The organism is Pantoea sp. BJ2 (assembly GCF_040255075.1).
GTDB lineage: Bacteria > Pseudomonadota > Gammaproteobacteria > Enterobacterales > Enterobacteriaceae > Pantoea > Pantoea leporis.
The window spans coordinates 2,358,216-2,585,157 of record NZ_CP158292.1 but is presented as its reverse complement, the minus strand read 5'-3'; the positions used below and the strand labels follow the sequence as shown (position 1 = coordinate 2,585,157).

The window sequence follows — 226,942 nt, the reverse complement described above, 5'->3', positions numbered from 1 at the left end:
CGCGGCATTTAGCGACAACAAACGCGTCTGCATCGACAAGTCATCCAGCATGCCAACAATCCCGGCGATATCATCCGACGCGGTGACAATTTGCTGCATCTGGGTTTCCATCTTATCGACTTCCAGTGCGCAGTTACGCATCAACGCATCGGCAGATTGCGCTTCCTGCGTCGCCTGCTGCGAGAACTGGGCACCAATCTCCACCTCTTCAGAAACGCGATCTAAGCGCTGCGACAGATGATGGAAGCTGGCATTTTGCTGCTGGTGTTGCTGCATCACTTTCTCATTGTACTGCTGCATATCTTCTGCGCCGGCGGCCACGCTGACCGCCACCGTGTTGATGTCGCGCACAATCTGCTGCAAGCCGCGCCGCATGGTCTCGATTGACTGGAACAGCTGGCGCGTTTCCAGCGACTGACGACGCGGAAGGTTTTGCGCATCGACCAGATCACCGGTGGCGATCTGTTCCAGCTGCGCATTCGCGCGACGCAGCGGCAACAATACGCCGCGCATCAGCAGGCTGGACGCCAGCACTAACAGCGCCATCAGTATCGCGCTGACCATCAGCGACAGATTGCGGCTCTGCTTCAAGGTGCTGAGGGTGTTTTGATTCACGCTGCTGAGCTGCTGATTGGCCTGCTCGATTTCACTGAACCAGGCATCATTAAACTGCTGCTGAAATGCCTGCATCGGCACCATAAAAAAGGCGTTGATGTCGTTGGCCGCTAATCCTTTCAGCTGCTCCTGCAATCCTGCCGCTAGCATGGTAAAACCTTGCGCCAGCGGGCTATCCGCATGGGCGTGGTAGGCGGCGAACTGTTGTTGCGCCTGTTTCAACGAGTCATCGGCTGCCGCCGCCAGACTTTTCCAGCTATCCACCGAGCCACTTTGTTGATCCTGCATCAGATAAATACCGGCGCGATGGCTGTTATCACTGGCGGTGAGCAGTTCGATGCGCGCTTTATCCAGCAGGGCCAGACGTTCGCGCAGTTGATTCGCCTGCTGCAACGAGGTTTGCGTCTGGTTAACGTGGGTATTCAGTAGCAGCACGCCGGCAAACTGCAGCAAGCAGAACAGCACAATGAACAGCAAAAACTGGCTACGTAAACTGGTGAGCCACAGCGGAATACGCGGGGAGAACCGCGCGCGTAACCGCAGCGGCAGAGTGATAACAGACAGGAGTGACATCACACGCCTCCAAAAAAATAAAACAGGAGTATTGGCAGCACGCGTGACAGTTTGGTGACAGCGGGCGCGATTAGGCGGAAAACAGCATAAAGCGCGGCCCTAAATAAAATTGTGGTCCTGAATCGCTACGCCTTTTGCGCGGCGTACTGTTCAATCAGCGGCAATAACAGTTGCGCCACCGCAGCAAATACCGGCACCACTACCGAGTTGCCGAACTGCTTGTAGGCCTGCGTATCGGAAACCGGAATGCGCAGTTTGGTCTCGCCCGGCGCTTCAAAACCCATCAGGCGGGCACATTCGCGCGGCGTTAAACGACGCGGACGGCGCGCCATATTCTCCGCCTGCTGGAAATCTGCTTCGCCTTGCGCGTAATCCCAGCCGCGATCGATGAGGATTTCCGAACCATCTTTGTAGTAGCGCGCCGATAAAGTACGCACGCAAATGTTCAGATTACGCGGATCGTTAAGGCCAAAGCCGAAGCCGTTACCTTTGGCTTTGTGCTTTTTCGCGTATTGATACAGATAGTTCCACAGCGTGGGCGATAGCGTGTATTTTGCTTCCGGCTCGGATTCCAGCAGGCTGTGTAACGACGGCACCTTTTGCGGATAGAGCGCGGGCAGGGCGCGCAACGAAAAGCCGTTGCTGAGCCCGCTATCACGGCGAATGCCCACCAGCACGATACGCTCACGATGCTGCGGCAGGAAATGGCGCGCATCGATAATTTTCGCATCCGGCAAACCGCCGTCATTGGCATCGGCCACGTCATAACCGAGTTCATCCAGCGTGGCCATAATGATGGCGAAGGTGCGGCCTTTATCGTGGCTCTTAAGGTTTTTCACGTTCTCCAGCACGAAGAACGGCGGCTTCTTGGCGGCCAAAATGCGCGCCACATCGAAGAATAGCGTGCCTTGCGCTTCGCACTCAAAACCGTGCGCGCGACCCAACGCATTCTTCTTGCTCACGCCCGCCAGCGAGAAGGGCTGACAAGGAAAACCGGCCAGCAGCACCTGATGATCGGGAATGGTGCGATCGATATGCTGATAAATTGCCTGCTCATCGCTGATGCCCGCGGGCTGCGTTACCAGACGAATATCACTGTTGAAGTGATGCAACTGTGGATCGCTATACAGATTGGCTTTATAGGTGCGCACCGCTTCTTTATTCCATTCGCTGGTGAACACGCATTGACCGCCAATCTGCTCGAAGCCACGACGAATGCCGCCGATACCGGCAAACAGATCGACAAACTGGAATTTGGCGTCGTCATAGTGCGCCGGACGCTGCGGCAGCAAGGCCTGCAGGCTGGCCACTTCGCGGCTGGAGAGCGCCGGCGCGGCACTTTTACCGGCGCGGATGCGATTCAAACGCGGCACGCTCCAGTCGCGGCCACCGGCTTCAGTTAAGGTGATAACCACATCGCGTGCGGCATAGATATCGAGCACCTGCAGTAACAGCGACGTCGCGTCATCCTGATCGGCGGTTAACGGGGAGGGCGAGACGGGGTCGATAGCGAGCATGCGTTTTTCCTTAACAGTGAAGCGGCTATGCTAACACTCATCACGCAACGAGGAAATTGGCGTGCGGTGTGCTTTCGCTTTTGGCTTAAACCGCTAAAGTTGTAGAAGCGCTAATACAAGGAGACGCCATGGCAGACGTTCACTCGCAAGCCATTCGCAGCAAAAACATGCGCGCGATTCGCAATCAGGATACCGCGATTGAACAGCGTATTGCGTTGATTCTCAAAGATCGCGGCTTCACCTATCGCGTACAGGATAAAGCGCTACCGGGCCGCCCGGATTTTGTCCTGCCCGCCGAGAAAGCGATTATCTTTGTTCATGGCTGCTTCTGGCATCGACATCACTGCTACTTATTCAAAATGCCGGCCACGCGCACCGAATTTTGGAGTGGCAAAATTAACAGTAACGTTGAGCGCGACCGGCGTTACGTCGAACAACTGCGCGAAGGAGGTTGGAAAGTACTGATTGTTTGGGAGTGCGCGCTGCGCGGCAAACTGCAGCTGCAGGACAGCGCGCTGATTGAACGTTTAGAAGAGTGGCTGCTGGCCGCAACCGACAGCAGCGAAATCGACCATCAGGGCTTGCATCACTATCGCGTTGAATAGTGCGAGATTGTTGCTTTTAGCCGCTATAACAGTTTAGATCTCCCTTTTCTCTGGGACGCGGAATTGAGCCATGAGCAGCATCAAACTTACCGTTAAGCGCCTGTATCAACTCCGCGATGAGCGGATGGTGACAACCCAAGCCACGGCGCGCATTTATCTTGGCGACCGGCTGGTAGCCACCGAAGAGATCAGCGGCATGACGGAAAGTCCGGTGAGCAAGTATTTGCACGCCGGGGATCTGACGGGGCCGTTACGCGTCGAATGGGACTGTGCGGGCATCGCCGATATGTCAGTAACGGCGATTGAGCGTTGCCCCTGTTGTCAGGATCACGAACCGGAATAATAAGGAATACCACTTTGGCAGGAACCAGTTTACTCACCCTTCTGGATGATATTGCAACACTGCTCGACGATATCTCGGTCATGGGCAAAGTTGCGGCAAAGAAGACCGCAGGCGTATTGGGTGACGATCTGTCGCTGAATGCGCAGCAGGTTAGCGGTGTCAAAGCCAACCGTGAATTGCCCGTTGTATGGAGCGTTGCAAAAGGCTCCTTTCTTAATAAATTCATTCTGGTGCCGCTGGCGTTATTGATCTCGGCGTTTGCGCCCTGGTTGATTACGCCGCTGCTGATGATTGGCGGTGCCTATCTTTGCTACGAAGGCGTGGAGAAAGTGCTGCATAGCCTCAATCACGATAAGGCCGAGCAGAGTCCGGAGGCGCGTCAGCAGCGTCTCGACAAACTGGCGCAGCAGGATCCGCGGGCGTTTGAAAAGGACAAAGTAAAAGGCGCAGTGCGTACTGACTTTATCCTCTCGGCGGAGATTGTCGCCATCACGCTGGGCATCGTCTCAGAGGCGCCGCTGCTGAATCAGGTGCTGATTCTCGCCGGTGTCGCCATTCTGGTGACCATTGGCGTGTACGGCATCGTGGCGATGATTGTTAAAATTGACGATTTGGGCTTTTGGTTAAAAGAGAAATCTTCCACGGTCGCGCAGGCCATTGGCGGCGTATTGCTGGCCTTTGCCCCCTGGTTGATGAAAGCCTTAACGTTAGTCGGCACGTTGGCGATGTTTTTGGTTGGTGGCGGCATTGTGGTGCACGGCATCACGCCGCTACATCACGCTATTACGGAATACAGCGCCGGATTCAACGGTTTGGTCTCGGCACTGCTGAGCAACGGCGCCAATTTGGTGATCGGCTTTATCATTGGGTCGATCGTGCTGTTGGGCGTAAATCTGATTGCTAAGCTGCGCGGCTAGCAGTTATAAAGCGCTGTAAATTTTTAATCACGGTCAGGAGAACGATGATGAACGACGATATGTTTGAATTTGATATCGATGCACAGCTGGAACAGGCTGAAGCCAAAGCGGCAGAAAAAGCCAACGAAGTGCCTGCGGATATCAGCGACGAAGCGGATTGCGAAAGCTGCAAAATCTAATTTTCCTGTCCAGGACGTGCTATCAAAGCCGACAATAAATTTTGTCGGCTTTTTTTATTTACAGAGTTTTTAACTGCTTATTCTGATTTAGTAGCAGTAATAGATTAATCGTATAGGAAAAATCGGTCACAGCTGCTATACCTAAATTCGGTCATTTAACGATGAAAGAGGGAGGTGCGGTATGATCTTTGCAATCAGTGACGAAGTTCAGCACAAACAGGGCGGACCCACCATGGTGGTCACCGGCTATGCCAGCGGAATGGTAGAGTGTCGTTGGTATGATGGTTACAGCGTGCGACGTGAGGCGTTTCGCAGTGATGAACTCAGTCACGTATCGAGCGCGCAACAGCTGGCCAGTTAAACACATTCGGGACGATGCCCGTCGTCCCGAATGTGGTTCAACCCTGCATTACACCTTGCCGTCGTTATCCTCTTCCACCGCCTGATAAATCCGCTGCAGAATATCCGGAAAAGCAGATTGCACGCGACTCCAGCTGGGAATAAAGGGTTTCTCATTCGGACGCTCAATAAAGGCTTGTCCGGCATCGAGAATCGCCTGAGTGAACATCTCTACCGCCGCTTCCTCAATGTGCTGATCAAACTTGAGGCCGTTCATGGTGGCTTCGTGGTTGTAGATCTCCATCATGTCCAGCGCATTACGGTAGTAAGTGGCTTTCAACACCCGGAACGAATCGCTGGTGAGCGGCACGCCCATGGTGGCCAGCTTACGCAGCAGTGACTGCACGATGTCATTGCTCATGCGTTTCAATCCGCCGGTACCATCATCTTCGGCCAGCGGCTGATGCTTGTGGTCGTAGTTATCGGCGATCTCAACCTGGCAGGTCTGACGCGTGGTGTAGTTACGATAAATCTCCGACAGCACGCCAATCTCTAATCCCCAATCGCCGGGAATCTTGATGCCGTTGAGCACATGCGTGCGCATGGCAAACTCGCCAGAGAGCGGATAGCGGAAGCTGGTGAGGTAATCGAGATATTCCGAGTGACCGTAGACTTTCTGCAAGGAGCGCAGCAGCGGACCGACCAGCAAACGCCCAACGCGGCCATTCAGCTTGCCGTCGGCGACGCGCGCATAAAAACCTTTGCAGAACTCATACTGAAACGACGGATTGGCCAGCGGATAGAGCAAACGCGCCAGCATGCCGCGTTCATAGGTGACGATATCGCAGTCGTGCAGCGCCACGCACTGAGTGCGGTCGGAAGCCAGCGTGTAGCCAGTACAGAACCACACATTGCGCCCTTTGCCGGGTTGGCTCGGCGATAAACCCTCTTTATCCAGTTCGGCATCCAGCGCTTTCAGGCGTGGCCCGTCATTCCATAAAATGCGATGGCGCTGCGGCAGGCGGGAGAAGAACTCACGCGCAAACAGAAACTGGTCGCGATCGGCGCGGTCGAGGCCAATCACAATCTCCTCCAGGTAAGGTACCTTCGCCAGTTCATTAACGATATTATCCAGCGCCGGGCCTTCCAGTTCCGAGAACAGCGACGGCAATATCAGCCCCATTTTGCGTTTGCGTGAGAAGCGCACCATCTCTTTTTCCAGCGATTCGACGCTGCGGTGGGTGAGATTATGGAAATTAGTAATGACACCATTCTGGTAAAAATCACTCATCGTCTCATCCTTTTGGTTAAAGGCCGTTACTCATTCGGCGCAAGAAAATAGTCCAGACCTTCACGCCAGCCCTGCGGACCGACGTGCGCGGTGTGGTAAACGTTCTCAGTATCGGTGCGTTGCAACTCCACCGGCGTTTTACTGAAGCCTTTTATCACCACGGCATAATCAACGCGCTCCAGCATCGGCACATCGTTAGGACCATCGCCCAAGCCGATTGTGGTGCGCGCTTCTCCTTCCTGCGCGGCGAGATGCTGCTGAATGTCCGCCAGCGCGATACCTTTGCCGGTGCCGGCGGGCATCAAATGCCAGAAACGCCCGCCCTGGGTTAACGCCAGATTGTGTTCTGCCAGCGCCGCGCGGAATTCCGGTAAACGCTGTTCGTCATCGCGCCACAACACCACTTCCGACGCTTCGCGCAGGCGGCTTTGGCTGGCTTCGGCAAGGGTTAAACCGGTAAAACGTGCGACTTCGGCATCACTAAATTCATGAAAGCCGTTGAAGCGAAATCGTGCCTGCAACGCCTGCAGCGTCTGGCACAGCGCATGATAGCTGGCGCTGGTTTCGATCGGCGGTGTATGTTCACCGCCCAATACCACGCGCGCACCGTTTTCAGCAATAAAAGGGGCACCGACAATGCCTAACTTCTTTTGTAGTGGAATAATCTCGGCCGCCGTTTTGCTGGAACAAATCACCAGCGGGATCTGATGTTGTTGCAGACGCGCCAGCCATTCACTGGCCGCATCCCAGTTATAGTCATGATGATCCAGCAATGAGCCATCGAGATCGGTAATGATCATCAGGGAAGAGTTAAGACTCAGCATCATCACACTCCTTACGCCAGTGGCATCTGTAAAGCGAAGAGTAATCAGTATAATAGCGGAATCGCGATCACACTTTTTCCCGCGACCCGGCCAGCGACATCCAGGATAATTCTTAAATGGCAAACGTGACGGAAGGCGCGATGCACATTTCGTGCACAGCTGAAACCAGCAGTGACGCGGCGCGTAGGACGATTCACATGAATGCTTATACAAAATTGTTCGATTTACATGCAGAGATGAGTCTTGTCTTAATCAGACTAAGGCGTAATCTGACAGGGTGTTAAGAATTCCCTGGTGTAACGAACTTACTGATTTACTTTACCCGGCCATCCCGCCGGGTATTTTTTTGAAATCGATTTCAGCGGTTCACTTCGCTGCTGGCGAAGTCGCGAATGTCGAGTTCGAAGGCTTCCGCTAGCTCAGAGTAAGAGTCATAGGCTGCGCCATTTACCGTAACGCGATGCGCGTCTTCGGCTTCCATAAACTCTTTTACCTCGCCCGACGTTCTCTTCTGAATCGCTTCCAGCAACGCATCAACATCGACATTCACTTCGCGCTGAAATCTCTCGCTGTACTCTTTTGCAGTGGTCATGGCGGCCTCCCGGAGGCAATCGGATCTACACCAGTATAGTCGTTGGTGAAAAGAGGGCGCGGAGGGCAAATGGCAGGCAAAAAAAAGCCCGCGCTGCGCGGGCAAAAATCCTTGTTACTTTTAGGTTGACTGCGCCTTTGGGGTTGGTGCAGTACCAAGAAGTGTACGAGCAGCCTGCGTCAAAAGTCTCTCTACGAAACGTTAAGAAAGCGAAAAAGCGCATCTTGACAGAGTTTTACCTGCCTTTAAGTGCACAGTACGTAACAGCGACTATGCTTAGCGATTGATTGTTAAGTGATATCAGGGAGTGAATATGGACTTTTTACGTATTGTCATCGCCATTTTGGTTCCACCACTGGGCGTATTCTTGCAAGTTGGTTTTGGTGGGGCTTTCTGGCTCAACATTCTGCTGACGCTGTGCGGCTACATTCCGGGCATCGTGCATGCGGTGTGGGTTATCGCCCGACGCTGATCGCGATCAGGCAGTGTTGATTATCTTCCGTTAAACTGTGTCGCAGGACAATTTGTGGAGAGTAATCAATGAAGGTGAACGATCGCGTTACGGTTAAAACTGACGGCGGCCCGCGCCGTGTGGGTACGGTGCTGGCAGTGGAAGCATTCAATGAAGGCATCATGTATCTGGTGGCGTTAGAAGATTACCCGCTGGGGATTTGGTTCTTTAATGAAAGCGATCATGCTGAAGGGGTTTTTGTGGAGCCGTATGAAGAGGCTTGATTGATTTTTCCCTCACCTTTCCCCTCTCCCGCAAGCGGGAGAGGGGAAAGATCGGCGCACCATCCACTCCTTTGCCCATGTGTGGGAGAGGGCCGGGTGAGGGACGACGCGCACTACCTCAAATCAAAACGTCTCCCAGTTATCATTCCCTGACGTCGCCAATGCAGGACGCGGTGCCAGATTTGGCGTACGCAACGCAGACTGCGCCGCTTTAGCCACGTGCGCCACCGGCGCGCCATTCAAACGGAACACCGCCACCGCCTGCGTCAATCTGCCGGCCTGATCTTCCAGCGAAGCCGCTGCTGAAGAGGCTTCCTCAACCAGCGAGGCGTTCTGCTGCGTCACGTTATCCATCTCGGTCACCGCCAGGCTCACCTGCTGGATGCCACGGCTCTGCTCATCTGACGCGGCGGCAATCTCAGCCATAATGTCCGTCACGCGCCGCACCGCTTCAACAATCTCGCCCATGGTATTACCGGCTTCACCGACCTGGCGTGAACCGTTGGTGATCAACCCCACCGATTCAGCAATCAGCGTTTCAATCTCTTTCGCCGCCTGCGCACTGCGTTGCGCCAGGTTACGTACTTCGCTGGCCACCACGGCAAAACCACGGCCTTGCTCACCGGCACGCGCCGCTTCCACCGCAGCATTCAGCGCCAGAATATTGGTCTGGAAGGCGATGCTGTTGATGACGTTGGTGATCTCGGCAATCTTTTTCGAGCTGCCAGAAATATTGTTCATGGTTTGCACCACGCCGCTCACCAGATCGCCACCGCTGCGCGCTTTGCCTGAGGCATCGGCGGCCAGCTGGCTGGCGTGATGGGCGTTCTCGGCGTTCTGTTTCACCGTGGCGGTGAGCTGCTCCATGCTGGCGGCGGTTTGCTCCAGCGCGGAGGCCTGCTCTTCAGTACGTGATGAGAGATCGGTGTTACCGGCGGAAATCTCGCTGGAACCCTGATAAATCGCTACCGCGCCTTCTCGCACCGTACCAACGGTACGCACCAGCGAGGCCTGCATCAGCTGCAGGTTATGCAGCAAGCTACCAATCTCGCTGCGGCCATAGGCTTGTTCCGGCGCGGTGAGATCGCCTTGCGCGATACGCTCGATGCGATCAACGGACTGACGTAGCGGGGTGATCACCACGCGACGCAGGAACACGAAGGTCAGCAGCACCAGCAGCAAGGCGGCAGCAAACGCCACCGCCATAGCAATAAAGCCAATGCGTGATTGATGCGCGGCTTCGGCATTAATCGCTTCGGCGCGGTCAGTACGGATTTTAATCGCCTTCAGCAGCACGGCGTTGTAAGCATCATCCAATTTGCGCGTGACGTCAGTTTCCTGCGCCACAATGCCTTCGAAGCTGCCCTGTTTAGCCGATTCAATCATCGGCTTGAGACCTTTATCAATATAGGCATTGAAGCTGGCGGTCAGCGGTTCATCGAGGGCAATATCCGCCGGCGTTTTCGCCTTGCGATCCATATAGAGTTTAAAACCTTCGCGCGCTTGTTTAATACGCGTCTCGGTGCGCGCTAAATCGGCACGATAACCATCCATTTCACCAATACGCGCGGCGGCACCGGATTGCAGCACATTGAGTCGCGCAGTACGCAGATGGTTAGAACTGTTAGAGATGCCCATACGAATTTGAATTTCTTCGGTGGCATCGTTTAGGGAATTATTACTCTGAATCAAAAAGTAGCTGGCGAGTCCAATGCACAGGGCAAAAAGCAGCAGAATGCCACCAAAGATCATACTGAACAAAGGCATCAGGCGCAGGTTCTGCCAGATGCTGAGCTTATATTGCTCATCAATCGATGCTGTTTTCATATCCTTGCTCTCATGTAGGTAGGTGTTATGAGAATAAGCATCGGCAGGCAGGGAGAAAGGATTAGGCAGGAAAGTGGGATCAAACTCTCAAAACGTGAAAAGGGCCAATCAGATGATCAGCCCTTTATTCACTGTAGGTAATTATCGCACGTTAACATAAATCCCTGAGGTGACATTATCAGTCAAACGGACGACATGATAAATAACCTGCTTATTATGGGTTTTAATTTTACGTTTAATATTACCTTTATGTGACGATACGGTTTTGGCTTTAATTTGCATGTTCTCAGATATCTGAATGGTGTCATGACCTGACATCCACATTTTCAGCATATTTGATTCAGTCTGACTTAATGTCAGTGGATGCACGTCGAGCCCGGCAGAAATACGCGGCGAAGCGTTGAGTTTCTTTTGCAAATAGGTGCCTAATAACGAATCCAACGTCGAAGTTTTTATCGATTTTGATGTAATAATCAGGTTCTTACGAACGTAGAGGTATTCCTCAAAATGGATATTCGAGATCGCCATGAAAATAAAGAATAAGGTATCAGGATGCTGCATGATAATAGCACGAATACGATCGCTGGAATCAGATTCGTGAATAAAGCACTCTTCGTTGATAAACACAACGCCCGGCTTAATTTGCTCACATCTTTGTTGCAATTGGTCGATATCCGAGACAGGAGTAATATTTTTCTTTTTAACTCCTTTCGCAGACATATAGTCAGACAAACCCAGGCGTGTGTAATTACATGAATCCATAATAATCGTTGGCATTATAGCGACCCTCACCAATTTGTTATCCGTTTAAATCAACGATGAATACGCGTTTGCGGTACGAGAGAAATTTCCAAAGACACTTTTTTATTCTGCTCAGCAGATTGGCGATAGTTATCCATGCGCCATCATGACTCTTCCCTGAACCGTGCTGCGAAGTTTTTTTTATAGTACATCCACGTCACTCTCATCTCAGCCATAGTGGGAATGGCTAAGGATTTGCATTAAGTGTTTTATTCGCTCTGTTTTGAGAGCCCTGTCACTATCGCGCAGATCACAGACAAATCTGATAGGACAAATCTTAAAAACATTTGTGTGGCGAAAGTATGACGCTTCAGCGAGCGTTGACAATGCCGGAAAAAAGGGATTTAGACAAGAAAAATCGCTGTGAAATTTTTTTTGTTTAAAAACAGCCCTTTGAGCATTTAATCAACCGATTCAGCAGGTTTAACCCCTTAGGAATCGTCTGACTAAAATACGCGAAGCGCGGTTTAATAAGAATAATTTTCAACAAAAATGCGCACTTATCAGAATTTCCTCAGTTGATTTCTGAAAAATATGGTTCAGAAAATGCACTAACAGATTTTGAATGCTTAACTATTACTTAAGGGCGTCTACAGAATAGTTAATCAACGGGCGCGGGAAAGTTCTGACACAAACTGGGCGAGTAAATCAAAGACTTCGCTAAACAGATGTTCGCAGAAGGGAGCAAGCAGCGGCATCATCAACCCTACGCTGAGGATGCCCACCGTTAAGGTAATCGGGAAGCCAACCGCGAAAATAGAGAGTTGTGGTGAAACACGGTTTAACAAACCTAGTGCCATGTTTAGCGTGAGGAGCAGAACTATTAAGGGCAGCGCTAACATCATGCCATTAAGGAAAATTAATCCCGCGGATTTCACCAACGCCATAAAAGCATTGGCGTTGAGCGGCTGATCGCTGATTGGCAACGTATGAAAACTGTCCACCAGCAGTGAAATCAGCCACAGATGTCCGTTGAAGGTAAGAAACAGCAGCATGGCCAGCATATCGAGAAAACGAGCCAGCACCGGCATGTTCAGGCGGCTGCCCGGATCGAAGAAGGTGGCGAAGGACAATCCCATCTGCAAACCAATCACTTCCCCCGCCATGCGCACCGCCGCAAAGGCGAACTGCATGGTCAGGCCGATGCTCACGCCAATCAGCAGCTGTTGCAGTAGCAACCAAAATCCCGCGGGTGTAAACAGGGTCGCCTCCACCGGCGGTAGCACCGGCAGGATGATCCAGGTGGTCAATACCGCGAGGCCAATCTTGACGCGTTTGGGAATCGATTTTTCGCTCAGCACCGGCGCGCTGGCGAACAGCGCCAGCATACGCACCATCGGCCAAAAGAATTGTGCGACCCAATGAATCAGCTGGCTGCTGTCGAGGTTAATCATTAGCCAATAATGTACGGCAGATTGCTAAACAGCGTGCGAATGTAATCCAGCATCAGATTAAGCATCCACGGACCAGCGATTACCGCCGTAGCGGCAACGGCCAGAATCTTGGGGATAAAGGAGAGCGTTTGTTCGTTAATCTGGGTCGCGGCTTGCAGCACGCTGATGATCAACCCGCTGATTAACGCCACCAGCAACATCGGCGCGGCCATCAGCAGGGCGACGCGCATCGCTTCCTGGCCCATAACCATCACTGATTCAGGTGTCATGCTGCACTCCTCAAGAAAGAAAGGTGAGGGCGAACGCCACTCAAGAGTAGAAACTTTGCGCCAGTGAACCCACCAGCAGCTGCCAGCCATCCACCAGCACGAACAGCATCAGCTTGAACGGCAGGGAAATGGTTGCCGGCGGCACCATCATCATCCCCAGCGCCATCAGTACGCTGGCGACCACCAGATCGATGATCAGGAACGGAATGAACACGGTGAAACCAATCTGGAAGGCGGTTTTCAGTTCACTGGTGACATACGCTGGCAGCAGAATACGCATCGGAACCGCTTCCGGACCCTGAATCGGTGCGGTGTTGGCCAGACGGGCAAACAGCGCTAAATCGGCTTCGCGCGTTTGACGCAGCATAAATTCACGCAGCGGCTGAGCACCTTTATCAATCGCGTCCGCCATACTGATTTTGTCCTGGCTGAACGGCACATAGGCGTCGGAGTAAATCTTGTCGAAGGTCGGCGCCATGATAAAGAAGGTCAGAAACAGCGCCAGGCCGAGCAGCACCTGGTTTGGCGGCGCCGACGGCGTGCCGAGGGCGTTACGCAGCAAACCAAACACAATAATGATGCGCGTGAAGCTGGTCATCATCAGCAGCACCGCCGGAATAAAGGTCAGCGAGGTGATGAACACCAGCGTCTGTACCGGCAGCGACCAGCTCTGGCCACCGTTCGCCAGCGGCTGGCTGATTAAGCCTGGCAGCTGCGCATGCGCAACCGGTGCCAGCAACAGCAGCGGCAAGAGAGGAAGTAATCGACGCATCATTGTGGTTTTCCGGGACGTTTAACCAGGTTCTGGAACAGCTGACGAAAATCCTGTGGCGCAGCGCTTTGATTTGCCCGTTCTTCCGGCGGCAGCGGCGGTAACGAATGCAGATGGGTGATCTGCTGGGCGGTCACGCCCAACACCAGACGCGCATCGGCGGTATCGACAATGACCACACGCTCACGCTGGCCAACCTGCACCGTCGCGCTGACTTTCAGCGCCTGGCCGGTCACCGTTTTCGGTGCAAAGCCAAGGCGTTTGGCCAGCCAGCCGCAGCCGAGAATCAGCAGAACAATCACTGCCAGCACGCTGCTGACCTGGCCAATCACCGAACCGGTTGAGACCACCGGCTGGCTGGGTACCGGTTGTTCGGCTTGCGTGTGTTTTAACATGCTTAACGGCTCAGACGACGCATACGTTCAGACGGGGTAATGATGTCGGTGATGCGCACGCCATATTTGTCGTTCACCACCACCACTTCACCCTGCGCGATCAGATAACCGTTGATCAGAATATCCAGCGGTTCCCCGGCCAGCCCATCCAGCGCCACCACCGAACCCTGCGTCAAGCGCAGCAGCTCTTTGATGGTCATCTTGGTGCGACCCAGTTCCACGGTCAGTTTGACCGGGATATCCATGATCAGATCGATATCCTGCAGCGAGCCGCTGATGCCAGGATTTTCCAGCGACTTGAACACATTTTCAGTTGGATCTGGCGCGCTGGTGGTGGTTTGTTCGTTCATAGCTGCAGCCCACAGATCGTCCGCGGAGATGTCGTCGTCGGACGGTTTCTTGCTGTCACTCATCGGGCTGTTCCTCGTTCAGCGAATTCAAAATCGGGTTAATCAAATGTTCTACACGCAGCGCGTACTGGCCATTGATGGTGCCGTATTGGCTGGTCAGCACCGGCACGCTATCGACGTGAGCGATGATGCGGTCCGGCTTCTCAATGGGCAGGACGTCACCGGGTTTCAGCTGCAAAATACGTGACAGGCGCAGCGATGTTTCGGCGAAATGGGCAATCAGCTCCAGCTCCGAGTGCTGCACCTGTTTCACCAGATTGTCGCGCCAGTGATTATCTTCCCGGCGTGAGTTTTCCAGTGGGGGATTGACCAGCAGCTCGCGCAGCGGCTCAATCATCGAAAACGGAATACAGATATTGAATTCACCGACCAGGTTTCCAATCTCCACCTGGAACGGCGTGTTCACCACGATGTCATTCGGTGAAGTGGTGATGTTGGTGAACTTCACCTGCATCTCGGAACGCACATACTCCACTTCCAGCGGATAAATCGCTTTCCACGCGTCGCTGTAGCCATCCAGCGCCAATTTCAACATGCGGCGAATCACGCGCTGTTCAGTATGGGTAAATTCACGTCCTTCAACTTTGGTCGGGAAACGACCGTCGCCGCCAAACAGGTTATCGACAGCAATAAAAACCAGGCTCGGTGAAAACACCACCAGCGCCGTGCCGCGCAGCGGCTTCAGGTGAATCAGGTTCAGGTTGGTTGGCACCGGCAGGTTGCGGGCGAACTCGTGGTACGGCTGAATCTTGATCGCACCCACACTAATATCGGGGCTACGGCGCAGCAGGTTAAACAGCGCCATACGGAAATGACGGGCAAAGCGCTCGTTGATGATCTCCAGCGCCTGCAGACGCTCACGTACGACGCGGCGCTGAGTATTGGGATCATAGGGACGGATATCGCCATCGGTCCCTTTGGAACTGTTCTCTACTTCCGCACTGTCACTGTCGCCATTAAGCAGCGCGTCAATCTCAGCCTGGGAGAGAATGCTATCGCCCATTAAATCACCTCAAAATGAAGGCGGTAAACAGCACGTCATTGACAACCTGAGCCGGTTGACCTTTTACCAGCGGCGGCGCCAGCACCTGTTTGATCTGCTCAACCAGGGCCTGTTTGCCTTGCTCTGTTGCCAGAGCCGTCGCGCTTTGACGCGAAAGCAGTAACAGCAGACGGCTGCGCACTTCCGGCAGGTAATCGTTCAACCGACGACGGGTATCCTCATCGGGCAGACGCAGGGTGAAACCCACGTACAGCACACGGTCGGGATCGTTGTCAGGATTGACCAGGTTTACTGTAAACGTATCCATTGCAAAAAATACGGGAGCAGCCGGTGGCTCGACTTTCGCCGCGTCCGGTTGGCTGCCTTCGTGTTTATTCATCATTCGCCAGACTGCATAGCCTGCCACGCTGCAAGCGGCCAGCGTTACAATCAGTAACACCGGTAGTAGTAGTGAACGTTTGCGGCCTTTAGCTTTCGCGTTATCAGACATCTTGCAGTTACTTCCTGTGAATTATGGGCAAGCCTCTCGGCTTACCTGGACAGATTATCCCGCGTCTTAAGTCAAACAATGGGAAGAAAAGACGCGGGTTTTACGCTTACCTTCAGCGTTTAGCTGCTATCAGGCAAAGATATCGACAGCGCCGTTACCGGCCGCGCGCGCTTGAAGGGCTGCCGGGACGGCAATAGGCGTTATCTCGTTGTCACTGTCCTGGGAGAGGCTAAAGCTGCCGTGCTGTCCGTCACGACGTCCTTCCTGCTGGCCCTGATAACTCTGGCCCTGTGCGAAGGCGTCGCTGCTGACGTTACTCTGTCCCAGGTTTATTCCGCTCTCCGCCAGCGCGCTACGCAGCTGAGGAAGAGCCGCTTCCAGCGCGGCCCTCACTTGGCTGTGGCTGGAAACCATATTTAACTGTGCCTGATCCTTATCAAGGGTCAGGCTGATCTGGATAGCGCCCAGATCCTGCGGATGTAGACGCAACTCGGCGTTCTGCTGCCCGTTGCGGCTAAACATCACAATCTGCTGACTCAGCGCCTGCTGCCACTCGCTGCTGCCGAGCTGCGCATTCAGCATGGGCGTCGACGGCGTGGTGCTGGTCGAAGCGGTGCTGCTTACCAGCGAGCTGGTGGCGCTGAGCGGTGCGCTGGTGAATGGCGTCACCGGGTCATCACTGCTCTGCGCGGCGGCGCGCGCTTCCGGCTTACTCAGCGCATTCAGCACCTGCTTAAAACTCTCATCCAGCGTCAACCCGCTGCTGTTACTGGCGGTGGTGCTGACGCTGCTGCTCTGCGTGCTGCTCGTCGTTTGCGTTAAGAGCGTTACAGCATCGCTGGATTTCTTCTGTGCGCCATCCGGCTGCGCGTGCTCTTCTTTTACTGCACCGTCCAGCGAACCCCTTAACAGTGCGGCATTAAGCGAAGCGCGAGTGTCGGTTTTCCCTTCGCCTCCGCTGCTACTTACGCTGGTTGGGCTGGTGCGGTTCTCTACCGCCACCGGCAACATGGCGAATAACGCCTGCACATTCTGTAAGTCGCTGGCAGTTAACGAACTTGCCTCACTCTTGTCTTTATCATCGGCTGATTTCAGCGTGGCTTTAGTGTTTTCCGGCTGTAAAAGTGCGTTTAACGCATCGGGTTTCTCCAGCGCCTGTAATAAAGCGCTTAGCGAAGCCTTACTGACGTCTTTTTCATCAACTTCTGCTGTCAGATCAGTCGATTGCGTGTTAACAGCTTGTTGCTTTACCAGCGTCAGCAAGCGGTTGCCGAGTTCAGTAATAAATCCCTGCGGCAGCGACTCCGCGCCCTGCAAAACATCTGATGAAACTGAAGTGTCAGCGTCTCCCAAAACCGAGGTTTGCGTAGCAACTGTTGGCAGCGTAATCATTCGCCTTTCCTCAATGCGGCCCGTTGGGCAAATTCATCCATCCGTTTCTGATCGAGACGGTTTTCTTGTCGTAATGCGTTTTCCTCAGCGCGCGTAATCAGCGTTTGATAAGCATTGAGCCGCTTATGCTTTTCACGCCAGTTGCTCAGCGCGCTGTCGAGGCGTTGATTCCACTGGGAAAGCTGTTGGCGATGCTGTTCGATGGCTTTTTCCAGCGTCTGAATAAACTGGTGATAATTGGTCCAGCGCGTGCTGGCGATGCCGCCGGACATATCCTGATTGAGCTTGTTGCGATACTCATCCTGATAATCCAGCAGCATGCTGAGTTGTTCGTCGGCCTGCTGCACACCCCGGCGCATATCGCCAAGGTGAATCACCGCACTCTCCAGTTCCTGCTCCGCCATATCGCGCAGCTTGTTGATCGCACTGGCCGTTTTCATCACTTAACCTCGTTTGGCGTTAACCGAACATCGCCTGCAGATGCAAACAGGCATCGTCGTAGTCGCTGCGTTCGAAAATGCCCTGATGCAGGAAGGCTTCCATCTCGGGATAGAGCTTGATGGCGCGGTCCAGCATCGGATCGCTGCCTGCGGCATACGCCCCCACACTCACCAGATCGCGGTTGCGCTGGAAGCTGGAGAGCAACTGTTTGAACTGACGCACGCGCGCGTAGTGCGTCTCATCAATTAATGAGGTCATGGCGCGGCTGATTGACGCTTCGATATCAATTGCCGGATAGTGACCGGCTTCCGCCAGACGGCGCGACAGCACGATGTGGCCGTCGAGAATCGCACGCGCCGAGTCGGCAATCGGATCTTGCTGATCGTCGCCTTCGGTCAGCACGGTATAAAAGGCGGTGATTGAACCGCCGCCGTGCGTACCGTTACCGGCACGTTCCACCAGCGCGGGCAGTTTGGCGAACACCGAAGGCGGATACCCTTTGGTCGCCGGCGGCTCACCGATGGCCAGTGCGATTTCACGTTGCGCCATGGCGTAGCGGGTGAGGGAATCCATAATCAGCAGCACATGCTGGCCGCGATCGCGGAAATCTTCAGCGATACGCGTGGCATAGGCGGCACCCTGCATACGCAGCAGCGGCGAGACGTCCGCCGGCGCGGCGATCACCACCGAACGCGCACGGCCTTCGGCACCGAGAATATTTTCAATGAACTCTTTAACTTCACGGCCACGTTCACCAATCAACCCCACCACGATCACGTCGGCTTTGGTGTAGCGCGCCATCATGCCGAGCAGCACGCTTTTACCGACGCCGGAACCGGCGAACAGGCCCATACGTTGACCGCGACCCACGGTGAGCAGGGCATTGATGGCGCGCACGCCGGTATCCAGCACATCTTCAATCGGCGTACGTTGCAGCGGGTTGAACGGTGCGGTGATCAGCGGGGCGCGATAGCCGGTTTCCGGCGCGGGTAAACCGTCGAGGGGTTTGCCGCTGCCGTCCAGCACGCGACCCAGCAGTTCCGGGCCCAGCAACATCTGTTTGCCGCTGTGCCCGCTGTCGCCACTGACGCGCGCATAAACGCGTGCGCCCGGTAAAATACCGTCAACTTCTTCCAGCGGCATCATCAGCAGTTTCTGCCCGTTGAAGCCGACCACTTCACTTTCAACTTCAGTGATCTTGCTGCCATCGGTACGTTCAATAATGCAGGTAGCACCGAGCGGCAGCTGCAGGCCGGTGGCTTCCAGCACTAAGCCGGTGGCGCGCGTCAGGCGACCGTAACGACGCACGGTTTGTACCTGTGAAATGCGTTCTTCGAAGGCGTCGAGCGCGCCGAGCCAGCGTGAAAGGCGTGAGGAGGTCATTACAGTGTCCCCGGAGCGGCCAGGCGGCACAGCTCCTGCCAGCGTGTTGCCACGCTCGCATCAAGGTCGCCATCTTCGGCGCTAAGCTTACAGCCGCCAGGATGCAGCGTGCTGTCGGCCAGCAAGCGCCAGCCGTGCAGATCGAGCGTTGGACCCAGCGTCTGCTCAATGCGCTGCAGATCGTCCGGATGGACGCGCAGCTGCGGTTTGCCGCTGAACATCGGTTCCTGCTGAATCAGCTGCTGGATTTGACGCAGCAGGGCGGTGCCGTCAACCTGCGTGGCCTGGCCAATCACCGTGCGCGCGGCTTCCAGCGCCAGCTGCATCAGACGTGAAGCGATTACGCTGTCGAGTGCTTCGAGCGTGTGATGGAACTCAGTCACCAGCTGCTGCATACGTGCCTGCAGCGGCGCTTGCTGCTGCTGCGCATCGGCTAAGCCTTGCTGGAAACCGGCGTCATAACCGTTCTGTTGCGCTTCGGCGAAACCTTTCTGATAGCCTTCGCTGTAGCCTTGCGTCTGCGCATCTTTGCGCATCTGCTGCTGCATGCGTTCCAGCTGTTGCTGCTGTTCCGCTTCGGCGCTCAGTTCGACATCGATCTCCGGCTCCTCTAACTGAGGTTCCGGTTCGGCACCGAACGGGCTGCCTAAATCATCAGGCTGCCAGCGCTGCCACGCGCGGGCGGAAAAGGCATCAGACATAGGTTTCCTCGCCACCACCAATCACCATCTCGCCGGATTCTGCTAAGCGGCGCACCACCAGAAGAATGGCCTTCTGCTCGTTCTCCACCGCCGACATACGTACCGGACCCCGGTTGGCCAGATCGTCGCGCAGGATATCGGCCGCACGGGCGGACATGTTTTTGAGGAACTTCTCGCGCAGCGGCTGTTCGGCACCTTTCAATGCCACCAGCAACTGCTCGGATTCCACTTCCTGCAACAGACGCTGGATGCTGCGGTCGTCCACTTCCACCAGGTTTTCGAACAGGAACATCTCGTCGATGATCTTCTGTGCCAGCTCGCCATCGAAGTCGCGTACTGCTTCGATAACCGCTTCTTCCTGCTGGGTTTTCATCAGGTTGATAATTTCTGCTGCGGTTCTCACGCCGCCCATCTTCGCGCGCTTGAGGTTGGTGCCGTCGAGCAGGCCATTCAGTACTTCGGTCAACTCCGCCAGCGCCGCCGGCTGGACACCGCCGAAGGTGGCGATACGCAGCATCACATCGTGACGCAGACGCTCGTCGAACAGCGCCAGAATATCCGCCGCCTGACCACGTTTGAGGTGGACAAGGATGGTGGCGATAATCTGCGGATGCTCGTCGCGAATAAGGTCGGCCGCCGCCTGTGGCTCCATGAAGTTGAGCGTTTCCATACCGCTGGTGGTCTCGTTTTTCTCGAGAATATCTTCCAGCAGGCTTGAAGCTCGCTCCTCGCCCAACGCTTTGATCAGCACCGAACGCAGATAATCGTTGGAGTTGAGGCTCAGCGCCGCAAACTGTTCGGCATCGGCTTCGAACTCGCGCAGCACTTCGGTCAGCTGTTTGTGTGAAACCTGGCGCATGTTGGCCATGGCGCCACTCAGGTGCTGAACTTCACGCTGGTTAAGGTGTTTGAACACCTCCGCCGCGCGCTCTTCGCCGATGGTCATCATCAGAATGGCGCTTTTTTCTGTACCGGTCAGACTCATAGTTCTTTACTCATCCATTCGCGGATAACCAGCGCGACGACGCGCGGATCGTTTTCAGACATGTCGCGGATACGCTGGCTCATCACCTCGGCGCTCATGCGGTTAGTAGATTTACGCTCCTGATCCAGCTCGTCTTTGCTGAGCTGAACGTTAAAGGCTTCTTCTTCTTCCATGGCCGCAGAGCGTGCCGCCAGCGCTTCAGCCGCTGCCTTCTCCTGCTCTTTCTTACGCATCAGCTGTGGACGAACCAGCTTGCGATAGAGGATGAAGCCAACCAACGCCACCAGCAGCCAGCGACCGGCAGTCATCAGCTGATCGAAGAATGATTGCTGCTGCCAGAATGGCAGGTCGCCACCGCTTGGTTCGGTCATGTTGAACTGAGAGTTCACCACGTTGACGCTGTCGCCACGGGTTTGTGAATAGCCCATCGCTTCACGGGTTAAATCTTCAATCTGCTTGATCTGCTGCTCGTTAAGCGCCACCGCTTTGCCTTTACCGTCGTCGCGGTAGTTCACCACCACGGCAACCGACAGGCGCTGCACATCGCCGACGTTCAGCTTGGTATGACGAATGGTGCGGTCCAGCTCATAGTTCACCGTGTCGTTGCGCGTTGAGCTACTCGGGCCAGAAGGCTGTGCGGTGCTGGTGGTGCTGCCGTTATTCTGCGCATTGGCGGTTTGCGCGTTGGCGTTTTGGCCGTTGGCATTATTGTTGTTATTCGTTGGCGGATTGGTCACCGGCGCGGTATTGGCTGGCGCAGGCTGATTCGACAATGCACCCGGCACGCCGCCTGGATACGGGCTGCCATTCTGTTCGGAGTTGCTGGTCTGGCGTGAACGCACCGCGCTGTTGTTAGGATTGGCGTTCGGCTGGTATTTCTCGTCGGTCTGCTCGCTGCGGTCGAAGTTGATCTGCGCCGTCACCTGCGCATGCACATTGCCCTGACCGACAATCGGATTGAGGATCGCTTCGATACGCTGCTGGAAGCGCGCTTCCACTTCAGACGCATATTTCAGTTGCGCGTCATTCAGGTCGCGACCTTCGCTGTCAGAGCGGGTTAACAGACGACCGGCCTGATCGACAACGGTCACGTTGCCCGGCGGTAAACCGGCCACGCTGCTGGAAACCATATGCTGAATGGCCTGAATTTGGCCTTCATCTAAGGCGCGGCCTGGCTGCAGGTTCAGCGTCACCGAGGCGGAAGGGGCTTTCTGCTCACGCACGAATAAGGTCGGTTTCGGCATTGCCAGATGCACGCGTACGCTCTTCACCGGACCGAGCGTTTCGATGGTGCGCGACAGTTCACCTTCCAGCGCACGCTGATAGTTGATCTGCTCGCTGAACTGGCTGATCCCGAACTTCTCTTTGTCCATCAGTTCGAAGCCAACGTTGCCGCCTTTCGGTAAGCCTTGTTGTGCCAGACGCAGACGCAGCTCATGCACTTTATCGGCGGGCACCATCAGTGCTCCACCGTTATCGGCGAACTGGTAAGGGATGTTCATTTGCGTCAGCTGCGTGACGATCGCGCCACCATCCTCATCGGAGAGGTTGTTATAAAGCACGCGATAGTCTGGCGCTTTTGCCCACAGCACCAACGCAAACACCACCGCGATAACCGCAGCAGCAGCGATAATTAAGGGAATACGCGGATTGGCGCGCAGGCGGGCGAGAAGGTCACTGAAGCCTTTCTTAGCTGTATCCTGTGTAGCGGCTGCACTCGCATTCATGACCGATTCCTGCCTGACATTATTGATCGGGTGTGGTGTTGTGGTGACAAAACGTACTCCCTGAAGACTTCTCCCCTAAAATCGGGAGAGGAGAAAAATTAAATTCCACTTAATGGCAGGCATTATTTGTTGAAAGCCGCGACATCGATGGGTGGATAAGCCGGGTTTTTTGCGGTCATTTAGCGCCTTTGTCCTATTGACAGTGTGTTAACTTTCTCATCGTGAAAATTTAATCACTTCTTCAATAGGGGTCAGTCAATGTCAATTCAGGCGATTGAGGGTGTGCTGCAGCAGCTGCAGATGACGTCTCTGCAGGCCAGCGGTAAGCAAGTGGAGTCCACTAATCAGGTCGATTTCAGTGCCACCATGAAAGCAGCACTCGACAAGATTAGCGAAACCCAGACAACGGCCCGCGCTCAGGCGCAGGATTTCGAAATGGGTAAACCGGGTATCCAGTTAAATGATGTGATGGTCGATCTGCAAAAATCCTCTATTTCCATGCAGATGGGCGTGCAGGTGCGTAACAAACTGGTGTCGGCGTATACCGATATTATGAGCATGCAGGTTTAGTTTCTTTCGGGTATTTCTTTCGGGTATAGTCCAGCGCGGTAATGGTGTTATATCAGGCGGGAAGGTTGCTGCATCACAGTGAGTACACCGCCAAACGCGCTGCCTTATTTTGAGAAGAGGATTCTCACGTGAAGAAAACCCTGCTGTTTTTAATCGCTATTGTCCTGCTCACGGGATGTGACAAGGATGACGCGACTTACTACTCGCAAATGAAAAACTTTGCCTATTTGTATCAATTCGAAGCGCTGCCCGGCAACGTCAAAACGACCCATCAAACGCTGTTTACCGCCGACGGCCAGCAGATCTTCGAAGTGAATGTCGATTTCGACCGCAACGGCTGTCCGACGCACGTGAAATCGGTGCGCAAACAGGGCGAAGTGATTGATGTCACGCTCGATGGCGACCAATTAAAAGGCAGTGAAAACGGTCAGGACGTGGTGGTGACGCTGGATAAGAACTGCGCCATGGTGAAGAAAGTCACGCCGACCATGACCGTGGATATTGCCTATAACAAACAGGGTTTGGTTGAGCAGATCTCATCGCCCGCCTCCGATGCCGCGTTTCACCTCGCTTATAATAGCGCCGGTGAAATGGCGGTATTGAGTATTACCCAGGCCGGAACGGAAGTGTCGCGTGCTACCGCGGTGCGAGCAGAAGATAAGAAAAAGATCTCTGACGTGGTCACCACGGTGAAGCGAAATGACCAAATTAAAACCGTCAGTAATGTCTGCAAATACAAACACGACGTTCCCTATTATTGCGACATTATTAGCGTTGACGCGGCAGGCAACGTGATTGATAAGCAGTATGGCAATATTGAGGTAACGTATTACTGATTGGTGGGGTCGCCATGCATGGCGACCAACACTATTTAATCTCCGGCCATGCAACAGCCGGGAATCCATTCAGCAGCGGATAAGCAAACAGGAAACCCTGGAACTGGCTAATGCCTGCGGCTTCCAGCCACATCCACTCTTCAGCTTGCTCGACACCTTCGGCAATCACCGCAATCTCCAGCGATGCGCAGCACTTAATGATGGCGTGCATGATCGCCTGCTTCGGTCCGCTTTTGTGCACATCGCGGATCAGCTCGCGATCGATTTTGATTTTGTCCGGCTGGAATTTTGATAACAGCGACAAGCCAGCAAAACCGGCACCAAAATCGTCCAGCGCGAGGCTGATACCTGCCGCTTTCAACTTTCTCACTTCGGCAGCAAATTCATCCGAGCGCGAAATGATCTCATTTTCGGTCACTTCGACAATCACCTGCTGCGGCACCAGCCCGCTGGCGTTGATCTCAGTAAGCAGGAATTCCACCGCGTTTGGCACCGTCACCAGTGACATCGGCAGCAGATTGATCGACAGACGATGCTCGCCAATCCCCAGTTTGCTCGCCACGCGAAAGGCCAGACGTTTCGATTTGATATCCGCGTGATAAATCGCTTCGCCGCCAAACGCGGAGAAATACTCATCGGGTGAGCCACCGTTTGGCGTGCGGATCAGCGCTTCAAACGAAGTGACGCGGCGCGCGAAGGGATCAATGATGGGTTGAAAAGCAAAGCGGCAATCCTGCAGGCTCTGATCGATACCCTCCAGATCGTTCTGCCATTCAATATCCGGAACAAATTCCCAGGTATTGGCTGGCGGGATCTCGAAGTAGTTCTCTTTGTCGCGCGCCACCACGAAGGTACGCAAAAACTGCAGCGCGCGATCTTTGTAGGTGAGCTGATAACGCGAGGTGCCTTTATCCAGCACAGCTTGCAGCACATTGTCCTTGTCATGCTCGCGCAGATCGAACAGCTCCATGCCGACTTTGCCAAAACGGCGTTCAGGCGCGAAGTCGTGCATTAACTCCACCAGATTATGGTGGCGTGCGTCCTGACAAATACGCTTGTATATGCCCTGAACGGACTCACGCGGTCCTTCCAGCAGCTGGAAGAAGTGCAGGCCGTCGAACAGCAGGATGCCAGTAACGTCGAAGTTTTTATTTTTGCTATTGGCTTTAGCAACCATATCTTCGAGCGTTTTGATTGGCACGTGATCGTGCAGATGGCTGCGGTAAATAATTGTGGTGAGCATCGAGATTGTCCGGATAATTTATTATTTTGCGGCTAGATTAGCAGCCTTACCGCGGGGTCTGTCCATAGCTTCCCGCGATCAGGCTAAACTTTTTTTATTATAACAGCTTAAGCGAAGCGGCTAGCCGCTTCGGTAACGTCGCAACTCCATCAGCGTGCCGATAATTTCTAGCGCCGATTCCGCCGAATGCAGCTGCGGAAAGTCATCATTTAACGCGCGCAATGTGAAGATCTGCTCATCCTGCTGTTGCGTTTGCAGGCGATAAATGCGCACTCGTGCCACGCCATCCACCAGCGCCAGCACCACATCGCCCGGCTGCGGCTGAACGTCAGGATCAAAAATCACTTTGTCACCGGGCCGGTAATCGGGCTGCATCGCCTGATCGTCTATCGTGACCGCCAGCGCGCCATCGCTCAACTGACTCTCGCTGTAGAGAAAGTGGGCAGCCTGCTGTTTGAGCAACAACCGTTCCTCGCTCAACCACGCTGACGCTTGCGCCAGGCTAATCAATGGTACCGCCGCAACCGGTGCGGCTTTGGCGTGGGTGGCAAACACTTCGCCATCCCCGTCGATAATCCATGCCGCCGTGCATTGCAGCCACTGCGCGAGCCGCAGCAAATTTTCGCCACGCGGTACGGTTTCCTCTTTTTCCCACTGCGATACAGCCACATGCGACACCCCAATGCTTTGGGCCAGCGCCTGCTGCGTCAACTGTAGTGCTTTACGTCGTGCCCGGATGCGCTCACCGGAAGATTCTTTTTTCATCATCTTGACATCTCCTGAAGGAACGACTTAAGTATACTTAAATTCATAAGTTAAAGTAAACTTAAATTCAGGCGTTGACCGCGAAGCTGGCAAGGGTGGTCAGCGTGCTTATGGGGCACATCCCTTGCCAGGGGTGAGAGGTGAAGCATGGAAAGTAGTTTAGTCACCAGCGTAGGTGCGTTGCTTCTCGGCGGCGGCGCAGCAGCTGTGTTCTGGAAACCGTTAATGGCGGGTATCGCCGCTATCGTCACCAGCAATCGTGCCGGTGGGGAGATCATCACCAGTTACAAAGAACAGGTAATGCTGCTCAAAGAGGGTCACGCCTTGATGCGCCAGGAAAACGATGAATTGCGCATCCGACATGACAAAAACCTGCGGCGTATCTCTTCGCTGGAAACCGATCTGCGGCTGATAAAAAACGCCCTGAGCATTTTGCTGGCCACCACGGAAGCCGAGCACAGCGAGAAGTTTCGCAGCCAGGTTAACCAACTGATTACCACTCTGGAGGAGAGTCGTGATGATGCAGATAAACAGTGAGTACGTAGTGAAAAACCATCGGCGCCAACTGTTCTTCGGCGGCTTTTTGCTGATGTTGTCTTTGATGTGCGTGGCGATGACGGTGCTATTCCTGTTCGTCAGTAACAGCGCCAATCAGCGTGTTGAAGAGATTCGACAGCAATATCGAACCATATCGGAACGACGTGAAGCACGCGTGGCGGAGCTTACCAGCCAGCTGGTGGCGCTGCAGAACAAGCTCGATGGCACCGTGAAGCACCCGGTCAGCAATCCGGCTGACAAAGGGAAACCGGCAGAAGGAGATAAGTCGCCACCTCAACCCAAGCGTTAAGGAGGGCATCATGCGAATTACCCCGTGGATTGCAGCCAGTCTTGCCCGACTGCGATCTTTATTCAGTATGAAGGAGAGCATTATGAGCGATCAAACTGTCATCAATCCAACCAGCACCATCGCATCGTCACCAGCGGAAGATTTCGCCAACGAAGTCGCCACGCCCGTTGCTGCACCTGAAGTTGCGCCCGCAGCGGCAGCGGCACAAGCTGAAGTTCCACCGGCTACGGCACCCGAGGCGATAACCGCTGCACCCGCGCAGGCGGCGGCCACTGCCGCGCCTGAGGCGGCAACGCCTGCGCCTGCCGAAGTTGCGCCGCCCAACGAACCGGACATCGCTGCTCCCGCTGCAGCCGATGCGCCACCAGCCGCCGCAACGGCGCAGAGCCACGACGGAACTCAGGCGTTCTCAGAAGGGGTGAAGGATTTCGTCAGAGCGTTTAGCTTTGTCGAGCAGGGCGTAATCAAACTGGGCGATGCCGCGAAAAGTGAGCTGATTGATCTGGCGAGGAAGTATCTGTAATGCCTGACGACTCAGCATCGGGGACCGGGATGTCCCCTGTTTACTAACAGGTTTTAGTCACTTCCGATTATTCCTAAGGCAGCTTCGATATTTTGCACTACATTTAATCATTCAAGCGTTATTTAAATCGTCTTATTAAGCGAAAAGGAAGATAGCATGAGTGATACAGAAACTGTAAAAACCAAAACTGAATACTTGCGTGATGTCACCTCCCAGCTTAAAGAGATGCGCCACTACGCGCAGACCAACACTGAGACGCTATCTGGCCACTGGCTGGCGTTTGATGCGGGTGAGTATAAAGACACCGAATACGCGGGACGCTTCGACACCTTGCTGAACAAGCAGGGCAAGCTGCTGGATGACATTGATGCGGCGATTCAGGATCTCGAAATCGCCATCAACCATGCTGAGCAGGAAAGCTAAGCGCCTAGCGTACTGGTGGCCTAATCGGCCACCAGCCACATTTCCGCCTCATCAAACATCTCTTCAACAATCCGCGCAACTGTCGCTTTATCGTTCTTACTCATATCAGTATCTATTGCGTTACGCTCCATCGGTTTGACGCGCACCTCAATATCGGGAAAGACGCGCTGTACACGCTTTTCCAACTCCTGCAAAATCATCTCGCGTGCACCCGGTAATCCGGCCACGTTACGCTTATCGTAAATCAACTCCACAAACATCAGGGTCGTTCCATTCATTGGATCGGGTGCGATATAGTACTGTAAATAAAAACAGGGGTAAATATGCGCCAACTGGTTATCGATATCTTATTGAAAATGGCAAAAATGGATGTGGAAGCAAAAGAGCTGGTGGCGCAGGTAGAGGCGCAGTCGTTATTGATTGCCGCGCTGCTGATTCAGGCGAAAGAGAATAACTCGTTGACTATTTCCGATACGGTGCAGGAGGCAATTGTTACCGCTTCGCGCGCATCGCAGGAATTTTTACAGTCCGATGTTGATCTGCTGCTGACCCACGTCAATCGTCTGCTGGCGGTGGCAAGTTATATCGAAGTAAAAGGGATTGAGCGGGAAGGGTAAGAAAAAATATTACCTCTGGAAGTGGAAATCCAGCAACACTTCCAGAGGCGGTGCAACAGCACCATTCGTTCAAGGACAATCTACGACTGACGTCGTGATGAGTAAGTTATACAAGTTTTCTCAACTTGTACAACTTTTTCCTGAACATTTTGTGTGGTTGGCGATGCATCTTTGATGCCGTTTCAGTGCGTGGCCGATTACAACTCGTTTTTGATGCAGAACTCTTCCCACGTCATGCCTAAGGCTTCCGCGTGAGATTTCAGATACTTTTCAATGGCATCCGCGGCGACGGCTTTATCGGGCTCCGCCAGCTGAATGGAAAACAACATGCCATCCAGCTTCTTCTGACGCAAAAATGCGGCATAAATACGTTCTGCATGCCAGTCGCGTAACTGCGCTAATGACAGGTTCGCCTGGCGGGCATCGCTTTCGGTGAGTTCATCCAGTGCAGACTGGAAATCGGGGTGAGCGGCGAAAAACATCGTGCGCGCCTGAGCGTAATACTCTTCTGGGGTTTTCATTCGGTGTTCCTGCGTATCAACTTGCGCGCTAGTGTAACGCGCGCATGTGGCCTTGTCAGTTTCCGATCTTACAGAACATGGGCATCGTAGCGGCGCAATTTACTGCGCGATAAAGCGCGCCGCTACGGTATGTGCAACTTGTGATCACCGCCTATCAATGCATCTGCTGATAAATCCGCGTCACATCTTGTTGGTTCTTTGCCAGCGTTTCATCCAGCGTCAGTTTACCGCTCAGCATATCCGCCAGATTCTGCCCGACGGCGTTACCCATCTGATCAAATCCGGGAATACTCACGTACTGCACGCCCTGATAAGGCACCGGATTGAGCGTCGGCTGCTCGACGGTAGCCGAATCAATCGCCGCACGCACCTGCGCGGCATACGGCGCCAGGCGCTGATAGCTCGCCTGCTGATACGTCGAATTGCGACTGCCCGGCGGCACCGCGCCCCAGCCGACGGTATCGGCCACTTGCTGGATATACTGTTTTGACGTCGCCCAGCTAATAAAGGCAATCGCCGCCTCGCGATTCGGCGTATTCGCCGGTACCGCCAGCGCCCACGACCATAACCAATTGGAGCCGTTACGCGTTATGCCGCCCGGCGCAGGCGCAAAGGCCAGCTTATCGGCGACTAAAGAGATCTGCGGATTCACCAGCAAACCGGCTGCCACCGTACTGTCGATCCACATGGCACATTTGCCTTGCGCAGTCAGGCGCAGAATCTGGCCGAAACTGTTTTTCACCGTATCCGCGGGTCCATCCTGCTTCACCACCTGCAAATAATCCCCCAGCGCCTCGCGCCACTCCGGCGAGTTGAGCGTCGGCTGCCAGTTTTCATCAAACCACTGCGCGCCATAGGCATTCGCCATGGTGGTCATGAACGCCACGTTATCGCCCCAGCCAGGCTGGCCGCGCAGGCACAAACCGTAAATGCCTTTCTGCGGGTCAGTCAGTTTGGCGGCGAAGTTTTTGATATCGGTCCAGTCGGGATTATCGGGCATGGTTAACCCTTTCTGCGCAAACAGATCTTTGCGGTAATAGGTCATGCTGCTTTCACCGTAGAACGGCAGGGCGTAAAGCGTTTGCTGAAACGACAGCGCTTTGCGCACTGGCGCGATGAGATCATCGCTGTCGTAATCGGCGGGCAGCTTATTGAGCGGCGCCAGCCAGCCTTTTTCACCCCACAGCGGCGCTTCATAGGTGCCGACGGTGATGACATCGAACTGCGCCTGGCCGCTATTCATCGCCGACAGCACCGCCTGACGCAGCGCGCCATCGTACATCACATGCCATTGCAGTTTGACGTCAGGATGTTCCTGCTCATAGCGCGTGGCGAGCTGCTGCATGATGGTCATATCGCCGTTGGCGATGGTGGCGATATTCAGCGTGGTCGCGGCGTGGCTCAACAGCGGCAACGCCGCCATTATCGCGAGAAGTTTACGCATCATTTCGCTCCTTAGCGCTGTTGCAGGTTGAAGAAGGCCATCTTCTCCACCAGCAATCCGGCATGTTCGCTGACGGTCTGGCTGGCGGCGCTGGCTTCCTGCACCAGCGAGGCGTTTTGCTGCGTCGCGCCATCCATCTGAATCACTGCGGTGTTGACCTGTTCAATGCCGCTGGATTGCTGGCGGCTGGCTACGGCAATTTCCCCGACAATATCCACCACGCGCGCCACGCCCAGATTGATGTCATTGAGCATCGCGCCGGAACGCTGCACCAGCGCACTGCCGGCTTCCACTTTACCCACGCTGGCATCGATCAACGCTTTAATCTCGTGCGCGGCTCCAGCGGATCGCTGCGCCAGCTGACGCACTTCGGACGCCACCACGGCAAAGCCGCGCCCCTGTTCGCCCGCGCGCGCTGCTTCGACAGCCGCGTTGAGCGCCAGCAGGTTGGTCTGGAAGGCGATCTCATCGATCACCCGTTGATATCCGCGATGCGTTTGCTGGAAGATTCGATCTCCTCCATCGCGCTAACCGCATCACGCAACACGCTGCTGCCACGTTCGGCTTGATGACGCACGTCGGTGGCCAGTTCGTTGGCCTGCGCAGCGTTATCGGCGTTGTGTTTCACCGTGGCGGTCATTTGCTCCATGCTGGCGGCGGTCTGTTCCAGCGAGCTGGCCTGCGAATGGGTGCGTTCAGAGAGATCGTCATTGCCATCGGCCATCTGACGCGCCGCATCACTCAGCGCAGTGGCGCTTTCGCCCACGTCGCGCACGATCTCCGCCAGACGCACATCCATACGCAGCAGCGACTGCATCAGTTCGCCCATCTCATCGCGCGAAACGCTGCCGATATCATGGTTCAGTTCACCGGCCGCAATCGATTCGGCCAGCTCGCGTGCCTGAGCAATCGAGCGGTTGATCGAGCGGATCAGCAGCCAGCCAAACACCAGCGCCACGCTCAGCCCGACCAGCAATATGATAATCAGGCTGTTACGCGCCAGCTGGTAATCGCTGTTGCTCTGCTGATAGGTGAGCTCCGCATGCTGGCGCATTAACGCATCAAGCTGATCGATGTCCTGTTGCAGCAGCTGACTGCCGCTGCGCAGGCGGGTTTCAATCACCACCAGCGCGCCGGACGGGTTGCCGCCCTTTAGCAGTTCACCGGCATCTTTCAGCGCGGTTTGCCAGCCATCGAGATGGCTGATGAATTGCTGGCTAAGCGGTTTGGTTTGCGCATCAAACGACAGCTGCTGCCAGGTTTGGCGGTCTTTGGCTATCTGCTCGCCGTACTGCGCGATGCGCGCCAGACGTTTCTCCACTTCACTGCTGTCGGTCCAGTAGCGCAGGGCATCGAACAGGGTCGCGGATTGTTCCTGCACCATGCGATACAGGCGGGATGAATATTGCAGCGGTAACAGCTCATTCTGATAGGCGTTTTGCGCCCGTTGGTCGGCGGCGCGCAGGCCGATGATTCCCCAGATGGCGGCAACAATCAGTAAAATGCACAGCAGGCCAACAATCGATGTCAGACGCGCGCGAAGGGTCAATCGCATAACGGGATTCTCCGTAACGAAGGTGAGTGTGTAATCGGTCATTATTGTTTTTACAGGCACTTTTAACTCCAGAAGAGTTATCGGCGCAGAAGTGAGCAGCTTGAGGAAAATCATGCGGCGCGCAGTAGATACCTTGCGCAACCTGCGGGAAAAATTATAACGTAGCCGCCATTGATGCGAGTGTAGGGACCGAGAATGAAAAAGTGGATGATAGTGGCCGCGCTGGCGCTGAGTGGCTGTGCGCAGATCAGCAATTATGACCAGGCGGTGAAAACCCCGGCACCGCTGGAGCTGCAGGGCAACTGGCAAACCGTGGGGCCGCAAAGCAAGCTGATCAGCAAGCAAGCGATGGGCAGCCTGATTATTGGTGCCGAGGGCGACACGCTGGATTGCCGTCAGTGGCAGCGCGTGATTGCCAAACCGGGCAAATTAACGCGTCTGGGCGATGACTGGGTTAACGTGACGCGTCAGGTGCGCGTGATGCCGCTGGTGCTAGAGAACGGTGAGCTGCGTTACGATGGATTGAGACTGCGTAAAGTGGATCGCCCAACCGTTGAGTGCCAGCAGGCGCTGGAAGAAGTGGCGAAGCGTCCGAATGAGGCGGTGATTCAGAATATCGAGCCAGAGATTATGCGCCCAATTACGGTGTCGTCTAAGCCGGCACAGTAATTCCCAGGTCGCCATAAATGGCGACCCTACATATTCTGCCCGTAGGGTCGCCATTTATGGCGACCTGGAAATCGAAAAAAACGGGTGAGAAGATAGCTTCCCACCCGTTTTTTATGCAGTTCATTGCAACGAATCAACCCTGCGGCAAATACACACTACCTTGCTTGCCATACGCGCTCATCACCGATTTCTGCATCGATGACTGGCCCACCAGCTGCGTCAATTCGTCCATACGCAACTGCAACAGACGTTTCACTTCGCTCTCGTTATCGAGAATATGGCGTAACACCGGACGCAGCTGCTCTTGCAGCTGGCGCGACGGTGCGGCGGCTTCGGTTGTTTGCGCCAGTCTTTGCACCGCACTGACATAGTCCACTTCCTTGGTAATCAAATCATCCCATTCGCCGTCTGCTGCCAAACGCAGCATTCCGTGGCTGAGGTCGAGTAACTGTTGGTAAACGGTAATCAGTGGCGGTGCAATATTCATTAAACGGCGTCCTGAAGGTGTTGAGGTTGTACGACTTCTTTCCAGGCATCAGCGATATTGCGCAGAAGACCTTCAACTTCCTCCACTGCGCCCACATCATTGTGCAGATTGGCACTTACCAAGCGACGGATCATGTAGTCATACAGAGAAAGCAGGTTATCGGATAACTCGTCACCCGCATTTTCCACTAACCCTTGTTTCAAACCGCCATCGATAATATTGATCGCTTTGGATAGGGATATCCCGCGGCCTTCAATGTTACCTTCTTGCATAAACAAGCGCGCGCGAACAATAGCGCTCAGCGCACCGTCGAAAAGCATCACCACGAGTTGGTTTTGGCTGGCGCTCATTACAGCGCTTTCGACGCCCAACCGCGCGTAGGTGCTGGCACCTGACTGGCTGTACATTACGTTGCTCCTTAACTACTGCTGCTACTGCTGCTTGTCGAGGAAAACTGCTGCGTCAGATAAGATGATGTGGCATTCAGCTGCGACATCAACGTATCGAGTTGAGTAAATTGTGTTTTATAACGTGCCATTGTGGCTTCAATGGTCGCTTGCATCTTGGTGTAACGATCGGCCAACTCATCTATTTGAGTGTTGAAACCGTCGGTGGCGGTTTTAATAATGCCTTCTTTGCCAACGCTAGTGCTCAGCATGGTACTCAAAGTACTGCTCAGTTGTGTACCAAGGCCGGTCTTTTCACCATCACCCACAAAGAATTGAGAAACAGATTGGGCGTTGCTGGTCAATGCATCTGTCAATTTAGTGTCATCAATCACCAAATTACCGGTGACACCTGATTCGGATACAGAGGGATCGATGGTAATGCCCATCTGCGCCAGAATGGCAAAGCTGCCGCCGCTCTGTGCTTCGGTCAACAGGCTGCTCAAACGGTTCGACACCGTGCGCACTGTGTTATCACCGAGCAATGCACCATTGGAGGTCGATTGATCGGCACCGGCATCAACGGCGGTGTATTTGGTCACGCTACCAATCACCGAACGCACTTTGTTGTAAGCGGTCACAAAGTTTGTAATTGCGGTTTTCACCGAATCAACCGATTTATCAACGACTAATGACTCATCGCTGGTGGATTTCGCTTTCAACGTCAGCGTCACGCCTTCGAGCGCATCGGAGATTGTGTTGCTGTCACTTTCAACATCAATGCCATTGACTGTTAACTTGGCATTTTGCGAGGCGGTTTGCACTGACATCGCATTGCTGCTGGCCGTGCTGTCATAGCCAATCGCCGCTTGCAAAGTATCGTCGCCGGTGACCGTCAACGTAATGTCATTATCCGTGCCGGTTTCTTTTGAACTCAGCAGCAGACGATAGTTACCGTCACTGCCTTTAATGGTAGTGGCAGAGACGTTAGCACCGCTGTTGTTAATGGCCTTCACCACGCTGCTGAGCGAGGTTTCGCTGTCTGACAATGTAATGTTGACCGGATCACCGCTACCTTGTGAAATCGTGATAGTGCGTGATGTGCCGGTTGTGCTGCCCAGCTTAGAAGCATCGGTAATCGGCTGTGAAATCAGCGTCTGCGCTACGGCAATCTGGCTAACATTAATGCTATAGCTACCGGCGACCGCACCGCTTGCTGTCGTCGCGCTGAAAGCGGTATTGCTGCTGGTGACGGCGGTTGCGTTGAAAGTATCAACACTTTTTAATTTATCAGTCGCAGTTTGCAGTGAAGCCAATGCGCTTTGTAGCTGACCAATCGCGGTAATCTTGCTTTGATACTTGGTTTGTTGCGTCGTGATTGTCGTAAGTTTTGAGTTTTCAGCCGTTTCTAAACTGTCATACAAATCACTGAGGTTCAGACCTGAACCCACACCCAGATTGCTAATCGTAGCCATGACACGTTCCTCGAACGATTAAATGTTCTGGTTTTATCGGCAAGTCGAAACAGAAGTTTACCTCTATTTGAATTTCCTAATGGGCAGAGTTGACGCGTGATTTATTCCTGTTTCTGACGATAGCGTTAGCCACTCAAGGCTGATGTGTAGATCTATAAAAGGAAGTGATAATAAAGAAGGCTGCGAACAAAAAAACGTGATTGAGCGATGATGAGTTAACATCGATGAAATGAATTGTCGACGATGTTTCTATTTAACCTATTGAATAGTATTGAGTATTTATTATTTTGTATTTTTTTCTAAAGCCTGTGAAAACCGTGCCGATACCCTTTTTGACTGCGAGATGCGCCAAGCGTGTTTCAACTAACTAAACCTCTTTAAAGGACTGTTATCATGGCCGTTATCAATACCAACATTTCTTCACTGGTTACTCAGAACAACCTGAACAAATCTCAGTCCTCTTTGAGCACTGCGATCGAGCGTCTGTCCTCTGGTCTGCGTATCAACAGCGCGAAAGACGATGCTGCTGGTCAGGCAATTGCCAACCGTATGAATGCACAAGTTAAAGGCCTGACCCAGGCTTCACGTAACGCCAACGACGGCATCTCACTTGCGCAGACCACTGAAGGCGCTTTGAACGAGATTAACACCAACTTGCAGCGTGTGCGTGAATTAACTGTTCAGGCGAAAAACGGTACTAACTCTTCAGACGACTTAGTATCAATCAACAATGAAATTGTTGACCGTTTGAAAGAAATCGACCGTGTATCAGCGCAGACCAGCTTCAACGGCACTAAAGTTTTAACTGCTGATACGACTTTGAACATTCAAGTTGGTGCGCAGGATGGCGAAAAAATCGGTATTTCACTGAAGAAAATTGATTCCAAGACTCTGTTCTCAGGTGTTGCTGGTATGACTTCTGTTACAGAATCGTCAACCGGTAAAACTTCTGCAGGTACCATTGGTATTCTGACATTTACTGCTGGCACAGCCGCAACTACTTCCGGTGCGGCTGTTGATGCAACTGTTACTGTAGGCACTGACCTGCTGGCGAAAATTGACACCGCTATTTCTAACGTTGACTCACTTCGCTCTTCACTGGGTGCGAGTCAGAACCGCTTCGAATCTACGGTTAACAACTTGAACAGCACTGTAACCAACATCACTGCTGCGAAGAGCCGTATCGAAGACGCAGACTACGCGACTGAAGTTTCCAACATGAGCCGTGCGCAAATTCTGCAGCAGGCGGGTACTTCGGTACTGTCTAAATCTAACCAGGTTCCACAAAACGTGTTGTCTCTGCTGCAGTAAATCTAAAGCATCAATCCGCTTAATTAGCACTAAAAATAACGGGTATTATACCCGTTATTTTTTTTTGTGCTTATTACAATGATGACAATGCGAGGTGAATGCTTAGCTTTTACCTAAATATTGAAAAATCATTTGGAATTAAGCAATTATGAAAAAAAACGACGCGAAAACAAGAACCCTTGAACATGAAAAAGAGAGTTTGCTTAAATTAAGAGAAGCAGTAGAGCTTCTTAATGAAAATCCAGAAAAATCACTGGCCATTGTATTTCCGCTGATTAATGAATTAAAATATAATCCACTTTTTTGGTCTGTAAAGGGGCGCGCCTTTGCCAAGCTTGGCAGGATGAGTGATGCAGAGATTGCATTTAATCGAGCATTTGATATTAATGAAAATTTTGATGAAGCTTTAAACGGTATGGCAGAGCTTCTTTTTCGAAATGAAAGATTGGATGAAGCTGAAATATTTCTAAATAAAGCTATTCAACGTTTGAATTCTAATGATTCATTTAAATTTAAAACGTTAAGAGCGGCGGTATTACAACAAAGTAAAAAATATGATCTAGCAGTGAAAGAATATTTCGAGCTTACTCAAGAGCAGCCAAATAACGATGTGCTTTGGAGTAATCTTGGTATGCTTTATCAGAGCTTGGCTGATTTCGATAAGATGAATGAAGCCTATGATAATGCAATAAAATTACAACCTAACCATACCACTCCGTATTTTAATAAAATTGTTGGTGCGCATTATGATCCCGCATCCACAGCTTCCAGCATTTTTTCTTTATGTAAAGAGTGGCAAGGTAAATTCAAGCTTGATGGGAAAATCGATCGAGCAATATCAAAAAATATTTCTCCTAATAAAAAATTAAGGATTGGCTTGGTTTCTGATGGTTTTCGATCTCACCCTGTCGGAAACATGATAACCACAGGGCTTTCGAATATCTCTGATGCACACATTGAAATTTATGTATATAGCACTAATTTCAAAGAAGACCATGTTACTAATAAAATAAAAAGTATTGCAAAGGATTGGAAAGTCATTGAAGGACTATCAGATAGCGCTATAAATAAAAGAATTAGAGAAGATAATATTGATATCCTATTTGACCTTTGTGGCTATAATGCAAACAGCAAAATGATGGTCTTTATGCAACAACCTGCACCCATACAAATCAAATGGGTTGGTGGGTTGATTAGTTCTACCGCATTGGTCGGTATGGATTATCTTTTGAGTGACCATATAGAAACCCCTGAAAACGTTGATGCTCAATATTCGGAAAAGTTAATTCGCATGCCGGGGGATTATATTTGCTATGACCCACCTTACTATCTTCCTCCTGTAAATGAAGGCCCCGTCAACATTGCTGGCTACATCACTTTTGGGTGTTTTAATAACGGATCAAAGATTAATGATGAGCTCTTAAAACAATGGGCTAAATTATTACAGCTTGTGCCAGACTCTCGTTTATTATTAAAAAGTTCTAATTTTGATGTCAAAGTAATGTGCGAGCGTGTTTGGACTATTCTGGAAAACAATGGGATATGCCGCGAGCGAGTAATTCTAGAGGGGTATGCCCCACATAAAGAATTGCTTGCTAGTTATAATCGCGTTGATATTGCCTTGGATCCTTGGCCTTATTCTGGTGGTCTCACGACTTGCGAAGCAATGGCGATGGGGGTTCCCGTTGTTACTTTACCTGGGCCAACATTTGCTGGTCGTCATTCGGCATCACATTTAATCAATGCAGGTATGCCGGAACTGGTTGCAGAAAGCTGGGAGCAATACATTAATATTGCGGTTGGTTTAGCCAAAGACCCAAAAAGCCTCGGCATCATTCGACATCATATGCGCGAAATACTATTAGCATCGCCAGTGTGTGATGGTAAACGCTTTGCTAAGCATTTCTCCGATGCTATGCGCGCCATTTGGCAGCGTTACTGTGAAGGCAAAGCGCCAGAGGCGTTAAGCCTCAGCGAAACCAGCGCCCCCTTTTTCCTGGATGACATGCAACCAATAACCTTGCAACATCCTGTTCAGCAAAATTTGGAACAACAGCCGGTAAAAGTTCAAGACTTTGAATTTCAGCTGTCCGGTAAAGTCTTAATGATGGATTACGGCGGTTGGTTGGCGCGAAGTGCCAAGTTTATCGATTTGACATCAATTGATGCTATTCATGCGGTCATTATGGATCCGTTGTCAGTGGTGGAAGACAAGCACTTGCCGTTACGCAAAAAAGATATCCAGCATATCAAGGCGCATTTGCTAAGTAATGGTGAAGAAAAGCCATTCTTCATGTGCCTTGATGCTCAGTTTAGTAGTGATTTATCCGCACTAGGTTCCGCTGATGCAAACGACGTATGGACTGCGCAGAAAGTCTTAACTGAAGTAAAATTCCCATCATCTAAACTGGATGAAATTCATGGGTTGGACCGTCTGGAATGGTTCTCAGTAGATAACTCACTAGACCTCAAGGCTGTATTTTCTCATGGTAAACGTGTATTGACGAGTTGCTTATTTATTAATGTTCAATATCGCTTTGAACAAACTCATAAAGATCAACTGTCATTCAGTCAAATTGAAGAGATAATGAAAGAGTTGGGCTTCCGCTTTCATACATTCACCGATGTTGAATACGCTCAACCAGTTATGATTAATGTACAAAAGTCGTTGCCATCATCTAAAATGATTTCGGCTCAAATTTTGTTTATACCAACGACTCAACGTATGAATCATTTAAGCTTTGAACAGCGTGAAAAATTGGCGTTTATCCTTCATGCTGGATATCAGATGCATGATGTTGTTGCCCAAGTATTGAAAATTAGTTCTGTTGACCGTGCAAAACTCTATGCTGATGAAGCTATCCCTGCAGCCAAATCAGACTCTTTAAATGGTGTTAAAGTGCCTTTGCACTCGCTACCAAAAAAGTTAATCGTTAGTTTAACTTCGTATCACAAACGTTTTGCTACGTTACATATGACATTGCAATGTTTGATTAATCAGTCAGTTCGTCCTGACCGTATTGTTCTGTGGATCGCCGAGTCGGAACGTGCCATAGTTCCTGATGATGTGCTTAAGTTTAAAAGTAAAGGCGTTGAGATAAAATATTGCGGTGATATTAAGTCGTATAAAAAAATTGTCCCTATGTTGGTTGAAGATGCTAATGCATTCATTGTCACAGCGGATGATGATTTGGCATATCAGTCTGACTGGCTGGAGAAAATTGTCTCGGCTTGGGATGGTGATTACAAGACAGTCGTTGCCTATCGTGCTCACAAAGCACGCCTTGATAGTGCTGGAATGCCAGTAGATTATAAAAAGTGGGAATGGCAATATTCTGACAGTTCCGTTCGTTCTGGGCTGATATTCCCGACGACTGGATTTGGTACATTGTACCCGCCTCACTGTTTCCACCATGATGTGACAGATGAGAAGCTTTTTGAAAAATTGGCACCTCAAACAGACGATATATGGCTTTATTGGATGTGCCGATTGAATGGCGCTAAATTTAAGGTTGTAGGTGGTGAAATGGATGTCCGCGAATGGAAAGGTACGTCGGATGATGCACTTTGGCACAGCAATCTATCGAATGGTCAGAATGATAAAAACATCGCTAAGATGATTTCACACTATGGATTCATCAGTGAGGATGCGCATCAGCTTAATGATGAATTGCCTGCAATGATTGATACATTCACTTTCGCTCACGGCAACAAATTGGTTCATATGAACTTGCCTAATCAGCAAGATTTTATCCAAAACGTCATTAAGTCTAATCGGCGTTTCTATGAACCTGAAATGCTGGCGGATATTGCGGCGAGAACTAAACTGGGTTCAACGATTCTCGATATTGGTGCGAACATTGGAAACCATTCTGTCTATTTTGGCCTGTTCTGCGGTGCGAAAAAGGTCATGTCATTTGAACCTCAAGATGAGGTTTATGACACGCTGTCGACAAATATCGCGCTAAATCATTTGAATCACAAGGTTACAGCGTTCCAAATGGGCTTAGGCAGTTATGAAACGACAGCCAAACTGGGGGCGGTAGATGCCAAGAACATAGGCATGACAAAACTGCAAGTGAGTGAGAGTGGTGGCATCAGAATCGCGACGTTAGATTCAATGGTGAAGGATGAACCGGAAAATTCTATTTCTGTCATAAAGATCGATGTTGAAGGAATGGAAATGGAAGTGCTGGGCGGTGCGGTCAAAACATTAGAGCGGCATAGCCCTGTAATTTATGCCGAAGCAGGTACGCCGCCAGAATTTGAGGCCATATCTGTATTCCTTTCCAAATTTGGTTATTTGGCAACGAAGCGTTTCAACGCTACTGCAACGTATTTGTTTGAGAAGCAGCGTTAATTTCGTAAGCTAGATGATTTATCAAACGCCCTTTAGGATTTAAAGGGCGTTTTAATCAGACAACCAGTCACTGCTAAAATAAGTCACATGATGAGCTCTTAGCAAAAGAATGAGATTTTTCTGCTGCCGTAATGCAAATCGTGTGATCGGCTAATCTCTAATTTCCCTCACCACCCTATAACCCCGAAAAAGTAACAGGACTGTTACAGTCCATGCCCAATCTGCCGATAACTCCCTTCAGAATCATTCCAATTTTTGAACCACATTTTTCCGTTTCTGGGGTGTCTATGCGCTTCAATTATGACTTGTTACCGGGTGAGCTACTGACCTTCGAAGAGATTGCCCTGCGCTACACGCAGCAGCATCCCGACGAGAAAGAGCTTACCGCACGCGGGTTGCTGAGCCCGTCGACCAGCTTTCGCAATTTGGTGATCCGCGCGCTGTTCGCGCAGGAGGAGATCAACAGCCCGATCGAGGATCTGCTGTTTGTCTCGGACGACAACGAGCGCAAAAACTATCTGCGTCGCTTTGAGCATTACCTGAAAAACCAGCAGGCGTTTCTCTACTTCCGGCGCAACGACGAAGCGCGTAAAGAAGGGCGCTGGAAAGTGGTCGGCGAAACCCAGGTGTTTGCCATGCTCGATCCCAATTCGGCAGCGGCGCAGAATCTGCTCAACAGCCGGGGCTTTAAGCTGGTGCTGATGCGGCAGACCGAAGAGGATGAGTATTGGCAGCTGTTCGATGCGCAGGCGCATCCGTGCTTCCCGCTGTCGCGCAAAATCCAGTTTCTGGTGGTGTTGAGCACGCCGCAATACAAAGTGCCGAGCGGCGTGATGCCCGGCACCGAAGTCGGACGCCGCGTGAAAGCCAAAGTGCTACAGCGCTCCAGCCAGGCGGAGTTCACCTCGGCGGTAAAAGCGCGCTACGGCGCCTGCATTATCACCGGCACGCAGCTGACCGAACGTCACAGCTGGCCGTGGGTGGAAGCCTGTTACATCGACACGCAAGAGAACGAAGAGGGCTTTCTGGCGGATAACAGCGCCGATAACGGCTTATTCCTGCGTAGCGACCTGCAGCGGCTGTTTATCAACAAAATGATAAGCATCAACGCGGAAACCGGTCAGGTGCTGTTTAATCCTGCGCTGGAAACTGAAGCGTTGATTACCCCTTTTTATCAGGCACTTGAGGGCAAAGTTTGCGCATTATGGGACGCGGTGCCGCCTGGCACGCGGGAAAGACTGCGTAATTTGCGCTAACGCCCGCGCGGATGGCGGTGCGATCCACCGCCATCCATAACAAATTTGAAATAACCTCGCTTTTGCCCGCCTATTCTGCCAATCAAAACCCCTACAGAATTGGATAATCATGCCGATAACTTTACTAACGCAGGGTAGTCAACGTGAACGATCTCTATACCGCCGATGGCGTGATGGATAAACATTCGCTCTGGCAGCGCTACGTTCCTCTGGTGCGGCATGAAGCGCTGCGCCTGCAGGTTCGTTTGCCAGCCAGCGTTGAGCTTGACGATCTGCTGCAGGCCGGTGGCATTGGCTTATTAAATGCCGTGGAGCGCTACGATGCGCTACAGGGCACCGCCTTTACCACTTACGCCGTGCAGCGTATCCGGGGAGCAATGCTGGATGAGCTGCGCAGTCGCGACTGGGCACCACGCAGCGTACGCAGAAATGCGCGCGAAGTGGCAGGTGCCATGCATCAGGTAGAACAAGCGTTGGGGCGCTCGGCTACTGAGCAGGAAGTGGCTGAGCGACTGAATGTTTCGCTGGAGGAGTATCGGCAGATTCTGCTCGATACCAACAACAGCCAACTCTTTTCCTACGACGAGTATCGGGAAGAACACGGCGACAGTGCGGAGCTGGTGACGGAGGGGCATGAGGAAGCCAACCCGCTTCATCAGTTGTTGGAAGGAAACCTACGTGACCGCGTGATTGAAGCGATTGAGGCCTTGCCTGAACGTGAAAAACTCGTGCTCACACTGTACTACCAGGAAGAACTGAACCTGAAGGAGATTGGCGCGGTGCTGGAAGTGGGGGAATCCCGCGTCAGTCAACTGCACAGTCAGGCGATCAAACGCCTGCGTGCCCGATTATCGGGGGCGCGCTAACAGTCTCAGTTCCTGGCGATCGAAAAAAACAATAAAACCGGGGACTCAGCAATGGGAGCCAAAGTTAAAGCCAGACCGTTAAGTCGCTATCTTAAAGACTATAAGCACAGCCAAAGCAATTGTTCACACTGTGGCAAAGTTTTAGATCGTATGGCGTTAGTCTTTCGCGGCCAGATCATCAATAAAGAGGCCATCGCACGCATGGACCAAATGATTGACGATCAGGTGTGGATGAAACTCCAGCCAGAATTGACCGCCTTGTGTCGTTTCTGCAGCGATATATTTTGTAATACCCATCCGAATTACTTCGACATTATGGCGTTTAAGCAATACCTGTTTGAGCAGACCGAGATGAGCCACAGTACCATACGTGAGTATGTGGTACGTTTGCGTCGGCTTGATGACATGCTGAAGGCAAAAAATTTCCCGGCCGATCGTTTACGGGGCAATAGCTGGCATGAATGTCTGGAGAACGATCTGCCTGATGCGGGCAATAACAATTACCGCATCGCACTGCGCAAATATGACCAGTTTTTAGGCTGGCAGCAGGGCTGAGGGAGATCCCACCCTTGTTGTTGTCGAGCATGACAGCAACAAGGGCAGCACGCGGTGAATTCCGGGTGCGACTTTTCTCATCTTCTGCAACACTGTATGGATAACTGCACATTGCCCGAATGGAGGCTGCATTGTCCTTACATCTTCTGCACCAGTTCCCCCGTCTTGAATTACTCGGTGCACCAACGCCGCTTGAGCATTTGCCCCGGCTTTCTGACTATCTTGGTCGCGATATCTTTATTAAGCGCGATGACTTCACGCCGGTGGCCCTCGGCGGTAACAAACTGCGTAAACTCGAATTCCTGGCTGCGGATGCGCTGCGCGAAGGCGCGGATGTGCTGCTGACGGCGGGCGCCATTCAATCTAACCATGTGCGTCAAACCGCCGCCGTGGCGGCGAAGCTCGGCCTGAAGTGCGTGGCGCTGCTGGAAAACCCGATTGGCACAACGTCAGAAAACTACCTCAGCAACGGCAATCGCCTGATGCTTGATTTGATGGATGTGGAAATCGTCATGGTTGATGCGCTGCACAATCCCACTGAACAGCTGGCCGCTCAGGCTGAACACCTCGAAGCGCAGGGATTCCGCCCGTATATTGTGCCGGTCGGCGGTTCCAATGCGCTCGGTGCGCTCGGCTACGTTGAGTGCGCGCAGGAGATTGCGCATCAAAGCGAAGGCGTGGTGGATTTTGCCGCGGTGGTGGTCGCTTCCGGCAGCGCCGGCACGCACGCGGGCCTGGCGGTGGGTCTGGAACAGCTGTTGCCCGAAACCGAATTGGTCGGCGTCACCGTGTCGCGCAAAGTTGAGGCGCAGTTGCCGGTGGTGGAGCGCATTCGCAGCGCGCTGGCAGAGCAGCTCGAAGTGCAGGCCAAAGCGCCGATCACCTTGTGGGATGATTACTTCGCGCCGCGTTACGGCGAGCCAAACGATGAGGGCATGGCGGCGGTGAAACTGCTGGCGCGGCTGGAAGGCATCATGCTCGATCCGGTGTATACCGGTAAAGCGATGGCGGGATTAATTGATGGCATTGCGCAAAATCGCTTCCGTCGTGAAGGTCCGTTGCTGTTCGTGCACACCGGTGGATCGCCGGCGTTATTTGCTTATCACCCTTCGGTCTGAGACAGAACGTAAAAACGGTTTATAATCCAGCGGTTATTGCAATCCGCACCCACCGTAGCGGCGCAATTTATTGCGCGATAAATCGCGCCGCTACACAATGTGCGAGGATTGTATCAAGGTAGTCGTAAGGTGCGCATTTATGCTATGCGCACTCAAAATAAGCACACAACAACACATCACAATAAATGGGGTAAACATGACTTTCTCTCCAATTCGTCGCCAAATGGTGATGGGCATGATGGCGGTCGCGCTGGTCGCGGGCGTTAACGTTAAATCCTTTGCCGCTGAAGATTTGCTGGCAAAAGTAAAGAGTAAAGGCGAGCTGCGCGTCGGTCTGGAAGGCACTTATCCGCCGTTCAGCTTCCAGGACGAAAAAGGCCAGCTGACCGGCTTCGAAGTAGAGTTCGCGCAGGCGCTGGCTCAACACCTTGGCGTGAAAGCCGATCTGCGTCCGACCAAATGGGACGGCATGCTGGCGTCGCTGGATTCCAAACGCATTGACGTGGTGATCAATCAGGTCACCATTTCCCCTGAGCGCAAGAAAAAGTATGACTTCTCCACGCCGTACACCATTTCTGGCGTGCAGGCGCTGACGCTGAAGAAAAACGCAGCAACCGTCACCAAGCCAGACGATCTGGCTGGCAAGAAAGTCGGCGTCGGTCTCGGTTCCAACTACGAGCAGTGGCTGAAGGATAATGTGCCGAAAGCCGATGTGCGTACCTATGATGATGACCCAACCAAGTATCAGGATCTGCGTTCAGGCCGTTTAGACGCCATTCTGGTTGATCGTCTGGCGGCACTGGATCTGGTGAAGAAAACCGGAGACACCATGGCGGTAGCGGGCCCGGCCTTCTCCCGTCTGGAGTCGGGCGTGGCGCTGCGTAAAGGCAACGACGATCTGCTGAAAGCGATCGACTCCGCCATCGCGGACATGCAGAAAGATGGCTCGCTGAGCAAACTGTCTGAAAAATGGTTCGGCGCGGACGTCACTAAATAATGCAGGAAAGCTTACAACTGGTGCTGGATTCAGCACCATTTTTACTGAAAGGCGCGCTGTTCACGCTGCAGCTGAGTATCGGCGGGATGTTCTTCGGCCTGATACTCGGCTTCGTGCTGGCGCTGATGCGCCTGTCACACTTCTGGCCGATCAACTGGCTGGCACGCATCTACGTGTCGATTTTCCGTGGCACGCCGCTCATCGCCCAACTGTTTATGATCTATTACGGTCTGCCGCAGTTTGGTATCGAGCTGGATCCGATTCCCTCGGCGATGATTGGTCTGTCGCTGAATACCGCCGCTTACGCCTCTGAATCGCTGCGTGGTGCGATTGCCGCGATTGAGCGCGGGCAGTGGGAAGCCGCTGCCAGCATCGGCATGACGCCGTGGCAAACGCTGCGTCGCGTGATCCTGCCGCAGGCCGCGCGCACCGCGCTGCCGCCGCTGGGCAACAGCTTTATCAGCCTGGTGAAAGATACCTCGCTGGCCGCCACCATTCAGGTGCCGGAGCTGTTCCGTCAGGCGCAGCTGATCACCTCACGTACGCTGGAAGTGTTCACCATGTATCTGGCGGCCTCGCTGATTTACTGGGTGATGGCGACCGTGCTGTCGGCGTTGCAAAATCGCCTGGAAGCGCATGTGAATCGACAGGATCGGGAGGGCAAATGAGTGCAATTGAAGTCCGTCAGCTGGTGAAGCAGTTTCACGGCCAGACGGTGCTGCACGGCATCGATCTCGACGTGGCACCAGGCGAAGTGGTGGCTATTATCGGGCCAAGCGGCTCCGGTAAAACTACGCTGCTGCGCAGTATCAATTTGCTGGAAGTGCCGGAAAGCGGACGTATTAAAGTTGGCGATATTGCCATTGATGCGGCGCTCGGCCTCAATAAGCAGAAGCAGCTGGTGCGCCAGTTGCGTCAGCAGGTTGGCTTTGTGTTCCAGAACTTCAATCTGTTCCCGCACCGCTCGGTGCTGGAGAACATCATTGAAGGGCCGGTGATCGTGAAGGGCGAGCCGAAGGCGGAAGCCATCGCACGTGCGCGCAGTTTGCTGGAGAAAGTGGGATTGCACGGCAAGGAAGAGAGTTTTCCACGTCGTCTCTCCGGTGGACAGCAGCAGCGTGTGGCGATTGCTCGCGCGCTGGCGATGCGTCCGGAAGTGATTCTGTTTGATGAGCCGACCTCGGCGCTTGATCCTGAGCTGGTGGGCGAGGTGCTCAACACCATTCGCGCGCTGGCGCAGGAGAAACGCACCATGGTGATCGTCACCCATGAGATGAGCTTTGCGCGCGACGTCGCGGATCGCGCCATCTTTATGGATCAGGGACGCATCGTGGAGCAGGGCGCTGCAAAAGCGCTGTTCAGTAATCCGCAGCAGGCGCGTACCCGGCAATTTCTCGACAAGTTTCTTAACCAATAGTCTCCAGCGTCGCCTGATAAGGGCGACGCTTTTCTTCTCTCTCCCGGTATTTTTCTTCTCAGTATTTTCCTAAAGTCAATTCGCCTGACTTTAATAAATTACTGAATTTTAACGATTAAATTTCACCAGTATCCTACGCGAATTAGGGTGGTTTCTTATTAGGAAAGTCCCGATTGAGACATCTTTGTAAATATAAATAATTCTTTACAAATTCATGGCGCAATTAGGACATAGCAATGACAACTGCCAGGAAAGAGGTCCTGTGGATCAACACGCTCAAAGGGGGCTGCATTTTGATGGTGGTATTACACCATTCCATCATCACCACGTTCGCGCCTTCGCTGCATCATCTCACGGCTGGGCTGATGCCAGCGCACTGGTGGGTGGCGTTTAACACCTATCTGTCGCCGCTGCGCATGCCGGCCTTCTTTTTTGTCTCAGGTTTGCTGGCTGCCAGTTCAATCACCAAAAAGAGCTGGAAAGAGGTGTTCACCAAAAAGTTCAGCAACATCGTCTATCTCTACCTGCTGTGGGGCGTCATTCAGTGGCTGAGCATTCACTACATCTCCACCCATCTCGGGGAACGGCTCTCCAGTACTAAAAACGCCGCCTATGCGGACACGCCGTTTGAGTTCGTTAAGCTGCTGATGACCTCGATGACGAGCCTGTGGTATCTCTACGCGCTGGCCGGATTCTTCCTGTTCACTAAGCTGTTCCACAAACAGAAGATGGCTTTGATGGCGCTGGCGATTGTCGCGACTTACGCCGCGCAGTTTAGCCTGATTCCCGGCTGGGGACCCGCCAGCGTGGCGCAGAACTATCTCTATTTCCTGCTCGGCGTGTTCTTCAGCCAGGCGTTGATCGAGTTGAGCGAACTGAAGCGTCAGCACTGGTTGATGCTGGGCGGCATTGCGCTGATTGGCCTGCTGCACCATGTCGGCGGCATCTATAAGAATCCGTTCTACAGCTTGCTGACCATCGTGTTTGGCATTGTGCTGTGCCGCTTGCTCAATGAACATTTCAATATGGCGTGGCTCAACTGGATTGGCCGTAACACGCTGCAAATCTACGTGCTGCACCGTATCTTTATTGAGCTGCTGGGGCTGAGTGCGATTGTGCTGGCGGTGCATTATGGTTGGTTTGACCATACCGTCTTTAGCTGGGCATGGGCGCTGCTGATGCCAATTACCGGCGTTGCGTTGTGTACCAGTATTTCGTTGTTGGTGTGGACGCTGCTCAACCGTGGTCCGGGCCGCATGCTGTTTCTCTATCCGCGCCTGCTGCGCAAACCTGCGCTCGAAAGCAAAAGCGCACCGCTGCAATAACTTTGTTGATCACGCGCCGCATATTCCGTAGCGGCGCAATTCATTGTGCGATAAATCACGACGCTACGGAATGCGCGGTAATAAATCGCTTAGCACAACGCGAATATTGCTGCTTATCCATTTGCCACATTAAATAAATCCACATTTAGGATTTGAATTTAATCTGGCATAAGAAAGGGTGGATTGTTCTTAATTTCCCTGCGCGACAACGATCACACTTATTTTACTTAATCATCTTTTAGTGACTCAAATTAAGACAAATTTCCTTAGCCTGCTCAGGGTTCTATTTTTGTCTGGATGTGTAAAGTATTGTTATATCAGGACCACAAAAAAACATTTAGGACTTTCGCTACATCATGCCCGCCCCGCCTGTTGAATAATCGTTTAATAATCATAAATGCTACAACGCTTATTTCCTCATCCTTCTTCTTTAAGACCTACACAGCAACAGCAGCGGGAGTCATCATATGAATAACGCCAGGAAAGAAGATATCGCATGGATAAATACCCTCAAGGGAGCCTGCATATTACTGGTGGTGTTGTATCACACCGTATTACCTGGATTCGAAGGCACGGTGAAATTATTGACGGCAGGTTGGATCCCGGCAGAAATATGGGTGCAGTTTAATACCGTATTATCGCCGCTGCGTATGCCGGCGTTTTTCTTTGTTTCGGGCTTATTAGCCACTAACGGTATTTTAAATCGGCCGTGGAAACAGGTATTTACCAGTCGCATCACCAACCTGTTTTATCTCTATATTTTGTGGGGCTTTATTCAGTGGTGGTCGATTGTTGGCATCTCAACCGAGATCACCGGGCAGCGCATTTCACAGAACCTCAACGCGGCGTATGCCGGTTCGCTGCTGGAGTTCTTAAAGCTGACATTCCTCGCCATGAGCACTTCGTGGTATCTCTACGGCCTGGCGCTCTATTTCCTGTGCGCCAAGATCTTCAAACAGCAGAAAGTGGCGTTGCTGGTGGTGGCGATTGCGCTCAACTATCTGGCGGTGGAGAAGATCATTCCGTACTGGGGACCACAAAGCGTGGCGCAGTATTTCCTGTTCTTCCTGCTGGGGGCATTCTGGAGCCCGATGATGCTGCGTCTCAGTGAATGGCGTCGTGACAACATTGTGCCGTGGACGATATTGGCGGCGGTCTCGGGCCTGCATATCATCTTTGGTCTGGATAAGAGCCTGTTCCTGTGCATCCTTGCGGTGCTGGGAAGCGTGGCGGCGTGTCGCTGGTTGAACGCGCGTTTCAAGATGAGTTACTTGAATTGGGTTGGGCGCAACACGCTGCAAATTTACGTGATTCACCGCATCTTCATTGAGTTCTTCGGTATGTCGGCGATTCTGTTCGCCCAGCGCCATCACCTGTTTGAGCAAGCATGGTTCTCCATTCTGTGGGCCTGTTTCTATCCGCTGGCGATTGTTGGCATCTGTTCGCTGTGTTCGGTGGCGGTGTGGCAGGTGACGAATCGTGGATTGGGGCAGTCGCTGTTTGTGTTTCCAACGCTGATCGGGTTGAAGCGGAATAAGTCTGCGGCCTGAAAATTCACGCGATGAATCGCGCCGCTACCAAATCATGTACTGACTGTAGCGGCGCACTTTATTGCGCGTCTTAACCGATGGTCATCAAACTCGCATTACCGCCCGCAGCGGCGGTATTGACGCTGAGTGAACGCTCAATGAGCAAACGCTCCAGCAGCAGATTGGTTTCGCCGCGGGCGAAGCCCTGAACCGAGACAATCGCGCCATCGCGTGCCGCGACCTGCTCACACAGGCTGCGCAGCTGATCGGCATCACCGTGATAAATCACCGCATCAAACTCCGCCGCCAGCGCATCCTTCACCAGCTTGACGTGCGCTTGCACTGCAGCAGGCAAAGACGTACGCAGCGCACGATGCAGCTCATCATCCTGCCAGATGGCCTGACTGCCGACGCTGGTTACCGCCGCCAGTTGCGTCAGCGCGTCTTCTGCGTTATCGGCGATGCACAGCACATGTTCGCGCGGCAGCAGGGTGAAGGTATTGCGCTCGCCGGTTGGGCCCGGCAGCAGACGCACCGTACCGGCCTGCGCCAGCTCGTCGTAACGCTGACACAGCGCCAGCAGCTCAGGCTTATCCTGCGCCCACTGCTGCAATGCCTGATGCGCACGCATCAGCTCGGCACGCACCGTGCTATCCACCGGGCGCTCGGCATCCTGACGATCAAAGGTGATACGCAGCGCGCCATCTGGACGGTTGGCCAGCAGGCGATAGAGATAGAGCGGACCACCGGCTTTTGGACCGGTGCCCGACAAGCCTTCGCCGCCGAACGGCTGCACGCCGACGACCGCACCCACCATATTGCGGTTTACATACAGGTTGCCGACTTTAGCGCTCGCCGTAACCTGCGCGATGGTTTCATCGATGCGCGTATGCACGCCGAGCGTCAGGCCGTAACCCGACGCGTTAATCTGCTCCACCAGCTGCGGCAAGTTATTGCGCGAGAAACGCACCACGTGCAGCACCGGTCCAAACACCTCTTTATCCAGATCGCTTACCTGATCCAGCTCGATCAGCGTCGGCTTGATAAAGGTGCCGCTGTTCCACTCTTTGCTGTCCTGTGGATTCTCCTGCGCCGCCTGATAGACGGTGAAGCCCTTGTTGCGCAGCGCCTGAATGTGACGTTCGATGTTGGCTTTCGCTTCGGCATCGATTACCGGACCAATGTCGGTCGAGAGACGTTCCGGGTTGCCCATGCGGCACTCGGCCATTGCACCACGCAGCATTTTCAGCGTGTGATCGGCCACATCGTCCTGCACGCACAGCAGACGCAGCGCCGAGCAGCGTTGCCCGGCACTATCAAAGGCCGAAGCCACGATATCCACCACCACCTGTTCGGTTAGCGCTGAGGAATCCACGATCATCGCGTTCATGCCGCCGGTTTCGGCAATCAGCGGCGTCGGACGACCCTGAGGATCGAGACGACCAGCCAGATTACGCTGCAGCAATGTCGCCACCGCGGTTGAACCGGTGAACATCACGCCGCGTACGCGCTCGTCGCCGGTCAGTTGCGCACCCACGGTTTCGCCCTGGCCCGGCAGCAGTTGCAACACGCCAGCCGGTACGCCGGCATCCAGCAGGATGTGCACCGCCTGCGCGGCAATCAGCGGCGTTTGCTCCGCCGGTTTTGCCAGCACGCTGTTACCCGCCGCCAGCGCTGCGGCAACTTGTCCGGTAAAGATCGCCAGCGGGAAATTCCACGGGCTAATGCACACCACCGGACCAAGCGGACGATGGGTTTCGTTATCGAAATCGTCGCGCACCATGCCCGCGTAGTAGTAGAGGAAATCAACCGCTTCACGCACTTCGGCGATGGCATTGTTGTAGGTTTTACCGGCTTCACGCACCAGCAGGCCAATCAGCTGCTGCATCTGGCCTTCCATTGCTTCGGCGGCACGCTCCAGAATCGCGGCACGCTCCTGCGGTGGCGTCGCGAACCAGATTGGACCGGCATTGACTGCCGCATCCAGTGCAGCCGAGACTTCGGCTTCGGTAGCTTCACGCACGCTGCCCACCACATCTGTTGGTGCAGAAGGGTTAAGCACCGGGCGGCTGACGCCTTCGCCCAATTCACCTTCTACCAGCGGTTGGGCGATCCACGGCTGGCTGGCGCTGTTGAGCAGGGCACTGGAGAGCGACGCCAGACGATGTTCGTTGGCCATATCCAGACCGGCAGAGTTAGCGCGCTTGGCGCCATACAGATCGCGCGGCAGCGGGATTTTAGGATGCGGTAAACCAATCGCGCCTTCCGCGACGCCCATTTTCTCCACGGCGGCCACCGGATCGGCGACCAGCTCATCCAGCGGCAAGGTGTTATCAGCGATGCGGTTAACGAAGGAGGTATTGGCACCGTTCTCCAGCAGACGACGCACCAGATACGCCAGCAGCGTTTCGTGGGTACCGACCGGCGCATAAATACGACACGGTCGGTTCAGTTTGCCATCGGCCACTTTACCGACAACCTGCTCATACAGCGGTTCACCCATGCCGTGCAGGCACTGGAATTCGTACTGGCCTGGATAATAGTTATTGCCCGCCAGCTGGTAGATCGCCGCCAGCGTGTGCGCGTTGTGGGTAGCAAACTGCGGATAGATCAGGTTCGGAACCGCGAGCAATTTGCGCGCGCATGCCAGATAAGAGATGTCGGTGTACACCTTGCGGGTATAGACCGGATAGCCTTCCAGACCTTCAATCTGCGCGCGTTTGATTTCGCTGTCCCAATACGCGCCTTTCACCAGTCGAATCATCAGACGGCGACGGCTGCGCTGCGCCAAATCAATCAGCGAATCAATCACGAACGGACAGCGCTTCTGATACGCCTGAATCACAAAGCCGATGCCGTTCCAGCCTTCCAGCTCCGGTTCAAAGCAAAGTTTTTCTAGCAGATCGAGCGACAGCTCAAGGCGATCGGCTTCTTCCGCATCGATGTTAATACCAATGTCATACGAGCGCGCCAGCAGCGTCAGGGATTTGAGGATCGGGTAGAGTTCGTCCATCACGCGCTCATACTGCGCGCGGCTGTAGCGCGGATGCAGCGCTGACAGTTTAATGGAGATGCCCGGACCTTCATAAATACCGCGACCGTTCGACGCTTTGCCGATGGCGTGAATCGCCTGCTGGTAAGAAACCAAATAGGCTTTGGCATCGCTGGCGGTCAGCGCCGCTTCGCCCAGCATGTCGTATGAGTAACGGAACCCTTTCTCTTCCAGCTTGCGCGCATTGGCCAGCGCTTCGGCGATGGTTTCACCCGTAACAAACTGCTCGCCCATCAGGCGCATCGCCATGTCCACGCCTTTACGGATCAGCGGTTCGCCGCTTTTACCGATGATGCGATTAAGCGAGCGCGACAGATTAGCCTCGTTATGGGTAGAGACCAGACGGCCGGTAAACAGCAAGCCCCAGGTGGCGGCGTTAACAAACATCGACGGGCTGCGGCCAAGATGCGATTGCCAGTTGCCATTGCTGATTTTGTCGCGGATTAACGCATCCCGCGTCGGCTTATCCGGAATACGCAGCAGCGCTTCCGCCAGACACATCAGCGCCACGCCTTCCTGCGAGGAGAGCGAGAACTCCTGCAGCAAGCTTTGCACCATGCCGGCGCGGCCGGTTGCACCTTTCTGGTGCCGCAACTTATCGGCAAGGCTGTAAGCCAGCTGATGGGTTTTCTCGGCCAGCGGGGCAGGGAGACGCGCTTGTTCCAGCAGCATTGGCACCGCATCCGTTTCCGGACGACGCCATGCGGCGGTGATCGCTGAGCGGCTGACTGACTGCGGTAAAATATGTTCGGCGAAGTCGAGGAAAGGCTGCAGCGCCTCGTCGGGCACGCTTTCATCACCGGCGGCATCAATCAGCAACTGCGGAATTTCCGGCACGGATTCACCGGCTTCCAGCTGCTCCAGATAATTAAAAATGGCCTGCTTGATCAGCCAGTGTGATGTGCGGTCAAGCTTCTGCGCCGCCAGTTTAATGCGATCGCGGGTGGCTTCATCCAGCTTCACCCCCATGGTAGTCGTTCCCATGATGTCCTCGTCCTCAAAAGTAGTGATTCAACGCTTGCGTGGCAGCAATATCACCTATGTTGCAACTTTGTGCAACCAGGTTAAATGTGACCTCGGTTGCACGCTTTGAACCGCCGAAAGTGTTAAATCGATAAATGCGGCATGAAAATTGCTGCAAGAAACTCGCCAATGTTGCAACCGCCAGCAACAAGACGGTTACTGAACCCGATGAGGTGCAACTCAAACTGTGAGCAGGCGCAACCTGCTGGCATTAAAAAAGCGAAGGAAGGTGAAACCGGTGTAACAGCTGTGTTAAATGCATTGTGCGCGCCGACCCTTTGCGGCAGGATACCGCGCCTTAAGAGAAATCGCTTTCTCTGGATGCGGTGAAACCAGGCTGCTGTCCCGTTCCGACAGCGCTGATCAAAAAGATTTCTCTTGATGGATCAAATAATAAGTGGAGAGACTCATGAGTGTAAGTACACCGATGTTGGTGACCTTTGTAGTGTATATCCTTGGGATGGTGCTGATAGGTTTCATCGCCTGGCGATCAACCAAAAGCTTCGATGACTATATTCTCGGCGGGCGCAGTTTAGGGAGCGTCGTGACCGCGCTCTCTGCGGGCGCTTCCGATATGAGCGGCTGGTTATTGATGGGCCTGCCGGGCGCCATTTTCCTGTCCGGGATCTCCGAAAGTTGGATCGCCATCGGCCTGATCATCGGTGCCTGGCTGAACTGGCGCATTGTGGCGGGCCGTCTGCGTGTGCAGACCGAGCATCACGATAATGCCTTAACCCTGCCAGACTTCTTCTCCAGCCGTTTCGAAGATAACAGCAAACTGCTGCGCGTTATCTCGGCGGTGGTGATTCTGATCTTCTTCACTATCTATTGTGCGTCTGGCGTGGTTGCCGGTGCGCGTCTGTTTGAAAGTACCTTTGGTATGGATTACCAGACCGCGCTGTGGGCAGGTGCCGCTGCCACCATTCTCTACACGCTGGTGGGCGGTTTCCTCGCGGTGAGCTGGACCGATACCGTGCAGGCCAGTCTGATGATTTTTGCGCTGATTCTGACGCCAGTTATCGTGATTGTCGCCGTCGGCGGCCTGGATGATTCACTGGCGGTGATCAGGGCGAAGAGCCTCGAAAACCTCGATATGCTGAAAGGGCTGAACTTTGTCGCGGTGATTTCGCTGCTCGGTTGGGGACTTGGCTACTTTGGGCAGCCGCATATTCTGGCGCGCTTTATGGCGGCCGATTCGCATCACACCATCCGCAGCGCGCGTCGTATCGGTATGATCTGGATGATCCTGTGCCTGGGTGGCGCGGTGGCGGTGGGATTCTTTGGTATCGCCTACTTCGAGAACCATCCCGATCAGGCGGCGGGCGTAAGCCAGAACGGCGAGCGTATCTTTATCGAACTGGCGCGGATTCTGTTCAATCCGTGGATTGCCGGTATCTTGCTCTCAGCGATTCTCGCCGCGGTGATGTCGACCTTAAGCTGCCAGCTGCTGGTGTGCTCCAGCGCCCTGACCGAGGATCTCTATAAAGGCTTCCTGCGTAAAAACGCCAGCCAGAAAGAGCTGGTGTGGGTAGGGCGCTTAATGGTGCTGGTGATTGCCTTGATTGCTATCGCGTTGGCTGCCAACCCGGAAAACCGCGTGTTAGGTCTGGTGAGCTATGCGTGGGCTGGCTTCGGTGCCGCCTTTGGTCCGGTGGTGCTGTTCGGCGTGTGCTGGAAACGCATGACGCGCAACGGCGCGTTGGCCGGTATGGTGATTGGCGCGCTAACCGTACTGCTGTGGAAAGATTATGGCTACGCCGAGCTGTATGAAATCATCCCAGGCTTCGCGTTCGCCAGTATCGCGATTGTGGTATTTAGCTTGCTGGGTCGCGGCCCATCAGAAGCGGCACAGCAGCGCTTTGCTGCCGCCGAAGCCCAATACCACAGCAAGTAACCTCTATCGCCATTGATGGCGACGTGTTTGATGAACCCCCGGGTGCGCAGGAGTGCGCACCCTCTAAAACCCGCTCCCCCATCCGCAAAACAAAATTAATTTCCTGCAGTGACTTGTATTTCTCTCTTCAGTAATGATAATCACTATCGTTCGCACTTTACGTTTTTTTACCTAAGGTTTACCCTTCTTAAAATTCAAGAGGTTGGTGATGTTCGTTCCCTTTCTCATTATGCTGCGCGAAGGTCTGGAAGCAGCGCTCATCGTCAGCCTAATTGCCAGCTATCTCAAACGCATCCAGCGCACCCAATGGTTTCCCGCCATCTGGGCCGGCGTATTTATCGCTGCCGCGCTCTGCTTAGCGTTGGGCATCTTTATTAATGAAACTACCGGTGAGTTTCCTCAGAAACAGCAGGAGCTGTTCGAAGGCATTGTCGCGGTGATTGCCGTGGTGATCCTGACGTCGATGGTGTTCTGGATGCGCAAAGTTTCGCGCAATATCAAAGCCACGCTGGAAAAATCGGTCGATCAGGCGTTGCAGAAGCAGGGCAGCAGCGGCTTCCCGCTGGTGCTGATGGTGTTTCTGGCGGTAGCGCGTGAAGGGCTGGAGTCGGTGTTCTTCCTGCTGGCCGCGTTCACGCAAGATGTGGGTTATGCGCCGCCGCTCGGCGCGGTGCTCGGCCTTGCAACCGCCGTGGCGCTGGGCTTTTTGCTCTATTACGGCGGCATCCGCCTGAACCTGGCGCACTTTTTCCGCTGGACCAGTTTGTTCATTCTGTTTGTCGCAGCGGGTTTGTCCGCCGGCGCCATTCGCGCCTTCCATGAGGCCGGTTTGTGGAATCACTTCCAGGATGTGGCGTTTGATATGAGCAATACACTCTCAACGCACTCGGTGTTCGGCACGCTTTTGGAAGGGATTTTAGGTTACCAGGAAACGCCAAGCGTCAGCGAAGTGGCGGTGTGGCTTGCCTATCTCATCCCGGCGCTGCTGCTGTTTTTCTTCCCGGCCCGGCCTGCAGTCAACGCGGCACGTACCACACGCTGAAATTTAATCAGGCGCGATTGCGCGCCTGTTCTTCCATGTAACAGGGATATCACTATGACGATTCGCTTCCGCCGCAAGGCGCTGTTGGTTGCTATGCTGGCGCTTTCCGGTGCGGCTACTGCTGCCGTCCCGCAAGTCACGGTCACCGTGACGGACAAACAATGTGAGCCGATGTCGCTCAACGTGCAGGCCGGTAAAACCCAGTTCATCATCAAAAACAACAGCCAGAAAGCGCTGGAGTGGGAGATCCTGAAAGGAGTGATGGTGGTGGAAGAGCGTGAAAACATCGCGCCTGGCTTCAGCCAGAAACTCACCGCCAATCTGGAGGCGGGCGAATATGACATGACCTGCGGCCTGCTCAGCAACCCGAAAGGCAAGCTGGTGGTGAGCGGCGATGCGAAGCAAGCGGCAAACGGTAAACCGGATGTGCTGGAGCTGGTTGGCCCGATCGCCGACTACAAAGTCTACGTGATGAATGAAGTGAAAGAGCTGGTAGCGGGCACCAAAGCGTTTACCGATGCGGTGAAAGCCGGCGACATCGAGAAAGCCAAAGCGCTGTTCGCACCCACGCGCGTGCATTATGAGCGTATTGAACCTATTGCGGAGCTGTTCTCCGATCTGGATGGCAGCATTGATGCGCGTGAAGATGACTTCGAGAAGAAAAATGAAGATCCGAAATTCACCGGTTTCCACCGCCTGGAAAAAATCCTGTTCGCCGATAACACCACCAAAGGTGCCGAAGAGTTCGCCAGCAAGCTAAATCAGGATGTGCTCGATCTGCAAACCCGCATCAGCGAACTGGCGCTCCCACCGGCGAAGGTGGTTGGCGGCGCAGCCGGTCTGATTGAAGAAGTGGCCTCCAGCAAGATCTCTGGTGAAGAGGATCGTTACAGCCGTACCGATCTCTCCGACTTCCAGGCCAACATCGATGGCGCGCAGAAAATCGTTGATCTGCTGCGTCCGCTTCTGCAGAAAAACAACCCGCAGCTGCTGGCGAAAGTGGATGCTAACTTCAGGAAAGTCGACGGCATTCTCAGCAAATATCGCACCAAAGATGGCTTTGAATCGTACGAAAAACTGACCACCGCTGACCGTAACGCGCTGAAAGGCCCGATTACCACGCTGGCGGAAGATCTCTCACTGCTGCGTGGAACCTTGGGTCTCGACTGATCATGAGTGATAAAAATGACGCGGCGCAGCCGTCGCGTCGTCGATTATTGCAGGGATTAGGCATGTTGGGTGGCACAGCCGCCCTCGGCGGCGGTTGTCCGTTCCATACCGCAGCCGCCGATAGCTTCTCTCCCGGCACGGTTGCACCCAACTCGCGCCAGCAGGCGCAACCTTTTTACGGCGCCCATCAGGCCGGTATCGTCACGCCGCAGCAGGCATCCATGATGCTGGTGGCGTTTGATGTGCTGGCGAGCGACAAAGCCGAGCTTGAACGTCTGTTCCGCTTGCTAACCGATCGCTTCGCTTTTCTTACGCAAGGTGGACCGGCGCCGGCGGTCACCAATCCGCAGCTGCCGCCGATGGATTCGGGGATTCTCGGTGCCGATATCGCGCCCGACAATCTCACCATGACGTTATCGGTCGGCACCTCGCTGTTTGATGAGCGCTTCGGCTTAAGCAAACACAAGCCTGCGCAGCTGCAAACCATGACGCGTTTTCCCAACGATTCGCTGGATGCGGAGCAGTGCCATGGCGACCTGCTGCTCCAGATTTGCGCTAACACCCAGGATACGGTGATCCACGCGCTGCGCGACATCATTAAACGCACACCCGATCTGCTGGCGGTGCGCTGGCGTCGCGACGGTTTTATTGCCGACCACGCGGCGCGCAGCAACGGCAAAGAAACGCCGATCAACCTGCTGGGCTTCAAAGATGGTACCGCCAATCCCGATACGCATAATCCGGCATTGATGGATCAACTCTTGTGGGTCACGCACGAACAGCAGGAACCGGCGTGGACGCACGGCGGCAGCTATCAGGCGGTGCGTATCATCCGTTTTCACGTAGAAATGTGGGACCGTACGCCGCTCGGCGAGCAGCAAACCATCTTTGGTCGTGAGAAGTTATCAGGCGCGCCGCTGGGTATGAAAAACGAGCATGACGTACCGGATTACAGCCAAGATCCCGATGGCGATTTGATTGCGCTGGATGCGCATATTCGTCTTGCTAATCCACGCACGCCGGAAACCGACAGCAGCTTGATGCTGCGGCGAGGTTACAGCTATTCCAGCGGTATAACCGGCTCAGGTCAGCTGGATATGGGTTTATTGTTTGTTTGCTACCAGCATGATTTAACCAGGGGATTTATTACCGTGCAGCAGCGTCTCAATGGCGAAGCGCTGGAAGAATATATTCGCCCGATTGGCGGCGGATACTTTTTCGCGCTGCCGGGCGTGGCGGATAAAAACCATTATCTCGGGCAACCTTTATTGCAGGCCTGATTAATAAATGTGCAGCGCCTGCGATGGTCACCGCTTCGCAGGCGCATTTGTTAAGTATTCCTTAAACTTTCCGCTGGAAGTAATCACTTCCGAATGTTCTTAAAAAGTTATGTTACCCGTTAATAAATCATCTATATGATAAATATGACAAATTTAATTTAAGGTAAAAGACCTTAGGCTTCGCTTATCTTTTTTTCTTTACTGCTACGTAAAAATAATGTTGCAAACCACCGCAAATATGATGCACTTTATTCATAAGCGTTGTCAGTTGTGTGGCTAAGCCACTGGAGTTCGCGCATGATTCGTCTCTCTTTGGGACAGTTAAATAGTTTCACCACACGCAGTCCACTGCGGGGGATTTCTTCCCTCCAACGTAACCTCGCTACTTTTCAAACATCGTTCTTGTTCAATCTCATTTTCTTTACCGGTGCGCACCTGCGTCTCGGCGCTGATGCACACCATTCTCACTGGCTCGACACGGCTTACAAGGAAGCCAACTAAACCTCTAAAGCGTTCAAGTCATCGCCGCGGGTGATCCGCCGCGATAAATGAAACCAACTGTAAGGTGCCACTATGGGAAGACAGAAAGCAGTGATCAAAGCACGTCGTGAAGCAAGACGCGTTATTCGTAGCGACTCTCGCAGTCACCGTCAGCGTGAAGAAGAATCGGTCACTTCGCTGGTGCAAATGGGTGGGTTGGATTCGATTGGTATGGCACGTGATGCACGTGACCGCGGGCCGATTGAAGCCAGAAATGAAGCTCAGGCACACTATCTCCATGCCATAGAAACGAAACAGCTTATTTTCGCCACCGGTGAAGCCGGCTGCGGAAAAACCTGGATTAGCGCAGCCAAAGCGGCTGAGGCCCTGATCAATAAGGATATCGAAAGGATTATCGTAACGCGCCCGGTGCTGCAGGCGGATGAAGATCTCGGTTTCCTTCCCGGAGATATTTCCGAGAAATTCGCGCCTTATTTCCGACCGGTCTATGACGTTCTGGTTAAACGTCTCGGCGCTTCCTTTATGCAATACTGCCTGCGGCCCGAAATTGCCAAGGTAGAGATCGCGCCCTTCGCCTACATGCGTGGACGTACCTTTGAAAATGCGGTGGTGATCCTTGATGAGGCACAAAACGTCACCGCCGCACAGATGAAGATGTTCCTGACTCGCCTGGGGGAAAACGTGACGGTTATCGTCAACGGCGATATTACCCAGTGCGACCTGCCATCCCACGCCAGGTCAGGCCTTGCCGATGCGTTAGCGCGCTTCGAAGAGGATGAGATGATCGGCGTGGTGCGTTTCGGCAAAGAGGATTGCGTCCGTTCAGCGCTGTGCCAACGCACGCTGCACGCTTACAGTTAACCGTTTGATTGAGAACGTAGCTTAAGTAAAACCCGGCGCGCGCCGGGTTTTTTTATTGTGTCCCCCCTCGGCTCGACACCATCCCCCTGCGGTAACAATTAGCGCCATTGTATTATTGATACCTGTAAAAGTATTTTTGGTGATAAATGGCACTCCCGGTCAAAAATAATTTTAAGAACAATCCTAGTCACTTTATCAGGGTTCATCAGGGGCTTAACTCAAATCATAAGAAATTTCCTATATAAATCAGACCGCAAAGATCATCTCGCTTTATTGCCTTCCTAAAATTCCAGCTATATATTCGCGCGGTAACACACAGGGAAAGTGTGCCTACGCGTGCTTTCCGCGCCATTTTTACAAGGAGTAAACATGAGCAACTCTTACCAGAACGAAATCCCTAAAGCCCGTATCAACCTCAAGCTAGACCTGCACACCGGTGGAGCGGCGAAGAAAACCGAGCTCCCTCTCAAGCTGCTGGTGACCGGCGATTTCAGTAACGGCGCGGAAGACCGCCCGCTGTCTGAACGCGAAAAAATCAACGTCAACAAAAACAACTTCAACAGCGTGCTGGCCGATATCGCGCCAGCGGTGTCATTTGCCGTGCCGAACACCCTGGCCGGTGACGGCAGCGAAGAGAACGTTCAGCTTAACTTCCGCGACATGAAGGACTTCGAACCGGAGCAGGTTGCCCGCCAAATTCCCCAGCTGCGCGCCATGCTGGCGATGCGCAATCTGCTGCGCGACCTCAAATCCAACCTGCTGGATAACGTCACCTTCCGCAAAGAGCTGGAAGCCATCCTGAAAGATCCGGCACTCAGCGACGAACTGCGCAGCGAACTGTCTGCGTTAGCCACCGATCAAGCCTGATCATCCCCGTAACGGACTATTGAGAGAGAATGCTGATGTCAGTTCAGAATGAAACCCATGCCAATGGTGCAACCACCGTGCTGGACCGCCCGGCTGCGGGCGGCGTCTACGCGTCGCTGTTTGAAAAAATCAACCTCAATCCGGTGTCAGAGCTGAGTGATCTCAACGTCTGGCAGGACAATCAGGCGATGTCTGATGCCACCGCCGACGAGCGCGTGACAGCCGCGATGCAGGTATTCCTGACGCGCCTGAAAATCAGTGGTGCGAAAGTGGAGAAGCTGGATAAAAACCTGCTGGATCACCATATCGCCGAGCTGGACCGCCAGATCAGCCGCCAGCTCGATGCGGTGATGCACCACGACGAATTCCAGAAAGTGGAGTCGGCGTGGCGCGGCCTGAAGTCGCTGGTGGATAAAACTGACTTCCGCCAGAACGTGAAAATTGAAGTGCTCGACGTATCGAAAGACGATCTGCGTCAGGATTTCGAAGATGCGCCAGAAATCATCCAGAGCGGCCTCTATCTGCAAACCTACGTCGCCGAATACGACACGCCGGGCGGCGAGCCGATTGGCGCGGTGATTTCTGCCTATGAGTTTGATGCCTCGGCGCAGGATGTGGCGCTGCTGCGCAACCTGTCGAAAGTCGCGGCGTCAGCACACATGCCGTTTATCGGTTCGGTCGGCCCGCAGTTTTTCCTCAAAGAGTCGATGGAAGAAGTGGCTGCCATCAAAGATATCGGCAACTACTTTGACCGTGCCGAATACATCAAGTGGAAGTCGTTCCGTGACACCGACGACTCGCGCTACATCGGCCTAACCATGCCACGCGTGCTCGGTCGTCTGCCGTACGGCCCGGACACCGTGCCGGTGCGCAGCTTCAACTACATCGAAGAAGTAAAAGGCCCGGACCACGACAAATACCTGTGGACCAATGCCTCTTTCGCCTTCGCCGCCAACATGGTGCAGAGCTTCATCAGCAACGGCTGGTGCGTGCAAATCCGTGGCCCGCAGGCCGGCGGCGCGGTGCAGGATCTGCCGATCCATCTCTACGATTTGGGCACCGGCAACCAGGTGAAAATCCCGTCCGAAGTGATGATCCCGGAAACCCGCGAATTCGAGTTCGCCAACCTCGGCTTTATCCCGCTTTCGTACTACAAGAACCGCGATTACGCCTGCTTCTTCTCGGCCAACTCGACGCAGAAACCGGCGATCTACGACACCGCTGATGCCACCGCCAACAGCCGCATCAACGCGCGTCTGCCGTACATCTTCCTGCTGTCGCGCATCGCGCACTACCTGAAGCTTATTCAGCGCGAAAACATCGGTACCACCAAAGACCGCCGCCTGCTGGAGCTGGAGCTCAACACCTGGGTGCGCACGCTGGTGACCGAGATGACCGATCCGGGCGACGAGCTGCAGTCTTCACATCCGCTGCGCGATGCGAAAGTGCTGGTGGAAGATATCGAGGACAACCCGGGCTTCTTCCGCGTTAAGCTGTTCGCCATCCCGCACTTCCAGGTGGAAGGCATGGACGTGAACCTGTCGCTGGTGTCGCAGATGCCGAAAGCTAAAGCGTAAGGCGGAACTCAGGGATGAAAACAGAACAACCACTCTGGGGCCGGGGTACCATGATCTCGCCCCAGCACTTTCAGCAGCAGTCCGCCTGGCAGGCGTGGCACAGCGAGTGCATCGCGCGCATGGGGCTTAATCAGCCGTGGGGCGTATTTCAGGTTGAGTTTGAGCCGGATGCGCTGAAGCTTGGGCGGCTTAAGCCGCGTCATCTGCACCTGCGTTTTCGTGATGGCACGCTGATCGATACCCACAACGCCGATCCGCTGCCACCGACGTTGACGCTTGAGGCGGAGCATAAGGAAGTGACGGTTGTTCTGGCGCTGCCGCAGCTGTACGCCAACGGCGGCAACTGCCTGCAGGAAAGCGACGTGGCGGAGCGTCCGGTGCGATTCCGCCAGCGCTGGCGCGATATCCGCAACCTGTTCGGGGACGATACCCGGCAGGTTGCGGTATTGCAGCCTGAACTGACTCTACGTTATGCACATCAGGACAACAGCGACTGGCTGACCTGTCCGGTGGCGCGTCTGCAGCAGGATGCGCAGGGCGGCTGGGCGCTGGACAGCCAGTTCCTGCCGCCACTCCTGACTCTGCAATCCAGCCCGTGGCTGATGACGGCACTTGAACAACTGGTGACGCAGCTGCGTGCACGGCTGGTGCGTCTGATGGCGATGCGCCGCGAAAGCAACCAGCGCATGGCCGATTTTGCCGTTGCCGACGTATCGCTGTTCTGGCTGCTCAACGCGCTAAACAGCGCCGAGCCACTGCTGGCCGATTTTCAGCGTCATCCGCAAAGCCCGCCGGAACGGCTTTATCCCGAACTGGCGCGCTTGGCGGGTAGTCTACTGACGTTCTCGCTGGAACATCAGGTGAGCGCCATTCCGGTGTATCGCCATGAAAATTTGAATGAAGTGTTCCCTCCGCTGTTCAGCCTGCTCGGCACGCTGCTGGAAGCCAGCCTGCCGTCGCGCATGGTGGTAATCGACATGACGCACGACAGCCGTCTGCGTCAGTGGCAGGCGCGCCTCAACGATCCACGCCTGCGCGAGGAAGCCGATTTCTACCTGTCGGTGCGCTCGCCGCTGCCGGTGGCGCAGCTGCAGGAGCAGTTCCCGCGCCAGTGCAAAGTCGGCAGTCCGGATGACGTGACTGCGCTGGTGAACAGCTCGCAGCTCGGCATTCCGCTCAAGCCACTTAGCCACGTTCCTGCGGCGATCCCGTTGCGACTGGAGAACCAGTATTTCTCGCTGGATCTGTCCCATCCGGCGGCACGAGCGATGCTCGAGAGCGGCAGCTGCGTGTTTTACGTCCCCGGCACGCTGGGTGACCCGGAACTGGAACTGTTTGCGGTGCTGAGATCATGAGTGCTGAAGCAAAAACTATCGATATTGATGCGCTGCTGCAGAACACCTGGCTGCAGGTGATCAGCCTGCGCCACGGCCCGCAGTTTGCCGAAGGCGAAGGGCTGGCGCTGTGGCAGCGCTGCGTGAATGACGCCGAACGCGTGCAGCTTACGCTGCGCGAGGCGGGCGTCAGCCGCGAAAGCTGTCACGACGTGCTGCTGGCGCAGTGCGCGCTGCTGGATGAGGCGGTGAAAGGGCGCGGCGTGCAAGATGATGCCTGCGTGCAGTGGTATCACATGCCGCTGCAGGGCCATTTTTTACAGACCATGGATGCGGGCGAAACCCTGTGCGACCGCATGCAGCAGGTGCTGGCGCAGCCGGAAGCCGATGAAATGGTGCTGACCTGTTTTCACCGCGTGATGATGCTGGGCTTTCTCGGCGGATATACCTCCATTGATGCACCCGCGCGCCAGCAATTGGTGAGCGCGCTGACTAAGCGCGTACCACCTTTCACGCGTGCGGCGGATGCGCCGTTGTTATCGCTGGCAAGCGGTGGGTTGCGCACGGGCTGGTTAAGCAGCTGGCCTGCACGTATTGGCCTGACCGCGCTTCTGCTGGCCGCGCTGTGGTGGGGACTGAATTACTGGCTCGATCACCTCATCACGACGCTGCTGCCCGGAGTCAAAGGATGACGACGTTGCTTCCACGCTTGCTGGTGCTCTGGATCTGGCTGCTTGTGGCGGTGCTGTGCACGCAGTTTCTGACCTTTACACGCAGCAGCGATTCAATCGTGCTGCTGGCGATACTGCTGCTGGCTGGCACGATAACGATCAGAGTGCTGCGCCGCCGCAAGCATGTGACGATTCAGGAATGGACTGATTTGCCCGATGCAGCGTATCGGCAGCCGGTGGTGCTTTGCTGCAATGCAAGTGGCCTGTCGGACCAAGAAGCGGTACACGTGCTGCCGCACGGCTGCTTTATTCACGTTGCGGATAGCAGCGAACTCCAGCACAGCCTGCGCCAGCTGTTGCTGATGCGTCCAGACTGGGGCCGCCAGATTTCCGTCTGCCTCAGCATTAGTCCGCAGCAACAGCAGGATGCAGCGGTGCTGGAAAACGAGCTGTTTGCTCTGCGCTGGCAAATTGCGTTACTGCGCCGTGAAACCCGTCAGTCGCTGCCGTTGCTGCTTAACATCAGCGTTGCCGGTGAGATGACGCAGTGCGCTGCACCGCTTTGGCAGGTTCAGCTGGCGGGCAATCCTGCGCAAATCTGGCTGGATGACAACTCGCCGCGTGGCACCAGCGAATGGCTGCAGTCGGGTGGCAGCGTGGCGATGCAGCAGCAGGTCCTGCTCAACTCGCTGGATGCATGGGCGCGTCAACATGTGCTGCGCGTGCTGACGGAGGCGCACAGTGATGTCGCCGCCGTGATACCCGCCGCCTATGTATTGCAGCTGCAACCCGCTACGCCGGGCGCCTGCAATGACTCTCTGTGGTGCGCCTGGCTGAGGCAGCACACCACTATCCGCAGTGCCGGTACCGCAGCGAACATAGCCGTCATCCTGCCTGACTTTATCCTTCCGCTGCTTCCAGAAGGCCGTGGCCTGACGCCGCGCATCCGCGCATTGCGCACGGCGATCACGGCCTTCGCCGTTGCCGCAGTCATCGCACTCTGTGCGGTGGCCTGGAACAACCAGTCGCTAATCCATCGCATCGTATTCGACCTCGAACACTACAACCGCATTGCTATGACCGACTACGCGCCGAAGCTCGCTGCTGTGCAGGTGCTGCGCGAGGACGCGAGTCAGCTCGACAACTATGCGCGTCAGGGCGCGCCGCTGCGCCTGAGTCTGGGGCTCTATCAGGGCGGGCATCTGCATCTGCCGGTGCTGCACGCCATTAGTACCTGGATACCGGAACCTAAGCCAAAACCTGCGCCAAAGCCGAAACCACAACCCACGCTGGTACGGCTGGACGCGATGTCGCTGTTCGATTCCGGCAAATCCGAGCTGAAAACCGGCTCAACCAAAGTGCTGGTCAACGCGCTGGTCGGCATCAAGGCGAAGCCGGGCTGGCTGATTGTGGTCGCGGGTTATACCGACGATACCGGCAATCCGGCGCTGAACCAGCGTCTGTCGCTGAAGCGGGCGGAATCCGTGCGCGACTGGATGCGCGACACCGGCGACGTGGATGAGAGCTGCTTTGCGGTGCAGGGCTTCGGCCAGAGCCGTCCGATGGCGAGCAACGACACCGCCGAAGGTCGCGCGGCCAACCGGCGCGTTGAAATCAGTCTGGTGCCGCAGGCCGACGCCTGCCAGGCAGCGGACGCAATCCCTCCGTCATCACAGGATGGTGACGGCAATCATGAAGAAAAGGAGTAACAACATGGCAATTCCGGTTTATCTGTGGCTGAAGGACGACGGCGGTGCGGACATCAAGGGCTCGGTGGACGTGCAGGACCGTGAAGGCAGCATCGAAGTGGTGGCACAGCAACACAACCTGTACATCCCGACCGACAACAACACCGGCAAGCTGACCGGCACGCGCATTCACACGCCGTTCCTGTTCACCAAGGAAATCGACTCGTCCAGCCCGTACCTCTACAAAGCGGTTACCACCGGCCAGACGCTGAAGTCTGCCGAGTTCAAGTGGTATCGCATCAGCGACGCCGGCCAGGAAGTGGAGTACTTCAACACCAAGCTGGAAAACGTGAAGGTGGTGAAGGTCAATCCGGTGATGCACGACGTTAAGGACCCGTCGAAAGAGAAACACAACCATCTGGAGCAGATTGAGCTGCGCTACGAAAAAATCACCTGGACCTACAAAGACGGCAACATTATTCATTCCGATTCGTGGAACGAACGCGCCACCGCCTGATTACGCGTCATATTTCGCGCCGCTGCTGCGTTGGCTGCGCGCGTTCGCCCCGGTCACATAGTTACCTATGCTCCCGGGGACTCGCGCACTTGCCGCCTTGCCGCGACACGAACTATTTAGCGTAATCGCCCCTCCGCTGGGCTGTTTTTGCAGCCCGGCAGATGATTTATGAATTCATCCATAGCGGGTGAAATCACAAGTCATTTCCCATCTTTCCTGCTGCCTTATGCGCTTCGGTTTACGGCGACGGGCGGTAGCGTGCCACCAGTCAGGAGAATTTTGCTATGGACAGTCAGTCAGCCGCGCTTTTGCGTCGCCTCAACCCGTTCTGCGCGCAGGCGCTGGAAGCCGCTGCGTCGCTATGCCAGACCCGCGCCCACGCTGAAATCCAGCCGGAGCACTGGTTGCTCAAGTTGCTCGAGCAGGGCGAGGGCGACATCACGGTGATTGCCCGCCGCTATGAATGGGACATGGATGTCATCTGGCAGGATTTGCTGGCGTTTCTCGACCGCCAGCCACGCGCGGTGCGAGGGCGTCCGCAGCTTTCTTCTTCGCTGGAAGCGCTGCTGAAGCAGGCGTGGCTAATGGCCTCCGCATCTGATAATTCCCCGCAAATTCGCAGCATCCATCTGCTGATGGCGCTGTCCGAGCAACCAAAACTTGCACAGTGCGAAGGTCTGTGGCCGCTGCTGAGCCTGCGCATGAGCCAGTTGGAGCGTTTACAGCCGATGCTGGAAGCGCAGTCCGACGAGCGTGCCGAAGCGGAGCAGCCGGAGATGCCGGTCAGCACTATCGAACAACCTGCCACCGCAGGTGAGACCAAAGCCGCATCCACCGAAGCCCTGACCCGCTTCACCCGCGACGTCACCGCTGACGCGCGTAGTGGCAAAATTGACCCGGTATTTGGCCGCGATAACGAAATCCGCCAGATGGTGGATATCCTGTCGCGCCGCCGCAAGAACAACCCGATTCTGGTAGGCGAGCCGGGCGTGGGCAAAACCGCGCTGGTGGAAGGGCTGGCGCTGCGCATTGCCGAAGGCAACGTGCCGGACAGCCTGAAGCCGGTGAGCGTGCATACGCTGGACCTCGGCATGCTGCAGGCGGGGGCGGGCGTGAAGGGTGAATTCGAGCAGCGCCTGAAGAACATCATCACCGAGGTGCAGGCCGCGCCGAATCCGGTGTTGCTGTTTATCGACGAGGCGCACACCATCATCGGCGCGGGCAACGCAGCGGGCGGTGCGGACGCGGCTAACCTGCTGAAACCGGCACTGGCGCGCGGTGAGCTGCGCACCATCGCGGCGACAACGTGGAGCGAATACAAACAGTACTTTGAGAAGGACGCCGCACTGGAGCGCCGCTTCCAGATGGTGAAGGTCGACGAGCCGGACGACGACACCGCGTGCCTGATGCTGCGCGGACTCAAGTCGCGCTACGCCGACCATCACGGCGTACACATCACCGACGCGGCGGTGCGCGCCGCCGTCACGCTATCGCGCCGCTACCTTACAGGCCGCCAGCTGCCTGACAAGGCGGTTGACCTGCTCGACACCGCCGCCGCGCGCGTGCGTATGAGCCAGGACACGGTACCGGAAGCCATCACCCGCCTGCGTGCGAAGCTCGATGCGCTGAACATTGAGCAGCGCGCCATCCTCGACGACGAAGCGCTCGGCGGCGCGGTCTCGCAGGAACGCCTGACTGAAATTGCCACGCAGATTGCATCCACCGATGAAGAGCTTGAGGCGCTGGAGCAGCGCTACGCTGACGTGCAGGAACGCATGCAGCAGTTGCTCGAAGGACGCAAAGACGCCAGTCAGAAACACAACATCGCGCAGCTCCAGAGCGAACTCGGCGCATTACAACCCGAAGAGCCGCTGCTGACCGCCGACGTTGACGCGCGCATCGTGGCGGGCGTGATTGCCGACTGGACCGGCGTGCCGCTGTCGTCGCTGATGAAGGACGAGCAGGCTGAACTGTTGGCGCTGGAAACCCTGCTCGCCACCCGCGTGGTCGGGCAGGACGCGGCGCTCAGCGCCATCGCGCAGCGCCTGCGCGCCTCGAAAACCGGACTCACCTCAGAAAACGGACCGCAGGGCGTGTTCCTGCTGGTTAGCACCAGCGGCACCGGCAAAACCGAAACCGCGCTGGCGCTGGCCGACTTGCTGTACGGCGGCGAGAAATCGTTAATCACCATCAACCTTAGCGAATATCAGGAAGCACACACTGTTTCCCAGCTCAAAGGCTCGCCGCCGGGCTACGTCGGCTACGGCCAGGGCGGCATCCTCACCGAAGCGGTGCGCAAGCGCCCGTACAGCGTGGTGCTACTCGACGAGGTGGAAAAGGCGCACCGCGACGTGATTAATCTGTTTTATCAGGTGTTTGACCGTGGCTTCATGCGCGACGGCGAGGGGCGCGAAATCGACTTCCGCAACACCGTGATTCTGATGACCTCGAACCTCGGCAGCGATCAGTTGATGCAGTTACTGGACGAAACGCCAGATGCCGCCGAAGCCGAACTGCAGGAGTGCCTGCGCCCGATCCTGCGCGACCACTTCCAGCCCGCGCTGCTGGCGCGCTTCCAGACGGTGATTTACCGCCCGCTGGCGCGTGAGGCGATGCGGATCATCGTGGAGGTGAAGCTCAGCCAGGTCAGCCAGCGGCTGCAACGGCATTACGGCATCCGCACCACTATCGGCGATGGTTTGTATGAAATGCTCACCGACGCCTGTCTGCTGCCGGACACCGGAGCGCGCAACGTCGACAGCCTGCTGAATCAGCAGATCCTGCCGGTGCTGAGCCAGGTGATTTTGCAGCACCGCGCCAGCGGCACCTTAAGCGACAGCCTGACGATGGATACCAATGATGAAGGTGAAGTGACCTTTACGTTCTGAATGATCGACGGTTCCTGCCTGCGGCATTTAAAAGGATTTAATCATGACAGATACGACCATTACCCTGTTCAGCCACAGCCATCACCGGCTGAAGATCACTGACAGCGCCTCACCGCTCGACGTGCTGAGCTTCGAAGGCACAGAAGCGCTGAGCGCGCCCTTCAGCTGGAAAATTATCTTCACCAGTACCGACAAGCACATCAGCCGCGAAGCGATGCTGATGAAAACCGCGTCGCTGACCCTGCAGCCATCATCGCAGAGCCTCGCCGACCTGCTGCGCAAGGCCGAACCGCTGCGCGTGGTGCAGGGCGTGGTGACTGGCTTTGATATGCTCGGCGTGTCCGCCGACGAAGCGCGCTACGCCATCACGCTGCAGCCGCGACTCGCGTTGCTTTCGCGCACCCGGCAGAACGCCATCTGGCAGGACATGTCGGTGCCGCAGATTGTCGAATCCATCCTGCGCGACCGTCACGGCATGCGCGGTCAGGACTTCGTGTTTGCCCTCAGCCGCGACTATCCGAAGCGCGAGCAGGTGATGCAGTTTGACGAAGACGACCTCCGCTTCGTCTCGCGCCTGCTGGCGGAGGTCGGCATCTGGTTCCGCTTCACCACCGACACGCGCCTCAACATCGACGTGGTGGAGTTTTACGACGGCCCGCAGGGCTACCAGACCGGCCTCACGCTGCCCGCCGTGCCGCCGTCTGGTCTGCACGACAGCGGCGTGGAGTCGGTGTGGGAGATGGAAAGCCGCTTCAGCGTGGTGGAGAAAACCGTCAGCACCCGCGACTACAACTACCGCGACGCCACCGCCGACATGAACGCGCAGGCCGACGTCACCGGCGGCGACGACACTACCTACGGCGAAGCCTATCACTGGGCGGATAACTACCTGCAGGCGGGCGAGGCCTACAGCGCCAGTCCCGCGACTGAAAGCGGCGCGTTCTACGCCCGGCTGCGCCACGAGCGCTACCTCAACGGCCAGACGCGGCTCAGCGCCAAATCCAGCAGCGCGGCGTTGATGCCTGGCGTGGTGGTGCGCGCCAGCGGCGGCGACAACGTGGCGGAGGTGTTTCGCAGCGGCGTGGTTATCACCTCGCTGCTGTGCCGCGCAGCGCGCGACAGCAGCATGGAAACCGCGTTCCACGGCATCCCGGCGGAGGGCCGCTACGGTTATCGTCCGGAACCGGCACCGCGCCCGGTAATGGCGGGCACCTTACCGGCGCGCATCACCAGCACCACCACCAACGACACCTACGGCCACATAGACCGCGACGGCCGCTATCGCGTTAACATGCTGTTTGACCGTGCGGGCTGGGAAAGCGGCCATGAAAGCCTTTGGGTGCGCCAGTCGCGCCCGTTTGCCGGCGACACCTACGGCCTGCACCTGCCGCTGCTGGCGGGCACCGAGGTGGCAATTGGCTTTGAGCACGGCAACCCGGACCGTCCGTACATCGCCGGCGTGTTGCATGATTCATCGCGCGCCGACCACGTCACCATCCGCAACTACAGGCGCAACGTGCTGCGCACGCCGTCGAACAACAAGCTGCGGCTTGACGACACGCGGGGGCAGGAGCATATCAAGCTCAGCACCGAATACGGCGGTAAAAGCCAGCTTAACCTCGGTCATCTAGTGGATGGTGAGCGTCAGGCGCGCGGCGAAGGCTTCGAGCTGCGCACCGACAGCTGGGGCGCCATCCGGGCTGGCAAAGGGCTGTTTATCAGCGCCGATGGGCAAGCGGCGGCGCAGGGTAAGCAGAAGGACATGCAGGCGGCGCTGGACAACCTGAACCAGGCGCGCGAGCAGATGGCGGAGATATCCGGCGACGCGCAAAAGGCCACGGCAAACCCGGCGGACCTGCGCGCGCAGATAGCGCTGCTGGAGCAGCAGGTACAGGACCTGAAAAAATCGGTACTGCTGCTGAGCGCACCGGACGGCATGGCGCTTACCAGCGGCGGGCATCTGCAACTTTCAGCGACGCAGAATCTGGTGGCGACGGCGGGCAAAAACGCCGACGTCAACGTAATGAAAAACTTGTTTATCGGTGTGGGCAACGCGCTGAGCGTGTTCGTGCGCAGGCTGGGCATCAGGCTGATTGCCAATCAGGGGCCGGTGCAGCTGCAGGCGCAAAACGATTTGATGGAGCTGCTGGCGCGCAGGGAAATCAGCATCATCAGCACCGAAGATGAAATCAAAATCATTGCGAAAAAGAAAATCACGCTGAACGGCGGCGGGAGTTATATCACGCTGGATGCTAATTCAATTGAGTCAGCTACGGCAGGTGATTACCGCACGCAAGCGGGCCAGTATGTCCGGCTGGAACAGGCGAGCAACCCGGAAGAATTCCCAAGCCTGGCCGTAATAAAAAAAGAGCCTTCGGGCAAATTTACTTTTTCCTGACAGGGAGTCACTAAATGATCATCAGTCCACCCATTTTAAAAGCCAAATCTGCGACAGAAACGGATGCCGCATGGATTAGTCGTGTGATGGCTTCTGACGTACACCGCGGTTTTCCTGTTAGTGCAGCCGGTTCATGGCATGGCGGAATTCATATTAAACATACCGATAACAGCAGTAGCCCAGAAAAAGTTAGGGCAATTGCAGATGGCAAGGTCGTATCTTTTCGCGCACCTGCTAATGATGAAGCAAAACGTGCTGAGCCATTGAATTTGAATGGTGCGACAGACAGTGGTTATGTGTTGCTGAAGCATGAAACGGAAATTGGCAGTGGTGAAAACGGCAAGGTGGTTTTTTACTCGTTATATATGCATTTGAAATCACTCAACGCAGCTATTAAAAGTGATGCTCTAATCTATCGTAAAGATGCATTAGGAACCGCTGGCATGGTGGATGGAGAAAATGCCTTCCACTGTCAGATATTTTGTGACGATGACAATATTGAAAAATTAACAGGAAGAAATACGCAGAAACTGGATATCACTCGTGATGGTCGAACAGATGCTGTTTATGGCGATATTCATTTTTATTTGCCTATTGGGACGAAATTTTATAATAAAGCACCTGATAACAATAGTTCTGCCATCGAAGGCCTTAATGAATTACATACCAGTACGGTTCCTTTATATGTCAGTATGACTCTGGCTAAAGGAAATTGTACCATGGTGACGAGGCAGGAGGATTCTAAAAATGAAGATAAGTATAATACAGTCGGCGAAGCGCTAGTTAATGCAGATAAAGAAAATTATGAATATAATCTTTATCAAACTGCAACATCTCGCTATAAGGATAGCCCTAGTGCAGGCTATGAGTTACTTCGGTTTGGGCGTATTATTAATACTGAAAATGAAACTCTTTCTCCTGCTGATGCACCATTGTGGATGACTGTAAATTATCCTGGGGGGAACGGTGTTGTAAACCTTGCGGCAGGTGCAGTCAAAAAATTTAGTGATGCAGATCTCCCACATTGGACAGGATGGCATCTTGTTAATGATGACAAAGATTCCTTTAGTCAGTGTAATTCAGCAACAATAAAAAAACTACAAACAGAAGACATGTATTCAATTCAAAGTAGAAAACTAATTTGCCGCTTTCCGTTTGATTGGGAAAGTAGCACGATTGATATTAGATACAATTGGCTAATGACTGGTCTACCTTGGAATCAATGCACTTCGTTTAATACAACTTCTGAACAAAATGTAGGCTCACAGGAATCGAAAGATCAGGTTCTGATGAGTCAAAAAGAATACGACAAGTTCAAAAAGCATGTTGAAGCGCTTTGTTTTAATTATGGAACCTTAGGTGTAGGGTTAATCTGGCATTTCGAACCTCGTAGTTTTATTGAGCATTTCAGAAAGTGTGGGTGGATAGATCAGACCGATCTAAGTAGGATTTATTCTTCTACATCAGAAGAGGTTAGAGAAAAATATCGAAATTCTTTAAATTTAATCTTGATGAAGTATGGCATGAACACATCAATTCGGGCGGCTCATTTCCTTGGTCAGGGGGCAGTAGAAACGCAGAGTTTGAATTTGATGGTTGAGGGAACTGTGTCCTTTTCTCGTAATCCAGAACATCCTTCATTTGCTGAGGAAACTGATGGGTATTATTCAGATCCTACAGATACATATGGCTATTTCCATAATTATGAGCGTGATGGAAACGACTTGGGTAATGTCGCAAAAAGTGATTTGAGAGATTCAAGGAATAATGCATTGACAGTAAGGATTGGAAGGGATTCACGCAATAGACCAGTGTTATCGTCCCCTGAACGAAGGCTAATTGATTCAACTTTTTCAAGTGTTGGGGATGGGATGAAGTTTCGTGGAAGAGGGTTTAAACAACTAACTGGTTTGGCGAACTATACTGGTTATTGGGTTTATAGAGGCTGGTTACGCCGCTCAGATTATGATAATAGATGGTGGTTGAATCCAACTAGATTGAGAGTGCCAGTAATCGATAATCCTCAAAATATATCCACGGTTCCATACAATTGTATTGACTCAGGAGGGCAGTTTGCAGCAAAGAAAGGAATATTAAGGAAGGCTGATGCCGGGGTAGCACAAAATAATTCACGGGAAGTTAGCATGGTAATAAATCGATGGGATGAACAGTCTTTTAATCGCCGATTTCAATCGACTCAACATGCATATAAAATTTTAGGTGATAACTGAATGAAAGTGATTTTATTTTTATCTTTGTATTTATTAGTTAGCACAACTTATGGGGGAACTGAGACGAGAAAAGTTTCTTTCGAGGAGGCCATGTTAGGTATTCCTGGTCAATGGATAAATTTTGAAAGAAAAGGCTGTCTGTTAATCGGTGAGAGGTCTGTTGACACTAATGATTATCTTAAGATATGCAAATATACATCAGACAATGACAAAGTGTATTTTTCGATGAACGATGATGGAGAATGGGAGGCCGTTACTGAAGGGGCGCCTGTTTTAGCTGATGTAAATTTTACATCAAAATTTAAGGGTATGAGTGCTATCGTTTCATGCAGGATAAGAGATGATGCCGGATATCATTCCACGCAGTGTTTTCAGGCTGAGATAGATTTACCAGAAAATATTTCATATATTTTTACTGGAATAGGGAATTCATCATTTTTTGAGCAGTATAAGAAAATATATCTTTCCTTTAATGTAATAGATAAGTGATTGGGGTCAGGATTGCAATTAGAGAGTTTATTTATGCTCAGGGCTAAATGTCTAATGATTTTGGGTGTTTTGCTTTTTACAGAGTTTTGTAATGTGAAGTATTACAACTCAGTGCTAATTGATGGCTATAAAATTCATTTTGAAAAAGGAAATAAAGGGAGTGTTGATGTTGATTACACTTCAAAAGGTAATGTTTTTTGGTGTGAAATTATAGGTTGGAATGATCGTTTGTCCTCAGGCTCGGAAAATATTCCAATTACTAGTGATGGAGAAGCTATAATTATTTATCCGGGTAATAAATATCTTATGATAGATGATATTAAAAACCACAGGAATGAAAGGTTAGAATTGAAGAGTGTCAAATTCTTCGATGATGATATTTCTTCACTTGTGGATATAAACTTCGATAAGAAATTAGTTTTGGCTTTGGTGGTTATTGATGCATCACTAAATAGTTACCAGGCAATACTTTCCCATTTTAAAGGGGGCGCGAATATATTAACCGGGAAAGGTTTTTGGCAAGGAGTTGATAAAGCAGAAAATGGGGTAGATGACTTTTTCCTAATTGGAGATGATTTCTATGTTGGAAAAATATCTAAAAATGGGAAGTATGTATCACCAAATGATTTAGATTGCTCAGTTGACTCTTTTCCTGGTATATGGATTATAGAAATAAAAAAGCAGGTGATATTTAATAATGGTGAAGGGATTGAATAAAGTTGCCAAAATCTTTTCTCGAAAGGAAGTTTTTTGAAAAAATAAATGGCCTTTTAGTAAAGTTAAAATCATTCAAAGGACTATTTTTCGTATATAATTTATCGTCCAATTAATATCTGATGATCCCCTGTGGTAAGTTATATTACGAGAGTTCTTAATGTATTTTTTAATGCTTTTTCTCTATGGGCTAACACCGATTTCATATGCGAAAGAAATAAACTATTGTGGAACTATAAATTTCCATGCTGGGATTTTTGATTATTCAAAAATTCAAAAGGCATCTCGTAAAGTAGATTGTCGTGATAATCCAGTCCCAATTTATTACAAAGGTATTAAAGATTATTTCAATCTGACATCATCAGCTTATGCTACCGGCGGAGCTAGTTATTTAACTTGGGATAAAACGGATGGGAAATATCATTATGATGAAGATGAACTTAAAGACACCATTCGAGATGTTATTTATAATCCTAAATATAAATATCTCTCTCATTTAACTTTTAGCGTAAAAATAAATTATCAGTCTAGGCCTAGCGGAGCGCTTGTTATTTCAGATGTAATCTTTAAAGATATGGATGGTAAAGGTGTTATTATTATTAAAGATGCTTTCTTTTACTCGAAAGATAACTATGCAGCAGTTTATGGATCTCAGCCAATAAAATTTACAGATAAAAGTAAAATTGAGTTAATGGAAGGTGTCAATGATCTTTTGATACCATGGTTATAGATTGGGATTAGATCAATAAAAATATGATTAATGTGAATGGGTGTTACAAAAATGGAATAATGATGCGTTTATTTACTGCTTTGCTTTTTTTTGAGATATTTAACAACTCTGCCTATGCGGAACTTAGCTGCAAAATAGGAAAAGGTAGCTGCATAACAGTTTTAGGTAACTTGGCGTCGAATAATAATTCTGAAAATGAAGTGTCGCTTTATATAAATGACGAAAAAATTGCTAGCATTTCTACTACTGATGTTAATCAAGCATTTGTGTATTATGATCTTCCTTATCAGAAAAATGATAAAAGATTGATCGATATAATAATTATATCCTACGATGCCAGTGATTGCATTTATGTAGATCAGAGAGCTAATTGCCAAAATATAAATTAATAGACATGACAAATGGAGTTAAATTATCAAGTTAATTCTATCCTCCAGTGATAAATGCGAACTTAATGACAGTCAGTTGGGAGAGGGGGGTAATCATTATGACATTTGAAGATCCGTCTGTTTTTAAATATGAAAATAATACTGTTAAGCTAAATAATGGTGGGGTTAAATCTTCAGACGTTAACTTTGATAGGGATATATATATTTCAAGGTGAGTTAATCAAAATGAAGCGGGAGGCAGAGATTTGTCATTACGGGAATACGTTATTGCGATTTCATTTTTTATAACCCCATTGAAATTAAGTGCGTTTGAAGTTGAGTTGATCGAATGTGATTCGATCTTTTTTAGTAATAAATTGGTTTCTAAGAAGATAAAGTTTGACACTATAATCAATGGCTACAGCGTAAACTGTGAAGGTTCAAAAATTATGTTATGGGGAAGGCCAAAAAAATTAACGAAACTAACCCACAAGATACTGATTTTATCTTGTTAGATTTAAATAAAAATTATAAAAAATACATGATTGCTGTTAGTAGTGGTGTTTATGACATAGATTATCTTAAATCAAATGACTACGCTTACATTGGCAGCAATCAAGGCATTTTAGTAAATCTTTCGAATGGAAGGTTTAAAGAGTTTAATTCTGACTTTGATCCAACATTAGACTCAAAATTTGAGTCATGCGAAAAGAATAAATCATGGGGTTTTAATCGATATCAATAAAAAATTGGAATATTCTAATGATATTACTCTGGCTCTCATTGTTGGTGACGTTTATTTGTTAGTATGCAGACTGTAAGAATCTACGTTAAATTTAAGTGTTTGATAAAGATAAATTAATGAACATGTTTTATTAATTTTTTAACACGTTATATTCGTGTGAGTATAAAATAATATGAGATTAAATTTTTTATCAATGCTGCTGATCCCATGGGTTCCTTAAGCCGGTTCACCGGGCGGCATTACACTTTTTGTACAGCCTACAACAAATGCTAAAAACATAAAGTATGTGTTTGATGGTTACTTTAGGAATTATTATGGTGTCGATAATCCTAAAACCCCATCATGTACACCTGATGACTATGTGCCTTACATTGATATTGTATATTTGAATACAATTCCAAAAAATATTGATAATAAACTTATAGATGGTGCTATAAGTTCTGATATGTCCAGGACAGAATTGGCGAAGAAACTCAGCAATTTTCAAGATGACCGAGTGTCAGGTTTCAATGGTGCAATGATTTACGATTTGAAAGATGAGAGTGTCATAATTTATACTTTCGATCTTTCATCACCAAATGAAATTCGTAAAACTATTAAAAAAAGAAAGAATAATTTCATCCGATGATATGGGGAATGCCATTTGTAAGTCTATCGAAGGTAACATCCTTCCATCTGAACCCTGAATAATATCTTTTCATAGGTTAATTAATGGATAATGCATAGAGGATTATTAACGAAGTGCTTTTATTAAGTAAGTTTATGAGGTGTTAATGAAATAATTGCAGCTGTAATCTTGTTAATATTACCTGCGTTTAACTCTGCTGCAGAGGAAAGCACTTTCAAAGTCGCCTGGACTGACAGCAATGGCAACAACGTGGTAAATCTTAATGTCAGAAATGGTCCAAAAGGAGAGGATATTGGTTCCATTTATCTTTCTGGTGAAGGGATCATAAATGATGTGCAAAGCTGGAAAGCACGCGATGCGGTAGAAGCCTGTCAGCTTGACTACGATATCACCATTTATCCCGAGACCTTTGAGTTTATTGATTTGCCGTGACATGGAGGGAAGTATTTATTATTTGCATATCGATTACTATGTGTAGGTGGAGTAGATCCCGGCGAGATTAAATATTTGGCTTATGAGGATGGAAAGAAGTACGCATTACGAGGTGAGGAAAAAATAATTACACCAGATGAGAATACTTACGGAGGTGAAGATCCTCCAAAACCTGACTATAAACTCAAAAATAACAAACCACTCCTGAATTATATGCTTAATAAATGGCCATCTTTTTCAATTCGACGTTACTAGTGATTACAGAGAACCAGCTGGCCGAGCGTTCATATGCAAAATAAAAAATACTCATTAAAAAAACTGCCACCCATATCACCTCGGCCTCAATCCATAAAATTCGCGCGCTGGCTGGCCCTGCTGGCTATTCTAATGGTCTTGAGCACAGTAACTACCCGATTATTGGGGCAATCCATCGAGAGTCACATATTGTGGTGGCTGGCTATCGGCGGTGGCATAGCGCTTTGGATAATAATATTTGGCAGCTATCTGCTTGTCTGGCTGGCAGGGAATATTATTGCTAATGGTAAGGATAACCAGCGCGAGCGGTGGCTGCTTTATGAGACCCAAAAGAGTCGTCGGGCGCTGCAAATTCTGGCGGCGGAATATCTGACCTGTCATTCACCTGATATTTATCATCCCACGCCGCTGGAAGCGATCATGGCAAATACCGGAGCCAGACGAGCACAGGATGACAGAAAAGGAACCGGCGGTGTGAACCACAGTCAGATTACTTCACAGGCATCTGATAAGCCGTATGAAGTAATGTGCCACACCATTAATCACCTGATGTCTTCCATTATTCCGCAACTTGAAAAGCTGGATACCAAGAAGACAATAAAAATAGCGCTGAATATTTCATCTTCTGTCAGCATCCGAGAAGTAAAACACGAAATCACTCATGCCTTTAACGAAGCCGAATTAACTCACCTAGTTGAATTTATTGCCGGAGAGGGTGTTGCAGTGATTAACCAGTGGTTGAATGAACGATTTACCGACGACGCGTTACTCTTGGTTATCGCCCTAAAGATTGATCCACCAGTGGTAAAAGACAGCGCGGAAGCTGGCGTGGCACTGCTGTTCGGCAACCGAATGACGCAACACACGCTGCATCCGGCGGCGCTACTGCACCGCCCCGACCGAGATATGGACAATGATCTTGCCGCGTGTCTGAAACAGGCGGCAGACAATGTCCCGCTGGAAAGTGATGTGGTGCAGCATCTTTGGATCGTCGGGGTGACGAATGAGCAATATCTTTCCACCTTCAGCGTTTTAAAAGCGTTTCCGGTTGAAGCCGTGGAAACGGAAAACGTAATTACCCCGGATATTTCAATCGGCCATGCTGGAGCCGCTGCGCCCTGGCTGGCGATAGCGGCTGCATTCCAAGCCGCAACACTGACCCATCGTCCCCAGATGATTATTACCGGGGACACTTCAACGGATGACATGTGGAGCATGGCGGTTTCGCCCGTTACGCCACCGCACGAGAGGGATACTTGAAACGATTCTTATTAAAATTAATGCCAAAATCAGCCGAGCTCTGGTTCGGGCTGATCATGCTGTTGCTCTCTACACTGGCTTTGCTGGCGTGGTTTGTGTGTTGGCAACATCCGGAAAGCGTCAGCCTTGTGAACGAAAGCACAGTTCAGCAGCGCTGGATGGCGGCTTCGCTGACTCTCGCCGTAATTTTTTTCCTGATCGCTGTCGTTGGTACCCTGCTGATGCGTCAGGTCGGAAAATCAGCCTTTGATGCACAGTTGAAGAGCGTCAACGGTGATGATGTTCCCTTACCGAAGAAAGATGCGACCTCGACGTCTCCTACGCATGCCATGCTGAGGAAGCTTAAACAGCATCTGCGCAGCCGCTATCAGTTTTTCTGGCGCGGCAAGGTTCGGGTGCTACTGGTGACCGGTGAAGAGGCGGCCGTTGAGGCGCTGGTTCCCGGCTTACAGAGCCAGCAATGGCTGGAAGGTAATCGAACCGTGCTGATTTACGGTGGCAGCCTGAGCAGCGAGCCAGATGCCGAAATACTCGCAGCATTACGCAAATTGCGCCGCAGCCGCCCACTTGATGGCATTGTTCATGTGCTGGAATCGGATGAAACGCTATCGCCAAAGCAGAGTGATGTATATCGCCTTTCGCTAGAAAAAATCAGTGCTGCATTGCGCTGGCAGGCGCCCATCTGGCTGTGGCAGCTTGGTGAATGCGCGTGGTCGCAGGACGGACGTGAACAAAACGCGCCGGGGCTGACTTTCAGCGCCCGCGCAGTTCCCGAAGAGGTAGGCACGCAGATAGAAAACCTTATCCCTCTGCTGCGCGAGCAGGGCATGACGCAGATTTCGCAGCAGCGGAGCCATGACTGGTTGCTGCGCCTCTCTCAGCAACTCGCCGATCAAAACCAGCAATGGCAGCAGCGTCTGGCGCCGTGGTTTGCATCTCAGCGCAAAATGCCGTTGCGCGGGCTGGTATTCAGTCTGCCGGAGCGAGCGCATGCTTCAGCGAGCGTGCATCCACATGCGCTAAACGATAGCGCATTGTGGCAGGGCATTAGCCGGGACAAAATGCGTGGCAGGCGTACCGGTTTGCCCTGGGAACAGACGCTGGCGTGGACGCTGATGGGGGGAATGCTGCTGTGGGGCACAGGCATGATGGTATCGTTCGGCATCAACCGTTATCAGATTGTCAGTGCTGCGGAAAAAGCACAGACGCTAGTGACGAATCCCGCCGTTAATGACCAGCAACTGATTGCCCTGCACGGCCTGCGCAACGATCTTGGCCTGCAGCAATATTGGCTGGCGCACCGTTCGCCGTGGTATCAGCGATTTGGGCTGAGCCACACGCAGGAACTGCATGCCGCGTTGCTACCGTGGTATGCCGTGACGGGCAACCGCTTAATTCGCGATCCGGCACGTGCAGCACTGGAAACGAAGCTAACGCGGCTGGCCGATCTACCGCCCGCCAGCCCGCTGCGCGCCACCCTGGCACAACCAGGTTATGACCAGCTCAAAGCCTGGCTGATGATGTCGCGCCCGAACCGTTCCGAGCCCGATTTCTTTGTGCAGACCATGAAGGCCGTGCAGCCGGAGCGTAACGGTGTTTCTACGGCGCTGTGGCAGAGTCTGTCGCCGGATTTGTGGTTCTTTTACGCCGCGAATCTTCCTCAGCAACCAACGTGGGGTATCAAACCCGATGTGGCTTTACTGGCGCAGGTGCGTCAGGTGTTGCTACAACAGATTGGTCAGCGCAATGCCGAAAGCACGCTGTATCAGAACGTGCTGCAGGCCGTGCGCCGCAACTATGCTGATGTTTCACTAGAAGATATGGCACCCGGCACCGATCCGCGTCGCCTGTTTACCAGCGATGAAACGGTGCCGGGCATGTTCACCCGCCAGGCGTGGGAAGGCGGCGTACGTCAGGAAATTGAGAAGGCGGCGAGTGCGCGGCGTGATCAGATTGACTGGGTTCTCAGCGACAGCCGCAGCGCGGTTTCTCAGGATGTTTCCCCGGAAGCACTACAGGCGCGTCTGACGCAACGCTACTTCACCGATTTCGCTGCCAGCTGGCTGAGTTTCCTCAATAGCCTGCGCCTCAATCCGGCGAACAATATCGCAGACGTTACCGATCAACTAACGCTGCTCAGCGATGTGCGTCAGTCGCCGCTGATTGCTCTGATGAACACGGTGGCTTGGCAGGGACAGACCGGACAGAAGCGCGCCGCACTGTCGGATACGCTGATTAACTCGGCCAAAGATCTCATTAGCCAGAAAGAGAAACCGGCGATTGATCAGCAGGTCACAGGACCTGAAGGCCCGCTGGATGCCACTTTCGGCCCACTGTTGGCGTTGATGGGCAAAAGCAGCGGCGCACAGCTGATGGCCGCTGACAGCACGCTGAGCCTGCAAACTTTCCTGACGCGAATTACCCGCGTGCGCCTGCGTTTACAACAGGTTGCGGCTGCGCCAGATCCGCAGGAGATGCTTCAAACGCTGGCGCAAACGGTGTTTCAGGGCAAAAGCGTCGATCTCACGGATACGCAGCAGTACGGCAGCCTAATGGCAGCGAGCCTTGGTGAAGAGTGGAGTGGATTTGGTCAGACATTTTTTGTCCAGCCGCTGAACCAAGCGTGGGAAACCATCCTGGAGCCTTCTGCTGTCAGCCTCAATGCACAATGGAAACGCTCGATCGTCGAAAACTGGCGCACCGCATTTGACGGACGCTATCCGTTTGCAGCCAGCAACAGTGATGCATCACTACCAATGTTGGCCGAGTTCATTCGAAAAGATGCTGGACGCATCGACAGTTTCCTTAGCGGTCGCCTCGGGGGTGTGCTGCAAAAAGAGGGCAGTCGCTGGGTGCCGGACAGTGCGCATAGTCAGGGATTAACCTTTAACCCGGCCTTCCTTAAAGCGGTGAATCAGCTGCGTGAACTGGCGGATATCCTGTTCACCGACGGCACGCAGGGCATCAGCTTTGAATTGCAGGGACGTCCAACACCTGATGTGGTCAAAACCGAGCTGAAAATCGACGGACAGACGCTGAGCTATTTCAACCAGATGGCGGAATGGCAGGCGATGCGCTGGCCGGGAGAGAATTTAAAACCCGGCACTTTGCTCACTTGGACGGGCGTGGGCAACGGCAGCCAGATTTACGGTGATTACAGCGGAACCTGGGGCTTTATCCGCTGGCTGGAGCAGGGCAAGCGTCAGCGGCTGGATCGCAGCCAGTGGATACTGAACTTTGTCACACCGGATAAACGCAACCTGCAATGGGTGCTGCGCACGCAAATGAGCGACGGCCCGCTGGTGCTGCTGCGGCTGCGTGGATTTACGCTGCCGGACGAGATCTTCAGTGTTGATGCGGTTTCCGCCTCGCAATCGATGGCACCGCGCGAAGCGGCAATGGATGAAATACCCACAGACATGGATGGAACGGAATAATGGCGGACATTAATGTATTAATCGGCGCGTGTGGAGCCGAAGTTTCTGCGCTGCGGGCTGATGCTCAGCAGCGCCTGAATCACTGGTCAAACTGGTTACAACCTATCGCGGCAGAAACGCCTTGCGGTGCAGATCCCTCCTATGATGACCAGTTTTTGTTGATCCGTGAAGAGGTCAACAAACTCTCCAGCAATGATACTGCGTTAATCACTTCACTGACGGAGCCGCTGCTTAATTCCATCAGCAAAGATATTCGCATCATTACCTTTTATCTCTGGGCGCGGCTGCATCAGGATGGCGAAACCGGATTGGCTGAAGGCGTTGAATTACTGGCGGCGGCGTTGCAGCACTACGGCACTGAACTCCATCCGCAGCGTCCGCGCAGTAGACAAGCCGCACTCGCCTGGTTGGGCAGTGCGCGTGTGCTGGACAGTTTATCGCTGTGGCCGGAAGCCGATTTAGATTGTACCCGACGTATTTGCGGTGGCTTGCTGCTGGTAAGCGAAGCATTGCAGGAGGACGAGCGTGCGACAATTCAGCCTCTGATTAACGCGCTGGAAGTCAGGCTGGCCCAAAACGGTGGTGCTGACGCGATGGTTCCACAGCATAGTGCTGAGGAATTTAATGCCGGACGCGATATTGATGCGTCATCACTCAAGCCAGTTAATTCAGGTGAAAATCTCAAAGCGCAGGCCAAAGTATTGGCGACTTATCTGCGCGAACAACCAGGCGGATGGTTAGCCGCGCATCATCTGATGAAGAGTGTGCGCTGGGACACCATGACACAGCTTCCTGCATTAGGAGCTGGCGGCAATACCCGCCTGCTGACACCAAAACCCGAGCACCGCGCACATTTAAAACGTCTTTATCTGCAACAAAGCTGGCTTGAACTGATTGAGCTGACGGACTCGCTGTTCAGCCAGGCAACGAATCATCTGTGGCTTGATCTGCAATGGTATGCGTGGGAAGCACTGACCCGCAGTAATAGAGAAAGCAGTCTGGCGACCATTATCGAACAGGATCTCAATGCGCTGCTGCTGCGTTTACCAGGGCTGGAAACGCTGACCTTCGCCGACGGCACACCGTTTGCTGATGACGTCACACTCAACTGGATCGCTCAGCGTGTCACTGGCGGCGGAGCTTATCATGAGTCAGAAACGATGGTTAACGGCAGTCAGCCGGAAAGCGATGTGCTTTCACTGGAAGCTGAAGCACTGGAAAAAGCGGATGCGGAAGGTGTGGATGCGGCGTTGTATTGGCTGCAATTGCGGCCGGGTGTCAGTAGCGTGCGCGATCAATGGTTGTTGCGCCTGTTAATGGCTCGGGTATGCGAACAGTTTGGCCGCAACGATATGGCGCTGCATTTGCTGGGAGAATTGAATACCCAGGCGGATGGACTGACATTACCTCAGTGGTCACCTGACTTAATGTTCGAAGTGCGTGCGCGCAGGCTCAAACTGCTGCGAGTGAAAGCCGCCCGGGGCGAGAGCGACAGAGTTCGGCTGCAACCAGAAATGGACGCGCTGATCTCGGGATTGATCACTATCGATCCTGCCCGTGCCGCCGTGTTGTGCGGTTAAGCCACAATAACTATTCAGGGAGTGAAACATGGCAAAAGGTTTTTATTTAGTTCAGGGGGATAAAACCACCTGCGGCGGACAAATCGTTGAGGGCGCAACTGACCATACAATATTTGGCAAGGCGGCTGCGCGTGAAAAAGATCGGGTTCTTTGCGGTAAACATCCCGGCACTTTTCTTATTGCCGGTGGAATCGTTAATGACACCATTCATGGCCGCCGTATGGCCGGTACGTTGGACAGCGAAAGCACTTGCCCTTGTAAGGCGAAGTTTATTCCATCGATGCTGCAGGATACTTATGAAAAAGCGAGTGGCGGCTCAGCAGCGGGCAGTGAATCATCTGCTTCAAATCCTGTAGCGCGGCAATTACCTGCTTATTTAACGGGCGAAAAAGCACCTTTTGGATTTGTGCCTGCTTATCCTGTGTTGAGAAACACGCATGATCTGCCAGATATGGCGCTAAGATCTATGCTGAAAAATAATAATCAAGACGTAATGCTGCTTACGCTTGAAGAAGCATTTGAGGTGTTGGCTTCCTGGGGATCGTGGAAGTCTGGCTGGAATTATATTACCCAAGGTGTTCCAGGCCAAATCTTAGTTAATTATGGAACGAATATCCGAGATGCAATTACTACCGCGCTGATTATTAGTAAGCTCGGCAGTTTTTCGATTAAGGCAACTTATTATGTTAATCACAAAGGAACGGAGTTAGTAAAAATTAGTGGATACCCTAGTGTAAGGAAAATATTAACCGCACCAGTCTTTTCAATTAAAAACCCAAAGATAGTAGACTTAGGCATCGGTAAGTACGGCATGGCTATGTCAATCGTAGAAGGTGCTCGATTAACATTTTATGTGGCTGCAGCATACAGAACCTTAGATTTTATTTTAAATGATGAAACATCACTCGCTCAATTTTTGGGCAGGTTGTCTACAGATATTATAAAAATTGGTATTGCATCCGGATTAAGCTGGGCAGTTGGAGCTGGAGCTGTGGCATATTTACCGTTATTAGCTGCGCCTCTAGTAGTTGTTGTTGGATGTGGGTTTTTAGCAGTGTGGGGGCTAAACACTCTTGATGATAAGTTTAAAGTAACAGATGCTTTAGTTAATTATATTGAACATGCACAACAAGAGGTAGCTCAGAAAGCATTGGAGCTTGATCGTGGTATTTGGGATCTGGGGAATATGTATGCTGATCAAATGTTAGATAAAGGACGAGAGGTTCTAGAATATCAAATAAGAAAATACTTTAGAGAGTCAATAAAGGATATTTCATTGAGGTTTAAATGATTAGCTCAAAAAAAATTAAAGCATTTTTCTCGTTTTTGATGTTTTTTTTAGTCGCCATGGTTGATTTTTATTTTTCATTTCAGTCTATTGCTAATTATCTAACATACCCTCCAGATATAAACTACTCATGGATGGGGTGTTTTTCTTTGCTGTTTTCTATTACTTTATTAAGTGTTTCTATAGCTCCTGGTTACGTTGCTATCTACGGTATCGGCATGCCAGACATTGCTATGAAATATCTAGGGAGAGTGATTGTTATTACATTCGTTTTTTCTTTGGTTGGCGCATTGATTTTTTCTGTATGGTATAAATATGAACTTGAGGGTATAGGCTATAAAAAATGTGTTGGAATTCCCAGTGGATGGATGCCTGGAACTGCTGAGAGATATACGCTTGATGAAAGTATTTGCAAGTTGAGTAATGAGGGAAATGATGTGTCTTGATTTTATAAAATAATATCATCAAATAAATTCTTGTTGAAAATTAATGTTTAAAAATGTATGGGCGTCTCATAAAAGAAGGATTTGGTTCTAAAGTGAAAGAGAAGATAAGGCCGCTCAGCGCTATTATAGTCGCACTTGCAATAAGTTTTGCATGCGTTTACTTGGCATGTGTAATTTTTATTGAATATTTTTCATTTGCGGATGTTATTGTATTCTCTTGGTTATCAGTTTCACTTGTTATTCTCCCATTCGTAATGATCTTCCCTATAAGTTATTTTTCGTTGTTTCTTTTGAAAGGAGAGAGTAAAGCTTTTAAAATCATTGAAGGTTACATGGGATGTTTTAAATGGTTTTGCATAATTTTGGTTTCTGCAAGTATTATATTTTATAGTTTTTTATAAAATAGAGATGAAAGGAAAAGGGTATCTACTCTGCAAAGGAATTCCTTCAGGATGGATGCCAGGGACTGCAACAAAGTACGTAAAATCTAAAGAACTTTGTTATATGAGAAAGGATTAATTCTCAGTGTATAGTTTCTCATTGGCTGTACGCGTGATGCTTCTGACATGGATCGTAATTTTGTGGATTTTATCGTTGTTTTCCTCTTATATCGGTTATATTTCAACAAAAGAATATTTGGCATTCCCTGATGTAATGACATACTCGACGGGGATTATTTCTCTAACTTTATCCGCATTTATAATGTTGCCATTTTGTTTGTCAGGTATTTATTGCTTTTTAAAAGGGCAGCGGATGAATGATAAATATCAGAGGGCTGCAATTTTAATAATTCTTTCTGGAGTTTTTATATCAATTATTTATGGCTTTTCTTTTAAATTTTTCTTTGTTAGCAAAGTAAATGATAAGGGTTATTATAGTTGCACCGGCATACCAACAGGATGGATGCCAGGAATGGCCACGAAATATGTAATTAATAAAGACTTGTGCAATAAAAATAAATGATTGTTAATGATGTCTGATATGATAAATGCAAAGTATAAATTTTTAGTCTCAGTAATCATCTGGTTAATATTGTCTTTCGGTTCTTGCTGGGGGGCTTTAGTATCATTTAATAACTATTTTTCATTTGCAGTACGTATTGTCTTCTCTCCCTATGCTTTATCATTGCCGCTGGCACCAATAATTTTATTCTTCCCTTGCATTTATTGGTTTATGGTTATTCGTTATGGGGAGAAATTAGCTATAAAAAAATGCAAGGTAATTAATAAACTATTTATATATTTATTGGTTGGTTATGTTTTTTTTGCTGTTGTATTTATTGTTTTTTTAAGAATTACTTCATTAGTCAAGGCTATTTTATTTGCTCAGGGAATCCCAGAGAGTGGACTATTGGTATGGCTACGGAATATGTAAGATCACTCTCGAATTGTGTTAAGTAGAAATATCAACATACATCTTTTAGTTACTATCGACTAACTCCAATTATTGGGTGTATGAGAGCTAAAAGTGAATGACTGGTTGAAAAAGCAAGTTGGTTATCGAGCATAAAATTCGAATTTATTTAAGAAATACAATTAATGATATTATCCCAGAGAGTTATTAAAATGACAGAAAAAGCAAGGGCGATATTCTCAATTATGATTTTGATGTCAATGTCTTTTCTATCTCTCTATTTTTTGGATTGATGAACTATCAGGGTATCTTAAGTTTAAGGATGTCATTCTTTTTTCATGGATGTCAGTTAGCTTAATTTTCATCCCGCTGACGTTGCCATTTCCTACATATTGGTTTTATTTATTTTTGGTTTTTGGACATGATGTGGCATTCGTAAAAGTGAATCGTGTCATACGATATTTCAAGTGGGTGTGTATATTTTCTATTATTACATCAATTATGATATCTTTTTCCTATGTTTCTACATTGAAGTATAAAGGTTATGCCTCTTGCAAAGGTATTCCTTCAGGATGGATGCCAGGCACGGCTACGAAATATGTAATTAATGAAAATCTATGCAATAAAAATATACATGCCAATGATATGAGCTTTTTAAAAAGTCATGGTCATCGTGTTAATTATTAGTTCGTTTATTTTCTGATTATTATGTTATTATCTTTAAAATTTAATGCACTGAAAGTGAATCAGTGGGTCAGGAAAGTGATAAGTTTTGCTACAACCTAATATGCGCCCATTACTATCTGGAAAAGTTAATATTGCTATTGCCAGTTGTTCTATGTAGTAAACGTCAACAATTATTCAGGGAGGAAGTGTAATATGGCTATAGGTTTTTATCTGGTTCAGGGGGATAAAACCACCTGCGGGGGACGAATCATTGAGGGCGCAACTGACCATACAATATTTGGCAAGGCGGCTGCGCGTGAAAAAGATCGGGTTCTTTGCGGCAAACATCCCGGCACCTTTCTTATTGCCGGTGGAATCGTTAATGACACCATTCATGGCCGCCGTATGGCAGGTACGTTAGACAGTGAAAGCACTTGCCCTTGTAAGGCGAAGTTTATTCCGTCGATGCTGCAGGATACTTATGAGAAAGGTGGGGAAGCTTCAGAGTCATCATCTTCTCTCGATGGACTCATGATAGAACTACAGAAACCGTATGAAGCACTCCATCAGGAAGATAATGTTGAGCATAATTGCTTCCATGCTGATGGAGCTAGACAAGTAGCAGAGTATATTCTCAATGAGATTAAAAAAATGTCAGAAGCAATATAGCAGAGAATATTCGCAATTTTATCGATAGTGAAACATTGAGAAGAAAATTAAATGATTGGAATAAACTCCCTTTTTATGTTAAGTCGTCACCACCACCGAGGCCTAATTTGGCCGCAGCAGTAGTAATATGGTATCAGACTGTTAAAACGGGTTCAATATGGGATCATAAACCTATAATCAGAAAGAAGTTTGTAAATGTTGCCGTTACACGAAAAACGGATAGAGGTAATATTTCAAAGTCACATTATCATAAGTATAAAATGCACGATTATTTTTTTGATGTTTGGTCAAATATCCATTATGGATATGTAGGACTTAGTGTTGGATTTGATGAGTCGCTGCTTTTGAAAGGATCTACATGGGAGCAAAAAATGACTCCGGGTGTAATAGGGGATGACACTGTTGATGACGTTACAAGTATGAATATTGGATTTGGTTTATACCATAAGTATGGAATATTTGCTGACGGACTAACCGCTCAACATATTCTTGATGCTCTCGAATTTACAGCTGAAAATAAGCTACCTCATTCAAGGGATGATCATTGGTGCTGGAACATTAAGAACCCAGAACGTATCCCACGCCCATGAGGTTAACATGAAAAAAACAATATTTATATTTTTTATCTCGCTCTTGATTGTAATATTTTTTAACCACTCGAAACCCATGGTGGTAATTAGTAATAAATCACATGGTGATGTTTTTGTTTTTTTTGGCACAAGTGAGAAAGGGGTTGAACCAGACTATGAGGAGATTAAGCAATCCCGTCATGCATTAAAAATATCTCAGGGAGAATCGGTTGAACTATCTATCTCCATTTTCGATTATTTTCTTGAAAATGGCCAAGTAAATATCGGGTGGCGATTAGGAGGGTTGATGGGGGCGGAAATCAAGCGAGTAAATTATACAACTTTAAATATTTTATCTGGTTCAAGTCGCTGCGTATTAGCAATTGATATTTATAAAGATAAAGATAACGTCTCGTATCAAAGGAATTCATTTTGCATTAAATCATTTGAAGTAACATCAGATGATGATTGACTCTTAATAGGAAGCATTTCATTTTTCCAGAGCATTATACTTCAGATCTGGAGTTTAATTATGTGGGTTTTATCCTTGATTTCCTCTTATATCGGTTATCTATCAACAAAAGAGTAACTGGCATTTCCCAGTGAGTTGACATATTCAACGGTGATAGTTTCTTTAACTTTATATTCTTTTATAATGTTGCGATTCTGCTTGTCTGGCCTTTATATTTTCGTAATAGGGCAGCGCATGAGTGATAAACATCAGAAGGTCTCCATGATGATAATTCTATCTGGGTTTTTATTATTAATTATTTATGGGTTTTCTTTTTAAAGTCTTCTTCATTAGCAAAGTGAAGAGTAAAGGGTATTATACTTGCGCCGGTATACCATCAGGATGGATGCCTGGGATGGCAACAAAATACGTGAAAGAGAAAGGTTTATGTGAGCGGGCTAGGTAATGAGGATTTCAAATAGAGTTATTATATATTTTTCTATTCTGTCTTTTCCATTTTTGCTAAGTATAGTCCCTACACTCTCTTTATTATTAACTTATGAATTACTGACTACGCTAGGTGAAACGCTTTGCTACCCATTATATGACGAAATACTAAAAGATACTGATATGATAATATATGTCTTAAGCTTAGGTTCAATAATTAGCATGTCTGTGCTGATTGCTATGCATATAAGCTTGCTAAAGGATAAATAATTTTACATGTGTGAGTTAATGCCTCAATAACATCTTGCGGAAATTACATGTGAATGTTTTTTTAATAATTGTAATTGTATTGATTTTCCAGGTTGCAAAATTAATGATGCCGTCAGTTTCAGTTTATAATCAAACAGATAATGTCATATTACAACCCAAAATGCAGGTATAATAAGTTAAATGTTATATCCGAACAAGGCGTCTGCTCTGCTACGATCATTATCAAAGAAGTTGAAGGCACCATTCGACCCGATAGAACCATCTTCTGTTATAAATATTTAAACTCCGCATCAGAATGAATTTTAAATTCTGAATATCTAACTAACGCACTTTAAAAATAATATAATTATGGACGATTTAACTCTGCGTTATTACGACGCTGAAATGCGCTACCTTCAGGAAGCTGGCGAAGAGTTCGCACGCGCGCATCCTGAGCAGGCGGCGATGCTCAATCTGGACAAAGCCGGCGCGCGCGATCCCTACGTTGAACGACTGTTCGAAGGCTTTGCCTTTATGGTCGGTCGCCTGCGTGAAAAGCTCGACGACGATCTGCCGGAACTCACCGAAGGGCTGGTCAGCCTGCTGTGGCCACACTATCTGCGCACCATTCCGTCGATGTCGGTGGTGGAGTTCACGCCCGACTGGCGTGAGATGAAAGAGCCAATGCGGCTGGCACGCGGCTTTGAAGTAATCTCACGTCCGGTAGGGGAAAAAGGCACGCGCTGTCGCTACACCACCACGCGCGACGTGCAGGTGCTGCCGCTGGCGCTGGAGTCGGCAAAATTAACCACCGATGCCGCCGGACGCTCAGTTGTTCGCCTGCGTTTCAACGGCGGCGCGCTGGCCGACTGGAGCCGTATCGACGTCAGCCGCATTCCGCTCTATCTAAACGCTGATGCGCCGCTGGCCTGTGCGCTGCATGAAGCATTGACGCTTAACGTCGCCAGCATCGCACTGCGTTTGCCGGGTGAAACCGACAGCCGCCGCTTTGACGGGCACTTCAGCGCACAGGGCTTCAGCGAGGAAGATCGTCTGTGGCCGGGCGATGAGGGCAGCTTCAGCGGCTATCAGCTGCTGCTGGAATACTTCACCTTCCGCGAGAAGTTTATGGCGGTGAATCTGCGCGGGCTGGAACAGATTGCACTGCCCGCGTCGCTGCCATGGTTTGAAATCGACGTAGTGCTGGCCGAGCGCTGGGAGCACGATTTTCAGTTCAGTGAAAAACATCTGCGCCTTAACGCCGTGCCGGTGATTAACCTGTTTGCGATGGAATCCGATCCGCTGATGATCAACGGATTGCAGACCGAATATATGCTGCGCCCGATGCGCGTGCAGGACGGCCATACCGAAATCTACTCGGTGGATTCGGTGATTTCCTCGAAAGGGCTGCCGTACGTGCCGTTCAGCAGCTTCCGCCACAAAGGCGGCATGCTGCGTCACGAAGCGCCGGAACATTACTATCACACGCGCGTGCGGCGCGGGCCGTCCGGGCTGCATGAAACCTGGATGATCCTCGGCGGCGAAGCCTTTGATAATCACAGCCTGCCGGAGAACGAAAGCCTGTCGGTGAGCGTCACCGGCACCAACGGCCAGCTGCCGCGTCGCGCGCTGCAGAGCACGCTGCTGGATACCGCCGTCAGCAGCACCGACGTGGCGATGCAGGTGCGCAACCTGTGCGCGCCAACGCTGCCGTGCTATCCGCCCAATCGTGATCGCTTTCACTGGCGCGTGCTGAGCCATCTCGGCTCGAGTTTTCTGTGGATGATGGATAACGCCGAGGTGCTGCGCGGCACGCTGGCGCTGTACGACTGGACACACAGCGAAATGAACCGCCGCCGTCTGGACGCCATCCTGCACGTCTGCCACAAAGAGACCGAACGCTTTGAGCAGGGTTATCTTCTACGCGGCGTGCAGATTGAAATCACCCTCGACAGCAGCGGCTTTGCCGGCAGCGGCGATATCTGTCTGTTTGGCGAAATGCTCAGCCGCTTCTTCGCGTTGTATACCGACATTCACCTGTTTAACCGTCTGATTTTAATCCTGCAGCCAACCGGAGAGCGCCTCGAATGGGAAGAGAAGCACAATCGCCGCATCTCCGGCTGACGCCACGACTGGAGCAGGAGCTGACGCGGCTGAACTTTTACCGTTTCTGTCAGCTGATAGAGCATCAGCATAAAGATAAGCCGCCGCTCGGCAGCACCAGCAAACCGCAGAACGACGCGGTGCGGCTACTGCCGCATCCCGGCATGGGGTTTCCGGCGGGTGAATTGAAGGCGTTTGAGTACAGTGAAACAGATGCCGTCGCGCCGCCGGTGGTGCGTACCACTTTTTTAGGTTTATACGGCGTGGATTCGCCGCTGCCGGGCAGCTACATAGATGATATTACCCAGCGCGATGAAGGGCATGAAGCGCTGCAGGGCTTTCTCGATATTTTTAACCACCGCATCCTGACGCAGTTTTATCGCATCTGGCGCAAATACTCGTATCCGGCGACCTTCGAAGCGGGCGGTGGCGACAGCACTTCGCAGTCGCTGCTCGGGCTGGTGGGATTGGGCATTCCCGGCACCGGCAAGCATATCGCCACGCCGGTTTCACGCTTTCTGGCGCTGCTCGGCGTCATGCGTCAGCCGGGCAGAACGGAAGAGGGCATTCGCGCGCTGGTGCGTTTGCTTGCGCCTAACACCTCGGTGACCGTGCAGCCACATTGCCTACGTCCGGTGCCGGTTAGTCATCCGCTGGAATGCGAGTTTGTACTGGACGGCAACGCACCGCTCGGCGATGAGGCGATGGATGCCAACAGCCAGCTGCTGATTGAGCTGCAAACCGCTTGCCCGAACGAAGCCGAACACTGGCTGCCGGACGGGCAGTTGTATCAGGATTTTCTGGTGATGCTGCGGGTGTATCTCGGCTGGCGCTATCGCGCGCGTATTCGATTGTGTCTTGATACCCAACTGCTGGCGCCGCCGGTTCTGGGCGATGCGCCGTTCTGGCTCGGCATGACCGGTGTGCTGGGCGCGGACGAGGCGTGCAGCGACATCCCCCAAACCTTTACCACTGAACTGGGCTGCTATGCAGGCATGCGCCCGGTCAAACCCTGCGAGGAGCAGCGACGTGTCAGTTACCACTTTGATTAAATTTATGATGTGCAGCGCACTGTTGCTGCTTGGCGGCTGCGGTTTGCAGCAGAAAGTCACCGATGGATCCGTCGCGGCGTTTGACGCGATTTTCTACAAGCAGATTAAAACCCTGCATCTGGATTTCAGCGCGCGTGAAAGCCTCAACAGCGACAGCCGCGAGCATAATCCGCTGTCGCAGCCGGTGATGGTGCGCGTGTTCCAGCTCAGCGAGCGCAAAGCTTTTGAAGGCGCGGTATATCAGCAACTGACCGGCGATGCGGCGGACGTGCTCAAAGCCGAACTCCTCGCCGACCGCGATGTGGTGCTGACGCCGGGCGGCGACGTTTCGCTGAATATGCCGATGGAAAAAGAAGCTAAATTTGTCGCGGTAGTCGCGTTGTTCCAGCAGCCGGATATGGCGAAAAACAGCTGGCGGCTGGTGCTGGAGCGCAACGATTTAGACCCGGATAAAGCGCGCGTGATTGAATTAAGCAGCAACAGCCTGCGCCTGATCACCGAGGCAAAACCATGAGTGGCGGCAATCATCAACCTTCGCTGTATGAGCTGCTAAAAGGCAGCTTCGCGGGTGGGCTGGAGCTGGACCGTGTGAAGGAACAGGATCAGGTGATCCTCTCCGTGCTCGATAACATGCAGCGCATCCTCAATACTCGCGCCGGATCGCTGTCGCATATCCCCGATTATGGCCTGCCCGATATGACGCGCATCCTGCAGGGCATGCCCGGCACCGCGCATCAGCTGCTGTATACGCTCTCTGAGGTGCTGCTGAAATACGAGCCGCGCCTGAAGCGCATTGACGTGGTGTTACTGGAACAGAGCATACCCGGCGAACTGCGTTATGCGATTGATGCTGAGCTAAATGAGATCGGATTAGTGCGCTTCGGCACCGAATTTATGCCGGAAGGGCGCGTGATGATCCGTCACATGAAACAGCAGCAATATCTGGATGCCAGGGCATCTGTTTAATTTTTTCGCCTGATTAGGGCTTTTCGGAACACAGCAATGACTTCATCTCAACCTCGCTTCGTCAAAACCGGCGGCGATCCACGCGCGTTCGCTGAATATGCCGCGCTGCGCCAGGAAATGCTGAAACTCACGCATCCGGCGCGTCCGGATGTCGATTGGCCGAACGTCTCCACGCTCTGTTTAACGCTGTTCGAAAAAAACGGTGTCGAGCTGCAAAGCGCGGTCTGGTACACGCTATCGCGCGCGAACACGGCAGGAACGGCAGGTATGACGGAAGGCCTGGCGGTGCTAGTAGCATTGATTACCCGCGATTGGCCGACGTTATGGCCGCAACCGGCACATTCACGTATCGAACTGCTGGCGGGACTGAGTCGTCGGTTGCAGCAATTCCTGCGTACTCAAACGATAACCGAAGCAGACTTGACGGCGCTGAGCCAGGCGGCGCGCTTGCTCAGCGAGGTTGGCGATCATCTGCAACGTCTTGAACTGCGTCAGCTTAGTCAGATTGATCCGCTGCTGGACCGCATTCGCAGTGCGGTGGTGATGCTGGAACACTGCGATGTTTCAACATCTGATGCTGTGACTAAGCTGCCTGAAGTCGTTCCGATTGAGAAGCCCGCACTGACGTTAGCAAGTGCAGAAGTCAGTGGCTGGGTGTACGTTCCATCTCCGGGTGCGCCGGCACCCGATTTGCGGCGGCTGCGCCGTCGGGCGTTTATCAGTGGCGTGGGCGCGACGCTGCTGAGCGTGTTACTCATCGCCGCTACAGGCTATTTGGTTGTGCAAAAAACTGAGCAGGAATCTCCGTTGCAGCAGGCATTACTGGCTTCAATATCACCACTTCCTGCGCCTCTCACACCGGAAATGATGGCTGAGCTGCAAGCGAATCCCGCCGAATGGCTAAACGAAGCGGCATGGCTGGAGCAAACGCAGCAGCAATTGAACCGGCTACAAAACGTATCGCCGGACTGGAATCTGCAGCTCGGTAATGCGCTGGTAATGCAGGCCAGCCTGTTGTGGCCTGATTCGGATGCGGTTAAAACGATGAGCGCACGCTGGAACAAGCAGCTTAACGCGGCAGCAATGCCAGCAGATAAAATGCAGGGATGGCAACAGGGCATGGAGCAGCTCAACGCGTTGTCGCAGCGCCTGAATGGACTTGACGAGAAGCGCGACAAATATCTGACGGTGAGCGAACTGAAAACAGCGGTCTACAATATGACGCAGGCGTTCAACGGAACGGTGCCACTGGAAGAGGAACTGCGCGTGTTGCAGCAATCGGACGATGACGCTACACAGAATCAGCTATCACAAGCGGAAATGCACCTGAAGCAGCTTATCGCCAGTTACCAAACGATAGCTACATCGTCAAAAGAGCAGGACTAGCAAAATCCGCAGCCAACCGGTATTCGCAGCTATCAAACTCTGCGGGGGTTTGAATCCTCCTTGCAGAAAACAGGCAAAAAAAAGCCTGAACTTTCATTCAGGCTCTTCTTTAGAATGTGGCGGTGAGAGGGGGATTCGAACCCGCGTTCATTTCCTCGTAACCTTATGATATTTAATAGCTTCATAAAAGGATCCTTTTTCACGTGCATTACACGTGCATTTTTCTTCAAATTGCCTCGTTATTCGCTCCCGGTTTTGATCATCGGTCGAGACAGATGCCCGTCGTAATCGACCAGATAAGAGCCGTAATTTCTGAACAGCATATCCGGGCCTTTATGACCCATTTGCTTACATAGCCAGAACAGGTTGGCGCCCGAACTGATATGCATCGTCGCAAACGTGTGACGCGTCTGATACGGGTTTCGATACCTTAACCTTGAGTCGCGCATGATTATGCGCCATGCCTTCTGCCTGATGGCATCAGAACCCGCCCACGGCTCGCCAGTGCGCGGGTCTTCGAAAACGAACTCGCTCTTCAGCTGCGTAAACTGCTTCATGGTGCTGAGCGCCTCGATCGCCTCCTCGTTCAAATCTATCTTCCTTGTGCCGGCGCGCGTTTTGGTTGATTTCTCCACGCCCTCGACAACGGCGTTCTGAACAAAGGCCGTTTTCCTCTCAAAATCTATATCTCTCCACCGCAGAGCGCATAGCTCGGAAGGGCGCACGCCAGTATTCAGTGCAAACTTGAATGTCGCCTCCCATTGCGGAAAGAGGCAGTGCATATAGATGATGCTAATTTCTGTCGGCGTGAACGGGTCAACCTCGTACTCCTCAGTGTTTCCATATTCAACAGAGAAGTAGCGCGATGCGCTGATGTGTGCAACAGGGTTGTCACTGATGAGCCCATCAGTCACAGCCTCATCAATGGCGCTACGCAAAAACGACAGCCGGTTTCGGATGGTTTTAAGCTTTGTCTTCTGGGTCGATACCCAGCTTTTAAGCGCCGCTGGCTTCAACTCGGTAACGTAGATGTTGTGCAACTTCCGAAGCGCCCGAAGGCATTTACGATACCCATCGAGAGTGGAGGGAGAGAGGTTGCGGTTTTCGCTAATGACCAGATATTCCTCAAGGTAATCCTTTACCGTTTTTTTCTTCTTTTGATGACCGAAGAGAGCTGCCTTTTTGGATCGGGGGAAATACTGAAGGTAGTTAAAATCCCCCGTAGAAATGCGGTTCTGAATCTCACCCAGATAGCGCTCCGCATATTTAATATTGCGTGCATTCACTTCCATTCCTGATAGCGGTTCCCGGCAAAGAACGCCATTGAAGGTGAAAGTTAACTGGAGCGTATCGCCTGTTTTATGTCGCCTTAGTGTTACTCCGCGCGGCAAAGCGGATCCTTCCCTTTTCTGGCCCATCTGTTCACCTCATCTAAATCAACCCATCGTTCCCGGACGCCGTCCACTTTTAATACGTGAATGCCCATCCTCCAGATTTTCCTTTGTATCCGTTTGTTAATGGCTTCTTCTGATTCGCCGGTGTTTTTGCAATAGGTGGAAATCGGTACACAATCGAGGCTCATACGGTTTCCTCAAGTTTGAAAATGATGATTTTTGTGGGTATATATCAAAAGCCCCATACAACCAGAGCAGATGTGACCATATAGCCACACTCAATCTTTAGGTGGTTTGCCGAGGATAAAAGCGATGATTACTGCAGCGAGAAGGCTGAAATTGATGATGAGCTCAGCCGGGGTGATTTCTTCGCAGGTGGTGGTCACACTGATGGCTTCAATATCGAGAATGCAGTTGCTGCCACTCGAGGAACTTGTCCATTTCCAAGGGCTTTAATTCTGTCCACCCCAAAGGCCACATCATCAGCCACTCGGCGTAGTTTGGGCATATGTTCAGGCCAGGAGTCTCCTCTCCGCCATCCTCCAGATGCTGCCACCCAAGATAATCCTCCAGATTGTGCCGATGCTCTCCCGTTCTCGCTCTGCACCATGCTATCCCATGACTTCCCATGCTTGCCCTTGGGGTAGGCAACAAGCCAGATTCGGTCGCGATTATGGGGCGCTCCGCACTCTGATGCTGAAATACAACACCATTCAGCATCAAACCCCATCTTGGCAATGTCACCGAGGACCAAGGCAAGTCCTCTTCCCACAAGCAAAGGTGAGTTTTCCAGCAGTATGAATCTGGGTCGAACCTCACCGATGATTCTTGCCATTTGCCTCCAAAGTCCCGATCGGCCTCCTTCGATTCCAGCACCTTTTCCGGCAGAGCTGATGTCCTGGCAGGGAAATCCGCCAGATACGACGTCAGCAATTCCTCGCCATAGTTTTCCGTCAAAACTGCACACGTCAGACCAAATCGGGAAAGGTCGGAGAATTCGATCATTTTGTCGTTGCGCCAAAACTTGTGCGGCGTAGGCATCACGCTCAACGGCGCAAACCGTTCTCCATCCAAGGAGGTGCCCGCCGAGTATTCCTCCGCCAGCGCCAGCGAATAAAGCCAACTCATTCATGACACCTCACTGTTTGCTTCAGACATAACAACTCCTCACGCAGAGCGCGATAAAGGTTAATGGGGGGGGGGATTAGGTCTGAAAAAAACCTGCCGAAGCAGGTTCAATTATTTAGTCAGGCCGTTTATCGTGTAGCAAAAAATCTGCAGCTCTCTTCCATATAAACTGAATATGTTGAACGTCGTCGATGCTATAGCTTACGTCCATTTTGAATTGTGGAATCTCTTTCGTCCGAAGCTCTTCCAAAACTATGAATGATAGGTGATCTGTGAAATAGCCTGCTATTTCTCTCGACTCATCATCGCCCAATTTTAGCTTATCGATAAGTTTGATTATTCTCGTGGCAGCCGCGTCAATTGCATAGCTTAGATTTGCTGCTTGTCGAAAATCTCTTCCCGAAGAATCCTTAAGGGAAGATATCAAATTTGCTTGCCCAGCCAATGCTATGAGCCTATCAATATTTTTTTCAACTTCATTATTCCTATTATTTGCTCGCTGCTGAAAATAACTAAAGCCCGCTACTGCTAAGCTCCCTGCTGCTGCAAATGCTGAGGCTATAGCTGACCAACTATTAGCATCCAAACTCACTTCCCCTCCTTCTGATAAACCGGGTCACTGCCACGCGGGAATTGCATCGCGACATTCCTATAATGCTGCAGGCGCTCTTTGAAATATTCGCGAAGCTCTGCTGGTTGTTGCATCTCCACTTCCATCGCGATAACCGGCAGATTCATACGCTACTTGTAAGCAACGCCAGATTCCGCCAAATCGACGTTTATCCTGTCGCGCTCTTTTCTGATGCGTGCTGCTAAGTTGTGAGACATGATGTTGTCCTCCTGATGCGAGTATACCGCGCTATCCTTAAAACAGGAGGTGCTTATGTGTGGACGATTCGCGCAGTACAGCAGCAGAAATGACTACTTTGAATCGCTCGGCCTCAAAGCTGACGAAATCCAGTATGACCTGGAACCGATATGGCGGTTTAACGTCGCCCCCGGTACGAAGGTGCTATTGCTCAACGAACGTGAGGAAGAGTTGCATCTAGATCCGGTTTACTGGGGCTATGGGCCAGAGTGGTGGAATAAGCAACCGCTCATCAATGCCCGCGGCGAAACCGCTGCAACCGGCCGCATGTTCAAACCATTGTGGAATCACGGCCGCGCTATTGTGCCGGCTGACGGTTGGTACGAATGGAAGAAAGACGGTAGCAAGAAGCAGCCATATTTCATCTACCGCAAAAAGAAAACGCCGCTGTTCTTCGCAGCTATCGGCAAGGCGCCATATGGCAAAGACCATGATAAAGCGGGCTTCGTCATAGTCACATCATCAAGCAACAAGGGCATGGTCGATATCCATGACCGGCGACCGCTGGTACTTACTGCTGATGCTGTGCGTGAATGGATGAGTGAAGAAACCACACCTGAGCGTGCGCAGGAAATCGCAAACGACGCCGCAGTACCAGAGAAGGACTTTACTTGGCATCCGGTAAGCAAGAAGGTTGGCAATATCCATAATCAGGGTGATGAGTTGGTCGAAGAAATTGATGACCCGGTGGCGTGATAGCGGTCAATCAATTACTGGCTTGCGAAAGAGAGGGATGCTGATGTCGCCATCTATTTCAGGCCAAACTTCAAATGATTCGTTCATATGCCAAAGGTCGATACCGGCATCATCAGTGAAACAAAACGGCTCACTAAACGCCTTGCGCAGCGCCAGCAGCTCCTTAACTGCAACACGCAATATCTGCGCATCAGCATGACCTAGCGTGTATCCCGCCTTGATATCGTCTGGATTAATCATTCTTCCTCCGGAGCGGCTGGGTGATACATCCAATGGGTGTATTCATCTCTACCAAACTCACTCTTCCATGCGCCGTTCTCCCAGTAAACGACATCACCAGCTAAATCGCCTTCTTCAATGGCTATACACCACGAGCCATCTCTCGGTGGCTCATCTTCAATACTCACCCACTCTGCACCACCTGTTGCACATATAGGCTCTATTGGTGCTGTGTGTGGAACAGCGGGTGCTGCGGCTAGCATAGCCTGATGGGCGAATACGATTTCATCCTCACCAATTTTAATCGCATGCTCTTTTGCGTATGACTTATCCATGTCATCACGCCATGCAGCAATCATTTCTTCTGTCGGCTCCATCGGCACCGCCACCCAGCCATCAGGCAACTTCAACTCCGGGCTTACAGATTGGTTGAGTGCTGCAAATGCTTCCTTCGCCATATCCACCACCCAATCAAGATGGTCTTGCGGATTGGCGATAACGTCTTCGCAATGTGCTTTTAGTTGCTGGTTAGTCATGGCTGGCTCCTTCCTCGTTGCTGGTGATAGCTCGATCAGCCAAAATTTCAGCCTTCTGCTCATCAGTCAGCATGTCGTCTGAAACGATGGCTGCGCATTTGCCACCGCACCATGATATTGGATCGCTTTCACGAATAGCTTTATTCAGCGCCTCTGCAGCCATCCAGATTGCCTCAGGGATGTCATGGTGGTCACCACCATCAGGAATAATTTCTTCGAAGTGGTCATTCAAATCGACTTGGTTCGGGTAATTAGGTTCGCAGATTAGTAGCTTCAATTCAGAAGGAAGGACGTTGTTTTCCCAGCAATACTCAGCCAGAGATTCAGCATCGAAGAAATACGTATCATCATCGAAAATCACCAGCGGCTCGCCGGACCAAACCTTTTTCTCAAGGGTTCTGAATTTATCTTGGCGGCTTTCTTCCCAGCATTTTTCGCAGTATCCATTGCTGACACGAATACCATGAGCGGGATTTTTTTCGCAGATGCGGTGGGTGCTTCCGCAATAGCGAGCCATGTGTTCATCCTCGCCCCAGAACCTACCATTTCTATCCACCCATCCGGTTACGGTCTGAATGCTTGCTGCTTCTTCAGACTCGTACATCACAACTTTTTGCTCTTTCATCTCTTTCCCCTCACTCGCCAACCGGGTACAGGCCAGCGTCGATTAATCTGGCGCGGCGCTGTGCCGCCTCTGTGTTGATGCGCTGACTGTCATCTGTCGCCATGCCGAAAGCTCGCCATGAAACGACGATCGCCTTCGGGTTCTTGTGCGTTGTGCGCTTTGTGCTGACCAGCGTGTAGGTGTAGTCGGTGCAGGCATCCACCGGAACCGGATTGCTGGCGGCAATTACCGCCGTCTCACCGCGCAGGCATCCACGCATAAGGCTATTGAACTGACCGAGCGACATATGAAAAAGGGCGCTTAATTCGCGCCCTGTCATTGGATGTTTGCTGAGTTGTCACACGACCTTTTCATTAAAGCCGCTGTTCGGATGCTGGTTGCGGCGGTAGTGGGGTTGTTTGCGCATGGCTATGCTCCCGCTTCGTCCAATTCCGCTTTGCGGATCAGATAAACGTCAGTGGCTTTCTCAAGGTGACCGGCATTTTCAGCCAGCACCTTCGCTGCGTATTTGTAAAAGCGGTCGAGATTCGAAACTGAATCAGCATTGGCTGACGCTTCGGTGAAATCTGCCAGCAGCTGATCCGGTGTGCGCGGTGCGTCATTGATGTTCGTTGCCGGGTTAATTTCGCGCTCAGGCTCCTGCTTTTCAGGCTTGCTGTTAATCAGGTTGTTCAGGTCGGCACGGCTGCGCGCCGGGGTGACATCGCGTTCTGAACGTTGTGGCTGGTCGAACTCGTCTGGCGTATACACACCGAGAATAACGTCCGGGCAATACAGGCGTGCCCAATATTTTACGGCGAGGTATGCGAGTTGCTGCTTAGGCGCTGTCTTCCACAGTGGCGAGTTACGTGTGGTGACGTATTCCATGAACAGAGGCTCGCCCCATGTGATTTCCGTTTCACCTCGCAGAATTGCGCCGACACGCACGAACAGCCCGCGCTCATTAGCTGCATTCGCGGCGCCCGGTTTGAATTTCTCCCAATCGCCACCGTATTCGTATTTGAAGCGTCCCTGAACGGCTGTTGAGCTGGTGATTACTGCGTTAACGAGTTGCGCTTCATAACCCAGCGTGCCGTTTACCAGGTGCGTTTTCTGCGCGACTGCGTATGGGTTCATACCCCATTGAGCCGCCTGTAGTGCGATAGCCAGGCAGTCAGCAGGCTTCCCCGCCAGATGTGCCGGGACCGTCGCGCGGCCTTCTGCCATGACATTGGCAAACGCCTGTAACTTCTGCAGGCCGCTCGGGCTGAAGATGGCAGCCTTAGTGTCAGCCTCATTGACTGGTGACTGTGTCAGTTCGTTGCTCATGCGTAATCCTTTCTCTTAGCCCACTCAGGGCGCGTTAATTCTTCTATGCCGCCCCAGTTACCGGACTGCATGCATTCGTGGTAGGCAGCAAGATCGCGACGAAACAGGTCATAACCGACATGAACGTCATCCTCACCAAGCTGGAACACGCGCACCGGGTACCGGCCGCAATCAATCGACTCGCTTACGGCGATGAAAATGAAAAGTGGGTATTCACCAAAGTGCTTGCTGTAGCCTTCGCGGTAGTAGGCATCCTGAACGTGATAGCGGAACTCTTCGACGTGGCGCGCAAAGCGGCTCATGTCTGCCACCTTTTTCACATCGACGATGACTGGCTGCCCGGTCAGGAATTTGTCCGGGCGGATACGACATAGCTCGCCGGTTTGCTCATCGTTCCAGTATATCGAGGCTTCCTGATGGCCTTCGGCTTCAAGCAGCCAGCGCGCGGCAGGATGGGCGAGGGCGCTGGTACGCATCAATTGCAATTTGCGACCCTGTTCGGCATCCATGACCGTCATTCCAATGCCGCTGCAATCCGCAAGGAATGCTTTTTCGTTCGCCTTGCCCTCATTGGTTCGACGGTTGAATTCCGGTGCAATGATGAAGCGTTTATCGAACTCTTCCGGTTCGAGCAGCAGGCAATGAAGTGCTGTGCCCATGTCTAACGCAGATTTCTTCTCTTCGTCTTCCGGCGCTTCTTTACGCCACTGGTAGATAGCGGGGTTTATTGCGATATCGTCCAGTTGTGATTTGCTGATACCGGCACCGTGATGGTAAGCCTCGTTGCTAATGTCAAAGTAAATTCCAGGCCCCATCATGCCACCTCGTTGTAAATCACATTGACGCCGCGCATGCGCTCACCTGCCGTGACCATCAACTCACGCAGCACCTTATCAAGCTCAATGTGAGCATCATCATCAGAATCCAACATCTGAGCCGCCGCGCCGCCGTAATACTGCTGAAGGAAATTTTGTGCAGCCATCATCAGCGGGTTGACGTGATGCGTATCGAGGTATCCATCAACCTCTTTCACAACTTCCTGCTTATCGTAATCGGGAAGTGAGGCTGCAATACTCAACACCCGAACCTTGTCGCGTGCGTTCAGAGTGAATCGGCTCATTTTCGCTCCGGCATGCCGAGCATTCTCAGCATCTGGTTGATGAATGGATAATCTTGAGTGCGCTCTAACATGCGCTGGCGCTCAAGCTCTTCCTGCTGCTTCTGATACTGCTTAGTCTGCTGCTGGCTCATGGCTGCCCCGGCTGATTTAAAGTGTCCATAAGTGAGCGCCAGCCAGAACGTAGGCGGCGAGTGATAGCGTCTAAAAGCGATTCTTGATGGGCGAAATCCACGATGGGTCCGCCCGCGATAGAGAAGGTCATCGTGGGTTTCCTTGGTGTTGGTTAAACGGGGGTTAGTATGTGATGCTGGTATGCGGGATGTTGCCGTCTTTGATTTGAGTCAGAACGTCGATGGCCTGCACGCGAGTCAGTCCGGCGTGACCCATCAGGGCGTTAACGACCACAGTTCCGATCGTCTTTCTGTGCGCTTCATTGGCGGCACGCGCTGCGGCTTCGTCGGCGATGCGCTTCTCTTCAGCAAGACGGGCATCTTCCGCTGCTTTGGCTTTGCGCTGCTCAGCCTCGATAGCTGCCTGCTTATCGCGCTCAGCCTGTTCACGCGCTTCCTGCGCCAGTCTTGCGGTGCGCTCCTGCGCTTCTTTGGCTTCACGCTCTGCACGTTCCTGTGCGGCTTTTGCGTCGGCCTCGGCCTTTTCCTTCGCTGCCTTCAAATCAGCCTCGCGCCGTGCTGCTGCTTCGGCTTTGGCTTCAGCTGCGTCACGGTCGAATTTTTCATTCAGAAGTAGGGCGATTTCGTGGTCGGCTTCGATTTGTGCCGCTAGCTTTTCAGCAGCGATACGCGCTTCTTCTTCAGCCTTGAGGCGCTCCTGTTCAACATCCCAGGCTGCGCGCGGTGCAAGAATCTGATCGCGTATCGTGTCGCATTCACGCGTAAAGCGACGAAGCTCATCTTCCGCTGGCTTCACGGCTTCTTTAAGCTGCTTCAGATACGCACGACCCGGCTCTTCGATAGCTTTTTTGCTGGAGCCAACCATGCGGGCCAATGAACCGATGCGATCACGACCTTTCTTAGTCGTCACATCAGGAACTTCAGCGGCCAGCTCGCGAATCTGGTCAAGATATGCATCAAGTCCATTCGCTATATAAAGCGCTGGCGCTTGCTCAGGCTTGATTTCGAGTAATGCTAAATCCGTTGTTTCACTCATTTCCTTCTCCTGTGAGCAAAAAAATATCCGCACATAGGCGGGTGTATTTAGGAAATCCCTATCACAGCAAGACCCATAACAGGCTTGTAAAGAATCAGAGGGTTAGGGATTATCAAATCATGACTACATACCGTGTAAGAGTGGGTTTTCATAACCCAACAGGCCTGACATTCAGGCAACTTGATGAGGTGCTTGAACCTCTACGTTTCTGGAGAACAGAGTCGTGCGGAGGAAATTTCCGTTATTACATGGAGTACGAATACCAGACAGAAGTCAGGAGTATTTGTGACGTATGTGAGTTGGCATATTCACAAGCATGTAAGGTTAGGAAGTGTCCGCTGATTCTTGTTGAGGCCAAGCCCCGTGAAGAGAATTCACATACTTAGTCCTTTGATGCGGAATATTTGCCTTCTATTGCAAATAATTTGGCTTGCCAGAAAAGGGCTGGTACCTGATGAATCCGTTTTGAATGCTAACTTTTCACACTATGCATAGGAGGACCGTCGTGAAGAAAAACGAACTACCAACCAAAATATGCACCGTGTGTGGGCGACCTTTCACTTGGCGGAAAAAGTGGGAGAAGTGCTGGGATGAAGTGCGTAAGTGCTCGGAGCGGTGCCGGCGCAAGTAGAAAGGCATCCCACTCGATGATGCTTCTTCTCCCACGCTGTTTAGTGAACAGGTGGCGTAAAAAAAGGCCGGTGGTTAGTCGGCCTATTTGAAATTATGCTCCTGAAGCGCCTCACCGAGCCTCACCAGCCACCTTCCAAGCTGCTCAAAGGCCTCCTCCTTAGTGGCGAACAAATCAGAATGAATGTTCATGCTGGCCTGATTGAGTTGGGTCATTGGTCGATGCTCTAACTAGACTTCCCAATCAATGATTGTTTCCCTATCAGCTTGCGGGTCTGAATGGCTGATGACAGTGTACTTGCTAAAATCCTCCGTCCCGTTTGGGTCTCTTTTGAAAAGCTCCAAACGCATAGTGCTCCTTCCCATCATTACCTCGCCGTCACATTGTCTTTAGATTTCCGATAGCCAATAAAAAAGGCCGCCTAAAGGCAGCCTATTTCTTTTATTCGCGTACTTTCTTGAGATTATTTCTTTTTTACTGATGGGTCGCTAATGAAGCTATTAAATGCAAAAGCTTGCGAGCTGTCTTTTGCAATTCGCCCTGCTTCAGCGGTGATTCTGTTTTCGAATGTCTCATTTTTATCAATGACAATATCTTCGTCTTTAATCATAAGAGTGTACATAGGCATATACTCAGCAATGTACTTCACATAAGTTTTGATATTCAGAGTGAAATCTACGTTACCTGCTAAACCTTCTGGTTTTATTGCCTTATCACCAGATAGCTTTTGGCTCTCGTTTACATCTTTTGCTAATTTCACCAAGGCATCATGAAGTTCTTTTGAGAAATTATTAGGATCAACGTCTACTAAATTTATTGCTGCTGGGGACTTGTCTGAAGAATTGCGTAGAGTGATATCCATTCCACGACTTTCGCTATAAACCTTACCTAAATTCACATGACCAACAGTTGTAGTCAGGATGTTTTCCCTCGGCTGCACCATCTCCTTTTGCAATATAAGCCCACTATTAACCATCGCCGCAGAAAATATCGCGGCACCAAGAACAACAGATGCAGCAACTAGAGAATATCCTATGATTTTACTGGTCATGCTTTCGATCCTTGTGTTTTGAGTTCAATCAAATCAATTCTACTCCTTATCAGGGGCATTAAATCATTGAACAGAATCAAATAAACACCTCTATTAATGCGTTATCCATCGGTTTAATAATGACTATCAGAATTGGAATTATTTAGTGGTGTGAACTGCTTCTTTGCGAACCTTGCGATGTCCAGCATGGTAGAGCGCAACATCCGGTATGCACATCCCGTTGCTGATCTCTCCGCCGATGTACTTCGCCGCACCCGCCAGAATCTGCTTGTGATACTCCGTCTCGGTGTCGACTGCCTTCATTACACGATCTGCCGGCTTGCGCTTGCACTGCAAAACAACGCGGCTTGGATTAGGGCGATGAAACACTTCTGCGCTAACGCTAGCTTCGCTCTGAAGGCCTGCACGGCGTTCCCGGCGACGACCAGCAGCTGAACCAGCAAATTGAGTTTTGCGTGTCATAGATACCTCCTCAGTGAATTTTGGTAATGGGTGCTGGTGCTTATCTTCTGCTTGCCTTTCAGGGCTGCACTTTCCCATCCCAAAACTCACGCTTTTGTACTTTTTGGCTTTTCAGCCACGTAGGTGATCCATCACCGTTGTGTAAAGAGCTGCAGTCCGTTTCGTTGTTCGCCAGCGTCCTGCTGTTGAGATGTAATTTAGCGTTATGCTAAATATATGGCAATAGCAAAATGCTAAATAAATTGTGCAGGGTGTTTAGCAGAATGATTTAGAAGGGAATTTATTTTTCTACAGGCACAAAAAAGCCCGCTCAGTGGCGGGCTTGATGTTGCAAGCATGAAGAACCCGGCATAGTGGCCGGACCTTCTTTTAAAATTCAGGCTTCATTTTTACTAATACCTTTTCATTCGGCCTACTTGCCACCAGCCCATTTAGTAATCTGGCTATCAATCTTGCCATCAAGGTATGCAGTAAAGTGGGGCGTTCCAGCCTTAAGTAGCAGGGCGATGCACGCTGCAAATGCCAAAACAAGTACAACTCTGCTTATGCTCATAACCTCTCCTTGTATAGATTGCTGAACGTCTCTTCCGGCCACTGAGCCTCAGATTAGGCTTCCGCGCTGCTCAATTGCCACACCAATTATTTTGCAGTTGCCGTTAACCTCGATTCTTTCCTGCTGAGGATTAAGTGGTTGTAGATACTTCTTGCCCAAGCCAGAATCGATAACCAGCTTTTTAAAGGTAGCCTCATTCGCATCAGTAAGCTTTGCCACAACTAAACTGCCATTTTTTGGCTCTCTACCGGTATCGACCAAAATCATCATTCCCTCCGGGATACTTTGACCGTAAGGCGATGTCATGGAATCCCCCTTCACTCGAAGCCAAAAAGCATCGCCCTCAACGTGAGCGTTAGACTCATAGCGTTCAAGTATCTCGCTAAGAGTGTATGGCTCTAGGGCTTCACACCAAGCGCCAGCACTAACCCAGCTGATCAGAGGGTAGCTAGCGCCACGCGTATAGGGTTGCGGCCTTGTTACGTTGGCATCAATTGATTCTGTTAAATGTAATGAGTCTAACCAGCCATTGGGCAAACCGAGAGATGTCTCGATTTTGCGTGCCATTTTGTCGCCGACATTCCTTACACTTTTTTCACCCAAGAGCTGGCTGAACTGGGACGCACTGATCCCCAATAGCTCAGCAAAGCTGGCCTTTGTATTTCCACTGGTAGCCAGATGCTTTTCAAGCATGTGCTCCAGATTTGCTTTGCGAATGTCTTTATTTTCCATTCCCTAATTCTCACATCATTTAGCAAATCGATAAATATGCAGAATGCTAAATGATGCTTGCTTGTCATTTAGCATAAAGCTAAACTTAATCCGTTATTACAAGGAGGCACCAATGGGTAACGAATTACTCCGCTGGCGCAAACAGGCAACCAATGATGAGTGGGTTCGCCTTGCAGCACTGGCCAAAACATCCGTTGGCTACCTCGATCAGATTGCATATGGATTCCGCCGAGCATCACCGGGCAAAGCATCCGCAATCGAGGAAGCCAGTAAGCATTTCTCCGGTTATGTGCCGGTCAACAAAGAAAACCTAGTGTTCGCACCCCAGCGAGCATCAGCAGCTTAAGAAACACCCGCTCTTCAACAACGGACACGAAGTCCCACGTCACTGAAAAGTGAAATCCAAACGAAACAAAAAATGATTCGTGGCATTAGCTGCGGCTTTGCCACGTCTGAACCTTAACCAACAACGGAATGATGTCACATGGAACGCGCAAACCCACGCAAAAACATTGCGTTTATCGGCCGCCACCTTCTGACGGCCGCTCACCAGGCTTTAAATAGTACGCGACAAACGGCAGTAGCAAAGCTGCTCAACGTGGCTGACTCAACAATTCATCGCAGAGCAGAAAAGTATCCGGAAGTGATGGAGACATTGGCAGCGTGCGGTGTTGAGGATTTTGTCATGCAGGGAGAGAAGAAGCTGCCGCTGGATCAATACCGTTGGCTGATGACTGTAGCGATGGAGTTCGCAAAGTTGCAGTTAGAAATGACCAAAGAAAAAGCCCCAAACGCGGGAACGCTTGAGGCCTAAACCAATTTAGTGACACCAATCACTGGAGGTAATAATGCCAGGACTAACTGGATATGTAAACAGTAAAGGGGGCAGTTATGGCAACTGCTGAACTTTTAGACTTCAACGCAGCTCGCAAGCTCAGGAGCGCAAGGATGGAAAACCAAAAGCAGGGGCACTTTGCACTGTTCAGGAGTCTTCTGTCCAAGGATTGGGCCAAAGATACTGCCAAGCTGGCAATGTGGATTCGGCTTATCGGTGAGGCTTCCTACAGACCACGCACAGTAGAGTTTTCCGGCAAAGAGTGGAATCTACAGCCCGGCGAACTGGTGACCACTGCGGCGATTATGGGGCGTAAATTGCGTGATCAGGACAGTCATGAGAAAAGCCCACAGGCGGTGACTCGGATGATTAATTTCTTCGCCAGAGAAGGGATGATCACCACCAAAGGAACGCGCTTCGGCACGGTGATTACCATCACGAATTATGCCGAATATCAGGCCATTTCACCCGATGAACCTCGCGAAAGACCATCCGATAACAACAAACCCAGTACTGGCGCGGCTTTGAGTGCCATACCCGATGAACCATCCGAAGAACCAACCGGTGAACAGAACAAGAAGTTACTAGAACAAGAATTTAATAATAACTACCCCCATACCCCCAAAGGGGGACGGGATGGCGATCAGGTTTCACCTGAAAAGCGAAAGGCAGAGTGCATCGATTACGATTCATACTTGGTAGCCTACAACGAGGAAGTTGGTGATCGGCTGCCACATGCCGTCGCTGCAAACGAAGCCCGCAAACGTCGCATCAAGAAATTAATCCCCCAACTGAAAACGCCTAACGTCGCCGGATTCCGGTCATACGTCCGGGCGTTTGTCTGTCAGGCCAAGCCGTTTTACTTCGGCGCCAATGACACTGGCTGGTCAGCAGATCTCGATTACCTGCTCAGGGATGCAACGCTGACAGGCGTCAGGGAAGGCAAGTTTGCAAACCACAAGGAGCCAGCATGATTAACACCGATATCGAGGCCAGTGTAATCGGCGGCTTGCTGATTGGCGGATATACGCCTGATGCGAGTGACGTTATCGCCACGCTGGACGACAGCGCATTCAGCGTTGAGCTGTACCGTCGCGCATTTGGTGAGATTAAGCGCCAGGCGAAACAGCGAGGCCTGATTGACGGCATGATGGTTGCGGAAGCCATGGGGAATGACTACGTCGCTCACATCATGGAAACCACGCGTAAATGCCCCTCAGCGGCAAACCTGAAAGGCTATGCACGCGTTGTGGCTGACTATCACAAGGTGCGCCGGTTTACCGAGCTCATGGACGCTGGAAAGCGCGAGATATCTTCGGCCGGCAATCATGAGTTAGCGCTCAACGCCATCAACCAGTTCATGGCATCGCTGAACGACATTGACCGCCCCGGTGATGAAATCAGGCCGATGCACATCCGTGACGTTCTCGACGGGTATCAGGAGCTGCTGGAGAAGCGCGTTAGACAGGGTGAAGAGTCCGACACGCTGAAAACCGGCATTCCAGAGCTTGACCAGATTACTGGCGGCATAAACCCGGTCGACCTGGTGATCGTCGCGGCACGTCCGGGCATGGGTAAAACGGAATTTGCGCTGACCGTGGCGGAAGGTGTTGGACGGCAGCAGCTACCCGGCAGCAAAGATAATCGCGGCGTGCTGATTTTCAGCATGGAGATGGACGCTAACCAGATTATCGAACGTCAGCTGGCAGGCGCTGGAAACCTTCCCGTATCGTCGCTTCGTAACCCGGCGAAGATGGACGACGAAGGTTGGGCGAAAGTTACGCTGGGCATGAAGCGACTTTTGGATCTGGATGTGTGGATTGTCGATGCCAGCAAGATGAACGTGGAGCAAATCCGCGCCATTGCAGAACGCCACAAGCGCAACCACCCGGCGTTGTCTCTCATCCTTGTCGACTACTTAGGCCTGATTGATAAGCCAAAGGCAGACCGCAACGACCTCGCTATCGCGCACATCTCCGGAAGCCTGAAGCGCATGGCAAAAGACCTGAAGACGCCTGTTATGTCACTGAGCCAGCTATCTCGTGACGTTGAGAAGCGCCCGAAAGGTCAGCGCCGCCCGACCAACGCCGACCTGCGAGACTCAGGCAGCATTGAGCAGGACGCCGACAGCATCATCATGCTCTACCGCGAAGCCGTTTACGACGAAGAGTCACCCGCCGCAAAGCTGGCAGAAATCATCGTCACCAAAAACCGCTTCGGTCAACTCGGTACGGTCTATCAAGCTTTCAACAACGGTCATTTCCAGCCAACCGATCAGGAAGAGGCCGCCAGATTGTGCCGCGCCAAGCCTGAGCAACCTCAACAGCAATCACGCCGCTACAACAAAGGGGCTGACGTATGAATTTAACCTATGAAGACTCACAAGTAATCGCATCGTATTACGTTGCCGATCACCCCAATCACCGTGGCCCGGTAATCATCGATCTCGAAAATCTTGAAGAGCTGCACATGCGTAGCGCAGCATCGCACGTTCACCTCGCACTGCTGTTTGCATCCGGCAAGCTTTTCTCTGGCAAGAGGGCTGCATCATGACACAGGTAATTCACGGACTGACCCGCGCTGAGCTGATTAAGCGCGTATTAGGTCAAGGTCACCAAAGAACGGATTATCCGGTCAGCACGAAAAAGGAGCCCACTGATGATTCACTATCACGGCGGACCGATAACACCTGATACATGCGCCATCAAAGCCTGGAAAGCCCGCCACGCATTCATCTCCTTCGCCCATGCCAGCCAAATCAATCTCGCCTCTGAATACTGCCAGTCATTCGCCCTCGACAACGGAGCGTTTACAGCGTGGAAAGCAGCTGGACGGAACAAAATCGACTGGAGTGATTATTACGAGTTCGTGGCGCGTTGGAAAAACCATCCGGGCTTCGACTTCGCAATCATCCCTGACGTCATCGACGGGGGAGAAACTGAGAACGAGGCGTTGCTTGATGAATGGCCGCACGGTGATTTCTATGGCGTGCCGGTATGGCACATGAACCAAAGCGACGAACGGTTTATCCGTCTATGCAACGAGTATCCGCGAGTGGCGATCGGAAGTTGTGGAGAGTATGACGTTAAGCGGCCAAATATCGCCGTGGTGCGCATGAAAGACCTGATTCGCCATGTTACCGATGAGTACGGGCAGCCGATCACTAAGCTACACGGCCTGCGCATGCTTAACCCGCTCATCTTCACCAAGTTGCCACTGGCAAGTGCTGACAGCACGAACGTTGCCAGAAACATCGGCATCGACAAAGCATGGTCTGGTGCTTATGCGCCGGCATCAAAAGAAACCCGCGCCGCTCTGATGGTCGAGCGCATCGAGTCACACAACAGCCCCGGCTCACTCGATTACTGCGAGCTGCGGGATAAATTCAACATGCAACTGCAGTTGGCAGTTTAACCGGAGGAATAATTAAACAGTTCACCATCCACCAAACCAGCGGCGATAATTACCGTGAACCTTGGAAGTTGTATTTTCGCATCGCAAAAAATCAATAAGTTCTGCTTTATGTTTCATGGTGTAAATTTGACTTGCTCTTTACCGGTAACATCTTATTTTCAGATGGAGAGTTCAATACACCCAAACTGAAGAGGGATATTTATGGCTAAGCATCACTTCATTAAAACACTTGAAATATCAGCAATTGTTATATTCGCGCTGGTTTTGGCTTATCTGGCCGTTACCGGAATCCTTTCATCTGCGGGCATAGATCATTCCTGGCCGTATCCGAATAAGTAACTAGGAACGACACCAGGGAAATAAGCACCGCTTAAATATAAACATAATAAATCACATGACCGATATCTCTAAAAATGGGGTTCGGTTGCACAAATCGAACTTCTGCGCCATCGGGCAACAGCTTCTTCCTCTGCTCGAATCTGGCGAAAGCTACCGGCTAATCGTTAAGCCGTGGAAAGAAAAACGCAGCATCAACCAGAACTCCTTATCCCATATGTGGTACGCCGAAATCAGCGCCTATCTGATCAAGTCCGGCCGTGCTGACGCCACGCCTGAATGGGTAAAGCGAAACCTCAAGCGCACCTATCTTGGATGCGAAGAAATCACCTACACCGACTTCGTTACCGGCGAGAAGGTCACCACCTACGAACCCCGGCACACATCCAACCTTGATACAGGAGAGATGCATTTCTTTCTGAATCAGGTTGAGCGGTGGTGTGCGCAGTTCGGTCTGGCGCTGACAATCCCGCACGATAGCGAATATCAAAAGCTGAAGGATAAACAAAATGCCTAAGAAAACCTGGAGTGAAAAAGACCTGGCATACATCGAGCGCGTGGCCGGAAAAGTGCCGGTTCCTGTTATGGCTGCTGCTGTCAATAAATCCGTATCAGCAGTAATTGGAAAAGCGCACTCGCTGGGCCTGAAACTTAAAGTGCCATCCGCAGTACTCAAAAAACACTGGCCGGATTATGTAGGTAAGGGCATCTCTCATGCCGCGTGAACGCTGCCAGCGCTGCCACACCATCCTCACCAGTGAAGATAAGCACTGGTACTCAGTTGCATGTGAGTCGTGCGAGACAGACCTCAAGTGGGAGGAGTATGAGCAACCGAACCCCATCAAATCCGCCTACTGGCGCTGGAGGGCTATCTGCTTTGGTGTGCGTGTTCTGCGCCATTACCCTGGCCGATTGCGAGACCTATTGCTGCAGCGCTTGCGAGGTGGAGCTAATGAGCGACCCGAATTTCAGGATGTGCGGAGGAAGCGATGAGGAAAGTCAGAAGACGATGTAAAAACCCCGACTGCCGCGAATGGTTCCATCCAGCCTTTCAGAATCAAACGTGGTGCAGCCCGGAATGCGGAACGGTAATCGCATTAACCAAAAGAGAAAAAGACCGGCAGAAGTCGATACAGGAAGCAGAACGACGACGAAAGGATGAAGCCCAGCAGGAACGACGCAGTATCAAAGTCCGCAAGTTAGCACTACAGCCCCTCAGCCACTTCCACAAGCAAGCACAAGCCGCCTTCAACGAATACATCCGAACCCGTGACGCAGAAGCGCCATGCATCAGCTGTGGGCGCTTTCATGAAGGTAAATACGACGCAGGCCATTACCGCACCCGCGGCGCATCACCGGCCACACGGTACGACGAAACCAACTGCCATAAGCAGTGCGTTCCCTGCAACCAGCACCTCTCCGGCAACATCGAAAACTACACGCCAAACCTGATTAAGAAAATCGGTCAGGCTGCGTTTGATCGCCTGATGGGCCCGCATGAGCTGAAAAAGTGGACGCGTGAAGAGCTGCAGGAGCTGGCGGCGCATTACCGGCAGAAAACTAAAGAGCTGAATAAGCGAAGAGAGGCAGCATGATAGTCGATTACCTGCACGACAAATGGCGCTTGCTGCGCATGTACCGCGCCCGCCGCATGTTCGAAATCAACTACCGCATATTGCGTAACACAGCGAAAATCATGGGGGTGAAACATGCCAGTACGCGAGCTTAATCTCAGCAAAGAGCAACATGACTGGCTGAATGGCTGGTTAGAACTGTGGGGAGCGTGGGTATATTCAGGAAGGCTGGAAAAGCGCATGACCAGCGTCATAGCGCAATACATGGCTACTGTTGAACCACAATCATATCCATGCCGGCCAATGTGCAACGATGATGACGGACTCTTGATTTCTCAGGTCGTGGACTCCGTCATGTGCATCGATAAAAAAGCCCTTGGCATCCTGCTCAGTTACTACGCTCACGGTTCTTCCAAGCGTGCGATCGCATCTTACTATCACAAGTGCGCAAGTCCTCGCAAAATGTCGGGCCGCGGTGGTGAAAGCTATCGCATACCATCGATGATTACTTGCCGTCGAGAAGTGGACGAAATACTCAATGCGAGTTTGTATCTTCTCTACACTCCGTTGCTAAATGCATTCAACGATCGCAAACGTGTAGTGAAAATTAGAAAAGTCGCATAGTAGGGGGTTGACTCCATTGAGCCAATGAGCCACAATTTGGATGTAAGCTGCCGTAAGTGTTCTTAAATGAGCCAGCAGCGACAAAATCCATCACAGTGAGATAGTTTAAGAGCCTCGTGGCCTCACCAGCTAGCGGGGCTTTTTTGCGATATTGACACCCGAAAAAAGTTTTTGTAAAAAGTGAATCGCCTGATGTGTATTGTTCTTTAGTCCAATCATTCATCTCGCATATCAGGCCGAAAGCCCCGTCTTAACCGATGGGGCTTTTTGTTATTTAAGATTTAGAGATGAGGCGCTTCTGCAATTGCCTAAGATCATTAAGACGCCAATTTCAACTTCAGGATTTTCAATCACAGTTATAAGATTCTTTGCACAATGATTAACTGGGTTTGTTAAATGAAAAATGAAAAGTGGATTTGTGGTTTTTACATTGGTCGCATTGCTTGCAGGCTGCGCATCGAATGACATAGAGGATATGCCTAGAGATGCTAGGGTTAAGTTTGCCAACATGGAAGGTTACTCAAATAACCCTTACCCGAAAGCCAAGATGCTTGGTGAGGTAATGGGCATGAGCTGCGCTCGTAGGGGTGGATCATCAACGATGATTACGGAATTTGGCGGAAATATTTTTGCTACAACTTCCGGACCTGATGTCGCTACTGGTGCTGAGGCATTAGAAGACATGAGATACAAGGCTGCTAAAATGGGTGGCGATGCAGTAGTTAACGCTGTGTGTAAATCCGGCGGAGTAGATTGGGGCCACAACTGCTGGTCAACAGTGAAGTGTGTTGGCGACGTGGTATCCAAGAGCTAATAAACAAATCATAAATCTTTTTGAGGCACTGTTTCGGCGGTGCCTTTTTTATTGCCCAGGTGCTAGCTGACAGCCTGATCATCTTGTGCTGAAAATGAATTTGGTTAGCTGGCTAATAGTAAATAGAGCAAATAAAGTTAAAGTTCCTTGTTATGAATCTGAGAATATTGCCTCGCCCCTTCAAGAGCTAAGCCATTGCGAGTGCCGGAGATAAGCGCCGGGTGGGGCACATCAAATTTAAGAGGTCGCCAAAGGCGGCCTTTTTTCGTTTTAGCGCCATCCCGAATCCAAATCGAATTTCCCTGACTGTGTGGGGATGAGCGCTCTTTTCTTATGGTACCGGACAAAAGAAAACCCGCACTTGGCGGGTTATGTCGAATTCGGAAAAGTTCTTGCTCAGCAGTAGAAACTTTAACCGGGTTCGCTTGCTTCTTCCTTCGGCTAAATCTTAAAAGCGAATCCCCTCAACGGGGGTGGATATGAAATTTATGCCTGACAAACTTGCATCAGGTGCCAGCTATTGCGTGTCCGGCACACTGGTCTGCGGAGGTAGTGTGTCGCAATGGATTCATGACCTCGACTGGAATCAGATCGCAGTAATCAGTGGTGTGGTAATCGGTATCGCCACCTTTCTGGTGAATCTGTATTTCAAGAACAGACAAACTCGCGCATATGAAGCGGCCCTGCGTCGCGGCTACGTGTCAAACCCACCACAGGACCAGTAATCATGGCAATGTCACCGTCACTTCGGAAAAAGCTGCTTGCTACCGTAGGTGGCGGGGCTGGTGCTCTCGCTATTGCCGCCACACTGATTACTTCGCTGGAAGGCGTTGAGTACAACCCATACAAAGACGTCGCCGGTATCTGGACGGTTTGTTATGGGCACACCGGCAAAGACATCATGCTCGGAAAAACATACACCGAGATGGAGTGCCGGGCGCTGCTGGACAAAGACCTTCGAACAACTGCCGCGCAGATTGACCCATACATCAAAAAGCCAATTCCCGACGAAACACGCGCAGCGCTTTACTCGTTCGCCTATAACGTCGGTGCGGGTAATTTCAGAACCTCAATGCTACTCACCCGCATCAATGATGGCGACACTGCCGGTGCTTGTGACCAACTTCGCCGCTGGGTTTATGCAGGCAAGCAGAAGTGGAAAGGGCTAATGAATCGCCGAGAGATAGAGCGAGAGGTTTGCTTGTGGGGCCAGAAATGACAGCTAAAGCTGAGGCCATTATCATCGCGGTTCTGCTGGTGTTAGTTGCAGCATTAGCTGTGCAGGCTGCTATTTACCGTGGCAACGCCATCGACTATAAAGCCCAGCGCGATAAAGCATCTGATGCGCTCAAGCTGGCGAATGCCACGATTGATGACATGCAGTTGCGTCAGCGTGATGTTGCTGCACTCGATGCCAAATACACGAAGGAATTAGCAGATGCTCAGGCGACTATCGATCTGCTGCATGATGATGTTGCTACTGGTAAGCGTCGGCTGCAGCTCAACGCAAGGTGCCCCGCGAACAACTCCACCGGCACCACCGGCGTGGATGATGCAACCAGCCCCCGACTTGCTGACACCGCTGAGCGAAATTATTGGACCCTCCGAAGTCGTATCGAAATCGCCGGAAAGCAAATAGCCGGGTTGCAGCAGTACATCATTGAGCAGTGCCTCAAATAACACAGCGTCTTGATGTTTAAGCAAGACTGCCAGTGATGCATAATCCTAGCTCGATGCATATTAGGTGAGCGATCTTTGGAAATAGACATTGGTAGTTTTACGCGCGTTGAGGAAAATACTGTCTATGCAGAAGTAACGATTTACACCGATCCGAATTCCAGTGGTGAAAACGTATCTCTGTATCTGAAGTTGCCTTATAAGGTGGAAACAACGCTAGATGAGCTGGAAAAGTTAGCCAGAAGCGAGGCCATTAAACAAATGCGAGCTGCTGCCGATTGGTTAGCCGAAAATTCTGCTTAGATGTCGAGAATTTCATCAAAAGGCGCTTTCGCGAGTACGCCTGATGATGGCGGCTAAACTTTTATAATTTGTAGCCGATGGTTCTTAAGGAGTTGTAAATCGTTTGTGACAGAGAGAACTAAGCTATGAACGAGGTTTTAGTTAGGACTAAAAGCGAGCTTGATGCCGCAAGGAAAAATAAATCTTCAATGATCATCATTGAGGGCGAGCTAGCTAAAAAAGTTAAAAAAAGTAAAAAGATTGCCTATGCAGGAGTGGGAACATTAGGGGTGATTGGAGTAGCAATCGCCGCAGTTCCGGTAACAGGCGGTATGTCTATGTTTGCTGCAGCACCAGTTGCAGCATTAACTGGATTCGAAATTGCAGCAATTCTTGCCGCTTGCTTCGTAGGATTAGGACTGCTGGTTGCGCTCTTTAAGGACTACGAAGAAGTTGAGTTCGACGGAAAAAAATTGCGGATGGTTTTGAAAAGAAAGCAAAGCTAAGCACTTAGCAATTATTTATGCCGCCTCCGGGCGGTTTTTTATTGGAGCCAATATGACTCACACCTACCGCATCACAGTAACAACAAAGCCAGGTGAAACTCACATTGGCCTGATGAACAGATCACAACCTGAAATCGTAAAGGGCTTCATTGGTGTCGCTCAGGAAGATGGCGCTTGGGTATACCTCGCGCCTGATGACGTGCTTAAGATGGAATTCGAGCCTGTAGCAACGGAATCACGTTGAAATGCATAGAGCAGCCCCTTGAAGGACAAAGCTCACGCAAAGAAACAACATCCCGAAACGCTGCATGAACACAATGCGTTTATTATCCTTTGATATCTGATTCGCAATTTCTTCGTAGTTATCTGGCGCGAACATTCCGCCTGGATAGGGCTTAAGCACGTAACCGTTTGAGAACATAACAAAGCTTCCAATGAAGCCACACAAAATCGCTGCTGCTTGTAAGTAAGTAGTAGTCATTTAACCTCCGTGCAGAGAAAACATTATGGCATCACCAGATTGGGAAGCCATCGAATCGGCTTACCGTGCTGGTTCGTTGTCCATACGTGCTATAGCTGATAAGCACGGCGTAAGAGCGAATGCCTTGATGACTTGATAAGTTGATACACCTCAAGTCCCTATCAAGACAACTTGAGGTGATTATCACTTAAATCTTATTTATTAAAAATGATATTATTTTGGACGACAATCTAAGCTGCGGTACATCAAATGATGATGCCTCTTTAGTGACGCCTATAATGTAAGCATCTTCTTTAGTTGTCTTCATCATTTTTGATAATGGATGAGCCGTGGAACTTACGAGGACTGGAGGGACATTAATTAAATTACTATTAAACTGATCCCCAGTTAAGTCGATAGTGATTCCATTAAGTTCAAGCCATTTATGAGAGTTGGCATTTAACTTATTATAATAAGTGTCACCAACTTCACATAGCCCCGTCACCTGCTTGGGGTGCATGCCGGTTTGATTGTACAAGACTATAGCCATAACTTCTGAGATGATTCCGCAAAAGCCAGATGGGAACTCAGAGCCTGAAAGTCCAGTAAAGCTGCCTAAAGTACCATCCTGTGACCATTCATCCAGCGCATCTCTTATCGAAAGGCAAAGAATAACTAATTCATCCGTTGACAAAGATAGCTCCTTTTTTTACAAATTTTCATATATGTCGTTGCTAACAAGATTTATGGTTTCTTGATCCTACAGCTGAGCAATTGGATCTTGTTTGGACATTCTTTGTATGTTCTGGTTATTTTATAAAAAATTAATGTTTCACCAGGGTAGCGGCTGTGATTATGAGAGTATTTCGATGCATCACGCCTAACCCCTTGAGATAAATTAATTAATACGTCTTCTAAAATGTAGTCAATGCAATATCCACACTCTACGAATGAGCGACTTACTGCTGGTTTGGAAATTAGTGTTGCGGCGCCGCCGCATAAATAACATTCAATCATATTCTTCTCCTTAAAAAAGTAATTATCGGGACGTTAATCTACAACTTTAGGAAATTTTATGGCGACCAAAAAAACTGGCCGCCCTTCTGATTATCTACCAGAGGTGGCTGCCGACATCTGTTCGAAGCTTGCCGAAGGTGAGAGTTTGCGTAGTGTGTGCGCTCGACCTGGAATGCCTAACAAGGCCACAGTGTTCCGCTGGATAGGTGAGAACAAAGAGTTTCGCGACCAGTACGAGAAAGCCACAGAGAGCCGGGCAGATGCGATGTTTGAGGAGATGCTCGAAATTGTTGATGACGTCCCGCCCGAAGGTGCCGCAGTTGCAAAAGCAAGACTGCAATTAGATGCACGCAAGTGGATTCTTGCTCGAATGTCACCGAAGAAGTATGGCGACAAAGTTACGCAGGACATCGATCTGAAGTCATCTGATGGAAGCATGACACCGAAGCCAACAACCATTCAGTTAGTGGCGCCAACCATCTATGACAACAGCACAGATTGAACTCCCACCGAAATTGATACCGGTTTTTACAGGTGATGCTCGCTATCGCGGTGCTTACGGTGGGCGTGGCTCAGCCAAGACACGCAGCTTCGCTCTGATGACGGCAATCAAAGCCTACATGTTTGCAGAGGCCGGTGTGTCAGGTGTGATGCTAGGCGCGCGCGAGTACATGAATAGCCTGGAAGATTCCTCAATGGAGGAAATTAAGCAGGCGATTCGCTCTGTGCCGTGGCTGGATGAGTACTTCGAAATTGGCGAAAAATACATTCGCACCAAAAATCGTCTTGTCTGGTATGCGTTTGCCGGGTTGCGGCATAACCTCGACAGCATCAAATCCAAGGCTCGTTTGCTGGTAGCCTGGGTTGATGAGGCCGAAACAGTTAGTGAGACCGCCTGGATTAAACTGCTTCCGACTGTTCGTGAAAATTGTTCTGAAGTCTGGATAACGTGGAACCCGGAAAAAGATGGTAGCCCAACTGACGATCGCTTCCGTAAACACATGCCGGAAGGCGCGAAAATTGTTGAGCTAAACTACACCGATAATCCATGGTTTCCTGACGTGCTCGATCAGGAGCGCAGGAACGACCAAGCGCGTTTAGATGACCAGACCTATGCATGGATTTGGGATGGCTGCTACCGCGAGAACAGCGAAGCGCAAATTCTGTCTGGAAAGTACCGCGTTGCTGAGTTTGAACCAGCGCAAGGCTGGAATGGTCCATACTACGGCATCGATTGGGGCTTCTCCCAAGATCCAACGACAGGTGTAAAGTGCTGGGTGCATGACAGCCGGCTTTGGATTGAATATGAGGCCAGTAAAGTTGCTCTGGAAAACGATGACATTGCCGAGTTCATGATTAAGCGCATTCCTGGCATCGAGCTGCATGCAATCCGCGCCGACTCTGCACGTCCAGAGACCATCAGCCACGTTAAAAGCAATGGGCAAGGTAAGCGGGCAAGCTTGCCAAAAATTACCGGCGTCGAAAAATGGAAGGGCAGCGTAGAAGATGGCATAGCACACCTGCGCAGCTACAGAGAAATCATTATTCACCCACGTTGCTCTGGCTGGCTGAAAGAAGCACGCCTATATAGCTACAAAACAGACCGCCTTACCGGTGATGTGCTCACAGACATCATTGATGCTAATAACCACTTTATTGACGGTACACGTTACGCACTGTCTCCAATGATTAAACGGAGAGGGACGACTGTACGCCCATTCTCTGCATAACCGGATATCACGATGAGCAATGACGTTCGCAAGCGATCGGCAAAAGTCGAGGCTATGGCTGAATGCTGGCCGATGATTACTGCGTTGCTTGACGGCACGTCAGCGATGCGAGCTGCTGGCAAAGCATATCTACCACAGTGGCCCAATGAAGACGATGGCTTCTACAAAAACCGCTGCGCTACAGCAACACTATTCCCGGCTTATTCCCGCACTGTTGATGTGCTTAGCGGCAAGCCGTTCTCGCGCCAAGTTTCGTGGGATGAAGCGAAAGTGCCGCAAAGAATTCAGGCTATGTTCCCGGATATTGATTTGCAGGGTACCAACCTCCATTCATTTCTGGCTGATGTCTGTGAAGAGGCGATGGGGTTTGGTATTACGATTATCCTCGTCGAGCATCCCCAGACTGAAGGCCAGTTAACGGTAGCTGAAGAAAAGCAGCGTGGTTTGCGTCCGTATATGACGAAGGTATCGCCAAACAGCTTGCTCGATTGGTCTTCAGAACGCATCAACGGGCGCGAGACATTCACCATGCTGCGCTTTGTAGAGGTGGTGAGTGAGCGTGATCCGACGAATGAGTTTGTCGAAAATCAGATAGAGCAGGTTCGGGTGCTTAATCCGGGACGTTGGCGCATTTATCGCAAGAAGAAAAGCGAAGCCACTGGCGCTGAAGAGTGGCAACTTCATGATGAGGGCGTCACCAGCCTCAAGAAAATCACTGCCGTCCCAGTCTACGGCAACAAAACAGGATTTATGCAGGGCCGCGCACCGCTGCTGGAAATAGCCCACCTCAACGTTGAGCATTGGCAGTCGAAAAGCGATCAGCAAACTATTCTGCATGTTGCCCGCGTTCCGATTCTCTTCGGTCGAAACATGGGTGATGATCCAATTACGGTTGGCGCGGCATCAGCAGTCACCTCTGATAACGATGGTGCTGACCTGAAGTATGTCGAGCACTCCGGCAAAGCAATTGAAGCCGGTCGTGTTGACCTCATCGACCTTGAAGATCGCATGCGTCAAATAGGTGCTGAGTTACTGGTAATCAAACCGGGGCGCCAAACAGTAGCGCAGACAGTCGCTGATAACGAGGCCGGGACATGTGCCTTGCAGCGCATCGTTGGCGACCTGAATGACGCCGCTAACCTCGCGCTTGAGTACATGGCAGAGTGGATTAACGAGAAAGATGGCGGCGCTATCACCATCTTCCGCGACTTCGGCGCTGCAACTCTTGCCGAAGCATCTGCAACGCTATTGATGGACATGAATGTCGCCGGGGCGCTCTCGAATGAAACGCTATTCAAAGAGATGCAGCGCCGTGGCCTGATTGATATTGAACTCAATTGGGAAGCCGAGCAGAAACTCATTGCTTCCCAACCGCCGCGACCGGGACAAACAAGCACCACTCTCAGCGGCTAATAACTCCGCTACACGAACACAGGCCCATGCTCGCGCATGGGCCTTTTTTATTGCCGAAATCTGCGGATGCGGAACGGCGCAACGAGCCGGATGGCTCATCGATAAGGTTGGATGACCAGTTATGAAACTCAAACTCGACGAAAACGGCCATGTGGTCGTATCTGATGGCAAGCCTGTGTATGTGCACGACGATGGCAAAGAAGTGGCCTTTGACGCTGCTGGAACCGTTCAGACGATTTCTCGACTGAATGGTGAGGCAAAGTCACACCGCGAGGCAAAAGAGGCGGCAGAAGGTGCGTTGAAAGCGTTTGAAGGCATCTCCGACCCGAAAGCGGCAATGCAGGCTCTCGAAACCATTAAAAACTTCGACGCTAAAAAACTGGTGGATGCCGGTGAAGTCGACAAAGTCCGCGCAGAAGCGATCAAAGCAGTTGAAGAGAAGTATGCGCCCATCGTTAAAGAGCGCGACGAACTCAGCGGCAAACTGATCGCCGAAAAAGTAGGTGGCAGCTTCGCACGTTCGAAGTTCATCGCCGACAAGATGAGCATTCCCGCCGACCTGGTGGAATCTCGCTTCGGTCAGAGCTTCAAACTCGAAGGTGACAGCGTCATCGCATACGACAAATCAGGCAACAAGATTTTCAGCGCCAGTAACCCCGGAGAACCGGCTGGTTTTGATGAAGCGCTGGGCATCCTCGTCGAACATTACCCGTACAAAGACCAGATCCTCAAAGGCACCGGCGCATCAGGCGGCGGCTCCAGTGGCGGCAACGGCGGTACGGGCGGCAAAACTATCAGCCGCGCGCAGTTTGAGTCGCTCAGTCCTCAGGACCAGAGCAGCCAGATCGGTGCCGGTGTCACAATTACTGATTAACAGGAAGAACTTTAATGGCTAACAACCTCACCGGCCTTATCCCTGATCTGTTCGCTGCGCGCGATATCGTCTCCCGCGAACTGACCGGATTCATCCCCGCCGTCACGCTGGACCCATCTGCAGAACGTGCAGCGGTGGGCGAAGCAATCCGCATCCCGATTGCACCTGCTGCTGCTGCGCAGGATGTTGTTCCCGGTCAACTGCCGCCAAATGCCGGTGATCAGAACATCGGCAACACGCCTTTCACCATTCAGAAGTCGCGTATGGTGCCGTTCCAGTGGACGGGTGAAGAGCAGAAGGGCATAAACAACGGTCCGGGCTACGCCAATATTCGTCGCAATCAGATTGCGCAGGCAATGCGTACGCTGGTCAACGAGATGGAGTCAGACCTCGGAAAACTGGCGCTGAATTCATCCCGCGCTGCCGGTACCGCTGGCGCCACGCCTTTCGCAACTAACCTGAGCGACACCGCGCAGGTCCGCAAAATCCTGTCTGATAACGGCGCACCGCTGAGCGAACTGCAGTGTGTTATCGACACCACGGCGGGTGCAAACCTGCGTACGCTGGCGCAACTGACCAAAGCGAACGAAGCAGGCACCGATGAGCTGCGCGCTCAGGGTACGCTGCTCGAGCTGCACGGCTTCAAAGTGCGTGAATCCGCAGGCGTGGTTACTCACGCTCCGGGCACCGGCGCAAGTTATGTGACCAATGGCGCGCTGACCGTGGGCACCACTATCATCCCGGTACAGACCGGTACAGGCACCATTCTGGCTGGCGATATCATCACTATCGGCAACTACAAGTACGTAGTGAGCAGCGTCCTGTCAGGTGGTTCTCTGGCTATCGGCGCGCCGGGCCTGCGTGAGAACGTGGCGACCGGTGCCACCGTTACGCTGGCGGCCAACTTCACCGCCAACTTCGCGTTCAGCCGCTCAGCCATTCTGCTGGCAACCCGCGCACCGGCGCTGCCGCAGGAAGGTGATATGGCCGATGACCGCATCACCATCACCGATCCGCGCACCGGCATGGCGTTCGAAGTGTCGATGTACCGCCAGTACAAGCGCGTGCATTACGAAATTGCCGCCGCGTGGGGTTGCGCCAACATCAAGCCTGAGCATACCGCACTTCTGCTGGGCTAATCCTTTACCCGCCGGGAAACCGGCGGCTTCAATCCGGAGATAAACATGGCTAAGAAAGCTGACGAAACCGAAGACAACACGCCTGAAGTAATTACCGATGGCAGTGAAGTCACGACTGCCACTAACGCCGAAGCTGGTGCAGGTGTGCAGAATGCCTCATCCGTTGCTTTTGTAACGATGGTGCGTGATTCGGAAGTTCACCCGGCACCGCACACCGCTCAGGTGCATCCTGAAGAAGTGAAAAACTACTACTCAGGTGGCTGGGCGGTAAAGCAGGAAGAGGCTGAATAATGCTAACTGCCGGTCAACTTGTGGATGTGCGCCGATTTATGGGCTATCCGATGCAGGGTGATATTCCTGCCACGGATACCAGCGATATGGCTTACGGCTGGGTATCCTCAGGTGCCTGGCAGACGCTTTATCACCGCCTCTCAACGTTGAGCGCTGAGGAAGAGGCCGTGGTGGTGAACTATGTCACCACGTTAAAAACGCTTGAATCCGCCATTACTGGTGCAGGTGACAACCTCGATACGGATCAGGCGGCGGTCTGGAAGCGTAACACCAACGAAGTGCGCGACCGAACGCGGCTGTTCAATCAGTGGCGTCGCGAGTTGTGCGGCTTCATTGGCATCGCTCCCGGGCCAGCGCTTGGTAACGGGACCACGCAGATAGTCAGGTGCTGAAATGGATGCTGCAAAGCTGAGAGAGAAGGTTTACATCGGCTACGGTAAGGCGGCGAAGCGTATCGGGTATAGCGCCCAGCAGTATCGGGCAGCCAGCGCATTCAATCCTCTCGAAACAGCTTCCTTGCAGATGCTGCCAGCCTCTTTCACCACGAACTTTACCTACAGCGCGCCGAACAAATACGGTCAGGCCACCTGGCTTGGCGTGTTCGATAGTCGCGAATTTGAACCGGGTGATTTTCTGGTTTCGCCGGAGGATGGAACGTTCTTCGTTGCTGCCATGCAGACCACGCTGCCGATTTACTGTGTGCAGACCAATCGCACTATCAGTGTGCTGAGAACGTCGCAGGCGCCCGGTGGTGGCGGTGTACAGGGTTACGGCGGCACAACGGCCGCAAATGAAGTGGCGATCATGTCTGGATGGCCTGCCAGCATCCTGCAGGGTACGAAAGGGGAGAAAAGCCCCGTCAATCTGCCCGCTGATGCTAAAACGCCATGGTACGCAATCCTGTTTCCGAACTTCGGTGGCATCGTTCTGCGCACCAGTGACATCATCACCGACGACATTGGCCGCCGATACGTCATTTCCAGCGCTGAACTCACTGACATGGGCTGGCGCATAACCGCAATGCAGGCACTGGTGTGATATGGCTGATTCATCTGATGTAAGCAACACGATTGCCGGGATGATCGCCTCAACGGTTTACCCAAACGGCACATCGGAGCCCAGCATTTCAGGCTCAACCATCAAGATTTACCCAGGCTGGCCGGTGCCTAACGTGCTTCAGGAGGATATCAACGCCAGTGGCGCACATATATCTGTCTGGGCGCTGCCGTCTGAAAGGAAGATTGGCAGTGAGTTAGGCAGGCCTTATCGGGTGATTGAGAAGGGCGAGCCGCCGATGATTGCCACCGTCAATGGTCTGAACATCACGCTTTCCGGCTCTGCTTCAGTGCCGACAAACGTGTATTTCCTGATTGATGGCGCGGGATATCACTACCCCGTGCAGAGCGGCGACACGCTGGCGACAGTTGCAACGGCTATGGCTAACCAGATTCCGGGGGCAACCAGCAACGGAGCAGTCATCACGCTGGCGAGTGGTAGCGCTGTTGTCGCCCGGACTGGCGGCGTGGGTACAGCGATGCGTGAACTCCGCAGGCAGGCAAAGGATTTCCAGATAACCATCTGGGCGCCAACGCCAGCTATGCGCATTCTCATCGCTTCTGTCGTTGATGGGATGCTGTCTGAATCCAGCAACATATCGCTGGGTGACGGCGCGCCTTCAATGATGCTCTACACTCGGCAATTCGACTCTGACGCCAGTGAAAACTATCTGGTATACCGGCGCGACCTGATTTACACGGTCAACTACGCCACCACTCAAACCATTGCCGCGCCGCAGATCGTCGCACCCGTTATGCACGTCACTGACGCCTCTGGCAACCTGATTTAAACCCTTCTGGAGTAACCATGGCTGATACCGACAGCGCGCAGACTGCAACTGCTGCAACTACCGCAGCGGCGACGACCACTGCCGCAAAAACTGAAACGCTGGGATACATCCTCGTCGTTCGCATTGCCTTTGCTGATTATCAGATTGGCGAAGAAATCACAGATGTCGCCACCATCAAAGAAATTCTTGGTGGCGATCAGGCTGTCTACGTGATTAAACGCGCCGCGTAATTCACCTCAGTCCCAACCAGACCCGCCCATAGTGGCGGGTTTTTTTATTGGAGAAGAACATGCCGGTTTATCAAGCAGGCAGTCTGAACACCTCTGCGCTCACTGCACCTGATTTGTACGTGCAGGTGATAGCGCCGAAAACACGCTATATCAATGGTGTGGCAACTGATGGGCTGGGCCTTGTAGGCATTGGCAGCTGGGGACCGGTAAACAGCGCGTTCCTGATTGGTTCCGACACCGACCAGGCGCTTTATCTGGGGTCGCCTCAGGTACGCAAATATGATCTGGCGACAGCCGCGGCCATTTCGCTGCAGCTGGGCGCGTCTAATCTGCACTGCGTACGCGTCACTGACGGAACGGATGTTGCTGCAAGCGTTGCGCTGAAGGATGTGGCCAGCACCCCCGCTACAGGCCTGACTCTCACAGCGATTTACACCGGCACGCGCGGTAACACGCTGCAGGCGGCCATCACTGCAGGTACCGCTGTTAACTCGTATAAACTGACGATTAACCTGCCGGGCCAGAGCGCTGAGATTTTCGATAACATCACCGGCACGGGCCTTGCCCTCTGGCAGAACATCGTAAGCGCGGTCAACAACGGACAGACCAGCGTTCGCGGGGCCAGTCAGCTGGCGGTTGCAAATGTTGGAGCCAGCACCGCACTGCCTGATGTGACAAAAACCTACACCATGGCGGGCGGTACCGATGGCGTGACAACCATCACTGACTCAACCCTGCTCGGCACTGACGGCACCAGCACCACCCGCAAGGGGATGTATGCGCTGCGCGGCACCAACTCGCAGGTGATGAACCTTGTCGATCTGACGGACAGTAGCGCGTGGCCAACCATGGCGACCTTCGCAACTGCTGAAGGTTCGTATGGCATCAGCCAGGGCGCGTCAGGCACCACGTATTCAGCGCTGAGCACGCTGCTGAATAATGCCGGTGTGGATGACTGGCACTTCAAGGCAATCGTGGGCGACTGGCCTTACTGGAAAGACACGGTCAACGGCGTGAACCGCATGATTTCACCGGCCACGTTCGAAGCGGCCAATATTGCCGCCCGTTCACCGCATATCTCAACCCTGAACAAGCGCATCAGCAATATCATTGCGACTCAGCGCCAGTTGGCTAATCAGCCGTACTCGACATCTGAGATTGGCGCGATTAATTCAGCGCGACTTGACGTGATTACCAACCCGTGCCCAGGCGGTAATTACTTCGGCATGCGCTCGGGCCGTAACTGCAGCTCTGTGCAGAGCCAGAACGACGACACCTACACCCGCATGACCAACTACCTGTCGCTGACCATCGCGGCAAGCTTTGGTGATGTGGTGGGGCAGAACCATACCCTTGAGCTGCGCCGCGAGACGAAAAGCACCCTTGAATCATTCCTCTCTAACCTTGAACTTCAGGGCATGATTGGTGATCCGAATGGTGGCGCAGCGTTCTCGGTGAAAATCGATGCTTCGAACAACACCGATTCACAGGTTGCGCTCGGCTACATGGTGGCGGATGTGCAGGTCAAGTATCTGAACGTGGTGCGCTACTTCCTGGTGAATCTGGAAGGCGGCGGCAGCGTCACTATCGCGGTACCCAATAACCCATCCAGCTAACCATTCAGGCCTCGATTAATGCGGGGCTTTCTTTTGGAGAAACACCATGCCCCAACTGGGATACACAGTAGGCCGCGATGTCGCAGTTGATATCACCACGCCAACTGGCAAACTTCGCATTCCTAAAATCATGACCTTTGACGCTAAGCCGCAGGTCTCCAATCAGAAAATCACACCGCTGAACGGCGTGAGTGACGAGCTGCAAATCCCGACCGGCTGGAATGGCACTATCACCGCCGAGCGCATGGATGGCACGCTGGACGACTTCTGGGCGCAGTGGGAAGAAAACTATTTCAACGGCATCGACCAGCAGCGCGGCACCATCACCGAAAGCATCACTGAATCGAACGGTACTATCAGCGTTTATCGCTATGAGGGCGTGTCCTTCCATCTGACCGATGCTGGCAACAAGCAGGGCGAGAAGACAGTCAATCAGACATTGTCATTCACCGCTAACCGCCGCAAGAAAGTTAACTAAGGATAAAAAATGGCTCAGGTAAAAGTGCACGAAAACAGTAAAACGGAAGTGGCAGCGGTGAGCGCTAAATCAAACCAGGTGAAGGATGCGAAAGGGCGTCTGCTTACCATGCGCGAACTAGATCCGGTTCAGGAGTCTCGCCTTACTGTGGCAGTTGGCCCGGAAATGGCGATGAACGTCATGTACATGAACCTGTTTGCATTTCCGGTTGCCGCTGTAGCTGAAATTGACGGTGAAGAGTATCCGGTTCCTCTAAATGCTAAGCAGATTGAAACCATGCTCGCCATTCTCGGTAAGCACGGATTAAAAGCTGTGAATGCTTATCTTCGCGAAAAATCTAAAGAGGAAGATGACGAAGCCACGGAGGCCGCCGCAAAAAACTAGCGCAGAACCCCGAATTCGTTAACCAGTGCTGGTTGATGAAATCCGGGGTTCCTTTCAGCATTATTTTTCCCGGTTTAAATGAGCTTATGCCACATGAACGAATCGCAATGGGCGTTGTGATTCGTGAGTTCGAAGGTGGGCGTTACAACTGGAATACCAGCAAATGGGAGGAGGATTGATGGAGCTTGATGTGTTTGCACGCGAACTATCATTCGCCTCCGCCAAAATTGCAGCAGAGATTGAAATTGGCTTTCATGTCATCGTGAAAGAGATTGAGGAAACTGCCAAAGAAGAGATCGGCGTTTATCAGCCAGCAGTTGGCCCATTTGAAGCGTGGGCACCACTGGCTGAATCAACGAAAGCTGATCGAGTTCGATCTGGTTACACCGAAGATGACCCGCTATTGCGTTCTGGTGAGCTGAAAAACTCGATAGAGAGTGAAGTGCTGGGGCTAGCGGCAATCGTTGGCACCAAAAGCGAGATTGGACTGTTGCAGGAGAGGGGCACCGATCGCATTCCGCCGCGACCTTTCATTGGTCCAGCGTACGTTCGCAAGATCGACCCGCTAATGAATGCTATCGGATTGGCTATCACTAAAGGATTCAAAGCTTATTGATGACTATCTGGCAAGGAAGGCGAGGCGGTTAGATAAACAAAAATAGCCCACCTCTCGATGGGCAGCTTAGCTTCAGTTCCCGCCCGGGCGAGCATCGGCTGAACGATTTCCACAACGCGAGCCATCAGCAGCAGTGTCGCTACTATGCTGGCAATTGCCCGCAAAGGCGCTAACTGATGCACCCATAGTTAAGATAAGGCATAAGATAGCCATCGTTTTTTTCATGATTCTTCTCACTGTGTGATTTGATGCCAATCGGCATAGCAACGATAACCCTGTAATTTTGAATGATCAATTTAATTAATAGGAATACTCCTATTATTTGATCGTTGTCAGTCTTATTCGCTGCAGGATTGCGCCAACTTGCGCCCACTCCATGCTAGGATTTATCCCACCGATACCAATGGGGATAGGGATGTGAAATTAGTTATAGCCGTTCTAGGCTTAATGACGTGCTTTGTGGCACACGCTAACTTAGAAGGTGCCGCTGACAATCTCAGCCGATGCGTTACCACCTATGCTGAAAGCCAAGTCAAAACCACCAAATCAGCCAGCAGCATTTCAGATGAAGCTTTTGATAAATGTGGCGCTGAACTCTCTGAGTACCATGATTCAATTGGTCCAGATAAAGCGCAGTGGTCTGGTTTAAGTGCTCAACAAAAAGAAGCCATTTCAAAAATCAGGGACCAGACAACTTTAAAAGTTCGCGAGAGCTTAAGTTCCCAGATCGTCACTTTCATCACTGAATCGCGCAAACGCTCTTAACCCGCTTAACTGCGGGTTTCTTGCTTATAGCATCCGCAATACCGTAAACCTCTGCAAATCAGCTCAGCATTTGGCTTTGTGAGCCGATATTACCCTCATCATTTCGAGGGAGAAAATCATGCCATTTAAGTGGAAATTAGTGATAGGAGTCGCGGCATTTGCTTTGGGGATTTATATACCAACACAAATGCTCGGCTTTACCATTCATAATGCATTTTTTGCTAAACAACAGCTTAATTGCCTTGAAGACACCTCTTTAGCCGCTGTTAAAATGGTTGATGACTTCGAGATGGCAGGGCGGGAGATGAAAACCAACGATGTACTTGCCGGGTTAAAGACTTGTGTGAACAATCTTGATTACAATAAGGGGTTGATGACATCAGTAAGAGAAGAGATTGCAAGGGAGAAGTCGGTGCATCACCCCTAACTCGCCCGATTTGCTTCCTTTTGCATTAGTTTCTCTTTAGGATTTATCTCTCTACATGCTTTTGGGGGAAGGGTATGAAAAGCCTAATATTAGCGGCTTTGGTCGTGTTTACTTTGCCAGCATCGGCAGCTCAGATGTTCAAATGCAGCCTTACCCATATCCTCGACCGTGGCGGATCTGAACCCTCTGTCGAAATACTCAGTCGTGATGCGGCTGTGCTTGATAACGGCAACGCCTTCACTTTCTCGACTGATAGCAAAAACAGAATCACTAGCCCAGAGCTTAAGCCAGTTAAGTATGAAGATGGCGAGACAGTTCTCGCAGCGAAGCAAAAAGATTTACTCTTTGTGAAGCTCAAAAACTCTTATGTCCTTCGAAACGAAAGCGAAGGGTATGTCTTCGGTGAGTGTGTCCCGGATAAGTAGAGAATAAACAACCACTGAACCCAGCTCAGGCTGGGTTTTTTTATGCCCGTAAAACGAGGTTTCTATGGATGTTCAGGCTTACCGCGTAGCCGTGCGCATCGCGCTTGATGACCAGATTACGCGAAACATGATGCAGGTGAGTCGAGACGCTGTTCAATTGAACAAAAAGTTCGTTGAGATGGCGCGGAACATCAAGGCAGTGACGAGCGCAGCTAAAGAGGCAACATCCGCCATTCGCTCACTAAACTCTGCATTAAGTAACAAATTTTCTGGAGCGATTAGTGGGGCCAATCAATATGCCAGCGCCATGCGAGCAGCAGCAGATCACGCTCAGCGCGCAAGCACCGCCACTCGCAATATTCCAGCAATCGGTGGAGGCTATGGCCCATCAATGGCGCTTCCTGCATTAGCAGCCGGAGCTATGCTGGCAAATGGAGGAGGTGGGGGCGGTGGTGGCTATCGTAATACAGGTGGGCTGATGGCTTTGCCTCCACCGCCAGGTTCATCATCAGGCTGGCGCGGATGGAACAATGGCGTGCCTCCGGGAGGTTGGGGCGGAGGTGGTGCTGGTTCGGGTGGTGGTAACGCTGGGAGAAATGGAGGTTACGGCGGCCATTCTAACGGAATGACAAACCTTGCCACTGGTTATCTTGGTTTCAAAATGCTTGATGGTTTCGTAGATGAAGCCGCCAAATATCAAACCATGACCGAGAAGTTCAATCAATACGGGATGGGCGAAGCGGCCCGCAAAGATGCTGAAAATTTCGCGCAAACAACCAAGATTTTAGGCACGTCAACCACTGATATGCTGAAGTATTTCACCGAGGCGCAGGGTGTATTTCGTGAATCAGGAGCGAAAACGCTAGATGAGCAACTGCGAGCAGCAAAATTAGCCGCGCCGGTTTTAGCGAGGATCAATTTTGCATCTCAGGGGCTTGATGAGCACTCAAAAGAAATTACAACAGCCAAGCAAATGGACATGCTGCGATTCGTCGAAACCGCAGGTGGACTCAAAAGTCCGCAGCGCTTCAATGAGCTGATGGATTCAGGATTCAAAGCGATCCAATCATCTGGTGGTAACGTCGACTTCACCCAGTACCGACAGTTTATGGCTAAGGCTGGTACATCAGCATTCAACCTGAGTAACAAAGCTCTGTTTGCTGAGCTTGAACCCATCATTGGCGAGCTGAAGGGTAGCTCTGCTGGTGATGCGCTAATGACGTCGTATAACCGCCTCAATGGCATCGTGAAGCTTCCTAATCAGGTTACGCATGACTTGATGAAAATGGGCGTGTGGGATGCAAGCAAAATCGAACTGAACAAGATGGGGGGCATTAAGCGATTTAACGGAAACCCACTTATCAATTCTGAGCTGTTCAGCCAATCACCAATTGAATATTACGAGAAAATGATTCTTCCAATCTACCGGAAGAACAACTACTCGGAAGATCAAATCCAGCGCCAGAACGCCCTTATCTTTGGTCGAACAGGCGGCAAGATGTTTAACCTGGTTGATAAGCAGCTAGCAACCATCCATCACTCAGTTGAGTCTTATGAACAGGCCCGCGGGCTTGATTCAGCTTATGGCGCGGTAGGGGTTACCTACAACGGAAAGAAAATCGACTTTGAGAAAAAGTGGGAAAACCTGCAGCTGGTAATGGGTAAAGACGGCGGGCTGCTGGATACGTTCACCAAGGGATTGGAAGGCCTCACCAATACCATGCAGCGCATGACCGAAATAGCGCATAAAAATCCAGAACTGGCGAAGTTTGTCGGTCAAGCCGCTTTGGCCGTCACGGGTTTGGCGGCGGTGAGTGGTGGCTTCTGGCTGATTAAGCACGCTGCCGGCGCTTTGGTATCGCCGTTGAAAATGGCAAGTTGGGGTATTGATTTGCTTGTTGGCAGAACAGCTACCACTGGTCTAACTGGCCTATCCGCCGCGCTTGGTGGGCTGCCTATGCTTATTGGAGCCGTTATTGCGGCAGCCTTGTACCCAACAAGCACGGCGTCTCAAAGTCAGGAAGATGCAGAAAGAATGAGGTTAGGTCGGCAGAACGCTGGAGATAATGGCAGTGCATATAAGCCGTGGTCACCCACGCAGGCTGATTTCGATAACCAGCGCGCGAGTGAACAAACCTACCGTAAAACCGGTAAATATCCGGCAATACCACCAGTGGCGGGAGCAAATGCCGTCCAGCCGGTAAATCTCATGATGACCCATGAAGGCCGCCAGGTAATTGTCGCCACAGTGGTAAGTGGCATGAGTAAGCAAGCCACTAAAGCCCCAGCATCTACTAGCGCCTTCGACTCATCCATGCTGATGACTCATTCTGGTCAGGTAAGCAAACTCTCAACCCAATAACGGAGTTTCCATGTCGTTTACAAGCGCCCTGAATAACTTCGCGCAGGGGTTAGACCCGACCGTCACCCGGCTGGTGCTTGGTGATTTTGAATTCCTTGATTTCGAAGTCCCTGAGCGCCTGCCTATTCCCGCTCGTCAGCAAGTAGTCTTGCATAAGATGATTGGCGGAAAGCGTACCGCTGACGTTTTAGGCGTTGATTACGACCCGCTGACATGGTCTGGCATTATCACCGGAGCACAATCTGGCGATCGCGTTAAAGCGCTGGAACGGATGCGTGATGCTGGTGAAGAGTTAGTTCTTACGCTTGATGACTATAGCTTCACGGTCGTCATCAAAACTTTCACGCCGGTCTATGAATTTATCTATCGCAGGCCGTACACGATTGAAGTTGAGATCGTTGCTAACAACGCGTCGCCACTCAAGGTTGATGCTTTAACCGGCGCGCTACAGGGCTTGCTTGATAGTGATATAGGGCAGGCTCTGGGACTGTCGGACATCATCGATGTGCCAACGGTGACTGATGCTGTGACATCTGTGCAAAGCGCGGTCAAGCAGGTGACCGATTTTGCCCATGCAACTGTTGAGCAAGTTCAGGCCGTAGTCCGCCCAATCATCGCCGCACAGACCATCATCCAACAGCAGATTACGCAACTGGAAGATGCTGCCAGCCAGATTACTACGCTTGGTGGTTTGGTTCCGGGCAACCCCATATTGAAGACGGTAAGTAATTTGCTTAGCCAGGCTGACCAGAGTACGCGAATACCGGCGCTATACAGCCTCCAGAATGTCCTGAGCCGTCTGAATAAAAACGTTAACTCAGGACAAACGGCGGACGGTGTCAGAACGGTTACGCAATCCGGCGGCAGTCTTTATCAGGTAGCATCTGACCAGTACGGTGACGCTTCGTTATGGAGCAGCATTGCTTCTGTAAACGACCTGACCGACCCACAACTGAGTGGCATTAACACGCTGACCATCCCATCCAACCCAACGAGTTAGCTATGGATGTAAACAACCCGATAATGGAATCCAGCGCCCGCCATATCAGCGGGCGTTGTCGTTTAAATGGCACTGAAGTTCCATTCGTATCGTTCAGCGTTGAGGATGTTGGTTTTCGTGGCGCATCGACGTTTGACCTTGTTCTCGCACCTTCCGCGATGCCGGCCGATATGCAGATGCTGAACTGGTGGGCAACGCAGACCACTATTAAGGTTGAGTTATCTGTTTCGATCATCACCAAATCAGGAACCGATGAGAAGAAGCTAATCACCGGCAACATCGATAACTGGCATTACGATCCGGCGCGGTTTGAAGTGACCGCCGATGGTCGTGACTTTACGGCACTGATGATTGACGCCAAATCTGCCGGGGAAAGCTTCAAAAACTACACCAGTTCGCAGATTGCAACGATGCTGGCGCAGCGCCACGGACTAACACCGGTTGTAACAGCGACAACGCAGCGATTTGGCGAATTTTACCAGATTGACTCTGCTCATCTGACCGGAGAGCAAACGGAATGGGACTTGATCACCACGTTGGCGGGAATCGAGGATTACTCAGTTTACGTTGATGGGGAAAATCTTCATTTCGAGCCGATTAAAGACCCAGCTAAAACGGATAACTACGTTATTCGCTGGCAACCTCCCGGCGCTCTCGCATATCCGCAGTGCAATATGTCTGATGACCTGTCGTTCGCGCGCGCGCTGACAATTTCAAAAGGCATCACTGTTGAGGTGTTGAGCTGGAATGCAAAGCGTAAGAATCAGCAATTCATCGCCTCCTACCCGAAGTACGCCAAAGGCACTACGCCCGGCAATGCAACAGCCAAGACGCAGGTTTACCGCGTAATTCGTAATGGACTGACGCCAGAATCAGCAAGCGCATTGGCGCAAACCATTTACCGCAACGTTGTTCAGCATGAAATGAAGTTTAGCGGCTCGACTGCTGGTGACAACCTGCTAACTCCGCAAACGCTTGTGCGCATAGAGGGGACGCAAAGCCCATTCGACCAGCTTTACTGGTGCGACAGCGTGCGCCGCTCACTGAGTTGGGAAAGCGGCTACACAATGAGCATGACCGGTAAAAACCATAGTCCGGCGCTGGAGGTGACGCAGTGAGAGCATTTCTTAATGCAATGGCGGCTACAGCACAACAAACTAGTGCCGGCATTAGTGGAACAAGACAGGGAATAATCACCGCTTACGATCCGGTTACTTACGCGGTGAAAGTGCAACTGCAACCTACAGGTGAAGAGACGGGTTGGATACCGCTAAGTTCACCGTGGGTTGGCAAAGGTTGGGGGATGGCAGCGGGGCCGTCGATAGGCGCTGTGGTTGAAGTCGAATTTGACTCCGGCCTCATGGGGGCTGGCATGGCAGCAGGGCAATTCTTTAACGATGTTGACCGTAGCCCCGGCCCGCCGTCTGGTGAGTTCTGGCTCATCCACAAAAGCGGTTCGCTGTTTAAGTTTCTCAACAGTGGTGAGGTGCTCCTGAGTTCGGCCACCAAAATCACCTATGACGCCCCGGCGCACCACTTTACCGGTGGTGATGTGACGATGGAAAACAACCTCATTGTTGTGAAAGACATCAGCGATAACAACGGCGCTTACGGCACTGTGCAGAAGGTTCGCGTCACCTATAACGGTCACACCCATCCGGAAAACGGCGACGGCGGCGGCACAACCAGCAAGCCGAACCAACAACTCTCATAGCGGTGACTCATGTACGACATTTATCACTACACGGGAGGTGACCTGAGCACCTCGCCTGCAGGCGACCTTAGGCCTGTCACCGGAACGGAAAGGGGAAAGCAGCGAATACTACGCCGTCTGATGACCAACCCCGGCGAATACGTTTTCCATCCGGACTATGGCGCAGGGCTGGGACAAAAGGTTGGGCAAAACGTCAACCTCATCGAATGGAAGGCGCTTATCAGCGGCCAGATGCTGCTTGAGGAAGCGGTAGCATCAAACCCTGCGCCTTCTGTCAGCCTGGCACTCATCGATGGCGGGGTCAGCGTCTCAGTCAAGTATACCGACGCCACCTCCGGCACACCGGAAACTCTCAGCTTTGACGTAACGAGGTAACAAGTGGCATCACTCAATACTAAAACGTTCGCCACTCTGGTCAGCGATCAGGTCACTGCAATGCAGGCTAAAGCCGCTGGCCTCGTCGATCTGGCTATCGGCAGCATCCTGCGCGCGCTGGCTGAATCAAATGCAGGCGTGGCGATGTGGATTCAGCAGCTTATAGTGAATCTTCTGGTGGTAACCCGGGCGGCTACCTGTTCGGGCGACGATCTGGATTCATGGATGGCAGATTTCAGCTTCACGCGTTTGTCAGCAGTGCAGGCCACGGGGCAGGTCACATTCAGCCGGTTTACAGCAACCAATCAGGCGCTGATTCCGGTCGGTTCCGGCGTGACCACTACAGACGGCACGCAGGCTTATACGGTCATCGCTGACACCACCAACTCAGCCTATGACGCGACACAGGCTGGTTTTGTGATTGCGGCGGGTGTGAGTTCGCTGTCAGTTCCGGTACAGGCAGATACGGCAGGGGCTGCAGGAAACGCACAGGCAGGCACCATCACCGTTATCTCCGGCTCAATCCAGTATGTCGATACGGTGACGAACAGCACCACGTTTATTAACGGTGAGGATGCCGAATCAGATGATGATTTCCGGGCCCGTTTCGTGTTGTGGATTGCATCACTGTCAAAATCGACGAAAGCCGCGATTGGTTACGCATTGAGTAGCATGCAAAGCGGCGTCACATATACGCTGACCGAGAATTACGCCTATAACGGCACCGCTCAACCGGGTTACTTCTATGCGGTGGTTGATGATGGCAGCGGCACCCCGTCGAGCACGTTTATCAGCCAGGCATATGCAGCGGTTGATGCGGTGAGGGGCTTTACAATCACCTTTGGCGTCTTCCCGCCTACGGTGGTCACGGCGAATGTCGTGATGGTCATCACCACTGATTCCTCAGCCGACCACGCGACGATCGTTGCGATGGTGCAGGCAGCGATTCAGGAGTACATCGCCAGCCTGTCGCTCGGTCAGCTATTGCCGTACTCGAAGTTATCCAATATTGCATATGGCGCAAGTTCACTTGTGACTAACGTCTCTTCTGTAACTCTCAATAGCGCGACAGCGGATATTGCCGCAACCGGAAAACAGGTGATTCGCGCCGGCACAATCTCGGTGAGCTAAATGGCGACAGGTGATCAGAACGACATTTACACGCGCTTAAAAGGGCTATTGCCTCCAACGTGGTTCGGCGATAGTAACCCAATCCTTACAGGAGCACTTACTGCCTGCGCCAGCGCGTTAAGTTGGTGCTATTCACTGTATCTGTATGCAAAGCTCCAGACGAGAATCAGCACCGCCACCGATGGCTGGCTTGATTTAACTGCATATGACTTCTTTGGTAAAAACCTGCAGCGGTCAGCTGGGCAGTCGGATGACCTGTTTAGAAACCAGATGAAAATCAGTCTGTTCAGGGAACGCGGCACCCGGCAGGCAATCATCGATATTCTGGAGGATATGACCGGCAAGACGCCTTATATATTTGAGCCGCAGAGACCGTTGGATACCGGTTCATACGGCGGCCCCACGATTGGTTATGGCGTTGCGGGGGGCTATGGCTCGATGATGCTGCCATATCAGGCGTTCGTCACTGCCTATCGCCCGTCAGGCTCAGGTATTCCCTATATTGCAGGTTACTCATCCACACCATCTGGCTACAGCATCGCATCACGCGGTGAGTACGCGTCACAGAGCATGATTACCGGGAGCGTTACTGATGCACAGATCTACGAAGCCATAGCCGCAGTGAAAATGGAAGGCACTATCGTCTGGGTTCGATTGCAGTAAACACATATCAATTCACCGTCCTCAACAGGCCACCTCAAACAGGTGGCCTTTTTATTGGGAAACATAAATGGATCGTCAAATCGTTTATCCGGGCGCAATTCCGCTCGAAACTGACCTGCTCAATACCAACAAGTACGCCATGATGGGGCTGGCTAAGCTCGCCGCTGTGATTATGGGCTCGAACACCTATCTGCATGGGCTGGCCTGTACACCATCATCGCCAGCCTCAATGGTAGTGAACGTGGCCAAAGGACAGATTTACAGCCTTCAGAACGTGGACGGCACCGCTTATTCTTCACTGGCTGCGGATACGACTAACACTATCCTGAAGCAGGGCGTAATTTTGGGCTCCACCGCCTTTACGCTGACAGCGCCTACCACCGCAGGACAGAGCATCAACTACCTGATCCAGATTGCATACAGTGACACGGACTCCGGGGCAACTGTTCTGCCTTATTACAATGCTGCCAATCCCTCTGTAGCGTACAGCGGACCAAACAACGCGGGTACCGCGCAGAACACAGTGCGCTCCGGCGTTTGTACTGTTGCATTGAAGGCGGGTGTGGCGGCAACCACCGGCACGCAGACCACGCCAGCAGTTGACACTGGTTACACAGCAGCATGGGTCATTACGGTCGCACAGGGTGCCACTACCATCACCGCATCAAATATTGCGGTGGCTGCTAATGCACCATTCCTGCCTGCAGCGGGTATTTTATCAGCCATCCAGCAGGGGGCGATGACCTATGCGGCTGACACCGGTGCGGCCAACGCCTATGTGGCATCCTTTGTTCCTGCGTTGCCAACGCTTGTGGACGGAATGCGCGTCACCTTTAAGGCAAAAACAGCGAACTCCGGCGCATCTACGCTCGCGGTAAATGGCGGATCTGCATACCCGCTGTATTCACATGCCAATCAGGCTTTGCAGGGCGGGGAGATTGTCGCCAACGGACTGGTTGAGGCTGAGTGGAATAGCACGCTGACCGCGTGGGTGCTTTGCGGAAATAGCGGTGGCGCGCTACCAATTATTGCCGGCACTCAGTCTAACCACGCGGTAAATCTTTCACAGTTTTTGAGTTCGCTGGTCGCAGGAGGAGGCTATCAGAAACTGCCAGGCGGTTTAATTATCCAGTGGGGTAGTGGATTGTTCACCAATCAAACAACAACCACCGTGACATTACCCATAGCATTTCCGAATGCTGGTTTTACTGCGGTTGCTTGTAAAGGTGCTTCAATTACTCTTTCTGGAGAATATGGGGTGGGCGCGCAAATTAAAAGCAACTCAACCATGGATATAAGCAATAGCGGCGGCACTACAGGTGCTAATAAAGGTATTTGGTGGATAGCTTTAGGATATTAAAATGAAGAAATTTTCTGCTTTAGAAAACGCTTTTTATGACACAGATATTAACACTGAAATTCCGAATGATGCCATTGATATCAGTGAGGATTTATGGAGATCAATGTTAAACGGCCAAGCTGAAGGGAAGGTTATAACTAGCACCAAAAAAGGGGAGCCCTTACTCATCGAACGAATATTGAGCGACGATGATAAAGAAGCAATTCAAATGAAAGCAGTTGAATCTAACATTGCTCTTAAGAAATCGCTATTGGACGAAGCAACTCAGTATCGTGATATTTTACAGGACGCAGTAGATGAAGGTATTGCAACTGATGAAGAGAAGGCCGCCCTGTCAGTCTGGAAGAAATATAGAGTTACTTTAAGCCGCATTGATGCAAACACTGCAGATGTGATTGATTGGCCGGAAATCCCGGCCAATACAAACTGATGTTAAGCCTCTTTAGTACAGGTTGCCTCGAATTTTGATGCAACCTTTTTACCATATAAAATAAATGGCTTTTCAAAGTGCTTATAACTCATTAGGGATATAAAGCATATTGCGTACCATACGAAAGTCTGAATTGCATAATATGCAACATCCTTATTTTGTATCCCATAGTGGAATGATGCTTTATTCATAATAAACCATGCAATACCATGCAGCAGATAGATGCTATAACTGGCATCACCCAACACCACAAATCCTCGCGTCGAGAGCATGCCAAAGAGGTTCCCACCTTTTGCAACGAGTAAGAAAAACACCCCAATAAGAACAAATGAAGTCAAGTTATAGGCTGAGTGAATATTTGATACAAACAGGCAGTAAATGAGTATCAATGAAGCAAGTGTGCTTTTTATTATAGAATGTGATGAAGAAATTACTTTCAGGTTCTTAATTAGCACTCCAACTGCAAAGAACAAAAGTAACGAAGTGTGATGTAAAGGTATTTTTAAAAAATCAGCCGTGTGAGCAAGAATAGATATTGCAGCAATGCAAATGCCTACTGTGTACGTCTTATTGAATGCAAAAGAAAGTAATGGTAGTGAGAAGTAAAAAATCCACTCCCAGTAGAGTGTCCACATTACAGCAGCGCCAATGAATTGCGCATCCTTAAAGCCATAAATAGGTGGTTTAACGCCCGACAGGCCACCATCGAACCAATATATAACATTGCTAAAATCGGCATTGTTTCCAAGCTTGATGCCAACATACGTTGCTATTGATATACAGATTATTGCAGAAATGTAAGTCAGAGGCACAACTCTAAAAAATCTTTTTATCAAAAAAGATATCCAGTTAGTGTCTTTTTTTATGTCGCCGAAAAGATAACCAGTTATCATGAAAAACACAGCAACACCAAATTGCCCCATGTAACCCAAAATAGGGTCATTTAGCGCCCACTTGCCAGTTTCAAAGTACGCTTTAGATATATCATTGTGGTGAAAAACAACGAATGCAGCTAAGAGATATCTCAAACCGTCTATGTTTAATTCTCTGTTTGGTTCAATTTTATATTTTCTTGAGCCAAATATTAATGAGGCGGAAATTATACAAAAAAACACCCATGCCAAATGAAAATTCATTTTTTATAACTCATCCTGCGTGAATAAGTAAAAATATCAGACTAATCAATTAGTTCTTAAGCTTACAGATACTCATTTGACAAGGCAACCATAACCTATTGGTAAAAAAGCCCCAATACGGGGCTTTGGTTCAATCCGTGATGATGAGCTTTAACCCTGAGAGAGATTGTGTAATCCAAGCTACCAATTAGAGAATGTTTCAGTGCTTCCACCTTTTGCGCCAATTATGTGAAGATAGAATGCATCAACTGCTGCTTCGGCAGATAAACTCCGTGGAATCCTTTTGCTTGCGGTTAGCGCTTCCACTGAGAGCTTCTTAATCATCCACAACTCAGCAGCCTGCATTACTCCTGACGCCAGAATCGCCTGCACACCCCAAAGAAACAATTGCTGCTTTTTCATTATGAACCTGCGTGATTTGATGGAATCAATGCCAGCGAATGATCGAACTTTCAGCATGCGCTTCAATTTTAAAACGATGTCGAAACAAATGGCGCTTTGATTACTAAGAGTGAAAGTTTCTTATTGGTAATTGATTGTCTGGGCATAAAAAAGCCCCGGCGACGGGGCAGCTTAAAACCGCGTCCATCTTCATGCAGGCTGCGGGTGTAACCTTGAGGTTAGACCATTTGAGCCGTTTCTTATGTGATTACCTTGCTGCAGGCGTACCGTGAAGACTCCACTGCAGGAGGATGCATGGACATTGAAGTTTGCGACCTTGCGATGGATGCAGTGCGTACCGTCATGGGGCAGGCGGTGATTAACATGCTTGATGAGGGAATACCGATCACCAATGAATCTCTGGTCGGGTACATGGCTGCGATGTTTGAAGATGAGGACGGGAGCTGCGTTGCTGAGTTGGCGATGTATCTCTTTGGCGTCAGCAAGCACTAAAAGGTGCCTGCTGACCTTCAATCATGCCTGAGGCTGACCAACCGGGCCCTTACCTAACGGGCCACCTGGCACGGACTCACCACTAGGCGCGTGCGGTCTGCCATCCGGGCCAACAGCAGGGCTTTCATGCTGACAACCTGCTAATGTCATTAAACTTGTAATTATGATCATCCCACCTAAGAAGCTCTTCATCATTTCCTTTCCCCGTTAAGGCAACGATATGTTGCTAATTAAGCGTAGATTTCTAATCGCTTAAGTCAAAACACCACCAGTTAAAAAACTAAATTTCTTTACCCACCAATGGCTTTACAAATTCCTCAAGCGCAGCGACTTGATCAATTCCACCGATCGATATTACTGTATTTATATACAGTATCTATCAGGGAGGGAGATGACCATGCCCCGCGACTACGAAATCAAAGACGCCTTCAGGTTCGCAATAAAACGCGATGCTGCTGGTCGGTACACCGTAAGCACACTCGATTTTGTCCGTGAACTTGAGCGCCTGAACTGGCATTACACGCCACGGCAAGCGAATAACTGGATCGAAGCTCACAAGTCTGTCTTCCGGGATATCTCAACATCGGAAGGCGATGAGCGCGTGTTTCAGGTTTTCAATCCCAACGGCGGTATGTGATGTTTGCGCACGTTGACGTGAATTCGTTTTACGCCAGCTGCGAGACGGTGTTCAGGCCTGATTTGCGCGGCAAGCCGGTTCTGGTGCTCAGCAACAACGACGGCTGTGTGATTGCCCGCAGCGCCGAAGTGAAAGAGCTGAAAATCCCGATGGGTGCGCCTTACTTCAAGCTGAAGGATGAAATCCGCCGGCACAAGATTCACGTGTTCAGCAGCAACTATGCGCTGTACGCCGACATGAGCAACAGGGTGATGACCATACTCGAAGATATGGCACCGTCGGTGGAAGTCTATTCGATTGATGAGGCGTTCATGGACGTCACCGGGCTGGACAGACTGCAGTCTTTCGATGAACTCGGCCGAAAGGTGAGAGCGCGTATAAAGCAGGAGGCGCACCTCACTGTTGGCGTTGGCATCGCACAGACAAAGACGCTGGCGAAGCTGGCTAACCACGCTGCTAAAAAGTGGACGAAGACCGGCGGCGTGCTTGACCTGTCGGACGTTGAGCGCCAGCGCAAGCTTATGGCGCTGATAGACGTTGAGGATGTATGGGGCGTAGGAAGGAGAATAGCCAAACGGCTAAAAATCATGGGCGTTAACACAGCCCTGGATTTAGCGAACAGCCCCATAAAGCTGATGCGCGATAACTTCACTGTCGTAATGGAAAGAACCATCCGTGAGCTGCGCGGCGAGCCATGCCTCGAGCTGGAAGAGTTCGCGCCGACCAAGCAGCAGATTGTCTGCTCACGTTCATTTGGTTCGCGCATCACTGAATACGAGGACATGAGGCAGGCGGTTTGCTCGTACGCAGAACGCGCTGCTGAGAAGCTGAGGCGAGAACGCCAGTATTGCAGTCAGGTAGCTGTGTTCGTCCGAACAAGCCCACATGCAGAAGGTGAAGTGTTCTATGGCAACCAGGCCATGGGCAGACTCATGACTCCAACGAATGACACGCGAGAAATAATACGCGTTGCCATGCAGGGCCTCGACCACATCTGGCGCGACGGTTGCCGGTATATGAAAGCAGGCGTGATGCTGGGCGACTTTTACAGTCAGGGTGTGTCTCAGCTCAATCTCTTTGACGAATTCAAGCCACAGGCTAACAGCGAATCGCTGATGCGTGTCGTTGACGGTCTCAACCAGAGCGGGAAGGGGAAATTATGGTTTGCAGGACAGGGTATCCAGAAATCCTGGGAGATGAAGCGCGAAATGTTGTCGCCGGCATACACCACCAGACTGTCGGACCTGCCAGTGGCGAAGTGACGTTTCTGCTCCAGCCGCTGCAGCACATCCTGTCTACGCGGGAGACTTCCAGCATGGTGGAGCTGAACGGCCGCAGGTGCATAATCGATAAGCAGCGTTACCCGGTAAACGGTGACACTGTGCTGATTGATATGTCGGGCATGTATGAGTGGGCGATGATCATGATTCAGCCGCGGCGGCTGATTACCGACGATGGCGCATTTCTGATGGATGACCTACTGGAAGATATTGCAGTGGTGGGAGTGGTGACTCATGAGGTGACATGCATATATGACGAAGCGCGGCCTATAATTTAGTTTTCCGTTGCGCGGAGAACATTATGAAAAGGGCTATCGCGTATCTACGTTTTTCATCTCTTCAGCAGGTTCAGGGTGATTCTGTCAGAAGGCAGAAGAAACTTATTGAGGAGTGGCTTAAAAATAATAGTGATTACTATCTTGACCCAGTAACGTTTGAGGATTTGGGATTAAGTGCTTATAAGGGACAGCATGCTATTTCCGGTGCTTTTTCAGAATTCATGGAGGCAGTGCAAAGAGGCTTGATTGACGAAGGAAGCGTTCTTCTTATAGAAAGTCTTGATCGTTTATCTCGCGAGAAAATTGGTGATGCGACAGAGCGCCTAAGGGCAATACTTAAGGCTGGAATTGATGTGGTCACGTTAAGTGATAGCACACATTATACTCGTAACTCTCTTGACGATCCCTACTCTATTATCAAAGCAATTCTTATTGCTCAACGAGCAAATGAGGAAAGTGAGATAAAGTCAAAGCGGCAGCGAGCGGTTTGGGCAGAAAAGCGTAAGCAGGCTGCTGAGACCGGAAAAATCATGACTCGCCACTGTCCATACTGGTTAAAAGTAAATGCTCTAGGAGATGGATTTGATATTATAGAAGAAAAAGCTGAGATTGTTCGCTTTATATTTCAAATGCGATTAGATGGAAGGTCATTTCAAAAAATAAGCCAAACATTGAATGAGCAAGGAAAAGAAAACTTACGTGGTAAAGTTGCTAGATGGAATTCAGCTTCAATTGAGCGGCTTGTTAAAGCAAAAACAGTAATTGGATATCTTGTTCCTTCCTATCGAATAACAGTGCCGGATGTTGATGAAATTCCTAATTATTATCCAGCTATAATAAATGTGGATGATTTCAACCGAGTACAGCGAATCAGCTACGAACCCGAAAGCAGACGAAACTTAAATTTTAATCCTCATCTTATTAATGTATTCAAAGGCCTAATGCATTGTAAGCAATGCGGTCACTCTATCATTCTGACTGGAATCAATACAAAAGGTTATGGCTACTATGTCTGTACAATGCGCCGTCAGCATAGGTGCTCTTCAGTAGCCGTAAGGAGAGACTTAACTGACCGCTACTTAATAACAGGCGTAATAAATGAAGCATCGAATATGAACAGGAACCTATCGAAGGACACAGCTTTAATTTCGATGAAAGCTAAGCATATAGAGTTATCAGGGAAACTTCGAAACATTATAAAAGCAATTGAATTGGCGCCAGATGTTAGTGAGTTTACGCGAAGAGCCACTGAACTATCTTCTGAGATTAGTCAATTGAAAAAATCAATGGCTGATTTACAATTTGAACGGGATATGAAATCTACAGCGGCCTTAGATGTCTTAAATATTAGTGACAGAAAAGAATATCAGGCAATCGCTCGAAGCTTATTCAAAGACATCCAAATTGATGGTAAATCGAAGACGTGTGATATTTACTTACACAATGGCATGCGGATAATAAATTATCCTTTAACCAAGTCAACAGGATGGGCATCTATATTAGATGCCATGGCTTACCTCGAGCAGGACGAGGTAATTCTTTGAATAAAGAGTTAACAACTAAGCGCCAATCCTTGGCAAACAAGGCAGGGGACTATTTAGTCATTTTTTGCTGCGGGTCTGCGGCTGATTTTGCCTCCCTTTCTCCCGGCTTCAACGGCTCGTGCCGGATCGTTTCGGAAGTTTCCTCCGCTTACCTTTCCTCCAGCCTTACCAGCCTCTCGGGCACGATCTGGATTATTTGCAAAATTACCCGCACCACCTTTGTAAGCGTATTCTTCCATAGGGTTACCTCACATAAGTTTTTGGAAAATTTCATGTGCTAACTGACTACGAGAAAATCATAGTAGGTGATTTGAGTTAAGTAAGGGCGAAGCGGATACGTTATTGATGTAGATCAAAAAATGGCGTTTAAATGACTTTAAAAATTTCTTAGGAAAGAAGATATGTATAGATAGTTTATAAAGAAACATATTGTTGCAATCTGACACAAACAGAAAAGCCTCTGAGAGTTAACCAGAGGCTTTTTCTTTGCATCCAAGATGCGCGTGCATTTCGCGTGCACTATTTTGTGCTTCTTCTGTAGTTCCGTTGTCTCGCAGTAGTCTTTGGAGTCAGTCTACATGCGGTGTTGTCCACGCAACGTCCTACTTAATGTGGCGGTGAGAGGGGGATTCGAACCCCCGATACGTTGCCGTATACACACTTTCCAGGCGTGCTCCTTCAGCCACTCGGACACCTCACCACATTTTTTTGTCAACCGCGCTGGGTCAACGGGGCGCTACTATAGGGAGATCGCTGAAAAGGGTCAAGCGCTATTTTCTCCTTTTGTTCTATTCGCTTAAGCTCTGAGCGTATTGACGTTGGCCTGCTCATCATGGCGATTCTGTCATCAAATCATTCCCTCTCTGTCACAAAAATGTCACCGCACTGTCGCAGACTTGTCCGCGGAAACATTTGGTTATATCTATGGAAAAGGATGCTTATAAATGAAACAGATACCTCTCTTTACGGTTACGCTGCTGGCTTCTCTGATCGCGACATCAGCAGTGGCAGACGATGCACACTATTCCCGCGCTGCTACCGGCGATGTCACCGAGCACGGCGGCGCGCGTCGTCTCACCGGCGACCAGACCGAAGCGCTAAGAGCGTCATTAAGTAATAGCACCGCAAAAAACGTGATTCTGCTGATTGGTGACGGCATGGGAGATTCGGAAATCACCGCCGCGCGTAATCAGGCGCGGGGCGCAGGCGGTTTCTTTCCCGGCCTTGATGCGTTGCCGCTCACCGGTCAATACACGCACTATTCACTGGATAAGAAAACCCACAAGCCGAATTACGTGACGGATTCCGCCGCATCGGCCACCGCGTGGGCCACCGGCACCAAATCCTATAACGGTGCGATTGGCGTCGACGTGAACGGCAAAGATCAGGTAACGATTCTTGAGCTGGCGAAAGCCGCCGGTAAAGCCACCGGCAACGTTTCCACTGCTGAACTGCAGGATGCCACGCCAGCAGCGTTGATCGCCCACGTCACTTCGCGCAAATGCTACGGCCCGGAGAAAACCAGCGAATTGTGCCCGACTAACGCGCTGGAGCAGGGCGGTAAAGGATCGATTACCGAGCAGATGCTAAAAACCCGTGCGGACGTCACGCTGGGCGGCGGCGCGAAATCCTTTAGTGAAACCGCCAAAGCTGGCGAGTATCAGGGTAAAACCCTGCGCGAACAGGCACAGGCGCTGGGTTATCAGTGGGTTGATAATCTCGATGGCATGAACGCCATTCAGCAGGCCGACCAGAGTAAACCGGTGCTTGGCCTGTTCGCCGACGGCAATATGCCGGTGCGCTGGCAGGGACCGAAAGCCAGCTATCACGGCAACATTGATAAGCCGGTGGTGACCTGTGAAGTGAATAAAGAGCGTCCGGCTTCGGTACCGACGCTGGCGCAGATGACCAAAAAAGCCATCGATCTGCTAAGCACTAATGAGAAAGGCTTCTTCCTGCAGGTGGAAGGCGCGTCAATTGATAAGCAGGATCATGCGGCCAATCCATGCGGTCAGATTGGTGAAACCGTCGATCTGGATGAAGCGGTGCAGCAGGCGCTGGCCTTTGCGCGCGAACATGGCGACACGCTGGTGGTGGTGACCGCCGACCACGCGCACAGCAGCCAGATCGTGGAGAATGGCACCAAAGCGCCGGGTCTGACGCAAGCGGTGAATACCAAAGATGGCGCGGTGATGACCATCAGCTACGGCAATTCAGAAGAGGATTCGCAGGAGCACACTGGTACGCAGGTGCGCATTGCGGCGTACGGCCCGCATGCGGCTAACGTGGTGGGCTTGACCGATCAGACCGATCTGTTCTTTACCCTGAAGGATGCGATGGGGTTGAAGTAGCCAGGATAACGGTCGCCATTAACGGCGACCGTTATACCTTACAACCCGCGTTTTGCCATCAACCGCGCTAAATCCACCAGACGATTGGAGAAGCCCCATTCGTTATCGTACCAGGCAAGGATCTTCACCAGATTGCCGCCAATCACCAGCGTCGAAAGCCCATCAATAATCGATGAACGGGCATCGCCCTGATAATCGCTTGATACCAGCGGCTCGTCGCTGTATCCAAGAATCCCCTGCAGCGGACCTTCTGCCGCCGCGGCTTTAAACGCGTCATTCACCTCTTCTGCGGTCACGTCGCGTTTCAGCGTCACGGTCAAATCCACAATCGACACCACCGGCACCGGCACGCGCAGGGAATAGCCGGTCAATCGACCCTCCAGCTCCGGAATCACCCGACCTAACGCCTTCGCCGCCCCGCTTGAGTAAGGCACAATCGACAACGCCGCCGCCCGCGCGCCGCGCAGATCTTTCTCCGGCTGATCGTGCAGCACCTGGCTGTTGGTATAAGCATGCGTGGTGTTCATTAAACCGTGCTCGATACCAAACGCCTGGTGCAGCACCGCCGCCGCTGGCGCTAAGCCGTTGGTGGTGCAGCTGCCGTTACTCACCACAAAGTGCTGCTGCGGATCGTAACGTTGATCGTTCACGCCCAGCACAATTGTCAGGTCATCGTTCTTGCCCGGCGCGGAGATAATCACGCGTTTCGCGCCACCACTGGTGATGTGCACTGCGGCTTTGTCGCGTTCGGTGAAGAAGCCGGTGGCTTCAATCACGATATCCACGCCGACATCGCGCCAGCGAATATTCGCCGGATCGCGCTCGCTAAACACGCGCACCGCTTTGCCATCAATGCGTAATTCGCCTTCACCGGCTTCCACTTCCGCCGGTAGCCTGCCGAGCAGGGAGTCGTGTTTCAACAGATGCGCGAGGGTTTTACTGTCGGTGAGGTCGTTAATGGCGACGATTTCAATATCATCGCTGCCCAGCGCTGCACGAAAAACGTTACGTCCGATACGGCCAAAGCCGTTAATGCCGATCTTAGTCATGATTGACTCCTTTTCCGAAGATGCTGGAGTCACTCTAAGCCGATGGTGTGATGGCGTAAACGCCAAAAAAGGATCACTTTACGCCAATTTCCGACAGTGGAAGCGCTGGCGATATTCGCCCGGCGTGAGATGCAGCTGACGCTCAAAGCTGCGGCGTAAATTGATGCTGCTGCCAAAACCGGTCTGTTGCGCGATGCGATCCAGCGTGTCGTTGCTTTGTTCCAGTTGTTCACGCGCGGCGGCGAGGCGCGCTTCGGCCACATAGCGAGCGGGCGGCGCGCCGGTTTCACGGGTGAACACGCGGGTAAAGTTGCGCGGGCTCATGGCGACGCGCTCCGCCAGTTTCTCGACTGAGAGATCTTCGGCGAGGTTGGCGCGGATCCAGCGCTGCAGTTCAGCGATCGGGCCAATGCCGCTCGGCGTCTGCAGATGAAAACGGCTGAACTGCATCTGTCCGCCGGGACGGCGCAGATACATCACCATGTCCTGCGCAATATCACGCGCGACGCTAAAGCCGAAATCCTCTTCCACCAGCGCTAATGTCAGGTCAAAGCCCGAGCTGACGCCGCCGGAGGTCCAGATCGGTCCGTCCTGAATAAACAGCGGACCGCCTTCCACCTGAATCGCTGGATAGCGCGATTGCAAGGTATCGAGCAAGCGCCAGTGCGTGGTGGCGCGGCGACCTGCCAGCAAGCCGGATTCCGCCAGCAGCATCGCGCCGCCACATACCGACACCACGCGGCGCGCCTGCGGAGCCGCCAGCTTGATGAAATCGACCACCATATTGCCTTCTTCCACGCTGTCGCCGCGCCCGGTGATCATGATGGTGTCCCACGCAGTGCGCGGATCGAGATCGGCCAGCTTGAGATCGGCTAATAGATTGAGGCCGGATTGGCCGTGGATCACCTGATGCGATTGGGTGGTGGCGAGGCTGACGCGATAGCGCTGCTGATCGACGCCAGCCGGCAGATGCTGATTGGCGCGCATAAGGATATCGGCGATACCTGCCGCTTCAAACAGCATGCCGCCGTCGGGCACAATAATCAGAAAGGTTTTCATGGCGTGAAATAGATATTTTGACGGAATAAGCCAGAGTGTCTCATGGCGGCAATATCATGCACAATCCGTAGCGGCGCAATTTATTGCGCAATAAATTGCGCCGTTACGGGAGGGTGCATTCATCCACATTGATTATACAGATGATTTATCCGCTACGCCGATGCGCCACTGCTCGGGTGGCAACGTGCCGTTCACCGCGAAATCACCGACGATGCGATCCTTGTAGATGCGCGGATTGTGCGAGGAAAGGGTGCGCACATTGCGCCAGAAGCGGTCCAGCGCCAGCGGTTTCAGCGTGGCCGACGCGCCCAGCGCATCAAACAGCGTCGAGCTGGCATTGAGCAGCAGATCGCTCACCACATTCAGCGACTGCGACACTTCCAGCTCGGCGATCGCCACCGCATGGTTCTCCACCTCCTGATCGCCACTAAAGTGGGCGTCATACGCTCGCTGCACCGCGCTGGCGGCGTGCAGCACAATCGCGCCGCTGCTGTAGGCTGCGCCGCGCAGGCGTCCAACCACTTGCAAAATCTGCGCATCCTGCGCGGCACGCGGCGCATTGCCGTTGCTGTAAGTGCGGGTGCGCGACGCCACCTGCTGCGCCACTTCACCGCTCTGCGCGCGGCCAATGCCAGCCAGCGTTGCCAGATGAATCAGCTGATAAAACGCCGGTGAATACCTGAAATGAATCTCTTCGTTGATGTCATCGGCGGCGATCGCCACGTTGGCAAAAATCGCCGTGCCGCTGGCGGTCAGGGTTTGGCCGAAACCGTTCCAGTCGTCGAGCACCGTCACGCCCTCGGCGGTGCGGGATACCGTCACCGATACGCCTTTGCCGTTTTCATCGGTGATGCCGATATCAATCCAGTCAGAATAGAGCGAGCCGGTAGTGTAAAACTTGCGGCCATTGAGCCGCCAGGATTCGCCGCTGCGCGCAATGCGCGTGGAGAATTCAGATTGGCGCGCATCGCCGGTTTCGCTCCACGCCGGCCCAACGATTTCACCGCGTCCGAGGCGCGTTAGCCACTTATCCCGAAACGGGCTGCTGCCGCTGTTCAGCACGTTCTCCACAAAGCCGAGATGACCGCGAATCGATTGCACCAGATTAGAATCCGCCTCGCCGAGCTCAATCAGCAGCGCGAACAGCTCAGGCAGCGTCGCGCCGAGTCCGCCATGGCTCTCCGGCACGCGCAGTGCGGTGAAACCGCTCTGTTTCAACCACGCAATTTGCTCCAGCGGCAGTTGACGCTGCAGCTCTCGCTCAATCGCGCCCGCGCGTATGTTCCTGAACACAGGACGGAAACGCTCCGCCAGCTGTTCATAACGAGATGACGGGCCAGCTCCCCAACCTGATTCGATGTGCGACATGACGCTTCTCTCCAGCATAGAAATTTTCATTACTATGTCATCGCCATCGGGCGCGATTTAATGCTTTTTCTGCGTAAGCTATTTCGCCAAATAACTAAACTCAGCTTATTTCACTATATGGAACAGATGATTCATTTCTGCATATTGACTGCCACTATTGTTATTTGCCGCGCTTTATATCTGTGCTCTATTCAAATGCGACTCCGAAAATTACCCATTAATTTCCAGAAAATATAATTTCAAGCGGAATAGATCCACGCGAAATCAGTTATTAGCGTTTGACCGGGAAATAGTCAGAAATGAAATATCAGGTTCTTCAGCGCTTATTCATACCGATATGGGCGACGATAAGTGGTGCGTTGCCCTTTAGCGTCAGCGCGCAGACCGTGCCGCCCCATTATAGCGACGGCACGCTGGTTTATCTGCATGAGCAGGAGCCGCCATGCTTGTGGGGCGGCTGGGTGCAGCAAGCTTATTTATCGCGTCAGGTTTTTGATTATCTGGTGAGTTATGACAACGGACAGATTCGTCCGTGGCTGGCTGCCAGCTGGAGTGAATCCGCCGATCGTAAAACCATTACTTTTCATCTACGCCACGACGTTAAATTTACCGATGGCGATCTGTTTAATGCCGATGCAGTTATTGCGAATTATCCGGCGTGGCAAAAAGGCATAGGCTGGCACGGTTTTACTTATATGACCGGATTTACCAAGGTCGATGATTATACCGTGGCGCTACATTTATCTGAGCCGAATCCTGAAATCTATAACGTGCTGGCAAATGGTCATTATGGATTTCAATCACCCGATTCACTGGCGCATAACAGCAGCGAGCAGAAGTGCTTACGACCGGTCGGCACCGGACCGTGGAAAGTGGCGCGCTGGGTGCGCGGCGATGGCATCAGTTTTGTGCGCAATGACGACTATCGCTGGGCACCGCCAAACGCGCACCACAACGGCCCGGCATATATCAAGCATCTGGAGTGGAAGTTCGTGCCGGATGCCACCACGCGCTGGGGCGCACTGGTGAGCGGCGGCGCGGATGTGATTTATCAGCCGCCATCCGCGCAGTGGCAGGCGCTGCAGCATCATTATCAAACGCTCTCCTACGTCGCCACCGGACGGCCGCAGGCGTTCTCCTTTAATGTGCAGCGCGGTCCGTTTACCGATCAGCGGGTGCGCCAGGCGTTTGCTTACGCACTGGACCGCAAGCAGATCGTCAAAACCGTGTTCAAAGGCGCGGTGCCGTATGAGGGCAACGGTTCACTGAGTAAAAGCACGCCGCTCTATCTCAATGTTGACGATCGCTATTCACTCAATATTGCCAAAGCCAATCAGCTGCTGGACGCCGCCGGCTGGACCGGGCGCGATGCCGCCGGCTATCGCACCAAAGACGGCAAAACGCTGGATGCGCGCTTGCCGTTTATTCAGGCGATTATCGACCAGGAAGGCGCGCTGATGCTGCAGGCGGTGCAGGATCAGGTCAAACGCGTTGGCATCAAGCTGGATCTGATCCCGCTAACGCAAACCGAAGGCTTTGCCGGCGCACGTTCGCGTCCGGCAGAAAAAGAAATCAGCTTTGGTTACTGGGTTTGGCCGTCGCCCAACATCCTCGACATCGTCTACAACCATGCGCTCAACGGCGCGTTCAACGGCAACAACACCAGCTTTTTCAATAATCCCGAAGTGGAAGCGCAAATCCTTGATGCGCAGCGTGAGCCGAATGCGCAACGGCGCCAGCAAAAGTTCGACCTGCTGCAAAAGTGGTTTGACGATCAGGCGATTGCCATCGGCGGCTACAACTTCACCTACAACGTTGCCATTGCCAACAACATTCGCGGGCTTTGGCAGGATCAGGGCAACGGATTGCTGAACTTTAACGATGCTTACTTCGTGCAGGAGCAGCCATGAGTGAATTAACGTCATCGTCGCCGCAAAACAGCACCGCCGATGTGGCCAGCGTTGCCGCGCCACGCAGCCGTACGGCGTCGCTGCTGCGGCGGATTTCACTGCGCATCGCCTCCGCGCTGTTCGTGCTGTGGGGCACCATCACCGTGACGTTTTTGGTGCTGTCGGTGCTGCCGGGCGATCGCGCTACCATCCTGCTGAATATCACTTCCGGGCAGGTGATTGAACGCACGCCAGCGGAGCTGGCACCGATCAACGCGCAGTACGGTTTCGATAAGCCGATTGTCGAGCAGTATCTGCACTATTTCTGGCGGCTGCTGCACGCCGATTTTGGTTTCTCCTTTGAGTTGCAGCGGCCGGTGGTGCACATCATTGCCGAGCAGCTGCTGCCGACCTTTACTCTGGCGATTGCCGCGCTGCTGCTGGCGTGGATTATTGCCATTCCGTGGACGCTGCTCACCGCCGGACGTAACCGTCGGCTGGCGGCATTCGGTTCGGCAGTGGAAACCATCATGGCCGGATTGCCGCAGTACTGGATTGGTATTCTGCTGCTGATCGTCTTCGCCATCGGCTTGCGCTGGTTCCCGGTGGTCGGCGGCACCAGCCTGCTCGGCACCGTGCTGCCCGCCATCACGCTGGCGATTCCGCTGGCGGGCTTTATGGGTCACGCCATTCGCGGCGAATTTGAACGCAGCATGCAGCAGCCGTTTGTGCTGTCGGCGCGGGCGCGCGGCATGAGTCTGGCGGGCGTGCGGCTGCGCCATGTATTACGCCACGCCCTGATTCCGGCCATCACGCTGAGCGGCTGGGCAATTGGCAATTTGCTCTCTGGCGCGGTGCTGGTGGAAGCGGTGTTTGCCCGGCCGGGCCTCGGCAATGTGCTGGTCAATGCGGTGAGCAACAAGGATTTTGCGCTGGTCTCCGGCATCGTGATTCTCATCAGTTTCCTCTACATCGTCATTAACCTGGTGGTTGACCTGATTTACCTGATCGTCGATCCCCGCCTGCGAGGTCGCCCATGACAACTCATCTCACGGATTACGCCGGACCGCGCATTACGCGCGTGAGCTGGCAATTGCCGCTCTCAGTGCTGCTTTCCGCCATTGTGGCGCTGTTCTTTATTGTCGCGGCCATCGCGCCTGGTGTGCTGGCGACGCACGATCCCTTCAGCACCGATCTCTATCGCGCGCTGCAAGCCCCTTCGTGGGCCAACTGGCTCGGCACCGATGACATTGGCCGCGATCTCTATAGCCGCATTATCTGGGGCACGCGTCAGTCGCTGCTGATTGGCATCGGCGCGATGGTGATTGCGCTGTTGGGTGCGGTGGTGCTCGGCTTTAGCGCCGCACTCGGACCGCGTTGGCTGGCGGAGCCGGTTAATCGTCTGCTGGAGATCTTGCTGGCGTTTCCCACCTTGCTGCTGGCGCTGCTGTTTGTCGCGCTGCTGGGTCCCTCCGCCAGCAGTTTGCTGATCTCGGTCGGCATTGGCACCGCGCCCGGCTATGCGCGATTGGTGCGGGCGCAGGCATTGCAGGTCAACCAATCCGGTTATGTCGAAGCGGCGCGTGCGCTCGGGCATCCGTGGCCGCGGCTGTTTACCCAGCACATCGCGCCCAACGTGTTTCGGCCGCTGTTCTCGCTGGTGGCGTTAGGCATCGGGCAATCGGTGGTGTGGGCATCAGGTCTGTCGTTTCTTGGATTAGGCGTGGTGCCGCCGTCGCCGGAGTGGGGCGCGCTGCTTGAAGCCGGAAAAATTAACGTCACCGTCGCCTGGTGGCTGGAAGTCTTGCCGGGCATTGCCATTGTGCTGGTGGCGCTGTCGTTTACGCAGATTGGCCGCTACATCCAGCAGCGAGCGGAAGGAGAGAAGCGCTAATGAGCAACAATGTGATTGATGTGCGCAGTCTGAATATCTGGGCCAGCAGCGAAAGCGGGCAACCGCGCCATATTGTGAAGAACGTCAGCTTCTCGCTGCAACGCGGGCAATGTCTGGCGCTGGTGGGTGAATCGGGATCGGGAAAAAGCGTCACCGCCCGTTCGCTGGTGGGATTAGCCGGAGACGGATTGCACGTGCAGGCTGACACGCTGAGCCTGCACGGTGAGACGCTGCAGCAGCGTAGCGACAGCTGGTGGCGCAAAGTGCGCGGCAGCAAAGTGGGTTTCATTTTGCAGGACGCGCTGGTGTCGCTGGATCCGCTGCGCCCGGTGGGCAAAGAGATCGCCGAAGCGCTGGCGCTGCATGGCTGGGGCAACGCCGCCAGCCGCCAGCAGAAAGTACAGGCCTTGCTGGAAGAGGTCGGCGTGCCGCAGGCGGCTTATCGCGCCAGCCAGCGGCCGGGAGAGCTGTCGGGCGGCTTGCGCCAGCGCGCATTGATCGCCTCGGCGATTGCGCTGCATCCGGATGTGCTGATCGCCGATGAGCCCACCACCGCGCTGGATGTCACGGTACAGGCGCAGGTGCTGGAAGTGCTGCGCCTGATGCTGGATCGCGGCACCAGCGTGATTTTGATTAGTCACGATCTGGCGGTGGTGGCAAAAATCGCCGATCAAATTCTGGTGATGCAGGGCGGATCGATTGTGGAGGCCGGCTCAGCGCAGCAGGTGCTGCAACAGCCGCAGCATGCGTATACCCAAGGTTTGATAAACGCGATTCCCAGCGAACACACCAAAGGACAACGCCTTTCCGGCAGCGCACCCAGCGTGCCAATCCCAACTGTAACGCCCTCGGATGAAGTGCTGCTGGAAGCGCGGCATATCATGAAGCGTTTTCGCGGGCACCGCGCCGTCGATGACGTTTCCTTTACCCTGAAGCGCGGCGAGACGCTGGGAATTGTCGGCGAGTCGGGTTCCGGTAAAACCACCTTGTCGCGCATCGCGCTGGCGCTGGAATCACCGGACAGCGGCGAGGTGCTGTTTGCCGGCCAGCCGTGGAGCCATGCGTCCGCCGCCGATCAGCGTGCCATTCGTCGCCAGATTGCCGTGGTGTACCAGGATCCGCTCTCCTCGTTTGACCCGCGCTGGCGCGTGGCCGACATCCTGCTGGATGCGATTGCGCTCGATCGGCAGTCGCCGACGCAGACGCCGCGCGAGCGGGCGATTAGCCTGCTGCAAGCGGTTGGGCTCGGCGCGGAGCATCTTAATCAATGGCCGGCGCGCATGTCGGGCGGCCAGCGACAGCGTGTGGCGATTGCCCGCGCGATTGCGACCCATCCCAAAGTGATTGTGCTCGACGAAGCGGTCTCGGCGCTGGACGTCACCATTCAGGCGCAGATTCTCGATCTTCTCAGCGATCTGCAGGCGCAGCTCGGCGTCAGCTATCTGTTTATCTCGCACGATCTCGGCGTGATCCATCACATGAGCGATCGCGTGCTGGTGATGCAGAACGGCCAGGCGGTCGAGCAGGGCGCCGCCGATGAGGTGTTCTACCGCCCGCGCCATCCCTATACCCAGACGTTACTTGCCTCGCTGCCACGCCTGGCCGCGCTGGAAACTGCCTAACTTTGCTACTGGAGCGAACATGTCACGCGAACTAATTTATAACGGATTTTTGCATCTCACGCCGAATCATCACAGCCACGGTTACTGGCGCACGCCGGAAGGTCAGGTGCAGTACAACTACAACCAGCTTGAAGCCTATGTGCAGACGGTGAAAACCCTGGAAAAAGGGCTGTTTGATACCTTGTTCATCGCCGATGTAGTGGGCGTGTATGACATCGAATATGGCGACGGCAAAACCACCATGCGCGCCGGCACCCAGTTCCCCGAGCCCGATCCGATCACCATTCTTTCGGCGCTGGGTTTAGCGACTGAAAATCTCGGTCTGGTGGTCACCAGCAACGTGATTCAGACTCATCCGTTCTCGTTTGCGCGCCAAATCTCCTCGCTGGATGAATTTACCCGCGGTCGCATCGGCTAGAATATCGTGACTTCGTATCTCTCCAACGGCTTCCGCAACTACGGTTATCAGGACATTGTGCCGCACGATGAGCGCTACGAATGGGCGCAGGAGTATCTCGATGTGGCATATAAGCTGTGGGAGCTGTCGTGGGAAGAGGGCGCAGTGCTGCACGATCCCGCTACTAACCGCTTTTTCGATGCTGACAAGATCCACAAAATCAACCACGTCGGTAAGCGCTATCGGGTGGAAGGGCCGCACATTGTTGAGCCGTCACCGCAGCGCAGCCCGGTGTTCTTCCAGGCCGGCAACTCGGATGCCGGACGCCGCTTTGCCGCGCGTAACGCCGAAGTGACGTTCCTGCCATCGCAAACGCCAGACACCGCGCGCAAAGATATCGCCATCCTTAATCAGGATGTGGTGGATTACGGTCGCCAGCCGGAGGATTTGAAGAAGCTGGTGATGCTTTCCACCGTGATTGGATCGACCGAGGAAGAGGCGAAGCGTAAGCAGCAATATCTGTTCGATAACATTGATATCAATGCATTGCAGGGCTTCTACAGCGGCGGTTCGGGCATCGATCTGGCGAATATCGATCCCGATACGCCGCTGACCGAACTGAGCCGGCGCGAGGAGTTCAGCCAGCACATGCGCTCGAAATTCCGTATCGCGGTCGATGCCGATTATGGGCAAGGCCGCGTGCTGACCTGGCGCGAATACCTGATTCAACATGCGCTGCTACCGGGCCGTTTCGCCGGTACGCCAGAACAGATCGCCGACCGGGTGCAGCAGTTTGCTGATGCTGGCGTTGATGGTTTTAACGTGGTGCCGGTCACCACGCTCGGCTGGTGGGATGAGTGGGTTGAACACGTGGTGCCGGTGCTGCAAAAACGCGGCCTGGCGCAGACGGCGTACAAGCCAGGCACGCTGCGCGAGAAGATTTTCGGCCAGAAGAGCAAACTGCCGGCGACGCATCCGCAACGGACGTTGACGCTGAGTTAATGCGGTTGCGCAATAAATTGCGTCGCTACGGAATCAGTGCACGTATGGGTAGCGGCGTGATTTATCGCGCAATAAATATTAATGAATCCTCATAGACCCAATACTCTTCAGGCCATTATCTTCACAATTCCTTCCGCTAACACCGCGATCCCGGAGTGGCTGACAGGCCGCAAACTCGACGTTTAACGCATAGCCTGCAATGTCGAAGCATTTTCGATTGCATCGACATTTTTTTGTATTTGACGTTTTTTTCTCAGTGGGTATGCTCAGCCACGTCAGGATCCCCCGGCCAGGGTTGGTTGAGACGATTACAGAGAGCCCATGAAAAACAGTAATGACAAACAGTTATGCGACATCGCGATTGGTGATGCGGTGATGGAATTATTTAACCAGGATGCGCCGGTTTCGCGTACCACGCTGCTCGCGCAATTAGAGAAGATGATACATGCGGGTGTGACGGCGGAAGAGGTACGGATCGCCAGACTGGCTTTAGAGCTGGTGACGAACAGCAGCACAGCAGACAAGGTTGAGCAATCGGAAGAGAACGTGATGAGCTTTAGGGCGAAAAACGTCTCGGCAGATGACTCAACGCAGCACTGATCGCTGTATGCCGGACAAAGTTGTCCGGCATAACGGCGCGGCGTTACCAGCGGTACTTATTCGAATCTTCCCACTCTTTAACTTCTTTCTCCGCACGGTCTTTTTCATAACCGTAGCGTTCCTGGATTTTGCCGACCAGCTGATCGCGTTTTCCTTCAACCACGGTCATGTCATCATCGGTCAGGTCGCCCCATTTTTCCTTCACTTTCCCTTTGAACTGCTTCCAGTTGCCGCTAATACGATCTTCGTTCATGTTGATCTCCCTATTTCGTGGTGACTGTGTGCTGCCCTTCGCTGGCCTGATGCCAGCGGGTGAATTAATCCTGGCACAGGATTTGCGCTTTGCTTGCCTGAGCTGTGAGCTGACTCATAAATTTGCGATTGTGTGAACCAGCGTGGAGAAAAAAAACCGTTAATAGCCAAAAGTTATTCACTAACTCTTTGCTCTGTAAGGCATTATGTTCGCCCGGCTATACAGGCAAGGGTGGGTTGCGATATAGTGATCGTCGATAAGACATTTCCGTCAACTTTTGGAAACCCGCATTCCCTGATGCCATCCGTATGAGTAAAACGCAACCCACCGACATGAAAAGCAGAGAACGTGGCCGCCCAAGAGAGTTCGATATCGAACAGGCTCTGGACAAAGCCATGATTGTTTTTCGTCAGAAGGGGTTTCATGCGGCTTCACTTAACGATCTGGGCGAAGCGATGGGGTTGACAGCGGGCAGCATCTACAAGGCTTTTAAAGATAAACGCAGCTTGTTTCTGCTGGTGTTTGAACGCTATCTTTCGGTGCGTAATGCCGATCTGCGCCAGCGTCTGGCACAGTTCACCAGCGGCCGCGAGAAGCTCGGCGAGCTGCTGCAGTTTTACCTTGATTCCGCGCGGGCGGTGGAAGGTCGCACCGGCTGTTTAGTGGTGGGCAGCGCGGTAGAGCTGCAGGTGCTGGATGACGATCTTTCGCAACTGGTGAGTGAAGCGGTCATTCGTAATAAAAACTTCCTCGCCTCGCTGCTCAAACTGGGCCAGGAAGATGGCTCGGTCACGCCCAATCTGGATGTGGACACCGCCGCGGGATTGATCCTCTGCATCGCCTTTGGCATGCGCGTTGTGGGCAAGATCACCGATGTAAAAGATGAACCAGAAACCATCAAGTTAGTTATGAAGCTGCTGGACTAAAATTTGTCTAATTAGGAGTCGGATACTTCCTAAATAAGCGAAGCGTAAAGACGGAGGGCAAGTGAAAGACGAAGATTCAGATATTACGGAAGAGATTCGCGCATTGGTGGGCAGGGTAGTGACACGTATCCTGCGTCCTGATGAAGCGCTTACCGTTCAGGAACTCATAGGTGCGTTGTATCGCCTAAGTTTGCGCTCCACCGACAGCAAAACCAAAGTCGCCTGCGAGAAAGCCATTCGTATCCTGGCGAAAAAACTGCACTAATAGGGTCGCGCGTGCCGCGCCTTGTTGTTCTCCTCTGCTGAAGTCTGGCAATCCCTCGCCAAACACCTCTCTGATTAAAGCGGGCGATGCGCGGTCTCTTTCGCCTTCCACAGCGCAAACAGCGTGATCAGCAACGCCAGGCTGACATACAGCGATACCCACAGCGTGCTGCCCATCTCTTTATACAAGGTCGTGATGATCAGGGGCGCAAAGCCACCGCCAATGATTCCTGCCAGCGTGTAAGCCAGTGACGATCCGGCGTAGCGCACGTGGCTGGGGAACTGTTCGGTGACAAACGCCGCCTGCGGCCCGTACATCACCGCATGAATCAGCAAGCCGCCAATGACCGCCAGCACAATCAGCACCGGCTGCGAGCTATCCAGCAGCACAAAGAACACAAACGACCAAACGATTGCCAGCAGCGCACCGGCAATGTAGACCGGACGACGGCCGAGCTTGTCGGAGAGCGCACCAAACATCGGCACCGTAATCGCATTGCCAATTGCGCCGAGCATAGTGGCCATTAACGCCAGCGGACGCGGCAGTTGCAGCACGGTGGTGACGTAGGTGAGGGTAAACACCACCACCAACGCGTACAACACGTCGGAGCCGATACGTGAACCGCCAGCGATCAGTAGCTCACGCGGATAGCGAACAAACACCTCTTTCAGTGGCGTATGCGTGGTTTTCTCCGCCTGCTGCATCGCGACAAAGGTTGGCGTCTCTTCTACGCCGCGACGCAGCCATAAGCCAAACATCACCAGCAGCAGACTCAGCAGGAACGGAATGCGCCATCCCCACTCCTGAAACTGCTCCCCGCTCAACGCAACCGTTACCAGCGTGATAAATCCGGTACCAATCAAGGTACCGCACGAGGGACCCACCTGCGCAAACGAGGCGTTACGGCCACGCTTGTCGGCATCGCCATGCTCCATTGACAGCAACACTGCACCGGCCCATTCGCCGCCTAATGCAATACCCTGAATAAAGCGTAAGGCCACCAACAGCACCGGACTCCAGATGCCCCACACCGCATAGCCAGGCAGCAGGCCCATCAGCGCGGTGGTGACGCCCATAATCACCAGGGTGGTGATCAATACCGCTTTACGCCCGGCGACATCGCCGAGATGACCAAAGATAAAGCCGCCAACCGGACGGGAAATGTAGCCGACCGCATAGGTGGAAAACGCCAGAATGGTTCCGACCAGCGGATCAAAGCTGGGGAAAAAGACGTGGTTAAACACCAGCGCCGCCATGATGTTGTAGACCGTGAAGTCATACCACTCCAGCGCGGTACCGATGGAGCTGGCCGCCGCGAGGCGACCGGTTTTGCTGTGGCTGGCGCGCGCGCCTGACGCGTGCGGCAAGGTTGAATCGGTATTAGCCATGAGCCATCTCCTGTTGGGTTAACTGCCAGCTGAGGGAGTAGAGCTGTACGTCCGCGTTGAGTGCCTGCGCGGCATCGGCGGCGAGGGTTTTACACACCTGGGCGTCGCGGCAGGTCAGCAGCAGCATCGGATGCATTGGTCGCGTTGCGCTGGTTTCCCGTGGCAGCGGCGAGCTCAGCGTGGTGTCAGGCGTCAGCAAACGTGAGGCGATATAGCCGGGCGTTTGCTGCACGCTGCTTTGCCAGCTGCCCAGCGATGCAACATCTGTACCCGCTTTTAAGGTCAGCACCGCCAGATGGCTACCGGTGCCTTGTCCATGCTGATGCGAGATGGCGCAGACGCGGCGCATCGGATTGACCATTTTGTTGAGGTTCTTCACCGACCATTCGGTCTGGCGCGTGAAGGCGGCGTGATAATCCGCGCTGGTAAAGGCTTCCAGCGATGCGGTTTCATACAGGCCGAGGTATGTGCGTTCGGCATCCACCGCCTGGTAACGCGTGCCGCTAAGAAAGCCGCTGATGGCCACGCGCTCTTCAACGTGTTCGTGGTCGTACCATTGGTTGAAATCCGCTTCATCTGCAGCATCGATATTGGTGGCGACAAACAGCATGCCGTGGGGTTGAGTCATGATCAGCTACTCCGTTTCAGGGTGGTTTCAATCGCGGCAGCCCAGCTGAGTAACGCAGCATCGTTGCCATGGGTGGAAGAGAGCATCAGGCCAACCGGCGCAGCGCCGGGCTGATGGCAAGGCAGAGAAATTGAACAGCCATCCAGCATGTTGATCACGCTGGTATTGCGCAGCATCAGCAGATTGACCTGCATGTAGCGCGCGGGATCCTCAAGCTCACTCAGCGTCGGCGCGATCAACGGCACCGTCGGCATCAGGATGCCGTCGAAAGGCGCAACCGCCTGCTCGACGCGCTGTTTCCAGTCGGCGCGCAGTTGGTAAAGTTCGGCGGCATCCTCTTCGTTCAGTAAGCTGCCGCGATTAATGCGCGTCAGAACCTGCGGATCGTAGGCTTCTGGCTGGGATTGGGCGTAATGCTGATGCCATTGCCAGGCTTCCCACGCGGTAATGCCGCCACGCGCGTTAATGGAGTCCAGTTCTGCCAGCTCTGGCAGCGGCAGCTCGGTGATTTTCACGCCCTGCGCGCGCAGCACATCAAGCGCATGCAGCCAGGCGGCGCTGACGTGTTCGTCAAGGCCAGCCAGCACGCGCGTCTGCGGGATAACGAAATGCGCTTCTGACAGATTCCGCTCATCGATTGTGAGGGGCCGATCGGCGATCACGCTATCGAGCAACCAGCAGCTGCGCACGTCGTGAGCGATCACACCGATGCTGTCGAGCGATGCCGCCAGCGGCAGCGTCCCGCGTTGATCGATGCGGCTGGCGCTCGGTTTGAAGCCGGTTAAGCCGCACAGCGCCGCCGGAATGCGCACCGAACCGCCGGTATCGGTGCCAACCGCCGCCAGACACATGCCGTCGCTCACCGCGACTGCCGCACCGGAAGAGGAACCGCCCGGAATGCGCTGCTGCGCGCGCTGCCACGGATTGGCAGGTGTGCCGTAATGCGGATTGACGCCGAGGCCAGTGAAGGCGAACTCGCTCATATTGGTTTTGCCAACGATGACGGCACCGGCCTGCTGCAGCCGATCCACCATGCTGGCGTTCGCCGTGGCTGGGCTGGCGCTACTGAGCAAGCGGGAGCCGGCGGTGGTGACTTCTCCGGCGACATCAAACAGATCTTTAATGCTGATGGGCAGACCATCAATCGCGCTGCGCGGCTGTTGCTGCTGCCAGCGCGCGCCGGCTTGTGCGGCCTGCTGCTGCGCAGCAGCGGTATATACCTTGGTGTAGACGCGTTTGCCTTCTCCGCTTTCCGCTGCAATGGCACGCAGTGCATGCTGGGTCGGGGTTTCAGGGCTGATTTGCCCGGCGAGCAGCTGCCGGCTCGCTTGCCATAACGTTGTCATAGAGAACCTCAGGCGATAACCGGCAGCGAGCCAGTGATGTAGGTGTGTTCCAGCGTGCGGTTCAGCACCGGATCGTGCAGCGCCATACGGAATTCACTGGAAGGACGGATCCCGCCGATGGCGCTGAGCGTGCCGCACGACATGGCGAAACCTTCCTCAACCTGGCCCGCGGCAAAATAGCGGCTCAACAGATCAAGTGGCGTCAGCAGCGAGGAGAGGGCGCCTTGCTGATAAGTCACCCAATCACCGTTGACGTTGATCCAGGCGCGCAGCTCCAGTTGATCCCAGTGCGCTTTGACGTCCGCCATGCGCCACGCGTGTCCGGCCACCGGTTTGATGCACGCCTGTTTCGATAGCGCCACACTGAACGTTTCCAGATGACGATCGGTATGATCAGAAATCAGCGAAACCCAATATTCGCCGCGATGGAAAAACACAAAGGGTTCAGCTTCACCGGACGTCTGATCGCCGACCACCTCTAGCTGCGTTTCCTGAATTAATTGATTGGTTGCGACGCGATAAAACAGCGGCACTGCACCAGGAGCGGGCACGCCCAGCGCTTCCAGCTCCCTGATATGGTGCAGCACCGCTTCCTGATCGCGTCCTACCCAGCCCGCGATAACAAGTTGATTAATCTCAACATCCAGTACTGCCGCATCGGCGTAATCTGTTGTAAACCGTAATTGCATGGGATCGATCTCCAGGTGAGAAATGCGTGTGAAATTTCACTGTGATTTCAATCTAGCCATTTTCATGCCAGGTTTTTGTGTAATATGTCTCAGTTACCTAATAAGGATTTGCGTGATGAGTAATGTGATGGCTGAAAATGTGAGCTCGCCGACGACCCCGAAAAGCATTTCGCTTAACGAGCGCGCCTATCTGGCGTTCAAGCACCGGCTGATCACGCTGCGCTACAAACCGGGCGACTATCTCAATATCGCGCAGGTGATGGATGATCTTGAGATGGGCAGAACGCCGGTGAATCAGGCGGTGCATCGACTGGAGACGGAAGGGCTGTTGCAGATTATCCCGCGCAAGGGCGTGATGGTGTCGCCGCTGTCAATTGATGATGCGCTGGAGTTAATTGAGGTGCGTCTGGTGAATGAGGCGCTTTGCTTGCGGCTGGCTTCGCAGCGGGTCAATGCGGCGCAGATCATCTATCTGCGGGAGATGAATCAGCGCATTGCCAATGCCAGCGCCTCACGCGATCGCGAACAGATGATGCTGCTGGACCGCGAATTTCATCAGGTACTGGCGGACATCGCCGCCAACGGTCGGCTGGCCGATATTCTCAGTATTATCCACGCGCAGGCGCAGCGCTTCTGGGCCACCACGCTTTCCAGCGCTGCGCACATGAACGAAGTCATCGCCGAACACGAAGCGATCATTGCGGCGCTGGAGCAGGGAAATGCCGAGCTAGCGGAAGAGGCGGCGCGGGTGCATATCTATTCGTTTAAACAGGCGCTGCTGAATAATTAATATTCGGCTTCTTCACCCGGCAGCGGAATAGAGAGTTCCATGCCCTCAACCCCGGCGTAGAAAATAATCAGCTCGGCACGCTGATCCGTGGTGAAACCACGATGGGCAATGTCGATGGATTCATTAAAGGCTTCGCCAGCGTTAAACGTTTTAGTCTCGCCGCTGGCTTTGTCTTCGATAGTCAGCGATCCCGATAAAATATACGCGGTATTCGGCATAGGATGCGTATGCCACGGCAGCTCGGAATGTGCAGGAATGGTCATCTTCATCACCGTGATCTCGGGCTTACCGGCTGGATAGTGTTCAATATGCTGGCCATTCCAGGCTTGCCCGCTTTGCAGTAGCGTTTCTGCACTGTTTTCATGTTCGTTATCGGCGCTCATCCCATTCCCCTGAATCGTCATTAAAATCTCTCCCGCACAGGATAGTGCAAATCAGCAAGGCTGCGCGTGCAATCACTGTCAGCCTAAGCCGCTCGGTGGTGCTCGGGTCACTTGTAAAAGAATTGTGATCGGTCACCAGGAACTGCTCAAAGTAATCGATTACTTTGTTTCTCACTGTGGAATGTAATCGATTTCTTTTTGGCGCGAGGTCAGCATGGTTTCGACAACTACAGGTTCTGAGATCGCGGCGAGGCAGCAGCGTCTGCTGATTCCCCGCTTGTCATTGATGATGTTCATGCAGTTTTTCATTTGGGGAAGCTGGTCCGTAACGCTCGGGCTGGTGATGACGCAGCACAACATGTCATTGCTGATTGGTGATGCTTTCTCAGCAGGGCCGATCGCCTCAATTCTGTCGCCTTTTGTGCTGGGCATGTTGGTTGACCGCTTCTTCCCTTCACAGAAAGTCATGGCGGTGATGAACCTGGCGGGCGCGGTGATTTTATGGTTTGTCCCGGGCGCGCTGGTGGCCGAAAACGGCGCGCTGCTGATTGGCTTGCTGTTTGGCTATACGTTGTGTTTTATGCCGACGCTGGCGCTCTCTAACAACATTGCCTTTCACAGCCTGGCCAGCAGTGACAAAAGTTTTCCGGTGGTGCGGGTGTTCGGCACCATTGGCTGGATTGTGGCGGGCATCTTTATTGGTGTTACCGGCATCGCCTCCAGTACCGCGATTTTCACCCTGGCCGCAATCTGCTCGGTGGCATTGGCGATTTACAGTCTGACGCTGCCGCATACGCCTGCACCGGCGAAAGGCATGCCGCTAAAAGTGCGCGATCTGTTCTGCGCGGATGCCTTTGCGCTGCTGAAAATCCGTCACTTCTTCGTGTTTGCTCTCTGCGCCACCTTGATCTCCATCCCGCTCGGCACCTATTACGCCTACACCGCGTCCTGGCTGGCGGATGCGGGCGTGAGTAACGTCAGTACCGCGATGTCATTTGGTCAGATGTCCGAAATCGTCTTCATGCTGGTGATCCCGCTGCTGTTCCGCCGCCTTGGCGTCAAATACATGTTGCTGGTCGGCATGGTGGCGTGGTTTGTGCGCTACGCGCTGTTTGCCTTGGGCATGAACGATGAAAGCCGCGCACTGATCTACATGGGCATTCTGCTGCACGGTGTCTGTTACGACTTCTTTTTTGTGGTGGGCTTTATTTACACCGACCGCATCGCCGGCGAGAAAGTGAAAGGGCAGGCGCAGAGCATGGTGGTGATGTTCACCTACGGTATTGGCATGCTGCTGGGCTCGCAGATCTCGGGCGCGCTGTATAACCGCCTGATTGCCGGACAGGGCACGGCGCAAAACTGGGCAACATTCTGGTGGATCCCCGCGATTGCCGCGGCGGCGATCGCCGTTCTTTTCCTCTTCACCTTTAAATACCGGGATGAAGCGGTTTGATTGATGGGAGGTGTAGGTGAAAACGTTAAAAGGACCGGGAATTTTTCTCGCGCAGTTTATTGGGCAACAGCCACCGTTTAATTCGCTGGCAGGGCTGGCGCAATGGGCCTCTGCGCTCGGTTACAAGGCGCTACAGATACCCTGTAATCACCCTCTAATTTTTGATCTGCCGCGCGCCGCAACCAGTCAAACCTATTGCGATGAAGTGACGGGTTTGCTGGCCAACTACGGCTTGCAGATCAGTGAATTATCGACGCACCTGGAAGGCCAGCTGATTGCCGTCCATCCGGCGCACGATCGCGCCTTCGACGGTTTTGCACCCCCCGCTTTGCGTGGCGACAAAGAAAAGCGCACCGCGTGGGCGATTCAGACGGTGAAGCTGGCAGCGGCCGCGTCAGCCAACCTGGGATTGCAGGCCCACGCGACGTTCTCCGGTTCGCTGGCCTGGCCATATCTCTATCCGTGGCCGCCACACAATCCTCAGCTATTGAGTGAAGCTTTCTCGGAGCTGGCGCGGCGCTGGCTGCCGGTTCTGGACGAGTTTGACCGCTACGGCATTGATGTCTGCTACGAGATCCATCCTGGTGAAGATCTTCACGATGGCGTGACGTTTGAACGCTTCCTGGCGTTAGTGAACAATCACCCGCGCTGCAACATCTTGTTCGATCCCAGCCACTTGCACTTGCAGCATATCGATTATCTGCAGTTCATCGATATCTACCATCAGCGGATTAAGGCCTTTCACGTTAAAGATGCCGAATATCTGCTGAATGGACGCAGCGGCGTGTATGGCGGTTATCAGCGCTGGATAGATCGTGCTGGTCGCTTCCGCTCGCCCGGTGACGGACAGATCGATTTCCCGGCCATTTTCAGCAAGCTGGCGCAGTACAATTATGCCGGGTGGGCGGTGCTGGAGTGGGAGTGTTGCCTGAAAGAGGCGGAAACTGGCGCGCGTGAGGGCGCCGACTTCATTCGTCGCCACATCATTCCGGTGGCCGAACGGACATTCGATGACTTTGCCGCACAACCGCAGCAGGCGGCCAGCATCCGCGCCCAGTTGGGGTTAAATGCGGCAGATTCACATGATTAAGGCGGGCGCGAAATTATGCTAGCCTCCGTAGTATCTGACTGAGCAAGAGTTGCAAGCATGTCCATCCAAAAAATCGCCCGCTTAGCGGGCGTTTCTGTGGCAACAGTTTCACGGGTGCTGAATAACAGCGATACGGTAAAAGCGCTGAATCGTGAGAAAGTCCTGCACGCTATTAAAGCGAGTAATTACCAGCCAAATTTATTAGCGCGTCAGTTGCGAACTGCGCGTAGCTCAATGATTCTCGTGATGGTGTCGGATATCTCCAATCCCTTTTGCGCCGAGTTGGTGAAAGGCATTGAGGAGCAGGCGGAGAAAAACAGTTATCGCATTCTGTTGTGCAATTCTGGCTCAGACATCGAGCGCTCCCGCTCAAGTTTGCAATTGCTGGCCGGGAAAATGGTGGATGGCATTATCACTATGGATGCGTTCAGTAAGTTGCCAGAACTGGCGCAGCTGATTGGCGAAACGCCGTGGGTGCAATGCGCGGAATACGCCGATGCCGGTGATGTCTCCTGCGTGGGCATTGATGATGTGCAGGCATCAAAGCACGTCGTGGCGTTTCTGGCGGGCAGGGGACGACAGCGTATTGCCTTAATCAACCACGATCTCAGCTATAAATATGCGCAGCTGCGGCAGGCGGGTTATCAGCAGCAACTTATCCATGAAGCACGCAGCTGGCAGGCCATCACGTACGCCACCGAGCTGAGTTTTAATGCCGGTAAACAGGCGATGGAAGCCTTGCTGAGAGCGCCCGAGCGTCCAGATGCCGTGTTTGCCGTGTCGGATACCTTAGCGGCGGGCGCGCTGTCAGCCATTCATGCCGCCGGGCTGCGCGTGCCGCAGGATATAGCGGTGACGGGGTTTGATGGATCCGACCTCGCCGAAATGGTCACGCCGCCGCTGAGCACGCTGGCGCAGCCGTCGCGCGATATGGGGCGCAAGGCGTTTACCTTGCTGCTGAATAAGATCGATCAACCTGATTCGCCGGCTCAACGCATTATGATGGACTGGCACTTTGTGGTGCGCGCCAGTACTTAATCGGCGTTTACGAAGGCTGCGAAGTATATGGTCTGATGTTGTAAAGGTGCCGTTCAGAGCTTCAGGTCCGTATTTTTCAACCAAACAGGCGCTGGCGATTTTGCGTCAGCGCGTGCGCCACATCAGGCAGCATCGGGAAAGAACTCTGACCACCATATTTCTGGATTGAGCAGGAACTGATTTCAGCCGCGAAAGGAATCGCTTCTTCCAAATCGATGTTGTTCACCAGGCAATAGGCGATGCCGCCAATAAAGGAATCCCCTGCGCCGGTGGTATCCACCACATCCGGACAGAACACGGCGGGATAATGTCTGGCACCGGCATCACCGGATAACACCGCGCCTTTCTCGCCCAGCGTAATAATCACCCGGCCATTCACCTTCTGCTGTAGCGCTGCCGCACAGGTCATCGCTTCCTTAACCGACGTGACAGCGGTATTGCTCATAAAGCTGGCTTCGGTCTCATTCACCACCAGTAAATCGACCTGACTCAGCGCCTGCGGAGAGATTTCGCGTGCTGGCGCGTTGTTCAGCAAAATCTGGCAATCGTGACGGCGGGCCACGCTGATGGCACGTTCAACCACACGATCGGGAATTTCTGACTGCAGGATTAACAGTGGCCGATCGCTAAATAACCCATCGTGAATATCGGGTTCGCTAATCAGGTAGTTTGCGCCCTTAATAATGGTGCTGCAGTAATCACCGGATTCCAGAATCTGCACGATGCCAATGCCCGAGGTTTTTCCGCGCTGGCTAATGTTATCTACCGATACCCCATTTTCATTCAGTGATTTTATGAGTTCGCTGCCATAAATATCATTGCCCACACAGCCCACCATATTGACGTTCAGTCCCAGCTTGGCGCACTGAACCGCCTGGTTTGCCCCTTTACCGCCCGGCATCAACATTAATTCGTTGCCGGTAAACGTCTCCCCAATTTCCGGCAGGCGATCCTGCTGGACAAGAATGTCGTAGTTAAGACTGCCAATAACAACAATATTATGTTTCATCATTTCGGCCCTTAATTGGCGGTGCGCTTGGACGCAACCGCATTTCTGGTGTTGTGTAAACTGGTCTGACTTTTTTCGCTGGTCTTGCTGGCGATAAGGGTAAAGATGGCATCCAGAATATTCAGATGCACAATGCGCGTGGTGGCGTTCTCTCCGGTAATCGGATTGTTTTTAACCGACGAGATAATTGAGTGCCGGGCAATTAAACTCAGTGGGCTGTTGGGATAATTGGTCAGGCAGATGGTTTCTGCGCCGTTCTCATTCGCCGCTTTTACCATCTGAATAATGTCCGTGGTTTGGCCGGAGTGAGAAATCGCCAGCAGGATATCGCCGGGTTGCATCAATGAGGCGGTCATCAGCTGCTTGTGGCTGTCACTAAACACCGACGAGAAGATGCCGATCTTCAGCAGCTTATGATTGAAGTCATCACAGATAGAACCTGAGCCACCGCACCCGGCAATAACTATGCGTGCGCTTTCTGGTTTATTAATAAACAGATACGCCACTGCTTTTATCACGGCACTGTTAATCACGCTCAGGGAATCCTGCAGTGCCAGCACCGAATTTAAAAAGGTGCTTTCAATCACCTGCTCGACATATTTTTCTGAATCCGGGATTACCGGAATATCGATGATATCTTCCTGCGTGCTGACTTGCCGGGCAATATTGATTTTCAGATCGTGAAAACCGGTAAAACCCAGTTTCTTCGATACTTTAGTAATGCTCGACACGCTAACATTCAGATAATTCGCAATATCAGTGATGCACATTTTAGATAAAGACTGCGGATTGTCGTCAATAAAACGTGCAATTGAACGTTCCTTTTTTCCCAGCTCAGGCGCAAGGGTGCGAGCCAGCAGGAATATCTCATTGCCTTTAAGTCGATTATGCATTTTGCGCGCTCATTAAAAATGTTGTCGCTAAGCTAGCATGGCAGTTAGGGGAAAAGTGTTAACTGGATCACACGCTGTAAAACGTTTTACTGATGCATTTTACTGACAGTAAAATAAAAGCATCGTTATTGCGATTGTTATTTCATTAACAGTAAAATAGCTATTTAACTTATTGTATTGCAATGATTTTACTCGCAGTAAAATTTTTACTATTATAAATCTACCGTTTATTTTATTAGCGGTAGTATTTAGCTGATCGCATTTACCTGATGAATATTCTCATTTATAAGAACATGGAAATCCCATTAAAGGTAATATAAAAAATGAAATTCTCATCACGTATAAATTCATTTCGCTCCAGAGCCGATCTGTTTGCGGCGAAGAACAATATGGATACTTGCGATCTTATTACGCGTATGGGTAGCGTTGCGGGCTTAACGCATATCGAGCTGAATTATCCGGAACACTTTATTGGTCAGGATAAAGCGCTGATTAAACAGACCATCGCCGATAACAATTTGCAGGTGGGCGGCATCGCACTGCGTTATAACAAAGAGTTCATCGAGGGTGAATTCACCAATCCTGATGCCGCACTGCGTAAAAAAGCGATCGAAATTACCCTCGAAGCCGCAGAGATGTGCAAATACCTCGGCGGCAATACCGTCACGCTGTGGTTTGGCTATGATGGTTATGATTATCCATTCCAGCAGGATTACTTCCGCGCCTATGAGTGGCTGGTCAGCGCATTACAGACCGTGACCCAGGCACACGCGGATATGCAATTCAGTTTTGAATATAAGCCGTATGAACCGCGCACCTTCTCCTTTATTGGTGATGTCTCTTCAACGCTGATGCTGATTGATGATGTAGGCTCCGACAATCTCGGTATTACCCTCGATTTCTGTCACATGATCATGAAGAAAGAGAATCCCGCATTCTCACTGTTCCAGTCGGCACGCAAAAACCGTCTGGTGGGCTTCCACCTGAATGATGGTTATGGTCATTTTGATGATGGATTGATGCTGGGTTCTGTGCATCTGATGCAGACGCTGGAATACATCTATTACGCAAAACGCGTTAACTTCAGCGGCCTGATCTATTTCGATACCTTCCCAAGCCGTGAAGATCCGGTTGCCGAATGCGCGCAAAACATTCGCATGTATAAAGCGCTCTCCAGCTTTATTGATCGCCTGAGCATTGATGAAATCGATCAGCTGATTAAAAGCCAGGATGCGCTGAAAGTGCAGGGCATGCTGATGAAAATCATCGCTGAATAAAAACAAAATCAAAACTTACCTCTATTAACTACCACCAGTCAGTGTCTGACACGGGGGAAACTATGTTCGACAAAATAGGTTTGCCTAAAAACTTGCTTTGGGGCTATATCGGCCTCGCGATATTCATGATCGGCGATGGTGTAGAACAAGCGTGGATTGCCATCTGGCTGGTGGATAAAGGGCTGTCTGTCGCGCAAGCCTCTTATCTGATCACCGCATACGGTGTCACCGTGACGCTGGCGGCCTGGGTGACCGGCGTACTGGTGCAAACCCTCGGCCCGCGCAAAGTGATGCTGTATGGGTTGATCACCTTTGTTATCGGCAGTATCGGGTTTATCGGCGTTGGCCTCAAGACCATGCACATGGCCTGGATGCTGCCGTTTTATGCCATTCGCGGCATCGGTTATCCGCTGTTTGCCTACTCGTTTCTCATCTGGATTAACTACAGCACGCCGGTGGAGCGCCGTTCTACCGCAGTGGGTTGGTTCTGGTTTACCTTCTCGCTGGGTTTGAGCGTCATCGGTCCGTTCTTCTCCTCGCTGGCATTGCCGGTGATGGGCGAAATTCATGTGCTGTGGGTCGGCATGGTATTTGTGGTCGTCGGCTCCGTGTTAGGCATTTGGGTGAACCGCGACGTGGTACCGGCATCAGAAATTCATCCCTTCAGCGCGGCGGAGTTAATTAAAGGCATCACCATTCTGCAGCGTCCGGTGATTGCGATGGGATTGGTGGTGAAATCGGTCAACGGCATCGCCCAATATGGCCTGGCGACCTTCCTGCCGCTCTATCTGATCAGTTTCGGCTACAGCAAAACCGAATGGCTGCATATGTGGTCGGCGGTGTTCCTGGTGGCGATTTTCGCCAACCTGTTCTTTGGCTTCTTCGGCGATAAGTTTGGCTGGCGAACCACCATCATGTGGGTCGGTGGCTTTGGCTATGCCGCGGTGCTGATTTTGGTCTGGGCCGTGCCGCAGCTGCTGGGCCATAACTTCTATGTGATGGCATTCGTGCTGTGCCTGTGCGGTATTACCATGGCCGGTTATGTGCCGCTGTCGGCGCTGTTCCCGTTGCTGGCCCCGGACAGCAAAGGCGCGGCCATGTCGGTGCTGAATCTGGGCGCAGGTTTGGGCGCATTTATCGCACCTGCCATCACCGCGCTGTTCTACTCATCGCTGGGCGCGGGCGGGGTACTGGGGATTTATGCCGGGCTTTATGTTCTGAGCGGCTTATTGACGCCATTCCTGAAAACGCCTGAAGAGCTGGATGCGCGGGTGGCGATGACGGACAAAGCGGCCTGAAAGACGTGAGATTTTGGTTATAAAAAAAAGCCCAGTTAATTAACTGGGCTTTTTATTACGATTAAGAGATTAGACGTTGAACAAGAAATTCATCACGTCGCCATCTTTTACAATGTACTCTTTACCTTCTGAGCGCATTTTACCGGCTTCTTTCGCACCTTGTTCGCCTTTGAAGGCAACGAAATCTTCAAACGCGATGGTCTGAGCGCGGATAAAGCCTTTCTCGAAGTCAGTGTGGATTTTACCCGCCGCCTGTGGCGCGGTGGCTCCAACAGGAATGGTCCATGCGCGCACTTCTTTCACGCCTGCGGTGAAGTAGGTTTGCAGGTTGAGCAGCGCATAACCGGCGCGGATCACGCGGTTCAGGCCCGGCTCTTCCAGGCCCAGTTCAGCCATAAACTCGTCGCGCTCGTCATCTTCCAGCTCAGCGATATCAGATTCAACCGCAGCACACACTGGCACCACCACTGAACCTTCGGCTTCGGCGATCGCGCGCACCTGATCGAGGTACGGATTGTTTTCGAAACCGTCTTCGTTGACGTTAGCGATGTACATGGTTGGCTTCAGCGTCAGGAAGCTGAGGTAGCGGATGGCCGCTTTCTCGTCAGCATCCAGATTCAGTGCGCGCAGCATGCCCGCTTCTGACAGGTGCGGCAGGCACTTCTCCAGCGCCGCCAGCTCAGCTTTGGCATCTTTGTCGCCGCCTTTGGCTTTCTTCTGGCAACGCTGAATCGCACGTTCGCAGGTGTCGAGATCCGACAGCGCCAGCTCGGTGTTGATCACGTCAATATCTTCCGCCGGGTTAACTTTACCCGCAACGTGGATGATGTTGTCGTTTTCGAAACAGCGCACCACGTGACCGATGGCTTCGGTTTCACGGATGTTGGTCAGGAACTGGTTGCCCAGGCCTTCACCTTTGGACGCGCCTTTCACCAGACCGGCGATATCGACGAATTCCATGGTGGTAGGCACGACGCGCTGTGGCTTAACAATCTCGCTCAGCTGATCGAGGCGCAGATCGGGCATTGGCACCACACCGGTGTTTGGCTCGATGGTGCAGAACGGAAAGTTGGCTGCTTCGATACCCGCTTTAGTCAGCGCGTTGAACAGGGTGGATTTACCGACGTTCGGCAGGCCCACAATACCGCATTTAAATCCCATGGTCTGATTACCTTTCTCACTGAGTGCGCAGCGCTATTGGATAGCGCCGACAGATTCAAAAAATTTCGCGCATTATACACAGAATTGCCTTCTGCGGCGCGGGAATTGGCCTTAGCCCGCCTTGAACGCGTGCAGGCGGTTCATCGCCTTAATCTTGTCTTCTTTCAGCCACAGTTCGGTGCAGCGCACCGCTTCGTCTACGGCATCATCAATCAGCTTTTGTTCGCTGGCTGGCGGCTTACCCAGCACGAAACCGGTCACTTTATTGCGGTCGCCAGGATGGCCAATACCCACGCGTAAACGGTGAAAATTATTGTTGTTGCCCAGCTTGCTGATGATATCTTTCAGGCCGTTATGGCCGCCGTGGCCGCCACCTTGCTTGAATTTCGCCACGCCCGGCGGTAAATCCAGCTCATCGTGCGCTACCAAAATCTCTTCTGGCGCAATGCGATAAAAGGTCGCCATCGCCGCCACCGCTTTGCCGCTGAGATTCATAAAAGTGGTGGGCACCAGCAGGCGCACATCTTCTCCCGCCAGCGACAGGCGCGCGGTATAGCCATAAAACTTTGGCTCGTCTTTTAACGACTGATTGTTGCGGCTCGCCAGTAAATCGACATACCAGGCGCCAGCGTTATGGCGGGTTGCGGCGTATTCAGCGCCGGGGTTGGCCAGCCCCACAATCAGTTTAATGCTGCTCACGATGTTTATCCTGTCTTGCTGCGGAAAGGGCGATAGTTTACTGCCTGGTGGCACAGATGACAAAGGCCACGCACCACAGATAATGTCTCTACGTGACTAATCATTTTCTATCGAAATCAAGGCGCTGGCGGTAAAGATTTGTCAAAGGTTGTGAAGGATATGTGATCCTGTACGCAACTTAAGCGGCAGGTATTGCCTAAGCTTATGGCTAGTTAACCATACGTGCTGTTTTGCTTTTAAAAGGATGGAGGTGGATCATGAAACGTCAAAATTGCCGCTTTGTAGGTAACGGTTTGATGTGTTTGGGTTTACTGACGATGGTATTAGGCGTCGGCTATTCCATTATCAACCAGCTTCCTTCACTCAACCTGCCGCAATTCCTTGCGCACGGTGCGATGTTCAGTATCTTCGTTGGCGCTTTACTGTGGCTGGTGGGCGCGCGCGTCAGCGGACGTGAGCGCGTGGAAGATCGTTATTACTGGTTACGTCATTACGGCGATAAGCGTTGCCGTCGCAATCACTCATCACATTAAGTGAGTACGGTTTGCTGCAGCGGCTGTAACTGCGCGAGATAACGTTCGATGCGGTTACGGCCGCTGGCTTTTGCACGGTACAACGCTTCATCGGCCAGCGCCAGCAACAGCGGGAAGGGTTCGCCAGGCTGCAGCGCGGTGGCATAACCGATGCTGACGGTATAACGCACGTCGTTGGGTTGCGACAGCTGTGTCGCCAAACGGATACGTTCACATACCCGCTGCGCCTGCTCGGCATCGCCGGGAATGATCGCAGCAAACTCCTCGCCACCCAAACGGGCAAAATGTCCACTCTCCGGCATCAACGCCTGCACCACCTGACAAAAATCGATTAACACTTGATCGCCTTGCTGATGGCCGAAACGGTCATTGATGCTTTTAAAATGGTCCAGATCGAACAGCACCGCGCTATAGGCAAAGTGTTGTGACTGTCGCGCGCTGCGCGATATCATTTTATCGGCCTGCTCGAACAGCGCGCGGCGATTCCACACGCTGGTGAGCGGATCGTGCATTGATGCCTGTTTATGGGCGATTTGCGTGCGTTCGTTGACCATCGCCAGAATGGTGAAACTCAGGCCAATAACAAACAGGATCGATTCAAGAATTACATACACCGAGAAGCTGGAACCGCCAATCGCACCGCGCACCGGCGTCGCCACCGCATCGTCCAGAAAGATACGCGCCACGTGAAACAGCAAATGGATCCATAGCAGGATTTGCGCCGGCCAGAAGGTGACGGTTAACGACGCACGCACGCGCCACAGTAAGCGGATTAGCGCGCCGGTATAGATGATGCACAGCAGGCAAACCACCAGCACGCGCTTCGGCTGGCTGTGATAAAACGCGGGGAACAGGCACAGAATCGCCCACAACAAACCGCCGCCTAACCAGCTGAGGCCAATCGCGTTACCGCAGAAGATGCGGAAGGCATTGAGCAGATTGCCATAAGCCAGCAACAGCATGACGTTGCCGACCGCGACCGGTAAAAAATGGAATCCCGCACTGCGTAAGCTGCTAAGGAACACCGCCGCCAGGGTTAAAACCAGCGCCAGCGTGGTGCAGCCCAATACGCGATCGTACTGCGCACCGACCCAGGCAAAAATCAAAATGATACTCAAAAACCCCAGCACAAAGAGCTCGCAAACAAACAGCGTGTAGAGGTCGAGAGTCATAGTGGTCGGAGCTCTTAAAAAAGTGGGGAAGAAAATACCATTAATTATTGGAGCGCTAAAGGGCGGCAATGCGAGTTGATGGAAAAGAGTGGATGGCAGCGAGAATAGCGGGATTTAACGAAATTTATCGCGCAAATATCAATGGGGAAAGTGGCTTAATCGGTGAGTCAGATTGAGGGCAGGGTGCAAAGAAAAACCGGGCACGAGGCCCGGTTTCACGCGATGAATTAATGCTCAAACATCGCGGAGATTGATTCTTCGTTGCTGATACGACGAATCGCTTCGGCCAACATGCCAGACAGCGTCAGAGTACGCACGTTTGGCAGAGATTTCATCTCTTCAGACAGCGGAATGGTATCGCAGACAATCACCTGGTCAATCACCGACTTACGCAGGTTTTCCACCGCGTTGCCGGAGAAGATCGGGTGAGTAGCGTAAGCGAAAACACGTTTCGCGCCGCGCTCTTTCAACGCTTCAGCCGCTTTGCACAGCGTACCGCCGGTGTCGATCATATCGTCGACCAGTACACAGTCACGACCCGCAACGTCACCAATAATGTGCATCACCTGAGAAACGTTCGCGCGCGGGCGGCGTTTGTCGATGATAGCCATATCGGTATCGTTGAGCAGTTTGGCGATGGCGCGCGCACGCACTACGCCACCGATGTCTGGGGAAACTACAATGGGATTTTCCAGGCCAATTTGCAGCATATCTTCCAGCAGGATTGGGCTGCCGAAGACGTTATCCACCGGGACATCAAAGAAGCCCTGAATCTGTTCAGCATGCAGGTCAACGGTGAGAACACGGTCAACGCCCACGCTAGAAAGGAAATCGGCAACCACTTTGGCAGTGATCGGTACACGAGCAGAACGCACACGGCGGTCCTGACGCGCATAGCCAAAGTAAGGAATGACAGCAGTAATACGACCAGCAGAAGCCCGACGCAAGGCGTCGACCATCACAACCAGCTCCATCAGATTATCGTTGGTGGGGGCACAGGTGGACTGGATGATGAAAATATCACCACCGCGTACATTTTCGTTAATCTGTACACTTACTTCACCATCACTGAAACGGCCAACAGCGGCGTCTCCGAGGCTAGTGTAAAGGCGGTTGGCAATACGTTGTGCTAGTTCCGGGGTGGCGTTACCAGCAAATAGCTTCATATCAGGCACGAGAAGAACCTCAGGCTTGGCGTCCAGAGAATGAACGGCTCTAGAGTAACCGGCGAATACCAAAGAGCATGTTCATACGGGTGTGTTAATGCGCAACATGCAGTGTCTGGAACGGGTGACACTGTCACGTAGACGCTTTTAGCCCAGAAAGTGTGCGCTGCAACGGCGAGAGGTTAAGCCCGCGCGCCACAAATCCGCAAATCCATTTCGGGGCAAGCTCCAGCACCTGACGTGCGTCGGATTCGGTGTCAAATTCAGCAAACACACAAGCTCCGGTCCCAGTCAGGCGCGACGGCGCGTATTCTAGCAGCCAGGAAAGCAGCTCATCAACCTTACGAAAACGTTTTCTTGCCACAGCCTCACAATCATTGTGAAAAGGACGCTGTAACAGTTCATCTAATGTGCGGATTGGTGAATCGCGCGTCAGTTCGGGATCGCGGAACAGATCAGGCGTCGCAATGCTCACGCCTGGATGCGCCACCAGATACCATTTTTCTGCCGGTTCAGCCGGCTGCAATAGTTCGCCCACGCCTTCTGCAAAGGCCGCGTGACCTCCAATAAACACTGGCACATCCGCGCCCAGTTTGATGCCAATCGTCGCAAGCTCAGCAACACTTAATCCGGTTTGCCACAGATGATTCAGCGCCACTAACACCGTTGCCGCATCTGAAGAGCCGCCGCCAAGCCCGCCGCCCATCGGCAAAACCTTCTCCAGCGCGATGCTGGCACCGGCCTGCGCGGGCAAGGTGCCACGCGCAGCGGCAACGGTTTTTAACGCCTGCGCAGCACGCACAATCAGGTTCTCGTCATCCGGCACGCCAGTCAGCGGCGTCAGCAGCGTTATCTTGCCGCTGCTGTCCGGTGTGATTTCCAGCGTGTCACCGTAATCGAGGAACTGAAACAGCGTTTGCAGATTGTGGTAGCCGTCAGCACGACGGCCAGTGATATACAGGAACAGATTCAGTTTTGCTGGCGCGGGCCACGTGGTGATCATTGAGTGGTCCAGCTATCCATGCGTAATTTAATGCGCTGACCGCCTTCAGACAGCTCCAGATTCGCCGGCAGCGGCGGATTCACTTTGCTGTCGTAATCAGAAATGTTCACTTTCCACTGCTGACCGTTGCGGCTGTAGTTCAGGCTTTGCAGCTGGTAATTGTTATTCAGCTGATAATCGCTGGCATCGCCCGGCAAGCCCATCATCCACTGACGCAGATTGGCGAGCGGGATATCCATGCCGGTAAGCTGTGAAATCATCTTCTCGGCATCGTTACTCACGTAGCGTTTGCCTTTGTTATCCACGATCTGCACCACGGAACCTTGTGCATCCAACTGCAATTCGGTGCTGCCGAGCGGATTGGTCAGCAGCAGGCGATAGCGATCCGCAGCGGTTTGCTGCCAGTTAAAGCGTGCATACACTTTTTGCTTATCCGACAGGTAAGCGAACGCACCGCGCGTCTGATAATGGCTGATTTTCGCCACGGCTTGCTGATGCTGCTGCCATTGCGGTGATGTGGTGCTTGGGCCCGGACCTTGTGGTTTGTTAATGGTACATGCAGCCAGTAACACGCTGGCAAGGGGTAAAAGGCGCAGTAACTTGCGCGGGGGCAAATGCATCACGTGGTCATCTCCTCAGACACGTTTTTACTTCGTAACCGGTAACGCTAACCATCCGCATGTAAGCCGTCAATGCTGTTATGGCAATAATTGCGCACGATCAGTTTAATCTTATTACTGTCATAGGCTTTGTATGGCTTTTCTTGACCTGTGGCATCTTGTAGAATGCGCTGCACAAAACCCTGACAACACTTGGGATATCCCAACCCGAATCACATGACGCTGCTTGCACTCGGAATCAACCACAAAACTGCACCTGTTGCGCTACGCGAACGCGTTGCGTTTACACCAGACACGCTGGAACTGGCGCTGAATAGCCTGCTGTCCCAGCCGATGGTGCAGAGCGGTGTGGTCCTTTCGACCTGCAACCGCACGGAACTCTACCTCAGTGTAGAGCAGCAAGCCGACCTGCAGGAGAAGCTGGTGCGTTGGCTGTGTGACTATCACAATCTGCGTGAAGAGGATGTGCGCAACAGCCTCTACTGGCATCAGGACAACGCGGCGGTCAGCCATCTGATGCGCGTGGCCAGCGGGCTGGATTCACTGGTGTTGGGTGAACCACAGATTTTAGGTCAGGTTAAAAAAGCTTTTGTTGATTCGTCACGCGACCACGCGCTGAGCAGTGAACTGGAGCGCATGTTCCAGAAAACCTTCTCGGTGGCCAAGCGTGTGCGCACCGAAACCGAGATTGGCGCCAGCGCCGTATCGGTCGCCTTCGCTGCCTGTTCACTGGCGCGTCAAATTTTTGAATCGCTCAGCACCGTTAACGTGCTGCTGGTCGGCGCTGGTGAAACCATCGAGTTAGTGGCGCGTCATCTGCGCGAACACTCCGTCAAGAAGCTGATGATCGCCAACCGCACCCGCGAACGCGCACAGCTGCTGGCCGATGAAGTGGGGGCAGAAGTGATTGGCCTCGGCGATATCGAAACCCGTCTGGCCGATGCCGACATCATTATCTCTTCCACCGCCAGCCCGCTGCCGATTATCGGTAAAGGGATGGTGGAGCGCGCGCTGAAAGCACGTCGCAATCAGCCGATGCTGCTGGTGGATATCGCCGTACCGCGCGATGTCGAGCCGGAAGTGGGCAAGCTGGCGAACGCCTATCTCTACAGCGTTGATGATCTGCAAGCGATCATCGAGCAGAACATGGCGCAGCGCAAAGCCGCCGCCGTGCAGGCTGAAAGCATTGTGGTGCAGGAGAGCGGCGAATTTATGGCCTGGCTGCGCGCGCAAAGCGCGGTTGAGACCATCCGTGAATACCGTTCGCAGGCCGATCAGGTGCGCGCCGAGTTACAGGAACGCGCGCTGGCCGCGCTGCAGCAGGGCGCTGACGCCGAAAAAGTGCTGCAGGAACTGGCACACAAGCTGACCAACCGTTTAATTCATGCACCAACCAAATCACTGCAGCAGGCCGCGCGCGACGGCGACAGCGAACGCCTGCAGATCTTACGTGACAGCCTCGGTTTAGAGTAATCTGGTCAGTCACGACCTATCACTGGGATACCCGCTATTACATGAAGAGCTCTATTGTTGCCAAGCTGGAAGCGCTCCAGGAACGCCACGAGGAAGTGGAAGCGTTGCTGGGCGATGCCGGCGTGATTGCCGATCAGGATCGTTTCCGTGCGTTATCACGCGAATATGCCCAGCTTAGCGACGTCACCCGTTGTTTCCGCGAATGGCAGCAGGTGCAGGAAGACGTTGAAACTGCCGAAATGATGCTGGAAGACCCGGAAATGCGCGAGATGGCGCAGGAAGAATTAAAGCTGTCACGTGAGAAGCGTGAAGCGCTGGAACAACAGCTGCAAGTGCTGCTGCTGCCGAAAGATCCCGACGATGAACGTTCGTGCTTTGTCGAAGTGCGCGCCGGAACCGGCGGTGATGAAGCGGCGATTTTTGCCGGCGATCTGTTCCGTATGTACAGCCGTTACGCCGAAGCGCGTCGCTGGCAGGTTGAGATCATCAGCGCCAACGAAGGTGAGCACGGCGGCTATAAAGAAGTGATCGCCCGCATCATCGGCGATGGCGCGTATGGCCGCTTTAAGTTTGAATCGGGCGGCCATCGCGTACAGCGCGTGCCAGAAACCGAATCGCAGGGCCGTATTCACACCTCGGCTTGTACCGTTGCGGTCATGCCGGAACTGCCCGAAGCGGAAATGCCGGAAATCAACGCCGGCGATTTGAAAATCGACACCTTCCGTTCTTCCGGTGCCGGTGGTCAGCACGTTAACACCACCGATTCCGCGATTCGAATCACCCACTTGCCAACTGGCATTGTGGTGGAGTGTCAGGACGAACGTTCACAGCACAAAAACAAAGCCAAAGCCTTGGCGGTGTTGGGTGCGCGTATTCACGCGGCGGAAACGGCAAAGCGTAATGCCGCTGAAGCTTCGACGCGTCGTAACCTGCTCGGCAGCGGCGACCGTTCGGATCGTAACCGCACCTACAACTTCCCGCAGGGCCGCGTCACCGATCACCGCATCAACCTCACGGTTTACCGTCTCGACGAGGTGATGGAAGGCAAGCTGGATGCACTGATAGAGCCGATTGTGCAGGAGTATCAAGCCGATCAGCTGGCCGCGCTGGCTGGACAGGATTAATGATCATCCGTCGCTGGCTACAGCAGGCTGTGGTAGCGCTCTGTGGCGGCGACAGCCCGAAGCGCGATGCGGAAATATTGCTGAGTTTTGTGACGGGCAAAGCGCGCAGTTGGCTGATTGCCTTTGACGATGCGGAACTGGACGCGCAGCAGCTGGAACAACTGAATGCGCTGCTGGCGCGCCGCGTCAACGGCGAGCCGATTGCGCATCTGGTAGGCGAGCGTGAATTCTGGTCGCTGCCGTTGCGCGTCAGTGATGCCACGCTGATCCCGCGTCCGGACACCGAAGTGCTGGTGGAGCAAGCGCTGGCACATCTGCCGGCCGCCGCGACTTCACTGCTGGATTTAGGCACCGGCACCGGCGCGATTGCGCTGGCGCTGGCCAGCGAACGGCCAGGCTGCCAGGTTATCGGCTGCGATCGCATCGCGGCGGCGGTGGAACTGGCGCAGGACAATGCGCAGCGTCTGCACATTGATAACGCCCGCTTCATCCTCAGCAACTGGTTTAACGATCTTCCCGCCCAACGTTTTGATCTGATTGTCAGTAATCCCCCCTATATTGATGCCGCCGATGAACATCTGCAGCAGGGCGACGTGCGCTTTGAACCGCGCAGCGCGTTAGTGGCGGACGATCAGGGTTTGGCCGATTTACGTTTTATCATTCACACCGCACCGCACTGGCTGCACGCTGGCGGCTGGCTGCTGCTGGAACATGGCTGGCAGCAAGGTGATGCCGTGCGCGCCATCATGACGCAGCACGGTTATCAGGCGGTGAGCACCGTTGACGATTACGGCGGTAATCCGCGCGTCACACTAGGACAATTTTTTAATAAGGAATAACGATGGCGAGCTGGTATCCCCTAATTAAACATTTTCACTTGCTGACCGTCGCGCTGACGATTTGTCTGTTTCTGCTGCGCTTCTACTGGCAAACCACCGGCTCAGCGATGCTGCAACGCCGCTGGGTGCGCATTGCGCCGCACGTTAACGACACCTTTTTGCTGTTAAGCGGTGCGCTGCTGGTGATGATTACGCATTTTTATCCGTTCACACCGCAAGGAAGCTGGCTGACGGAGAAGCTGTTAGCGGTTATTATCTACATCGCCTTAGGTTCCGTGGCATTGAGCCGTCGCCCACGTAAAATGGGGACACGTTGGATCGCCTTCCTGATTGCAATCGTAGCGTTGCTGTTTGTGATTAAGCTGGCGATGACCAAAATGCCGTTATTGGGGATTGTATGACCTCGCCAGAGCAACTCGATTACAGTAAAACACCGTTGAGTGAAGCGGTGATTGGTGCCACATGCGCCATACGCAATGATTTTTCCGCGCCTTCTGTGCAACAACAGTTGGCGGCGCTGGTAGATGAAGCCCGTGAGTTTGTCAGCAGCGAACAGGACGCCGATTTGCAGCTGGGTAAGCTGCTGGAGCTGTTCTATCGTCAGTGGGGATTTGGCGGCGCCAGCGGCGTCTACAATCTCTCCGACGCGCTGTGGATCGACAAAGTCTTGAAGAGCCGTCAGGGCACGGCGGTGTCGCTGGGCGTGATCCTGCTGCACATCGCCGATGAGCTGGAATTACCGCTGATGCCGGTGATTTTCCCGACACAGCTGATTCTGCGTGCCGACTGGTTAGATGGCGAAATGTGGCTGATCAACCCGTTCAACGGCGAAACGCTGGATACGCATACGCTGGAAGTGTGGCTGAAAGGCAACATCAGCCCAACCGCCAAGCTGTATAACGACGATCTCGACGAAGCCAAGACCATCAACGTGATGCGCAAGATGCTCGACACCTTGAAATCCGCGCTGATGGAAGAGAAGCAGATGGAGCTGGCGCTGAACGTCAGCAAAGTGCTGCTGCAGATCGATCCTGACGATCCTTACGAGATTCGCGACCGTGGTTTGATTTACGCGCAATTAGAGTGTGAACACATCGCGCTGAATGATTTGACCTATTTCGTTGAACAGTGTCCTGAAGATCCGGTCAGCGAGATGATTAAAGTGCAGATTCACGCAATTGAACAGAAACAGGTAACGCTGCACTAAGCGTTACCCGATAAAAGGAAAGGAAAGGGCATGACACAGAAAGTAGTGAATATCGGCGATATCAAGGTCGCAAACGATCTGCCATTCGTTCTCTTCGGCGGCATGAACGTGCTGGAATCGCGCGATCTCGCCATGCGCATCTGCGAACACTACGTTGAGGTCACCGACAAACTCGGGATCCCTTACGTATTCAAAGCCTCTTTTGATAAAGCGAACCGCTCTTCAATCAAATCTTATCGTGGTCCTGGCCTGGAAGAGGGCATGAAGATTTTTCAGGAGCTGAAGCAGGCTTTCGGCGTGAAAATCATCACCGATGTGCATGAAGCATCGCAGGCGCAGCCTGTGGCTGACGTGGTTGATGTGATTCAGCTGCCGGCCTTCCTCGCGCGTCAGACCGATTTGGTGGAAGCGATGGCGAAAACCGGCGCGGTAATCAACGTCAAGAAGCCCCAGTTTGTTAGCCCAGGCCAGATGGGTAACATCTACGACAAATTCGTCGAAGGCGGCAACGATCAGGTTATCCTGTGCGATCGCGGCAGCAACTTCGGCTATGACAACCTGGTTGTCGATATGCTCGGCTTCAACGTGATGAAGAACGTCACCCAAAATAGCCCAGTGATCTTCGACGTTACCCACGCGCTGCAAACGCGCGATCCGTTCGGCGCTGCGTCAGGCGGTCGTCGTGCGCAGGTCGCCGAGCTGGCGCGTGCCGGCATGGCGGTTGGCATTGCTGGCCTGTTCATCGAAGCGCACCCAGAGCCAAACAGCGCCAAATGCGACGGTCCATCCGCGCTGCCGCTGGATAAGCTGGAACCCTTCCTGGTGCAGATGAAAGCAATCGACGATCTGGTGAAGGGCTTCCCAGAGCTGGATACCAGCAACTGATTGTTTTTAAATATGAAAAAGGCGCCGATGGCGCCTTTTTTATTGGCTGGTCGCCATTAATGGCGATCCTACAACATGCACGATTTCCGTAAGGTTGGCATTTATGCCGACCGCTAGTCTCACAGCATAATCGTCAACAAATACCCGGCAAACAGTGCCAGATGCGCGGCACCGTTCAACACGTTGGTGCGGCCCGTTGAGAACGAGATGTGACACAGGATCAGCACGGCGCTCATGATCACCATCTGCGGTGGCTCAAGGCCGAACACCAATTGCTGGTCGGTCAGGGTAGCGATGATGGTCACTGCAGGCACCGTCAACGAAATGGTCGCCAGCACCGAACCGAAGAACAGATTCATAGCACGCTGCACCTGATTCATCAGTACCGCTTTGATTGCACCTAAACCTTCCGGTGACAGGATCAACAGCGCCACCAGGAAGCCGGTGAACTGCGCCGGGGCGTTCAGTTCTGTCAGCAGACTCTCCAGCGGATTGGCGTTCATCTTGGTCACGGTAATCACCGCAATCAGATGCACGATCAGCCATGCGGTGTGCCACAACGAGCTGTGCGCAGAAGGCTTACCGTGGTGCGGATCGTCGCCATCATCTTCATGCTCATAAACGAACAGGCTTTGGTGGGTTTTGGTTTGAATCAGCAGGAATACGCCGTACATGGCCGCAGAAATCGCCGCGATGATCAGCGCCTGCGTAGTCGTGAAGTTACCGCCAGGTAACGCATTGGGGAACACCAGTACCAGAATCGCCAGCGGGAAAATGGCGATCATGTACTGTTTTACGCCCGCCAGATTAACGTACTGCGTGGCAAACTTGCGCCCGCCCAGCAGCAGGGCAAAGCCGACTAAACCGGCGGTCACAATCATGATGATCGAGTAGAGCGTGTCGCGCATTAGCGCGGGCGCGGCATCGCCGGTGGCCATCAGCGCGGAGATCAGACTCACTTCAAGTATGACGACGGAAAGACTGAGAATCAGCGAGCCATAAGGTTCGCCTAAACGGTGTGCCAGCACGTCGGCGTGACGCACCACGCTGAAGGCGCTAAACAGAATGGCAACTAATGCCAACAGGTTGATGCCGATAACCGGCAGAAGCGCTGTCTGGTTGCCGAAGAAGCTCAGCACCGCCAGCGCAGCAACGGGGAAAATCAGTGAGTACTCGGTATGGCGGGTTTTCTCATGTCCAGGCATTTACCATCCTCTCCGGAAAAAGTACAAAGCAGGCAATCATTGCCTGATAAATATAATGAGTTTTCTGACGTAACGCAGTGTAACTTTTCATCAGCTGTGCTGCTGTGACTTTACGCGATTTTACCAAAAGCGTTTATTATGCATAACACGGCAAAAGAGTGCGTTATCGCTGGATTAATGCCTGTATTCATCATGTTGCATGATTCACTCACCCAATTAAAGATGAGATTGGTCTGGTTAATCGTCGTATAGGGTGAAGTTTATGAAGGTTTAAACCTGTTTTACGCCATCTTCCCGTGAAAGTACCAGTTTGCGTTTTGACCCAGATGATCCAGACTTAAACTCTGAGTATAAAACCGGAGGAAATATGCCTTATTCATCAAACAAAGAGCTGCCAGACAGCGTGCGTCATGTCCTGCCGGCTCACGCGCAAACCATCTATCAAAAAGCCTTTAACAGCGCCTGGGACCAATACAAAGATCCCGACGACCGGCGTGGCGATGAGTCGCGCGAAGAGGTGGCCCACAAAGTCGCCTGGGCAGCAGTCAAGCATGAGTACTCAAAAGGTGACGATGACAAGTGGCACCCTAAAAACTAGTTTGTCTTGCGGGCCGGTGCGGCCCGCCTCGCACTTTTCCCTTCGCCATTCAAGTTCCTCACCAGGCAGCCGATGCTATTTACACAGAATTTCCCTTTTGTGATCGGGGTCAATCTTGAATGTTTTGTTAAAAATGAATTAATGTCTTCTCTTAAGACGATGCAATGAGCGTCGCCTGTAGACATCAGTTTTGAGGAACCACACCGGCAAGATGTCAGAGTAGTAGAGGAGACCACAGTGTTAACGCGGGAATTTTTGTTAAAAGCAGATTGTAAAACATCGTTTGGCGATATTGATGAAGCGCTGTTCTGGAGCTGTGAAAAGCGTGCGGCATCGCTGTCCGCGACGCTGGCCTGTCGTCCTGACCAAAGCCCGGTGTGGATTTTTGGCTACGGCTCGCTGATGTGGAATCCCATTTTTGAAGCGGCCGAAATGGCGCCGGGTCGTTTAGAGGGCTGGCACCGTGCGTTTTGCCTGCGTCTGATTGCCGGTCGCGGCACCGTAACCGCGCCTGGCCGTATGCTGGCGCTGAAAGAGGGCGGTTCCACCAGCGGACTGGCGTTCCGTTTACCGGAATCGCGTTTGCATGATGAGCTGGAGCTGCTGTGGAAGCGTGAAATGATCACCGGCTGCTATCTGCCAACCTGGTGTGAACTGGAGCTGGAGGATGGACGCAACGTTACCGCGCTGGTGTTTATCATGGATCCGCGTCATCCGCTGTATGAAACCGATTCCTGCCGCAGCACCATTGCGCCGTTGATTGCCCAGGCCAGCGGTCCGCTCGGCACCAACGCACAATACCTCTACGCGCTGGAGCAGGAGCTAGGCAAACGTGGCATGCAGGAAGCGGCATTGACGCGCCTGGCAGCAGATGTCAGAGCGCTGCAGAGTCATTCGGCAGCGCGCTGATACGGATTACTGCGCCGGATTAATCAGCCAGGTTCCCGGCTTATCGATGGTCAGCGATTGGCTATGCACCTGGTTGCCGTTACGCACCTCAATGCGATAGTTCCCCGCCGCCAGATTCAGTGAAGCGAATCCGCTGGAGGAGGGCTTCACATCGCGGGCTTCGCCATTCAGCATCACATTCTCACCCGCCTGTAAACGCAGATAAACCGTCGCCACCGTCGGTGCGCTGCTCGCTACACTGTTGCCTGCTGCGGCAGCAGGCGCAGCGGGCGCGGTGCTGGCGGCGACCGGTGGTGCTTCGCTGTGATGATTCGCTTTCCAAACCACCACCACAACCGCCAGCACCGCAATCGCAGCGGCCACCACTAAACCTGGCGACAAACGACGCACGTTGCGCGGCGTCAAAGGTTCAACGGTGGCAGCGGCATGATTGACGGCCAACACTTGCGGTTCCGGCGTTGCAACACTCGGCTCCATCGGCACAACCGGCTCAGCCACGAGCGGAATAGTGGTGGAGAGCGCTTCGACATCGCTGACCGGCAGATCGATCAAGCTGGCAAAGGCATCAATGCTTTGCGGACGATCTGCTGGCTTCATGGCTAACGCGCAGTCAATAGCGTGCAGCAGCGGCAGCGAATAGCCTTCCGGCTTGCGCTCCACCAGCGGCTGATAGTTATCCTCAATGCAGCGCACCACGCTCACCGGCGGTGCATGGCCGGTGATCAGGTTGTGCAGCACTGCGCCTAGCGCATAGATATCGGTCCACGGACCTTGCTCTATTTCGCCTTCTTCGCTGTACTGCTCAATCGGCGCAAAGCCGGGCTTCAGCATGATCTCGGTTTCATCCGAGAGGTTACCGATCTCTTTGCGCGCCGAGCCAAAATCAAGCAGCACCGGCAGCTGGTTTTCCTGAATCTGGATGTTATCCAGCGAGATATCGCGATGCAGATAACCGGCGGCGTGGATAGTATCAATGGCGCCAAACAGCGGCGGTAGCAGACGACGGATCCAGCTCTCGTCAATGCTGTCCGGACTGGTGATCTGCCACTCTTTCAGCGTCATGCCGCTGTAATAGAGCGTGCCCATGTAGGCGGTGCCGTTCTCTTCCCAGAAGCGCAGCACGTGCAGCAAGCCGGGATGATTGAAGCGTGCCAGCAGGCGCGCCTCCTGAATAAAGCTATTACGACCGGCGGTAAACAGCTTATGGAAACGCTCTCCGCGCAGTTCCAGCGACATATCCGCCGCACGCACCGCCAACGAGACGGGCATGTACTCTTTGATCGCGATGGTGCGTTCCAGCTGATGATCCCAGGCACGATAAACAATGCCGAAGCCGCCGCCGCCAATCACTTCCTTGATTTCAAATTCATTAAACCGGTAGCCCGCAGGGAGGGCGTTAGGTGTATGGTTTTCGTTTGCCGACATAGTGAACTCTCTGAACACGTCCTGTAGCGCCCCGTCATCACGATGACGGCAGGCAACGACCGCTAATTAATTAATGTTACGCCAGGCACCAATCGCCGGATCGGCGAGATCCGCATGCAGGGTGTCAATCAGTAACACAGTCACTTTTTGCTGTGGCATAAATTGCGGCGACCAAACGCCGCGTAACGTCTCAACCCGCTTTTTCAGCACATCGCTGCTCTGATCGGCGGTTTTGTCCATCTTCACCAGTAGTGTGCCGCTAAAACGCCACACATGCTGTTGTGCATCAAACGGCAGCACTAACCAGCTATCATCGGCATCCGGACGCGTAACAATCATGCGCTGGTTATTCACCGAGACCACTTCCAGCGGCGGACCGCTCATTTTCAAATCTGCAATCGGGTAGCCCTGATAGAAGTTCAGCGCCAGATTATGTGTTTTGCCAGCGCTCATCAGCGTCATTTCGCTCGGGCCTTCCAGCCAGCCTTCGGTGGAGCAGTGCTGATTCGGGTTATCCGGGATAAACAGCGATTCGCCTTTGTCATCCCACCAGGTACGGAAATGGCAGCCGCCCGGCAAGGCAAAGTGCTGCAGCGGCGTGCTATCCGCCGGGCGTGACAAATCGAGCGGCGCGGCGTTGCTGGTGGTGGCGCTGGCGGTGGCATCGTTCAGCACGATCGGGCGCCAGTTCTGTAATTTGGCTGCGCTGCCGTTAGCCAGCACGCTGCCCTCTTTATTGGTCATCTGCCACGGCAGTTCATCCAGCAGGCCGCACTGATTCGCCAGCAGCGTACCGACGCGCGGCAGGAAGCTGGTTAGGATGCTGGAGTCAGTGCTTTTGCCCGAAACGATGCGCAGCGGCAGCGTCTCTTTGCACCAGTCGTTGGGCGCTTTGCTCGCCACGTCATCAATGTAGACTTCTAATGACAGGCTCGGGGAATACACCACGCGGTAATCTTCTGCCTGCGCATTTACGGCCAGCAACAGGGTTGCGAAGCCCGTCAACCACACTTTCATAAGCATCCTTGGATCAATAACGTGACGGCAGAAAACGTGCCGCATCAGCCTGGGAATAAAGCAGCGTCGCTTCCTGCGGTTCGCCAATCCAGACGGCCAGAGCGCTGAGATTGTCGCTTTTAACACTGCGGTTAACGGCTTGTTCCATCAAAGTCAGCCACTCTTCGCAGGCATTCACCATGCGCAGGGCCAGTTCCATTTCGTGGGTGGTGAGATTGAGCCAGAATCCATCGCTGCAAACCAGAAACGCATCGCCATCGGCCAGCGTAATCACCTCGCTAAAAGTGGCCGGACGGGCAGGCTCAACACCGAGCGCATTATAGAGTAAATTACTGTTAATGCCGGTATTTTCATAGCCCGCCTCGCGTAACTGCTGGGCCAGACTGTGGTCACGCGTCACCTGATTTAGCACCCCATGACGGAAGTGATAAACCCGGCTGTCGCCAGCGTGCGCCCACCATGCGCGCTGTTTTTCGCGGTCGATAAACAGCGCGGCGAGCGTGGTGCTCATACGTGAAAAATTCGGATTGTTTCCCTGTGCCTCAATCAGCACCTGCTGGCAGTGTTCGATGGCGGCGCGCGTGCTTTCAGGGGTGAACGTCGCACTGTGCTGCAGCTGCGTTAGCAGCGTATCGCGCACCAGCTGCGCGGCGATATCACCGCCAGGCAAACCGGCGACGCCGTCACACACCAGAAAACAGGCTTTATGATCGTCCAGCTCGGCGCCGGTACGATCCTGATTTTCGTCGCGCATGCCTTGCTGGCAGCGGCTGGCAAACATCATCTTCATGCGTCTTCGGTCCGCGTTTGAGAATCTTTGTATTGATTCACTTCCATATCATAGGCATGCAGGAAGGCTTCGCCGAACAGCGTATGGAAGTCATCCTCAATTTCGCCAGCGGTACGTTGATAGTGGCGTGAGAAGTAATCCCACAGCGCCGCTTTGCGTCCGGTACTGAACGCCATTTTGGGCAGCACGCCATCTTTGCGCGCTTCTTCTTCTAAGCGCTGCGGGTTAAACGATTGCAGCATGGCGGCAATAATGGCGCGGATACCGGCAATCATGCCGAGCTGATGCGCCTGCAAATCCACCAGCGCATCGCGCACCGCCGGTTCCGGCGGCATAAAGCCCGGCATCTGGCTTTGATACATCTGCATCAATACGGTTTTACCGGACGGCAGAATTTTGAACGGGTTATTCGCCTCATTGAGAATCATCGTCATGTCGGCTTTCACGCCGCGCTTGAGGATCGAGCGCGAGGAGAGCAGGGCGACGGTGCCTTGCGAAAACAGGCTCAGCATGCGACCGGTTACGCGCATCTGCTCTTCGGTGATGGTGGTTTGATGGCCGTTATTCAGGCCCATCCCTTCCAGCAGCGCGGCAATCAGTTTGTCCTGAGAGACGCCCGGCAACGTGGCGGGCAGCGTCGGCGCATCGCTTTGCGGATCAATAGCCAGACGCGGATCGTTGCGGCGCTCCTGACGCGCAACCGGCTCGGGAATCACCTCCGACTCCTGCATCATACCGAGCGGGTCGTCGCTGCTGTCGGCAAAGAACGCCAGCGGATCGTCCTGACGGGCTTTCAGGTTGTTAGGATCGCGGACTTCGAGCCCATACTCACCGATTTGCAGCGTGTCGCCATCCTGCAACGCCACTTGCGAGCCGCGTTGCAACGCGACGCCGTTCAATACCACCGACGTGACGCTGCCCTGATTGGTCAGGCGGCACTCGCCCTCCGGCGAAAGATGCACCAGCGCCTGCAGACGCGATATGGCGCGCGATTCGTCAGGCAGCACCAGATCGTTATCCTGACTGCGGCCGATGGTGCCGCCGGGCGGTTTAAAGGCTACCGTCTTGGCGGGCACATCCGTATTGCACTGCACAATGGTAAATTGCATGAGTCATCCCGTTAACAAGGCAAACGCCACGGCCTATTCAAACATCGGTGGATAGAGGCCGTTGCGGCCCGGCTGTGCACCAGACGCCGGGTTAAACAATAATGAAAAAAGTTGCGCAGTCAGCGGGCCACTGTGTTTATGGGTGGCATGGCTAAAACCGTCACTGCGATTACTCCACCAGTAGCTCATGTGCTGCTGCGGATCGAATCTGTCAGCCACTTCACGCCAGCTCAGCGTGCAGGGTAAATCATCAAAACCAATCACATCCATAATGTCGCTGCGCTGCGTATCCGGCACCAGCAGCGGTGACAGGCGCTGCATCTGCTGCTCCAGCGCATCGGGATTGAGCCGATCGCGCACCGCGTGCAGCAGCAGCGCGCCCAGTTCCTGAAACCAGTCGCCGGACATCGCCAGCTGCGCGCTGTGCCAGTGGCTCAGCGGGAAGCTGCGCAGCGCCAGGAGCGGCCAGCTGCGGCCCACGCGATCGCATGACGGCAGCAGGCAGCCCATCTGCACCTGCTGACGCAGCGGCGAAAGCGGTAACACAAAATTCCACACCGGCGCACGTAAAAACTGTGCGGTGCTGGCATCGGCTTGCTGATGCCAGTGCAGTAATCCTTGCTGAAACCAGTGGCTCCACGGCGTCACGGTATTTTCGCTCAGACGCTGGCGCAAAAAATCGCCGGTGGCCGGTAACTTGCCGTACCAGCCCGGCGCAGTGTGTGTCGGCATGATTACCTCACCATTACTCACTGTGTCTGGTCAATCGCTGCGAAACAACGTGCGGTGCAATCGCCAGCGTGTTGCTGCTGTCACCGGCATTTTTCAGATTCTCCGCAAGCTTGCGCATCATCAACGCATTGTCACGCGCATACGGCGAAGACTGAATTTGCTGATCCAGCAGCTGGCTCAGATGCCAGTCGAGCTGCTGCAAATCGCGCGCGCTGACATCATCCGGCAGCGTGCGCTGCAGGTTTTGCATCAGCCAGCCACGCAGAAACTCGCCGTCATAATTGCGCGGCTGATAGAGCATCTGATAGGCCCGCAGCGCATTGCGACTGTACTCGTTATCGGTGCCCGGATCGTCACGCAGCAAATTGGTGATCTGCTGCGCCACGCGCGGCAGCAGTAAAGACTTAAGCGCATTTTGATAAAGCGCCCACGCCGCATCGCTGACCTGGTTGCCGCGATACAGCCCAACGCGCATGGTAAGCGGTGGATTGTCGAGGGAAAAACGCTCGGAGAGCGGCAGTTTCACCAGGCTATTTAAGAAGGGTAGCAGATCAAAAATATTATCGGCGGGCTGATGGATCACCTGCTGACTCTGGGTGGTGATCGGCGCGAGGCGTTCGGCAACCTGGTCCAGATAACGCTGATTCTGAATATAGCTGGTGAGCCACAAACAGGAGAGCAGCAGCAGTGCGCCGGTCAGCACGCCATAACCGATCCAGTGGAACAGGCGGTTGCGGTATTCCCAATGGCGATTGCTGCCCGCCAGGCCGCTTTCGCGGAACACTAAATCGCTCAGCAAATCGCGGATAAAGAAACTCTGTCCTTTGTTGCCGGGGATCGGACTGCTGCGATCGACGCTATTCCACGCCGCGAGGCTGCTTTCGCCGGTATGCGGCAGCTGCAGCTTGCGGTTCAGCTCGCCCATGATGCGGTCAAACGGTAAACCTTCCTGCGTGCCGCTGGTGAAGAACAGGCCGCGCGCCGACCAGGCGATCGGCTCCTGATGGCTGGAAAACACCACATCGAGATACTCATTCAGCAGCGGACGCAACGAACTGAACTCTTGCGGGAACAGGAAGCTGTCGGCGCGCTGGGTGAGATCGCGCTCGCCAGCCATGACGTCGGCCAACTGCTGCTGTAAACGCTGCTCTAAGTGCTGATATTGCTGGCTGAAGCTGCGGTGCCAGTCGTCTTTATGCGGTTTGCCCGGTTCCCACGGGAAAGTGAAGCCCCAAATCGCATCGCGCTGCGGCTTGCTGAGCGTGCCGTAAAAACTCATAAACCCTTTCAGCAGGTCGGTTTTGGTCACCATCACATACACCGGGAAGTGAATGCCGGTGTGCAGATGCAGCTCCGCCATGCGTTCACGTAGCGCGCTGGCCTGCGCATGGCGCGCTTCGGCTGAATCGGTCAGCAGATCGGAGACGCTGATGGTCATGATCACGCCGTTGATCGGCTGACGGGTGCGATAGCGCTTTAGCAGATTGATAAAACTGTGCCACTCCGCGCCATCGCGCGCGCGTTGGCTCTCCTGCAACGCGTAACGTCCGGCGGTATCGATCAGCACTGCACTGTCGGTGAACCACCAATCGCAGTGGCGCGTGCCGCCCACGCCGCGAATTGCCGCTTTGCCGAGGCTGTCAGTGAGCGGGAATTGCAGGCCAGCGTTGAGTAGCGCGGTAGTTTTACCGGCGCCCGGCGCGCCAATCATTACGTACCACGGCAGCTGATAAAGGTAGTGACTTTGAAAACGTGCCAGCCAGCTCTGCTGATGACGACGACCAAACTGGGTGCGCTTTAAACGCAGCGCTGCTTCACTGAAGCGCTGCGCCAGCAGGGTTTCGGTGGCCTGACGATCGGATAACTCCTCCTGGCTCATCTGCTGCAGACGGTTGAGCAACTTGCTATTAAACCAGCCGCGCCACAGTGCAGGGATAAACTGGAACAGCAGCCAGAGCAGATAGAGCAGACCCACCGCTAACTGGCGCGGTAATACTGGCTCGAGTGGGCGCGTATCGCCCCAGCTCCACAGCGGTCCGAGCATCCACAGCACGCAGCTCAATGCCGTGACGCCAATCAGGCTCCACAGCAGGCGATGGGTTAACAGATGTTGCAGTGATGCGCGCATCATTGGCCTCCCTGATGATTGCCGAGGGTTTCCGGTGTCACAAACAGGGTGATTTCCACCCGACGATTGCGGGCGCGGTTTTCATTACTGTCGTTCGGCAGCAGCGGATTGCTGTCGCCGCGACCTTCCGCTTTCACGCTGTGACCTTCCGCGAGCTGCGGATTGAGCAGCTGCATGATGGCGCGTGCGCGCGCAGAGGAGAATTCGTAGCTGGAGGCGAAACGGCCATCGACCGGGCTGTTATCGGTATACACCGACACCAACACCGTGCCTTTAACGGTTTTCATTGCACTGGCGACATGCGCCAGCAGCGCCCGTCCCACCTGATTCACCACCGTGCCGTCGCTGGAGAACAGTTTGTCAGCGGGGATGATCACTTTGCTGCCGAACGCGCCGTCGCTCACTTCCAGCTGTCCGGCGGCAATCACATCATTCAGACGTTGATGGAGATCGAGCAGCGCTTGAGGGGAAGTAGGGCGACGTCCTGGCGTGATTTGTGGCAGCGGGGTTTGATAGATGGTGCGCAGCAGCGGTTCGGCGGCGTTGCCGAGTCGCCAGTTCAGCCCGCTGTAAATCAGGCTCGCCACCAGAGTGGCCAAAGTAACGCAGGCCCAAAGCGGCACCATCGGACGCGTCAGGGTGCTGACCAGCGGATGCACTTCCACCAGCGGCACCGCCGGATTGGCGCTTGCCGGGCGATGTTCCGTAATGAGTTGTGCCAGGCGTTTGCGGATGGCTTCACACTGCGCGCGGCCGCTGTCACTGCCGCGATAACGGCCTTCATAACCAAGCAGCAGGCAATAGTGGATCAGTTCCAGCAGCCACAGATGCTGCTGCGGGCTTTGCGATACGCGCGACAACAGCTGGAAAACTTTCTCTCCGCCCCAGCTTTCATTGTGAAAGGTGACCAGCATGCCGTTGCCGGACCACACGCCGCGCGTGCCCCACGGCGTTTGCGCTGCGGCTTCATCCAGCACGCTGCACAGGCAGTAGCGCGCGCCGATAATCATCTCAAAAGGTAAGCCCGCTTGTTTACAGCGTTGTTCGAATTGGCGGATCTCTTCGATCAGTAACTGGCGCAATCCGGCAGGATCGTCATGTGTCGCGGCCTGCCGTATACGTACCACGGCATTCAGGATGGGTGCTGCGGCATTAAGCAAAAGGTTATCATTGCCCGCGACAATGCCATCGCGAGCAAGGGAATCCTGAGTCATTAAATCTTGGTTATCCAGGCAAGGGCGAAAATCACAGCCCGCAGAGCAAGCGCTTCTGCGGGCATTGTGCGCCGGATTGCATTATCAGTCTAAAATCCAGGTCGCGGTATCGTTAGTGCGACAAGCCTTGCTGGCGCCGCCAACGGCCACACAAACCTGTTTGCTGTTGCGGCGGGGGCGCGGACGATCGCTTCGAATGGTCGCGTCGTAACGGCTGCTCTCCACGCCCGCTTTCGGCGGAATATAGCCAATTAACTGGCCGTTAGGCTCATCAGCCACTGCCAGCCAGCTGTGTTCAACACGGCCGAGCACTTCAAACGGTTTGGCGTTATCAAGATAGCGCACTACCTTGCCACCATAATCAGGCGTGGTCATTACCGAGGCAGCATACAGCGCGCGATAACTCTCATTGACCGGCGTGAATTCGCCAGGTGCTGCCACCGCATGACGATGGACCAGTTGGACGCCATTCACTTCACTGGTTACCAGCGTGTCATCTGTAACGGGTGGCGGTGGCGCTTTGCAAGCAGCCAGACTTAATACCGCCAGCAACACAAGCACGAGACTCTTATTCACCATGATCCTCAAATTTCATCAGATTAGCTGCAGAGTAATCTGCGGCACGGGCCGTTAAGGCAGGCAGATTAAGCAGCGAGAAAGCCATCAAAAAAACAGACAGATTACAGAAAGATAGTGCTGAACTAAGTCTACCTAAGACTTTTGAGAATTCAAACCATTGCACCATGAGAAATCCCGTGCTAGCGGGCGAAAAAGCAGCGCAGGCCGATGATATAAAACACATAGTCACGGTGATAGATAAGCTTAGTTAATTTATTCGCTGCAGTTAACGATGCGAGGCAGCGCAACGGCATTTGGTCGCTGTTAGTACCAAACGAAAATGGTAAATAAGATTAATCTATTTGTATGAAGCAAAAAAGATTGCCTTGCGAAACAATTTTCTCAATTTCGGAATTTCCGGGCCCAATTCTGCCACGTTTAAACGCAGAACGGCATGGCTTTTGCTTAACCCTCTGTTTACACCGCTAAACCGCTGGAGAAAGCAATGAATCGGGCTTTGAACTATCTACGTGCTAGCCGCGCCAGCGAGATTGCGAGCCTGCAACGGTTGCTGCGGACCGGCGAACAGATTACCGCCATCAGTGAATTGATCCATGTGCTGCAGCGTGAACGTGGAGCCAGCAATATCTGGCTGTGCTCGGCTGGTCGACTGTTTGGTGAAGAGCTAGCACAGCGCGCTGCGGAGGTAGAACTGCGCGAACAGCGTGCAATGGCGGTGCTGCCGGAAGCAGAGGCGCAGCCCGGCTATAGCCGATTTTGCATGCTGATCGCGACTGCGCTTCAGGCGCTGGACAGTCTGCCGGCGCTGCGTCAGCAAGTACACAGCCGCACCGTGACGCAGGCGCAGGCGATGGATGCGTTTAATCACATCATCTGCACCTTACTCAATCTGGTATTTGAAGCGGCGGATACCGCCAGTGAGCCGGACATCTCGCGTGCGTTAATCGCGCTATTTAGCTTTATGCAAGGCAAAGAGCTGGCCGGACAGGAGCGCGCCACCGGTTCGGCGGGATTCGCTGCCGGTGAATTTACCGAGACGCAACGGCAGCGCATTCAGGTGTTGATCGCTGCGCAGGAGCAAAGCTTTGCGACTTTCAGCCAATTTTCTGATGCGGAAAATCTACAACGCTGGCAGGCGATAGCCGATGCCGGCAGCCAAATTGAGCGGCTAAGACGCATCGCCTGCACCGGCGCACAGTGCGGTGAAAATGGCGTGTTGCAGTGGTTTAGTCTGCTCAGTTCGCGTCTCGATCAGATGAAACAGATTGAAGATACACTGTGCGCCACGCTGATGAATCGCTGTCAGTGTGCGATTGCGGCTGCCCAGCACAGTGAATCTCCGCCGATAGCCATCGGAGAAGAGGCCAGTTTCTCGCTTTATATCGCGGGTGCCAGCTGGCTGTCAGGCGTTGAAACCACGCTGGACAGCAATGGCCTCGCGCCCCAGCTCGGGCGTTCGGTGCTGGCGTTGATCCGTGAGCAGTCGCAGCGTCTGCAGACGCAGGCCGATGAACTCGCCTCGATGCGCGCGTCACTGGATGAACGCAAAATTATCGATCAGGCGAAAAGCTGGTTGATGCAGCAGCACGGTTTCAGCGAGCAGGATGCGTGGCAGGCGCTGCGTAAGAGCGCCATGAACCAGAACAAACGGGTGCTGGAAATAGCCCTGGCGGTGCTGGCGGTTGCCGCCACGCTCAAGGCATAACTCGAAGGAGGTAGCTGCACAAACCCTGTGCGTAGAGTGCGTCAGCGCAGTGCAAAAACGACGCATCATCAGCGCATTTATAGCGCCAGCCTTGATAAAACCGCCTGATATTTTTGGCACAGGTTTTGCAATACCTTACAGACATTGCGCATTTGTTTCGCCAACGGCGGTGAAGCGAGTGCTTTGGATAAAGGCGTCCGGCCCCATGTTTTTGCGACATGCGGGAGGACGCCTTTTTTTATTCTTTTTTTCAGGATGCGCATGATGAGCAAAACGCGGTTCACATTGTCACGACGTCAATTTCTCCTGGGTAGCGCGGCGGTCGGTGGCAGCTATCTACTGCCGGGATTACGCAATGCGGTATGGGCTGCCGGTTCCGATGCGCCCGAAAAGAGCAACATTCGCGTCGGCTTTATTCCGCTCACCGACTGCGCGCCGGTGGTGATGGCGTCAGTAAAAGGCTTCGATAAAAAATACGGTCTGACGCTGCAACCGAGTAAAGAAGCCAGCTGGGCGGCGGTGCGCGACAAGCTCACCGCTGGCGAATTGGATGCCGCGCACGCGTTGTACGGCATGATTTATGGTCTGCAGTTGGGCATTGCCGGGCCTCAGCATGAGATGGCTAACCTGATGACGCTCAACAACAACGGGCAGGCCATCACCCTGGCGAATCAGCTTAAAGATCAGAAAGTTACTGATGCGGCCAGCCTGCAAAAATTAATCGCCAGCCAAGCCAAAGGCAGCTTTACCTTCGCGCATACCTTCCCAACCAGTACACACGCCATGTGGCTCTATTACTGGCTGGCCAACGCCGGTATCGACCCGTTTGAGGATGTGCGCACCGTGGTGGTCCCGCCACCGCAAATGGTGATGAACATGAAGATGGGCAACATGAGTGGCTTCTGCGTTGGCGAGCCGTGGAACCAGCGTGCTATCAGCGACAACATCGGTTTTACCGCCACCACCACACAGCAAATTTGGCCGGATCATCCGGAAAAAATTCTCGCCACGCGCGCCGCCTGGGTGCAAGAGAACCCCAATACCGCCCGTGCGCTGACCGCCGCAGTGCTGGAAGCCGCGCGCTGGATCGATGCCTCCGACGCTAACCGCAAAGAGACCGCGCAGGTGCTGGCCGGACGCGCGTGGATCAACACCAAAGTGGAAACGCTGGAAGGGCGCATGCTCGGTCAGTACGAAAATGGCCTCGGTCAGCGCTGGCAGGACGCGCACGGTATGCGCTTCTTCCGCGACGGTGAAGTGAGCTTCCCGTGGATTTCCGACGGCATGTGGTTCCTGACGCAGATGAAGCGCTGGGGCATGGTGCAAACCGCGCCTGATTATGCAGCAGTGGCGCGTCAGATCAACCGTATTGATATCTACAAACAGGCCGCCAGCGCGGTGGGCGGCATTAGCGTCCCAGCCGGCGAGATGCGCAGCAGCACACTGTTCGACGGCAAAGTATGGGACGGCAGCAATCCCGCCGCTTATGCCGACAGTTTTGCCCTTAAACGCCGTTAAGTGAGGTCATGATGAAATCTGAAGCACGCTCGCTCAATACCGCGCCGATCGCCGCGCCACCGGCGCAGGTGATTGCACTCAAGGTAACGCCCGCACCGCGTCGGGGTCAACGCTGGCTCCGTCCCCTGCTGCAGCGGCTAATCCCCGCCAGTTGCGGCCTGATTCTGCTGCTGTTTGTCTGGCAACTGGCTTCAATGTCCAGTAAAGGCTTCCCCACGCCATATGCCACCTGGCAAGCCGCCGTCACGCTGTTTGCCGATCCGTTTTACAACAACGGGCCCAACGATCAGGGCATCGGCTGGAACGTGGTCGCCTCGCTGCAGCGGGTGGCAATCGGCTTTGGTCTGGCGGCGCTGGTGGGCGTTCCCGCCGGATTCCTGATTGGCCGTTTTACCTTTATCGCGCACATGCTCAACCCGATCATCGCGTTGCTGCGTCCGGTCAGTCCACTTGCCTGGTTGCCGATTGGCCTGCTGCTGTTCCAGCGCGCTGAACCGGCATCAAGCTGGACCATTTTCATCTGCTCCATCTGGCCGATGGTGATCAACACCGCCGAAGGCGTACAGCGAATTCCGCAGGATTATCTCAATGTGGCGCGCGTGCTGCGGCTCAATGAGTGGACAGTGATGCGCCGCATTCTGTTCCCGGCGGTGCTGCCTGCAGTGTTAACCGGTATGCGTTTATCGATGGGCATCGCATGGCTAGTGATTGTCGCTGCGGAAATGCTAACCGGTGGGCTCGGTATCGGTTTCTGGATTTGGAACGAGTGGAACAACCTCAATGTGGAAAACATCCTGATTGCCATCGTGGTGATTGGCGTGGTCGGGTTACTGCTCGAACAGGCGCTGATGTTACTGGCACGCCGCTTTAGCTGGGAAAAATAAGGAGCCGATGATGAATCCAATTATTCGCGTACAGCAGGTCAGCCAGCGCTTCAATACCGCAGGCGGCGAGTTCCTCGCCCTCGATAACGTCAGTTTTGATATCCACGAAGGTGAAACCCTCAGCCTGATTGGTCACTCCGGCTGCGGAAAGTCCACGCTTCTCAATTTGATAGCCGGGCTGACGCAGCCGAGTAGCGGCGTGTTGCTGTGTGACAACCGCGAAATCAGCGGTCCCGGTCCGGAGCGTGCGGTGGTGTTCCAGAACCATTCGTTGCTGCCGTGGCTGACCGCCTACCAAAACGTGGAGCTGGCGGTGCAGCAAGTGTTCAAAGGAAAAATGAGCAAAAGAGAGATGAGCGAGTGGATCGAACACAACCTCAATCGCGTGCAGATGAGTCACGCGCTGCATAAGCGTCCGTCGGAGATCTCCGGCGGCATGAAGCAGCGTGTCGGGATTGCGCGTGCGCTGGCCATGCAGCCGCGTGTGCTGCTGCTGGATGAACCGTTCGGTGCGCTGGATGCGCTAACGCGCGCTCATCTGCAAGACAGCGTGATGCGCATCCAGCAGGAGCTCAATACCACCATTGTGCTGATTACGCACGATGTCGATGAGGCGGTGTTGCTGTCAGATCGCGTGTTGATGATGACCAACGGCCCCGCCGCGCAGGTCGGTGACATTCTCAACATCGACCTGCCGCGTCCACGTTCACGGGTAGCGTTAGCCGACGAGCCGCGCTATCACCAGCTGCGTCAGCGGATTCTGCATTTCCTGTATGAAAAGCAAACGGCTGTGGCGTAAGGGGACAACCATGGTGCAGCGACTGGTAGTGATCGGAAACGGCATGGCGGCGATGCGCATGGTGGAAACCTTGCTGCAACGTGCGCCGGGTCGCTACGCCATCACGGTGATTGGCCGTGAGCCGCACGGCAATTACAACCGGGTGCTGCTGTCGCCGGTGCTGGCGGGCGAAAAAGCCTTCGCTGACACGGTGATCCACGAACCCGCATGGTATGCGGCACATCAGGTGCAGTTGCTGATGGGGGAAGAGGCGCTGCAGGTGGATATCCCTACGCGCACAGTACTAACCGACCAGCGCACCCTGCACTGGGACAAGCTGGTGTTCGCCTGCGGTTCGAGGCCGCGCATGCCGGATCTGCCCGGCATCCATCGCCCACAGGTGCAGGGTTTCCGCACGGTGCGAGACGTGGAGGCCATGCTCGCGCAGCAAGGTCCGGTGGTGGTGCTGGGCGGCGGATTAATTGGCGTGGAAGCCGCAGCGGCGCTGCGTCAGCGTGGACGTGACGTCACGCTGCTGCATCATCGTCCGTGGCTGCTTGATCGCCAGCTGGATGCCAAAGCGGGTGCGCTGTTGCAGCAGCATCTGGCACAGCGCGGTATTCGCTGTCGGCTCGGCGTCACTTTGCAGGCCATTGACGCCGAAAGCGTCACGCTCGGCGATGGGGCGGTTATCGCAGCGGAACAGGTGGTGATCGCCATCGGCGTGCTGCCGGAGATCGCGCTGGCGCAGGCGGCGGGCGTGCCTTGCCAGCGCGGCATTCTGGTTAACCGTCAACTGCAAACCGCGCTTCCGCATGTGTATGCGCTGGGTGAGTGCTGCGAAATCAGCGGCGAAACCTTTGGCTTGATTGCGCCTTGTCTGACGCAGGCCGCCGTGCTGGCAGCACAACTGGCGGGTAAACCCGTGGCCGACTTTCACTATCAGGAAAACGGTACGCGGCTGAAAGTCAGCGGCATTGAGATGTTCAGTGCGGGCGATATCAGCGAAGGCGACGCCATCAGCAGCTTTGACCCGCTGCACCAGCACTATCGCCGACTGTTTTTGCGCAATGGCGCACTGCGCGGCGTGCTGCTGTTTGGCGACAGCCAGGCGGCAGGCACGCTGCTACCACAACTTCAACAGGCCGCGCAGGTGGGCATTAACGCACTGTTTGGTCTTGACGACAACACAACGCAGCCAAGCGCTGCAGGAAGCCAGATGATGAGCAAACCTCTTCTCGCCGTGGTTGGACATGGCATGGTCAGCCACCATTTTCTCGAACAGCTGGTGAGTCGTGAACTGCATCAGCACTATCACATCGTGGTATACGGCGATGAGCCGCAGATGGCCTACGATCGCGTGCATCTTACCGAATACTTCAACGGTAAAAGCGCGGACGATTTGTCACTGGTCTGCGATAACTTCTTTCAGCAACACGGCATCGAACTGCGCAGCGGTTGTGAAGTGGTGGCAATTGACAGTGCAAAACGCAGCCTGCGTGATGCCAGCGGCGCGGAATTGACCTGGGATAAACTGGTGCTGGCGACCGGCTCGGTGCCGTTTGTACCGCCGGTTCCCGGCCACGATCACGCGCGTTGTTTTGTATACCGCACACTGGCCGATCTGGATGCGATTGCTGACTGTGCCCGTAATGCGACGCGCGGGGTGGTGATTGGAGGCGGGCTGCTCGGACTGGAAGCCGCCAACGCATTGAAACAGCTCGGTCTGGAAACCCATGTGGTGGAGTTCGCGCCGCGTCTGATGGCGGTGCAATTGGATGACGGCGGCGCGCAGATGCTGCGCGGCAAAATCAGCGCGCTGGGCGTTCAAGTTCATACCAGCAAGCAAACTGAAGCGATTGAGAGTCTGCCGGATGGCAGCCTGCAGCTGCGTTTTGCCGATGGCAGCCTGCTGGCAACGGACCTGCTGGTATTTTCAGCGGGTATTCGTCCGCGTGATGCACTGGCGCGCGCCGCCGGTCTGCAACTGGGTGAACGCGGCGGCATTCTGATCAACGACGCTTGCGCCACCAGCGCCGCAGATGTCTATGCGATTGGTGAATGCGCGCTGTGGCAAGGGCAAATTTTCGGTTTGGTTGCGCCGGGATATCAAATGGCGCGCGTACTGGCGGCGCAGCTGGCGCAGGAAGAACTGGCGTTCAGCGGTGCCGACATGAGCACGAAACTGAAACTGCTCGGCGTGGAAGTGGCGTCATTTGGCGATGCGCACGGGCGCACCGCTGACAGCCAAAGTTATCAGTGGATCGATAATCCAAAGGGCATCTACAAAAAACTGGTGGTGTGCAAAGATCGCAAAACGCTGCTTGGCGGCGTGCTGGTGGGCGACAGCGCAGATTACGCCAGCCTGCTGCAGATGATGCTGAATCAGTTACCGTTACCAGAAGAGCCGGAAAGCCTGATTTTGCCCCAGTTAGCGGGTGCGCCGGCTAAAGCGCTGGGTGTCGCGGCGTTGCCAGACAGCGCGCAAATCTGCTCGTGCCATAACGTCAGCAAGGCGGACATTTGCGGGGCAGTGCAGGGCGGCTGCGGTGACATGGCGGCGATCAAAAGCTGCACCAAAGCGGCAACCGGCTGCGGTGGGTGTAGCGCATTAGTCAAACAGGTGATGGAGTTCCAGCTCGCCAGTCAGGGCGTGGAAGTGAAGAAGGATATCTGTGAACACTTTGCCTACTCGCGTCAAGAGCTGTATCACCTGATCCGCGTCGGCAACATCACCACCTTTGAGCAGCTATTGCAGCTCAACGGACGCGGACAGGGCTGTGAAGTGTGCAAGCCGCTGGTGGGATCATTGCTGGCATCATGCTGGAATGACTACTTACTGAAGCCCGAACATCTGCCGCTGCAGGATACCAACGATCGCTACTTCGCCAACATCCAGAAAGATGGCACCTATTCGGTGGTACCGCGTGTGCCAGCCGGTGAAATTACGCCGCATGGGCTAATTGCGATTGGTGAAATAGCCGCTCGTTACGATCTCTACACCAAAATCACCGGCGGTCAGCGCATCGATCTGTTCGGTGCGCGGCTCGATCAGTTACCGGATATCTGGGAACACTTAATCGCGGCGGGTTTTGAAACCGGTCACGCTTATGGCAAATCGCTGCGCACGGTAAAATCCTGCGTGGGGTCAACCTGGTGCCGTTACGGCGTGCAGGATTCTACCGCCTTCGCCATCGCATTAGAGAATCGCTACAAAGGGCTGCGCGCCCCGCACAAAATTAAAATGGCGGTTTCCGGCTGCACGCGTGAATGCGCTGAAGCGCAGAGCAAGGACATTGGCGTAATCGCCACGGAAAAAGGCTGGAACCTGTATGTCTGCGGCAACGGCGGGATGAAACCGCGTCATGCCGATTTGTTCGCCAGCGATCTCGATGATGAAACGCTGCTGCGCTACGTTGACCGCATCTTGATGTTCTATGTGCGCACCGCCGATCGTCTGCAGCGCACCAGCGTGTGGATGGATAACATGGAAGGCGGACTCGACTACCTGCGTCAGGTGGTGATCGAAGATTCACTCGGTATAGCCGTGCAACTGGAGCAGGAGATGCAGCGCGTGGTGGAGCGCTATCAGTGCGAATGGCACAGCACGCTGCAGGATCCTTCGCGTCGCGCCTTGTTTACCGCCACCGTCAACAGCGAGCAGCCTGACGAGACGCTCAACTATGTGCAGGTGCGCGGTCAGCGTCAGCCCGCGACGGCGGACAGCATTCCCGTTACCACGTTGCCGGCAGAACCCTGGAGTGCCATTTGCCTTGTCGACGCTATCCCGCCGTCTGCGGGCATGGGTGCGCGGTTAGGCGGTCAGCGTGTGGCCTTGTTCCGCTTGGGCGAGGCGATTTATGCGCTGGAAGATATTGAGCCCGGCACGCAAGCCAGCGTGCTGTCGCGTGGCATTCTCGGCGACGTAGCGGGCGAGCCGGTGGTGATATCACCGCTCTACAAGCAGCGCGTGCGGCTGCGCGACGGACAAAGTCTCGATAACGCCGAGCATCAGCTGCGCTGCTGGCCGGTGCGCGTGGAGGGCGGCAAAGTGTGGCTCGGGCATCAGCCGATTATTGCGCTGGCGGCGGCCTCATGAAAACCACCTGTCCGTACTGCGGCGTGGGCTGTGGCGTGGAGGTGAAAGCCCTCGATGCGCCGGTGAGCGGCGACCGCCAGCATCCGGCTAATTTCGGTCGGCTGTGCGTCAAAGGTTCAGCGCTGGGCGAGACCCTGATGCATGACGGTCGTTTGCTCTGGCCGAAGATTGATGGTCAGCGCGTCAGTATCGATGCCGCACTGGACCATGTGGCGGCGGGTTTCCGGCGCATCATCGATCAACATGGCCCGCAGGCGGTGGCCTTTTACGGCTCCGGTCAACTGCTAACGGAGGATTATTACACCGCCAATAAGCTGATGAAGGGCTTTATTGGCTCTGCCAACATCGATACCAATTCACGGCTGTGTATGGCTTCGGCGGTGGTGGGTTACAAACGCGCTTTCGGTGCCGATGCGGTGCCGTGCTGCTATGACGATCTTGAACAAGCCGATGTTGTGGTGTTAGTCGGCTCCAACGCGGCATGGGCGCATCCAGTGGCGTGGCAGCGGCTGGTGCAGGCCAAAGCCGAACGCCCTGAGATGCAGCTGGTGGTGATCGATCCGCGTCGTACTGCCAGCTGTGACCTTGCTGATGTTCATCTGGCGCTGCAACCGGGATCTGATAGCGCGCTGTTTGCCGGGCTGCTGAACTGGCTGGCGCACCATGCGGGTATCGATGCCAGTATGTTGCCGCATCTGGCCAATGTGGAAGCGACCTTAGCCGCCTGTGAGGCGTGGGATGTGGCGACGGTCGCCGCTGCCTGCCAGCTGAGTGAGCATGACATTGTGGCATTTTGGCAGCTGTTCGCAGCGCAGCCGCGCGTGCTGACGCTGTGGTGCATGGGCATCAATCAGTCACAAACCGGCAGCGATAACAACAACGCCATCCTCAATGCGCATCTGCTCAGCGGCAAAATCGGCCGTGCGGGCTGCGGACCGTTTTCGCTGACCGGACAGCCCAACGCCATGGGCGGCCGTGAAGTGGGCGGCTTAGCCAATCAGCTGGCGGCGCACATGGGCTTTAGCGCAGCAGAGGTTGATCGTGTTGCGCGCTTTTGGGGGAGCGATCGTGTTGCGCAGCAGCCGGGACTGACGGCAGTTTATCTGTTCAATGCCATCGAACGCGGCGACGTCAAGGCAGTGTGGATCATGGGTACCAATCCTGCCGTTTCGATGCCGGAAGGTAACCGCGTGGCGCACGCGCTGGCGAAATGCGAGCTGGTGGTGGTGTCGGAAGTCAGCGCCCACAGCGACACGGCACAATTTGCTGATGTGCTACTGCCGGCGCAGGCATGGGGCGAGAAAAACGGCACCGTGACCAATTCGGAGCGGCGTATCTCACGCCAGCGCAGTTTTATTGCGCCAGCCGGTGAGGCCAAAGCGGATTGGTGGCTGCTGGCGCAGGTGGCGCAGCGACTCGGTTTTGGCGCGGCCTTTGCCTGGCAGCATCCAGGCGAGATTTTCGCCGAGCATGCCGCGCTGTCTGGTTTTGAGAATCGCGGCACGCGCGCCTTTGATATCAGCGCGCTGGCAACCATCACGCGTGAGCAATATGACCAGTTAGCCCCGGTGCAGTGGCCGATCACTGCCGCGTCACCCAACGGCACCGCGCGGCTGTTTGCCGATCGCCGCTTTTACCATGCCGATGGAAAAGCGCGTCTGCTGCCGCCCGCGATACCGGTTAAAACCCTCATGACCACTGATTATCCGCTGCTGATGAATACCGGCCGCATCCGCGATCAGTGGCACACCATGACGCGCACCGGCAACGTGCCGCGACTGATGCAGCATTACGATGAACCCTTTGTCGCGCTAAATCCGCTGGATGCGGCGGCGTACGGCTTGAGCCACGGCGATGTGACGCGCGTGCAGTCGGCGCTGGGCTGGTGCAGCGGACGCGTCACCCTCGACAGCGGCCTGCAGCGTGGGCAAATCTTTGTGCCGATGCACTGGACAAGACAGTTCAGCGGGCAGGCCAACGTCGATGGATTAGTCGCGGCCAGCTGTTGTCCCGATTCCGCTCAGCCAGCGTTAAAACAAACGGCGGTGCGCTTGCAACTACTGCGTCCAGCGTGGCAAGGCTGGCTGTGGCTGCCGGACATCATCACGCCGCCTGCACTACTCTACTGGTCGCGAGCCCCACAGCCCGGCGTGCAGCGCTATGTGCTGGCGGGCAGCGCTCATGCTGGCGAATGGCTGATGCAACTGCCGGGCATGTCCGCATTGCAATGGCAGCAGGCGCAGGCGGGACAGCAATTGCACTGGCTTGGCTGGCGCGAGGGCAAGTTGGCATGCGCCTTTTATGCCGCGCCCTGGCTACCAGACATCGATCACCCATTTATCGCGCGGGCCTTCAGCCAGCCGCCCGATTTGCCGCAGCAGCGACATGCGCTGTTGGGCGGGCGACCGGCGCAGGGCGGCAGCCACGGACGTACCCTTTGCAGCTGCTTTGGCGTCGGTGAAGTGGCGATTCGCCGGGCCATCGCTGAGGGCTGTGATTCCCCGGCAGCGCTCGGCGCGGTGTTGAAATGCGGCACCAACTGTGGCTCCTGTATCCCGGAGCTCAAACAACTGCTCTCATCTCTGCGCGTGGCGCAGTAACGGAAAACATCATGACGCAAGCCAGTGAATCCCTCGACAAGCTGTTTAATCCGCGTGACGGCGAACACGCGCAAGGTGGCGTCTGGCTGGTTGGGGCTGGGCCGGGAGACGTAGAACTGCTCACCTTAAAAGCATGGAGGCTGATCAACAGCGCCGACGTTGTGGTGTATGACCGGTTGGTGAGCGAGGCGATCATGGCGGAAGTGCCGCCGGAGACGCTGGCGATTGATGTCGGCAAGAAGCCCGGCAGCCACGGGTTAAAGCAGGCGCAAACTAATCAGCTGCTGGTGGATTTAGCCCGCAGCGGGCGGCAAGTGGTGCGGCTCAAAGGCGGCGATCCCTTTATTTTCGGGCGCGGCGGTGAAGAGATGCTCTATCTGCAACAGGCTGGAATAGCCTGCCAGATCGTGCCGGGTATTACCGCCGCCGCCGGATGCGCGGCAGCCAGCGGCATTCCGCTAACGCACCGTGATTGCGCACAGTCGCTGCGGTTAATTACCGGTCACGGCAAAAGCGGTGAACCGCAGCTGGATGATGCCAGCCTCGCCGCCAATAACCAGACGCTGGTGTTTTATATGGGGCTGAAGTGGAGCGCCAGCATCAGCGCACAGCTGCAGGCGCAGGGCCGCAACGCGCAGACGCCGGTGGCAATCATTGAGAATGGCACGCGTGCCGATCAGCGGGTGATGATCACTACGCTGGCTGAGCTGGCACACACTGTTGAGGTGCAACAAGCCCAATCGCCGGCGTTATTGTTGGTGGGTGACGTGGTGCACTTTTATCGCCAACCGGTCAGGATTAATGCACATTCGAGCAATGTAGCGGCGCCATTTATGGCGACCAATCAGCCCGCAATTTCACTTATGGCTAAATAAGCTCACATTTCCCCCCTTTAATCCGCGCTTTAGCCTGTCAGGGTTTTGGCATTCTATGCTCAGAATTCCTGCCAGCTGAGGTAAGTCGTGGCTGAAGAGAGTAACGAGGACAAAACAGAATCGCCCACGCCCCACCGACTTGAAAAAGCGCGTGAGGAGGGGCAGATTCCGCGTTCGCGCGAGCTGACTTCAGTGATGATGCTGTTGATTGGATTGCTGATCCTGTGGGTCGGCGGCAACAGCATGGCGGAGCGTCTGGCCAGCATGGTCGCCACCGGATTTCGTTTTGATCACGGCATGGTGAACGATGACAAAGTGATCATTGGTCATATCGGCAGCCTGATTAAGCAGGCGGTGATCGCGCTGCTACCGCTGATGGGCGGCTTAGTGGTGGTGGCGATTGCCGGGCCGATGGCGCTGGGCGGCCTTAACTTCAGCGGCAAATCCATTAAGTTCGATCTCAAAAAGCTCAACCCGCTCACCGGTATTGGCCGCATGTTCTCCGGCCAAACCGCTGCAGAGCTGGTGAAATCGATCATGAAAGCGGTGCTGGTTGGGCTGGTGGCCGGTTGGTACATCTGGAGCCATTGGGAAGAGATGCTGCGTTTGATGAGCGAATCGCCGATCAACGCGCTACATCATGGTTTGTCGATGATCGCCGCCTGCTGTGGGCTGATCATGCTGGGCCTGTTCCCGATGGTGGGCTTTGATGTGTTCTGGCAGCTCTACAGCTACTTCAAAAAGCTGAAGATGACGCGCCAGGAGATCCGCGACGAACATAAACAGAACGAAGGCGACCCGCACGTTAAAGGGCGTATTCGCCAGGCGATGCGCGCGGCGGCACGCCGTCGCATGATGGCCGATGTACCGAAAGCCGACGTTATCGTCACTAACCCGACGCACTACTCGGTGGCGCTGAAGTATCAGGAAGGCAAGATGAGCGCGCCCAAAGTGGTGGCCAAAGGCGCGGGCGATATCGCCCTGAAGATTCGTGAGCTCGCCAAAGAGCACCGCATCCCGATTCTTGAAGCACCGCCGCTGGCGCGTGCGTTGTATCGACACACCGAAATTGGTCAGTTCATCCCCGGCGCGCTGTATGGCGCGGTAGCGGAAGTGCTGGCCTGGGTTTGGCAGCTGCGACGCTGGAAGCGCGAAGGCGGCCTGATTCCAAACAAACCAAAAAACCTGCCGGTTCCGGCAGACATGGACTTTGCAGGAGAGAACACTAACGATGGCTAATTTAGCCGAGAAGCTGCGTTTACCGGGCAACTTTAAAGACACGCAATGGCAAGTGCTGGCGGGCCCGGTACTGATCATGTTGATCTTGTCGATGATGGTGCTGCCGTTACCCGCATTCATTCTTGACCTGCTGTTCACCTTTAACATTGCGCTGTCGATCATGGTGCTGCTGGTGGCAATGTTCACCCAGCGCACGCTGGAGTTCGCCGCCTTCCCGACCATTCTGCTGTTCTCGACGCTGCTGCGTCTGGCGCTGAACGTTGCGTCAACCCGTATCATTCTGTTGGAGGGCCATACCGGCGCCGATGCGGCCGGACGCGTGGTGGAAGCCTTCGGTCACTTCCTCGTTGGCGGTAACTTCGCCATCGGTATCGTGGTGTTCATCATCCTCGTTATCATCAACTTCATGGTTATCACCAAGGGTGCGGGACGTATTGCCGAAGTCGGCGCGCGTTTTGTGCTGGATGGGATGCCCGGTAAGCAGATGGCGATTGATGCTGACCTCAACGCCGGCTTGATTGGCGAACAGGAAGCCAAGCAACGCCGTACCGAAGTGACGCAGGAAGCCGATTTCTACGGCTCAATGGACGGTGCGAGTAAGTTCGTTCGTGGTGACGCCATCGCCGGCATCCTGATCATGGTGATCAACATCATCGGCGGCCTGTTGGTCGGCGTGGTGCAGCACGGCATGGATCTCGGTCACGCCGGTGAAACCTACACGCTGTTGACCATCGGTGACGGCCTGGTAGCACAGATTCCAGCGCTGGTGATCTCCACCGCCGCCGGTGTCATCGTAACGCGCGTGGGCACCGATCAGGACGTCGGCGAGCAGATGGTAACGCAGCTATTCAAGAACCCGCGCGTGCTGATGCTGAGCGGCGGCGTGATTGGTTTGCTCGGCCTGGTGCCGGGCATGCCAAACCTGGTGTTCCTGCTGTTTACCGCTGCGCTATTAGGACTTGCCTGGTGGTTACGCGGTCGCGAAATGCAGCCGAAGAAACCGGCAGAAGCCTCCAGTCTGGTGAAAACCCAGGAAACGCCGGCCACGGTGGAAGCGTCGTGGACCGATGTGCAGCTGGAAGATTCGCTCGGTATGGAAGTGGGTTATCGCCTGATTCCGATGGTCGATCACCTGCAAAACGGCGAACTTTTGGGGCGTATCCGCAGTATTCGTAAGAAGGTGGCACAAGAGGTGGGCTTCCTGCCGCCGGTGGTGCATATCCGTGACAACATGGAGCTGCCACCCGCGCGTTACCGCATCCTGATGAAAGGCGTAGAAATTGGCAGCGGCGACGCTTATCCGGGCCGCTGGATGGCGATCAACCCTGGCACCGCCGCTGGTTCCCTGCCGGGCGAGCCAACCGTCGATCCGGCCTTTGGTCTGGCGGCGATCTGGATCGACAGCGCCCTGAAAGAGCAGGCGCAGATTCAGGGCTTTACCGTGGTGGAAGCCAGCACCGTGGTGGCGACGCACCTCAATCACCTGATTGGCCAATACGCCAGCGAGCTGTTTGGCCGTCAGGAAGCGCAGCAGCTGTTGGATCGCGTCACGCAAGAGATGCCGAAGCTGACCGAAGATCTGGTGCCGGGTGTCATCACGCTGACTACGCTGCACAAAGTGCTGCAAAACCTGCTGACCGAGCGCGTCTCGATTCGCGATATGCGCACCATTATTGAAACGCTGGCGGAACATGCGCCGGTGCAGAACGATCCGCAAGAGCTCACCAGCGTTGTGCGTGTGGCGCTGGGACGGGCGATTACCCAACAGTGGTTCCCGGGCAACGGCGAAGTGCAGGTGATCGGCCTGGATGCCACGCTGGAACGCCTGTTGCTGCAGGCGCTGCAAGGTGGCGGTGGACTCGAGCCAGGTCTGGCAGATCGCTTACTGGTGCAGGCGCAAGGCGCACTGCAGCAGCAAGAGATGGCAGGCGCGCCGCCGGTGCTGCTGGTCAATCATCCGCTGCGTGCGTTGCTGGCACGCTTCCTGCGGCGCAATCTGCCGCAGCTGATTGTGCTGTCGAATATGGAGCTGACCGATAACCGTCAAATCCGCATGACCGCCACCATTGGAGGCAAGTAATGCGTCGCTGGTGCTGGGCAGTAATGATGATGCCGTTGATGGCGCTGCCGCTGGCTGTTGATGCGTCCAGCGGTGCCTGGACAGCCAACGCCAGCGGCCCAAGCCTTGGCGTGCGCGGTAACTGGCTGATGACGCCTGCGCTGCGTGCGCCTTCCAGCGCGCCGGGCAATATTTCGCTGGTGTACTGGCGTTATCAGCTAAGCCGTCCTGCGCCCTCGGGTTTGGTGGTGCGCTTATGTGCGGGCGATCGTTGTGTCGAGATTGAAGGCGCTAGCGGCAGTACGCGCGGCTTAGCCAACGTGGCGGCGGAAGAGACGCTGCATCTTGCATTTGGCTTTAAGGGGAAGGGCGCCTTGCCGCCCGGCTTACGCGTGGTGAGCAGTGAAGTGACGGTGAATTATCAGTAACGCGTGTTACCTCGGCGACGCGCCCTGCGCTGCCGAGTGCATGGATTAAGGCTTATCTCCCTGACCGTAAATTGGGGGTGAAGCCAGTTTTGCATCCTCTCTTAACCCTTTCACCTGCTTCGCATTTACTTTGGCCGCCGCCGGATTACCAAACTGCTGGGTAACAAAGTTACTGACATCCGCCACCTGCTGGTCACTCAGCTCAGGCGCAAAAGGCGGCATAAAGACTTCTCCCTCGCGCATATGGCGATGCACACCGTTGAGGACCACCGATACCACGTTCAGCGCATCTGCCGCGCCGGTGCTGGTGTGGTGGAACAGCGATGGATAGGCATGGAAACCGCTGCCCGATCCCGCACCTTCCGCGCCGTGACAGCTGGCACAGTTACCGGCAAATACCACCGCGCCGGGCTGAGCATGGCGGGTCGCCTCATCGGCGCCGCGCAGTGCAATCAGCGCGGTGGAAGGTTGTCCCCAACTGTCACGCGCGCGGGCTTGTTGCGCGTCCGGCTGCGGCTTAACGCTGCGCAGATAGGTGGCGATGTCCTGCAGATCACTCTCGGGCAGATATTGCAGGCTGTGTTCAATCGCTTCGGCCATCGGCCCGGAGGCGCTGGCTTTGTTGGCGACAAAGCCGGTTTTCAGGTAGGTCACCAGCTGCTGCTGGCTCCAGTCACCAATGCCTGCCTGCTTATCGGGTGTGATGTTGTACGCCATCCAGCCACCGAGATCGCCGCCGGCCAATGCTTTATCGTTGTCCATGCCCATGGTCAGATTACGCGGCGTATGGCAGGTGCCGCAGTGCGCCAGCGCTTCAACCAGATAGCGGCCGTTATTCCACTGCGCGCTCTGCTGCGTATCGTTCTGCAATTCGCCTTTATCGAAGTTAAACCACTTCCAGAAGCGCATGCCCCAGCGTTGGTTGAATGGGAACGGCAGGTCGGTTTGCGGTGAAGCCTGATGCACCGGCGGCATCGACATGAGATAGGCTTTGATTGCCAGCACATCGTCGCGCTTCATTTTGGTAAAGGAGTCATACGGCATCGCTGGATAGAGCTGCTCGCCGTTTTTGCCAATGCCGTCGCGCACCGCAGCAACGAACTGATCGTCACTCCAGCTACCGATACCGTACTGCTTATCAGAGGAGATATTGCTGCCCCAGATCTGGCCGAAAGGCGTACTGACCGCAAAGCCGCCGCCAAACAGCAGGCCGTTGGTGGCGGTATGACAGGCGGTGCAGTCACCGGCGCGCGCCAGATATTCACCGCGCTTAATCTGAGCGGCATTGTCTGCCGCCTGCGCCACGGCGCACTGCATCAGGACCACCGCGATAGCGGCCTGAATCAATACAGGTTTCATCGGGTGCTCCTTACAAGCTTGCCAGAACGCTATCGGCCATACGCAGCGCCAGCGCGGTTCCGGTCAGCGTTGAGTTGACCGTCGAGGCCGACGGCATAATGCCGGTGCCGGCGATAAACAGGTTCGGGTGATCGTGGGTGCGGCAGTGACCATCCACCACCGAATCCTGCGGATTGCTGCCCATGATCATGGTACCGGTGATGTGTTGGTTGTTGTCGTAGACGCCGCGTTTGCTGTAGACCGCCTCGGTGCCGCCCATCTCTTTCACCATGCGCTGGAAGTCGATCATCGACTGGTCGTAGCCGCGATGCACGTAGTCCGGGAAGCGGTAGTAAACCTCGAGGCGGGGAATGCCCCAGGCATCCTTCTCGGTTTTGCTCAGCGTGACGCGGTTCTGCGGCTCCGGCAGCATCTCCAGCAGGCACTTGAGCTGAACAAAACGCTCAGCCTGGAAGGCCAGCTTGTCGTTGAGCGCCTTGCCGTAATAGCCCTGACGCACCAGACGTTCGGTGAGATAACGCACCGGCGAGGTGTTGGCGAGGTCGATACGCAGCGCCGAGCGCTCACCACGGAAATCGCCGTCGCGCATATTGTTGATGCTGCCAGGACGCATCGGCCCACGGCCAAACCACACCGGCTCATCGGCGTAGAACTCTACCGACGATCCTGGATGATCCATCAGGTTGCGGCCCACCATGCCGGAACTGTTGGCGATGCCGTCCGGGTAGCGATCGCTGGTGGAGAGCAGCAGGATTTTCGGGCTTTCGATACCGTTGGCGGTCAGGACAAACTGTTTGCCAGTGACGCGATGGCGCGCTTTGTTCTGATCGAGATAGTGCACCGCCTGAATGGTGCCTTTGTCGTCAGCCTCAATGCGGAACACCACCGCATTGGTGACGATTTTGACACCGGCATCCAGCGCCTTACGCGCGGCGATGCCGCCGTGGTACTGCGCATCGATCGGGCAAACCGGCATGCAGTTGTTGTTGCCGCAGCAGGCCGGGCGACCGTCATAGGCGATACTGTTACGCGCCTGCGGACCAATGCCCACCTCATAACCCAGCGGACCGAGTCGCTGCTTCAGACGATCGAAGCCATACGGCAGCGGAATGCCCGGCAACGGATAAGGGCGCGAACGCGGCGAAGCCAGATCGCTGTCACCGGACACGCCCATCTGGTATTCGGCGTCGCAGTAATAGGGTTCCAGCTCGTCATAGCTGATCGGCCAGTCGCGGCCAATGCCGTACAGCGACTGAATGCGCATATCGTTCGGCAACAGGCGGAACGCTTGTCCAGCCCAGTGCCATGTGGTGCCGCCGGTGCCGCGCAGATATTGGGCGCGATAGGGATCCGGGCCTTTTTGAATCAGGTAATTGTTATCGCTGGGAATGAATTTAGGCTGCGGTGCCCACGGCTGCGGCGGATACGGTTCGGTGAAGTCGCCCTTAAACGGCGAGTTGCGGAAATACTCCACCGCCTGATCGCGCTTAATCTCCGGGCCGGACTCCAGCATCAATACCGAAGCGCCTGCTTTGGCCATCTTCAGCGCCGCCAGTGAACCGGCAATGCCGGCGCCAATCACCACCACGTCGGCGCTTAATGAATCAGACATGTGCTCTCCTTGCAGGCGGCTGCGTCCAGAAGTTAGGTTGCCCCGGCGCGTAGCTCGGTGGTAACAGGGAATCACGCACCAGCTGATAGCTGACGATATTCTCAAAAGCGATACATTGCGGGCGCGGCAGCGGGCCGACAACGCCGAGATACCAGCCGGAAACCAGCGCCTGATAAAGATCGTCGAGGGCTTTGGGTTGGGTACTCAGCAGCGCCAGCAGGCTGCTGCCGTTGGCGGCAGGTTGCTGCTGCAGTAGCGCGCTGAGCGTATCAAGCTGGCTGTCCAGCTGCGGAAAATGTGCGTGCAGCCAGCTGTAGAGGCGCTGCGCCAGCAGGGCATCCGGCTGGTCCAGTCCGGTTAATCGGACGGAAATCGCAGTAAAACTGGCGGACGGTGCCACTGCGGCGGCCAGCGGTGGCGAGGCGAAAGCCAGGCTGCCGGGGAGCGCCTGCGTCAGGACGCCAGCCACCAACAGGCCCGCCGTGCCGGTCAGCAACCGGCGGCGTGAAAGAGTCATCATGGAAATCCCCGAAAGTTATTTCAGCGCCTGAGCGGCTGCCTCTGAAGCCTGATTATCCAGATCCTGTTTGGGCGTGCTGACGCCAACCGCGCCGACCACTTCATTCTGCAGCGTGAGCGGGAAACCGCCGCCGAGCGCCACCGCGTGCGGGATGGCGAGAACCGTGGTTTCGCCGCTCTGCAGACGCTGCATAAATTTCAGGGAAGGGGCGTGATACAGCGCCGAGGTGCGCGCTTTACCAATGGCGGCATCGACGCAGCCCGGCGATGCGCCGTCAAGGCGCTGGAAGGCCAGCAGCGTACCGCTGGCATCAACCACCGCTACACAGCCGGTGCTGTGCTGCGCGCTGATACTGTTTTTGACGCTGGTCATTACCTGGTTGGTGTGGCTGGCGTCCAGCGCGGCGGCGCTGGCCTGGCCAATACCCGCTGCCAGCAGCAGGGAAAGGGCGACAGATGCTCTAATCTTCATGTTTTGCTTCCGATAGTTATTGTTTTAAAACCTGCTTCTCGTCTCGCTTACGCTACGCTGTTGCAAAAATGTAAACAATTGCCGATAAACAAAACGCATACCTCTATGCGTATAACTCATTGAGGTGGATAGATCTTATCCAGCGTCTGTTGCCAGACGAACGGCGTCAGTTGTTGATAGCGCAGAGAGCGGACGTTTAACGCATCAATCAGCCCTTGCTGCGTGGCAACAATCGCTGCGCTCATGGCGGCTGGTACCTTGACGTCCTGCAGAGTTTTCACCACTTCCTGCATCTCTTCGGCGCGTCGCTGGCCGTGCTCCGCCACGCGGCTAATCAGGTAGTGCGGCAGCTGATCGTCCCAGCCCAGCGACGGGAAACTGGCGTGCAGCGAGTCGAGTACCGCTTGCTCTACGCCATACTGGCGCGCCGCGCTCAAACATTCGGTGGTCAGCGCCTCGAGGCCTTTGATCATCACGCTGCGGCACATCTTAATCGCTGAAGCTTCACCCACTTCGCTACCCAGCAGGCGGCTGTTGAGGCCCAGCTGTTGCAGCAGCGGCTGCACCTGTGCAGCCTGAGCGCCGCCAATCAGCAGCGGCGTCGCCAGCCGCTTAGGCGGCACCGGCGCCATCACCGCCACGTCGATATAGCTGGCAGCCGCAGCGTGAATCACTTCAGCCGCGGCGCGTTTGGTGTGCGGTGCCACCGAGTTGAGATCGAGAAAGTGCTGCCCGGCCTGTAACAGCGCTGCTGCCTGCTGCGCCACGTTGAGGGCCTGCGACGCGGTAACGGTGGAGAACACCAGCGCGGCGTCCTGTAATGCATCCGCCAGCGAAGCGGCCAGCCGCACGCCGCTCTGCTGCGCTTTTTGCTGCAGCGCGGGCAGGGTTTCTACCGCGAGGGCTTTGCGATCCCATACCGTCACCGCATTGCCCTGCGCCTGTAAATCATGGGCGAGAATGCCGCCCGCTTCGCCAAAACCGATAAAGGTGATGTTCATCAATTACTCCTTGCTGAAGGGCCAGACCGCCGCCGGGATCATGACTTCACCGACGAAAATGGCACGCGCGGTGCGCAACAGACCGCAGCCCGCCAGCGGGTTATCGCCTTCGCGCTGCAGCAGCACGCTGAATTCTCCGCTGGGATGTTCCACGCTCAGGCGCTGTTGAGGTTGCTGGCTGGTGCGTGCCAGTCCGTCGGCGACGCTGCCGGGGATCAGGCAGGCGCTGGCGACACTCACCGCACCAAGCACCCCAATCGAGGCGTGGCAGCGGTGTGGAATAAAGGTGCGTGAGCTGATGGCGCCACCGTGACGCGCTTCGGCCAGCAGCGTGACTTTGGGCACCGTACGCTGGCTGACATCCCCTAAATTCATCCGCGGCCCGGCCTGCAGGCGGATCGACTCCAGCCGCTGCTTGAGCTCGCTGTCGTTATCTAACGCGTCGCGGCTTTCATAGCCGCTGCGATTGACATCAGCTGCACGCACCAGGATCACCGGCATGCCGTTGTCGATGCAGGTGACGTCGATGCCATCAAAACGATCGCGCGGCTGACCGGTTGGCAGCAGCGCGCCACAGCTCGAACCGGCAATGTCTTTGAAGGTGAGGGCGATCTCGCCTGCGCTGCCCGGTACGCCATCAATGCGTAAGTCGCCGTCATAGTCGACTTCACCGTCGGGCGTGGCGAACACCGCCTCGGCAATCTGCCCGGTGTTCTGCATAAAAATGCGCACACGGGTGCGTTCGCTGCCTGCCTTGACCAGCCCGCGTTCGACGGCGAAAGGGCCGACGGCGGCGAGGATATTGCCGCAGTTTTGCCCGTAATCGACGCGGGCTTGATCGACGTTGACCTGGGCAAACAGGTAATCGACATCGGCATCGTCACGGTGTGAAGCGCTGACGATCGCCACTTTGCTGGTGAGCGGATCGGCCCCGCCGAGGCCGTCAATTTGACGGATATCGGGCGAACCCATCACCGCCAGCAGTACCCGATCGCGGGCCGCCGGTTCGGCTGGCAGATCCTGTGCCAGAAAGCAGGCGGCTTTGGAGGTGCCGCCGCGCATCAGTAAGCAGGGAATGCGACGCTGGCGCATGGTTTACTCCTCCAGTTGATCGAGCGTGTCGAGATAGCGCAGTCCTTTTTCCGCCAGGCGCGGGCGCATCTGATAGATATCAAGGCCCAGCTCACCGGCCGCTAAACGCAGGCGTTTGCTCTCTTCCAGCTCTTCACGCTGACGCGCTTTGGCCGCCACGCTGGCAGCTTCATCGCGTGCCACCACCACCACGCCGTCGTCATCGGCGACGATAACGTCACCCGGCCAGATCAGCTGCCCGGCACACACCAACGGCACATTCACCGAGCCGAGCGTCTCTTTCACCGTGCCCTGCGCATATACCGTACGCGACCAGACGGCAAAGCCCATCTCACGCAACGTGCGGCTATCGCGCACACCGACATCCGCCACCAGCCCGCGCACGCCGCGCGCCTGCAGCGAGGTCGCCAGCAGATCGCCGAAGAAGCCGTCGCTGCACGGCGAGGTCGGCGCGACCACCAGCACATCGCCCGGCTGGCAGAGCTCCACCGCGACGTGAAACATCCAGTTATCGCCGGGTGCGACCAGCACGGTGACCGCGCTGCCCGCGATGGCACAATCCTGCTGAATCGGGCGAAGGGCGGGATCGAGCAAGCCTTTGCGCCCCTGCGCTTCATGCACGGTGGCGACGCCAAAGCGCGCCAGCGCGTCGATATCGGTGGCTGCCGCACGCGGGATGTGGCGCACCGCGACGCCTTTTTTCGCGATGATGCTCATGCCAGATCCTCCGTTACGCGCGGGAAGATGCTCTGATAACCTTCGCCATAAATGATCTCGCGGCTGGTGGTAATGCCGACGTTACGCTTGGCCTGCACACCGCGCTGCTGCGCTACGCGCGTGTAGTATTCCCACAGATGTTCCTGCCCGGCCATGCACTGAATCGCCTGATATTTTTTGTTCCACACTGAGGTGATATCCAGCAGCACATCCGGCTTCCAGTTGCACTGTTCAGGCTGGTGCGGTTCGAAGCAGTACACCGGCGGCGCACCGACGATTTTTTCGCCCGGACGGTAGCCTTCGGCCTGGGCGATAATGCGCGCCTCCTGCGCCAGATGCGTGGCCAGCGGGTGATCGTAGTTGTAGGGATCCTGCAAGGAATGGGTCAGAACAAAGTGCGGTTGCACCCGGCGATAGACGTCCGCGAGGCGGAACAGGGTTTCTTTATCGGCACGCAGCGGATAATCGCCGAGATCAAAAAATTCAATGCTGGCACCGAGGATCTCGGCGGCGGCCTGCGCCTCGCTGCGGCGGGCGGCTTTGACTTTCGCCTCGCTCATTTCCCCCTTGCGCCACAGCTTGGCCGATTCGCCGCGCTCACCAAATGAGAGGCAGACAACGTGAACGTCATAGCCCTGCGCATGGTGCAGCGCGATGGCACCGCCGGCGCGCCAGACGAAATCTGCTGAGTGAGCGCTGACCACCAGCGCGGTTTTTTTTGGGGTGTTGTTAGTCATGGCATACTCCTCCGCTGTTTTTTTCCATGCTGTCACTGCCCACCTGGCGGCGATAATTCATTTCATTGCAGCGGGTATGCGTTTTATTTATATTGCGACATCGAACGGTGGTAAAAACAGGCAGGGAAAGATGGCGGAAAAGGGCACGCAGGAGCTGACAAATCTGATGCAAATCAGGGCATTTAGTCAGGTGGTAGCACAAGGCAGTGTCTCACGGGCAGCGGATGAATTATTTCGCACCCAGTCGGCCATTACCCGCGCTATTCGCGACCTGGAACTCACGTTAGGCGTCACGCTATTTGAACGTCACGCCGGCGGCATGATGCTGACTGACTTCGGTAAATGTGTGCTGCCGCGTGCGCTGCGGGCGATTGAGGAACTGCATCAGGTGCCGCAGCGGCTGGCTAAATTGCAGGGACGCGGTGCGCAGCGTAGCGATGCGGAACCGCTGTGGCTGTTTAACGTGCGTCGGCTGCAAATTTTTATCACCCTGTGTCAGACGCGGCATATGCAGACGGTAGCAGCGCGTCTCGGACTGAGCCAGCCGGCGGTGAGCGCCGCGCTGCGCGTGCTGGAAAACGGCGCGGGCATCGCGCTGCTGGAGCGCACGCCGCACGGCATGATGCCTTCGCTGGCCGGACGTGAAATCGAAGCCAACGTGCGGCGTGCGCTGAATGAATTGCGCCACATTCCGGCCGATATCGCTGCCCGCAGCGGGATACTCGAGGGAACGGTGCGCGTGGGCGCATTGCCGCTGGGACGCACACGTATCCTGCCGCAGGCGATCGTGATGCTGACGGCGCGCTATCCGGGCGTGCGCGTGGTCACCAGTGAAAGCGCCTTTGGCGTGCTGGCCTCGGAAATGCGCGCGGGCGATATCGATTTTATTTTTGGCGCGCTGCGCCGCGATGAAGATGCGCTGGACGTCACGCGCGAGACGCTGTTCTCCGAACGCATGGTGCTGCTGGCGCGTCACGATCATCCGCTGGTGGGACGTGAGCTCTCTACCGATGATCTGCGCGCGGCGCGTTGGGTGCTGCCGCGTTCGGCCACGCCAGCGCGTTATCTGTTGAATAACAGTTTTCAGGCGATGGGCATTCCGGCACCCGATCCGGTGGTGGAGACCGGCGATCTGGCGTTGGTGCGCGGCTTGCTGATGCAGTCGGATATGCTGGCGGCGGTCTCCGCGCACCAGCTGGAAGTGGAACTGGCGTCCGGCGCGCTGGTGGCGTTGCCGGTGCCTTTGCCGGATACCGATCGCGCTATCGGGCTGACGGTGCGTGCGGGCTGTCTGCACTCACCGGCAGCGGATGCGTTGATCCGCTGCCTGCGTGAAGTGTGCGGGCAGGACCAATAATCAACCTGCGCGCGCCGCTTCCATCAACGCATAGCGGTAACCGCGAATGCCGTAGCCGCAGATCACGCCTTGTGCGACGTCGGAAAGATAGGAGTGATGACGGAACGGCTCACGCTTGTGCACGTTGGTGATGTGCACTTCCCACAACGGCAACGCCACGCCGGTGACCGCATCGCGGATCGCCACCGAGGTGTGCGTCCACGCTGCCGGGTTGATCACCAGCGCCTGCGCTTCGAGACGCGCCTGCTGAATCCACTCAATCATTTCCCCTTCGTGGTTGGTCTGGCGAAACTCAATCGTCACGCCCAGCTCTTCCGCCGTTGCGCGGCACAGCGCTTCGACGCTTTGCAGCGTGTCGGAACCGTAGGTTTCTGGCTCGCGGGTGCCCAGTAGATTGAGGTTCGGGCCGTTCAGTACATAGATGGTTCTCATCGTGACTCCTGTAATTCAGTAAAACCAAAGAGCCGCTGTGGCGTGTGCCAAAGCACCTGACGGCGGCTCTTTTCATCGGGGATCAGCTGTTCGATCAGCAATAGCTGCGTGCCCATATCCATGCGTTCACTGGCGCGCAGGAAGGGCCAGTCCGAACCCCACATGCAGTTTTCCGCGCCGAAAGCGTCCAGCAAGGCCAGCAAATAGGGATGTCCATCGCTGAAGGGATATGGCTGCCGGGAGAATTTCGCCAGCCCGGAGAGCTTGACGCTGGTGCGCTGCTGGCCGGCCAGCGACAGCAGCGCCTGAAAGGCCGGTTGAGCTACGCCCGCGCTGACGTCTGGCCGACCGGAGTGATCGATCAGCAAACGCGTGCGGGTGCGTGACAGTAGCGGCATTAGCGCCAGCAGCTGGTCGTTCTGCACCTGAATCTGGGCAAAGAGATCTAACTCCGCCAGCCTGCCCATCAGGGCATCAAGCTGAATAAATGGCTCGGTGCCCAGCATCGCCACGTTAAGCGCAATGCCGACGATGCCTTGATCTTTCAGGCTGGCGAGCGTGTCGCTATCCACGTCACGCGGCGTGACGGCAATGCCCTTGAAACGGCCCTCACCGCGCTTGATGGTATCCAGCAGGCAGCGGTTATCGGTGTTATATCCCGACGTCGGGCCTACAATCAGCGAGTGGCGGATGTTGTACGCCTGCATCACGGCACGATAGTAATCCGGCGTCGCCAGCTCGTGCCCGTCCGGGTTATAGGCGCTCTCGGGCGCCCAGGGAAAGTGTACTGGATCAAAAACGTGGTGATGGCAGTCGATGACCGGTTGCGTAAACATCAGTCTGCTTTCCCCGCCACCGAGTAAAGTACCTGCTGATTGCGCGTCTGCTGGAACTGTTCCAGCGTTTCACCGCGCATCGCTGAGTAGATATGCAGGTTAGAGACGCCCACCACCGCACCCAGTTTTTCCAGCAGGAAGAAGCTGACGCCGTAATGGATCATGCCGCGCCAGTCGAGCTGGGTAATCAGCGTTTGCTCTTCAGCGCTCAGCCCGGCCTCCTGATACAGCGCCTGCGGAGCTTCGCGGAATCGCTTGCGCCACTCTGGCTGAATCATGCGGTGCAGGAAGCGGTTGATGCGCAGCGCTTTCAGGCTGCGCGCCTGGGTGAACGGATAGGTGCCGGGCAGTTTTTCCACGCCGCTGAGCTGCAGGTTGATCTTATCGCGCTGACGCTGGTGCACATCGACCGGCGCTTCGCGTGACTGATTTTCGAGGATCAGCGTGGCGATCCCGGTCATCGAAGGCAGATAGTAATCCTGATGCAGTTTCTCGACGTTGGCCGACAGCGCACCGCGCATGATCAGCCACATAATCACTTCCGCACCTTCCAGGCCGCCGAGCGTGGCGTATTCCGCCAGGGTGATTTCGGTCAGGCGCTCGGGATCGTTGATCAACAAATCAATAAACTGCGCATCCCATTCGGGATTGTTGAAGCCGCAGCGCTCGCCGTGTACCTGATGTGACACGCCGCCGGTCGCGACCACCGCAACCTTCAGATCCTCCGGGAAACTCTCTACCGCACGCTTCAGCGCCTGACCGAGTTTATAGCAGCGACGCGCCGTCGGGATCGGGAACTGCAACACGCCGACCGCCAGCGGAACCACCTGCATCGGCCAGCCGCCTTGCCACGGTGCCAGCGCCGACAGCGGCGAAAACAGGCCGTGATCCAGCGCTTTGTCCTGGAAGAATGACATATCGAACTCATCCGCCATCAGGCTGGCACCAATATGTTGTGACAGCGCCGCATGGCCTTTTACCGGCGGCAGATCGCGCGGGCCGCCGCCTTCATCCGCAACGGCATATTCGTCATCAATGCCCAGCACAAACGCCGAGTAGTGATCAAAAAAGAAGGAGGTGACGTGATCGTTAAACACATACAGCAGCACATCCGGTTTT

240 protein-coding genes, 1 tRNA gene and 4 pseudogenes (2 of these 245 only partly in view) are annotated in these 226,942 nt (G+C 53.6%); 152 read left to right on the top strand and 93 right to left on the bottom strand.

Annotation, left to right across the window (positions count from 1 at the left end; genetic code table 11):
• Together AAF463_RS12115 and dcm are read right to left on the bottom strand one after the other, a co-directional pair.
• On the bottom strand, positions 1-1,188 hold the 5' portion of the coding sequence (locus AAF463_RS12115) for a methyl-accepting chemotaxis protein (protein ID WP_350260847.1). The gene continues 405 nt to the left of window position 1, outside the view; the window shows 1,188 of its 1,593 coding nt (coding positions 1-1,188); the start codon lies at positions 1,186-1,188; its stop codon lies off the left edge, out of view.
• A gap of 125 nt (positions 1,189-1,313) precedes the next feature.
• Positions 1,314-2,705: a DNA (cytosine-5-)-methyltransferase gene (dcm, locus tag AAF463_RS12110; protein WP_210081929.1), complete on the bottom strand. Its 1,392-nt coding sequence runs from the start codon at positions 2,703-2,705 to the stop codon at positions 1,314-1,316.
• Between the two features lie 128 nt (positions 2,706-2,833).
• Between dcm and vsr the strand changes: the two genes are divergently transcribed.
• From vsr to AAF463_RS12085, 5 genes are all read left to right on the top strand, one after another.
• Entirely contained in the window at positions 2,834-3,310 is a 477-nt protein-coding gene (gene vsr, locus AAF463_RS12105) for a DNA mismatch endonuclease Vsr (protein ID WP_101763942.1), read from the top strand.
• Between the two features lie 70 nt (positions 3,311-3,380).
• Positions 3,381-3,653: a hypothetical protein gene (locus AAF463_RS12100; protein WP_008105433.1), complete on the top strand. Its 273-nt coding sequence runs from the start codon at positions 3,381-3,383 to the stop codon at positions 3,651-3,653.
• Positions 3,654-3,667: 14 nt separating this feature from the next.
• Positions 3,668-4,570: a DUF808 domain-containing protein gene (locus AAF463_RS12095; RefSeq protein WP_101763943.1), complete on the top strand. Its 903-nt coding sequence runs from the start codon at positions 3,668-3,670 to the stop codon at positions 4,568-4,570.
• Between the two features lie 44 nt (positions 4,571-4,614).
• A complete protein-coding gene (locus AAF463_RS12090; protein WP_350262020.1) occupies positions 4,615-4,749 on the top strand; it encodes a hypothetical protein in 135 nt (44 codons plus the stop codon).
• Between the two features lie 181 nt (positions 4,750-4,930).
• Positions 4,931-5,110, top strand: a complete 180-nt coding sequence (locus tag AAF463_RS12085) for a DUF2158 domain-containing protein (protein ID WP_101763944.1) — start codon at positions 4,931-4,933, stop codon at positions 5,108-5,110.
• A 48-nt stretch (positions 5,111-5,158) separates the two neighbouring features.
• On the opposite strand, the gene AAF463_RS12080 is transcribed toward AAF463_RS12085, so the two are convergent.
• From AAF463_RS12080 to yodD, 3 genes are all read right to left on the bottom strand, one after another.
• Entirely contained in the window at positions 5,159-6,379 is a 1,221-nt protein-coding gene (locus tag AAF463_RS12080; RefSeq protein WP_101763945.1) for a glycosyl transferase, read from the bottom strand.
• A 26-nt stretch (positions 6,380-6,405) separates the two neighbouring features.
• A complete protein-coding gene (locus AAF463_RS12075; protein ID WP_350261998.1) occupies positions 6,406-7,203 on the bottom strand; it encodes a mannosyl-3-phosphoglycerate phosphatase-related protein in 798 nt (265 codons plus the stop codon).
• Between the two features lie 358 nt (positions 7,204-7,561).
• Positions 7,562-7,795: a YodD family peroxide/acid resistance protein gene (gene yodD / locus AAF463_RS12070; protein ID WP_101763946.1), complete on the bottom strand. Its 234-nt coding sequence runs from the start codon at positions 7,793-7,795 to the stop codon at positions 7,562-7,564.
• 313 nt (positions 7,796-8,108) lie between these two features.
• Here yodD and AAF463_RS12065 point away from each other — a divergent pair, with 313 nt between their 5' ends.
• Both AAF463_RS12065 and dsrB read left to right on the top strand, forming a co-directional pair.
• Complete coding sequence (locus tag AAF463_RS12065; protein WP_007891469.1) at positions 8,109-8,267, top strand: YqaE/Pmp3 family membrane protein; 159 nt, start codon at positions 8,109-8,111, stop codon at positions 8,265-8,267.
• Positions 8,268-8,335: 68 nt separating this feature from the next.
• Positions 8,336-8,530, top strand: coding sequence for a protein DsrB (dsrB, locus tag AAF463_RS12060; protein ID WP_101763947.1), 195 nt, complete (start codon positions 8,336-8,338; stop codon positions 8,528-8,530).
• A 123-nt stretch (positions 8,531-8,653) separates the two neighbouring features.
• On the opposite strand, the gene AAF463_RS12055 is transcribed toward dsrB, so the two are convergent.
• The 15 genes from AAF463_RS12055 to fliF form a co-directional block, all read right to left on the bottom strand.
• Complete coding sequence (locus AAF463_RS12055; protein WP_101763948.1) at positions 8,654-10,357, bottom strand: methyl-accepting chemotaxis protein; 1,704 nt, start codon at positions 10,355-10,357, stop codon at positions 8,654-8,656.
• Positions 10,358-10,498: 141 nt separating this feature from the next.
• Positions 10,499-11,134, bottom strand: coding sequence for a transcriptional regulator RcsA (gene rcsA, locus AAF463_RS12050; protein WP_008105413.1), 636 nt, complete (start codon positions 11,132-11,134; stop codon positions 10,499-10,501).
• A 629-nt stretch (positions 11,135-11,763) separates the two neighbouring features.
• Entirely contained in the window at positions 11,764-12,552 is a 789-nt protein-coding gene (gene fliR, locus AAF463_RS12045) for a flagellar biosynthetic protein FliR (protein WP_280171821.1), read from the bottom strand.
• Positions 12,552-12,821 (bottom strand): flagellar biosynthesis protein FliQ, encoded by a 270-nt coding sequence (fliQ, locus tag AAF463_RS12040; RefSeq protein ID WP_008105408.1) that lies wholly within the window; start codon positions 12,819-12,821, stop codon positions 12,552-12,554. Before fliQ ends, fliR begins: the two co-directional genes overlap by 1 nt.
• A 40-nt stretch (positions 12,822-12,861) precedes the next feature.
• Entirely contained in the window at positions 12,862-13,593 is a 732-nt protein-coding gene (fliP, locus tag AAF463_RS12035; protein ID WP_097097688.1) for a flagellar type III secretion system pore protein FliP, read from the bottom strand.
• Positions 13,593-13,988, bottom strand: a complete 396-nt coding sequence (gene fliO, locus AAF463_RS12030; protein WP_192411593.1) for a flagellar biosynthetic protein FliO — start codon at positions 13,986-13,988, stop codon at positions 13,593-13,595. Before fliO ends, fliP begins: the two co-directional genes overlap by 1 nt.
• Before the next feature lie 2 nt (positions 13,989-13,990).
• Positions 13,991-14,401: a flagellar motor switch protein FliN gene (gene fliN / locus AAF463_RS12025; protein ID WP_008105402.1), complete on the bottom strand. Its 411-nt coding sequence runs from the start codon at positions 14,399-14,401 to the stop codon at positions 13,991-13,993.
• Positions 14,394-15,401: a flagellar motor switch protein FliM gene (gene fliM / locus AAF463_RS12020; protein ID WP_064739115.1), complete on the bottom strand. Its 1,008-nt coding sequence runs from the start codon at positions 15,399-15,401 to the stop codon at positions 14,394-14,396. Before fliM ends, fliN begins: the two co-directional genes overlap by 8 nt.
• 4 nt (positions 15,402-15,405) lie before the next feature.
• Positions 15,406-15,891, bottom strand: coding sequence for a flagellar basal body-associated protein FliL (gene fliL / locus AAF463_RS12015; protein WP_101763951.1), 486 nt, complete (start codon positions 15,889-15,891; stop codon positions 15,406-15,408).
• A gap of 129 nt (positions 15,892-16,020) precedes the next feature.
• Positions 16,021-17,283 carry a flagellar hook-length control protein FliK gene (locus AAF463_RS12010; protein ID WP_350260846.1) on the bottom strand — a complete coding sequence of 421 codons (1,263 nt, stop codon included), beginning with the start codon at positions 17,281-17,283 and terminating at the stop codon, positions 16,021-16,023.
• Positions 17,280-17,723, bottom strand: coding sequence for a flagellar export protein FliJ (gene fliJ, locus AAF463_RS12005; protein ID WP_064739112.1), 444 nt, complete (start codon positions 17,721-17,723; stop codon positions 17,280-17,282). The genes AAF463_RS12010 and fliJ overlap by 4 nt, the downstream gene beginning before the upstream one ends.
• Positions 17,724-17,742: 19 nt before the next feature.
• Positions 17,743-19,107 carry a flagellar protein export ATPase FliI gene (fliI, locus tag AAF463_RS12000; RefSeq protein WP_008105395.1) on the bottom strand — a complete coding sequence of 455 codons (1,365 nt, stop codon included), beginning with the start codon at positions 19,105-19,107 and terminating at the stop codon, positions 17,743-17,745.
• On the bottom strand, positions 19,107-19,808 hold the full coding sequence (gene fliH, locus AAF463_RS11995; RefSeq protein WP_137386041.1) for a flagellar assembly protein FliH: 702 nt from the start codon (positions 19,806-19,808) through the stop codon (positions 19,107-19,109). The genes fliI and fliH overlap by 1 nt, the downstream gene beginning before the upstream one ends.
• Positions 19,801-20,793 carry a flagellar motor switch protein FliG gene (gene fliG, locus AAF463_RS11990; protein ID WP_101763955.1) on the bottom strand — a complete coding sequence of 331 codons (993 nt, stop codon included), beginning with the start codon at positions 20,791-20,793 and terminating at the stop codon, positions 19,801-19,803. Before fliG ends, fliH begins: the two co-directional genes overlap by 8 nt.
• On the bottom strand, positions 20,790-22,520 hold the full coding sequence (gene fliF, locus AAF463_RS11985) for a flagellar basal-body MS-ring/collar protein FliF (RefSeq protein WP_350260845.1): 1,731 nt from the start codon (positions 22,518-22,520) through the stop codon (positions 20,790-20,792). Before fliF ends, fliG begins: the two co-directional genes overlap by 4 nt.
• Before the next feature lie 258 nt (positions 22,521-22,778).
• On the opposite strand from fliF, the gene fliE reads away from it, so the two are divergent.
• Both fliE and AAF463_RS11975 read left to right on the top strand, forming a co-directional pair.
• On the top strand, positions 22,779-23,090 hold the full coding sequence (fliE, locus tag AAF463_RS11980) for a flagellar hook-basal body complex protein FliE (RefSeq protein ID WP_154189968.1): 312 nt from the start codon (positions 22,779-22,781) through the stop codon (positions 23,088-23,090).
• A gap of 128 nt (positions 23,091-23,218) precedes the next feature.
• Positions 23,219-23,926, top strand: a complete 708-nt coding sequence (locus AAF463_RS11975) for a YnfC family lipoprotein (RefSeq protein WP_350260844.1) — start codon at positions 23,219-23,221, stop codon at positions 23,924-23,926.
• A 31-nt stretch (positions 23,927-23,957) separates the two neighbouring features.
• Here AAF463_RS11975 and AAF463_RS11970 read toward each other — a convergent pair whose 3' ends face one another.
• A complete protein-coding gene (locus tag AAF463_RS11970) occupies positions 23,958-25,169 on the bottom strand; it encodes a diguanylate phosphodiesterase (RefSeq protein ID WP_350260843.1) in 1,212 nt (403 codons plus the stop codon).
• A gap of 120 nt (positions 25,170-25,289) precedes the next feature.
• Positions 25,290-25,937 carry a S24 family peptidase gene (locus AAF463_RS11965; RefSeq protein ID WP_217546280.1) on the bottom strand — a complete coding sequence of 216 codons (648 nt, stop codon included), beginning with the start codon at positions 25,935-25,937 and terminating at the stop codon, positions 25,290-25,292.
• A gap of 144 nt (positions 25,938-26,081) precedes the next feature.
• Between AAF463_RS11965 and AAF463_RS11960 the strand changes: the two genes are divergently transcribed.
• From AAF463_RS11960 to AAF463_RS11945, 4 genes are all read left to right on the top strand, one after another.
• Complete coding sequence (locus tag AAF463_RS11960; RefSeq protein WP_110866415.1) at positions 26,082-26,471, top strand: hypothetical protein; 390 nt, start codon at positions 26,082-26,084, stop codon at positions 26,469-26,471.
• Entirely contained in the window at positions 26,452-26,781 is a 330-nt protein-coding gene (locus AAF463_RS11955) for a hypothetical protein (protein WP_192233531.1), read from the top strand. Before AAF463_RS11960 ends, AAF463_RS11955 begins: the two co-directional genes overlap by 20 nt.
• Positions 26,782-26,863: 82 nt before the next feature.
• Positions 26,864-27,304 carry a hypothetical protein gene (locus AAF463_RS11950; protein ID WP_350260842.1) on the top strand — a complete coding sequence of 147 codons (441 nt, stop codon included), beginning with the start codon at positions 26,864-26,866 and terminating at the stop codon, positions 27,302-27,304.
• 156 nt (positions 27,305-27,460) lie between these two features.
• Complete coding sequence (locus AAF463_RS11945; RefSeq protein ID WP_217546284.1) at positions 27,461-27,727, top strand: hypothetical protein; 267 nt, start codon at positions 27,461-27,463, stop codon at positions 27,725-27,727.
• 20 nt (positions 27,728-27,747) lie between these two features.
• Here AAF463_RS11945 and AAF463_RS11940 read toward each other — a convergent pair whose 3' ends face one another.
• The gene (locus AAF463_RS11940; RefSeq protein WP_101764035.1) at positions 27,748-27,987 is read right to left on the bottom strand and encodes a DinI-like family protein; all 240 of its coding nucleotides are present in this window, start codon (positions 27,985-27,987) and stop codon (positions 27,748-27,750) included.
• Between the two features lie 63 nt (positions 27,988-28,050).
• Here AAF463_RS11940 and iraP point away from each other — a divergent pair, with 63 nt between their 5' ends.
• Positions 28,051-28,344 carry an anti-adapter protein IraP gene (gene iraP, locus AAF463_RS11935; RefSeq protein ID WP_061717593.1) on the top strand — a complete coding sequence of 98 codons (294 nt, stop codon included), beginning with the start codon at positions 28,051-28,053 and terminating at the stop codon, positions 28,342-28,344.
• Between the two features lie 197 nt (positions 28,345-28,541).
• Here the strand turns inward: iraP and AAF463_RS11930 are convergent, their stop codons facing one another.
• The 4 genes from AAF463_RS11930 to AAF463_RS11915 all read right to left on the bottom strand — a co-directional run bounded on the left by AAF463_RS11930 (position 28,542) and on the right by AAF463_RS11915 (position 31,864).
• Positions 28,542-28,865, bottom strand: a complete 324-nt coding sequence (locus AAF463_RS11930) for a DUF6388 family protein (protein WP_101764036.1) — start codon at positions 28,863-28,865, stop codon at positions 28,542-28,544.
• 154 nt (positions 28,866-29,019) lie between these two features.
• A complete protein-coding gene (locus AAF463_RS11925) occupies positions 29,020-30,312 on the bottom strand; it encodes a sugar ABC transporter substrate-binding protein (RefSeq protein WP_350260841.1) in 1,293 nt (430 codons plus the stop codon).
• Positions 30,313-30,320: 8 nt separating this feature from the next.
• Entirely contained in the window at positions 30,321-30,785 is a 465-nt protein-coding gene (locus AAF463_RS11920; protein WP_350260840.1) for a methyl-accepting chemotaxis protein, read from the bottom strand.
• Positions 30,782-31,864 (bottom strand): MCP four helix bundle domain-containing protein, encoded by a 1,083-nt coding sequence (locus AAF463_RS11915; protein ID WP_350260839.1) that lies wholly within the window; start codon positions 31,862-31,864, stop codon positions 30,782-30,784. Before AAF463_RS11915 ends, AAF463_RS11920 begins: the two co-directional genes overlap by 4 nt.
• A gap of 195 nt (positions 31,865-32,059) precedes the next feature.
• On the opposite strand from AAF463_RS11915, the gene yedD reads away from it, so the two are divergent.
• On the top strand, positions 32,060-32,533 hold the full coding sequence (gene yedD, locus AAF463_RS11910) for a lipoprotein YedD (protein ID WP_350260838.1): 474 nt from the start codon (positions 32,060-32,062) through the stop codon (positions 32,531-32,533).
• Positions 32,534-32,666: 133 nt separating this feature from the next.
• Here the strand turns inward: yedD and fliT are convergent, their stop codons facing one another.
• Genes fliT through fliD form a run of 3 tightly spaced genes read right to left on the bottom strand, consistent with a single transcriptional unit; the run spans position 32,667 to position 34,881 of the window.
• A complete protein-coding gene (fliT, locus tag AAF463_RS11905; protein WP_049852573.1) occupies positions 32,667-33,020 on the bottom strand; it encodes a flagella biosynthesis regulatory protein FliT in 354 nt (117 codons plus the stop codon).
• Positions 33,020-33,427, bottom strand: coding sequence for a flagellar export chaperone FliS (fliS, locus tag AAF463_RS11900; RefSeq protein WP_350260837.1), 408 nt, complete (start codon positions 33,425-33,427; stop codon positions 33,020-33,022). Before fliS ends, fliT begins: the two co-directional genes overlap by 1 nt.
• Before the next feature lie 11 nt (positions 33,428-33,438).
• Positions 33,439-34,881: a flagellar filament capping protein FliD gene (gene fliD, locus AAF463_RS11895; RefSeq protein WP_350260836.1), complete on the bottom strand. Its 1,443-nt coding sequence runs from the start codon at positions 34,879-34,881 to the stop codon at positions 33,439-33,441.
• Positions 34,882-35,274: 393 nt separating this feature from the next.
• Here fliD and AAF463_RS11890 point away from each other — a divergent pair, with 393 nt between their 5' ends.
• From AAF463_RS11890 to AAF463_RS11840, 11 genes are all read left to right on the top strand, one after another.
• Positions 35,275-36,192: a flagellin gene (locus AAF463_RS11890; protein WP_350260835.1), complete on the top strand. Its 918-nt coding sequence runs from the start codon at positions 35,275-35,277 to the stop codon at positions 36,190-36,192.
• A gap of 148 nt (positions 36,193-36,340) precedes the next feature.
• On the top strand, positions 36,341-40,552 hold the full coding sequence (locus tag AAF463_RS11885; RefSeq protein WP_350260834.1) for an FkbM family methyltransferase: 4,212 nt from the start codon (positions 36,341-36,343) through the stop codon (positions 40,550-40,552).
• 287 nt (positions 40,553-40,839) lie between these two features.
• A complete protein-coding gene (locus tag AAF463_RS11880) occupies positions 40,840-41,808 on the top strand; it encodes an HNH endonuclease signature motif containing protein (RefSeq protein WP_101764045.1) in 969 nt (322 codons plus the stop codon).
• Positions 41,809-41,951: 143 nt separating this feature from the next.
• Entirely contained in the window at positions 41,952-42,674 is a 723-nt protein-coding gene (locus AAF463_RS11875) for an RNA polymerase sigma factor FliA (protein ID WP_007891379.1), read from the top strand.
• Between the two features lie 51 nt (positions 42,675-42,725).
• Positions 42,726-43,229: a flagella biosynthesis regulatory protein FliZ gene (gene fliZ, locus AAF463_RS11870; protein WP_007891377.1), complete on the top strand. Its 504-nt coding sequence runs from the start codon at positions 42,726-42,728 to the stop codon at positions 43,227-43,229.
• A 131-nt stretch (positions 43,230-43,360) separates the two neighbouring features.
• Positions 43,361-44,347 carry a D-cysteine desulfhydrase gene (locus tag AAF463_RS11865; RefSeq protein ID WP_137386027.1) on the top strand — a complete coding sequence of 329 codons (987 nt, stop codon included), beginning with the start codon at positions 43,361-43,363 and terminating at the stop codon, positions 44,345-44,347.
• Between the two features lie 196 nt (positions 44,348-44,543).
• The gene (gene tcyJ / locus AAF463_RS11860; RefSeq protein WP_101764047.1) at positions 44,544-45,344 is read left to right on the top strand and encodes a cystine ABC transporter substrate-binding protein; all 801 of its coding nucleotides are present in this window, start codon (positions 44,544-44,546) and stop codon (positions 45,342-45,344) included.
• Complete coding sequence (gene tcyL / locus AAF463_RS11855; RefSeq protein ID WP_064739084.1) at positions 45,344-46,012, top strand: cystine ABC transporter permease; 669 nt, start codon at positions 45,344-45,346, stop codon at positions 46,010-46,012. The genes tcyJ and tcyL overlap by 1 nt, the downstream gene beginning before the upstream one ends.
• The gene (tcyN, locus tag AAF463_RS11850; protein ID WP_064739083.1) at positions 46,009-46,761 is read left to right on the top strand and encodes an L-cystine ABC transporter ATP-binding protein TcyN; all 753 of its coding nucleotides are present in this window, start codon (positions 46,009-46,011) and stop codon (positions 46,759-46,761) included. Before tcyL ends, tcyN begins: the two co-directional genes overlap by 4 nt.
• Before the next feature lie 236 nt (positions 46,762-46,997).
• Complete coding sequence (locus AAF463_RS11845) at positions 46,998-48,086, top strand: acyltransferase family protein (protein ID WP_350260833.1); 1,089 nt, start codon at positions 46,998-47,000, stop codon at positions 48,084-48,086.
• Between the two features lie 467 nt (positions 48,087-48,553).
• The gene (locus AAF463_RS11840) at positions 48,554-49,636 is read left to right on the top strand and encodes an acyltransferase family protein (RefSeq protein WP_350260832.1); all 1,083 of its coding nucleotides are present in this window, start codon (positions 48,554-48,556) and stop codon (positions 49,634-49,636) included.
• 70 nt (positions 49,637-49,706) lie between these two features.
• Here the strand turns inward: AAF463_RS11840 and putA are convergent, their stop codons facing one another.
• Positions 49,707-53,651: a trifunctional transcriptional regulator/proline dehydrogenase/L-glutamate gamma-semialdehyde dehydrogenase gene (gene putA / locus AAF463_RS11835; protein WP_309834222.1), complete on the bottom strand. Its 3,945-nt coding sequence runs from the start codon at positions 53,649-53,651 to the stop codon at positions 49,707-49,709.
• A 448-nt stretch (positions 53,652-54,099) separates the two neighbouring features.
• Between putA and putP the strand changes: the two genes are divergently transcribed.
• The 37 genes and pseudogenes from putP (at position 54,100) to AAF463_RS11650 (ending at position 96,892) form a co-directional block, all read left to right on the top strand.
• Positions 54,100-55,584 (top strand): sodium/proline symporter PutP, encoded by a 1,485-nt coding sequence (putP, locus tag AAF463_RS11830; protein ID WP_110866398.1) that lies wholly within the window; start codon positions 54,100-54,102, stop codon positions 55,582-55,584.
• A 208-nt stretch (positions 55,585-55,792) separates the two neighbouring features.
• On the top strand, positions 55,793-56,626 hold the full coding sequence (gene efeU / locus AAF463_RS11825) for an iron uptake transporter permease EfeU (protein ID WP_350260831.1): 834 nt from the start codon (positions 55,793-55,795) through the stop codon (positions 56,624-56,626).
• Positions 56,627-56,680: 54 nt separating this feature from the next.
• Positions 56,681-57,796 (top strand): iron uptake system protein EfeO, encoded by a 1,116-nt coding sequence (efeO, locus tag AAF463_RS11820; protein ID WP_350260830.1) that lies wholly within the window; start codon positions 56,681-56,683, stop codon positions 57,794-57,796.
• Positions 57,797-57,798: 2 nt separating this feature from the next.
• Entirely contained in the window at positions 57,799-59,076 is a 1,278-nt protein-coding gene (gene efeB / locus AAF463_RS11815; protein ID WP_350260829.1) for an iron uptake transporter deferrochelatase/peroxidase subunit, read from the top strand.
• A 297-nt stretch (positions 59,077-59,373) separates the two neighbouring features.
• Entirely contained in the window at positions 59,374-59,577 is a 204-nt protein-coding gene (locus AAF463_RS11810; protein ID WP_350260828.1) for a hypothetical protein, read from the top strand.
• 72 nt (positions 59,578-59,649) lie between these two features.
• Entirely contained in the window at positions 59,650-60,438 is a 789-nt protein-coding gene (gene phoH / locus AAF463_RS11805; protein WP_101764056.1) for a phosphate starvation-inducible protein PhoH, read from the top strand.
• 369 nt (positions 60,439-60,807) lie between these two features.
• A complete protein-coding gene (gene tssB / locus AAF463_RS11800) occupies positions 60,808-61,305 on the top strand; it encodes a type VI secretion system contractile sheath small subunit (RefSeq protein WP_101764057.1) in 498 nt (165 codons plus the stop codon).
• A 29-nt stretch (positions 61,306-61,334) separates the two neighbouring features.
• Complete coding sequence (tssC, locus tag AAF463_RS11795) at positions 61,335-62,882, top strand: type VI secretion system contractile sheath large subunit (protein WP_192233562.1); 1,548 nt, start codon at positions 61,335-61,337, stop codon at positions 62,880-62,882.
• Positions 62,883-62,896: 14 nt separating this feature from the next.
• Positions 62,897-64,237: a type VI secretion system baseplate subunit TssK gene (gene tssK, locus AAF463_RS11790; protein WP_350260827.1), complete on the top strand. Its 1,341-nt coding sequence runs from the start codon at positions 62,897-62,899 to the stop codon at positions 64,235-64,237.
• The gene (gene tssL / locus AAF463_RS11785) at positions 64,234-64,908 is read left to right on the top strand and encodes a type VI secretion system protein TssL, short form (protein WP_350260826.1); all 675 of its coding nucleotides are present in this window, start codon (positions 64,234-64,236) and stop codon (positions 64,906-64,908) included. Before tssK ends, tssL begins: the two co-directional genes overlap by 4 nt.
• Positions 64,905-66,596, top strand: coding sequence for an OmpA family protein (locus AAF463_RS11780; protein ID WP_350260825.1), 1,692 nt, complete (start codon positions 64,905-64,907; stop codon positions 66,594-66,596). Before tssL ends, AAF463_RS11780 begins: the two co-directional genes overlap by 4 nt.
• A gap of 4 nt (positions 66,597-66,600) precedes the next feature.
• A complete protein-coding gene (gene hcp, locus AAF463_RS11775) occupies positions 66,601-67,092 on the top strand; it encodes a type VI secretion system effector Hcp (RefSeq protein WP_064741351.1) in 492 nt (163 codons plus the stop codon).
• Positions 67,093-67,376: 284 nt separating this feature from the next.
• On the top strand, positions 67,377-69,980 hold the full coding sequence (tssH, locus tag AAF463_RS11770; RefSeq protein WP_350260824.1) for a type VI secretion system ATPase TssH: 2,604 nt from the start codon (positions 67,377-67,379) through the stop codon (positions 69,978-69,980).
• Between the two features lie 43 nt (positions 69,981-70,023).
• Positions 70,024-72,378 carry a type VI secretion system tip protein VgrG gene (gene vgrG / locus AAF463_RS11765; protein ID WP_350260823.1) on the top strand — a complete coding sequence of 785 codons (2,355 nt, stop codon included), beginning with the start codon at positions 70,024-70,026 and terminating at the stop codon, positions 72,376-72,378.
• Between the two features lie 14 nt (positions 72,379-72,392).
• Positions 72,393-74,609, top strand: coding sequence for a hydroxyethylthiazole kinase (locus AAF463_RS11760; RefSeq protein WP_350260822.1), 2,217 nt, complete (start codon positions 72,393-72,395; stop codon positions 74,607-74,609).
• Positions 74,610-75,098, top strand: a complete 489-nt coding sequence (locus tag AAF463_RS11755; RefSeq protein ID WP_350260821.1) for a hypothetical protein — start codon at positions 74,610-74,612, stop codon at positions 75,096-75,098.
• Between the two features lie 54 nt (positions 75,099-75,152).
• Entirely contained in the window at positions 75,153-75,815 is a 663-nt protein-coding gene (locus AAF463_RS11750; RefSeq protein ID WP_350260820.1) for a hypothetical protein, read from the top strand.
• Positions 75,816-75,972: 157 nt separating this feature from the next.
• Positions 75,973-76,542 carry a hypothetical protein gene (locus AAF463_RS11745; RefSeq protein WP_350260819.1) on the top strand — a complete coding sequence of 190 codons (570 nt, stop codon included), beginning with the start codon at positions 75,973-75,975 and terminating at the stop codon, positions 76,540-76,542.
• A 59-nt stretch (positions 76,543-76,601) separates the two neighbouring features.
• On the top strand, positions 76,602-76,931 hold the full coding sequence (locus tag AAF463_RS11740; protein ID WP_350260818.1) for a hypothetical protein: 330 nt from the start codon (positions 76,602-76,604) through the stop codon (positions 76,929-76,931).
• A 433-nt stretch (positions 76,932-77,364) separates the two neighbouring features.
• The gene (locus AAF463_RS11735) at positions 77,365-77,655 is read left to right on the top strand and encodes a hypothetical protein (RefSeq protein WP_350260817.1); all 291 of its coding nucleotides are present in this window, start codon (positions 77,365-77,367) and stop codon (positions 77,653-77,655) included.
• A gap of 286 nt (positions 77,656-77,941) precedes the next feature.
• Positions 77,942-78,283: a hypothetical protein gene (locus tag AAF463_RS11730; protein ID WP_350260816.1), complete on the top strand. Its 342-nt coding sequence runs from the start codon at positions 77,942-77,944 to the stop codon at positions 78,281-78,283.
• Between the two features lie 168 nt (positions 78,284-78,451).
• The gene (locus tag AAF463_RS11725) at positions 78,452-78,715 is read left to right on the top strand and encodes a hypothetical protein (protein WP_350260815.1); all 264 of its coding nucleotides are present in this window, start codon (positions 78,452-78,454) and stop codon (positions 78,713-78,715) included.
• Positions 78,716-79,003: 288 nt separating this feature from the next.
• Complete coding sequence (locus AAF463_RS11720; protein WP_350260814.1) at positions 79,004-80,230, top strand: hypothetical protein; 1,227 nt, start codon at positions 79,004-79,006, stop codon at positions 80,228-80,230.
• A 56-nt stretch (positions 80,231-80,286) separates the two neighbouring features.
• A complete protein-coding gene (locus tag AAF463_RS11715) occupies positions 80,287-83,667 on the top strand; it encodes an ImcF-related family protein (protein WP_350260813.1) in 3,381 nt (1,126 codons plus the stop codon).
• Complete coding sequence (gene tssA, locus AAF463_RS11710) at positions 83,667-85,247, top strand: type VI secretion system protein TssA (RefSeq protein WP_350260812.1); 1,581 nt, start codon at positions 83,667-83,669, stop codon at positions 85,245-85,247. The genes AAF463_RS11715 and tssA overlap by 1 nt, the downstream gene beginning before the upstream one ends.
• Before the next feature lie 28 nt (positions 85,248-85,275).
• A complete protein-coding gene (locus AAF463_RS11705) occupies positions 85,276-86,538 on the top strand; it encodes a PAAR domain-containing protein (protein ID WP_350260811.1) in 1,263 nt (420 codons plus the stop codon).
• The gene (locus tag AAF463_RS11700; protein ID WP_350260810.1) at positions 86,535-86,981 is read left to right on the top strand and encodes a hypothetical protein; all 447 of its coding nucleotides are present in this window, start codon (positions 86,535-86,537) and stop codon (positions 86,979-86,981) included. The genes AAF463_RS11705 and AAF463_RS11700 overlap by 4 nt, the downstream gene beginning before the upstream one ends.
• Before the next feature lie 525 nt (positions 86,982-87,506).
• Entirely contained in the window at positions 87,507-87,944 is a 438-nt protein-coding gene (locus tag AAF463_RS11695) for a hypothetical protein (RefSeq protein ID WP_350260809.1), read from the top strand.
• A gap of 6 nt (positions 87,945-87,950) precedes the next feature.
• Positions 87,951-88,355 carry a hypothetical protein gene (locus AAF463_RS11690; protein ID WP_350260808.1) on the top strand — a complete coding sequence of 135 codons (405 nt, stop codon included), beginning with the start codon at positions 87,951-87,953 and terminating at the stop codon, positions 88,353-88,355.
• Positions 88,356-88,676: 321 nt separating this feature from the next.
• Positions 88,677-89,021, top strand: coding sequence for a DUF1240 domain-containing protein (locus tag AAF463_RS11685; protein WP_350260807.1), 345 nt, complete (start codon positions 88,677-88,679; stop codon positions 89,019-89,021).
• Positions 89,022-89,213: 192 nt separating this feature from the next.
• A pseudogene (locus tag AAF463_RS11680) lies at positions 89,214-90,259 on the top strand (polymorphic toxin type 44 domain-containing protein).
• A 7-nt stretch (positions 90,260-90,266) separates the two neighbouring features.
• Positions 90,267-90,710 (top strand): hypothetical protein, encoded by a 444-nt coding sequence (locus AAF463_RS11675; protein WP_350260806.1) that lies wholly within the window; start codon positions 90,267-90,269, stop codon positions 90,708-90,710.
• A gap of 1,044 nt (positions 90,711-91,754) precedes the next feature.
• Positions 91,755-93,509 (top strand): type VI secretion system baseplate subunit TssF, encoded by a 1,755-nt coding sequence (tssF, locus tag AAF463_RS11670; RefSeq protein ID WP_350260805.1) that lies wholly within the window; start codon positions 91,755-91,757, stop codon positions 93,507-93,509.
• Positions 93,473-94,540 carry a type VI secretion system baseplate subunit TssG gene (gene tssG / locus AAF463_RS11665; RefSeq protein ID WP_350260804.1) on the top strand — a complete coding sequence of 356 codons (1,068 nt, stop codon included), beginning with the start codon at positions 93,473-93,475 and terminating at the stop codon, positions 94,538-94,540. The genes tssF and tssG overlap by 37 nt, the downstream gene beginning before the upstream one ends.
• Positions 94,518-95,054 (top strand): type VI secretion system lipoprotein TssJ, encoded by a 537-nt coding sequence (gene tssJ, locus AAF463_RS11660; protein ID WP_350260803.1) that lies wholly within the window; start codon positions 94,518-94,520, stop codon positions 95,052-95,054. The genes tssG and tssJ overlap by 23 nt, the downstream gene beginning before the upstream one ends.
• Positions 95,051-95,506 carry a type VI secretion system baseplate subunit TssE gene (tssE, locus tag AAF463_RS11655; protein WP_101764085.1) on the top strand — a complete coding sequence of 152 codons (456 nt, stop codon included), beginning with the start codon at positions 95,051-95,053 and terminating at the stop codon, positions 95,504-95,506. The genes tssJ and tssE overlap by 4 nt, the downstream gene beginning before the upstream one ends.
• Positions 95,507-95,542: 36 nt before the next feature.
• Positions 95,543-96,892 carry a VasL domain-containing protein gene (locus tag AAF463_RS11650; protein ID WP_350260802.1) on the top strand — a complete coding sequence of 450 codons (1,350 nt, stop codon included), beginning with the start codon at positions 95,543-95,545 and terminating at the stop codon, positions 96,890-96,892.
• Positions 96,893-97,131: 239 nt separating this feature from the next.
• Here AAF463_RS11650 and AAF463_RS11645 read toward each other — a convergent pair whose 3' ends face one another.
• The 5 genes and pseudogenes from AAF463_RS11645 to AAF463_RS11625 all read right to left on the bottom strand — a co-directional run bounded on the left by AAF463_RS11645 (position 97,132) and on the right by AAF463_RS11625 (position 100,242).
• The gene (locus tag AAF463_RS11645; RefSeq protein ID WP_350260801.1) at positions 97,132-98,310 is read right to left on the bottom strand and encodes a tyrosine-type recombinase/integrase; all 1,179 of its coding nucleotides are present in this window, start codon (positions 98,308-98,310) and stop codon (positions 97,132-97,134) included.
• The gene (locus AAF463_RS11640; protein WP_350260800.1) at positions 98,268-98,474 is read right to left on the bottom strand and encodes an excisionase; all 207 of its coding nucleotides are present in this window, start codon (positions 98,472-98,474) and stop codon (positions 98,268-98,270) included. Before AAF463_RS11640 ends, AAF463_RS11645 begins: the two co-directional genes overlap by 43 nt.
• A gap of 194 nt (positions 98,475-98,668) precedes the next feature.
• The gene (locus AAF463_RS11635) at positions 98,669-99,418 is read right to left on the bottom strand and encodes a DNA cytosine methyltransferase (protein ID WP_350260799.1); all 750 of its coding nucleotides are present in this window, start codon (positions 99,416-99,418) and stop codon (positions 98,669-98,671) included.
• Positions 99,419-99,529: 111 nt separating this feature from the next.
• Complete coding sequence (locus AAF463_RS11630; protein WP_350260798.1) at positions 99,530-100,006, bottom strand: hypothetical protein; 477 nt, start codon at positions 100,004-100,006, stop codon at positions 99,530-99,532.
• A pseudogene (locus AAF463_RS11625) lies at positions 100,003-100,242 on the bottom strand (DNA polymerase III subunit theta). Before AAF463_RS11625 ends, AAF463_RS11630 begins: the two are co-directional and overlap by 4 nt.
• 55 nt (positions 100,243-100,297) lie before the next feature.
• Between AAF463_RS11625 and AAF463_RS11620 the strand changes: the two are divergent.
• The gene (locus AAF463_RS11620) at positions 100,298-100,978 is read left to right on the top strand and encodes an SOS response-associated peptidase family protein (RefSeq protein ID WP_350260797.1); all 681 of its coding nucleotides are present in this window, start codon (positions 100,298-100,300) and stop codon (positions 100,976-100,978) included.
• Between the two features lie 6 nt (positions 100,979-100,984).
• On the opposite strand, the gene AAF463_RS11615 is transcribed toward AAF463_RS11620, so the two are convergent.
• The 10 genes from AAF463_RS11615 to AAF463_RS11570 all read right to left on the bottom strand — a co-directional run bounded on the left by AAF463_RS11615 (position 100,985) and on the right by AAF463_RS11570 (position 105,953).
• Entirely contained in the window at positions 100,985-101,218 is a 234-nt protein-coding gene (locus tag AAF463_RS11615) for a hypothetical protein (protein ID WP_350260796.1), read from the bottom strand.
• Positions 101,215-101,733, bottom strand: coding sequence for a hypothetical protein (locus tag AAF463_RS11610; protein WP_350260795.1), 519 nt, complete (start codon positions 101,731-101,733; stop codon positions 101,215-101,217). Before AAF463_RS11610 ends, AAF463_RS11615 begins: the two co-directional genes overlap by 4 nt.
• On the bottom strand, positions 101,726-102,358 hold the full coding sequence (locus AAF463_RS11605; RefSeq protein WP_350260794.1) for a hypothetical protein: 633 nt from the start codon (positions 102,356-102,358) through the stop codon (positions 101,726-101,728). The genes AAF463_RS11610 and AAF463_RS11605 overlap by 8 nt, the downstream gene beginning before the upstream one ends.
• 10 nt (positions 102,359-102,368) lie before the next feature.
• Entirely contained in the window at positions 102,369-102,677 is a 309-nt protein-coding gene (locus AAF463_RS11600) for a hypothetical protein (protein ID WP_350260793.1), read from the bottom strand.
• Positions 102,678-102,766: 89 nt separating this feature from the next.
• The gene (locus AAF463_RS11595; protein WP_350260792.1) at positions 102,767-103,666 is read right to left on the bottom strand and encodes a RecT family recombinase; all 900 of its coding nucleotides are present in this window, start codon (positions 103,664-103,666) and stop codon (positions 102,767-102,769) included.
• Entirely contained in the window at positions 103,663-104,481 is an 819-nt protein-coding gene (locus tag AAF463_RS11590; protein ID WP_350261997.1) for a PD-(D/E)XK nuclease-like domain-containing protein, read from the bottom strand. Before AAF463_RS11590 ends, AAF463_RS11595 begins: the two co-directional genes overlap by 4 nt.
• Positions 104,481-104,786 carry a hypothetical protein gene (locus AAF463_RS11585; protein ID WP_350260791.1) on the bottom strand — a complete coding sequence of 102 codons (306 nt, stop codon included), beginning with the start codon at positions 104,784-104,786 and terminating at the stop codon, positions 104,481-104,483. The genes AAF463_RS11590 and AAF463_RS11585 overlap by 1 nt, the downstream gene beginning before the upstream one ends.
• The gene (locus AAF463_RS11580) at positions 104,783-104,917 is read right to left on the bottom strand and encodes a hypothetical protein (RefSeq protein WP_255351274.1); all 135 of its coding nucleotides are present in this window, start codon (positions 104,915-104,917) and stop codon (positions 104,783-104,785) included. Before AAF463_RS11580 ends, AAF463_RS11585 begins: the two co-directional genes overlap by 4 nt.
• Positions 104,914-105,048 (bottom strand): protease FtsH-inhibitory lysogeny factor CIII, encoded by a 135-nt coding sequence (locus AAF463_RS11575; protein WP_152929127.1) that lies wholly within the window; start codon positions 105,046-105,048, stop codon positions 104,914-104,916. The genes AAF463_RS11580 and AAF463_RS11575 overlap by 4 nt, the downstream gene beginning before the upstream one ends.
• 32 nt (positions 105,049-105,080) lie before the next feature.
• Positions 105,081-105,953: a hypothetical protein gene (locus AAF463_RS11570; RefSeq protein WP_350260790.1), complete on the bottom strand. Its 873-nt coding sequence runs from the start codon at positions 105,951-105,953 to the stop codon at positions 105,081-105,083.
• A 119-nt stretch (positions 105,954-106,072) separates the two neighbouring features.
• Between AAF463_RS11570 and AAF463_RS11565 the strand changes: the two genes are divergently transcribed.
• Together AAF463_RS11565 and AAF463_RS11560 are read left to right on the top strand one after the other, a co-directional pair.
• Positions 106,073-106,339, top strand: a complete 267-nt coding sequence (locus AAF463_RS11565) for a hypothetical protein (protein WP_277973902.1) — start codon at positions 106,073-106,075, stop codon at positions 106,337-106,339.
• 101 nt (positions 106,340-106,440) lie between these two features.
• Positions 106,441-106,584: a DUF2256 domain-containing protein gene (locus AAF463_RS11560; RefSeq protein WP_350261996.1), complete on the top strand. Its 144-nt coding sequence runs from the start codon at positions 106,441-106,443 to the stop codon at positions 106,582-106,584.
• A gap of 463 nt (positions 106,585-107,047) precedes the next feature.
• Here the strand turns inward: AAF463_RS11560 and AAF463_RS11555 are convergent, their stop codons facing one another.
• The 3 genes from AAF463_RS11555 to AAF463_RS11545 form a co-directional block, all read right to left on the bottom strand.
• Positions 107,048-107,635, bottom strand: a complete 588-nt coding sequence (locus tag AAF463_RS11555; RefSeq protein WP_350260789.1) for a hypothetical protein — start codon at positions 107,633-107,635, stop codon at positions 107,048-107,050.
• Positions 107,636-107,773: 138 nt separating this feature from the next.
• On the bottom strand, positions 107,774-108,097 hold the full coding sequence (locus AAF463_RS11550) for an antitermination protein N (RefSeq protein WP_350260788.1): 324 nt from the start codon (positions 108,095-108,097) through the stop codon (positions 107,774-107,776).
• Between the two features lie 601 nt (positions 108,098-108,698).
• Complete coding sequence (locus AAF463_RS11545) at positions 108,699-109,382, bottom strand: S24 family peptidase (RefSeq protein WP_350260787.1); 684 nt, start codon at positions 109,380-109,382, stop codon at positions 108,699-108,701.
• A gap of 112 nt (positions 109,383-109,494) precedes the next feature.
• Between AAF463_RS11545 and AAF463_RS11540 the strand changes: the two genes are divergently transcribed.
• From AAF463_RS11540 to AAF463_RS11450, 19 genes are all read left to right on the top strand, one after another.
• The gene (locus tag AAF463_RS11540) at positions 109,495-109,728 is read left to right on the top strand and encodes a transcriptional regulator (RefSeq protein WP_350260786.1); all 234 of its coding nucleotides are present in this window, start codon (positions 109,495-109,497) and stop codon (positions 109,726-109,728) included.
• A 138-nt stretch (positions 109,729-109,866) separates the two neighbouring features.
• Positions 109,867-110,196 (top strand): hypothetical protein, encoded by a 330-nt coding sequence (locus AAF463_RS11535; protein ID WP_350260785.1) that lies wholly within the window; start codon positions 109,867-109,869, stop codon positions 110,194-110,196.
• A 134-nt stretch (positions 110,197-110,330) separates the two neighbouring features.
• Positions 110,331-111,191, top strand: coding sequence for a replication protein (locus tag AAF463_RS11530; protein WP_350261995.1), 861 nt, complete (start codon positions 110,331-110,333; stop codon positions 111,189-111,191).
• Positions 111,191-112,579, top strand: a complete 1,389-nt coding sequence (locus tag AAF463_RS11525; protein WP_350261994.1) for a replicative DNA helicase — start codon at positions 111,191-111,193, stop codon at positions 112,577-112,579. Before AAF463_RS11530 ends, AAF463_RS11525 begins: the two co-directional genes overlap by 1 nt.
• Positions 112,576-112,770 carry a hypothetical protein gene (locus AAF463_RS11520; RefSeq protein ID WP_350260784.1) on the top strand — a complete coding sequence of 65 codons (195 nt, stop codon included), beginning with the start codon at positions 112,576-112,578 and terminating at the stop codon, positions 112,768-112,770. The genes AAF463_RS11525 and AAF463_RS11520 overlap by 4 nt, the downstream gene beginning before the upstream one ends.
• Positions 112,771-112,875: 105 nt before the next feature.
• Positions 112,876-113,631, top strand: coding sequence for a hypothetical protein (locus AAF463_RS11515; protein ID WP_350260783.1), 756 nt, complete (start codon positions 112,876-112,878; stop codon positions 113,629-113,631).
• Between the two features lie 394 nt (positions 113,632-114,025).
• Positions 114,026-114,484, top strand: coding sequence for a YbcN family protein (locus tag AAF463_RS11510; RefSeq protein WP_350260782.1), 459 nt, complete (start codon positions 114,026-114,028; stop codon positions 114,482-114,484).
• On the top strand, positions 114,477-114,692 hold the full coding sequence (locus AAF463_RS11505; protein WP_350260781.1) for a hypothetical protein: 216 nt from the start codon (positions 114,477-114,479) through the stop codon (positions 114,690-114,692). The genes AAF463_RS11510 and AAF463_RS11505 overlap by 8 nt, the downstream gene beginning before the upstream one ends.
• Before the next feature lie 98 nt (positions 114,693-114,790).
• Positions 114,791-114,982, top strand: coding sequence for a protein NinF (locus AAF463_RS11500; protein ID WP_350260780.1), 192 nt, complete (start codon positions 114,791-114,793; stop codon positions 114,980-114,982).
• A complete protein-coding gene (locus tag AAF463_RS11495) occupies positions 114,957-115,562 on the top strand; it encodes a recombination protein NinG (RefSeq protein ID WP_350260779.1) in 606 nt (201 codons plus the stop codon). Before AAF463_RS11500 ends, AAF463_RS11495 begins: the two co-directional genes overlap by 26 nt.
• Positions 115,559-115,696 (top strand): YlcG family protein, encoded by a 138-nt coding sequence (locus tag AAF463_RS11490; protein ID WP_323274831.1) that lies wholly within the window; start codon positions 115,559-115,561, stop codon positions 115,694-115,696. The genes AAF463_RS11495 and AAF463_RS11490 overlap by 4 nt, the downstream gene beginning before the upstream one ends.
• A complete protein-coding gene (locus tag AAF463_RS11485; protein WP_350260778.1) occupies positions 115,677-116,165 on the top strand; it encodes an antiterminator Q family protein in 489 nt (162 codons plus the stop codon). The genes AAF463_RS11490 and AAF463_RS11485 overlap by 20 nt, the downstream gene beginning before the upstream one ends.
• Positions 116,166-116,568: 403 nt before the next feature.
• The gene (locus AAF463_RS11480; protein WP_350260777.1) at positions 116,569-116,979 is read left to right on the top strand and encodes a hypothetical protein; all 411 of its coding nucleotides are present in this window, start codon (positions 116,569-116,571) and stop codon (positions 116,977-116,979) included.
• Between the two features lie 479 nt (positions 116,980-117,458).
• Complete coding sequence (locus tag AAF463_RS11475; RefSeq protein ID WP_343552123.1) at positions 117,459-117,704, top strand: phage holin; 246 nt, start codon at positions 117,459-117,461, stop codon at positions 117,702-117,704.
• An 8-nt stretch (positions 117,705-117,712) separates the two neighbouring features.
• Entirely contained in the window at positions 117,713-118,198 is a 486-nt protein-coding gene (locus AAF463_RS11470) for a lysozyme (RefSeq protein ID WP_350261993.1), read from the top strand.
• Entirely contained in the window at positions 118,195-118,659 is a 465-nt protein-coding gene (locus AAF463_RS11465) for a lysis protein (protein ID WP_350260776.1), read from the top strand. The genes AAF463_RS11470 and AAF463_RS11465 overlap by 4 nt, the downstream gene beginning before the upstream one ends.
• A 75-nt stretch (positions 118,660-118,734) precedes the next feature.
• Positions 118,735-118,959: a hypothetical protein gene (locus AAF463_RS11460; protein ID WP_350260775.1), complete on the top strand. Its 225-nt coding sequence runs from the start codon at positions 118,735-118,737 to the stop codon at positions 118,957-118,959.
• Between the two features lie 125 nt (positions 118,960-119,084).
• A complete protein-coding gene (locus AAF463_RS11455) occupies positions 119,085-119,444 on the top strand; it encodes a hypothetical protein (RefSeq protein WP_350260774.1) in 360 nt (119 codons plus the stop codon).
• 52 nt (positions 119,445-119,496) lie between these two features.
• Complete coding sequence (locus AAF463_RS11450; protein ID WP_350260773.1) at positions 119,497-119,688, top strand: hypothetical protein; 192 nt, start codon at positions 119,497-119,499, stop codon at positions 119,686-119,688.
• On the opposite strand, the gene AAF463_RS11445 is transcribed toward AAF463_RS11450, so the two are convergent.
• On the bottom strand, positions 119,680-119,925 hold the full coding sequence (locus AAF463_RS11445) for a hypothetical protein (protein WP_350260772.1): 246 nt from the start codon (positions 119,923-119,925) through the stop codon (positions 119,680-119,682). The two genes, AAF463_RS11450 and AAF463_RS11445, sit on opposite strands and share 9 nt — an antisense overlap.
• 25 nt (positions 119,926-119,950) lie before the next feature.
• Here AAF463_RS11445 and AAF463_RS11440 point away from each other — a divergent pair.
• A pseudogene (locus tag AAF463_RS11440) lies at positions 119,951-120,037 on the top strand (hypothetical protein); the annotation flags it as partial.
• 75 nt (positions 120,038-120,112) lie between these two features.
• On the opposite strand, the gene AAF463_RS11435 reads toward AAF463_RS11440, so the two are convergent.
• Entirely contained in the window at positions 120,113-120,598 is a 486-nt protein-coding gene (locus AAF463_RS11435; RefSeq protein ID WP_350260771.1) for a hypothetical protein, read from the bottom strand.
• A 381-nt stretch (positions 120,599-120,979) separates the two neighbouring features.
• Here AAF463_RS11435 and AAF463_RS11430 point away from each other — a divergent pair, with 381 nt between their 5' ends.
• The 26 genes from AAF463_RS11430 (at position 120,980) to AAF463_RS11305 (ending at position 142,190) form a co-directional block, all read left to right on the top strand.
• A complete protein-coding gene (locus AAF463_RS11430; RefSeq protein WP_350260770.1) occupies positions 120,980-121,423 on the top strand; it encodes a ubiquitin carboxyl-hydrolase in 444 nt (147 codons plus the stop codon).
• Positions 121,404-122,651 (top strand): phage terminase large subunit, encoded by a 1,248-nt coding sequence (locus tag AAF463_RS11425; protein WP_350260769.1) that lies wholly within the window; start codon positions 121,404-121,406, stop codon positions 122,649-122,651. Before AAF463_RS11430 ends, AAF463_RS11425 begins: the two co-directional genes overlap by 20 nt.
• A 12-nt stretch (positions 122,652-122,663) precedes the next feature.
• On the top strand, positions 122,664-124,064 hold the full coding sequence (locus tag AAF463_RS11420) for a DUF4055 domain-containing protein (protein WP_350260768.1): 1,401 nt from the start codon (positions 122,664-122,666) through the stop codon (positions 124,062-124,064).
• A gap of 121 nt (positions 124,065-124,185) precedes the next feature.
• Positions 124,186-124,938, top strand: a complete 753-nt coding sequence (locus AAF463_RS11415) for a DUF6651 domain-containing protein (protein WP_350260767.1) — start codon at positions 124,186-124,188, stop codon at positions 124,936-124,938.
• Between the two features lie 14 nt (positions 124,939-124,952).
• A complete protein-coding gene (locus AAF463_RS11410; RefSeq protein WP_350260766.1) occupies positions 124,953-126,077 on the top strand; it encodes a P22 phage major capsid protein family protein in 1,125 nt (374 codons plus the stop codon).
• Between the two features lie 45 nt (positions 126,078-126,122).
• Positions 126,123-126,368, top strand: coding sequence for a hypothetical protein (locus AAF463_RS11405; protein ID WP_350260765.1), 246 nt, complete (start codon positions 126,123-126,125; stop codon positions 126,366-126,368).
• Positions 126,368-126,760 (top strand): hypothetical protein, encoded by a 393-nt coding sequence (locus tag AAF463_RS11400; RefSeq protein ID WP_350260764.1) that lies wholly within the window; start codon positions 126,368-126,370, stop codon positions 126,758-126,760. Before AAF463_RS11405 ends, AAF463_RS11400 begins: the two co-directional genes overlap by 1 nt.
• A 1-nt stretch (position 126,761) precedes the next feature.
• Positions 126,762-127,406 (top strand): hypothetical protein, encoded by a 645-nt coding sequence (locus tag AAF463_RS11395; RefSeq protein ID WP_350260763.1) that lies wholly within the window; start codon positions 126,762-126,764, stop codon positions 127,404-127,406.
• A 1-nt stretch (position 127,407) separates the two neighbouring features.
• Positions 127,408-128,214, top strand: a complete 807-nt coding sequence (locus AAF463_RS11390; RefSeq protein WP_350260762.1) for a hypothetical protein — start codon at positions 127,408-127,410, stop codon at positions 128,212-128,214.
• 17 nt (positions 128,215-128,231) lie between these two features.
• Positions 128,232-128,444 carry a hypothetical protein gene (locus AAF463_RS11385; RefSeq protein ID WP_350260761.1) on the top strand — a complete coding sequence of 71 codons (213 nt, stop codon included), beginning with the start codon at positions 128,232-128,234 and terminating at the stop codon, positions 128,442-128,444.
• Positions 128,445-128,503: 59 nt separating this feature from the next.
• On the top strand, positions 128,504-130,060 hold the full coding sequence (locus AAF463_RS11380; protein WP_350260760.1) for a phage tail protein: 1,557 nt from the start codon (positions 128,504-128,506) through the stop codon (positions 130,058-130,060).
• A gap of 46 nt (positions 130,061-130,106) precedes the next feature.
• Positions 130,107-130,538, top strand: a complete 432-nt coding sequence (locus tag AAF463_RS11375) for a hypothetical protein (RefSeq protein ID WP_217548813.1) — start codon at positions 130,107-130,109, stop codon at positions 130,536-130,538.
• A 9-nt stretch (positions 130,539-130,547) separates the two neighbouring features.
• Entirely contained in the window at positions 130,548-130,922 is a 375-nt protein-coding gene (locus AAF463_RS11370) for a hypothetical protein (RefSeq protein ID WP_350260759.1), read from the top strand.
• Between the two features lie 178 nt (positions 130,923-131,100).
• Positions 131,101-131,538, top strand: a complete 438-nt coding sequence (locus AAF463_RS11365) for a hypothetical protein (RefSeq protein ID WP_350260758.1) — start codon at positions 131,101-131,103, stop codon at positions 131,536-131,538.
• A 417-nt stretch (positions 131,539-131,955) separates the two neighbouring features.
• Positions 131,956-132,303, top strand: a complete 348-nt coding sequence (locus tag AAF463_RS11360; RefSeq protein ID WP_350260757.1) for a hypothetical protein — start codon at positions 131,956-131,958, stop codon at positions 132,301-132,303.
• Positions 132,304-132,421: 118 nt separating this feature from the next.
• On the top strand, positions 132,422-132,730 hold the full coding sequence (locus AAF463_RS11355; RefSeq protein WP_350260756.1) for a hypothetical protein: 309 nt from the start codon (positions 132,422-132,424) through the stop codon (positions 132,728-132,730).
• A gap of 74 nt (positions 132,731-132,804) precedes the next feature.
• A complete protein-coding gene (locus AAF463_RS11350; RefSeq protein WP_350260755.1) occupies positions 132,805-133,155 on the top strand; it encodes a hypothetical protein in 351 nt (116 codons plus the stop codon).
• A 64-nt stretch (positions 133,156-133,219) separates the two neighbouring features.
• Positions 133,220-135,517, top strand: a complete 2,298-nt coding sequence (locus AAF463_RS11345) for a hypothetical protein (protein ID WP_350260754.1) — start codon at positions 133,220-133,222, stop codon at positions 135,515-135,517.
• Between the two features lie 10 nt (positions 135,518-135,527).
• Positions 135,528-136,517: a hypothetical protein gene (locus AAF463_RS11340; protein ID WP_350260753.1), complete on the top strand. Its 990-nt coding sequence runs from the start codon at positions 135,528-135,530 to the stop codon at positions 136,515-136,517.
• Between the two features lie 2 nt (positions 136,518-136,519).
• Complete coding sequence (locus tag AAF463_RS11335; protein WP_350260752.1) at positions 136,520-137,635, top strand: type IV secretion protein Rhs; 1,116 nt, start codon at positions 136,520-136,522, stop codon at positions 137,633-137,635.
• Positions 137,632-138,231 (top strand): phage baseplate assembly protein V, encoded by a 600-nt coding sequence (locus tag AAF463_RS11330; protein ID WP_350260751.1) that lies wholly within the window; start codon positions 137,632-137,634, stop codon positions 138,229-138,231. The genes AAF463_RS11335 and AAF463_RS11330 overlap by 4 nt, the downstream gene beginning before the upstream one ends.
• Before the next feature lie 9 nt (positions 138,232-138,240).
• Entirely contained in the window at positions 138,241-138,606 is a 366-nt protein-coding gene (locus AAF463_RS11325; protein ID WP_350260750.1) for a phage tail protein, read from the top strand.
• 3 nt (positions 138,607-138,609) lie between these two features.
• Entirely contained in the window at positions 138,610-139,737 is a 1,128-nt protein-coding gene (locus AAF463_RS11320; protein WP_350260749.1) for a baseplate J/gp47 family protein, read from the top strand.
• The gene (locus AAF463_RS11315) at positions 139,738-140,400 is read left to right on the top strand and encodes a hypothetical protein (RefSeq protein ID WP_350260748.1); all 663 of its coding nucleotides are present in this window, start codon (positions 139,738-139,740) and stop codon (positions 140,398-140,400) included.
• A gap of 67 nt (positions 140,401-140,467) precedes the next feature.
• Complete coding sequence (locus AAF463_RS11310; RefSeq protein ID WP_350260747.1) at positions 140,468-141,760, top strand: phage tail protein; 1,293 nt, start codon at positions 140,468-140,470, stop codon at positions 141,758-141,760.
• A 1-nt stretch (position 141,761) separates the two neighbouring features.
• Complete coding sequence (locus AAF463_RS11305; protein ID WP_101764025.1) at positions 141,762-142,190, top strand: tail fiber assembly protein; 429 nt, start codon at positions 141,762-141,764, stop codon at positions 142,188-142,190.
• 2 nt (positions 142,191-142,192) lie between these two features.
• On the opposite strand, the gene AAF463_RS11300 is transcribed toward AAF463_RS11305, so the two are convergent.
• Both AAF463_RS11300 and AAF463_RS11295 read right to left on the bottom strand, forming a co-directional pair.
• A complete protein-coding gene (locus tag AAF463_RS11300; protein ID WP_350260746.1) occupies positions 142,193-143,326 on the bottom strand; it encodes an acyltransferase in 1,134 nt (377 codons plus the stop codon).
• Positions 143,327-143,506: 180 nt separating this feature from the next.
• Positions 143,507-143,728, bottom strand: coding sequence for a hypothetical protein (locus AAF463_RS11295; protein WP_350260745.1), 222 nt, complete (start codon positions 143,726-143,728; stop codon positions 143,507-143,509).
• Between the two features lie 294 nt (positions 143,729-144,022).
• Here AAF463_RS11295 and AAF463_RS11290 point away from each other — a divergent pair, with 294 nt between their 5' ends.
• From AAF463_RS11290 to AAF463_RS11270, 5 genes are all read left to right on the top strand, one after another.
• Positions 144,023-144,220, top strand: coding sequence for a hypothetical protein (locus AAF463_RS11290; RefSeq protein ID WP_312463340.1), 198 nt, complete (start codon positions 144,023-144,025; stop codon positions 144,218-144,220).
• Between the two features lie 397 nt (positions 144,221-144,617).
• Complete coding sequence (locus AAF463_RS11285; RefSeq protein ID WP_350261992.1) at positions 144,618-144,857, top strand: DNA polymerase V; 240 nt, start codon at positions 144,618-144,620, stop codon at positions 144,855-144,857.
• Complete coding sequence (gene umuC / locus AAF463_RS11280) at positions 144,857-146,119, top strand: translesion error-prone DNA polymerase V subunit UmuC (RefSeq protein ID WP_350260744.1); 1,263 nt, start codon at positions 144,857-144,859, stop codon at positions 146,117-146,119. Before AAF463_RS11285 ends, umuC begins: the two co-directional genes overlap by 1 nt.
• 53 nt (positions 146,120-146,172) lie before the next feature.
• Positions 146,173-146,415 carry a hypothetical protein gene (locus AAF463_RS11275; RefSeq protein WP_350260743.1) on the top strand — a complete coding sequence of 81 codons (243 nt, stop codon included), beginning with the start codon at positions 146,173-146,175 and terminating at the stop codon, positions 146,413-146,415.
• A 23-nt stretch (positions 146,416-146,438) separates the two neighbouring features.
• Positions 146,439-147,959, top strand: a complete 1,521-nt coding sequence (locus AAF463_RS11270; protein ID WP_350260742.1) for a recombinase family protein — start codon at positions 146,439-146,441, stop codon at positions 147,957-147,959.
• 53 nt (positions 147,960-148,012) lie between these two features.
• Here the strand turns inward: AAF463_RS11270 and AAF463_RS11265 are convergent, their stop codons facing one another.
• Both AAF463_RS11265 and AAF463_RS11260 read right to left on the bottom strand, forming a co-directional pair.
• Positions 148,013-148,198, bottom strand: a complete 186-nt coding sequence (locus tag AAF463_RS11265; RefSeq protein WP_350260741.1) for a general stress protein — start codon at positions 148,196-148,198, stop codon at positions 148,013-148,015.
• A 373-nt stretch (positions 148,199-148,571) separates the two neighbouring features.
• Positions 148,572-148,659, bottom strand: a tRNA-Ser gene (locus AAF463_RS11260).
• Positions 148,660-148,903: 244 nt separating this feature from the next.
• On the opposite strand from AAF463_RS11260, the gene phoA reads away from it, so the two are divergent.
• Entirely contained in the window at positions 148,904-150,310 is a 1,407-nt protein-coding gene (phoA, locus tag AAF463_RS11255) for an alkaline phosphatase (RefSeq protein WP_217546337.1), read from the top strand.
• A gap of 38 nt (positions 150,311-150,348) precedes the next feature.
• Here phoA and gap read toward each other — a convergent pair whose 3' ends face one another.
• From gap to AAF463_RS11240, 3 genes are all read right to left on the bottom strand, one after another.
• Positions 150,349-151,359: a type I glyceraldehyde-3-phosphate dehydrogenase gene (gap, locus tag AAF463_RS11250; protein WP_101764088.1), complete on the bottom strand. Its 1,011-nt coding sequence runs from the start codon at positions 151,357-151,359 to the stop codon at positions 150,349-150,351.
• 78 nt (positions 151,360-151,437) lie between these two features.
• Complete coding sequence (locus AAF463_RS11245) at positions 151,438-152,418, bottom strand: helix-turn-helix domain-containing protein (protein WP_350260740.1); 981 nt, start codon at positions 152,416-152,418, stop codon at positions 151,438-151,440.
• Between the two features lie 132 nt (positions 152,419-152,550).
• On the bottom strand, positions 152,551-153,786 hold the full coding sequence (locus AAF463_RS11240) for an acyl-CoA dehydrogenase family protein (RefSeq protein ID WP_350260739.1): 1,236 nt from the start codon (positions 153,784-153,786) through the stop codon (positions 152,551-152,553).
• Between the two features lie 299 nt (positions 153,787-154,085).
• Between AAF463_RS11240 and AAF463_RS11235 the strand changes: the two genes are divergently transcribed.
• The 6 genes and pseudogenes from AAF463_RS11235 (at position 154,086) to AAF463_RS11210 (ending at position 161,190) form a co-directional block, all read left to right on the top strand.
• A complete protein-coding gene (locus AAF463_RS11235; RefSeq protein WP_350260738.1) occupies positions 154,086-155,696 on the top strand; it encodes an ABC transporter substrate-binding protein in 1,611 nt (536 codons plus the stop codon).
• Positions 155,693-156,715, top strand: coding sequence for an ABC transporter permease (locus tag AAF463_RS11230; protein ID WP_350260737.1), 1,023 nt, complete (start codon positions 155,693-155,695; stop codon positions 156,713-156,715). The genes AAF463_RS11235 and AAF463_RS11230 overlap by 4 nt, the downstream gene beginning before the upstream one ends.
• Entirely contained in the window at positions 156,712-157,569 is an 858-nt protein-coding gene (locus tag AAF463_RS11225; protein WP_350260736.1) for an ABC transporter permease, read from the top strand. Before AAF463_RS11230 ends, AAF463_RS11225 begins: the two co-directional genes overlap by 4 nt.
• Positions 157,569-159,191 (top strand): ABC transporter ATP-binding protein, encoded by a 1,623-nt coding sequence (locus AAF463_RS11220; protein ID WP_350260735.1) that lies wholly within the window; start codon positions 157,569-157,571, stop codon positions 159,189-159,191. Before AAF463_RS11225 ends, AAF463_RS11220 begins: the two co-directional genes overlap by 1 nt.
• Positions 159,106-160,590: pseudogene (locus tag AAF463_RS11215) on the top strand (NtaA/DmoA family FMN-dependent monooxygenase). The gene AAF463_RS11220 and the pseudogene AAF463_RS11215 overlap by 86 nt, the downstream one beginning before the upstream one ends.
• Before the next feature lie 321 nt (positions 160,591-160,911).
• Positions 160,912-161,190, top strand: coding sequence for a hypothetical protein (locus AAF463_RS11210; RefSeq protein ID WP_101764090.1), 279 nt, complete (start codon positions 160,912-160,914; stop codon positions 161,188-161,190).
• A gap of 43 nt (positions 161,191-161,233) precedes the next feature.
• On the opposite strand, the gene AAF463_RS11205 is transcribed toward AAF463_RS11210, so the two are convergent.
• Positions 161,234-161,443, bottom strand: a complete 210-nt coding sequence (locus tag AAF463_RS11205; RefSeq protein ID WP_007892931.1) for a CsbD family protein — start codon at positions 161,441-161,443, stop codon at positions 161,234-161,236.
• A gap of 308 nt (positions 161,444-161,751) precedes the next feature.
• On the opposite strand from AAF463_RS11205, the gene AAF463_RS11200 reads away from it, so the two are divergent.
• Positions 161,752-162,369 (top strand): TetR/AcrR family transcriptional regulator, encoded by a 618-nt coding sequence (locus AAF463_RS11200; protein ID WP_137385989.1) that lies wholly within the window; start codon positions 161,752-161,754, stop codon positions 162,367-162,369.
• Between the two features lie 61 nt (positions 162,370-162,430).
• Complete coding sequence (locus AAF463_RS11195; protein WP_101764092.1) at positions 162,431-162,634, top strand: hypothetical protein; 204 nt, start codon at positions 162,431-162,433, stop codon at positions 162,632-162,634.
• Positions 162,635-162,708: 74 nt separating this feature from the next.
• Here AAF463_RS11195 and AAF463_RS11190 read toward each other — a convergent pair whose 3' ends face one another.
• Genes AAF463_RS11190 through AAF463_RS11175 form a run of 4 tightly spaced genes read right to left on the bottom strand, consistent with a single transcriptional unit; the run spans position 162,709 to position 166,685 of the window.
• Positions 162,709-164,022 carry an MFS transporter gene (locus AAF463_RS11190; protein WP_137385988.1) on the bottom strand — a complete coding sequence of 438 codons (1,314 nt, stop codon included), beginning with the start codon at positions 164,020-164,022 and terminating at the stop codon, positions 162,709-162,711.
• Entirely contained in the window at positions 164,015-164,650 is a 636-nt protein-coding gene (locus tag AAF463_RS11185; RefSeq protein WP_350260734.1) for a hypothetical protein, read from the bottom strand. The genes AAF463_RS11190 and AAF463_RS11185 overlap by 8 nt, the downstream gene beginning before the upstream one ends.
• A 2-nt stretch (positions 164,651-164,652) precedes the next feature.
• Positions 164,653-165,996: an amidase gene (locus tag AAF463_RS11180; RefSeq protein WP_350260733.1), complete on the bottom strand. Its 1,344-nt coding sequence runs from the start codon at positions 165,994-165,996 to the stop codon at positions 164,653-164,655.
• Positions 165,997-166,004: 8 nt separating this feature from the next.
• Positions 166,005-166,685, bottom strand: a complete 681-nt coding sequence (locus AAF463_RS11175; protein WP_350260732.1) for a DUF2848 domain-containing protein — start codon at positions 166,683-166,685, stop codon at positions 166,005-166,007.
• Positions 166,686-166,800: 115 nt separating this feature from the next.
• Here AAF463_RS11175 and AAF463_RS11170 point away from each other — a divergent pair, with 115 nt between their 5' ends.
• Positions 166,801-167,475, top strand: coding sequence for a GntR family transcriptional regulator (locus AAF463_RS11170; protein ID WP_110866359.1), 675 nt, complete (start codon positions 166,801-166,803; stop codon positions 167,473-167,475).
• Here the strand turns inward: AAF463_RS11170 and AAF463_RS11165 are convergent.
• A complete protein-coding gene (locus tag AAF463_RS11165) occupies positions 167,472-167,858 on the bottom strand; it encodes a cupin domain-containing protein (RefSeq protein WP_167391207.1) in 387 nt (128 codons plus the stop codon). The genes AAF463_RS11170 and AAF463_RS11165 overlap by 4 nt on opposite strands.
• 171 nt (positions 167,859-168,029) lie before the next feature.
• On the bottom strand, positions 168,030-168,155 hold the full coding sequence (locus AAF463_RS11160) for a hypothetical protein (protein ID WP_350262019.1): 126 nt from the start codon (positions 168,153-168,155) through the stop codon (positions 168,030-168,032).
• Here AAF463_RS11160 and AAF463_RS11155 point away from each other — a divergent pair.
• From AAF463_RS11155 to AAF463_RS11145, 3 genes are read left to right on the top strand one after another with little or no spacing between them, the layout of a single operon-like run.
• Positions 168,136-169,311: an MFS transporter gene (locus tag AAF463_RS11155; protein WP_350261991.1), complete on the top strand. Its 1,176-nt coding sequence runs from the start codon at positions 168,136-168,138 to the stop codon at positions 169,309-169,311. The genes AAF463_RS11160 and AAF463_RS11155 overlap by 20 nt on opposite strands.
• 16 nt (positions 169,312-169,327) lie before the next feature.
• A complete protein-coding gene (locus tag AAF463_RS11150) occupies positions 169,328-170,401 on the top strand; it encodes a sugar phosphate isomerase/epimerase family protein (protein WP_350260731.1) in 1,074 nt (357 codons plus the stop codon).
• A gap of 57 nt (positions 170,402-170,458) precedes the next feature.
• On the top strand, positions 170,459-171,439 hold the full coding sequence (locus AAF463_RS11145; RefSeq protein ID WP_222182639.1) for a LacI family DNA-binding transcriptional regulator: 981 nt from the start codon (positions 170,459-170,461) through the stop codon (positions 171,437-171,439).
• Positions 171,440-171,515: 76 nt separating this feature from the next.
• Here AAF463_RS11145 and AAF463_RS11140 read toward each other — a convergent pair whose 3' ends face one another.
• Both AAF463_RS11140 and AAF463_RS11135 read right to left on the bottom strand, forming a co-directional pair.
• A complete protein-coding gene (locus AAF463_RS11140) occupies positions 171,516-172,448 on the bottom strand; it encodes a ribokinase (protein ID WP_350261990.1) in 933 nt (310 codons plus the stop codon).
• Positions 172,449-172,459: 11 nt separating this feature from the next.
• Positions 172,460-173,341, bottom strand: a complete 882-nt coding sequence (locus AAF463_RS11135) for an SIS domain-containing protein (RefSeq protein WP_137385979.1) — start codon at positions 173,339-173,341, stop codon at positions 172,460-172,462.
• 323 nt (positions 173,342-173,664) lie between these two features.
• Between AAF463_RS11135 and AAF463_RS11130 the strand changes: the two genes are divergently transcribed.
• On the top strand, positions 173,665-174,618 hold the full coding sequence (locus AAF463_RS11130) for a sugar phosphate isomerase/epimerase family protein (protein ID WP_101764104.1): 954 nt from the start codon (positions 173,665-173,667) through the stop codon (positions 174,616-174,618).
• A 62-nt stretch (positions 174,619-174,680) separates the two neighbouring features.
• Complete coding sequence (locus tag AAF463_RS11125) at positions 174,681-175,916, top strand: MFS transporter (protein ID WP_350260730.1); 1,236 nt, start codon at positions 174,681-174,683, stop codon at positions 175,914-175,916.
• Positions 175,917-175,985: 69 nt separating this feature from the next.
• Here AAF463_RS11125 and ychF read toward each other — a convergent pair whose 3' ends face one another.
• Together ychF and pth are read right to left on the bottom strand one after the other, a co-directional pair.
• Entirely contained in the window at positions 175,986-177,077 is a 1,092-nt protein-coding gene (gene ychF / locus AAF463_RS11120) for a redox-regulated ATPase YchF (protein ID WP_008107633.1), read from the bottom strand.
• Between the two features lie 111 nt (positions 177,078-177,188).
• Positions 177,189-177,776 (bottom strand): aminoacyl-tRNA hydrolase, encoded by a 588-nt coding sequence (pth, locus tag AAF463_RS11115; RefSeq protein WP_008107639.1) that lies wholly within the window; start codon positions 177,774-177,776, stop codon positions 177,189-177,191.
• Between the two features lie 257 nt (positions 177,777-178,033).
• Between pth and ychH the strand changes: the two genes are divergently transcribed.
• Positions 178,034-178,309: a stress-induced protein YchH gene (ychH, locus tag AAF463_RS11110; protein ID WP_061723496.1), complete on the top strand. Its 276-nt coding sequence runs from the start codon at positions 178,034-178,036 to the stop codon at positions 178,307-178,309.
• Here ychH and AAF463_RS11105 read toward each other — a convergent pair.
• The 4 genes from AAF463_RS11105 to lolB form a co-directional block, all read right to left on the bottom strand.
• Positions 178,306-179,481 (bottom strand): GGDEF domain-containing protein, encoded by a 1,176-nt coding sequence (locus AAF463_RS11105; RefSeq protein ID WP_350260729.1) that lies wholly within the window; start codon positions 179,479-179,481, stop codon positions 178,306-178,308. The genes ychH and AAF463_RS11105 overlap by 4 nt on opposite strands.
• A gap of 227 nt (positions 179,482-179,708) precedes the next feature.
• Entirely contained in the window at positions 179,709-180,656 is a 948-nt protein-coding gene (gene prs / locus AAF463_RS11100) for a ribose-phosphate diphosphokinase (protein ID WP_006118899.1), read from the bottom strand.
• A gap of 124 nt (positions 180,657-180,780) precedes the next feature.
• Positions 180,781-181,650 (bottom strand): 4-(cytidine 5'-diphospho)-2-C-methyl-D-erythritol kinase, encoded by an 870-nt coding sequence (ispE, locus tag AAF463_RS11095; RefSeq protein WP_217546367.1) that lies wholly within the window; start codon positions 181,648-181,650, stop codon positions 180,781-180,783.
• Complete coding sequence (lolB, locus tag AAF463_RS11090) at positions 181,647-182,270, bottom strand: lipoprotein insertase outer membrane protein LolB (RefSeq protein WP_061718542.1); 624 nt, start codon at positions 182,268-182,270, stop codon at positions 181,647-181,649. The genes ispE and lolB overlap by 4 nt, the downstream gene beginning before the upstream one ends.
• 216 nt (positions 182,271-182,486) lie before the next feature.
• Between lolB and hemA the strand changes: the two genes are divergently transcribed.
• From hemA to kdsA, 6 genes are read left to right on the top strand one after another with little or no spacing between them, the layout of a single operon-like run.
• A complete protein-coding gene (gene hemA, locus AAF463_RS11085; RefSeq protein ID WP_350260728.1) occupies positions 182,487-183,743 on the top strand; it encodes a glutamyl-tRNA reductase in 1,257 nt (418 codons plus the stop codon).
• A 41-nt stretch (positions 183,744-183,784) separates the two neighbouring features.
• Positions 183,785-184,867: a peptide chain release factor 1 gene (gene prfA, locus AAF463_RS11080; RefSeq protein ID WP_101764110.1), complete on the top strand. Its 1,083-nt coding sequence runs from the start codon at positions 183,785-183,787 to the stop codon at positions 184,865-184,867.
• Positions 184,867-185,706, top strand: coding sequence for a peptide chain release factor N(5)-glutamine methyltransferase (prmC, locus tag AAF463_RS11075; RefSeq protein ID WP_350260727.1), 840 nt, complete (start codon positions 184,867-184,869; stop codon positions 185,704-185,706). The genes prfA and prmC overlap by 1 nt, the downstream gene beginning before the upstream one ends.
• 2 nt (positions 185,707-185,708) lie before the next feature.
• Positions 185,709-186,107, top strand: coding sequence for a SirB2 family protein (locus AAF463_RS11070; protein ID WP_101764112.1), 399 nt, complete (start codon positions 185,709-185,711; stop codon positions 186,105-186,107).
• Positions 186,104-186,913 (top strand): invasion regulator SirB1, encoded by an 810-nt coding sequence (sirB1, locus tag AAF463_RS11065; protein WP_101764113.1) that lies wholly within the window; start codon positions 186,104-186,106, stop codon positions 186,911-186,913. The genes AAF463_RS11070 and sirB1 overlap by 4 nt, the downstream gene beginning before the upstream one ends.
• 30 nt (positions 186,914-186,943) lie before the next feature.
• Positions 186,944-187,798 carry a 3-deoxy-8-phosphooctulonate synthase gene (gene kdsA, locus AAF463_RS11060; RefSeq protein WP_350260726.1) on the top strand — a complete coding sequence of 285 codons (855 nt, stop codon included), beginning with the start codon at positions 186,944-186,946 and terminating at the stop codon, positions 187,796-187,798.
• 119 nt (positions 187,799-187,917) lie between these two features.
• On the opposite strand, the gene chaA is transcribed toward kdsA, so the two are convergent.
• A complete protein-coding gene (gene chaA, locus AAF463_RS11055) occupies positions 187,918-189,003 on the bottom strand; it encodes a sodium-potassium/proton antiporter ChaA (protein ID WP_110866345.1) in 1,086 nt (361 codons plus the stop codon).
• Between the two features lie 367 nt (positions 189,004-189,370).
• Between chaA and chaB the strand changes: the two genes are divergently transcribed.
• Positions 189,371-189,601, top strand: coding sequence for a putative cation transport regulator ChaB (chaB, locus tag AAF463_RS11050; protein ID WP_101764116.1), 231 nt, complete (start codon positions 189,371-189,373; stop codon positions 189,599-189,601).
• A 237-nt stretch (positions 189,602-189,838) separates the two neighbouring features.
• Entirely contained in the window at positions 189,839-190,510 is a 672-nt protein-coding gene (locus AAF463_RS11045) for a gamma-glutamylcyclotransferase (protein ID WP_350260725.1), read from the top strand.
• Positions 190,511-190,516: 6 nt separating this feature from the next.
• Here the strand turns inward: AAF463_RS11045 and AAF463_RS11040 are convergent, their stop codons facing one another.
• The 8 genes from AAF463_RS11040 to AAF463_RS11005 form a co-directional block, all read right to left on the bottom strand.
• Positions 190,517-191,935: a serine/threonine-protein kinase gene (locus AAF463_RS11040; protein WP_350260724.1), complete on the bottom strand. Its 1,419-nt coding sequence runs from the start codon at positions 191,933-191,935 to the stop codon at positions 190,517-190,519.
• Positions 191,936-192,001: 66 nt separating this feature from the next.
• Positions 192,002-192,952: a hypothetical protein gene (locus tag AAF463_RS11035; protein ID WP_101764119.1), complete on the bottom strand. Its 951-nt coding sequence runs from the start codon at positions 192,950-192,952 to the stop codon at positions 192,002-192,004.
• Positions 192,953-192,965: 13 nt separating this feature from the next.
• Positions 192,966-193,742 carry a protein phosphatase 2C domain-containing protein gene (locus AAF463_RS11030; protein WP_137385968.1) on the bottom strand — a complete coding sequence of 259 codons (777 nt, stop codon included), beginning with the start codon at positions 193,740-193,742 and terminating at the stop codon, positions 192,966-192,968.
• Positions 193,739-194,851 carry a type VI secretion system-associated FHA domain protein TagH gene (tagH, locus tag AAF463_RS11025; RefSeq protein WP_137385967.1) on the bottom strand — a complete coding sequence of 371 codons (1,113 nt, stop codon included), beginning with the start codon at positions 194,849-194,851 and terminating at the stop codon, positions 193,739-193,741. Before tagH ends, AAF463_RS11030 begins: the two co-directional genes overlap by 4 nt.
• A gap of 33 nt (positions 194,852-194,884) precedes the next feature.
• On the bottom strand, positions 194,885-195,583 hold the full coding sequence (gene tagF, locus AAF463_RS11020; protein WP_110866339.1) for a type VI secretion system-associated protein TagF: 699 nt from the start codon (positions 195,581-195,583) through the stop codon (positions 194,885-194,887).
• 13 nt (positions 195,584-195,596) lie between these two features.
• Positions 195,597-197,711: a type VI secretion system membrane subunit TssM gene (gene tssM, locus AAF463_RS11015; RefSeq protein ID WP_350261989.1), complete on the bottom strand. Its 2,115-nt coding sequence runs from the start codon at positions 197,709-197,711 to the stop codon at positions 195,597-195,599.
• Positions 197,711-198,925 (bottom strand): type IVB secretion system protein IcmH/DotU, encoded by a 1,215-nt coding sequence (gene icmH / locus AAF463_RS11010; RefSeq protein WP_101764124.1) that lies wholly within the window; start codon positions 198,923-198,925, stop codon positions 197,711-197,713. The genes tssM and icmH overlap by 1 nt, the downstream gene beginning before the upstream one ends.
• A gap of 84 nt (positions 198,926-199,009) precedes the next feature.
• Positions 199,010-199,501 carry a hypothetical protein gene (locus tag AAF463_RS11005; RefSeq protein ID WP_101764607.1) on the bottom strand — a complete coding sequence of 164 codons (492 nt, stop codon included), beginning with the start codon at positions 199,499-199,501 and terminating at the stop codon, positions 199,010-199,012.
• 487 nt (positions 199,502-199,988) lie between these two features.
• Between AAF463_RS11005 and AAF463_RS11000 the strand changes: the two genes are divergently transcribed.
• The 10 genes from AAF463_RS11000 to AAF463_RS10955 all read left to right on the top strand — a co-directional run bounded on the left by AAF463_RS11000 (position 199,989) and on the right by AAF463_RS10955 (position 215,689).
• On the top strand, positions 199,989-201,209 hold the full coding sequence (locus AAF463_RS11000) for a nitrate regulatory protein (RefSeq protein ID WP_101764125.1): 1,221 nt from the start codon (positions 199,989-199,991) through the stop codon (positions 201,207-201,209).
• A 264-nt stretch (positions 201,210-201,473) separates the two neighbouring features.
• Entirely contained in the window at positions 201,474-202,727 is a 1,254-nt protein-coding gene (locus AAF463_RS10995; RefSeq protein ID WP_110866338.1) for a CmpA/NrtA family ABC transporter substrate-binding protein, read from the top strand.
• Positions 202,728-202,738: 11 nt separating this feature from the next.
• Complete coding sequence (ntrB, locus tag AAF463_RS10990) at positions 202,739-203,611, top strand: nitrate ABC transporter permease (protein ID WP_101764127.1); 873 nt, start codon at positions 202,739-202,741, stop codon at positions 203,609-203,611.
• 10 nt (positions 203,612-203,621) lie between these two features.
• The gene (locus AAF463_RS10985) at positions 203,622-204,410 is read left to right on the top strand and encodes an ABC transporter ATP-binding protein (protein ID WP_101764128.1); all 789 of its coding nucleotides are present in this window, start codon (positions 203,622-203,624) and stop codon (positions 204,408-204,410) included.
• A gap of 10 nt (positions 204,411-204,420) precedes the next feature.
• On the top strand, positions 204,421-208,488 hold the full coding sequence (gene nirB / locus AAF463_RS10980) for a nitrite reductase large subunit NirB (protein ID WP_350260723.1): 4,068 nt from the start codon (positions 204,421-204,423) through the stop codon (positions 208,486-208,488).
• Entirely contained in the window at positions 208,485-211,088 is a 2,604-nt protein-coding gene (locus AAF463_RS10975; protein WP_350260722.1) for a nitrate reductase, read from the top strand. The genes nirB and AAF463_RS10975 overlap by 4 nt, the downstream gene beginning before the upstream one ends.
• Before the next feature lie 11 nt (positions 211,089-211,099).
• Positions 211,100-211,963 carry a uroporphyrinogen-III C-methyltransferase gene (gene cobA / locus AAF463_RS10970; RefSeq protein WP_137385963.1) on the top strand — a complete coding sequence of 288 codons (864 nt, stop codon included), beginning with the start codon at positions 211,100-211,102 and terminating at the stop codon, positions 211,961-211,963.
• Between the two features lie 87 nt (positions 211,964-212,050).
• Entirely contained in the window at positions 212,051-213,202 is a 1,152-nt protein-coding gene (flhB, locus tag AAF463_RS10965) for a flagellar biosynthesis protein FlhB (protein WP_101764132.1), read from the top strand.
• Complete coding sequence (gene flhA / locus AAF463_RS10960; protein ID WP_101764133.1) at positions 213,195-215,282, top strand: flagellar biosynthesis protein FlhA; 2,088 nt, start codon at positions 213,195-213,197, stop codon at positions 215,280-215,282. The genes flhB and flhA overlap by 8 nt, the downstream gene beginning before the upstream one ends.
• On the top strand, positions 215,282-215,689 hold the full coding sequence (locus AAF463_RS10955; RefSeq protein ID WP_110866332.1) for a flagellar protein FlhE: 408 nt from the start codon (positions 215,282-215,284) through the stop codon (positions 215,687-215,689). Before flhA ends, AAF463_RS10955 begins: the two co-directional genes overlap by 1 nt.
• Positions 215,690-215,734: 45 nt before the next feature.
• Here AAF463_RS10955 and AAF463_RS10950 read toward each other — a convergent pair whose 3' ends face one another.
• The 8 genes from AAF463_RS10950 to galB all read right to left on the bottom strand — a co-directional run bounded on the left by AAF463_RS10950 (position 215,735) and on the right by galB (position 223,198).
• Positions 215,735-217,048 (bottom strand): cytochrome c, encoded by a 1,314-nt coding sequence (locus AAF463_RS10950; RefSeq protein WP_350260721.1) that lies wholly within the window; start codon positions 217,046-217,048, stop codon positions 215,735-215,737.
• Positions 217,049-217,058: 10 nt separating this feature from the next.
• A complete protein-coding gene (locus AAF463_RS10945; RefSeq protein WP_350260720.1) occupies positions 217,059-218,660 on the bottom strand; it encodes a GMC family oxidoreductase in 1,602 nt (533 codons plus the stop codon).
• Positions 218,653-219,180, bottom strand: a complete 528-nt coding sequence (locus AAF463_RS10940; RefSeq protein WP_110866329.1) for a sugar dehydrogenase complex small subunit — start codon at positions 219,178-219,180, stop codon at positions 218,653-218,655. Before AAF463_RS10940 ends, AAF463_RS10945 begins: the two co-directional genes overlap by 8 nt.
• A 15-nt stretch (positions 219,181-219,195) precedes the next feature.
• The gene (locus AAF463_RS10935) at positions 219,196-219,651 is read right to left on the bottom strand and encodes a heme-binding protein (RefSeq protein WP_101764138.1); all 456 of its coding nucleotides are present in this window, start codon (positions 219,649-219,651) and stop codon (positions 219,196-219,198) included.
• Between the two features lie 116 nt (positions 219,652-219,767).
• Entirely contained in the window at positions 219,768-220,652 is an 885-nt protein-coding gene (locus AAF463_RS10930; RefSeq protein WP_350260719.1) for a DUF1932 domain-containing protein, read from the bottom strand.
• 3 nt (positions 220,653-220,655) lie between these two features.
• A complete protein-coding gene (locus AAF463_RS10925) occupies positions 220,656-221,744 on the bottom strand; it encodes a 4-oxalomesaconate tautomerase (RefSeq protein ID WP_280171773.1) in 1,089 nt (362 codons plus the stop codon).
• Positions 221,745-221,747: 3 nt separating this feature from the next.
• A complete protein-coding gene (locus AAF463_RS10920) occupies positions 221,748-222,461 on the bottom strand; it encodes a 4-carboxy-4-hydroxy-2-oxoadipate aldolase/oxaloacetate decarboxylase (RefSeq protein WP_271459657.1) in 714 nt (237 codons plus the stop codon).
• The gene (gene galB, locus AAF463_RS10915; RefSeq protein WP_271459658.1) at positions 222,458-223,198 is read right to left on the bottom strand and encodes a 4-oxalmesaconate hydratase; all 741 of its coding nucleotides are present in this window, start codon (positions 223,196-223,198) and stop codon (positions 222,458-222,460) included. Before galB ends, AAF463_RS10920 begins: the two co-directional genes overlap by 4 nt.
• 130 nt (positions 223,199-223,328) lie before the next feature.
• Between galB and AAF463_RS10910 the strand changes: the two genes are divergently transcribed.
• The gene (locus AAF463_RS10910; RefSeq protein WP_110866323.1) at positions 223,329-224,555 is read left to right on the top strand and encodes a LysR family transcriptional regulator; all 1,227 of its coding nucleotides are present in this window, start codon (positions 223,329-223,331) and stop codon (positions 224,553-224,555) included.
• Here the strand turns inward: AAF463_RS10910 and aroQ are convergent, their stop codons facing one another.
• The 3 genes in view from aroQ to AAF463_RS10895 are tightly spaced (each overlapping or abutting the next) and all read right to left on the bottom strand, a layout consistent with a single transcriptional unit that may run on beyond the window.
• Positions 224,556-224,987 (bottom strand): type II 3-dehydroquinate dehydratase, encoded by a 432-nt coding sequence (gene aroQ / locus AAF463_RS10905; protein WP_350260718.1) that lies wholly within the window; start codon positions 224,985-224,987, stop codon positions 224,556-224,558.
• A complete protein-coding gene (locus AAF463_RS10900) occupies positions 224,984-225,823 on the bottom strand; it encodes an amidohydrolase family protein (RefSeq protein ID WP_217546400.1) in 840 nt (279 codons plus the stop codon). Before AAF463_RS10900 ends, aroQ begins: the two co-directional genes overlap by 4 nt.
• Positions 225,823-226,942 carry the 3' portion of a gallate dioxygenase gene (locus tag AAF463_RS10895; protein ID WP_137385951.1) on the bottom strand. 140 nt of this gene lie beyond the right edge of the window, so the window shows 1,120 of its 1,260 coding nt (coding positions 141-1,260); the start codon falls outside the window, past its right edge; the stop codon is at positions 225,823-225,825. The genes AAF463_RS10900 and AAF463_RS10895 overlap by 1 nt, the downstream gene beginning before the upstream one ends.

Coding starts and splice junctions, on each gene's coding strand:
- AAF463_RS11845 (WP_350260833.1), top strand. CDS start 46,998: ATGACAACTGCCAGGAAAGAGGTCCTGTGGATCAACACGCTCAAAGGG.
- AAF463_RS12075 (WP_350261998.1), bottom strand. CDS start 7,203: ATGCTGAGTCTTAACTCTTCCCTGATGATCATTACCGATCTCGATGGC.
- AAF463_RS11285 (WP_350261992.1), top strand. CDS start 144,618: ATGCCCCGCGACTACGAAATCAAAGACGCCTTCAGGTTCGCAATAAAA.
- chaA (WP_110866345.1), bottom strand. CDS start 189,003: ATGCCTGGACATGAGAAAACCCGCCATACCGAGTACTCACTGATTTTC.
- AAF463_RS11240 (WP_350260739.1), bottom strand. CDS start 153,786: ATGTCGCACATCGAATCAGGTTGGGGAGCTGGCCCGTCATCTCGTTAT.
- sirB1 (WP_101764113.1), top strand. CDS start 186,104: ATGACCTCGCCAGAGCAACTCGATTACAGTAAAACACCGTTGAGTGAA.
- AAF463_RS11390 (WP_350260762.1), top strand. CDS start 127,408: ATGGCTGATTCATCTGATGTAAGCAACACGATTGCCGGGATGATCGCC.
- tssC (WP_192233562.1), top strand. CDS start 61,335: ATGCTGATGTCAGTTCAGAATGAAACCCATGCCAATGGTGCAACCACC.
- fliT (WP_049852573.1), bottom strand. CDS start 33,020: ATGAATATTGCACCGCCACTGATTACCGTTTACCAACAGTTACTCGAC.
- AAF463_RS11560 (WP_350261996.1), top strand. CDS start 106,441: ATGCATAGGAGGACCGTCGTGAAGAAAAACGAACTACCAACCAAAATA.
- AAF463_RS11290 (WP_312463340.1), top strand. CDS start 144,023: ATGGACATTGAAGTTTGCGACCTTGCGATGGATGCAGTGCGTACCGTC.
- AAF463_RS11445 (WP_350260772.1), bottom strand. CDS start 119,925: ATGACTACTACTTACTTACAAGCAGCAGCGATTTTGTGTGGCTTCATT.
- fliH (WP_137386041.1), bottom strand. CDS start 19,808: ATGTCTGATGCCTTTTCCGCCCGCGCGTGGCAGCGCTGGCAGCCTGAT.
- gap (WP_101764088.1), bottom strand. CDS start 151,359: ATGACTAAGATCGGCATTAACGGCTTTGGCCGTATCGGACGTAACGTT.
- AAF463_RS11600 (WP_350260793.1), bottom strand. CDS start 102,677: ATGACAGGGCGCGAATTAAGCGCCCTTTTTCATATGTCGCTCGGTCAG.
- iraP (WP_061717593.1), top strand. CDS start 28,051: ATGCGCCAACTGGTTATCGATATCTTATTGAAAATGGCAAAAATGGAT.
- AAF463_RS11300 (WP_350260746.1), bottom strand. CDS start 143,326: ATGAATTTTCATTTGGCATGGGTGTTTTTTTGTATAATTTCCGCCTCA.
- AAF463_RS11170 (WP_110866359.1), top strand. CDS start 166,801: ATGAGTAATGTGATGGCTGAAAATGTGAGCTCGCCGACGACCCCGAAA.
- AAF463_RS11955 (WP_192233531.1), top strand. CDS start 26,452: ATGATGCAGATAAACAGTGAGTACGTAGTGAAAAACCATCGGCGCCAA.
- ntrB (WP_101764127.1), top strand. CDS start 202,739: ATGAAATCTGAAGCACGCTCGCTCAATACCGCGCCGATCGCCGCGCCA.
- AAF463_RS11555 (WP_350260789.1), bottom strand. CDS start 107,635: ATGACCAGTAAAATCATAGGATATTCTCTAGTTGCTGCATCTGTTGTT.
- AAF463_RS11590 (WP_350261997.1), bottom strand. CDS start 104,481: ATGGGGCCTGGAATTTACTTTGACATTAGCAACGAGGCTTACCATCAC.
- AAF463_RS11735 (WP_350260817.1), top strand. CDS start 77,365: ATGGGGAAGGCCAAAAAAATTAACGAAACTAACCCACAAGATACTGAT.
- fliG (WP_101763955.1), bottom strand. CDS start 20,793: ATGAGTCTGACCGGTACAGAAAAAAGCGCCATTCTGATGATGACCATC.
- fliF (WP_350260845.1), bottom strand. CDS start 22,520: ATGAATGCGAGTGCAGCCGCTACACAGGATACAGCTAAGAAAGGCTTC.
- AAF463_RS11925 (WP_350260841.1), bottom strand. CDS start 30,312: ATGATGCGTAAACTTCTCGCGATAATGGCGGCGTTGCCGCTGTTGAGC.
- AAF463_RS11505 (WP_350260781.1), top strand. CDS start 114,477: ATGCCTAAGAAAACCTGGAGTGAAAAAGACCTGGCATACATCGAGCGC.
- AAF463_RS11415 (WP_350260767.1), top strand. CDS start 124,186: ATGAAACTCAAACTCGACGAAAACGGCCATGTGGTCGTATCTGATGGC.
- AAF463_RS11230 (WP_350260737.1), top strand. CDS start 155,693: ATGAGTGAATTAACGTCATCGTCGCCGCAAAACAGCACCGCCGATGTG.
- putA (WP_309834222.1), bottom strand. CDS start 53,651: ATGGGAACGACTACCATGGGGGTGAAGCTGGATGAAGCCACCCGCGAT.
- fliJ (WP_064739112.1), bottom strand. CDS start 17,723: ATGAAAACGGCCAGTGCGATCAACAAGCTGCGCGATATGGCGGAGCAG.
- AAF463_RS11580 (WP_255351274.1), bottom strand. CDS start 104,917: ATGAGCCAGCAGCAGACTAAGCAGTATCAGAAGCAGCAGGAAGAGCTT.
- AAF463_RS11235 (WP_350260738.1), top strand. CDS start 154,086: ATGAAATATCAGGTTCTTCAGCGCTTATTCATACCGATATGGGCGACG.
- AAF463_RS11485 (WP_350260778.1), top strand. CDS start 115,677: ATGCCAGTACGCGAGCTTAATCTCAGCAAAGAGCAACATGACTGGCTG.
- AAF463_RS11540 (WP_350260786.1), top strand. CDS start 109,495: ATGGGTAACGAATTACTCCGCTGGCGCAAACAGGCAACCAATGATGAG.
- AAF463_RS12085 (WP_101763944.1), top strand. CDS start 4,931: ATGATCTTTGCAATCAGTGACGAAGTTCAGCACAAACAGGGCGGACCC.
- efeB (WP_350260829.1), top strand. CDS start 57,799: ATGAGTGATAAAAATGACGCGGCGCAGCCGTCGCGTCGTCGATTATTG.
- AAF463_RS11315 (WP_350260748.1), top strand. CDS start 139,738: ATGGCGACAGGTGATCAGAACGACATTTACACGCGCTTAAAAGGGCTA.
- AAF463_RS11480 (WP_350260777.1), top strand. CDS start 116,569: ATGAAAAGTGGATTTGTGGTTTTTACATTGGTCGCATTGCTTGCAGGC.
- AAF463_RS11510 (WP_350260782.1), top strand. CDS start 114,026: ATGACCGATATCTCTAAAAATGGGGTTCGGTTGCACAAATCGAACTTC.
- AAF463_RS11465 (WP_350260776.1), top strand. CDS start 118,195: ATGACAGCTAAAGCTGAGGCCATTATCATCGCGGTTCTGCTGGTGTTA.
- aroQ (WP_350260718.1), bottom strand. CDS start 224,987: ATGAGAACCATCTATGTACTGAACGGCCCGAACCTCAATCTACTGGGC.
- AAF463_RS11620 (WP_350260797.1), top strand. CDS start 100,298: ATGTGTGGACGATTCGCGCAGTACAGCAGCAGAAATGACTACTTTGAA.
- tagF (WP_110866339.1), bottom strand. CDS start 195,583: ATGCCGACACACACTGCGCCGGGCTGGTACGGCAAGTTACCGGCCACC.
- AAF463_RS11520 (WP_350260784.1), top strand. CDS start 112,576: ATGAATTTAACCTATGAAGACTCACAAGTAATCGCATCGTATTACGTT.
- efeO (WP_350260830.1), top strand. CDS start 56,681: ATGACGATTCGCTTCCGCCGCAAGGCGCTGTTGGTTGCTATGCTGGCG.
- AAF463_RS11675 (WP_350260806.1), top strand. CDS start 90,267: ATGAAAAAAACAATATTTATATTTTTTATCTCGCTCTTGATTGTAATA.
- AAF463_RS11310 (WP_350260747.1), top strand. CDS start 140,468: ATGGATCGTCAAATCGTTTATCCGGGCGCAATTCCGCTCGAAACTGAC.
- AAF463_RS11355 (WP_350260756.1), top strand. CDS start 132,422: ATGCCATTTAAGTGGAAATTAGTGATAGGAGTCGCGGCATTTGCTTTG.
- fliO (WP_192411593.1), bottom strand. CDS start 13,988: ATGTTAAAACACACGCAAGCCGAACAACCGGTACCCAGCCAGCCGGTG.
- dsrB (WP_101763947.1), top strand. CDS start 8,336: ATGAAGGTGAACGATCGCGTTACGGTTAAAACTGACGGCGGCCCGCGC.
- AAF463_RS11615 (WP_350260796.1), bottom strand. CDS start 101,218: ATGATTAATCCAGACGATATCAAGGCGGGATACACGCTAGGTCATGCT.
- AAF463_RS11585 (WP_350260791.1), bottom strand. CDS start 104,786: ATGAGCCGATTCACTCTGAACGCACGCGACAAGGTTCGGGTGTTGAGT.
- AAF463_RS11605 (WP_350260794.1), bottom strand. CDS start 102,358: ATGAAAGAGCAAAAAGTTGTGATGTACGAGTCTGAAGAAGCAGCAAGC.
- AAF463_RS11545 (WP_350260787.1), bottom strand. CDS start 109,382: ATGGAAAATAAAGACATTCGCAAAGCAAATCTGGAGCACATGCTTGAA.
- AAF463_RS11965 (WP_217546280.1), bottom strand. CDS start 25,937: ATGATGAAAAAAGAATCTTCCGGTGAGCGCATCCGGGCACGACGTAAA.
- AAF463_RS11160 (WP_350262019.1), bottom strand. CDS start 168,155: ATGAACATCATCAATGACAAGCGGGGAATCAGCAGACGCTGCTGCCTC.
- nirB (WP_350260723.1), top strand. CDS start 204,421: ATGGTGCAGCGACTGGTAGTGATCGGAAACGGCATGGCGGCGATGCGC.
- AAF463_RS11265 (WP_350260741.1), bottom strand. CDS start 148,198: ATGGAAGAATACGCTTACAAAGGTGGTGCGGGTAATTTTGCAAATAAT.
- AAF463_RS11180 (WP_350260733.1), bottom strand. CDS start 165,996: ATGACAACGTTATGGCAAGCGAGCCGGCAGCTGCTCGCCGGGCAAATC.
- AAF463_RS11640 (WP_350260800.1), bottom strand. CDS start 98,474: ATGAGCCTCGATTGTGTACCGATTTCCACCTATTGCAAAAACACCGGC.
- AAF463_RS11515 (WP_350260783.1), top strand. CDS start 112,876: ATGATTCACTATCACGGCGGACCGATAACACCTGATACATGCGCCATC.
- tssB (WP_101764057.1), top strand. CDS start 60,808: ATGAGCAACTCTTACCAGAACGAAATCCCTAAAGCCCGTATCAACCTC.
- tcyL (WP_064739084.1), top strand. CDS start 45,344: ATGCAGGAAAGCTTACAACTGGTGCTGGATTCAGCACCATTTTTACTG.
- AAF463_RS11365 (WP_350260758.1), top strand. CDS start 131,101: ATGGAGCTTGATGTGTTTGCACGCGAACTATCATTCGCCTCCGCCAAA.
- phoA (WP_217546337.1), top strand. CDS start 148,904: ATGAAACAGATACCTCTCTTTACGGTTACGCTGCTGGCTTCTCTGATC.
- AAF463_RS11405 (WP_350260765.1), top strand. CDS start 126,123: ATGGCTAAGAAAGCTGACGAAACCGAAGACAACACGCCTGAAGTAATT.
- AAF463_RS11885 (WP_350260834.1), top strand. CDS start 36,341: ATGAAAAAAAACGACGCGAAAACAAGAACCCTTGAACATGAAAAAGAG.
- AAF463_RS11295 (WP_350260745.1), bottom strand. CDS start 143,728: ATGAAAAAGCAGCAATTGTTTCTTTGGGGTGTGCAGGCGATTCTGGCG.
- AAF463_RS11165 (WP_167391207.1), bottom strand. CDS start 167,858: ATGAGCGCCGATAACGAACATGAAAACAGTGCAGAAACGCTACTGCAA.
- galB (WP_271459658.1), bottom strand. CDS start 223,198: ATGACTAACAACACCCCAAAAAAAACCGCGCTGGTGGTCAGCGCTCAC.
- AAF463_RS11705 (WP_350260811.1), top strand. CDS start 85,276: ATGGCAAAAGGTTTTTATTTAGTTCAGGGGGATAAAACCACCTGCGGC.
- AAF463_RS11880 (WP_101764045.1), top strand. CDS start 40,840: ATGCGCTTCAATTATGACTTGTTACCGGGTGAGCTACTGACCTTCGAA.
- prfA (WP_101764110.1), top strand. CDS start 183,785: ATGAAGAGCTCTATTGTTGCCAAGCTGGAAGCGCTCCAGGAACGCCAC.
- AAF463_RS11810 (WP_350260828.1), top strand. CDS start 59,374: ATGATTCGTCTCTCTTTGGGACAGTTAAATAGTTTCACCACACGCAGT.
- AAF463_RS11755 (WP_350260821.1), top strand. CDS start 74,610: ATGAAAGTGATTTTATTTTTATCTTTGTATTTATTAGTTAGCACAACT.
- phoH (WP_101764056.1), top strand. CDS start 59,650: ATGGGAAGACAGAAAGCAGTGATCAAAGCACGTCGTGAAGCAAGACGC.
- AAF463_RS11135 (WP_137385979.1), bottom strand. CDS start 173,341: ATGCATAATCGACTTAAAGGCAATGAGATATTCCTGCTGGCTCGCACC.
- AAF463_RS10935 (WP_101764138.1), bottom strand. CDS start 219,651: ATGAAGATTAGAGCATCTGTCGCCCTTTCCCTGCTGCTGGCAGCGGGT.
- AAF463_RS11940 (WP_101764035.1), bottom strand. CDS start 27,987: ATGTTTGTGGAGTTGATTTACGATAAGCGTAACGTGGCCGGATTACCG.
- rcsA (WP_008105413.1), bottom strand. CDS start 11,134: ATGCCAACGATTATTATGGATTCATGTAATTACACACGCCTGGGTTTG.
- fliD (WP_350260836.1), bottom strand. CDS start 34,881: ATGGCTACGATTAGCAATCTGGGTGTGGGTTCAGGTCTGAACCTCAGT.
- AAF463_RS11385 (WP_350260761.1), top strand. CDS start 128,232: ATGGCTGATACCGACAGCGCGCAGACTGCAACTGCTGCAACTACCGCA.
- AAF463_RS11720 (WP_350260814.1), top strand. CDS start 79,004: ATGCAAAATAAAAAATACTCATTAAAAAAACTGCCACCCATATCACCT.
- AAF463_RS12080 (WP_101763945.1), bottom strand. CDS start 6,379: ATGAGTGATTTTTACCAGAATGGTGTCATTACTAATTTCCATAATCTC.
- AAF463_RS11190 (WP_137385988.1), bottom strand. CDS start 164,022: ATGGCTAATACCGATTCAACCTTGCCGCACGCGTCAGGCGCGCGCGCC.
- AAF463_RS11105 (WP_350260729.1), bottom strand. CDS start 179,481: ATGACTCTCGACCTCTACACGCTGTTTGTTTGCGAGCTCTTTGTGCTG.
- AAF463_RS11780 (WP_350260825.1), top strand. CDS start 64,905: ATGACGACGTTGCTTCCACGCTTGCTGGTGCTCTGGATCTGGCTGCTT.
- fliR (WP_280171821.1), bottom strand. CDS start 12,552: ATGATTAACCTCGACAGCAGCCAGCTGATTCATTGGGTCGCACAATTC.
- lolB (WP_061718542.1), bottom strand. CDS start 182,270: ATGCATTTGCCCCCGCGCAAGTTACTGCGCCTTTTACCCCTTGCCAGC.
- AAF463_RS10930 (WP_350260719.1), bottom strand. CDS start 220,652: ATGAACATCACCTTTATCGGTTTTGGCGAAGCGGGCGGCATTCTCGCC.
- fliE (WP_154189968.1), top strand. CDS start 22,779: ATGTCAATTCAGGCGATTGAGGGTGTGCTGCAGCAGCTGCAGATGACG.
- AAF463_RS11035 (WP_101764119.1), bottom strand. CDS start 192,952: ATGAAAGTGTGGTTGACGGGCTTCGCAACCCTGTTGCTGGCCGTAAAT.
- yedD (WP_350260838.1), top strand. CDS start 32,060: ATGAAAAAGTGGATGATAGTGGCCGCGCTGGCGCTGAGTGGCTGTGCG.
- AAF463_RS11245 (WP_350260740.1), bottom strand. CDS start 152,418: ATGAAAACCTTTCTGATTATTGTGCCCGACGGCGGCATGCTGTTTGAA.
- AAF463_RS11715 (WP_350260813.1), top strand. CDS start 80,287: ATGCTGTTGCTCTCTACACTGGCTTTGCTGGCGTGGTTTGTGTGTTGG.
- AAF463_RS11130 (WP_101764104.1), top strand. CDS start 173,665: ATGAAATTCTCATCACGTATAAATTCATTTCGCTCCAGAGCCGATCTG.
- AAF463_RS11685 (WP_350260807.1), top strand. CDS start 88,677: ATGTCAGTTAGCTTAATTTTCATCCCGCTGACGTTGCCATTTCCTACA.
- AAF463_RS12100 (WP_008105433.1), top strand. CDS start 3,381: ATGAGCAGCATCAAACTTACCGTTAAGCGCCTGTATCAACTCCGCGAT.
- AAF463_RS11340 (WP_350260753.1), top strand. CDS start 135,528: ATGTCGTTTACAAGCGCCCTGAATAACTTCGCGCAGGGGTTAGACCCG.
- AAF463_RS11000 (WP_101764125.1), top strand. CDS start 199,989: ATGAATCGGGCTTTGAACTATCTACGTGCTAGCCGCGCCAGCGAGATT.
- fliZ (WP_007891377.1), top strand. CDS start 42,726: ATGGGAGCCAAAGTTAAAGCCAGACCGTTAAGTCGCTATCTTAAAGAC.
- tssG (WP_350260804.1), top strand. CDS start 93,473: ATGGGAAGAGAAGCACAATCGCCGCATCTCCGGCTGACGCCACGACTG.
- AAF463_RS11565 (WP_277973902.1), top strand. CDS start 106,073: ATGACTACATACCGTGTAAGAGTGGGTTTTCATAACCCAACAGGCCTG.
- AAF463_RS11960 (WP_110866415.1), top strand. CDS start 26,082: ATGGAAAGTAGTTTAGTCACCAGCGTAGGTGCGTTGCTTCTCGGCGGC.
- AAF463_RS11700 (WP_350260810.1), top strand. CDS start 86,535: ATGATTAGCTCAAAAAAAATTAAAGCATTTTTCTCGTTTTTGATGTTT.
- AAF463_RS11270 (WP_350260742.1), top strand. CDS start 146,439: ATGAAAAGGGCTATCGCGTATCTACGTTTTTCATCTCTTCAGCAGGTT.
- AAF463_RS10920 (WP_271459657.1), bottom strand. CDS start 222,461: ATGAGCATCATCGCGAAAAAAGGCGTCGCGGTGCGCCACATCCCGCGT.
- AAF463_RS11425 (WP_350260769.1), top strand. CDS start 121,404: ATGACAACAGCACAGATTGAACTCCCACCGAAATTGATACCGGTTTTT.
- umuC (WP_350260744.1), top strand. CDS start 144,857: ATGTTTGCGCACGTTGACGTGAATTCGTTTTACGCCAGCTGCGAGACG.
- tcyJ (WP_101764047.1), top strand. CDS start 44,544: ATGACTTTCTCTCCAATTCGTCGCCAAATGGTGATGGGCATGATGGCG.
- AAF463_RS11915 (WP_350260839.1), bottom strand. CDS start 31,864: ATGCGATTGACCCTTCGCGCGCGTCTGACATCGATTGTTGGCCTGCTG.
- tssE (WP_101764085.1), top strand. CDS start 95,051: ATGAGTGGCGGCAATCATCAACCTTCGCTGTATGAGCTGCTAAAAGGC.
- AAF463_RS12010 (WP_350260846.1), bottom strand. CDS start 17,283: ATGATTACGCTGCCAACAGTTGCTACGCAAACCTCGGTTTTGGGAGAC.
- AAF463_RS11595 (WP_350260792.1), bottom strand. CDS start 103,666: ATGAGCAACGAACTGACACAGTCACCAGTCAATGAGGCTGACACTAAG.
- tcyN (WP_064739083.1), top strand. CDS start 46,009: ATGAGTGCAATTGAAGTCCGTCAGCTGGTGAAGCAGTTTCACGGCCAG.
- AAF463_RS11275 (WP_350260743.1), top strand. CDS start 146,173: ATGGTGGAGCTGAACGGCCGCAGGTGCATAATCGATAAGCAGCGTTAC.
- AAF463_RS11475 (WP_343552123.1), top strand. CDS start 117,459: ATGAAATTTATGCCTGACAAACTTGCATCAGGTGCCAGCTATTGCGTG.
- tssK (WP_350260827.1), top strand. CDS start 62,897: ATGAAAACAGAACAACCACTCTGGGGCCGGGGTACCATGATCTCGCCC.
- chaB (WP_101764116.1), top strand. CDS start 189,371: ATGCCTTATTCATCAAACAAAGAGCTGCCAGACAGCGTGCGTCATGTC.
- AAF463_RS11930 (WP_101764036.1), bottom strand. CDS start 28,865: ATGAAAACCCCAGAAGAGTATTACGCTCAGGCGCGCACGATGTTTTTC.
- AAF463_RS10955 (WP_110866332.1), top strand. CDS start 215,282: ATGCGTCGCTGGTGCTGGGCAGTAATGATGATGCCGTTGATGGCGCTG.
- AAF463_RS10985 (WP_101764128.1), top strand. CDS start 203,622: ATGAATCCAATTATTCGCGTACAGCAGGTCAGCCAGCGCTTCAATACC.
- tssA (WP_350260812.1), top strand. CDS start 83,667: ATGGCGGACATTAATGTATTAATCGGCGCGTGTGGAGCCGAAGTTTCT.
- AAF463_RS11345 (WP_350260754.1), top strand. CDS start 133,220: ATGGATGTTCAGGCTTACCGCGTAGCCGTGCGCATCGCGCTTGATGAC.
- AAF463_RS11645 (WP_350260801.1), bottom strand. CDS start 98,310: ATGGGCCAGAAAAGGGAAGGATCCGCTTTGCCGCGCGGAGTAACACTA.
- AAF463_RS10975 (WP_350260722.1), top strand. CDS start 208,485: ATGAAAACCACCTGTCCGTACTGCGGCGTGGGCTGTGGCGTGGAGGTG.
- AAF463_RS11760 (WP_350260822.1), top strand. CDS start 72,393: ATGATCATCAGTCCACCCATTTTAAAAGCCAAATCTGCGACAGAAACG.
- AAF463_RS11350 (WP_350260755.1), top strand. CDS start 132,805: ATGAAAAGCCTAATATTAGCGGCTTTGGTCGTGTTTACTTTGCCAGCA.
- tssF (WP_350260805.1), top strand. CDS start 91,755: ATGGACGATTTAACTCTGCGTTATTACGACGCTGAAATGCGCTACCTT.
- AAF463_RS10900 (WP_217546400.1), bottom strand. CDS start 225,823: ATGTTTACGCAACCGGTCATCGACTGCCATCACCACGTTTTTGATCCA.
- fliQ (WP_008105408.1), bottom strand. CDS start 12,821: ATGACACCTGAATCAGTGATGGTTATGGGCCAGGAAGCGATGCGCGTC.
- AAF463_RS11490 (WP_323274831.1), top strand. CDS start 115,559: ATGATAGTCGATTACCTGCACGACAAATGGCGCTTGCTGCGCATGTAC.
- AAF463_RS11635 (WP_350260799.1), bottom strand. CDS start 99,418: ATGAATGAGTTGGCTTTATTCGCTGGCGCTGGCGGAGGAATACTCGGC.
- AAF463_RS11745 (WP_350260819.1), top strand. CDS start 75,973: ATGTATTTTTTAATGCTTTTTCTCTATGGGCTAACACCGATTTCATAT.
- AAF463_RS11430 (WP_350260770.1), top strand. CDS start 120,980: ATGGCGACCAAAAAAACTGGCCGCCCTTCTGATTATCTACCAGAGGTG.
- tssH (WP_350260824.1), top strand. CDS start 67,377: ATGGACAGTCAGTCAGCCGCGCTTTTGCGTCGCCTCAACCCGTTCTGC.
- AAF463_RS11395 (WP_350260763.1), top strand. CDS start 126,762: ATGGATGCTGCAAAGCTGAGAGAGAAGGTTTACATCGGCTACGGTAAG.
- AAF463_RS11335 (WP_350260752.1), top strand. CDS start 136,520: ATGGATGTAAACAACCCGATAATGGAATCCAGCGCCCGCCATATCAGC.
- fliM (WP_064739115.1), bottom strand. CDS start 15,401: ATGGGCGATAGCATTCTCTCCCAGGCTGAGATTGACGCGCTGCTTAAT.
- AAF463_RS11185 (WP_350260734.1), bottom strand. CDS start 164,650: ATGACTCAACCCCACGGCATGCTGTTTGTCGCCACCAATATCGATGCT.
- AAF463_RS11175 (WP_350260732.1), bottom strand. CDS start 166,685: ATGCAATTACGGTTTACAACAGATTACGCCGATGCGGCAGTACTGGAT.
- AAF463_RS11070 (WP_101764112.1), top strand. CDS start 185,709: ATGGCGAGCTGGTATCCCCTAATTAAACATTTTCACTTGCTGACCGTC.
- ychH (WP_061723496.1), top strand. CDS start 178,034: ATGAAACGTCAAAATTGCCGCTTTGTAGGTAACGGTTTGATGTGTTTG.
- AAF463_RS10950 (WP_350260721.1), bottom strand. CDS start 217,048: ATGAAACCTGTATTGATTCAGGCCGCTATCGCGGTGGTCCTGATGCAG.
- prmC (WP_350260727.1), top strand. CDS start 184,867: ATGATCATCCGTCGCTGGCTACAGCAGGCTGTGGTAGCGCTCTGTGGC.
- dcm (WP_210081929.1), bottom strand. CDS start 2,705: ATGCTCGCTATCGACCCCGTCTCGCCCTCCCCGTTAACCGCCGATCAG.
- AAF463_RS11840 (WP_350260832.1), top strand. CDS start 48,554: ATGAATAACGCCAGGAAAGAAGATATCGCATGGATAAATACCCTCAAG.
- hemA (WP_350260728.1), top strand. CDS start 182,487: ATGACGCTGCTTGCACTCGGAATCAACCACAAAACTGCACCTGTTGCG.
- AAF463_RS11950 (WP_350260842.1), top strand. CDS start 26,864: ATGAGCGATCAAACTGTCATCAATCCAACCAGCACCATCGCATCGTCA.
- AAF463_RS11470 (WP_350261993.1), top strand. CDS start 117,713: ATGTCACCGTCACTTCGGAAAAAGCTGCTTGCTACCGTAGGTGGCGGG.
- AAF463_RS11890 (WP_350260835.1), top strand. CDS start 35,275: ATGGCCGTTATCAATACCAACATTTCTTCACTGGTTACTCAGAACAAC.
- AAF463_RS10925 (WP_280171773.1), bottom strand. CDS start 221,744: ATGCGCCAGCGTCGCATTCCCTGCTTACTGATGCGCGGCGGCACCTCC.
- AAF463_RS11750 (WP_350260820.1), top strand. CDS start 75,153: ATGATTTTGGGTGTTTTGCTTTTTACAGAGTTTTGTAATGTGAAGTAT.
- AAF463_RS11400 (WP_350260764.1), top strand. CDS start 126,368: ATGCTAACTGCCGGTCAACTTGTGGATGTGCGCCGATTTATGGGCTAT.
- fliS (WP_350260837.1), bottom strand. CDS start 33,427: ATGTACAGCCAGTCAGGTGCCAGCACCTACGCGCGGTTGGGCGTCGAA.
- AAF463_RS12065 (WP_007891469.1), top strand. CDS start 8,109: ATGGACTTTTTACGTATTGTCATCGCCATTTTGGTTCCACCACTGGGC.
- AAF463_RS12090 (WP_350262020.1), top strand. CDS start 4,615: ATGATGAACGACGATATGTTTGAATTTGATATCGATGCACAGCTGGAA.
- fliL (WP_101763951.1), bottom strand. CDS start 15,891: ATGTCTGATAACGCGAAAGCTAAAGGCCGCAAACGTTCACTACTACTA.
- AAF463_RS11690 (WP_350260808.1), top strand. CDS start 87,951: ATGATGTCTGATATGATAAATGCAAAGTATAAATTTTTAGTCTCAGTA.
- efeU (WP_350260831.1), top strand. CDS start 55,793: ATGTTCGTTCCCTTTCTCATTATGCTGCGCGAAGGTCTGGAAGCAGCG.
- AAF463_RS11205 (WP_007892931.1), bottom strand. CDS start 161,443: ATGAACGAAGATCGTATTAGCGGCAACTGGAAGCAGTTCAAAGGGAAA.
- vsr (WP_101763942.1), top strand. CDS start 2,834: ATGGCAGACGTTCACTCGCAAGCCATTCGCAGCAAAAACATGCGCGCG.
- fliN (WP_008105402.1), bottom strand. CDS start 14,401: ATGAGTGACAGCAAGAAACCGTCCGACGACGACATCTCCGCGGACGAT.
- tssM (WP_350261989.1), bottom strand. CDS start 197,711: ATGCGCGCATCACTGCAACATCTGTTAACCCATCGCCTGCTGTGGAGC.
- fliI (WP_008105395.1), bottom strand. CDS start 19,107: ATGACCTCCTCACGCCTTTCACGCTGGCTCGGCGCGCTCGACGCCTTC.
- AAF463_RS11740 (WP_350260818.1), top strand. CDS start 76,602: ATGATGCGTTTATTTACTGCTTTGCTTTTTTTTGAGATATTTAACAAC.
- AAF463_RS11570 (WP_350260790.1), bottom strand. CDS start 105,953: ATGAGTGAAACAACGGATTTAGCATTACTCGAAATCAAGCCTGAGCAA.
- AAF463_RS11370 (WP_350260759.1), top strand. CDS start 130,548: ATGGCTCAGGTAAAAGTGCACGAAAACAGTAAAACGGAAGTGGCAGCG.
- AAF463_RS11495 (WP_350260779.1), top strand. CDS start 114,957: ATGAGGAAAGTCAGAAGACGATGTAAAAACCCCGACTGCCGCGAATGG.
- AAF463_RS11970 (WP_350260843.1), bottom strand. CDS start 25,169: ATGCTCACCACAATTATTTACCGCAGCCATCTGCACGATCACGTGCCA.
- cobA (WP_137385963.1), top strand. CDS start 211,100: ATGACGCAAGCCAGTGAATCCCTCGACAAGCTGTTTAATCCGCGTGAC.
- AAF463_RS11305 (WP_101764025.1), top strand. CDS start 141,762: ATGAAGAAATTTTCTGCTTTAGAAAACGCTTTTTATGACACAGATATT.
- yodD (WP_101763946.1), bottom strand. CDS start 7,795: ATGACCACTGCAAAAGAGTACAGCGAGAGATTTCAGCGCGAAGTGAAT.
- AAF463_RS11145 (WP_222182639.1), top strand. CDS start 170,459: ATGTCCATCCAAAAAATCGCCCGCTTAGCGGGCGTTTCTGTGGCAACA.
- fliP (WP_097097688.1), bottom strand. CDS start 13,593: ATGCGTCGATTACTTCCTCTCTTGCCGCTGCTGTTGCTGGCACCGGTT.
- AAF463_RS11650 (WP_350260802.1), top strand. CDS start 95,543: ATGACTTCATCTCAACCTCGCTTCGTCAAAACCGGCGGCGATCCACGC.
- AAF463_RS11220 (WP_350260735.1), top strand. CDS start 157,569: ATGAGCAACAATGTGATTGATGTGCGCAGTCTGAATATCTGGGCCAGC.
- AAF463_RS11530 (WP_350261995.1), top strand. CDS start 110,331: ATGGAAAACCAAAAGCAGGGGCACTTTGCACTGTTCAGGAGTCTTCTG.
- AAF463_RS11210 (WP_101764090.1), top strand. CDS start 160,912: ATGAAAAACAGTAATGACAAACAGTTATGCGACATCGCGATTGGTGAT.
- AAF463_RS11420 (WP_350260768.1), top strand. CDS start 122,664: ATGAGCAATGACGTTCGCAAGCGATCGGCAAAAGTCGAGGCTATGGCT.
- AAF463_RS11500 (WP_350260780.1), top strand. CDS start 114,791: ATGAGCAACCGAACCCCATCAAATCCGCCTACTGGCGCTGGAGGGCTA.
- ychF (WP_008107633.1), bottom strand. CDS start 177,077: ATGGGATTTAAATGCGGTATTGTGGGCCTGCCGAACGTCGGTAAATCC.
- AAF463_RS11455 (WP_350260774.1), top strand. CDS start 119,085: ATGAACGAGGTTTTAGTTAGGACTAAAAGCGAGCTTGATGCCGCAAGG.
- AAF463_RS11535 (WP_350260785.1), top strand. CDS start 109,867: ATGGAACGCGCAAACCCACGCAAAAACATTGCGTTTATCGGCCGCCAC.
- AAF463_RS11030 (WP_137385968.1), bottom strand. CDS start 193,742: ATGAAGATGATGTTTGCCAGCCGCTGCCAGCAAGGCATGCGCGACGAA.
- AAF463_RS11125 (WP_350260730.1), top strand. CDS start 174,681: ATGTTCGACAAAATAGGTTTGCCTAAAAACTTGCTTTGGGGCTATATC.
- AAF463_RS11375 (WP_217548813.1), top strand. CDS start 130,107: ATGCCCCAACTGGGATACACAGTAGGCCGCGATGTCGCAGTTGATATC.
- AAF463_RS11225 (WP_350260736.1), top strand. CDS start 156,712: ATGACAACTCATCTCACGGATTACGCCGGACCGCGCATTACGCGCGTG.
- AAF463_RS11325 (WP_350260750.1), top strand. CDS start 138,241: ATGTACGACATTTATCACTACACGGGAGGTGACCTGAGCACCTCGCCT.
- AAF463_RS11410 (WP_350260766.1), top strand. CDS start 124,953: ATGGCTAACAACCTCACCGGCCTTATCCCTGATCTGTTCGCTGCGCGC.
- tagH (WP_137385967.1), bottom strand. CDS start 194,851: ATGCAATTTACCATTGTGCAGTGCAATACGGATGTGCCCGCCAAGACG.
- AAF463_RS11575 (WP_152929127.1), bottom strand. CDS start 105,048: ATGACCTTCTCTATCGCGGGCGGACCCATCGTGGATTTCGCCCATCAA.
- hcp (WP_064741351.1), top strand. CDS start 66,601: ATGGCAATTCCGGTTTATCTGTGGCTGAAGGACGACGGCGGTGCGGAC.
- AAF463_RS12055 (WP_101763948.1), bottom strand. CDS start 10,357: ATGAAAACAGCATCGATTGATGAGCAATATAAGCTCAGCATCTGGCAG.
- AAF463_RS10945 (WP_350260720.1), bottom strand. CDS start 218,660: ATGTCTGATTCATTAAGCGCCGACGTGGTGGTGATTGGCGCCGGCATT.
- AAF463_RS11200 (WP_137385989.1), top strand. CDS start 161,752: ATGAGTAAAACGCAACCCACCGACATGAAAAGCAGAGAACGTGGCCGC.
- AAF463_RS10940 (WP_110866329.1), bottom strand. CDS start 219,180: ATGATGACTCTTTCACGCCGCCGGTTGCTGACCGGCACGGCGGGCCTG.
- AAF463_RS11550 (WP_350260788.1), bottom strand. CDS start 108,097: ATGACACGCAAAACTCAATTTGCTGGTTCAGCTGCTGGTCGTCGCCGG.
- putP (WP_110866398.1), top strand. CDS start 54,100: ATGAGTGTAAGTACACCGATGTTGGTGACCTTTGTAGTGTATATCCTT.
- AAF463_RS11945 (WP_217546284.1), top strand. CDS start 27,461: ATGAGTGATACAGAAACTGTAAAAACCAAAACTGAATACTTGCGTGAT.
- AAF463_RS11450 (WP_350260773.1), top strand. CDS start 119,497: ATGACTCACACCTACCGCATCACAGTAACAACAAAGCCAGGTGAAACT.
- ispE (WP_217546367.1), bottom strand. CDS start 181,650: ATGATCACCACGTGGCCCGCGCCAGCAAAACTGAATCTGTTCCTGTAT.
- AAF463_RS11140 (WP_350261990.1), bottom strand. CDS start 172,448: ATGAAACATAATATTGTTGTTATTGGCAGTCTTAACTACGACATTCTT.
- AAF463_RS10995 (WP_110866338.1), top strand. CDS start 201,474: ATGAGCAAAACGCGGTTCACATTGTCACGACGTCAATTTCTCCTGGGT.
- AAF463_RS11380 (WP_350260760.1), top strand. CDS start 128,504: ATGCCGGTTTATCAAGCAGGCAGTCTGAACACCTCTGCGCTCACTGCA.
- AAF463_RS10910 (WP_110866323.1), top strand. CDS start 223,329: ATGGCGGAAAAGGGCACGCAGGAGCTGACAAATCTGATGCAAATCAGG.
- vgrG (WP_350260823.1), top strand. CDS start 70,024: ATGACAGATACGACCATTACCCTGTTCAGCCACAGCCATCACCGGCTG.
- tssL (WP_350260826.1), top strand. CDS start 64,234: ATGAGTGCTGAAGCAAAAACTATCGATATTGATGCGCTGCTGCAGAAC.
- flhA (WP_101764133.1), top strand. CDS start 213,195: ATGGCTAATTTAGCCGAGAAGCTGCGTTTACCGGGCAACTTTAAAGAC.
- kdsA (WP_350260726.1), top strand. CDS start 186,944: ATGACACAGAAAGTAGTGAATATCGGCGATATCAAGGTCGCAAACGAT.
- AAF463_RS11610 (WP_350260795.1), bottom strand. CDS start 101,733: ATGACTAACCAGCAACTAAAAGCACATTGCGAAGACGTTATCGCCAAT.
- icmH (WP_101764124.1), bottom strand. CDS start 198,925: ATGACTCAGGATTCCCTTGCTCGCGATGGCATTGTCGCGGGCAATGAT.
- AAF463_RS11040 (WP_350260724.1), bottom strand. CDS start 191,935: ATGTCGGCAAACGAAAACCATACACCTAACGCCCTCCCTGCGGGCTAC.